The organism is Paraburkholderia sp. FT54, assembly GCF_031585635.1.
Classification (GTDB): domain Bacteria; phylum Pseudomonadota; class Gammaproteobacteria; order Burkholderiales; family Burkholderiaceae; genus Paraburkholderia.
On sequence record NZ_CP134196.1, the window covers coordinates 2,517,982 to 2,748,667 of the forward strand.

191 protein-coding genes, 5 tRNA genes, 3 rRNA genes, 10 pseudogenes and 2 riboswitches (2 of these 211 running past the window's edge) are annotated in these 230,686 nt (G+C 61.8%); of the genes and pseudogenes, 81 read left to right on the plus strand and 128 right to left on the minus strand.

The genetic code is table 11. The annotated features are described in order from the left end of the window. The 3 pseudogenes from RI103_RS39750 to RI103_RS30930 all read left to right on the plus strand — a co-directional run. Positions 1–151 (plus strand): annotated as a pseudogene (locus RI103_RS39750) (response regulator transcription factor) (its annotated part extends 83 nt beyond the left edge of the window); the annotation flags it as partial. Between the two features lie 722 nt (positions 152–873). Beyond that, positions 874–1,218, plus strand: a pseudogene (locus RI103_RS30925) (DUF932 domain-containing protein); the annotation flags it as partial. Between the two features lie 31 nt (positions 1,219–1,249). Further along, positions 1,250–1,852, plus strand: a pseudogene (locus tag RI103_RS30930) (IS110 family transposase); the annotation flags it as partial. 267 nt (positions 1,853–2,119) lie between these two features. On the opposite strand, the gene RI103_RS30935 reads toward RI103_RS30930, so the two are convergent. The 10 genes and pseudogenes from RI103_RS30935 to RI103_RS30980 form a co-directional block, all read right to left on the minus strand. Then, positions 2,120–2,905: an ABC transporter ATP-binding protein gene (locus RI103_RS30935; RefSeq protein WP_310816467.1), complete on the minus strand. Its 786-nt coding sequence runs from the start codon at positions 2,903–2,905 to the stop codon at positions 2,120–2,122. Next, positions 2,905–3,552, minus strand: a complete 648-nt coding sequence (locus RI103_RS30940; RefSeq protein WP_310816468.1) for an ABC transporter permease — start codon at positions 3,550–3,552, stop codon at positions 2,905–2,907. Before RI103_RS30940 ends, RI103_RS30935 begins: the two co-directional genes overlap by 1 nt. Before the next feature lie 152 nt (positions 3,553–3,704). Next, positions 3,705–4,727: an ABC transporter substrate-binding protein gene (locus RI103_RS30945; protein ID WP_310816470.1), complete on the minus strand. Its 1,023-nt coding sequence runs from the start codon at positions 4,725–4,727 to the stop codon at positions 3,705–3,707. 49 nt (positions 4,728–4,776) lie between these two features. Continuing rightward, positions 4,777–6,132, minus strand: a complete 1,356-nt coding sequence (locus RI103_RS30950) for an amidohydrolase family protein (RefSeq protein WP_310816471.1) — start codon at positions 6,130–6,132, stop codon at positions 4,777–4,779. 915 nt (positions 6,133–7,047) lie between these two features. Next, a pseudogene (locus RI103_RS30955) lies at positions 7,048–7,296 on the minus strand (transposase); the annotation flags it as partial. Beyond that, positions 7,286–7,549: pseudogene (locus tag RI103_RS30960) on the minus strand (IS6 family transposase); the annotation flags it as partial. The pseudogenes RI103_RS30955 and RI103_RS30960, both read right to left, overlap by 11 nt. Positions 7,550–7,755: 206 nt before the next feature. Then, a pseudogene (scpA, locus tag RI103_RS30965) lies at positions 7,756–9,876 on the minus strand (methylmalonyl-CoA mutase). A 14-nt stretch (positions 9,877–9,890) separates the two neighbouring features. Further along, entirely contained in the window at positions 9,891–10,724 is an 834-nt protein-coding gene (locus RI103_RS30970) for a Pnap_2097 family protein (protein ID WP_310816472.1), read from the minus strand. A gap of 5 nt (positions 10,725–10,729) precedes the next feature. Next, positions 10,730–12,031: pseudogene (locus tag RI103_RS30975) on the minus strand (MSMEG_0569 family flavin-dependent oxidoreductase). Between the two features lie 141 nt (positions 12,032–12,172). Further along, a complete protein-coding gene (locus RI103_RS30980; protein ID WP_310816474.1) occupies positions 12,173–12,388 on the minus strand; it encodes an MSMEG_0570 family nitrogen starvation response protein in 216 nt (71 codons plus the stop codon). Between the two features lie 110 nt (positions 12,389–12,498). On the opposite strand from RI103_RS30980, the pseudogene RI103_RS30985 reads away from it, so the two are divergent. After that, a pseudogene (locus RI103_RS30985) lies at positions 12,499–13,209 on the plus strand (transposase); the annotation flags it as partial. Positions 13,210–13,590: 381 nt separating this feature from the next. On the opposite strand, the gene RI103_RS30990 reads toward RI103_RS30985, so the two are convergent. The 3 genes from RI103_RS30990 to RI103_RS31000 all read right to left on the minus strand — a co-directional run bounded on the left by RI103_RS30990 (position 13,591) and on the right by RI103_RS31000 (position 18,263). Further along, positions 13,591–15,297, minus strand: coding sequence for a methyl-accepting chemotaxis protein (locus RI103_RS30990; protein ID WP_310816476.1), 1,707 nt, complete (start codon positions 15,295–15,297; stop codon positions 13,591–13,593). 301 nt (positions 15,298–15,598) lie between these two features. Then, positions 15,599–17,032: an aldehyde dehydrogenase family protein gene (locus RI103_RS30995; RefSeq protein ID WP_310816478.1), complete on the minus strand. Its 1,434-nt coding sequence runs from the start codon at positions 17,030–17,032 to the stop codon at positions 15,599–15,601. Positions 17,033–17,093: 61 nt separating this feature from the next. Beyond that, positions 17,094–18,263, minus strand: a complete 1,170-nt coding sequence (locus RI103_RS31000; RefSeq protein WP_310816480.1) for a fumarylacetoacetate hydrolase family protein — start codon at positions 18,261–18,263, stop codon at positions 17,094–17,096. A gap of 129 nt (positions 18,264–18,392) precedes the next feature. Here RI103_RS31000 and RI103_RS31005 point away from each other — a divergent pair, with 129 nt between their 5' ends. Beyond that, positions 18,393–19,139, plus strand: coding sequence for an IclR family transcriptional regulator (locus tag RI103_RS31005; RefSeq protein ID WP_310816482.1), 747 nt, complete (start codon positions 18,393–18,395; stop codon positions 19,137–19,139). Positions 19,140–19,187: 48 nt separating this feature from the next. Here RI103_RS31005 and RI103_RS31010 read toward each other — a convergent pair whose 3' ends face one another. Then, a complete protein-coding gene (locus RI103_RS31010) occupies positions 19,188–20,006 on the minus strand; it encodes an N-acyl homoserine lactonase family protein (protein ID WP_310816484.1) in 819 nt (272 codons plus the stop codon). Between the two features lie 367 nt (positions 20,007–20,373). Here RI103_RS31010 and RI103_RS31015 point away from each other — a divergent pair, with 367 nt between their 5' ends. Continuing rightward, positions 20,374–21,135 (plus strand): FadR/GntR family transcriptional regulator, encoded by a 762-nt coding sequence (locus RI103_RS31015; RefSeq protein ID WP_310816485.1) that lies wholly within the window; start codon positions 20,374–20,376, stop codon positions 21,133–21,135. A 128-nt stretch (positions 21,136–21,263) separates the two neighbouring features. Here the strand turns inward: RI103_RS31015 and RI103_RS31020 are convergent, their stop codons facing one another. The 16 genes from RI103_RS31020 to fdnG all read right to left on the minus strand — a co-directional run bounded on the left by RI103_RS31020 (position 21,264) and on the right by fdnG (position 39,753). Further along, positions 21,264–22,325: an Ldh family oxidoreductase gene (locus tag RI103_RS31020; RefSeq protein WP_310818619.1), complete on the minus strand. Its 1,062-nt coding sequence runs from the start codon at positions 22,323–22,325 to the stop codon at positions 21,264–21,266. A gap of 136 nt (positions 22,326–22,461) precedes the next feature. After that, a complete protein-coding gene (locus RI103_RS31025; RefSeq protein ID WP_310816486.1) occupies positions 22,462–23,994 on the minus strand; it encodes an altronate dehydratase family protein in 1,533 nt (510 codons plus the stop codon). Between the two features lie 64 nt (positions 23,995–24,058). Further along, the gene (locus tag RI103_RS31030; protein ID WP_310816487.1) at positions 24,059–25,366 is read right to left on the minus strand and encodes an MFS transporter; all 1,308 of its coding nucleotides are present in this window, start codon (positions 25,364–25,366) and stop codon (positions 24,059–24,061) included. Positions 25,367–25,751: 385 nt separating this feature from the next. Then, positions 25,752–25,979, minus strand: coding sequence for a DUF2827 family protein (locus tag RI103_RS31035; protein ID WP_310816489.1), 228 nt, complete (start codon positions 25,977–25,979; stop codon positions 25,752–25,754). Then, positions 25,972–26,403 (minus strand): YqiA/YcfP family alpha/beta fold hydrolase, encoded by a 432-nt coding sequence (locus RI103_RS31040; RefSeq protein WP_310816490.1) that lies wholly within the window; start codon positions 26,401–26,403, stop codon positions 25,972–25,974. Before RI103_RS31040 ends, RI103_RS31035 begins: the two co-directional genes overlap by 8 nt. Positions 26,404–26,441: 38 nt before the next feature. Next, a complete protein-coding gene (locus RI103_RS31045) occupies positions 26,442–27,509 on the minus strand; it encodes a hypothetical protein (protein WP_310816492.1) in 1,068 nt (355 codons plus the stop codon). Between the two features lie 35 nt (positions 27,510–27,544). Further along, positions 27,545–27,742 carry a hypothetical protein gene (locus RI103_RS31050; RefSeq protein WP_310816493.1) on the minus strand — a complete coding sequence of 66 codons (198 nt, stop codon included), beginning with the start codon at positions 27,740–27,742 and terminating at the stop codon, positions 27,545–27,547. Between the two features lie 59 nt (positions 27,743–27,801). Continuing rightward, positions 27,802–28,632: a hypothetical protein gene (locus tag RI103_RS31055; protein ID WP_310816495.1), complete on the minus strand. Its 831-nt coding sequence runs from the start codon at positions 28,630–28,632 to the stop codon at positions 27,802–27,804. Then, the gene (gene istA, locus RI103_RS31060) at positions 28,625–30,148 is read right to left on the minus strand and encodes an IS21 family transposase (RefSeq protein WP_310818620.1); all 1,524 of its coding nucleotides are present in this window, start codon (positions 30,146–30,148) and stop codon (positions 28,625–28,627) included. Before istA ends, RI103_RS31055 begins: the two co-directional genes overlap by 8 nt. A 346-nt stretch (positions 30,149–30,494) precedes the next feature. Then, positions 30,495–30,590, minus strand: a tRNA-Sec gene (locus tag RI103_RS31065). A 27-nt stretch (positions 30,591–30,617) separates the two neighbouring features. Continuing rightward, on the minus strand, positions 30,618–32,531 hold the full coding sequence (gene selB, locus RI103_RS31070; RefSeq protein WP_310816496.1) for a selenocysteine-specific translation elongation factor: 1,914 nt from the start codon (positions 32,529–32,531) through the stop codon (positions 30,618–30,620). Beyond that, entirely contained in the window at positions 32,528–33,958 is a 1,431-nt protein-coding gene (selA, locus tag RI103_RS31075; protein WP_310816498.1) for an L-seryl-tRNA(Sec) selenium transferase, read from the minus strand. The genes selB and selA overlap by 4 nt, the downstream gene beginning before the upstream one ends. Before the next feature lie 35 nt (positions 33,959–33,993). Beyond that, positions 33,994–34,989: a formate dehydrogenase accessory protein FdhE gene (gene fdhE, locus RI103_RS31080; RefSeq protein ID WP_310816499.1), complete on the minus strand. Its 996-nt coding sequence runs from the start codon at positions 34,987–34,989 to the stop codon at positions 33,994–33,996. 110 nt (positions 34,990–35,099) lie between these two features. Beyond that, on the minus strand, positions 35,100–35,756 hold the full coding sequence (locus RI103_RS31085) for a formate dehydrogenase subunit gamma (RefSeq protein WP_310816500.1): 657 nt from the start codon (positions 35,754–35,756) through the stop codon (positions 35,100–35,102). Further along, complete coding sequence (gene fdxH, locus RI103_RS31090) at positions 35,743–36,675, minus strand: formate dehydrogenase subunit beta (protein ID WP_310816502.1); 933 nt, start codon at positions 36,673–36,675, stop codon at positions 35,743–35,745. The genes RI103_RS31085 and fdxH overlap by 14 nt, the downstream gene beginning before the upstream one ends. A gap of 9 nt (positions 36,676–36,684) precedes the next feature. After that, positions 36,685–39,753, minus strand: coding sequence for a formate dehydrogenase-N subunit alpha (gene fdnG, locus RI103_RS31095; protein WP_310816503.1), 3,069 nt, complete (start codon positions 39,751–39,753; stop codon positions 36,685–36,687). 193 nt (positions 39,754–39,946) lie between these two features. On the opposite strand from fdnG, the gene RI103_RS31100 reads away from it, so the two are divergent. From RI103_RS31100 to RI103_RS31120, 5 genes are all read left to right on the plus strand, one after another. Next, positions 39,947–40,306 (plus strand): beta-xylosidase, encoded by a 360-nt coding sequence (locus RI103_RS31100; RefSeq protein ID WP_310816505.1) that lies wholly within the window; start codon positions 39,947–39,949, stop codon positions 40,304–40,306. Positions 40,307–40,498: 192 nt separating this feature from the next. After that, a complete protein-coding gene (selD, locus tag RI103_RS31105) occupies positions 40,499–41,563 on the plus strand; it encodes a selenide, water dikinase SelD (protein ID WP_310816507.1) in 1,065 nt (354 codons plus the stop codon). A gap of 122 nt (positions 41,564–41,685) precedes the next feature. After that, a complete protein-coding gene (mnmH, locus tag RI103_RS31110; RefSeq protein WP_310816509.1) occupies positions 41,686–42,753 on the plus strand; it encodes a tRNA 2-selenouridine(34) synthase MnmH in 1,068 nt (355 codons plus the stop codon). A gap of 24 nt (positions 42,754–42,777) precedes the next feature. Beyond that, positions 42,778–43,833 (plus strand): permease, encoded by a 1,056-nt coding sequence (locus RI103_RS31115; protein ID WP_310816510.1) that lies wholly within the window; start codon positions 42,778–42,780, stop codon positions 43,831–43,833. 3 nt (positions 43,834–43,836) lie between these two features. After that, complete coding sequence (locus RI103_RS31120; protein WP_310816511.1) at positions 43,837–43,971, plus strand: hypothetical protein; 135 nt, start codon at positions 43,837–43,839, stop codon at positions 43,969–43,971. 237 nt (positions 43,972–44,208) lie between these two features. Here RI103_RS31120 and RI103_RS31125 read toward each other — a convergent pair. From RI103_RS31125 to RI103_RS31160, 8 genes are all read right to left on the minus strand, one after another. Then, a tRNA-Val gene (locus RI103_RS31125) sits at positions 44,209–44,285 on the minus strand. Between the two features lie 78 nt (positions 44,286–44,363). Continuing rightward, positions 44,364–45,854 carry a M81 family metallopeptidase gene (locus RI103_RS31130; protein ID WP_310816512.1) on the minus strand — a complete coding sequence of 497 codons (1,491 nt, stop codon included), beginning with the start codon at positions 45,852–45,854 and terminating at the stop codon, positions 44,364–44,366. Further along, positions 45,851–47,131 carry a Zn-dependent hydrolase gene (locus tag RI103_RS31135; protein ID WP_310816514.1) on the minus strand — a complete coding sequence of 427 codons (1,281 nt, stop codon included), beginning with the start codon at positions 47,129–47,131 and terminating at the stop codon, positions 45,851–45,853. Before RI103_RS31135 ends, RI103_RS31130 begins: the two co-directional genes overlap by 4 nt. A 33-nt stretch (positions 47,132–47,164) precedes the next feature. Further along, entirely contained in the window at positions 47,165–47,866 is a 702-nt protein-coding gene (locus RI103_RS31140) for an ABC transporter ATP-binding protein (RefSeq protein WP_310816515.1), read from the minus strand. Further along, a complete protein-coding gene (locus RI103_RS31145; RefSeq protein WP_310816516.1) occupies positions 47,863–48,630 on the minus strand; it encodes an ABC transporter ATP-binding protein in 768 nt (255 codons plus the stop codon). Before RI103_RS31145 ends, RI103_RS31140 begins: the two co-directional genes overlap by 4 nt. Further along, positions 48,627–49,682, minus strand: coding sequence for a branched-chain amino acid ABC transporter permease (locus tag RI103_RS31150; protein WP_310816518.1), 1,056 nt, complete (start codon positions 49,680–49,682; stop codon positions 48,627–48,629). Before RI103_RS31150 ends, RI103_RS31145 begins: the two co-directional genes overlap by 4 nt. Further along, entirely contained in the window at positions 49,679–50,539 is an 861-nt protein-coding gene (locus tag RI103_RS31155; protein ID WP_106314729.1) for a branched-chain amino acid ABC transporter permease, read from the minus strand. The genes RI103_RS31150 and RI103_RS31155 overlap by 4 nt, the downstream gene beginning before the upstream one ends. Before the next feature lie 86 nt (positions 50,540–50,625). Continuing rightward, a complete protein-coding gene (locus RI103_RS31160) occupies positions 50,626–51,834 on the minus strand; it encodes an ABC transporter substrate-binding protein (protein ID WP_310816521.1) in 1,209 nt (402 codons plus the stop codon). Between the two features lie 275 nt (positions 51,835–52,109). Between RI103_RS31160 and RI103_RS31165 the strand changes: the two genes are divergently transcribed. From RI103_RS31165 to RI103_RS31175, 3 genes are all read left to right on the plus strand, one after another. Beyond that, positions 52,110–52,958, plus strand: a complete 849-nt coding sequence (locus tag RI103_RS31165) for an FCD domain-containing protein (RefSeq protein ID WP_310816523.1) — start codon at positions 52,110–52,112, stop codon at positions 52,956–52,958. A 487-nt stretch (positions 52,959–53,445) separates the two neighbouring features. Continuing rightward, on the plus strand, positions 53,446–53,910 hold the full coding sequence (locus tag RI103_RS31170) for a hypothetical protein (protein ID WP_310816525.1): 465 nt from the start codon (positions 53,446–53,448) through the stop codon (positions 53,908–53,910). Between the two features lie 77 nt (positions 53,911–53,987). Continuing rightward, complete coding sequence (locus RI103_RS31175) at positions 53,988–54,077, plus strand: hypothetical protein (RefSeq protein ID WP_310818621.1); 90 nt, start codon at positions 53,988–53,990, stop codon at positions 54,075–54,077. A gap of 92 nt (positions 54,078–54,169) precedes the next feature. Here RI103_RS31175 and rrf read toward each other — a convergent pair. The 5 genes from rrf to RI103_RS31200 all read right to left on the minus strand — a co-directional run bounded on the left by rrf (position 54,170) and on the right by RI103_RS31200 (position 59,543). Beyond that, positions 54,170–54,283, minus strand: a 5S ribosomal RNA gene (gene rrf / locus RI103_RS31180). Between the two features lie 241 nt (positions 54,284–54,524). Beyond that, a 23S ribosomal RNA gene (locus tag RI103_RS31185) occupies positions 54,525–57,403 on the minus strand. A gap of 337 nt (positions 57,404–57,740) precedes the next feature. Then, positions 57,741–57,816, minus strand: a tRNA-Ala gene (locus tag RI103_RS31190). 54 nt (positions 57,817–57,870) lie between these two features. Further along, positions 57,871–57,947, minus strand: a tRNA-Ile gene (locus tag RI103_RS31195). Between the two features lie 65 nt (positions 57,948–58,012). Continuing rightward, a 16S ribosomal RNA gene (locus tag RI103_RS31200) occupies positions 58,013–59,543 on the minus strand. Together the 16S, 23S and 5S rRNA genes with 2 tRNA genes alongside form the textbook arrangement of a ribosomal RNA operon. 781 nt (positions 59,544–60,324) lie before the next feature. Here RI103_RS31200 and rpoD (RI103_RS31205) point away from each other — a divergent pair. Further along, positions 60,325–62,322 (plus strand): RNA polymerase sigma factor RpoD, encoded by a 1,998-nt coding sequence (gene rpoD, locus RI103_RS31205; protein WP_310816526.1) that lies wholly within the window; start codon positions 60,325–60,327, stop codon positions 62,320–62,322. Positions 62,323–62,396: 74 nt separating this feature from the next. Here rpoD (RI103_RS31205) and RI103_RS31210 read toward each other — a convergent pair whose 3' ends face one another. Next, positions 62,397–62,690, minus strand: coding sequence for a hypothetical protein (locus RI103_RS31210; RefSeq protein WP_310816528.1), 294 nt, complete (start codon positions 62,688–62,690; stop codon positions 62,397–62,399). 250 nt (positions 62,691–62,940) lie between these two features. Here RI103_RS31210 and RI103_RS31215 point away from each other — a divergent pair, with 250 nt between their 5' ends. After that, the gene (locus RI103_RS31215; RefSeq protein ID WP_310816529.1) at positions 62,941–63,417 is read left to right on the plus strand and encodes a PRC-barrel domain-containing protein; all 477 of its coding nucleotides are present in this window, start codon (positions 62,941–62,943) and stop codon (positions 63,415–63,417) included. Between the two features lie 225 nt (positions 63,418–63,642). Here RI103_RS31215 and RI103_RS31220 read toward each other — a convergent pair whose 3' ends face one another. The 10 genes and pseudogenes from RI103_RS31220 to RI103_RS31265 form a co-directional block, all read right to left on the minus strand. Continuing rightward, positions 63,643–64,458, minus strand: a complete 816-nt coding sequence (locus RI103_RS31220) for a DUF2135 domain-containing protein (protein WP_310816531.1) — start codon at positions 64,456–64,458, stop codon at positions 63,643–63,645. Positions 64,459–64,480: 22 nt separating this feature from the next. Continuing rightward, positions 64,481–64,672: pseudogene (locus tag RI103_RS31225) on the minus strand (DUF2135 domain-containing protein); the annotation flags it as partial. An 8-nt stretch (positions 64,673–64,680) separates the two neighbouring features. Next, positions 64,681–66,519, minus strand: a complete 1,839-nt coding sequence (locus tag RI103_RS31230) for a DUF2300 domain-containing protein (protein WP_310816533.1) — start codon at positions 66,517–66,519, stop codon at positions 64,681–64,683. Between the two features lie 16 nt (positions 66,520–66,535). Further along, positions 66,536–71,347, minus strand: coding sequence for an alpha-2-macroglobulin (locus RI103_RS31235; protein ID WP_310816535.1), 4,812 nt, complete (start codon positions 71,345–71,347; stop codon positions 66,536–66,538). After that, a complete protein-coding gene (locus tag RI103_RS31240) occupies positions 71,344–72,045 on the minus strand; it encodes a DUF1175 family protein (protein WP_310816536.1) in 702 nt (233 codons plus the stop codon). The genes RI103_RS31235 and RI103_RS31240 overlap by 4 nt, the downstream gene beginning before the upstream one ends. After that, positions 72,046–73,830, minus strand: a complete 1,785-nt coding sequence (locus RI103_RS31245) for a DUF2138 domain-containing protein (protein WP_310816538.1) — start codon at positions 73,828–73,830, stop codon at positions 72,046–72,048. 455 nt (positions 73,831–74,285) lie between these two features. Next, on the minus strand, positions 74,286–74,420 hold the full coding sequence (locus RI103_RS31250; protein ID WP_409077008.1) for a hypothetical protein: 135 nt from the start codon (positions 74,418–74,420) through the stop codon (positions 74,286–74,288). A gap of 69 nt (positions 74,421–74,489) precedes the next feature. Further along, positions 74,490–75,662 (minus strand): FAD-binding oxidoreductase, encoded by a 1,173-nt coding sequence (locus RI103_RS31255; RefSeq protein WP_310816539.1) that lies wholly within the window; start codon positions 75,660–75,662, stop codon positions 74,490–74,492. Between the two features lie 142 nt (positions 75,663–75,804). After that, on the minus strand, positions 75,805–77,304 hold the full coding sequence (locus tag RI103_RS31260; RefSeq protein WP_310816540.1) for an aldehyde dehydrogenase family protein: 1,500 nt from the start codon (positions 77,302–77,304) through the stop codon (positions 75,805–75,807). A 332-nt stretch (positions 77,305–77,636) separates the two neighbouring features. After that, positions 77,637–78,524 carry a LysR family transcriptional regulator gene (locus RI103_RS31265; protein ID WP_310816542.1) on the minus strand — a complete coding sequence of 296 codons (888 nt, stop codon included), beginning with the start codon at positions 78,522–78,524 and terminating at the stop codon, positions 77,637–77,639. Positions 78,525–79,025: 501 nt separating this feature from the next. On the opposite strand from RI103_RS31265, the gene RI103_RS31270 reads away from it, so the two are divergent. Next, positions 79,026–79,337 carry a response regulator gene (locus tag RI103_RS31270; protein WP_310816543.1) on the plus strand — a complete coding sequence of 104 codons (312 nt, stop codon included), beginning with the start codon at positions 79,026–79,028 and terminating at the stop codon, positions 79,335–79,337. Between the two features lie 24 nt (positions 79,338–79,361). Here the strand turns inward: RI103_RS31270 and RI103_RS31275 are convergent, their stop codons facing one another. Beyond that, the gene (locus RI103_RS31275) at positions 79,362–79,652 is read right to left on the minus strand and encodes a hypothetical protein (protein ID WP_310816545.1); all 291 of its coding nucleotides are present in this window, start codon (positions 79,650–79,652) and stop codon (positions 79,362–79,364) included. Between RI103_RS31275 and RI103_RS31280 the strand changes: the two genes are divergently transcribed. From RI103_RS31280 to RI103_RS31300, 5 genes are all read left to right on the plus strand, one after another. Next, positions 79,653–79,805, plus strand: a complete 153-nt coding sequence (locus RI103_RS31280) for a hypothetical protein (RefSeq protein WP_310818642.1) — start codon at positions 79,653–79,655, stop codon at positions 79,803–79,805. 275 nt (positions 79,806–80,080) lie between these two features. After that, positions 80,081–80,461 carry a PAAR domain-containing protein gene (locus RI103_RS31285; RefSeq protein ID WP_310816546.1) on the plus strand — a complete coding sequence of 127 codons (381 nt, stop codon included), beginning with the start codon at positions 80,081–80,083 and terminating at the stop codon, positions 80,459–80,461. Further along, positions 80,454–80,843 carry a PAAR domain-containing protein gene (locus RI103_RS31290; protein ID WP_310816547.1) on the plus strand — a complete coding sequence of 130 codons (390 nt, stop codon included), beginning with the start codon at positions 80,454–80,456 and terminating at the stop codon, positions 80,841–80,843. Before RI103_RS31285 ends, RI103_RS31290 begins: the two co-directional genes overlap by 8 nt. A 188-nt stretch (positions 80,844–81,031) precedes the next feature. Next, complete coding sequence (locus RI103_RS31295; RefSeq protein ID WP_310818643.1) at positions 81,032–81,343, plus strand: hypothetical protein; 312 nt, start codon at positions 81,032–81,034, stop codon at positions 81,341–81,343. After that, complete coding sequence (locus RI103_RS31300) at positions 81,229–81,801, plus strand: peptidoglycan recognition family protein (protein ID WP_310818622.1); 573 nt, start codon at positions 81,229–81,231, stop codon at positions 81,799–81,801. Before RI103_RS31295 ends, RI103_RS31300 begins: the two co-directional genes overlap by 115 nt. On the opposite strand, the gene RI103_RS31305 is transcribed toward RI103_RS31300, so the two are convergent. The 6 genes from RI103_RS31305 to RI103_RS31330 all read right to left on the minus strand — a co-directional run bounded on the left by RI103_RS31305 (position 81,784) and on the right by RI103_RS31330 (position 87,977). Further along, complete coding sequence (locus tag RI103_RS31305; RefSeq protein WP_310816549.1) at positions 81,784–82,146, minus strand: hypothetical protein; 363 nt, start codon at positions 82,144–82,146, stop codon at positions 81,784–81,786. The two genes, RI103_RS31300 and RI103_RS31305, sit on opposite strands and share 18 nt — an antisense overlap. A 331-nt stretch (positions 82,147–82,477) precedes the next feature. Continuing rightward, complete coding sequence (locus RI103_RS31310; protein WP_310816550.1) at positions 82,478–83,290, minus strand: CoA ester lyase; 813 nt, start codon at positions 83,288–83,290, stop codon at positions 82,478–82,480. Beyond that, positions 83,287–84,675 carry an MmgE/PrpD family protein gene (locus RI103_RS31315; RefSeq protein ID WP_310816551.1) on the minus strand — a complete coding sequence of 463 codons (1,389 nt, stop codon included), beginning with the start codon at positions 84,673–84,675 and terminating at the stop codon, positions 83,287–83,289. Before RI103_RS31315 ends, RI103_RS31310 begins: the two co-directional genes overlap by 4 nt. 68 nt (positions 84,676–84,743) lie before the next feature. Beyond that, positions 84,744–85,922, minus strand: coding sequence for a CaiB/BaiF CoA-transferase family protein (locus RI103_RS31320; RefSeq protein ID WP_310816553.1), 1,179 nt, complete (start codon positions 85,920–85,922; stop codon positions 84,744–84,746). A gap of 18 nt (positions 85,923–85,940) precedes the next feature. Beyond that, positions 85,941–87,104 (minus strand): acyl-CoA dehydrogenase family protein, encoded by a 1,164-nt coding sequence (locus RI103_RS31325; RefSeq protein WP_310816555.1) that lies wholly within the window; start codon positions 87,102–87,104, stop codon positions 85,941–85,943. A gap of 30 nt (positions 87,105–87,134) precedes the next feature. After that, entirely contained in the window at positions 87,135–87,977 is an 843-nt protein-coding gene (locus RI103_RS31330) for a MaoC family dehydratase N-terminal domain-containing protein (RefSeq protein ID WP_310816557.1), read from the minus strand. Positions 87,978–88,281: 304 nt separating this feature from the next. Between RI103_RS31330 and RI103_RS31335 the strand changes: the two genes are divergently transcribed. Further along, a complete protein-coding gene (locus RI103_RS31335) occupies positions 88,282–89,100 on the plus strand; it encodes a 2OG-Fe(II) oxygenase (RefSeq protein ID WP_310816559.1) in 819 nt (272 codons plus the stop codon). 440 nt (positions 89,101–89,540) lie between these two features. Here RI103_RS31335 and cyoD read toward each other — a convergent pair whose 3' ends face one another. The 5 genes from cyoD to RI103_RS31360 are packed head-to-tail and all read right to left on the minus strand — an operon-like array spanning position 89,541 to position 93,903. Beyond that, positions 89,541–89,873 carry a cytochrome o ubiquinol oxidase subunit IV gene (cyoD, locus tag RI103_RS31340; protein ID WP_310816560.1) on the minus strand — a complete coding sequence of 111 codons (333 nt, stop codon included), beginning with the start codon at positions 89,871–89,873 and terminating at the stop codon, positions 89,541–89,543. Next, a complete protein-coding gene (gene cyoC, locus RI103_RS31345) occupies positions 89,874–90,482 on the minus strand; it encodes a cytochrome o ubiquinol oxidase subunit III (RefSeq protein WP_310816562.1) in 609 nt (202 codons plus the stop codon). 3 nt (positions 90,483–90,485) lie between these two features. After that, on the minus strand, positions 90,486–92,489 hold the full coding sequence (gene cyoB, locus RI103_RS31350) for a cytochrome o ubiquinol oxidase subunit I (protein ID WP_310816563.1): 2,004 nt from the start codon (positions 92,487–92,489) through the stop codon (positions 90,486–90,488). A 3-nt stretch (positions 92,490–92,492) separates the two neighbouring features. Next, a complete protein-coding gene (gene cyoA / locus RI103_RS31355) occupies positions 92,493–93,386 on the minus strand; it encodes a ubiquinol oxidase subunit II (protein WP_310816565.1) in 894 nt (297 codons plus the stop codon). A 34-nt stretch (positions 93,387–93,420) separates the two neighbouring features. Then, complete coding sequence (locus tag RI103_RS31360) at positions 93,421–93,903, minus strand: hypothetical protein (RefSeq protein ID WP_310816567.1); 483 nt, start codon at positions 93,901–93,903, stop codon at positions 93,421–93,423. Here RI103_RS31360 and RI103_RS39755 point away from each other — a divergent pair. Beyond that, complete coding sequence (locus RI103_RS39755; protein WP_409077039.1) at positions 93,800–94,171, plus strand: transposase; 372 nt, start codon at positions 93,800–93,802, stop codon at positions 94,169–94,171. The two genes, RI103_RS31360 and RI103_RS39755, sit on opposite strands and share 104 nt — an antisense overlap. A gap of 345 nt (positions 94,172–94,516) precedes the next feature. Here the strand turns inward: RI103_RS39755 and RI103_RS31370 are convergent, their stop codons facing one another. After that, a complete protein-coding gene (locus RI103_RS31370) occupies positions 94,517–95,257 on the minus strand; it encodes a CbtA family protein (RefSeq protein ID WP_310816570.1) in 741 nt (246 codons plus the stop codon). Positions 95,258–95,268: 11 nt separating this feature from the next. Continuing rightward, complete coding sequence (locus RI103_RS31375) at positions 95,269–95,490, minus strand: CbtB-domain containing protein (RefSeq protein WP_310816571.1); 222 nt, start codon at positions 95,488–95,490, stop codon at positions 95,269–95,271. 38 nt (positions 95,491–95,528) lie between these two features. Further along, a riboswitch (cobalamin riboswitch) is annotated at positions 95,529–95,671 on the minus strand. Positions 95,672–95,735: 64 nt separating this feature from the next. Between RI103_RS31375 and RI103_RS31380 the strand changes: the two genes are divergently transcribed. Continuing rightward, entirely contained in the window at positions 95,736–96,323 is a 588-nt protein-coding gene (locus tag RI103_RS31380; protein WP_310816573.1) for a histidine phosphatase family protein, read from the plus strand. Between the two features lie 22 nt (positions 96,324–96,345). Here the strand turns inward: RI103_RS31380 and RI103_RS31385 are convergent, their stop codons facing one another. The 5 genes from RI103_RS31385 to RI103_RS31405 all read right to left on the minus strand — a co-directional run bounded on the left by RI103_RS31385 (position 96,346) and on the right by RI103_RS31405 (position 100,643). Then, positions 96,346–96,786, minus strand: a complete 441-nt coding sequence (locus RI103_RS31385) for a hypothetical protein (protein WP_310816575.1) — start codon at positions 96,784–96,786, stop codon at positions 96,346–96,348. Positions 96,787–96,889: 103 nt separating this feature from the next. Continuing rightward, positions 96,890–97,903, minus strand: a complete 1,014-nt coding sequence (locus RI103_RS31390; protein WP_310816577.1) for an alpha/beta fold hydrolase — start codon at positions 97,901–97,903, stop codon at positions 96,890–96,892. A 19-nt stretch (positions 97,904–97,922) separates the two neighbouring features. Beyond that, a complete protein-coding gene (locus tag RI103_RS31395; protein WP_409077009.1) occupies positions 97,923–99,281 on the minus strand; it encodes an MFS transporter in 1,359 nt (452 codons plus the stop codon). Beyond that, positions 99,278–100,354, minus strand: coding sequence for an alpha/beta hydrolase (locus RI103_RS31400; RefSeq protein WP_310816578.1), 1,077 nt, complete (start codon positions 100,352–100,354; stop codon positions 99,278–99,280). Before RI103_RS31400 ends, RI103_RS31395 begins: the two co-directional genes overlap by 4 nt. 76 nt (positions 100,355–100,430) lie before the next feature. After that, the gene (locus RI103_RS31405; protein WP_310816579.1) at positions 100,431–100,643 is read right to left on the minus strand and encodes a hypothetical protein; all 213 of its coding nucleotides are present in this window, start codon (positions 100,641–100,643) and stop codon (positions 100,431–100,433) included. 166 nt (positions 100,644–100,809) lie between these two features. On the opposite strand from RI103_RS31405, the gene RI103_RS31410 reads away from it, so the two are divergent. The 8 genes from RI103_RS31410 to RI103_RS31445 all read left to right on the plus strand — a co-directional run bounded on the left by RI103_RS31410 (position 100,810) and on the right by RI103_RS31445 (position 110,603). Further along, the gene (locus RI103_RS31410) at positions 100,810–101,712 is read left to right on the plus strand and encodes a LysR family transcriptional regulator (protein ID WP_310816581.1); all 903 of its coding nucleotides are present in this window, start codon (positions 100,810–100,812) and stop codon (positions 101,710–101,712) included. A gap of 87 nt (positions 101,713–101,799) precedes the next feature. After that, entirely contained in the window at positions 101,800–103,317 is a 1,518-nt protein-coding gene (locus tag RI103_RS31415; protein WP_310816583.1) for an ATPase domain-containing protein, read from the plus strand. 3 nt (positions 103,318–103,320) lie between these two features. Next, positions 103,321–104,979, plus strand: coding sequence for an ATP-binding protein (locus RI103_RS31420; RefSeq protein ID WP_310816585.1), 1,659 nt, complete (start codon positions 103,321–103,323; stop codon positions 104,977–104,979). Between the two features lie 117 nt (positions 104,980–105,096). Beyond that, positions 105,097–105,708: a MarR family transcriptional regulator gene (locus RI103_RS31425; protein WP_310816587.1), complete on the plus strand. Its 612-nt coding sequence runs from the start codon at positions 105,097–105,099 to the stop codon at positions 105,706–105,708. Between the two features lie 6 nt (positions 105,709–105,714). Beyond that, positions 105,715–107,817, plus strand: coding sequence for an FUSC family protein (locus RI103_RS31430; RefSeq protein ID WP_310816588.1), 2,103 nt, complete (start codon positions 105,715–105,717; stop codon positions 107,815–107,817). 55 nt (positions 107,818–107,872) lie between these two features. Then, entirely contained in the window at positions 107,873–108,082 is a 210-nt protein-coding gene (locus RI103_RS31435) for a DUF1656 domain-containing protein (RefSeq protein WP_120348982.1), read from the plus strand. Then, positions 108,079–109,083 carry an HlyD family secretion protein gene (locus tag RI103_RS31440; RefSeq protein WP_310816589.1) on the plus strand — a complete coding sequence of 335 codons (1,005 nt, stop codon included), beginning with the start codon at positions 108,079–108,081 and terminating at the stop codon, positions 109,081–109,083. The genes RI103_RS31435 and RI103_RS31440 overlap by 4 nt, the downstream gene beginning before the upstream one ends. Continuing rightward, positions 109,080–110,603 carry an efflux transporter outer membrane subunit gene (locus tag RI103_RS31445; protein ID WP_310816591.1) on the plus strand — a complete coding sequence of 508 codons (1,524 nt, stop codon included), beginning with the start codon at positions 109,080–109,082 and terminating at the stop codon, positions 110,601–110,603. The genes RI103_RS31440 and RI103_RS31445 overlap by 4 nt, the downstream gene beginning before the upstream one ends. A gap of 240 nt (positions 110,604–110,843) precedes the next feature. On the opposite strand, the gene RI103_RS31450 is transcribed toward RI103_RS31445, so the two are convergent. From RI103_RS31450 to xylA, 6 genes are all read right to left on the minus strand, one after another. Next, positions 110,844–111,305 (minus strand): 2Fe-2S iron-sulfur cluster-binding protein, encoded by a 462-nt coding sequence (locus tag RI103_RS31450; protein ID WP_310816593.1) that lies wholly within the window; start codon positions 111,303–111,305, stop codon positions 110,844–110,846. Positions 111,306–111,353: 48 nt separating this feature from the next. Continuing rightward, complete coding sequence (locus tag RI103_RS31455; protein ID WP_310816595.1) at positions 111,354–113,624, minus strand: xanthine dehydrogenase family protein molybdopterin-binding subunit; 2,271 nt, start codon at positions 113,622–113,624, stop codon at positions 111,354–111,356. 255 nt (positions 113,625–113,879) lie between these two features. After that, positions 113,880–115,079, minus strand: coding sequence for an ABC transporter permease subunit (locus RI103_RS31460; protein WP_310816597.1), 1,200 nt, complete (start codon positions 115,077–115,079; stop codon positions 113,880–113,882). After that, positions 115,076–116,635 carry a D-xylose ABC transporter ATP-binding protein gene (gene xylG / locus RI103_RS31465; protein WP_310816598.1) on the minus strand — a complete coding sequence of 520 codons (1,560 nt, stop codon included), beginning with the start codon at positions 116,633–116,635 and terminating at the stop codon, positions 115,076–115,078. Before xylG ends, RI103_RS31460 begins: the two co-directional genes overlap by 4 nt. 79 nt (positions 116,636–116,714) lie before the next feature. Beyond that, on the minus strand, positions 116,715–117,743 hold the full coding sequence (xylF, locus tag RI103_RS31470) for a D-xylose ABC transporter substrate-binding protein (RefSeq protein ID WP_310816599.1): 1,029 nt from the start codon (positions 117,741–117,743) through the stop codon (positions 116,715–116,717). A gap of 171 nt (positions 117,744–117,914) precedes the next feature. After that, a complete protein-coding gene (gene xylA, locus RI103_RS31475) occupies positions 117,915–119,237 on the minus strand; it encodes a xylose isomerase (RefSeq protein ID WP_310816600.1) in 1,323 nt (440 codons plus the stop codon). A gap of 271 nt (positions 119,238–119,508) precedes the next feature. Here xylA and RI103_RS31480 point away from each other — a divergent pair, with 271 nt between their 5' ends. The 3 genes from RI103_RS31480 to RI103_RS31490 all read left to right on the plus strand — a co-directional run bounded on the left by RI103_RS31480 (position 119,509) and on the right by RI103_RS31490 (position 122,317). Continuing rightward, positions 119,509–120,726, plus strand: coding sequence for a DNA-binding transcriptional regulator (locus tag RI103_RS31480; protein ID WP_310816601.1), 1,218 nt, complete (start codon positions 119,509–119,511; stop codon positions 120,724–120,726). 32 nt (positions 120,727–120,758) lie between these two features. Continuing rightward, complete coding sequence (locus tag RI103_RS31485) at positions 120,759–121,844, plus strand: aldose epimerase family protein (protein ID WP_310818624.1); 1,086 nt, start codon at positions 120,759–120,761, stop codon at positions 121,842–121,844. Positions 121,845–122,014: 170 nt separating this feature from the next. Next, positions 122,015–122,317 (plus strand): DUF4148 domain-containing protein, encoded by a 303-nt coding sequence (locus tag RI103_RS31490; RefSeq protein ID WP_310816602.1) that lies wholly within the window; start codon positions 122,015–122,017, stop codon positions 122,315–122,317. Between the two features lie 124 nt (positions 122,318–122,441). Here RI103_RS31490 and RI103_RS31495 read toward each other — a convergent pair whose 3' ends face one another. From RI103_RS31495 to RI103_RS31505, 3 genes are all read right to left on the minus strand, one after another. Further along, positions 122,442–122,582 carry a hypothetical protein gene (locus tag RI103_RS31495; RefSeq protein WP_310816603.1) on the minus strand — a complete coding sequence of 47 codons (141 nt, stop codon included), beginning with the start codon at positions 122,580–122,582 and terminating at the stop codon, positions 122,442–122,444. Positions 122,583–122,750: 168 nt separating this feature from the next. After that, entirely contained in the window at positions 122,751–124,211 is a 1,461-nt protein-coding gene (locus RI103_RS31500) for an amino acid permease (RefSeq protein WP_310816604.1), read from the minus strand. 210 nt (positions 124,212–124,421) lie between these two features. Continuing rightward, positions 124,422–126,347, minus strand: coding sequence for a potassium transporter Kup (locus RI103_RS31505; protein ID WP_310816605.1), 1,926 nt, complete (start codon positions 126,345–126,347; stop codon positions 124,422–124,424). A 390-nt stretch (positions 126,348–126,737) separates the two neighbouring features. After that, positions 126,738–126,903: riboswitch (yybP-ykoY riboswitch) on the plus strand. A gap of 10 nt (positions 126,904–126,913) precedes the next feature. Between RI103_RS31505 and mntP the strand changes: the two genes are divergently transcribed. Together mntP and RI103_RS31515 are read left to right on the plus strand one after the other, a co-directional pair. Next, positions 126,914–127,483: a manganese efflux pump MntP gene (gene mntP, locus RI103_RS31510; RefSeq protein WP_310816607.1), complete on the plus strand. Its 570-nt coding sequence runs from the start codon at positions 126,914–126,916 to the stop codon at positions 127,481–127,483. A gap of 148 nt (positions 127,484–127,631) precedes the next feature. Then, a complete protein-coding gene (locus RI103_RS31515) occupies positions 127,632–127,952 on the plus strand; it encodes a pyrimidine/purine nucleoside phosphorylase (RefSeq protein WP_310816608.1) in 321 nt (106 codons plus the stop codon). Between the two features lie 128 nt (positions 127,953–128,080). On the opposite strand, the gene RI103_RS31520 is transcribed toward RI103_RS31515, so the two are convergent. The 4 genes from RI103_RS31520 to RI103_RS31535 all read right to left on the minus strand — a co-directional run bounded on the left by RI103_RS31520 (position 128,081) and on the right by RI103_RS31535 (position 133,879). Next, on the minus strand, positions 128,081–128,452 hold the full coding sequence (locus RI103_RS31520; protein ID WP_310816610.1) for a hypothetical protein: 372 nt from the start codon (positions 128,450–128,452) through the stop codon (positions 128,081–128,083). 575 nt (positions 128,453–129,027) lie between these two features. Beyond that, positions 129,028–132,135 carry an EAL domain-containing protein gene (locus tag RI103_RS31525; RefSeq protein WP_310816611.1) on the minus strand — a complete coding sequence of 1,036 codons (3,108 nt, stop codon included), beginning with the start codon at positions 132,133–132,135 and terminating at the stop codon, positions 129,028–129,030. Then, the gene (locus RI103_RS31530) at positions 132,132–132,881 is read right to left on the minus strand and encodes a substrate-binding periplasmic protein (RefSeq protein ID WP_409077010.1); all 750 of its coding nucleotides are present in this window, start codon (positions 132,879–132,881) and stop codon (positions 132,132–132,134) included. Before RI103_RS31530 ends, RI103_RS31525 begins: the two co-directional genes overlap by 4 nt. Before the next feature lie 509 nt (positions 132,882–133,390). After that, positions 133,391–133,879: an NUDIX hydrolase gene (locus tag RI103_RS31535; RefSeq protein WP_310816613.1), complete on the minus strand. Its 489-nt coding sequence runs from the start codon at positions 133,877–133,879 to the stop codon at positions 133,391–133,393. Positions 133,880–134,213: 334 nt separating this feature from the next. On the opposite strand from RI103_RS31535, the gene RI103_RS31540 reads away from it, so the two are divergent. Next, on the plus strand, positions 134,214–135,275 hold the full coding sequence (locus RI103_RS31540; RefSeq protein ID WP_310816615.1) for a catalase family peroxidase: 1,062 nt from the start codon (positions 134,214–134,216) through the stop codon (positions 135,273–135,275). Continuing rightward, positions 135,272–135,814, plus strand: a complete 543-nt coding sequence (locus tag RI103_RS31545) for a cytochrome b/b6 domain-containing protein (RefSeq protein ID WP_310816616.1) — start codon at positions 135,272–135,274, stop codon at positions 135,812–135,814. The genes RI103_RS31540 and RI103_RS31545 overlap by 4 nt, the downstream gene beginning before the upstream one ends. A gap of 87 nt (positions 135,815–135,901) precedes the next feature. Here the strand turns inward: RI103_RS31545 and RI103_RS31550 are convergent, their stop codons facing one another. The 6 genes from RI103_RS31550 to RI103_RS31575 all read right to left on the minus strand — a co-directional run bounded on the left by RI103_RS31550 (position 135,902) and on the right by RI103_RS31575 (position 141,907). Next, on the minus strand, positions 135,902–137,644 hold the full coding sequence (locus RI103_RS31550; RefSeq protein ID WP_310816617.1) for an ABC transporter substrate-binding protein: 1,743 nt from the start codon (positions 137,642–137,644) through the stop codon (positions 135,902–135,904). Positions 137,645–137,752: 108 nt separating this feature from the next. Beyond that, positions 137,753–138,034 (minus strand): DUF2160 domain-containing protein, encoded by a 282-nt coding sequence (locus RI103_RS31555; protein WP_310816619.1) that lies wholly within the window; start codon positions 138,032–138,034, stop codon positions 137,753–137,755. Beyond that, on the minus strand, positions 138,034–138,843 hold the full coding sequence (locus tag RI103_RS31560) for a carbohydrate ABC transporter permease (RefSeq protein ID WP_310816620.1): 810 nt from the start codon (positions 138,841–138,843) through the stop codon (positions 138,034–138,036). The genes RI103_RS31555 and RI103_RS31560 overlap by 1 nt, the downstream gene beginning before the upstream one ends. Continuing rightward, on the minus strand, positions 138,833–139,729 hold the full coding sequence (locus RI103_RS31565; RefSeq protein ID WP_310816621.1) for a sugar ABC transporter permease: 897 nt from the start codon (positions 139,727–139,729) through the stop codon (positions 138,833–138,835). The genes RI103_RS31560 and RI103_RS31565 overlap by 11 nt, the downstream gene beginning before the upstream one ends. Continuing rightward, positions 139,726–140,814: an ABC transporter ATP-binding protein gene (locus tag RI103_RS31570; RefSeq protein WP_310816623.1), complete on the minus strand. Its 1,089-nt coding sequence runs from the start codon at positions 140,812–140,814 to the stop codon at positions 139,726–139,728. The genes RI103_RS31565 and RI103_RS31570 overlap by 4 nt, the downstream gene beginning before the upstream one ends. Continuing rightward, positions 140,801–141,907 carry an ABC transporter ATP-binding protein gene (locus RI103_RS31575; RefSeq protein WP_310816624.1) on the minus strand — a complete coding sequence of 369 codons (1,107 nt, stop codon included), beginning with the start codon at positions 141,905–141,907 and terminating at the stop codon, positions 140,801–140,803. The genes RI103_RS31570 and RI103_RS31575 overlap by 14 nt, the downstream gene beginning before the upstream one ends. A 401-nt stretch (positions 141,908–142,308) precedes the next feature. Between RI103_RS31575 and RI103_RS31580 the strand changes: the two genes are divergently transcribed. Further along, positions 142,309–144,207, plus strand: coding sequence for a S9 family peptidase (locus RI103_RS31580; protein WP_310816625.1), 1,899 nt, complete (start codon positions 142,309–142,311; stop codon positions 144,205–144,207). Between the two features lie 118 nt (positions 144,208–144,325). Here RI103_RS31580 and RI103_RS31585 read toward each other — a convergent pair whose 3' ends face one another. Continuing rightward, positions 144,326–144,997, minus strand: coding sequence for a TetR/AcrR family transcriptional regulator (locus tag RI103_RS31585; protein WP_310816626.1), 672 nt, complete (start codon positions 144,995–144,997; stop codon positions 144,326–144,328). A 421-nt stretch (positions 144,998–145,418) separates the two neighbouring features. On the opposite strand from RI103_RS31585, the gene RI103_RS31590 reads away from it, so the two are divergent. From RI103_RS31590 to RI103_RS31615, 6 genes are all read left to right on the plus strand, one after another. Then, a complete protein-coding gene (locus tag RI103_RS31590; protein WP_310816627.1) occupies positions 145,419–146,183 on the plus strand; it encodes an enoyl-CoA hydratase/isomerase family protein in 765 nt (254 codons plus the stop codon). A gap of 2 nt (positions 146,184–146,185) precedes the next feature. Next, on the plus strand, positions 146,186–147,421 hold the full coding sequence (locus RI103_RS31595) for a CoA transferase (protein WP_310816629.1): 1,236 nt from the start codon (positions 146,186–146,188) through the stop codon (positions 147,419–147,421). Beyond that, positions 147,411–148,748: a fumarylacetoacetase gene (gene fahA / locus RI103_RS31600; RefSeq protein WP_310818625.1), complete on the plus strand. Its 1,338-nt coding sequence runs from the start codon at positions 147,411–147,413 to the stop codon at positions 148,746–148,748. Before RI103_RS31595 ends, fahA begins: the two co-directional genes overlap by 11 nt. A 109-nt stretch (positions 148,749–148,857) precedes the next feature. Continuing rightward, complete coding sequence (locus RI103_RS31605; protein WP_310816630.1) at positions 148,858–150,225, plus strand: MFS transporter; 1,368 nt, start codon at positions 148,858–148,860, stop codon at positions 150,223–150,225. Next, the gene (locus RI103_RS31610; RefSeq protein WP_310818626.1) at positions 150,225–151,445 is read left to right on the plus strand and encodes a CaiB/BaiF CoA-transferase family protein; all 1,221 of its coding nucleotides are present in this window, start codon (positions 150,225–150,227) and stop codon (positions 151,443–151,445) included. The genes RI103_RS31605 and RI103_RS31610 overlap by 1 nt, the downstream gene beginning before the upstream one ends. A 161-nt stretch (positions 151,446–151,606) precedes the next feature. Then, positions 151,607–152,794 (plus strand): porin, encoded by a 1,188-nt coding sequence (locus tag RI103_RS31615; protein WP_310816632.1) that lies wholly within the window; start codon positions 151,607–151,609, stop codon positions 152,792–152,794. Positions 152,795–152,825: 31 nt separating this feature from the next. Here RI103_RS31615 and RI103_RS31620 read toward each other — a convergent pair whose 3' ends face one another. From RI103_RS31620 to RI103_RS31635, 4 genes are all read right to left on the minus strand, one after another. Further along, positions 152,826–153,785 (minus strand): alpha/beta hydrolase, encoded by a 960-nt coding sequence (locus RI103_RS31620; protein WP_310816633.1) that lies wholly within the window; start codon positions 153,783–153,785, stop codon positions 152,826–152,828. Positions 153,786–153,802: 17 nt separating this feature from the next. Then, on the minus strand, positions 153,803–155,215 hold the full coding sequence (locus tag RI103_RS31625) for an NAD(P)/FAD-dependent oxidoreductase (RefSeq protein ID WP_310816634.1): 1,413 nt from the start codon (positions 155,213–155,215) through the stop codon (positions 153,803–153,805). Between the two features lie 83 nt (positions 155,216–155,298). Further along, entirely contained in the window at positions 155,299–156,000 is a 702-nt protein-coding gene (locus tag RI103_RS31630) for a glutathione S-transferase C-terminal domain-containing protein (protein WP_310816636.1), read from the minus strand. Positions 156,001–156,209: 209 nt separating this feature from the next. Beyond that, the gene (locus tag RI103_RS31635) at positions 156,210–157,193 is read right to left on the minus strand and encodes an SGNH/GDSL hydrolase family protein (RefSeq protein WP_310816637.1); all 984 of its coding nucleotides are present in this window, start codon (positions 157,191–157,193) and stop codon (positions 156,210–156,212) included. A gap of 182 nt (positions 157,194–157,375) precedes the next feature. Between RI103_RS31635 and ansB the strand changes: the two are divergent. Next, positions 157,376–157,667, plus strand: a pseudogene (gene ansB / locus RI103_RS31640) (L-asparaginase 2); the annotation flags it as partial. A 96-nt stretch (positions 157,668–157,763) separates the two neighbouring features. On the opposite strand, the gene RI103_RS31645 reads toward ansB, so the two are convergent. Continuing rightward, on the minus strand, positions 157,764–158,351 hold the full coding sequence (locus tag RI103_RS31645; protein ID WP_310816638.1) for a hypothetical protein: 588 nt from the start codon (positions 158,349–158,351) through the stop codon (positions 157,764–157,766). A 526-nt stretch (positions 158,352–158,877) separates the two neighbouring features. Continuing rightward, entirely contained in the window at positions 158,878–159,435 is a 558-nt protein-coding gene (locus RI103_RS31650) for a hypothetical protein (RefSeq protein ID WP_310816639.1), read from the minus strand. A 294-nt stretch (positions 159,436–159,729) separates the two neighbouring features. On the opposite strand from RI103_RS31650, the gene oxlT reads away from it, so the two are divergent. The 7 genes from oxlT (at position 159,730) to RI103_RS31685 (ending at position 168,648) form a co-directional block, all read left to right on the plus strand. After that, on the plus strand, positions 159,730–161,061 hold the full coding sequence (gene oxlT, locus RI103_RS31655) for an oxalate/formate MFS antiporter (protein ID WP_310816640.1): 1,332 nt from the start codon (positions 159,730–159,732) through the stop codon (positions 161,059–161,061). 64 nt (positions 161,062–161,125) lie between these two features. Beyond that, positions 161,126–162,868, plus strand: coding sequence for an oxalyl-CoA decarboxylase (oxc, locus tag RI103_RS31660; RefSeq protein ID WP_310816641.1), 1,743 nt, complete (start codon positions 161,126–161,128; stop codon positions 162,866–162,868). A 25-nt stretch (positions 162,869–162,893) separates the two neighbouring features. Continuing rightward, positions 162,894–164,144, plus strand: coding sequence for a formyl-CoA transferase (gene frc / locus RI103_RS31665; RefSeq protein ID WP_310816642.1), 1,251 nt, complete (start codon positions 162,894–162,896; stop codon positions 164,142–164,144). A 112-nt stretch (positions 164,145–164,256) separates the two neighbouring features. Next, positions 164,257–164,688 (plus strand): PAS domain-containing protein, encoded by a 432-nt coding sequence (locus RI103_RS31670; protein ID WP_310816643.1) that lies wholly within the window; start codon positions 164,257–164,259, stop codon positions 164,686–164,688. 96 nt (positions 164,689–164,784) lie between these two features. Next, a complete protein-coding gene (locus tag RI103_RS31675) occupies positions 164,785–165,711 on the plus strand; it encodes a LysR family transcriptional regulator (RefSeq protein ID WP_310816644.1) in 927 nt (308 codons plus the stop codon). Between the two features lie 352 nt (positions 165,712–166,063). Next, positions 166,064–167,311 (plus strand): YbfB/YjiJ family MFS transporter, encoded by a 1,248-nt coding sequence (locus tag RI103_RS31680; RefSeq protein ID WP_310816645.1) that lies wholly within the window; start codon positions 166,064–166,066, stop codon positions 167,309–167,311. A 65-nt stretch (positions 167,312–167,376) separates the two neighbouring features. Continuing rightward, the gene (locus tag RI103_RS31685; protein WP_310816646.1) at positions 167,377–168,648 is read left to right on the plus strand and encodes an MFS transporter; all 1,272 of its coding nucleotides are present in this window, start codon (positions 167,377–167,379) and stop codon (positions 168,646–168,648) included. 17 nt (positions 168,649–168,665) lie between these two features. Here the strand turns inward: RI103_RS31685 and pstS (RI103_RS31690) are convergent, their stop codons facing one another. Beyond that, complete coding sequence (gene pstS, locus RI103_RS31690) at positions 168,666–169,700, minus strand: phosphate ABC transporter substrate-binding protein PstS (protein WP_310816648.1); 1,035 nt, start codon at positions 169,698–169,700, stop codon at positions 168,666–168,668. Positions 169,701–170,304: 604 nt separating this feature from the next. On the opposite strand from pstS (RI103_RS31690), the gene RI103_RS31695 reads away from it, so the two are divergent. Continuing rightward, complete coding sequence (locus RI103_RS31695; protein WP_310818627.1) at positions 170,305–171,123, plus strand: CHAD domain-containing protein; 819 nt, start codon at positions 170,305–170,307, stop codon at positions 171,121–171,123. A 53-nt stretch (positions 171,124–171,176) separates the two neighbouring features. On the opposite strand, the gene RI103_RS31700 is transcribed toward RI103_RS31695, so the two are convergent. Beyond that, positions 171,177–172,214 carry a transporter gene (locus RI103_RS31700; protein WP_310816650.1) on the minus strand — a complete coding sequence of 346 codons (1,038 nt, stop codon included), beginning with the start codon at positions 172,212–172,214 and terminating at the stop codon, positions 171,177–171,179. Positions 172,215–172,524: 310 nt separating this feature from the next. On the opposite strand from RI103_RS31700, the gene pstS (RI103_RS31705) reads away from it, so the two are divergent. After that, a complete protein-coding gene (gene pstS, locus RI103_RS31705) occupies positions 172,525–173,550 on the plus strand; it encodes a phosphate ABC transporter substrate-binding protein PstS (protein WP_310816651.1) in 1,026 nt (341 codons plus the stop codon). Between the two features lie 72 nt (positions 173,551–173,622). Here pstS (RI103_RS31705) and RI103_RS31710 read toward each other — a convergent pair whose 3' ends face one another. Further along, positions 173,623–176,472: a DNA-binding protein gene (locus RI103_RS31710; protein ID WP_310816654.1), complete on the minus strand. Its 2,850-nt coding sequence runs from the start codon at positions 176,470–176,472 to the stop codon at positions 173,623–173,625. 643 nt (positions 176,473–177,115) lie between these two features. On the opposite strand from RI103_RS31710, the gene RI103_RS31715 reads away from it, so the two are divergent. Beyond that, complete coding sequence (locus RI103_RS31715) at positions 177,116–177,748, plus strand: XRE family transcriptional regulator (RefSeq protein WP_310816656.1); 633 nt, start codon at positions 177,116–177,118, stop codon at positions 177,746–177,748. Between the two features lie 29 nt (positions 177,749–177,777). Here RI103_RS31715 and RI103_RS31720 read toward each other — a convergent pair whose 3' ends face one another. Both RI103_RS31720 and RI103_RS31725 read right to left on the minus strand, forming a co-directional pair. Continuing rightward, complete coding sequence (locus RI103_RS31720) at positions 177,778–180,777, minus strand: FAD-binding and (Fe-S)-binding domain-containing protein (RefSeq protein ID WP_310816658.1); 3,000 nt, start codon at positions 180,775–180,777, stop codon at positions 177,778–177,780. 40 nt (positions 180,778–180,817) lie between these two features. After that, positions 180,818–181,855, minus strand: coding sequence for a DUF1338 domain-containing protein (locus RI103_RS31725; RefSeq protein ID WP_310816660.1), 1,038 nt, complete (start codon positions 181,853–181,855; stop codon positions 180,818–180,820). Positions 181,856–182,022: 167 nt separating this feature from the next. Here RI103_RS31725 and RI103_RS31730 point away from each other — a divergent pair, with 167 nt between their 5' ends. Further along, positions 182,023–182,955 carry a LysR substrate-binding domain-containing protein gene (locus tag RI103_RS31730; protein ID WP_310816662.1) on the plus strand — a complete coding sequence of 311 codons (933 nt, stop codon included), beginning with the start codon at positions 182,023–182,025 and terminating at the stop codon, positions 182,953–182,955. Positions 182,956–182,974: 19 nt separating this feature from the next. Here the strand turns inward: RI103_RS31730 and RI103_RS31735 are convergent, their stop codons facing one another. Beyond that, complete coding sequence (locus tag RI103_RS31735) at positions 182,975–184,108, minus strand: VOC family protein (RefSeq protein WP_310816663.1); 1,134 nt, start codon at positions 184,106–184,108, stop codon at positions 182,975–182,977. Between the two features lie 247 nt (positions 184,109–184,355). After that, entirely contained in the window at positions 184,356–185,351 is a 996-nt protein-coding gene (gene pcaQ / locus RI103_RS31740; RefSeq protein WP_310816664.1) for a pca operon transcription factor PcaQ, read from the minus strand. Positions 185,352–185,459: 108 nt separating this feature from the next. Here pcaQ and pcaH point away from each other — a divergent pair, with 108 nt between their 5' ends. Then, positions 185,460–186,164 (plus strand): protocatechuate 3,4-dioxygenase subunit beta, encoded by a 705-nt coding sequence (pcaH, locus tag RI103_RS31745; RefSeq protein WP_310816665.1) that lies wholly within the window; start codon positions 185,460–185,462, stop codon positions 186,162–186,164. Between the two features lie 3 nt (positions 186,165–186,167). Then, on the plus strand, positions 186,168–186,755 hold the full coding sequence (gene pcaG, locus RI103_RS31750; RefSeq protein ID WP_310816666.1) for a protocatechuate 3,4-dioxygenase subunit alpha: 588 nt from the start codon (positions 186,168–186,170) through the stop codon (positions 186,753–186,755). Between the two features lie 204 nt (positions 186,756–186,959). Here pcaG and RI103_RS31755 read toward each other — a convergent pair whose 3' ends face one another. Further along, positions 186,960–187,070 carry a hypothetical protein gene (locus RI103_RS31755; RefSeq protein ID WP_310816667.1) on the minus strand — a complete coding sequence of 37 codons (111 nt, stop codon included), beginning with the start codon at positions 187,068–187,070 and terminating at the stop codon, positions 186,960–186,962. A gap of 100 nt (positions 187,071–187,170) precedes the next feature. Then, positions 187,171–187,434, minus strand: a complete 264-nt coding sequence (locus RI103_RS31760; protein WP_310816669.1) for an H-NS family nucleoid-associated regulatory protein — start codon at positions 187,432–187,434, stop codon at positions 187,171–187,173. Positions 187,435–187,898: 464 nt separating this feature from the next. Between RI103_RS31760 and RI103_RS31765 the strand changes: the two genes are divergently transcribed. The 3 genes from RI103_RS31765 (at position 187,899) to RI103_RS31775 (ending at position 189,542) form a co-directional block, all read left to right on the plus strand. Next, positions 187,899–188,534, plus strand: a complete 636-nt coding sequence (locus RI103_RS31765; RefSeq protein WP_310816670.1) for a LysE family transporter — start codon at positions 187,899–187,901, stop codon at positions 188,532–188,534. Between the two features lie 290 nt (positions 188,535–188,824). Next, positions 188,825–189,028 (plus strand): cold-shock protein, encoded by a 204-nt coding sequence (locus RI103_RS31770; protein WP_012428559.1) that lies wholly within the window; start codon positions 188,825–188,827, stop codon positions 189,026–189,028. A gap of 289 nt (positions 189,029–189,317) precedes the next feature. Continuing rightward, positions 189,318–189,542: a hypothetical protein gene (locus RI103_RS31775; protein WP_132383764.1), complete on the plus strand. Its 225-nt coding sequence runs from the start codon at positions 189,318–189,320 to the stop codon at positions 189,540–189,542. 110 nt (positions 189,543–189,652) lie between these two features. Here RI103_RS31775 and RI103_RS31780 read toward each other — a convergent pair whose 3' ends face one another. Continuing rightward, a complete protein-coding gene (locus RI103_RS31780) occupies positions 189,653–191,284 on the minus strand; it encodes an acyl-CoA synthetase (RefSeq protein WP_310816671.1) in 1,632 nt (543 codons plus the stop codon). Positions 191,285–191,437: 153 nt separating this feature from the next. Between RI103_RS31780 and RI103_RS31785 the strand changes: the two genes are divergently transcribed. Together RI103_RS31785 and RI103_RS31790 are read left to right on the plus strand one after the other, a co-directional pair. Further along, a complete protein-coding gene (locus RI103_RS31785; RefSeq protein WP_310818628.1) occupies positions 191,438–192,184 on the plus strand; it encodes a Crp/Fnr family transcriptional regulator in 747 nt (248 codons plus the stop codon). Between the two features lie 180 nt (positions 192,185–192,364). Next, positions 192,365–193,924, plus strand: a complete 1,560-nt coding sequence (locus RI103_RS31790; protein WP_310816672.1) for a methyl-accepting chemotaxis protein — start codon at positions 192,365–192,367, stop codon at positions 193,922–193,924. Positions 193,925–194,251: 327 nt separating this feature from the next. Here RI103_RS31790 and RI103_RS31795 read toward each other — a convergent pair whose 3' ends face one another. The 9 genes from RI103_RS31795 to RI103_RS31835 form a co-directional block, all read right to left on the minus strand. Further along, the gene (locus tag RI103_RS31795; protein WP_310816674.1) at positions 194,252–195,385 is read right to left on the minus strand and encodes a porin; all 1,134 of its coding nucleotides are present in this window, start codon (positions 195,383–195,385) and stop codon (positions 194,252–194,254) included. Between the two features lie 958 nt (positions 195,386–196,343). Next, on the minus strand, positions 196,344–196,517 hold the full coding sequence (locus RI103_RS31800) for a hypothetical protein (protein ID WP_310816675.1): 174 nt from the start codon (positions 196,515–196,517) through the stop codon (positions 196,344–196,346). 199 nt (positions 196,518–196,716) lie between these two features. Next, entirely contained in the window at positions 196,717–196,923 is a 207-nt protein-coding gene (locus tag RI103_RS31805; RefSeq protein WP_310816676.1) for a hypothetical protein, read from the minus strand. Between the two features lie 470 nt (positions 196,924–197,393). Further along, a tRNA-Ile gene (locus RI103_RS31810) sits at positions 197,394–197,481 on the minus strand. A 151-nt stretch (positions 197,482–197,632) separates the two neighbouring features. Next, the gene (gene rpoD / locus RI103_RS31815; protein ID WP_310816677.1) at positions 197,633–200,038 is read right to left on the minus strand and encodes an RNA polymerase sigma factor RpoD; all 2,406 of its coding nucleotides are present in this window, start codon (positions 200,036–200,038) and stop codon (positions 197,633–197,635) included. A gap of 91 nt (positions 200,039–200,129) precedes the next feature. Further along, positions 200,130–202,001, minus strand: a complete 1,872-nt coding sequence (gene dnaG, locus RI103_RS31820) for a DNA primase (RefSeq protein ID WP_310816678.1) — start codon at positions 201,999–202,001, stop codon at positions 200,130–200,132. 79 nt (positions 202,002–202,080) lie between these two features. Then, complete coding sequence (locus RI103_RS31825) at positions 202,081–202,527, minus strand: GatB/YqeY domain-containing protein (protein WP_310816680.1); 447 nt, start codon at positions 202,525–202,527, stop codon at positions 202,081–202,083. Positions 202,528–202,762: 235 nt separating this feature from the next. Then, on the minus strand, positions 202,763–202,975 hold the full coding sequence (gene rpsU / locus RI103_RS31830; protein WP_310816681.1) for a 30S ribosomal protein S21: 213 nt from the start codon (positions 202,973–202,975) through the stop codon (positions 202,763–202,765). A gap of 68 nt (positions 202,976–203,043) precedes the next feature. Continuing rightward, positions 203,044–204,261 (minus strand): NAD(P)/FAD-dependent oxidoreductase, encoded by a 1,218-nt coding sequence (locus RI103_RS31835; RefSeq protein WP_310816682.1) that lies wholly within the window; start codon positions 204,259–204,261, stop codon positions 203,044–203,046. A gap of 122 nt (positions 204,262–204,383) precedes the next feature. Between RI103_RS31835 and tsaD the strand changes: the two genes are divergently transcribed. Further along, the gene (tsaD, locus tag RI103_RS31840; protein WP_310816684.1) at positions 204,384–205,412 is read left to right on the plus strand and encodes a tRNA (adenosine(37)-N6)-threonylcarbamoyltransferase complex transferase subunit TsaD; all 1,029 of its coding nucleotides are present in this window, start codon (positions 204,384–204,386) and stop codon (positions 205,410–205,412) included. A gap of 79 nt (positions 205,413–205,491) precedes the next feature. Here the strand turns inward: tsaD and folE2 are convergent, their stop codons facing one another. The 4 genes from folE2 to RI103_RS31860 all read right to left on the minus strand — a co-directional run bounded on the left by folE2 (position 205,492) and on the right by RI103_RS31860 (position 209,732). Continuing rightward, positions 205,492–206,298 (minus strand): GTP cyclohydrolase FolE2, encoded by an 807-nt coding sequence (gene folE2, locus RI103_RS31845; protein ID WP_310816685.1) that lies wholly within the window; start codon positions 206,296–206,298, stop codon positions 205,492–205,494. Between the two features lie 254 nt (positions 206,299–206,552). After that, the gene (gene dxs / locus RI103_RS31850) at positions 206,553–208,460 is read right to left on the minus strand and encodes a 1-deoxy-D-xylulose-5-phosphate synthase (protein WP_310816686.1); all 1,908 of its coding nucleotides are present in this window, start codon (positions 208,458–208,460) and stop codon (positions 206,553–206,555) included. 85 nt (positions 208,461–208,545) lie between these two features. Then, entirely contained in the window at positions 208,546–209,427 is an 882-nt protein-coding gene (locus RI103_RS31855; protein WP_310816687.1) for a farnesyl diphosphate synthase, read from the minus strand. Then, entirely contained in the window at positions 209,424–209,732 is a 309-nt protein-coding gene (locus tag RI103_RS31860; protein ID WP_007178839.1) for an exodeoxyribonuclease VII small subunit, read from the minus strand. The genes RI103_RS31855 and RI103_RS31860 overlap by 4 nt, the downstream gene beginning before the upstream one ends. 285 nt (positions 209,733–210,017) lie before the next feature. On the opposite strand from RI103_RS31860, the gene RI103_RS31865 reads away from it, so the two are divergent. Then, on the plus strand, positions 210,018–211,124 hold the full coding sequence (locus RI103_RS31865) for an aromatic ring-hydroxylating dioxygenase subunit alpha (protein WP_310816690.1): 1,107 nt from the start codon (positions 210,018–210,020) through the stop codon (positions 211,122–211,124). A 303-nt stretch (positions 211,125–211,427) separates the two neighbouring features. Continuing rightward, entirely contained in the window at positions 211,428–212,297 is an 870-nt protein-coding gene (locus RI103_RS31870) for a sulfurtransferase (protein ID WP_310816691.1), read from the plus strand. Between the two features lie 112 nt (positions 212,298–212,409). Here the strand turns inward: RI103_RS31870 and RI103_RS31875 are convergent, their stop codons facing one another. The 3 genes from RI103_RS31875 to polA all read right to left on the minus strand — a co-directional run bounded on the left by RI103_RS31875 (position 212,410) and on the right by polA (position 217,630). Continuing rightward, positions 212,410–213,282 carry a dienelactone hydrolase family protein gene (locus tag RI103_RS31875; protein WP_310816692.1) on the minus strand — a complete coding sequence of 291 codons (873 nt, stop codon included), beginning with the start codon at positions 213,280–213,282 and terminating at the stop codon, positions 212,410–212,412. Between the two features lie 91 nt (positions 213,283–213,373). Next, positions 213,374–214,723 (minus strand): NAD(P)/FAD-dependent oxidoreductase, encoded by a 1,350-nt coding sequence (locus RI103_RS31880; RefSeq protein ID WP_310816693.1) that lies wholly within the window; start codon positions 214,721–214,723, stop codon positions 213,374–213,376. 165 nt (positions 214,724–214,888) lie between these two features. Beyond that, on the minus strand, positions 214,889–217,630 hold the full coding sequence (gene polA, locus RI103_RS31885) for a DNA polymerase I (protein WP_310816694.1): 2,742 nt from the start codon (positions 217,628–217,630) through the stop codon (positions 214,889–214,891). 1 nt (position 217,631) lies between these two features. Here polA and RI103_RS31890 point away from each other — a divergent pair, with 1 nt between their 5' ends. From RI103_RS31890 to RI103_RS31900, 3 genes are all read left to right on the plus strand, one after another. Continuing rightward, entirely contained in the window at positions 217,632–218,375 is a 744-nt protein-coding gene (locus RI103_RS31890) for a TIGR00730 family Rossman fold protein (RefSeq protein WP_310816695.1), read from the plus strand. A 215-nt stretch (positions 218,376–218,590) separates the two neighbouring features. Further along, on the plus strand, positions 218,591–219,154 hold the full coding sequence (locus RI103_RS31895; protein WP_310816696.1) for a chromate transporter: 564 nt from the start codon (positions 218,591–218,593) through the stop codon (positions 219,152–219,154). Further along, on the plus strand, positions 219,151–219,681 hold the full coding sequence (locus tag RI103_RS31900) for a chromate transporter (RefSeq protein WP_310816697.1): 531 nt from the start codon (positions 219,151–219,153) through the stop codon (positions 219,679–219,681). Before RI103_RS31895 ends, RI103_RS31900 begins: the two co-directional genes overlap by 4 nt. Before the next feature lie 56 nt (positions 219,682–219,737). On the opposite strand, the gene RI103_RS31905 is transcribed toward RI103_RS31900, so the two are convergent. Next, complete coding sequence (locus RI103_RS31905) at positions 219,738–221,264, minus strand: AMP nucleosidase (protein WP_310816698.1); 1,527 nt, start codon at positions 221,262–221,264, stop codon at positions 219,738–219,740. A gap of 199 nt (positions 221,265–221,463) precedes the next feature. On the opposite strand from RI103_RS31905, the gene RI103_RS31910 reads away from it, so the two are divergent. The 7 genes from RI103_RS31910 (at position 221,464) to RI103_RS31940 (ending at position 227,327) form a co-directional block, all read left to right on the plus strand. Next, positions 221,464–221,859: a hypothetical protein gene (locus RI103_RS31910; RefSeq protein WP_310816699.1), complete on the plus strand. Its 396-nt coding sequence runs from the start codon at positions 221,464–221,466 to the stop codon at positions 221,857–221,859. A 226-nt stretch (positions 221,860–222,085) separates the two neighbouring features. Further along, complete coding sequence (locus RI103_RS31915; protein ID WP_310816700.1) at positions 222,086–223,081, plus strand: homoserine kinase; 996 nt, start codon at positions 222,086–222,088, stop codon at positions 223,079–223,081. Beyond that, a complete protein-coding gene (locus RI103_RS31920; RefSeq protein ID WP_310816701.1) occupies positions 223,072–223,878 on the plus strand; it encodes a BPSS1780 family membrane protein in 807 nt (268 codons plus the stop codon). The genes RI103_RS31915 and RI103_RS31920 overlap by 10 nt, the downstream gene beginning before the upstream one ends. A 171-nt stretch (positions 223,879–224,049) precedes the next feature. Beyond that, a complete protein-coding gene (locus RI103_RS31925) occupies positions 224,050–224,502 on the plus strand; it encodes a MarR family transcriptional regulator (protein WP_310816702.1) in 453 nt (150 codons plus the stop codon). A 173-nt stretch (positions 224,503–224,675) separates the two neighbouring features. Further along, on the plus strand, positions 224,676–225,095 hold the full coding sequence (locus tag RI103_RS31930; RefSeq protein ID WP_106282649.1) for an organic hydroperoxide resistance protein: 420 nt from the start codon (positions 224,676–224,678) through the stop codon (positions 225,093–225,095). 220 nt (positions 225,096–225,315) lie between these two features. Then, on the plus strand, positions 225,316–226,815 hold the full coding sequence (locus RI103_RS31935; protein WP_310816704.1) for a deoxyribodipyrimidine photo-lyase: 1,500 nt from the start codon (positions 225,316–225,318) through the stop codon (positions 226,813–226,815). Between the two features lie 53 nt (positions 226,816–226,868). Further along, positions 226,869–227,327 (plus strand): TspO/MBR family protein, encoded by a 459-nt coding sequence (locus RI103_RS31940; protein ID WP_310816705.1) that lies wholly within the window; start codon positions 226,869–226,871, stop codon positions 227,325–227,327. Positions 227,328–227,412: 85 nt separating this feature from the next. On the opposite strand, the gene RI103_RS31945 is transcribed toward RI103_RS31940, so the two are convergent. Both RI103_RS31945 and RI103_RS31950 read right to left on the minus strand, forming a co-directional pair. Then, positions 227,413–227,589 (minus strand): DUF3563 family protein, encoded by a 177-nt coding sequence (locus RI103_RS31945; protein WP_074766744.1) that lies wholly within the window; start codon positions 227,587–227,589, stop codon positions 227,413–227,415. A 108-nt stretch (positions 227,590–227,697) separates the two neighbouring features. Beyond that, complete coding sequence (locus tag RI103_RS31950) at positions 227,698–228,894, minus strand: PHB depolymerase family esterase (protein ID WP_310816706.1); 1,197 nt, start codon at positions 228,892–228,894, stop codon at positions 227,698–227,700. A gap of 411 nt (positions 228,895–229,305) precedes the next feature. Between RI103_RS31950 and RI103_RS31955 the strand changes: the two genes are divergently transcribed. Beyond that, positions 229,306–230,007: a phosphatase PAP2 family protein gene (locus RI103_RS31955; protein ID WP_310816707.1), complete on the plus strand. Its 702-nt coding sequence runs from the start codon at positions 229,306–229,308 to the stop codon at positions 230,005–230,007. Between the two features lie 135 nt (positions 230,008–230,142). Continuing rightward, a protein-coding gene (gene modA / locus RI103_RS31960) for a molybdate ABC transporter substrate-binding protein (protein ID WP_310816709.1) crosses the window boundary here: on the plus strand, positions 230,143–230,686 show its 5' portion. Its footprint extends 230 nt past the window's final position; 544 of the gene's 774 nt are visible here — the first part of the coding sequence; it begins with the start codon at positions 230,143–230,145; its stop codon lies off the right edge, out of view.

Consider the following 230,686-nt stretch of genomic DNA (forward strand, 5'->3'; position numbering starts at 1 on the left):
GAGCGGATTGCCGTGAAGGTCCACCGCGGACAGGTGGATGCGCAAGATGAATGCGCTCTCTATGCCAGACCTTGTCCGCAAGGCCGAATCGCTTGGTATCCAGCCCCGTCTGCCCCATGGCGGTCACCGCCGCTGGCGCCCAGGCATGTGACCTCTTTGCAATAGTGGCCAGCGATCCGCCGTTAGTCCGTTTTGCGCAGGGCACGATGGCCGCCCTTCCTCACGGATGGATGGCCCGGGATGGCCACCTCAGGGACCCGTCGCACCTCACGGGCTGGCGCGTCGTGATTTCGCCGCATGCCCATCCGGCCAGATGTCAGCACCGTAGAACCCAACAGACTCGGCAAGCGGGCATTGTGATGCACTGCCTCGTTCGATCGCTACTGGTTGGGCGCATCCAGCCGCTCACGCGCCGTGACCCGGGCTTTCGCGCTGCGCATCGAGCCCCGTTCCGCGTCTCGCCCCTGACGGGCATCAATCCCTGGCGCAGCAGTCAACCCCGCCGTCCTCAAGGAAGGCGGGGCCGGCACGGCCACGCCCACGCACCTGCGGCGCTGCAGCGCCTCCCGGTCAACCCGGGACATGGCATGCACCCGACTCCCTAATTACCGCCCTCGACCCGCGACCGTAGCCGATAGCGGGCGGGCATCAAGGGGCGAGGGACCGTGTTGCCCGCCCCCTCCCTCGCCTTTCTCCTTGACGCCCGCCCGCTATCGGCTCCTTCAGTCGCACGGGCGGAAACCCGGGAGCCTAGCGGCAGCAAAGCCAACCCCGAGTTCCACCGGAAGGTGCCCAGCCGCAACGGCACGGCGCATTCCTGCGCCCGCCCGAGGGCCTTAACCCCGCCCGTGACCCTTGACTGTGGAGACTGCCATGCACCTCGCTTCTTCCTTCCGTTCCAGCTCCCCGATGCTGCGCGCCAATTCCCCGCTCTCGGACGACCAGATCCGCCACGTCGCGCGGTCCATTTTCGCGGACGGCAAGCATGAAAGCCGTTCTGAGCGCTACACCTACATCCCGACCATCGACGTGCTGCGCGGCCTGCGCAATGAAGGCTTCCAGCCGTTCATGGTCTGCCAGACACGCGTGCGGCATGACGACCGGCGCGAATACACAAAACACCTGCTGCGCCTGCGTCACGCCAACGAGATCGAAGGCGAGGAAGCCGACGAAATCGTGCTGCTGAACTCGCACGACGGCACGAGCAGCTGTCCGATGGGCTGAACAGCTGTCCCCGTGCCGCGTCGCGATGGAGGCCTGTGGCTCATCCCATCACTGGGGACGCTGGTTTGCCGCGCGTGGTCACACGGCCCGGCTGATTCCAGCCGAGTTCGTCAAGCCGTTCAGACCGGGTGGCAAGAATGATGCAGCCGATGCTGAGGCCATCGCCGTTGCGGCGCGGCAGCCGACGATGCGGTTTGTGGCGATCAAATCCGTCGAGCAGCAGGCGATCCTGGCGTGGCATAGCGTGCGTAATGGCTGGCAGGAGGAACGTACCGCGTTGCTGAACCGGACCCGCGGACTGCTGGCCGAATCCGGCGTGGTGATCGCACGTTCTGCGGAACGTTTTTTCAGCGCGTTGCCGATCCTGATCGAAGACGCCAGGCTGCCTGACCCGATGCGTGCGATGCTGCTGGAACTGGCGGCGCTAAACCCGCGGCTTGCCCGCTGCGACCAGCAGATCGCCACTCACGCCAGAAGCAGTGACGTTGCAAGACGCGCCGGCGAACTGCTCGGCGTCGGTCCGGTGACATCCAGTGCCCTGGCTGCGACCGTTCCCGACGCGAAGATCTTCCGCAATGGGCAGCAGTTCGGTGCCTGGCTTGGCCTGACCCCACGCCAGCACAGCTCCGGTGGCAGGACGCTGTTCCTGGTATTGCTTCGACGCGACAGCAGCAGCCGACTTGAGGAAAATGAAATGACTACGCCAACCGGCCCACCTGTACGTGCGCGTCAAATGTCTGCAAGCGTCGAAAAAAATCGAACCCCGGGCTTGACTCTCGGGGGAAGACCTTGCGAACGCTATCCCGGGGAAAGCCGCCCTCCACGCCCGGCAATAGCCGATGCACACCTCGCCAGAAAGGAGCGGTTGAGCATAGCGTTTGGGGCGCAGGCGCAGTCAGTATTCAATTCCAGTCGTTTCGCGGACTGTCTGAATGATTTTCGTCTTCATGTGAAAGAACATCTCACTATCTCTCAGCGCCAGGGACCGCGTTCTCCCCAACTGAGAGGTCACGTCGATGTCCTCGAGCACCCGTGCGGGTCTTCGCGAAAACACGATGATCCTGTCAGCAAGGAAGACCGCTTCTTCGACATCGTGAGTAACAAAGATGACCGTACGCGACTCCTCACTTTGGATGCGGCGTAACTCCACCTGCAGCTGCTCGCGCCGCTGCGCGTCAAGAGCGCCAAATGGCTCATCCATCAGCAGCACTTCGGAACCCGCAGCGAGCGTCCGGGCGATCGCGACGCGCTGGCGCATGCCTCCAGAGATCCGGTTCGGGTAAGTGGCGGCGAACTCATGAAGGCCGACAAGGCGAAGATAGTGGTCAGTGCGACGGCGCTTTTCGTCCTTGCCAAGGTCGACTCTGTAGCGCATGCCAAAGGCCACGTTCTGGCTGACGGTTAGCCAGGGAAATGACGAGTACGATTGAAACACCATGCCGCGTCGCTGGTCGGGTTTGCCGACCGGCTCGCCTTCAAGCCGGATTTCGCCCGTGCTCGGCGTGTCGAGGCCACCCGACATTCGCATCAGCGTGGTCTTGCCGCAACCGGAGGGCCCGAGAAATACGACGAACTGGCCTCGCGGGATCGTCAGGTCGAAGGGTGTTTCCACGACTGGCAACCCGCCAAAGCGCTTGGTGACCCCGTCGAAAACAAGGTACTCGGTGGTTCGAATGTTCATCAATCAGTGCTCTTGAGATAGCGGAACAGGCGCCGATGAAATGCACGAATGAGCTGGTCGCTGACAAGTCCGATCATGCCGATCACAAACACTCCGGCCATGACCCGGTCTGTCTGCATGTAACGGCGTGCGTTCCATATGACGAAGCCCAGGCCGCTGTCTGAGGCCACGATTTCAGCAATGATCAGGTAGGTCCAGCACCAGCCGAGCGTAATGCGCAGGTTGTCGACGAGGTTGGGCAGCATCGATCGCCAGGCGATATCGATAAGAATCTGGAACGGGCGGCCGCCGAGCGTACGTGCGATCTCGATGTACTCGTTGGGAACGCGGTTGGCATCGTCGACCACCAGCAAGACGAGCTGAAAGAACGTTCCCAGCCATAGCAGGAAGATCTTCGTTTCCTCTCCGACACCGAACCAGATGATAGAGATCGGCACCAGCGCCGGCGTCGGCAAGTACCGGATGAAATCCACCATCGGTTCGAGCGCGGCGTTCACTGGACGATAGCTGCTCATCAACAGGCCAATGGGAATCGCCATTGCCGCCGATAGCGCAAATGCAGCGAGAATGCGGCCGATCGAGACCAGCGCATTGCCGACGATCTGCCCTTCGAGGGTCATGGTCCAGAGGCTTTGCGCGATCTCCATTGGCGACGGTAGAAAGGTCGGATCGACCCATCCGTCCCATGACGACATCTGCCACACCAGCAAGACTGCGAAACAGGCGCCGAGGCCAATCAGAATGTTGGCCCGGCGACTGATGCTTCCGCGAAAGGAGAAGGCGTTCGGAAGCGGTTTGTTCACTTGAGCTCGGTAGCGGAGATGGATTGCAACACCGAACCGTCGAACGAGCCGGCTGCCGACAGCGTGTGGTCCGACGCACCGTTCGCCAGATTCAGCTTCATCAGCGTGTCGAAGGTCTTGTAAATGGAGCCCGGCGCGTCAGTGGCGCCAAAATAATGCTTCGCGGTGTCGATCGATGTGTAGGAAAGGCTTCCATCGATGCTTGCCTTGAAGTCCTTGTCGCTCTGATTGAAGTGAGGGGCGGCAAGATGGATGAACTCAGCCGGCTTGGCGTTGTAATAGGCAATCGCCTTGTACACGCCGATCAGGAAGTTCTTGTAGGCGAGCGGGTCAGCTTGGAGTTTTGACTGGTTGACGATGATTGCGTCCACAATCGTACCCGGGTAGCTCGCCGATGAAACCAGAATATGAGCGCCGCGTTTCGCGTCGAGCGTAATTGCCTTGTTCATGAACGGCTGGAACGTTCCGATCGCCGCAACGCTGCGGTCTGAGAACACAGATAACGCGTCAGATCCCGCAGTCTGCTTGATCGTTATGTCCCCATAACTGAGCCCGGCCTTGCTCAGTTCAAGTTGCAGGAGGAGGTAGGCAGGTATATCCGTCTCCATTGCCACAACCTTTCCCTTCAGGTCGCTGACCTTCTTGATGGAACCGTCCGCTACCACGCCGTCCCCGCCGTTGGACTCGTCAATGGTGCCGATCATGACACCGGGCGTCGAAGGGCTGCGCGGGCGGCGCTGATAGTCGTCGACTGTGCGCATGTCCACTTCAATATCGCCATGGGCAATCCCTGCCAGCGCGTCCGCTTGTTCGTCGTCGAACTTGACGGAGACCTTCAGCCCCAGCTGTTTGAAGTAGCCAAGGTCGCTCGCCACGAAGACTGGTGCGAACCCGGACCAGTTGTTGCATATCACTCGGATTGTTTTGTCTTCCGCGTGGGCAGCCTGTGTGGCTGCTACGAAGCCCAGCGCAAACAGGGCGGCACGAGTGGTAATCTTACGCTTGAAATGATATGACATTCTATGTACCCCTATTGAATTAACAGAGTTAGAAGCAGAGGAACGAAAATCAGTTGCTCGTTGGATTTGCGTCGCCAACCCATCGGTTCATACGGACATCGATATCGAGCATCTTCTGGTACATGGCGCGGTAGTGCGGCAACCACCCGGCCGCTTCCCGCATCAGGGCTTCACGTTGCTCGACGGCTGCAGCCATGATCGTCCGGGCCTCCTGCCGCAAAGCCCGCTCGTCGATGGTCAGAAGCTTTCCGTCTTGCATAACCACGCGCCCGGCGACCATCGTCATCACGACAGCCCGGCTCGCATCTGCGTATACGAGTTGCCGGGCGAGATCGTTGAGCGGGGTGAACGGCAGCGTATCCAGGTCGAGCATGATCAAGTCGGCCTGGAAACCCGGCGCAATGCGCCCGAGCCTATCGGCCTGGCGCATGGCTGTGGCGCCCCCTTCGAACATGCACTTGAGGATTTCACCAGCGACCGGCCAGCGGTCGGGATCCGGATCGCCGATCGTATGGATGAGCGCGGCGGTCTTCATGACGGACCATAGGTTGACTGAGTCGTCGGCGATGATTTCGTCCGAGCCCAGCGCAATCGAAACGCCAGCTTGCGCAAGTCGTCTGAACGGCATGACGCCGCTGCCCAGCCGAAGGTTGCTGATCGGGTTGTGAATGACCTGCGCTCGGGCCTTGGCTAGCAAACCGATATCGGTGTCGTCGATCCACACGGCATGGATGACATTCATGCGGTCCGACAGGAGCGCCAGGTCGTCGACATACTGGATAAGCGAGCGGCCGTTCAGGCACACTTCGCCGAAGACGCGCTGCAGGCGGGTCTCCAGCATATGGATGTAAAACGGCAGGTCATGCCGGCGGCTCAATTCGTCCAGGGCGCGAAGATAGCCGACGCTGACGCGTTGCGGGGCCGAGCAGGAGACGGCGGCTCGCAGCCGTCCGTCGTCGAACTGGTGCCAGTTGTCGATCAGATAGTCGTAGTGGCACAGCAGTTCGTCCGCCTCCATCGCTGCTGGCGCTTCGAGCCGCGCTCTGAGTTCAGCCGGAACAATTTCGGCAAGAAAGGGGAGTTTGGCGATTTCGGGGAGATTGGGCTGGTCGAGAGCAACCGTCGCTCGAATCCCGATATCCCGATACGCGCCCATCACCGCATCGATCTCGGCGTGACTCGGAGACGGCAGGAAGAACGCGTCATCCTGTATGGCTGTTACACCCAGCTTGAGCATTTCCGCAGCGCCAAGCTGCGTGCGTACGTATGCGGTGCGGGCGGGCACTGCGGCATCAGGGGTGCTCGGCACTTCATAGAGCATGAAGAGTTCGAGGGGCAGGCTGTCCAGGGCGCCCTTCAGAAAATTGGTCGGCGAATGGAAGTGGGCATTGATCAATCCCGGCATAACCAGGTGACCGGCTCCATCGATTACGGTGTGCTGACCGCTGACGCCTCGGGACGCATCGGGCCCAATAGCGCAGATGGTTCCCCTCTCGATAACGATGTCCGCACATGCCCATTCAGGGCATGCAGGATCCATCGTCAGTACGCGAGCGTTCTTGATGATGGTAAGTTGTGCTGTACCGTCGCTTGTCGGGGCCGAAGTAGGCTTCGCCAGCCCAACAGGGTTGTCGCGCATCGCGGTCACCTTTTGCCGGACGGGCACGCCAACCCGATGTCCTCGATGAATGCGAGGAGCGCTACGTTCAACGGTTGCGACGTTAAACGAAAGTTATTTTGTCGTCAACGCCCCGGAGCTCAGTCAGTGCGTTGACGTCGATCTGCTGACTGGCCCTCGGACGACCTCGGTTTGAGCCGGCAATTCCCGCCATTGTGCTTCCTGTCCTGCCCGGTCGCTCTGTTCGATTGGCACGTGGTAGGCGATTTGCCCGTCGCTCGCCATTGCGACGCGATCGGCGAGTCCGTGATCTCTCCAGCGTCCTCCGAGAACAACAGCACAACGGCAGCGCGATTGCGCTGCCTGACAATGCGTCCGCCAATCCCTGATACCGTCGCTGTGAGTCCCTCCTCGACGAACTTCGCCTGGCCGTTGCCCGAGGCGCCGGCGATGCCGCGCACCGCGATCGCCGGTGCCGAATGGAGAGCGAGACAATTACATATTCAACGAATGTCCCGGTACTTCGGTCATTCGCGCCGCCATTTCGATCGTTCGTTCCTGGCTCGGATTGTGTCAAAACACGTAACCACCTGGAATTGACGAAGCCTGTCTCGCCCCAGGTCGCGGCTTTCCGATTGCGGCAGCCCGAACGTCAAATCACAGCGGAACATATCGGGAAGGCTCAACAACCCCGTGCGTGCGTCACGCCCGCATCGCCTTCATAATCGCTTCTGAACCGAGTAGTTTGATCACCCGCTTCATGTTGTACGCCAGCACATGCAAGCTCATCTCCGTGCTCACCCGCTCGATAGTTCTTGTCAGGAAATGAGTGGCGCCCATCCATGCTTTGTTCGTGCCGAACGGGTGCTCGACAGTCTGTCGCCGGATGCGCATCATCTCAGGCGCATGATCAAGTCGCACCTGCATCTCATCAAGAACTGCCTCGTGTTCGTGACACACTCTCGTCGAGATGCCATGTACTGCCTGGCCTACCGCGCGCGGCTTTCACCCGGTGGGCAAAGTCCTTACCGAACTTGTCACACCAGCACCTGATCGTCTCGTACGTCACGGTCACGCCTCGCTCGAAAAGCAATTTTTCGATGTCACGCAAACTCAATTGGAAGCGAAAATATCAACGAACTGCGCAACTGATGACGGCTGCCAGGAAACGATGTCCGTGACAGAGTGATTTCGGTTTCTTCATCATGTAATCTTACGCCACCGACTCCGCAACCTGACAAAGCCGCGGCGGTTGCACAACCTCCTGCATCGCCTCGGTCGTATACATCGGGTAGATTTGTCCATTAAAAATTCAGACAGACACAATCCCCGCTCCCGGCCAACCGTTGATCAAGGTGACTTCGTAGCGCGCTTGCGTCGCGAGACGCCATTGGGCCGAAAGATCGGACATCACCTCGCAACCGCCGATGTCGATGCCAATGCCAGTTCGACGGTTTCGACAAAGCTCGCCACAATCGACTCCATCGCGGTCCCAGGTCCGAGCACCGCAAAAATGCCATTGCGTTTGAGAAAACGTGCGTGCTCGTCCGGAATGATGCCGCCAACCACAACCGCTGCCCTGGGTCGACGGACCCGCAGACTGCGCACGACCTCGCCAACAAGGTCGAGATGCGCACCCGATAGGGACGAAATACCGACGACATCGGCCTTCGCTGCGATGGCGTCGTCGACCACCTCTCCGGGCGAGCGGAACAGCGCTCCGAGCGACACGTAGAATCCGGCATCGGCCAACGCCGCCGCCACGGTCTTTGCACCCCGATCGTGACCGTCCTGTCCCACCTTTGCGATGAGCACCCGGGGCGGGCGTCCGAGGCGCGCGGCAAGAGCACTGACACGATTGCATGCGTCACGCCATGCCGCATCGACCATCCGCGCTTCGCCGTAGATTCCGCTGCTAAAACGACTGGGTATCCTGTAGCGCGGCCAGACAGCCTCCAGCGCGCGCGTGCATTCGCCGATTGTCGCGCGCGCGGACACACTCGATAGCGAGGGCCAGCAGGTTGCCGGTGCCGTCACGCGCACCGTCAGCGAGCACCGCCAGCGCGTGCGAAACCAGGACGTCGTCGCGCTGTTTTTTCAGTTCTGCCAACTGCCGAACTTGCCTGGCACGAACCCGCCGACCGTCGATCTCGAGACAGTTAGACGGAGTATCCGCATCCGGTGATCGAAACCGGTTCACACCCACGACGACACGCTGCCCTGCATCGATCCACGCCTGGGTGCGTGTTGCGGCTTCGTGAATGCGCTGCTGTACCCAACCCGAGCGGATCGCTTCGACGACACCTCCCTGCGTAGCAATTTGCGTCATCAGATCACGCACGCGCCGGGCAATATCGTCGGTAATCGACTCCATCATGTACGAGCCCGCCCACGGGTCGATAACATCGCACAGGCCCATCTCATGCTGCATGATCAACTGCGTGTCACGCGCGAGCCTCGACGCATCCGATCCCGGGAGTGCAAGCGCCTCATCGTACGCATTGGTATGCAGCGACTGGGTGCCGCCGAACACGGCGGCCATCGCCTCGATCGTCGTCCGGACGATGTTGTTCTGTGGATGCTGCGCAGTGAGCGACCATCCCGACGTCTGGCAATGCATGCGCAAAGCTTGCGCTCTAGCCCCACGTGCACCCAGTTCACTCATTATCCCGGCCCAGACGGCCCGAGCGGCGCGAAGTTTGGCGACTTCCACAAAGAATTCGGTGCCAACGCCAAAAAAGAAACTCAGCCGTTCTCCGATGCGCTCGACATTCATGCCACGCTTCATCAGGGCATCGACGTAGGTGCGCGCATTGGACAGCGTCAGCGCGAGTTCGAGTACCGCATCCGCGCCCGCTTCCTGAAAATGGTAGCCTGAGACGGACATTGCATTGAAGCGCGGCGCACGTTCGGCGAGATACTCGACGACGTCCGCGACGATACGTAAGGACGGCTCCGGCGCGAATATCCAGGTATTGCGCACCATGTATTCCTTCAGGATGTCATTCTGGATCGTGCCCGTAAGCGCCTCCGGGTGCACGCCACTTTCTTGCGCTGCCACGATGAATGCAGCCAGTACAGGCAGCACAGCGCCGTTCATCGTCATCGAGACCGACACCCGATCTAGCGGAATCTGCCGAAACAGGCGCTTCATGTCCTCGACGCTGTCGATTGCGACTCCAGCCATGCCGACATCGGCCACCGCGGCAGGATCGTCCGAATCGTAGCCCCGATGCGTCGGCAGATCGAAGGCAACCGATAAGCCCTGTGCCTCCTCGGCGAGCGCCGTCCGGAATGCAAGATTCGAATCGGCCGCGTCCGCATAGCCGGCGTATTGACGGATCGTCCACGGCTTTTGCGTATACATCGACGCATGGGCCCTCGCACGAAGGGCGCCTCACCGGGTCGACTGCCGAGATGCGACACCCCTTCAAGATCGCTCGCCGTATACAGCGCTTTAAGCGGTACCGCACTGGGCGCGTGCCGTACCGCGTCGCGACTTTCATCGGCAAAGTTCCGGTCGCCGCGCATATCGCCCTCGCGATTCATCGCTGCCTCCAATGCTTGCTTGTTACTACATCAGCAATCTTCTGCTGGTCGCTGCCGCGACGAAGCTCGCACCAATGTACGAGGCCGCGTTCATCCTTATGCTCCGCGGCCACGCGCAGTCCAAGGGTGTCACCAACGTCAATGTTGCCGTAGAAGAACAACTCGCGGCCTGCGATAACGGGCGGCTCGTCGAACCGGTGGCGCTGCCATTCGGCACGGTCAACAAAGGACTGAAAGCTTGCAAAGTAGAGAAAATCCGCGCCGTTAAAATCATTGTTCGGACATGGCAGAAATTCGATCCAGTCGTTCTCGACACGATCGGCGCTTGTGAAGGGCAACCGCTCGTCCCACTGCCCCGCGCGAAACTGCTTGCCACGCCACGCCATGTCTATTGCGTCCACCGGCGGAGTGGGTGTCGGGCCTCCCATTGCCGCGAATGTCGCGCGCGTCACTGAACGGTTGTTGCGCACCTCATGCCGCCGCACGAACGTCGACGACATCGACACGATGGCGCACTCGCCATTGCGCGAAAGCAGGCGGTGCCGGCTAAAGTGGCGAGCCGGGCCGGTTCGGCAAAGCTCAGTACCGAGTTCGAAATCGTCGTTCTCACCGATTGCGTGGAGCGTTGCCCCCGTCAATCTGATTGCGGTGAAGGCCGCGTACGATTTGCTCCCGTCATCATCGACGAAATCCGGCGCGCGCCGGCCGGCATCTCGCGCCAGTGCCTCCCAGTGGCGATGTCCGCATTCCTTGATCAGCCAGTTTTCGGACAGCCCCGTATAGGCCAGTTGTGGCATCCCGGCGCGATAGATCTGTGTCGTTTGCTGCATGCGCTTCAGGCCGCTACAATGTCGCAAGAGGACGTTCGCTCGCGGAGGCTCGCGAGAATTGCCTGCACTACGTAGTCGGCATCGCGCGCGATCCCCGAGAATCGTCCTGATCCCCCCGTGTGCAACCACGGCAAGCCGACAAAATACAGTCCCTCGACCGGCGTGATGCCACGCGTATGCGCCGGATAACCGCGGCCGTTGAACACCGGGGCATCGATCCGGCTGAAGTCCGGCGTAAAGCCGATGCACCAGATAATCGATGTAATGCCGCTGCCTGCGAGTTCGAGCGTCGTACGCTCGTGAGGTGGCTGCCATAAAGGCTCATAGACGCCGCCGGGCGGTGCGTCGATGCCGTTCTTTTCGATGAACGCATCGATACTCGCATTGATCCGGTTATTCGTATCGTCTGCATCGTCGAGATTAACCGTGAGGTTAGGCGCGAACTGCAAGTGTCCATTCTGCAGGTCGTCGAGTCGCCCGTACAACTCCATGCCTTCGGCCGCGAACTTGCGCAGATCGATGTCACGCCCACCATCGCGGCCGGTCACATAGTGATTGGTGTTGTCACGCACCCCTTCACGCAAGGGATACTTTTCCACCGGCATGTCGTAGTACTTCATGTCGGCCAGCCAATCCACCACATCGCGCCCGCGGTAAAAGCGCGCACAGCGTGGCGCCTCGCCCGCGGCGAGCACCACCTTTCGGCCGGCCAGATGCAGGTCCTCGGCAATCTGCGCACCGGACTGCCCCGATCCCACCACCAGCACCGCGCCGTCGGGTAGCGCCTGAGGATTGCGATATTCCGACGACTGCAACTGCACGATCCGCGCGGGCAGGCGTTCAGCCATGCGCGGCACGATTGGCGTGTGATAACCGCCCGAGGCCACCACGACGTGATCGGCGGTGAAATCGCCCTCGCTCGTCGCTACCGCATAGGTGTCGTCGTCCAGCCGGTTCACGCGTTTGACCTGTGTGTGCTCGATCACCGGCGTATCGACCATTGCGATGAAGCCGTCGAGATACGCGATGATTTCATCCTTCTTCATAAAGCCATGCGGATCGTCGCCCGGGTACGGATATCCCGGCAACGCGCATTGCCAGTTCGGCGTAACGAGACAGAACGCGTCCCAGCGCTGGTTGCGCCAGGTGTGCGTGAGGGTGTTCTTCTCGACGACGAGGTGGTCGACTCCGGCCCGTTTCAAACAGTAGCTGATCGACAGGCCCGCCTACCCGCCACCGACGACGAGCACGCTGTAGTGCCTATTCTCGCGCGTCCCGGCGCTTACGGAGTGCGCTGTGTTCGACATGATGCGTCCTTGCAGTAAAAAATCGGCTCACCGTCGTGGCGCTGCCGCCGGGCGCGCCAGGTTCAACGGTTCATCCTGGGTTTAGAGCAGTTCGATGACCTTGACGGTCGCGTCGGGTCGATTGCGAAAGCGGTCTGCCTCCTATTCGATCTGCGCGAGCTGATCCATCGCCGCCGAACAGGCAAAGCCGTACTTTTGCCGCACGCGCTCCGAGGCAATGTTGAGCGCCTCGCGCGAGCGTCTGACAAAATCGTCGAGCGGATAAGCATGGCCCGGCGTAAAAAACTCGCTGACCACCTGCGACGGCGAATAGCAATTCGCTTCGTCCCCGTCGGGCCATTGAATCCGGAAGTGCATGACAGGCGTAGAAATCCTCTTTTGCTGTTGGCTTAGTGAATGGCAGGCGGCCGGTGTGCCAGCCGCGCGCGATAGGCTTCGACATGACGGCGGGCGCTAGCGTCCCAGCTAAATTGATGTGGCTCACCGGCCGTTTGGCGCCGGACTTCAAGACCATAGCTGACTTCCGCCGTGACAACGGTACCGGCATCCGCAACGTATGTCGCCGCTTCGTCGTCTTATGCCGTGAACTGAAGCTGTTCTCCCAAGCGCTCGTTGCCATCGACGGTAGCAAGTTCAAGGCAGTCAACACTCGCGATCGCAACTTCACCGAGGGTAAGGTCGACAAGCGCCAGAAACAGATTGAGGAAAGCATCCAGCGATATCTGAACGCGCTGGAGACTGCCGATCGTACGCAACCGGCTGAGCTGGAAGCAAAGACAACGCGGCTGAAGGACAAGATCGCGCGCTTGCGCGAGCAGATGCGAAACCTCGATCAGATCAAGCAGCAACTCAAGACGCAGCCTGATGGCCAACTCTCGATGACTGATCCCGACGCGCGCTCCATGGCGACGAGCGGCAAAGGCTCGGGAATGGTGGGCTACAACGTGCAGGTGGCCGTTGACGCCAAACACCACCTCATCGTGGCTCACGAGGTCACAAACTCTGGCAGTGACCGGGCGCAGCTTAGCCCCATGGCAAAAGCTGCGCGCGACGCGATGGGTAAGACCAGACTGCGGGCAGTCGCCGATCGTGGCTACTATAGTGGGCCTCAGATCAAAGAGTGCGCGGATGCCGGGATCGCAGTAATGCTGCCGAAACCCACGACATCAAGCGCGAAATGCAACGTCAACTCCTCGGCTCCGCTCAGCTCTACAACGCACTTCATCAGCTACCCCGGCATCATGACGACGCCAGGATAGCCAGATTCAAATCGATTGGCCAGGAACACTTATCACCTTGCTCGATGGCGCTGCGTAGGTAGGGCTTAGGAGCGTTGAAGGACGCTTTCACGCTCCACCCAAGAATCTAAAAAGCTTACAAGCGAATCCCTTGTAAGCCTTTCTTATTTGCCGCGCGGTCTGCGCAGATAATCAGTCGCCCGACCTCCTGCGCCGAGTCGGATTAGCCATCGCATCGATCGGCCATAGCCACGCGGTTCACGCACCCCAGGGTCCGACGTTTACAGTAATCGTCAACCCGGGATACGGGCGGGCGCCTCCCTAAAAACTATCCCATTCCCCCGCCTCAGTGGTTTGCGCCGTCCGCGCGGGCTGTGGTGCAGACCGCTTCACCGCGACTCTCGTGGCCGGCGTCCGAGGGCGCGACGGCACCGTCGTGCGCGTCGTCGGCGCGACGGAACGACTAACCTCAGCGTCGTGTGAACCGTGCAACTTGAACATCGAAACGGACGCTTTCAGATCGTTCGCCTGCGACTCGAGCGAGCTGGCAGCCGCCGCCGCCTGTTCGACCAGCGCCGCGTTCTGTTGCGTGACTTCGTCCATCTGCGTGACAGCCTGGTTGACCTGGCCGATGCCCTTGCTCTGTTCACGTGAGGCGGCGGTGATTTCACCCATGATGTCGGTCACGCGCCTGATCTCGTGTGTGATCTCGCGCATCTTCGCACCCGCTTCGCGCACATGGCCGGCGCCTGCCTGCACGCGCTCCACGGAATCGTGAATCAGTTCCTTGATTTCCTTGGATGCCGCCGAGGAGCGCTGCGCCAGCGAACGCACTTCCGAGGCCACCACCGCGAAACCGCGACCTTGTTCACCCGCGCGCGCCGCTTCGACAGCCGCATTCAGCGCAAGAATATTGGTCTGGAAGGCGATGCCCTCGATGATGCCGACAATATTGGCGATCTTGTCCGAACTGGCGTTGATACCGTCCATGGTTTCGACCACGCGGGAAACCACGGTGCCGCCCTGTTCCGCCACCTGGGCGGCCTGCGCGGCGAGCTGGTTGGCCTGACTGGCGTTGTCGGCATTCTGGGCGACGGTCGAGGTCAGCTGCTCCATGCTCGACGCCGTTTCTTCGAGCGACGCTGCCTGCTCTTCAGTGCGCTGCGACAAGTCCTGGTTGCCCGCCGCAATCTGGTGCGTGGCGGTGGCAATTGAGTCGGCGGAAATCTTGATCGTGCCGATCGTCTGGGTGAGCTGCTCCTGCATGCGCTTCATCGAAAACAGCAGGCTCGAACGATCATTCGGCGCCGTCTTCACCTCCGCAGTCAGATCGTTGTCAGCAATCTGGTTGGCGATCTCGGCAGCATAGGACGGCTCGCCACCCAGTGAGCGGAAGATGCCGCGGTTGAGCAGCACCACGACGACCGACAGAGCGCCGGCCAGGATCACCAGAATTCCGAGGCTGTGATACAGCGACGAGCGGAATTCCGCATCGATATCGTCGACATAGAGACCCACCGTGAGAATCCAGTCCCACGGCTGATAGGTCAGGTTGTAGGCTATTTTCGGGGAATATTCGGTTCCTCCCGGCTTCACACCGGAATAGGCGGTAAAGCCTTTGCCATCACGCTTGATGACGGCAACCATATCCCTGAAGAGGTAAATGCCGTTCGGATCCTTGTAGTCGCTGACGTCCTTGCCATTCAATTGCGTTAGCGTCGGGTGCATCAGAACCATCGGCTGCGAATTGATAATCTGGAAATAGCCGCTCTCGCCGAACCGCATGTTCCGGACGGTGTCCATCGCCCGTTTCTGGGCTTCCGCAAGGGGCATGGAGCCGGCGGCGGCCTGGTCGCCCAAGGTCTTGACGGCACTCAACGCGAGCTCCGCCGTGTGTTGCAGATCTAACCTACGCTCCTCCATCCGCATATCCCGCGTCTGGTAGGCGTTGTATATCGATATTCCGGCGAGACACAGCAAACTGAGGATGAGTGGCAGCCAGAGCTTCTGAACGAAAGACAGCTTCATATGTTGCGAACCTTTCAGCGTGAGAGCAGCGAGCGAGCAAAATCACCAAACGAGACAATGGAGCGTGACTAAATAAATCCTTAATAAGCTATAACGGCAGCCAAGCGGAAATCTTCATACTTATTAAGTTGTCCCTGCGCACTCAGGATTCGATGACCTTCCATCTCCTCAGAGTGCAGCCAGCCGGCCAATGCCACCCGCGCCTCGAACAGATGTGACAGCGGCCCGCTCCTAAAGGCAGCGGGCCGCTCAAGTAAAGGCACCGGGTCGTTCCCCGACCCAGGTTTTACGCAACGATGCCCTATGCGTTCACGTATGCGGTCTTGACTGTCGTGTAAAACTCGCGCGCATAGCTGCCTTGTTCACGCGCTCCGTAACTTGACCCCTTGCGTCCGCCAAAAGGCACGTGATAGTCGACGCCCGCGGTCGCGGTATTGACCATCACCATGCCGACCTGCGCATGACGCTTGAAGTGCGTGGCGTACTTGAGCGAGGTTGTGCAAATCCCGGCCGACAGTCCGAACTCGGTGTCGTTGGCGGTGGCGAGCGCGGCTTCGTAGTCTTTGACCTTGATGACGGATGCCACCGGGCCAAACACCTCTTCGCGATTGATACGCATCGTGGGCGTCGTGTCGGTGATCAATGCGGGAGCGAGGAAGAAACCGTTGGTGCTGGCGGCGACGCGCTCACCGCCGAAGACCGTACCGCCCTCTTCACGCGCAATCGCAATGTACCGTTCGTCTTGCGCCAGCTGCCGTTCGTCGACCACTGGGCCGATCTGCGTATCCGGCGCGAGGGCGTCGCCGATTTTCAATGTCTTGAGGCGCGCTTTCACCGCCTCAACGAAGCGATCGTGGATGCCTTCGGTGACGATGAGACGGCTCGACGCGGTGCAGCGCTGGCCGGTCGAGAAGAACGCACCGTTCACGCACGCCTCGACTGCGACGTCGAGATCCGCATCATCGAGGACCACCATCGGATTCTTACCGCCCATTTCCAGCTGCACCTTCTTGCCGGTCTCGACGCATTTGGCAGCGATGCTGCGCCCGGTCGATACGGAACCGGTGAAGCTGATGGCGTCCACGTCCGGCGAATTGACCAGCGCCTCACCGATCACCGAGCCACGGCCCATAACCAGATTGATGACGCCAGCGGGCGCGCCCGCCTCCGCAATAATTTTCACGAGTTCCCACGCGCTGCCCGGAACCAGATCGGCCGGCTTGATGACGACGCAGTTGCCATAGGCAAGAGCAGGCGCAATCTTCCAGGCCGGAATCGCAATCGGAAAATTCCACGGCGTGATCATGCCGATCACACCAAGCGGTTCGCGCGTCACTTCAACTGTCATGCCGGGACGCACGGACTGCACGATCTCGCCGCCTAACCGTAATGCCTCGCCAGCAAAGAACTTGAAAATCTGGCCGGCACGGCCTGCTTCGCCGATCGCCTCAGGCAGCGTTTTGCCTTCCTCGCGGGCAAGCAGGCGGCCAAGCTCTTCCTTGCGGGCGAGAATCGCCGTACCCGCGCGGTCGAGGACATCGAAACGCTGCTGCGGTGTCGACAGCGACCAGCTCGCAAATGCCTTGCGCGCGGCCTGGATAGCACGTGCTGTCTGCTGCACGTCCGCCTGGGAATACTCACCGACTACGTCGTCGACGTCGGAGGGGTTTACGTTGCGCGAAAAGGTCGGGCCGTCCAGCCATTCACCATCGATGTAATTTGCGTAGCGGGTCATGCTATTTATGCTCCATGTCTGTCGATTCTATTGGCGTCGCCGGGGTATCGGAAGAACCAGCTCAAAGCAGGCCGCGCTTCGCGAGACTTGCATACAAGGCTCGCACGCCGAAGGTCCACGCAGGAATGCCGGTAGAAAGTTGCACGGTGTTCACCAATGCACCCAGGGAAGGCGTGGCAATCGTCACGACGTCGCCCAGATGGTGCGTAAACCCGGCGCCAGGCGCATCGCGATCCTTGATCGGCGAGAACATCGTGCCGAGGAACAGCATGAAGCCATCCGGGTACTGATGATGCGCACCGTAGGTCTGGTTGACGAGGTCGGCCGGGTCGCGGCTGATCTCGGTCATATGGCTCACCCCTTCGAGGACGAAATCATCCTCGCCCTCGATCCGCAATGACAGGCTGGCCCCGCGTACCGTATCCAGGGTGAAAGATTCGTCGAACAGACGCACAAACGGTCCAATCGCGCACGAACCGTTGTTGTCCTTCGCCTTGCCAAGCAACAACGCCGAACGGCCTTCGATATCGCGCAAATTCACGTCGTTGCCCAACGTCGCGCCCACGATCTGGCCCGCGCCGTTCACCGCCAGCACGATTTCGGGTTCCGGATTGTTCCAGGCCGAAGTCGGATACAGGCCCACAGCCGCGCCCAGTCCCACCGACGACATCGGTTGCGATTTCGAGAACACCTCGGCGTCCGGGCCGATCCCCACTTCCATGTATTGCGACCACGCGTTGCGGCGTTCGAGTTCGGCCTTGAGTTTCATGGCGGCGTCTGAACCTGGCTTGATTTTCGCGAGGTCCGTGCCGATCAGTTCCGTGATCATGCTGCGAACTTCGACTGCTTTCGCGGCATCGCCACCGGCTTGCTCTTCGATCACGCGTTCAAGCAGGCTCACTGCAAACGTCACGCCGCACGCCTTGATGGCCTGCACGTCGCAGGGCGCCAACAGGCGCAGGCCCGCTTCATCGCTCGATGCGAAGCTCGCGTCGACCAAGGCGCCAACCGGCCCGAGCGACTCGCCACGCGCGTCACGTGCAATGGCGACAGCATCGGCCCGATCAAAAAGGTCAGCGGTGGTGGGAACTGTCGCAGTGATGTCGAAGACTTCGCCATGGCGAACCACGACGACCGACGGACCATTAACGGGCGCCGGCCGCCAGACGCGTCCGATCAGCAGTGCGTTATCGAGGTCGTCGGGAAGGCAGGAGGCAGTAAGTGGTCGCATTTGGGTCGGATAGAGCAGGCGTTAAGTGAGCCGTGATCGTAGCCACACAATGGCAGGGCGTCCATCTTGTTGATCTTGTATCCAATGTGTTGGACAATCGGCGACTGAAAATTCACCTGGATTGCGGTCATGAAGACCCTCTACGAAGTTCCGGCGCTCAAGCGCGCCCACGATGTTCTCGAGATCCTCGCGCAAGCAACCGCGCCCGTGCGGGCGTCCGCGCTCGTCGAGGGGACGGGTCTGTCGCGCAGCACGCTCTATCTGCTGCTCGATTCGCTGGAACACCGTCACTGGATCGCGAAGCGAAGCGACGGCTACATCATCGGCCTGAAGCTGTTCGAACTGGGAAGCGCCTACGTTCGGCACGACGGTTTGCAGGTCGCGTTCAGGAATGAGGCCAGCGCGTTTGTTGCGGCGCATAACGAGGTCGTGCAACTCGCGGTGCTTGACGCGGCGGAGGTGGTCTATATCGCGCGCGAAGACGCACAACGTCCCGTGCGGCTCGTCTCGGATCTCGGTTCGCGACTGCCGGCGCACTGCAGCGCGCTCGGTAAGGCGCTGCTGGCGAGCCTCTCCGACGAGGAAGTGACAGCGATATTGCCAGAGCGCCTCGCTGCCATGACTTCGCACACGCTCACCCGGCGCAGCGCGTTGCTGCGCGAACTCGCAGGCATCCGCGCGTGCGGCCTTGCCACCGAGCGCGAAGAGGTCAGTGTCGGTCTTGCGTGCTTCGCGGCATACGTCGGGGTGACGGCGCTCGGCAAGCGCGTCGCCGTCAGCACCAGCGTGCCGCTTGGCCGCCTTGATGGGAGACGGGAAAAGCAGATCGTCACCGGAATCGCGCGCATTGCCAGCCGGATCGCGGCAGCGCTGTAACAACAGATACCCGCGTCAGACGCACACGTCGACGCGGGTTCGCGAAGCTCACGTATATCGATGCGGTGCCGGCTGCCATTTCTTCCAGAAATCGGGGTCGTGGCAGATCACCAGATCGCCGCCGAAAAACTCGGTCAGCAGGCGCAGCCGGGCGATCGACGCGATGGCCTGCTCGGTCGTGTGCGCATTGCCCGGCGGCATATCGGGATCGAGGTTCGCTGGGCAGAACACTGCGTCGCCGGTCATGATCATGATCGCGCCCGACGGCAGATTCAGCATCAGCGATTGATGCCCCGGCGTGTGCCCCGGTGTGGTCAGCACCGCGACGCCGGGCTTGATCATCTGATCGCCGCGCAGCAGTTCATAGTGAATGCCACAATCGAAGTACGCACGCTCGTACGGTCGCGCGACAAAGGTGTCGGGCTGATACGCGAAACGATATTCAGTGCGTTGCACCATAAAACGCGCATGCGGAAACAGCATGTTGCCGCCCGAGTGATCCCAATGGAAGTGACTGTTGATGACCATCTTGACGTCTTCCGGCGTATGACCGAGATCGGCCAGCCGTGCACGAATATCGTCCTGCCGATCGTAGCGCGCGATCATTTCGGAAAAGCGCTTCATCGACAGGCATGGATCGGTGCCCTCCTGCTCGCAATCATGCGGCAGCAGACCGGTGTCGAACAGAATATGCTCGCCGTCGGCCATTTCGATAAAGGCACCAGTCACGGGAATCTCGACCCGCGTGCCCATGCCGCGTCTGAGCGTCAATGACGACTGGTCGTTGATCAGTGTGCCTAGGTTGAACAGCGAAACGCTTTTGACGAGCGTCTCGTTTGCGCTGCGGGTGCTGCCGTGTGTAGTCATCTGCCGGGCTTCCTGTAGTGCCATGATCAGGTTTGGCCGAATCGTGGCTGCATTGCTTTACCGTGTTGAAATTCGCGTTTGTGGTTCTGACTCGCGCCGCGCCCGAGCTGTGCGCTTCGCCAGCGGCACGCTCTTGCGATGCTGCTCTGCCGCGCGACAGACACTCGTTCAGATATTACTGTTGCAACTGCCGGCGCGGGCGCAAGCGATGCAGAATAGGCATGCGCGACGCCGCAGCAGCACCAGTGGGATGATAAAATCCAGCCTGCGCTCGATGCACCGGCGCGGCAGTGAGTAGTACCCGTGCCCCTATACGTATCCGCCGGCTTCCCGTCGCGTCCTTCATCTGTTCTAAACAGGAGCCACCTTGCCCATCGCCGCCCTCGGCCCTCCGCGCCGGCTGTATCGCGAAATTGCCGCGCAGCTCGAAGCCCTGATCAGTAATGGCGAGTTTCCGCCCGGCACACGCTTGCCCGGAGAACGCGAACTGGCCAAGCTGTTCGGCGTGAGCCGTCCGCCGTTGCGCGAGGCGCTGCTCGCGCTGGAGATCGCCGGTCTGGTCGACGTGCGCGTCGGCTCGGGCGTGTGGGTGGTCGAACGCTCGTCCAGTCCGCGTGCAGAGGTTGCGGTGAGTACCAAAGACAGCGGTGAACCCGGGCCCTTCGAACTCATCAAGGCGCGCGAAGTGCTCGAGGGCGAAATTGTCGCGCTGGCCGCCAGTGCCGCTACCCAGTCCGACCTCGACGGCATCCTCGAGACCATCGACCAGATGATCGAGGAAAACGCTCACCACGTCGTCGAGCAGGAAGCCGACAGGCTGTTCCATCTGCGCATCGCCGCTGCCACTGGCAATAGTGCGTTCGTTCATCTGGTACGCTCGATCTGGGAATTTCGCTACGGCCCGATGTGGATCAAAATTGAAGAGCATTTCCTGACGCCCCAGCGCCGCGCGCAAACCGTGAAGGATCATCTGGCGATCTATAAGGCGATCAAATCGCGCGACCCGGAACGCGCACGGGCCGCGATGCATGCCCACCTGCGCCGCGTTCATGACGAATTCACGAAAGGATGGGACAAGGCAAATCGTCCTGTTGAAGCGAGCGGCGCGCCGTCTGCTCCTACCGACTGAGTCGCCGGTTTCACGCCATGCGAAGGCATGGCGTGTCCGGCTGTCGGTCGGTTGTCTGTCAAATGTCCATCGGCTGCGGTGAACATTGAGGCCCAGCCGCGCAAGCGGTGGGCCTCAAGTCCCAGGCATTACGCCCCAAGCGGAGCCGGGAAGGCGATACCGTAGCGATGCCCGCATACCTCAAGCGCCGGCCGGATCGTGTCATGCAACCGCACGCCACCTGCGAGTTGTGCCGCTCTGCGAGCCATACCGCCGTCCCCGGGCATGCGCACACTTTCCACGCCGGGGCGTGGCGGATTGTTGCGGCATGCATCCGCGAGCCAATCCATCTGCCGCTTGAATTCCTGCTCACCGCAGAAAGCCGCCGGGTCATACAAGGTCATGAATACGGTCGCGCCCCAGCCCTCGGAAGGATCGGCGCGACCGAAGCCGGCCAGGCCACTCGTCAGCGCTTCAATCAGCACGGCGAGTCCGAAGCCCTTATGGCCCGCTCCGAGACCGCCAAGAGGCAGGATGGTGCCGGGCGGATTGTCGAACAGCACACCGGGTTCGTCTGTGGCGTTGCCTTGCGCATCGAGCATCCATGGTTCGTTGAAACGCTCGCCCGCTTTGTGCCGCCGTGCGGTCATCGCATTGGTAGTGACCGACGATGAAATGTCGATAAGGAACGGCGTATCCGACGTCGGTACGCCGATCGCGACCGGATTCGGTGTGAACACAGCGCGTGTGCCGCCGAACGGCGCGACGCTTTGTACACTCGGATCGGAACTGGACAGCATCAGCACGAAACCCGCTTCGGTCGCCTTCAGCAGATACGCGGCGAGGCTCGCAATATGATGGCTGCGGCGAATCACCAGTGTCGCGGTGCCGTATTCGCGAGCCCGCGGCAGCAGCGCGTCGATACCGCGCAGCACCAGCGACGGTCCGGGCAGACGGCGCCCATCCCACAACAAGGTTGCCGCTTTGTCGGCGATCACGAGAGGCTCGCCTTCCTTGGTCATGGTGCCCGCCTCGAGCGCGCCGACATAACCGGCAAGCTGCGCCAGACCGTGTGTGTCATGACCCAGCAGGTCACCGTCGACCAGCGTGCGCGCCACCGCATCGGCATGCGTCGACGCAAGGCCCACCGCTTCCAGTAGTTGATTCGCGTAGCCGATCAGCGCGTCGGCAGCGTAGCGAGGTGCGCTCATTGCATCACCCCCGCTCGGCGTCCCGTAGGTTGTCGTGGATGGCGCGGCAATCGCATCACGCGGAATGGCCGCAACGGCGTTCGAAGTCATACGGATTATTTTCCTGAATAGGTTGCTACAGATGCACGGGTAGGTTTCACATGACCGCGCCCAGCTGCCATGGTACGAACTCTGATTGTCCGTAGCCATGCAACTCGCTTTTGGTACGCGTTCCCGATGCGGTAGCCAGCATCGTGCGGAATATCTGCTCGCCCATCTCATCGATGCTTGATTCACCGTCCAGTATGGGTCCGCAATTGATGTCGACGTCGGCTTGCTGACGCGCCCAAAGCGCGTTGTTGGTGCCGAGCTTGATCGACGGAGACGGCGCGCAGCCATAAGCAGAACCGCGCCCGGTGGTGAAGCAGATCAGGTTCGCGCCACCGGCGACCTGGCCGGTTGCAGACACCGGATCATAGCCAGGGGTATCCATGAATACCAGGCCATGCGCCCGGACCGGCTGAGCGTATTCGTAGACCGCCTGCAGTGCGGAAGTGCCGCCTTTGGCCACCGCCCCGAGTGACTTCTCGAGAATGGTGGTCAATCCACCGGCCTTGTTGCCGGCGGACGGATTGTTGTTCATGCTGGCACCGTGCCGTTCACAGTACTGGGTCCACCAGTTTATCCGTTCGAGCAGTTTCTCTCCGACCTCGCGCGACACAGCACGACGCAGCAGCAGATGTTCGGCGCCATAGATTTCCGGGGTTTCCGACAGGATCGCGGTGCCGCCGTGCGCCACGAGTCGATCGACCGCGGCGCCCAGCGCTGGATTCGCGGTGATTCCCGAATAGCCGTCCGAACCGCCGCACTGCAAGCCGACGATCAACCGGCTGGCCGGCACGGGCCGGCGTTCGACGCGTGGCAGCTCGGCCAGCATGGTCTCGATCAGACGCACGCCGGTCTCAACCGCCGCGGTAGTACCACCAACTTCCTGAATGTTGAACGTTCGCAGCAGCGCCGATTCGCTCAATCCCTGTTCGGCCATCAGGCCGGAAATCTGATTGGTTTCGCAACCGAGTCCGACAATCAGCAGACCCGCAAAGTTTGCATGTCCTGCGTATCCGGCCAGCGTACGGCGCAGCACGGTAAGTCCCTCGCCTTCGCTGTCGGTTGCGCAGCCGGCACCGTGCGTCAGCGCCACCACGCCGTCGATGTGCGGGAAATCCCGTAACGCGGCACCGTCGCGGCGCGGACCACTGAAATGATCGGCGATACCGCGAGCGACGGTAGCCGAACAATTTACAGACGTCAGGATACCGATGTAATTACGTGTGGCGATACGTCCATCTTCGCGCTCGATGCCAAGAAATGTGGCCTCTGACGGCGCGGGAGGCAGCGATCGCAGATCCTCGCCGATCACATAATCGCGCGCGAATTCGCTCATCGCGAGGTTGTGCACATGGACGTGGCGGCCGCTGTCGACAGGCTGCGTCGTGACGCCAATGATCTGGCCGTAGCGCCGCACGGGCTCGCCGGCCGCGAGCGGCCGGGTCGCGACCTTGTGGCCGGCCGGCACCAGATCCGCGGCGACGACGTCTGCTTCGAGGCGATTGCCAGGTATCAACTGACGGCGCGAAATGACGACGTTGTCGTCGGGATGCAACCGTATAACGGGCGATTGGGAGCTCATAGTGCTTTTTGATGAAATGAGGCAGCCCGCTCAGGCTGCCGTGGCATGGCGAGTGGAATTGAGCCTAAGCTGGATCGTTGCAGATGTGCTTCGGTATCGCGAAGAGCACGAGCACCGCAGCCGCGGCAGTCATGGCAGCAATCACATACATGCCGAGATCCGTGCTGCCGGTCATGTCGGTTAGCTTGCCAATCGCATAGGGGCTGACGAAGCCGCCCAGACTGCCGACCGAATTGATGATTGCGATACCGGCCGCGGCCGCGCTACCGCTCAAAAACTTCGGCGGCATGGTCCAGAAGATGCCGTACGAGCTGATGATGCCAACCGCAGCGAGCGACAGCCCGGCGGTGGCGATCACCGTATTGTGCGAGAACCACGCGCACACGCAGTAGCCGACGGTGCCCGCGAAAATACAGAGCGCGAGGTGCACGCGCCGCTCGCCGGTGCGGTCGGAACTGCGGCCGATCAATACCATCAACAGGCCCGTCACCGCGTAAGGCACCGCCGATAACAGGCCGATTGACAGTGGCTCGGACACGCCTGAGTTTTTAATCAGTTGCGGCATCCAGAACGACAGGCCGAACTGGCCGTTGAGCACCAGGAAGTAGATCAGCGCAAGCAGCGCGGTGTAGGGATTCTTGAATGCGCTTTTTACGTCGTGCGCGCGCTGCGGCGTGACCTCAGCAGCGAGGTTGTCCCGCAGCAGCGTCTTTTCTTCGTGCGTGAGCCATTTCCCGTCCTCGATCCGGTCTACCAGCATCAGGTACACGAGTACGCCGAGCACGATAGTCGGCAAGCCTTCGACCAGCATCAACCATTGCCAGCCGGCCAGGCCGCCGATCCCGCTAAACTCCGTCATGACAAAGCCCGCCAGCGGGCCGCCAATCGTGCCGGCAATCGCGATGCCCGTCATGAACAGCGCGACCATCCGCGCACGCCGCCGGGCCGGGTACCAGTAGGTGAAGTACAGGATCACGCCGGGCATGAACCCGGCTTCGAATGCGCCTAGCAGGAAGCGCAGCACGTAGAACGCCACTGGACCGTTGACGAACATCATCGCCGACGACGTAATACCCCAGGAAATCATGATCCGGGTAATCCAGCGTCGCGCGCCGATCCTGTGCAGAATCAGGTTGCTCGGTGTCTCAAACAGAAAGTAGCCGATGAAGAAGATCGCGGCGCCCAGTCCATACACCGTATCCGATAGCCCCAGAGCGCTTTGCATCTGCAGCTTCGCGAAACTGATGTTGACGCGGTCGAAGTAAGCCGCGACATAGCAAATGACCAGGATCGGCACGATCTTGAGCGTGACTTTCCGGTAGGTGCGATCCTCAAATGATTCGCTGACCGGCAAGACGTCGGTGGTACTCATAGTCACAATCGCATCTCCATTTTTTCTGTTCAATTTTTGGGCGCAACATCAACCGGCAACACGACATGACCAATGCCGTGCAGCGAACGCTCGTGCAAAGCGGTAATACCAATATACCGGTGAATGTTAGGGACGCGACGGGGCAGTGTCAAGTAGGAAAGTTTTACGTTTATTTGATTTGCATAGGGGGCCGACTTACCGACGCTGTACGCGCTTTCACTGCCCGGAGGCTCTGTCCCCGTTACGTTAACGGCAGAGGAGACGCTTTTGCTGAGAAAGTCGACGGATGCTGGTCAGTTCGGTAAAGCGGCGCCATGCGGCACTCGCGTTCACACGTAACCGGCCTTTTTTATTTGATGACCGCCAGTACCGGCGATCCCGTCTCTCACCGGATTGGCCTACGCATCAGATCATCGAGCAACGCGCTATACGCAGCCACGAGTTGCGGGTCATTGGGCGAGAACCGCCCGATCAACGCGCGTTGACGCACTCGGTACGACGACGCCTGCGCATCGTGCGTATCGAGTGCCGCCAATACCTGCTGCGCACCCTGCGTCGCGTCATTGTCCCGATAATAGTAGCCAAGGTCCGCGCACAGCGTCGCGTTATGCACGAGCGCATACCTGCACGGCGTATTCGGTGCCGATCACGCGCAACGAGGCGAGATCCGGCCGGTGCAGATACTCGCTGGTCAATTGCGACACGGGGTCGTACACGCGTCCTGCCGTGTTACTGGAGAGCGTGATATACGAAACATAGTGGCGTACCTGCCCACTGAAACGCTGTATGCCGGCTTGCACGTCCGACTGCTGCCGCGAATTCAATGGCGCCGGGTTGAACGTCACGATCTGTCCCACGCCGTTCCTGAATCCCGCGTATTGGGCGTAGCCGCCCCCCAGCGAGTGTCCTGTCAGCGTCACCTGAGCCGGAGCGACGCCGCTGCGGATCACCGAGCGCACGAGGTTGTCCGCGACCGTGAACGCGCGCGGCCTGCCTAGGTCGTCGACGTCGAAATGCCCCGCCTGATAGCCCTTCACGGCGAGCGAACTCGTGCCCGCGATGACGGCTTGACCGCTCAGCGATTCACGCGCGCCGACAACTCGCCCGCGAGGTCCGGCGTGAGCCCGACTTGCGCATCGGTCACCCAGTCGGTGTTGTTGTCGGTGCCACGAAACACGACGATGCGCACGTCGTCCGCAGTCGCCCAGATTTCCGCGTGAACATGCCCTACCTCGGCCTCGCTTTCCGCCGCATGCAAGTGGACGCGCTGGATGCTGTAGCCCTGCTCGACCTGTGCCTTAACGGCCATCTGATTGCGCACCTCGGCCACTTTCATGTTGGCGGCCTGAAACGCCTTGTCGAGTTTCTTGACTTCGTGCGGCTTGATCAATGGATCGAGCGTTTGATCGGCTTGCACGCGGGCGAGGCGATTCTGTAATTCGTCGGCCTTCTGTTGCGCGTCGGCGAGCTTCCCGGGATCGCCGTAGACCGCGTACGACAGTAACGCGAGCATCTTGTCGAAGTCCCGCGTGGTGGCGTCGGCGGGCACGCCGAACGCCACACCAGGCTGCGAGGCATTCGATGCCGACGGCGTGGAAGGTGCGGAAGACGCCGCAGTCGTGGCAACGCTGGTCGCGGGCCGCGCGGCCGGAACCGCTGCGGACTGCACTAGCGATGACGGCGAATTCGACGTCGGGGTGCCGTGCAACTGCATGATCTTCGACCACTCGTCCGACGAGATCCCGCCCGCGGGCCGTTGCGACGTACCGCTGTTGGCCGTCAGCGTGCCGTTGCAGGCATTGCGTGTCTGCGCGAGGCGTTGCTGAAGTTGTCCATCGGGATTGACGTTCTGGCGCTGCGCGGCCGTCAGCAACTGGTTGGCGCGGCACGCATTGCGCGGACCGCCGAGTCCCTGCGCCCACAGCAACGCGTCTGCGTACGCAGCCGCCCCGTTTGAATTGGCAAACTCGTCGAGCCATGTGCGCAACTGACGCGCGTCGATATTCGTGTTCCCCGCTTCGAGCAGGGCCGCCAGTTTCACTCGCGCGGCCACCAGTCCACGCCGCGCAGCTGTCTGGATCAGCTCGAGTCCGTGTGCCGGCTTGTGTTCGAGTTCCGGCACGCCGCCAGCGATCTGCGACACGCCGGTCACGTAATCGGCGCGCGTGTCGTCCTGCTTCAGTGCGGCGAGATCGGACGCTCGAGAGTGGCGCGACGCTCGGGATCGCTTTCCTGGAGGACTGCGTTGACAATGACGTCGAGGTCCTGAACGCCGAACGCGCTCTCCCACGTGCCGGCCTGCGCACGGCTCGCGGCCGTGGCGAAGAGCAGCACTGCACAAGCGGAAAGCGCCGTACAGCCAAGGTCGAAACGCATCACTTAACTCCCCTTTCCCATACCCTGTTTTTTTTCGGCTGCGCGCGACCCCTTCGGTTTCAAACCTTGGGCGTCGCACCGATTGCAGCACCGAAAGTCGCGCCGCCCAGCACGCTGCGCCGCACGAACTCGAACGCCGGATACGCAACCGGCTGCAGATGGATCGTGCCGCGCACCAGCCACATCGCGGTCGTGCCGTATTTGCCTTGTGCGTCCGGATAGATGCGCTCGACGAAGAGCTTTTCCTGCGTGATCGGCGACGCGGCCCGCGCATTGGCCGCCGCAAAGATGGCCGCAACGCCGAGCAGAATGCCGATGGTTTTATAGAAGCCGTTCGCAAACGCGCGTATCGTCACGAACTGCGTCACGCCAAGCGTGAACTTGAAGATATGCACCAGCGCGCCAAGCAATGAAAATCCCAATGGGATGGGCGGCACGATCAAGGCGCGCACACCGTCCTTGCCGAGTTTCTCGTAGGGCGCGGAATCGGCGAACTGCTCCGCGGGCGCATTCAGCTGCTGAAGATTTTCGGCTTGCCGAATATCGAGCGTCGGGTTGTAGACCAGCGAGGCGTATTGTTCCGCGCTGCCGGTTTCCGGACGCAACACCACCTGATCCGGAATCGCCAACTGCTTCGTCCAGAAGCGTTGAATCGCAGGCTGCATCGCAAACTGTTCCCACGATAGATACGGCACGAGTCCGACGCCTTCGGGGAAACGCTGCGCGATGCCGTTGTCGAATGAGCTTTGGATCTGCCCTTGCGCCTTGCGCGCCACGGCGGCGTAGAAGCCGCCGCGGTCGCCAGGCGTCCAGTCGCGGCCTACCGGCACGCCATTCGATTGCACCTTCAGACGCACACGTCCATTGAGTTCGACAATCAGATCACGCATGACCGGCCTCCGGCTGTTGCAGTGCCGGGCGCAGCCCGTCGTAGCGCGATGTGTCGGCCAGCGGCGGTGTCGTCAGTTGTAGCGCAGTATCGATCTTCGGCGGCATCTGCACGCTGCGCATGCGCGACAGCACGTTCACCACATGCTCGACGCTCACGCGCCCGGAGGGCGGCGCCTGCTCCAATGCGAGTTCGACTGCAACCACTACGGCATCCAGACCGCTTTCCGGGACCAGCGCCAGAACCTTAGCCATTACCCGGTCGCCACCTGGCTCGCGTAGTAACGCCCGACGCAGCCGTTGCAGCGGATCGGGCATATCCTGGAACGGCGCACCGTTGCGCAGGGCTCCTGGCTTGCGCTGGATCAGCGGGATGTAATGCTGCCACTCGTATCGCACCTGTTCTTCGTCGGTCAGTCGATCGTGTTCGGCCACCACGGCATCGTCGCCGACCACCACAACACGGCCAGGATAGAGCCGCGTGCTGAGCATCTGGCCTGCGAATTCGCATGGCACGGAGTAGCGATTGCGGCCAATCACCACCAGACAGGTCGACGAGACTCGTGCCGTACGCTCAACATAACCGTCAAACGGTGTTGGCATCGGCATCAGATGAGCGCGTTCCTGCTCGAACACGTCGGCGACGCTCAGCTCACGATAGTCCGGATGCTTCACCTGATCCCACAACGCCCGGCACCGGGTCGCCAGCCATGCATTCAGATCAGCGAAACTGCCGAAGCGTTGCCCACGCGCCTCAATCCAGATACGCAGGCGGCTGTCCTGCACGTTCTTCTCGACTACGCCTTTCTCCCAGCCACTGGCGACGTTGCAGAAGTCCGGATCGAACAGGTAGTGCGAACACATCACTGCGAAACGCGGATTGACCGTGCGACCCTTGCCTTTGTGCACCTTGTCTACGGCCGTTTTCATATTGTCATAGATGCCCCGGCGGGCCACCCCGCCGAAAGCCGCGAACGAGCGCGTATGGGCATCGAACAGCATCTCGTGCCCCTGACTCGGATAGGCAACCAGCCAGAACGCCCGCGACGCACCTAGCTTCATGTGCGACACCTGGAGCTTGCGGTAAATGCCGCCGACAACCAGTCCTTCCTCAGACCAGTCAAACTGGAATGCCTCGCCCAGCTCGAATCGCAACGGCACAAACGCCGACTTCGAAACCGCCTTGCCTTCGCGTTGCCGCCAGGCCCGGATGAAATCGGTCACCCGCGAGTAACAGCCGTCGTAGCCGCCAGCCTTGATCTCCTGGAACAGCATCCAGGCGGTGCGGCGTTCCTTCTTTGGTCGCCGCGCGTCGACACTGAGCGCCTGCACCAGCACCTCATGAAACGGCGTCAACCGAGTCGGCTGCGAGCGCCGCTGATACTTCGGCTCCTCCTGAACATCCATGTTCAGATATTTACTAATCGTGTTGCGCGACAGGCTTGTGAGACGCGCTATCTCGCGTACCGACTTGTTCTGGCGGTGGAACATCCGCCGCACCTTGCCAATCATCGTCATCGGGATCATCCCCAAACACCCTGCCAGAAAAACTAGCAGGATAGGTTGATTGCCCGGCTCAATTTTCAGTCGGCGCGATCCCTACATGTGGCTGAATTTTCGGTCGGCGTAAACACCGGAGCCACCTCCTTCGCGACCCGCAGCGCGCTGAGCCGATGCAACTGTCGTCCTGCCATGTTGCCCTCCCTTCCTACCCACAAAACCCATGTCGCTACCCATACTTCGTGTGGAAATTGTGCGGGACGTTGGCGCAAGCGGCAAGCACGCCGTTACCCATAAACCGCTCTAAAATCAGCGACCTGGAGGACGTTTTCGGAAGATATCGGAATTGCCCGGAAGCCGTGTCTGGCGGAAGGCAGCCGGAGTCGAACCGACCTGAGAGCGTCTAACGCCCTCAACTGGGTTTGAAGCCCAGCCGCGCCACCGGACACGAATGCCTTCCTACGGTGATTGAACTACACGTTGCCGATCAGAGCAGATCGAGCCAACGACTATCCGTGCGCAACAGATGCAGGCCACGGTGGAAGCGAGTATACCCAACCCGGTCGAAGAATTCCAAAAGCTGAATCGCGCGTTTGCGGCCCAATCCCGTGACGTCGCGAAACGGTGCGGCGGCAACCGTGCCGGCATTCCTGTTCGCTTCGGCAGCCGCAATCGAAGCCAGCTCCCGAATCGCCTCCGGGTGATAAAAGAGATCACGCACGACCTGAAACAGCTCGCCCTGCCGCGCGAGTCTGCGCATCAAGTGACGCACACGCTCCTCGGATACGCCGTGCGCGCCGGCCAGATCGCGCACCCACGGCGGATCGAAGTGCCCCGCTTTCACCGCGGGCAGCAGCGCCGCCGCGAGCGCACGATCCGCGTCGTCGAGCGTCACCGTGTGGCCCGGCAGATGCAGCCACGGTCCGCGTTTGACGATCTCACCACGCGTGGCGGCATCGTCGACAAGCGCGCGCCACAGCGCGTCTTCCACCAGCGGCGCCGCGATCCTCCGCAAACGCGAGACGTCCGGGCCCAACTCGTCCGGCGAGCGTTCGTGGTACTGCGCGAGCGCCGTCGTCAATCGCGTGTTCAGCGCTTGCCAGAGCGCGTCGGCGACCAGTAACGCGTCCTCGCCAGGCAGTTCGACCACACGCATATTGACCGGCAACGCGAGCGCCGCCGCCAGCCTGCCTGTCAAACGTTCCAGCAGCGAGCGCGACAAGCCATGCGGCGCTCTTGCGAACATGGCATCGAGCGTGCCGGTATCGAGCAGGGTCTGAAGCGCGTCGAGCCACGCCAGCCGTTCGGCCGAGCGACGCTTGCGCGACGGCGCGAAGGGATCGAGTACATGGCCGCCGCCGATCGTGCGAGTGGCCTGCGCGTTGCGCACCACGAAGCGATCGCCCGGCAGCGCGCAGACGGGCCGCTCGAACACGAGTTGCACGCGGGCACGCTGCCCAGCGCCGAGTGTTTCGCCGTCGAGCAACGCGACATGCGCAACCTGGTGCTGCGTGCCCAGATGCACATGCAGCGGCGCCCAATGCTCCAATGTGAGCGATGCATCCGCGAGCAGCGTCAGCATGACGTCGATCCGCTCCGACGCCTGCGAGAGCCGCGGATCGACGATCCAGTCGCCACGATCGATCGCGCTCTTCTCGATGCCCGCCAGGTTCAAGGCGCAGCGCTCGCCGGCGCGTCCGCTTTGCGCCGGACGATTCTGCGCATGAATGCTGCGCACGCGCACCGGTTGATTCTTCGGCGCGAGCAACATCGTGTCGCCCACAGCCACGCGGCCCGACACCACGGTGCCCGTCACGATCGTGCCCTGCCCCGAGAGCGTGAAGACACGATCGACCGCGAGACGGAACAGGCCGTCGTCGCGCTTCATCCGCCACGCCGCGGCCGCCGCGTGCAGATGCGCCTTCAGCGCGGCCACGCCGGGATCGTCGGCGCGCACCGCGCAGGTATCGAACACGGGTGCGTCCCGGAGCACGCTGCCGCTCAGAAACGCACGCACTTCATCGTGCACTTCCTGCAGACGCTGCACGTCCACGCGGTCCACCTTGGTCAGCGCGACGGCGCCGCGTTGAATCCCGAGCAATTCGACGATCGCCAGATGCTCACGCGTTTGCGGCATCACGCCGTCGTCGGCGGCTATTACAAGGAGCGCGAAATCGATACCGCTCGCGCCGGCGGTCATGGTATGCACGAGCTTTTCGTGGCCCGGCACGTCGATCAGGCCGAGCACGTCGCCATTCTCGAGCGGCACGTACGCGTAGCCCAGTTCGATCGAAATGCCGCGCGCCTTTTCTTCCTTGAGACGATCCGTATCGACGCCCGACAGCGCTTTCACCAGGCTCGTTTTACCGTGGTCGATATGCCCGGCCGTACCGACGATCATGCGCGCGCGCCTTTCAATTGCTCGATCAGTTGCGCTTCATCGGCGGCTTCGAGACAGCGCAGGTCGAGGCGCAATGCATCGTCCGCGATACGGCCGATCACGGGCCGCGCCATCTCGCGCAGCATCTTTTCGAGCGCGAGCAATTGACGGCCACCGCGTTTGCCGTCCGCCACTCTGACAACGAGACCATGGCTCGGCAGCACGTCGACCGGTAAAGCGCCGCTGCCGATCTGGCTGAACATCGGCTCCGCCGCCACCGCATAGCGTTCGCCGAGCGCACGCTGCAACACGGGCTGCACGCGCTGCGCAGCGAGCCGGATCTCGTCGGCGGAACGGGTCAATAAACGCAACGTGGTGAGCCGCTCCGTGAGTTTCTCCGGCGCGCGATACAACTGCAGCACAGGCTCCAGCGCCGCGAGTGTCAGTTTGCCGACGCGCAACGCACGCTTGAGCGGATGCTTCTTGATCTTCGCGATCAGATCGCGCCGCCCGACAATCAAACCGGCCTGCGGACCACCCAGCAACTTGTCGCCGCTGAACGTGACGAGGTCGGCGCCGGCCTCGACGGTTTCGCGCACCGTCGCCTCGCGCGGCAAGCCCCACTGACTCAGATCGACCAGCGTGCCGCTGCCGAGGTCCACGGCAACTGCAAGTCCGCGCGCGTGGGCGAGCGGCGCGATTTCATCCAGACTGACCTCTTTGGTGAAGCCGCTGATCGCATAGTTGCTGGCGTGAACCTTCATCAGCAGGGCGGTTTGCGGGCCGATGGCTTCGTCGTAGTCCTTCAGATGCGTGCGGTTGGTCGTGCCGACTTCGCGCAGCCTCGCGCCCGCGCGGCTCATGATGTCGGGAATGCGAAACGCGCCGCCGATTTCGACCAGCTCGCCACGCGACACGATGACTTCTTTCTTCGACGCCAGCGCGGACAGCGTGAGCAGCACCGCGGCGGCATTGTTATTGACCACGGTGGCCGCTTCGGCGCCGGTCAATTCGCAGATGAGCTCATCGATCAGATCGTCGCGATCGCCACGCTTGCCGGTGCCAAGGTCGAACTCGAGGTTAGCGGGCTGCGTGAGTGCTCTTATGACGGCCTGGACTGCTTCGTCGGGCAGCAATGCGCGGCCGAGATTGGTATGCAGCACCGTGCCGGTCAGATTGAAGACACTACGCAAGCGCGACTCATTGCGCTGACGCAGCTCGGCTTCGACCGAGTTCTTCAGTTGCGCGACGTCGAGCGCGCTCACGCACGCATCGCCCGACTGCGCGCTGGCGCGCCAGCTGTCGAGCGCCTCGCGCACCGCGCCCAACACCTGCGTGCGGCCGTACGCGCCGAGCAGCACCGCGAACTCGGCCGACGCCATCACCTTCTCCACCGACGGCACGCGCGCCATCAGCGCCCGCAATTCAGCGCCACTTACATCGCTCACGAGGCAATCCCTTTTCTGGTCGTATCCACTCGCTGCTAATCGGACTCGTCGGAAGAGTCATCCGCGCTGCCGGCCTGCTCGGGCCACAGCCACGGATGCGGCGACGCACGCTGGTAACCTTCCGCGCCCATCAACAGATCCAGCGTCAGACTGGCGAGATCGTCCGCGAACGGTTCGAAATCGTAGTCCTTCGACTGAATGCCGATCTTCCGATAAGTATGGCATTCGTCGCACGATTCCGCCTTCAGCACCGCGTTCTTCGATTCCGCTTCGCGCGCGGCCTCGTCGGCATCGGGCGAGCCGACCGCGTGATAGGCAATGCCCTTGGTCGAATCGCAGTTCGAGCACTTGGCGCGAACCATGTGCCACTCGGTCGAGCACAGGCCGCATTGCAGATAGCGGTAATTGTCATACGCGCCGCCCACGCGCACGATGCTGGCCACTGGATGCGAGCCGCACACCGGACACAAGCCGAGGGTCTCGATGTATGGCACCTCGCGCTTGTCGATATCGGCAGCGAGGTCGGTCCACACCACTTGCAGCGCGGCCATGATGAACGGCGCGCTCGCCGGATCGACTTCTTCGAAGCGCTGCGCGAAGATCGCGTCGGCCTGGAAGTCGAGCGAGGTGGTGTCGAGCGTGCGCAGCCGGTCGATCAGCGCTTCGAGCGGTGGTGTGAGCGGACCCGCGGCGGCCACCCTGTCGAGCAACTGGCGGAGCACGTCGCGCCACGCCGGATCGCGCACGCCGGAACGCGCCGGAATCAGCGGCATGGAATGCTGCTGCGCACTCGCAATTAACTCGGGGCTGGGCGGCTGCGCCTTGAAGCTCGCGATCGCCGCTTGCTGCGCGTCGGCGAGCACGGCCATCAGGCGCAAATAGCCGGCGATCGGATTATCGAGCGCCGCGAGCTGGCGCAGGCGCGCGGCGCGCGCGGCAAACACCGCGAGCCGTTCCGGCATGCGAATGCGCGGAATCGCCGAATGATCGAGCGATTCAATATCGCCGGCTTCGAGAATACGTTGAACCACAGTATCGACCTCTGAAAACTGAAGAGCCGCCGCCGTTCATCGAACAAAGGCGGCGGCTCGGGTGCAGCGCGCCGGAATCCGCGCTGCCTGGGTTGCCTATGCGTGGACCGCTATTTACCGATGATTTCCTTGAACCAGTTCGGATGATGCTTGCGCGCCCAGCCGTAGGTCACCGTGCCGCGCGTCATGGCGCCAATCGACCCCTTGATCCACAACGCCGCATAAATATGCACGACGATACCGACGATCAGCACGAACGCCGCTGCCGCATGCACCACCGCCGCGAGCCGGATGATCTCGATCGGAAAATAGAACGAGAAATAGCGGCGCCAGATCACGATGCCGCTCGCCAGCAACAGCAGCAGGCAGATCACCATGGTGAAAAATAGCAGTTTTTGGCCGGCGTTGTACTTGCCGATCGCGGGGAGCTTTTCCTCGCGATTGTTGAGCACGTCGTCGATCTGCCTCATCCACTGAAGGTCGGCTTTGTCGAGATAGTTGTGATGCCAGAAGCGCAACGCAAGAATCAGAAACGACAGGAACATCACGCAGCCGACGAACGGATGCAAAATCCGCGTCCACTGGCCACCGCCGAAGATCGCATAGAGCCACGACATGGCCGGATGAAACATGGCGAGGCCGGACAGCGCCAGCAGGACGAACGTGATGGCGGTGATCCAGTGATTCGTCCGTTCATTGGGCGTGTAGCGCACGATCAGGCTGTTGCCCTTCACGTCCTTCAGATCGGTATGGTCAGGATGCTTCATTGGATGCCTCCCGCGAACGGCGTGCTTCGTCGGCTTCGTGCTGGGCTTCGGCTTCTTCCGCCTCGGACACCTCGTTCGGACCGACGCGCGTGTAGTGGAAGAACCCGGCTACGGCCGCGAACGCGATACCCGCCAGCGCCAGCGGCTTGGCCAGCCCTTTCCACAGCGCAACCATCGCGCTGATCTTCGGATTCTGCGGCAAACCGTGGTACAGGTTCGCCTTGTCGGCGTGATGCAGCACGTACATGACGTGCGTACCGCCCACGCCGGCAGGATCGTACAAACCGGCGTTCTGGAAACCGCGTTCCTTCAGATCTTCAACCCGGTCGGCGGCCTGCTGCTTCATGTCCTCCTTGGTGCCGAACATGATCGCGCCGGTCGGACACGTCTTCACGCAAGCCGGTTCCTGGCCGACCGCCACGCGGTCCGAACACAGCGTGCACTTGTACGCGCGGTTGTCCTTCTTCGAAATGCGCGGCACGTTGAACGGGCAACCGGTAACGCAATAGCCGCAGCCGATGCAGTTTTCCTCGTGAAAATCCACGATGCCGTTGGTGTACTGCACAATCGCGCCCGGCGACGGACAGGCCTTCAGACAACCCGGATCCTCGCAGTGCATGCAGCCGTCCTTGCGGATCAGCCACTCGAGATCGCCTTCGGTGTTCTCGTATTCCGAGAACCGCATGACGGTCCACGAATGCTCGCTCAGATCGCGCGGGTTGTCGTAGATGCCGGTTGTCGTGCCGATTTCATCGCGCAGATCGTTCCATTCCATGCAGGCGGTCTGACACGCCTTGCAGCCAATGCACTTCGACACGTCGATGAGCTTGGCGACCGTGCCCGTGACCGGCTCACGCACTTGCGGTTCAGGCAAGGTCGTGGCCGAGAGGCGTTTGATGTCCAGTGATTGCAGTGCCATCTCTTTTCCTTATGCCTTTTCGACCTTGACGAGGAACGACTTGAATTCCGGTGTTTGCGAATTCCCGTCGCCCACGGAGGGCGTCAGCGTATTGACGAGATAGCCCGGCTTCGCGAGTCCTTTGAAGCCCCAATGCAACGGCAATCCGACGGTCTGGACTTTCTTTCCTTCGATCATCAGCGGTTTGATCCGCTTGGTGACGAGCGCCACGGCAATGATGTGCCCGCGATTGGACGACACCTTGATGCGATCCCCGGCTACCACGCCCACCTCCTTCGCCAGATCCTCGCCGATCTCCACGAACTGTTGCGGCTGCACGATCGCATTCAAACGCGCGTGCTTGGTCCAGTAGTGGAAATGCTCCGTCAGACGATACGTGGTCGCCGTATGCGGGAAGTTCTCGTGCGTGCCGAACGCAGCCCGGTCATCGGGGAACACGCGTGCCGCCGGACTGCTGACGACCGCCTTGTTGTCCGGATGCAGCGGGTTGTAACCGAGCGGCGTTTCAAACGGTTCGTAGTGCTCCGGGAATGGCCCTTCCACCAGACCGTCGCGCGAGAAGAAGCGCGCCACGCCTTCCGCGTTCATGATGAACGGATTCATACCGTTTTCGGGCGGTTCGTCGGCTTTGAAGTCAGGAATGTCCGCTCCCGTCCACGTCTTGCCGTTCCACGCGATCAGCTTGCGTGTCGGATCGAACGGCTTGCCGCTCACGTCGCACGAAGCGCGGTTGTACAGAATCCGCCGGTTCGCCGGCCACGCCCACGCCCAGTTCAGCGTATTGCCGATGCCGGTCGGGTCGGAGTTATCGCGACGGCCCATCTGGTTGCCCGCCTGAGTCCATGCACCGCAGAAGATCCAGCAGCCGCTCGCGGTAGTGCCGTCGTCGCGCAACTGTGCGAAGCTCGCCAGCTGCTCGCCCTTTTTGGCGAGCACCTTGGTTTTGTCGGTCGCGTCGGTGACGTCGGCGAGCGCCTTGCCGTTGAACTCCATCGCCAGCTCTTCGGGCGTCGGGCTTTCCGGGTCGGCATACGGCCAGCTCATCTTGAGAATCGGATCGGGATACTTGCCGCCGTTCTTCCGGTAAGCCTCGCGGATGCGCAGCCACAGGCCCGCCATGATCTCGAGATCACTCCTTGATTCGCCAGGGCCGGTCGCTCCCTGCCAGTGCCACTGCAGCACGCGGCTGGAACTGACCAGCGAACCGCGCTCTTCCGCGAAACAGGTGGTCGGCAAACGGAACACCTCGGTCTGGATCGAAGCGGGATCGACGTCGTTGAACTCGCCGAAATTCTTCCAGAACTCGGACGTTTCCGTAGCGAGCGGATCCATGACGACGAGCCACTTCAACTTGGCCAGACTCGCGCCGATCTTCGCCTTGTTCGGCGCCGCGGCGAGCGGGTTGAAGCCCTGCGCGATGTAGCCGTTCATCTTGCCTTGATTCATCAGCTCGAAGACCTGCAGCATGTCGTAGGACTTATCGAGCTTGGGCAGATAGTCGAAACCGAAGTTGTTCTCGGCGGTCGCGTTATCGCCCCACCACGACTTCATGAAACTGACATGGAACGCGCGATAGTTGCGCCAGTAGCTCAACTGATTCGGCCGCAGCGGCTGGCTCGCGCGTTTTGCGATGAAGGCGTCGAAGTCCTGCTCGGCTTCCATTGGCAGCGTCATGTAACCCGGCAACAGGTTCGACATCAGACCGAGGTCGGTCAAACCCTGAATGTTCGAGTGACCGCGCAGCGCATTCATGCCGCCGCCCGCAATGCCGATATTGCCCAGCAGCAATTGCACCATCGCGCCGGTGCGGATGATCTGCGAGCCGATCGAGTGATGCGTCCAGCCGAGCGCGTACAGGATCGTGCCGGCGCGCCCCGGAACAGCCGTCGATGCCAGCATCTCGCACACCTTGAGGAATTTTTCCTTGGGCGTGCCGCACGCTCTCTCGACCTGCTCGGGCGTGTAGCGCGAGTAGTGCTGCTTCATCAGCTGATAGACGCAGCGCGGGTGCTGCAACGTCGGATCGACTTTGGCAAAACCGTCGTCGCCGCGTTCGTAGTCCCACGAGCTCTTGTCGTAACTGCGCTTGTCGGCGTTGTAGCCGGAATAAAGGCCGTCGGTAAACGAGAAATCCTCACGAACGATGAAAGGCATGTCCGTGTAGTTCTTCACATACTCGTGCTGGATCTTGTCGTTGGTGAGCAAATAGTTGATCACCCCGCCGAGGAACACGATGTCCGAGCCAGTCCGAATCTGCGCGTAATAGTCCGCAACCGATGCCGTGCGCGTAAAGCGCGGATCGACCACGATCAACCTCGCCTTGCGATGCGCTTTAGCTTCGGTGACCCATTTGAAACCGCACGGGTGCGCCTCGGCCGCATTGCCGCCCATCACGAGAATCACGTCCGCGTTCTTGATGTCGACCCAATGGTTCGTCATCGCTCCACGGCCAAACGTCGGGGCAAGACCTGCCACCGTCGGGCCGTGTCAGACACGTGCTTGATTGTCGAATGCGAGCATGCCAAGACTGCGGACAGTCTTGTGCGTCAGATAACCCACTTCATTGCTACCGGCCGATGCTGCGAGCACGCCGGTGGTCAGCCAGCGGTTGACCTTCTTGCCGTCTGCCGTGGTCTCGACGAAATTGGCGTCGCGATCTTCCTTCATCAATTTCGCAATGCGATCGAGCGCGTCTTCCCACGAAATACGCTTCCATTCATTCGAACCGGCCGCGCGGTACTCCGGATACTTCAGACGGCTCGGACTATGAATGAAGTCGATCAGGCTCGCGCCCTTCGGGCACAACGTGCCGCGATTGACCGGATGGTCGGGATCGCCCTCGATGTGGATGATGCTGGACTTTGCGTTCTTGGCGTTGTCGCCGAGTCCGTACATCAGGATGCCGCAGCCTACCGAACAGTACGGGCAGGTATTGCGGGTTTCGGTTGTGCGCGACAACTTGTACTGACGGACTTCCGCTAGCGCGGGTGTCGGCGAGAAGCCCATGAGGGCGAGACTCGATCCGGCAAGCGTAGTGGCGGAAACCTTCAGAAATTGTCGCCGGGACATATGGGGCATTGAATGGCCTCGGCTCTTTAAGGGGACACTGATCATGATTATAGAGGCCCGCATGAAGTCCTGCAGCGATGACGCAGACCTTCTACAGTGCAACTAATATGAAGTGTCACAGCCGGTTTCAAAAACCGCGGCATTGTTATTGCTGCATCTGTAGCTCATGCGTCGACGCTTACTGCAGAACATTGGGACACTTATGATCTATCGACCTTTCAGTTTTTCTTCCGCAGACAGCATTGAAGGCGCAGTGGAATGGCGTGTGCCGGTCAAGGTTGTCTCGCTTGCGCTGGGTGCCGCGATGCTCGTACTCAGTCCGCACGGCTTTGCCCAGATCACCCAAGGCAGCGGTTCGTCGCAGCAGGAGAATCGCACTTCTTCGACGGGGTCGGCGCCCGATCCGTCCGCGTCCACAGTTCATGAATCGCATAAGCCGCAGACGAAGGGCGGCGGTTCGGCAAACACGCGCGGCAAGACTGGCGGGCAGGGTCACACGAGCCAAGGCGCAGGCGGGTTCGATAGCGGGCTCTATGGCACCGGCGCAGGCAGCAATAAATAAAGCGTGCTTGCCGAGGCTTTGCCGCGCTTTTGCGGCAGCGCATTGCGAGCGTGCGGCGCGTGGCGGGCAACTTCAGAGGAATGAACGCCGGGTTTTGCGCTCTGCCCGGAACGCTTGGGCGACTGCCATTCCTGCGCGTCGCCCGAACAACCATCATAATGCGGTCATTCGTAGCCTGAAATGCACGCCACAATGACCGATACTCCCACCCACGCTAGCGCGTCGCCCCGTCTGACCAGTCTGTCGCATGGCGGCGGTTGCGGCTGCAAGATCGCGCCCGGCCTGCTCGCCGATCTGCTCAAGCGCAGCGCGCCGCTGCCGTTCTTTCCTGACCTGCTGGTCGGCAACGACACAGCCGACGACGCCGCCGTCTACAAGCTCAACGACGAGCAGGCAATCGTCGCCACCACCGACTTCTTCATGCCGATCGTCGACGACCCGTTCGACTTCGGCCGCATCGCCGCGACCAATGCGCTGTCCGACGTCTACGCCATGGGCGGCAAGCCGCTGATGGCGCTGGCCATCGTCGGCATGCCGATCAATGTGCTGCCGCATGAGGTGATCGCAGCCGTGCTGAAGGGTGGCGAATCCGTGTGCGCCGAGGCCGGCATTCCGCTCGCCGGCGGCCATTCGATCGATTCGGTCGAGCCGATCTACGGCCTCGTCGCGATCGGCGTGGTCGACCCGAAGCGCGTCAAACGCAACGCGGGCGCGCAAGCGGGCGATGTGCTGATTCTCGGCAAGCCGCTAGGCGTGGGCATTCTCTCAGCGGCATTGAAGAAAGACCGGCTCGACGCCGCCGGTTACGCCGCCATGATCGGCGCGACGACCAAGCTCAACCGGCCGGGCGCGGACCTGTCGAACCTCGACGGCGTGCACGCGCTCACCGATATCACCGGCTTCGGCCTGCTCGGCCACACGCTGGAACTGGCGCGCGGCTCGCACCTGACCGCCCGCGTGCGCTACGCGGATCTGCCGTGGTTGCCGGACGTGGTGAGCCTCGCGCAAGCCGGTATTTTTACCGGCGCTTCGGGACGCAACTGGGACGCATACGGCAAGAACATCGTTTTGCCATCCTCATTTTCTGCAACGGCGCGCACCCTGCTCACCGACCCGCAAACCTCGGGCGGCTTGCTGGTCTCGTGTGCGCCGCAAGCCGTCGACGAGGTTCTCGCCGTGTTCCGCGCCGACGGGTTCGGCGAGGCCTGCGTGATCGGCGAAATGGTCAGTGGAGAGGGACGCGTCGAGGTCATCTGAGCCCCGCGAGCGGCGGTGTGGGAGCGCATGGGGGAAACAGCCCTCAGCGCCCGCCCACCGGCATTCACGGCGCATGCGATAATTTCACCCTGCCGCAGCCGGCCCGTTTTGTCCCCAAGTCCTTGAAAAATCTACTCGTCAGCCTCGAAAAAGCAGGTGATTTCGATGAAATCATCGACGTGCGCACGCCTCTCGAGTTTGCGGAAGACCACATTCCGGGCGCGTTGAACGCGCCCGTGCTGAGCAATGAAGAGCGCGTGCTGGTCGGCACGACGTACAAACAGATATCGCCGTTCGAAGCCACGCGGATCGGCGCGGCGCTGGTCGCGCGCAATATCGCGCATCACCTGGAGACGACTTTCGCCGACCGGCCGCGCAACTGGCGGCCGCTGATCTATTGCTGGCGCGGCGGCAAACGCTCGGGCTCGGTGACCACGCTCTTCAATATGATCGGCTGGCAGGCGCGCCAACTCGATGGCGGCTACAAGACCTATCGGCGGGCCACGCTCGACACGCTCGTCACCTTGCCGAAGACTTTCTCCTACATCGCGCTGGTGGGCCCGACCGGCAGCGGCAAGACGCGCCTGCTCGCGGCCCTGAACGCCGCGGGCGCGCAGACGCTGGATCTCGAAGCGCTGGCTGCGCACCGCGGCTCGCTGCTCGGCGCCTGGGCCGGCGTGCCTCAGCCGTCGCAAAAGCGTTTCGATACGCTGCTCGTGGGTGCGCTGCGCACGTTCGATCCGGCACGGCCGGTGTTCGTGGAAGCTGAAAGCCGGCGCATCGGCTCCGTTGCGCTGCCGCTCGCGCTGCTCGAAACGTTTCATCAGGGCCGCTGCGTCGAGGTGATGTCGAGCCGCGAAGATCGCGCGGCGTTCCTGCTTCACGACTATGCCCATCTGTTCGACGATCCCGAGTCGCTGAAGGGGCAACTGCAGAAAATGGTCGGTTTGCATAGCAAGGAACGTGTCGCGGGCTGGCAACGGCTCGTCGACGAGAACCGGCGCGCCGAACTCGCGCGCGAGTTGATCGAGCGTCACTATGATCCGGCGTATGCGCGCAGCAGCCATCAGCATTTCGTCCAGTTGCCGCGCGCTTTGCAATTGAATTTCCGCCCCAACGACGCCGATGTCGTCGACCAGGCGAGAGCACTGCTTGCGCAACTGGACAGCAGCGCGCTCGCCATCATCTGATTAAAACCAACCTTCAAGACCACCATGCAATCAACCCTCCGACAACCACGAGTCGCTTTCGGCTGGATCGTCTTTCTGCTGATCGCCGTCGTCGGCCTCTTTTATGTGAAGTGGTTCCCGTACTACAACCGCGCGTTCGTGGCCGCGAGCCAGCACTCCATCGGCAAATCGATCCTGATGGGCACGTCGGCTAGCGCGCCGGCTGCGTCGTGGCAGGCTGCCATCGACTACGCCCTCGCCTACGGCAAGGCGATCTGGCAAGCCATGGTGCTCGGACTGCTGCTCGGCTCTGCGGTACAGGCATTGATTCCGCCGCAATGGGTGGCGCGCGCGCTCGGCCGGACCGATTTTAGCAGCGTGGTGAAGGGTGGCTTGATGTCGCTGCCGGGCATGATGTGCACGTGTTGCGCGGCACCGGTCGTGGCGGGCCTGCGTGCGCGTCAGGCGGCGCCGGGCGCGGCGATCGCGTTCTGGCTCGGCAATACCGCTTTGAATCCGGCCACCCTGATCTTCATGGGCTTCGTGCTCGGTTGGCAGTGGATGGGCTTGCGGCTCGCACTGGGCATCGTGATGGTGTTCGGTCTCGGGTATCTGGTGAACCGCATGGTCACGCCGAAGGAAGCCGAAGCGTCGCGCGAAGCAATGGCGCAACTCGTCGCCGGCGATGTGCCCGGCACCGCGTTCGCGCGCTGGGTGAAAATCCTCGGCACGATGACGCTGCGGCTCGTTCCCGAATACATCGTGCTGGTGCTGATTCTCGGCGCGGCGCGCACGTGGCTGTTTCCGCATGTCGGACCGGAGATCGACAACAGCCTGCTGTGGATCATCGCGTTATCCATCGCCGGCGCGCTGTTCGTGATTCCGACCGCGGGCGAAGTGCCGATCATCCAGGCCATGCTCTCGTTCGGCATGGCGGCCGGGCCGGCCGGCGCGCTGCTGATGACGTTGCCGCTGATCAGTGTCCCGTCGATGGCCATGCTCGGACGCTCGTTTCCGCGACGCGTGCTGACGGTCGTGGCATTGGCCGTCGTGGTGTGCGGTGTGATCAGCGGGTTGCTGGCGGTAGCCTTGAGGTTTTAAAGCATGAGACGTATTGCCGCATTTGCTTTGACATGCTGGTCGGCTGCCGGCCTGCTTTACTTCGGACAGCATTCGGTGGCGCTGATCGTGTTGAGCGGTGTGGTTACGCTGGCCGGTTATGATCTGCTTCGTCCGTGACAGCGCGCTGGTGTGCGTGCCGCGGCGGCCTCGGCATCCGCGCGCACGACGACGTGAGACGGCAACGCTGTGCACGCAAAGGCATTCTTTGCGAACAAGTGGCGCTGTGTCGAACTGGAGGCAATACGGAGGACAGAGACTGACAGGACAGCGGCGCGCTGAATAGTGCGCCGAGGTGATGCGAGAACCTGACAGTAGACGAAAGCGGAGCCGCTTTCGTCTACGTCACGGATGCGTTGGTAGGCTCGATTGGATTCGAACCAACGACCCCCACCATGTCAAGGTGGTGCTCTAACCAACTGAGCTACGAGCCTTTAGAGGCGCGAATTATAGAGAAGGCGCACGCTCAGCACAAGCCCCCAACAGCACTTCTATCGGCAAGCGCGTTGCATTCAATTCGCGGATGCCCACTCGGTCTGCGCATCGAGTGGATAAACCGGCCGCTTCACATGCTCGAAAGCGAACAGGCCATAGTCCGAACTCGTCACACCGCGGCTATCGCATTCCACCAGCGCCGCGGCGATCGGCACGAAAACCGGCCGGCAGTACATGCGCGATTTGAGCAACAGGAAACGCGCGCGACGCGGATCGATGCCGACGCTCTCGAACACGCCGAGGTCCCACGGTTCGTGCGTGCGCTCGGTCATCACGAGTTTGACGGTGCCTGTGTCGAGAACCGCGGCGCGCCCCATGAAGGCACGCTGTCCGGTGTAGGTCGGGCCGCTGATCACGTACTCGCCGTCGGTCAGCGCGCGCACCACGCCGGTTACGGCAAGCGGCGCACGCGGCGTGAGCGCATCGCTCGCGACCTTGTTGCCGATGGTCACCGTCACCGTGCTGCCGACGCCGGCCGACATCAACGCGGCGACCGCTTGCGGATCGCACAACGGTCCGCTCACAATGCCTTCGAGCTTCTGCTTCAAGGCTTCTTCGAGCAGATCCATCGTGTCGCATGTGCCGCCTGACATGCAGTTATCGCCGTGATCGAGCAGGAGCACGGGCTTGTCGGCGCCTCTTGCAAACGCGGCGGCTTGTGCGACGGATTCACCGAGCGGCGCGCTGCGATACACGAAATCTTCGCGCTCGTTCCAGATCTGTCGCGCGATGCGTTCCGCCACCGCTTCGGCCTCGGCTCGTTCGCCATTGCCCACAACCACGACGCTGATGCATGGCGCCTCGATATCGGCCAGCGAAAAGCCCGACAGCACCGACACCGCGAGCATGCCGTCGGCCTCGGCGGCGCGCGCGGCCTCCACGGCACGCTTCATCGCGCCTTCGGCAGTCGCGCTGCGCAGCGTGTGCGTGAGCAGCGGCGGCTGGCGCCATGCGATCACGGGCTTCGCCTTGCCGTGGACCAAATCGAACATCAGACGCGCCGCGTGCGCGCCGGTCTCGTACATGTCGACGTGCGGATAGGTCTTGAAGCTGACGATCACGTCCGCGTTGTCGATCATCTTTTGCGTGACGTTGCCGTGCAGATCGAGCGCGACGGCGATCGGCGCATCCGGCAGCAACGCGCGCACGCGTTCGAGCAAGTCGCCTTCGCCATCGTTCGAATTCTCGGCGACCATCGCGCCGTGCAGATCGAGCATGACGGCGTCGCAACCCGCCGCGGCCGAGACGATCGCCTCGCAGATCGCATCGTAAGCGGCGGCCTCGACGGGTCCGCTCGGATTCGCCGATGCCGACACAGGCGTCACGATGTCGGCATGCTCGTGCGCGGCGGCGTCGATGAACGCGGCCATCGCCGTCTGCATGCCTTTGTTCTCGTTGAACGCGTCCTGGCCATAGCTCGGACCGTTGCGGCCGAACGCCGCCAACGGCGTGGCCACCGGGGAAAACGTGTTGGTCTCGTGATTCATTCGCGCGATGAGGATTTTCATGCGTCTGCGCTCCCCGCTTTCTGCGCGGCGTTCAGCATGGCCTGCAACAGCACGTTGCAACCGGCTTCGAGATGATCCGCGCGGGCGTCTTCGATTTCGTTGTGGCTGATGCCGTCTTTGCACGGCACGAAGATCATCGCGGCGGGCGCGACTCTCGCGAGATAGACGGCGTCGTGGCCGGCGCCGCTGATCACGTCCATCGACGCAAAGCCGAGCGTGTCCGCGCCCTGCTTGACGGCGCCGACCAGTTCCGCGGCGAACGGTTGCGGCGGGAAGTATACGACTTGCTCGACGTCCACCGTGATGCCGGCTTTCTCGCCCGCCAGCGCGCATGCCGCGCGCAAAGCGCTATCCATTGCCGTGAGCGTGGCATCGTCGGCGGCACGCAGATCGACGGTGAGCATCACGCGGCCTGGAATCACATTGCGTGAGTTCGGATGCACGTCGAGCCAGCCGACTGTGCCGCGCCCGTGAGGCGCGTGATCGAGCGCAATGCGGTTGACGGCGTGAATCAGATCGGCCGCGATGAGCAGCGCGTCGCGGCGCAGTTCCATGGGCGTGGGGCCGGCGTGCGCTTCCATGCCTTGCACCGTCACGTCGTACCAGCGTTGGCCGAGCGCGCCTTGCACGATGCCGATCGTTTTGTCGTGGGCCTCCAGCACGGGCCCCTGTTCGATATGTGCTTCGAAATAGGCACCCACGGCGTGCGGTTTTTCGATTTCACCGGCATATCCGATCTGAGACAGCGCGTCGCGCACCGTGATGCCTTCACGATCGCGTTGTTCGAGCGCGTGCTCCAGAGTGAATGCGCCGGCGAACACCCCGGAGCCCATCATCACCGGCACGAAGCGCGAACCTTCTTCATTGGTCCACACCGCGACTTCCAGCGGCGCGAGCGTCCGCACGTTGGCGTCATTCAGCGTGCGCAGCACTTCGAGTCCCGCCAGCACACCGTAATTGCCGTCGAATTTCCCGCCTGTAGGTTGCGTGTCGATGTGGCTGCCGGTCATCACCGGCGGCAGATCGTCGCGCAAACCGGCGCGGCGCGCGAAGATATTGCCGATTGCGTCGATCCGCACGCTACAGCCGATCTCCTTCGCCCACGCGATAAAAAGGTCGCGCGCCTGACGGTCCAACTCCGTGAGTGCGAGCCGGCACACACCGCCTTTCTCGGTGCCGCCGATCCGCGCGAGTTGCATGAGACTGTCCCAGAGCCGCGCGCCGTCGATTCGCAGATCGGCGCACGTCGCGATGGTTGTTGATTCATGAACTTGCATCGATGCTTCCTCGTGTTGAAGACTGAATGCGCGTCAGACCACGCCGACGCCGAGATAACGGTCCTTGATCGAGTCGTCCGCGGAAAACGACGCGTTGTCGCCCGCATACACGATCACGCCTTGTTCGATGATGTAGTGGCGATCCGCGAGTTGCGTGCAGACTTCGAGGTTCTGCTCGACCAGCAGAATGGCCACCCCCGCCTCGCGGATCAGCTTGAGTTGCGCGACGATTTCTTCGACGATCACCGGCGCGAGGCCTTCAACCGGTTCGTCGAGCATCAACAAACGCGGGTGATTCATCAGCGCGCGGCCGATTGCAAGCATCTGCTGTTCGCCGCCGGAAAGCTGTGCGCCTCCGTTCGTGCGCCGTTCTTTCAGACGCGGAAAAATGCGGTAGATGTCGTCGAGCTGCCACGGCGAATCTTTGCGCGCGCCGAGCCGCAGGTTTTCTTCAACGGTGAGCAGACGAAAGATGCCGCGATGCTCGGGCACGAAGCAAACGCCACGTGAGGCGATTTTATGCGGGGGCATGCCGCTGATGCTGGCGCCGTTGAACGTGACCGTGCCGCGCTGCGGCGGGACGACGCCGGCGATCGCTTTCAGCGTGGTCGATTTGCCTGCGCCGTTGCGGCCCAGCAGCGTGACCGTTTCCCCATCGTTGATCTGCAGGGACACGCCTTGCAAGATGTGGCTCTTGCCGTAAAAGCCGTGAATCTGTTGCACGTCGAGAATCATGCGCGGCCTCCGGTGATCATGTTGCCGAGATAGGCGCTGCGCACGCGCTCGTCGCCGCGAATGTCGTCGGGACGCCCTTCCACCAGCACGCGTCCTTGCTGCATGACGGTGATCGTGTCGGAGATGTCCATCACGATGCCCATATTGTGTTCGATCAACACCACCGTGTAGTCGTCGCGCAGGCCACGAATCAATTGTTTCATGTCGTCGAGGTCGTCGATGCCCATGCCCGAGGTCGGCTCGTCCAGAAAGATCGCCTTGGGCCGCGCGGCGAGCGCCATGCCGACTTCGAGCCGACGCTGCTGACCGTGTGAAAGCGCACCCGTCGTTACGTTGCTGAAACGCTGAAGTGCGAGCCGTTCGAGCACACTGTCGACGATGTCCGCGTGCGTGAGCGCGCCGTGCGGCGGCGTCCAGGCATTCAACGCACGCACCGCGTCGACGCCTTGCGCGGCGAGCCGCAAATTTTCTCGCACGCTCAGATTGGCAAACAGGCTGGTTACCTGAAACGAGCGCGCGACGCCACGGCGCACGCGTCTATGGTCCGGCTCGTGCGTGACGTCGTGGCCGTCGAAAACGATCTTGCCCTCGGTGATCGGCAACGTGCCGGTCAACACGTGAAACAGCGTGGTTTTGCCCGCGCCGTTTGGACCGATCACGGAATGCACCGTGCGCGGCATGATGTTCAACGTGACGTCGGAGAGCGCCGTGAATTTTCCGTAGCGCTTCACGACGCCGCTCGCTCGCAGAATGGCTTCACTCATACCGGCTCCTTGCCTGCGTCATTGTCTGCGTCGGCGGATGATTTGCGGCGCAGCGATTGCCAGATGCGTTCGCCCAATCCCCACAGACCGCGCTGCATGAACAGACTGACGGCGATCAGCACGATGCCGAGCAGCAATAGCCAGCGAGGCCACAAGGTGGACAACCAGTCGGCGAACAGCACGTAGAACGCGGCGCCCAATACAGAGGCGAACAGATTGCCTGTGCCGCCGATCACGGTCATCACGAGAATCATCTCGCTCGTGTGATAGTCGATGTTGGAAAGCGGCGCGATGCCCGTCATCAACGCGTGCAGCGCGCCCGCCAGACCCGTGACCGCGCCGGAGATGACGAACGCCATCAGCTTGAAGCGTTTGACGTCGTAGCCCACCGCAGCCGCGCGCGCCTCGTTATCGCGAATCGCGAGCAACGTGCGGCCGAATACGGAGTGCGATACGCGCATCAACAGCCAGAACACCACGAGGAACAGTACGGCGACGAAACCGTAGTACTGCCACGGCGAGGCCAACGGCACGATCGTTTTGCCGAACAGTCCCAACGCCGGGCGCGGAATGTCGAGCAAGCCGTTGTCGCCGCCAGTCAAATCCGGCGTGGTGTAGGCGAGGAAATAAAACAGTTGCCCGAACGCGAGCGTCAGCATGACGAAATACGTGCCACGCTGGCGAATCGAAAACCAGCCGACCAGTGCCGCGGCCGCCGCGCCGATGACGGCCGACGCAAGCAAAGCCGCGGGAACCGGCAACCCTGTTTTGGTGAGGACCAGTCCCGCGCAATAGCTGCCGAGCCCAAAGAAAATGCCTTGCCCGAACGAGAGCAAACCTGTGTGGCCGAGCAGCAGATTGCAGCCGAGAGCAGCGAGTGCGAACACCAACACTTCAGTAGCCAGCGACCCGGAGCGCAGCGTCAGGGGCAAAACGCATACCACCAGCAACGCCAGCAGCAGGAAGCGATAGCGATGCAATGAGTGCTTCAGGCCGGGTTGCGTCTTTGCGGAAGCAGCGTTCTGCCCGATAGGCTTCGAGGTATCGATCATGCTGCCCTCCCGAGCAAGCCGTTCGGTCGCAGCAACAGAACGGCGGCCATCGCGACGTAGATCATCAGTCGCGCGCCTTCCGGCCACAAGGTACTCATCACGCTTTGCACGATCCCCACCAGCAGTCCGCCGACCAGCGCGCCAAGAAAATTGCCCATCCCGCCGACCACCACCACGACGAACGCGACGCTGAGCGCTTCGATACCCATGAACGGATCGACGCCGCGAATCGGCGCCGCAAGGACGCCTGCCAACGCGGCTGTCGCGGCGCCGAGTGCGAACACGAGGCTGAAGACACGCAACACATTGATACCGAGCAGCGAGACCATCTCAGTCGATTCGCTGCCCGCGCGCACCGCGCTGCCGAGCCGCGTGCCCTCCAGCACCCACCACAAAAGCGCGGCCAGTACCGCCGTGAAGCCGATCACGAAGAGACGGTACTTCGGATACACGAAACTGCCCCAGATCACCACGCCGTTCAGCACGTCGGGCACCGCTACGTTATCGCCGAGCGGTCCCCAGATCAGGATCGCACATTCCTGCACGACGAGCGCGAGACCCACTGTCACGAGAATATGAAACTCATGCTGCTGCGCATAGACGTGCCGCAGAATCAGTTTCTCGACAACCCACGCGAGCGCGCCCACGACAATCGGCACGACCACGAGCGCAGTCCAGAAACTCATCGACCACTGCATCGCCTGATAGCAGAAGTACGCGCCGAGCAGATAGAACGCGCCGTGCGCGAAGTTCACGAAGCGCAGCAGGCCGAACACGATCGACAAACCGACCGCGAGCAGGAAATACAGCATTCCCACTCCGATGCCGTTGACGATCTGCAGGAGATAAACGTTCATGGCGTCCGTCTAAAGGGTGGTGCGAAGGGGGAATCGCGACACGGTGCCGCGAGGTGCGCGCCGCGCTTGTGCGCAGCACGGCATACTCAAGCCATCTTGCAGCCGGTTTTGTCGAGCGGCAGGAACGATTGGCCGGAGCTCACGATATCCGCGTAGTCGTCGGCGTTTTTCATCTTGTTCTTCGCCTTGCCCTTCAACAGATAATAGTTCTTCAACACCTGATGGTCGCCTTTGCGGACTTCCTCCGGGCCGGTCAAACCGTCGTATTTCATGCCTTCAAGGGCGGCGACCACTTTCTTCGGGTCGACGTTGCCTGCTTTCACGATGCCGTCGAGCAGGATCTTTGTACAGATATAGGAACCTGCGAGGCTGTAGTTGGGGTTCGCTTTGAACGCGGCGTTCGAACGTTTGACGAGATCGCGGTTGAGCGGCGAATCGATGTCGTGCCAATACTGTGCGCCGAAATAGACACCTTCACACAGGTCGGCGCCGAGCGATTCGAATTGCTCGAGTCCGGACGCCCATGCCATCAGAATCGTGCAATTGTTCTTCATGCCGAAGCTCACAGCCTGGCGCAACGTATCGGAAGATTGCGAGCCGAAGTTCAGAATCAGGAGCACGTCGGGTTTCGCTGCAACTGCGTTCGTCAGATAGCCGCTGAATTCCTTTTCATTGAGCGAGTGGTAGCTGTTGCCCACATGTTCGATGCCCTTCTCTTTGAAGATCGCCTTGGCGGCCGAGAGCAAACCGTCGCCGAACACGTATTGCGGCGTGATGGTGTACCAGCGTTTGGCTTTGGGCAGCATCTGGATCAGCGGACGCACCGTCTGCTCGATCGCGCCGTAGGTCGGTACTGACCAGCGGAACGTGGCGTCGTTGCAGTCCTTTCCGGTGATCTCGTCCGCGCCTGCCGTGGTGATGAAAATACCGCCTGCTTTCTGGACTTCCTTGCCCATTGCCAATGCTTCGGAAGACAGAATACCGCCGGCAAAGAAGCGCGCATTCTTCTGCTGCGCGATTTCCTGCACACGGCGCACAGCGGTTGCGGGTTTGCCTTCCGTGTCGAGCACCGTGTATGCGAGCGGTTGACCCAGCACCTTGCCGTACTGCTCGATAGCGAGCTTCATGCCGAGGTCGGCGTATTTGCCGTTCGCCGCGAATGGGCCCGACATCGGCACCGGACAGGCAAACTGCAAGGCGCCGGCCTGCGCGAACGCGCTTCGCGCGACCAGCGAGCCCAACGTCCCCGGAACGGCCGACAACGCGGCCAGCTTCAACATATTTCGGCGATTCAAAATGACGCTCCTTAGGAAAGAGACAAGCACTGACCGACTACGAAACTGCACGCATTGCGCGAACGACTACTTGAGCTTGCTGGCCGCCGTGAAGTTTTCCACCACATCGGCTTTGTTCTATTTATCATGATAAATAGGCTGGACTTGATCGTAGGTACAATAAATTCGAGTGTCAATAAGGCAAAATTCCTGGCGGCGCCAAGGCGGCCTTTCAGGCTGCGACGGCGTCGGCGAATCGATCGAGGATCGTGCAGGACAAACTGGGAGCATCGAACATGGCCATTGACCGCGCCAAGGCTGGCGCCGCGATTAAGATCAAGCAGCAAAAACGCGGCGATCTGGTCGCAGAGGAAATCAAGCGGCTCATCACCGAGAAAGACCTGAAGCCAGGCGACCGCCTGCCGCGCGAGGTGGAGTTGCAGCAGCTCTTTTCGGTGAGCAAAAGCACGATCCGCGAGGCGCTGAAATCGCTCGAAGTACAAGGTCTCATCAAAGTGACCACCGGCCCGAGCGGCGGCGGCATGGTGGTGGAGGTGCCGCTCGATCGTACGTTGCAACTCCTGCAGAACTATCTGTTCTTCAAGGACGTATCGATCGACGACATCTATACGGTGCGCAAACTGCTGGAGCCCGAACTCGCGGCAGGCGCCGTGCCGCATCTGACGGAGCAGGACTTCGACGCGCTCGACGCGAGCATTGCGTGTTGCGATCGACCGGCTTCGTCACACAGCGGCCAGGACATCGTGCGGCAACGTCAGGAAGATGTGAATTTTCACGACATCCTTGCGGCGGCGAACCCGAATCCGTTCCTGCGCTTTAGTTGCGAGTTGATCAACGAAATGATCCGGCAACTCATCGAGTTTCGTAATGACACGCCGCAAGCGGAACACGAGCGGTTCGGCCAGGCGAACGTCAAGATTCACAAAGCGATTACCAAAGCAGCACGTGAGCGCGATGTGGAGAAGGTGCGTGAATTGATGGTGATTCATATGACTGAGGCGCCGCGCTACGTGAAGCGGATGAAGGGGAAGCTGCGTGGACGTCTGATTCTGGATTCGGAAATTCGGCGACGCGTGCGGGCGCGAAGTGTGGCGCCGTCTTCGGATGAAGGTGATGGGGAGTGAGGCGGGGTTTGATGGAGGTGGGGTTGCGGGCGGCTTGTTGAGGGGAACGGACGGATGTGTCGCTTGGCGAACCTGGGGCTTGATTCTCCGGTGAAGCGATGCGATCGATTTGATGTGTCTGGCATATATCCATGGACGTGGTGCGCTTCCACGCGCAATCCGTCGAGGCAGGTGAGGCACAGGTCGGGCGTCATGCCACTATTGAGATTGCTCGCAGAGTCCATGCGGCAAATAGGCCGTCTTGGTTGCAACGCAGCGGCAACGCAGGTTTCTAATTGACGAGACACCCGCAGCTTGAAGGAAGGTCGAAAGGCGTAGCGCACTTTGGTTGAAAGGTTGCACGCGCCAGTATTTGCGACGGAAATCACAGTCGAAGCAGCCATCAATCTGCGTTCGAGTCGGTCTGCCCGTGACATGCACAACGAGGGCTCAACCTTTTGCGGACCGCGCCGTTATTGCATCTGCACAGGCATAACATTGGACCTTCATGGCACAACCTATTCCGTTATCACGCCACACTGGCGCTGCGCGCGCGCGTCATGCCAAGGCCATGCTGTTGCCGATCGCCCGGCGGACCGCCGACGACCTCGCGTTGCGGGTGCATCTGGCACTCGACGCCTTGCGCCGCGGCGTTGGTAGCATGACCGATGCGCAAACACTCACGCAGACCATGCTGTTGACGGGTTTTCTGGCGGAATCGGGCTTCGGTTCGGCGACCGGTGAGCAAGTGGGTGCGGCGGAACGCGTGGTGTCGGCAGTTTTCGATATTGGTCGCGAGACCGGCGAGTGGAGACTGGACGACGCAGGATTCGCGCTTTTTGCGACGATCGCGACGAACTATGACAAGCAGCTGCATAGCGCGCCCCTTTGGGCAATCACCGACGCGAGCGAACGACTCGATCGATTTACCGCAGGCATGCCGCATCAGGCGCCGGTGCGTAAGCGAGCCTAGTGGCATCGCCATGACGTGGGCAGCGGCCTCGTTGACGAGTTTCCGCCAATCGACGAAGGGTGTACTGGGAAGGCGCGGTGCGGGTAAGCCGCGAAGGTGTGGATCTCGGGCGCGCCTATCTGGAACTGACAGGCTACGCGAACGCGCTGCGGATGGGCAGGGAGTGAAGGCGGTTTCCGGTGCGTTTTTTATGTGTTTGCGGCCACGTAAACGCAGAAACCCCACCTTTTTTGGGTGGGGTTTCTGATGCTGCTGGGGAGCCTGACGATTACCTACTTTCACACGGGTAATCCGCACTATCATCGGCGTGGAGTCGTTTCACGGTCCTGTTCGGGATGGGAAGGGGTGGGACCGACTCGCTATGGTCATCAGGCATGACTTGTTGTCATGCTGTCTGTGGGACAGCACAACCAATCGGGAAGAAGTAGTTTCTGGTGATGCTCACCAGGGGTGAAGCTGTTGGGGTTGTGTTGTCTGTGTGTATCAATTCGCACAACACTGATCTCAACCGTGCGTTCTGCGAGCGCCTCTGGTCATTCCAGCGCCCTGCCCCCTTCGGGGGTTGTCCTGAGTAAGTGCTGAAGCACTAACTCATGACGAAACACACCTGTTATAGGATCAAGCCTTACGGGCAATTAGTATCAGTTAGCTTAACGCATTACTGCGCTTCCACACCTGACCTATCAACGTCCTGGTCTTGAACGACCCTTCAAGGGGCTCGAAGCCCCGGGGATATCTCATCTTAAGGCGAGTTTCCCGCTTAGATGCTTTCAGCGGTTATCTCTTCCGAACATAGCTACCCGGCGATGCCACTGGCGTGACAACCGGTACACCAGAGGTTCGTCCACTCCGGTCCTCTCGTACTAGGAGCAGCCCCCTTCAAATATCCAGCGCCCACGGCAGATAGGGACCAAACTGTCTCACGACGTTTTAAACCCAGCTCACGTACCTCTTTAAATGGCGAACAGCCATACCCTTGGGACCGGCTACAGCCCCAGGATGAGATGAGCCGACATCGAGGTGCCAAACACCGCCGTCGATATGAACTCTTGGGCGGTATCAGCCTGTTATCCCCAGAGTACCTTTTATCCGTTGAGCGATGGCCCTTCCATACAGAACCACCGGATCACTATGACCTGCTTTCGCACCTGCTCGACTTGTCGGTCTCGCAGTTAAGCACGCTTATGCCATTGCACTATCAGCACGATTTCCGACCGTACCTAGCGTACCTTCGTACTCCTCCGTTACACTTTGGGAGGAGACCGCCCCAGTCAAACTGCCTACCATGCACTGTCCCCGATCCGGATCACGGACCAAGGTTAGAACCTCAAACAAACCAGGGTGGTATTTCAAGGATGGCTCCACGCAGACTGGCGTCCACGCTTCAAAGCCTCCCACCTATCCTACACAGACCGGTTCAAAGTCCAATGCAAAGCTACAGTAAAGGTTCATGGGGTCTTTCCGTCTAGCCGCGGGGAGATTGCATCATCACAAACACTTCAACTTCGCTGAGTCTCGGGAGGAGACAGTGTGGCCATCGTTACGCCATTCGTGCAGGTCGGAACTTACCCGACAAGGAATTTCGCTACCTTAGGACCGTTATAGTTACGGCCGCCGTTTACCGGGACTTCAATCAAGAGCTTGCACCCCATCATTTAATCTTCCGGCACCGGGCAGGCGTCACACCCTATACGTCCACTTTCGTGTTTGCAGAGTGCTGTGTTTTTATTAAACAGTCGCAGCCACCAGTTTATTGCAACCCCTTCACCCTTCTGGCGCAGGCCAGTCAGGCTACAGGGGCGTACCTTATCCCGAAGTTACGGTACCAATTTGCCGAGTTCCTTCTCCCGAGTTCTCTCAAGCGCCTTAGAATACTCATCTCGCCCACCTGTGTCGGTTTGCGGTACGGTCTTGTTGAACTGAAGCTTAGAGGCTTTTCCTGGAACCACTTCCGATTGCTTCGTCGCCTGAGCGACTGGCCTCGCACCCTTGAATTCCGCGCCCGGATTTGCCAAAGCGCCTTCTCCAATGCAAGGACCGGGACTTCCAACACCCGGACAACCTTCCGCGATCCGTCCCCCCATCGCATTCAACAATGGTGCAGGAATATTAACCTGCTTCCCATCAGCTACGCATTTCTGCCTCGCCTTAGGGGCCGACTCACCCTACGCCGATGAACGTTGCGTAGGAAACCTTGGGCTTACGGCGAGGGGGCCTTTCACCCCCTTTATCGCTACTCATGTCAGCATTCGCACTTCCGATACCTCCAGCACACTTTCCAGTGCACCTTCGCAGGCTTACGGAACGCTCTCCTACCATGCACATAAATGTGCATCCGCAGCTTCGGTATATTGCTTAGCCCCGTTACATCTTCCGCGCAGGACGACTCGATCAGTGAGCTATTACGCTTTCTTTAAAGGATGGCTGCTTCTAAGCCAACCTCCTGACTGTTTTAGCCTTCCCACTTCGTTTCCCACTTAGCAATATTTGGGGACCTTAGCTGGCGGTCTGGGTTGTTTCCCTCTTGACACCGGACGTTAGCACCCGATGTCTGTCTCCCGTGATTGCACTCTTCGGTATTCGGAGTTTGCTATGGCGTAGTAATCCGCAATGGACCCCACAACCATGACAGTGCTCTACCCCCGAAGGTGATACACGAGGCACTACCTAAATAGTTTTCGGAGAGAACCAGCTATTTCCAGGTTTGTTTAGCCTTTCACCCCTATCCACAGCTCATCCCCTAACTTTTCAACGTTAGTGGGTTCGGACCTCCAGTACGTGTTACCGCACCTTCATCCTGGCCATGGATAGATCACCTGGTTTCGGGTCTACACCCAGCGACTGAACGCCCTGTTCGGACTCGCTTTCGCTACGCCTGCCCTAATCGGTTAAGCTTGCCACTGAATGTAAGTCGCTGACCCATTATACAAAAGGTACGCCGTCACCCCTTGCGAGGCTCCGACTGTTTGTATGCATGCGGTTTCAGGATCTGTTTCACTCCCCTCCCGGGGTTCTTTTCGCCTTTCCCTCACGGTACTGGTTCACTATCGGTCGATCACGAGTATTTAGCCTTGGAGGATGGTCCCCCCATCTTCAGACAGGATTTCACGTGTCCCGCCCTACTTTCCGTACACCTAGTTCTTCCTCGCTGTTTTCGTCTACAGGGCTATCACCTGCTATGGCGGCACTTTCCAGAGCCTTCGACTAACAATGAAGATAAAGAGTACAGGCTGGTCCCATTTCGCTCGCCACTACTCTGGGAATCTCGGTTGATTTCTTTTCCTGCGGTTACTTAGATGTTTCAGTTCACCGCGTTCGCTTCACATGACCTATGGATTCAGTCATGGATGACCCATACGGGCCGGGTTTCCCCATTCGGATATCGGTGGATCAAAGCTCGTTTGCCAGCTCCCCACCGCTTTTCGCAGGCTACCGCGTCCTTCATCGCCTGTGATCGCCAAGGCATCCACCACATGCACTTGTTCGCTTGACCCTATAACGGGTGTGTCTCCTGTGTGATCCACTGGGAATCACACGCTCGCCACGCCCGCTACAGGTTGAGTATTCGTGTTGCGCCGTATTCCAAAAGCGATCTTTCGATCTCTCTTTTCATACATTGATACAATCACAACCCTGATTCACCTACTCGCACACCCATCTCTAAGTATGCTTTCGTGAATCTCTTTACTACTTCTTCCTGATTGTTAAAGAACGACAGCCGACATAAAACCCTGTTTCATGTCACTCTGACTGGCTCAATCGCCAATGCCTGTTTCACTACACCGCAAACCCCTTTCAAGGTCTGCCGCAGTAAAACCGGCATTGAGGATTGGTGGAGGATGACGGGATCGAACCGACGACCCCCTGCTTGCAAAGCAGGTGCTCTCCCAGCTGAGCTAATCCCCCAGTCATACAGATACCCCAGAGGTTTTTAGACGATCAGCACACCAGACAAGACTTTGGTGGGTCTGGATGGATTCGAACCATCGACCCCCGCCTTATCAAGACGGTGCTCTAACCGACTGAGCTACAGACCCCTGAGTCTGTCCATTTTCACAGCCGATAAGCGTGAGCGCTCAACGTTCGACACGTCCAGCTCGAGAAAGGAGGTGATCCAGCCGCACCTTCCGATACGGCTACCTTGTTACGACTTCACCCCAGTCATGAATCCTACCGTGGTGACCGTCCTCCTTGCGGTTAGACTAGCCACTTCTGGTAAAACCCACTCCCATGGTGTGACGGGCGGTGTGTACAAGACCCGGGAACGTATTCACCGCGGCATGCTGATCCGCGATTACTAGCGATTCCAGCTTCACGCACTCGAGTTGCAGAGTGCGATCCGGACTACGATCGGTTTTCTGGGATTGGCTCCCCCTCGCGGGTTGGCGACCCTCTGTTCCGACCATTGTATGACGTGTGAAGCCCTACCCATAAGGGCCATGAGGACTTGACGTCATCCCCACCTTCCTCCGGTTTGTCACCGGCAGTCTCCCTAGAGTGCTCTTGCGTAGCAACTAGGGACAAGGGTTGCGCTCGTTGCGGGACTTAACCCAACATCTCACGACACGAGCTGACGACAGCCATGCAGCACCTGTGTTATGGCTCCCTTTCGGGCACTCCCACCTCTCAGCAGGATTCCATACATGTCAAGGGTAGGTAAGGTTTTTCGCGTTGCATCGAATTAATCCACATCATCCACCGCTTGTGCGGGTCCCCGTCAATTCCTTTGAGTTTTAATCTTGCGACCGTACTCCCCAGGCGGTCAACTTCACGCGTTAGCTACGTTACCAAGTCAATGAAGACCCGACAACTAGTTGACATCGTTTAGGGCGTGGACTACCAGGGTATCTAATCCTGTTTGCTCCCCACGCTTTCGTGCATGAGCGTCAGTATTGGCCCAGGGGGCTGCCTTCGCCATCGGTATTCCTCCACATCTCTACGCATTTCACTGCTACACGTGGAATTCTACCCCCCTCTGCCATACTCTAGCCCGCCAGTCACAAATGCAGTTCCCAGGTTAAGCCCGGGGATTTCACATCTGTCTTAGCGAACCGCCTGCGCACGCTTTACGCCCAGTAATTCCGATTAACGCTTGCACCCTACGTATTACCGCGGCTGCTGGCACGTAGTTAGCCGGTGCTTATTCTTCCGGTACCGTCATCCCCCCGCCGTATTAGGGCAGAGGATTTCTTTCCGGACAAAAGTGCTTTACAACCCGAAGGCCTTCTTCACACACGCGGCATTGCTGGATCAGGGTTGCCCCCATTGTCCAAAATTCCCCACTGCTGCCTCCCGTAGGAGTCTGGGCCGTGTCTCAGTCCCAGTGTGGCTGGTCGTCCTCTCAGACCAGCTACAGATCGTCGCCTTGGTAGGCCTTTACCCCACCAACTAGCTAATCTGCCATCGGCCGCCCCTGCAGCGCGAGGTCCGAAGATCCCCCGCTTTCATCCGCAGATCGCATGCGGTATTAATCCGGCTTTCGCCGGGCTATCCCCCACTACAGGACACGTTCCGATGTATTACTCACCCGTTCGCCACTCGCCACCAGGGTTGCCCCCGTGCTGCCGTTCGACTTGCATGTGTAAGGCATGCCGCCAGCGTTCAATCTGAGCCAGGATCAAACTCTTCAGTTCAAACCTGTTACTGTTTTCGGTTCAGTTAAGAACCGGTCGCTCACTCAACGTACTGACGAATGATCTTTCCATCTCGCGATGAAAAAACCTTCCTTTCATTACTGTGTGAGACTTGATACTTTCGCTTTGCGGCAGACCCCGGAGGATCCGCCTCGCGTCGCGCATCAAGCGCCCACACTTATCGGCTGTTAATTTTTAAAGATCGGTTACGCATTCACTACCAAACCAGCACCACACTTCAACCACCCGGCACCGCTTCGTTCTGCGTCGCTGCATCTGCAGCAGAGAAACGAGATTATGGAGAGCGACTGACACGTCGTCAACCCCTTTTTGTGAATTTTCTTTTGACCAGGCGCCGATCGACGCCAGAAACAGGCTCCCCCTATATATAGGGGGAGTGGCGCAAACGCGACCCCGTCATGTCAGGACGACCGAACTCCTCTATAGTGAGGAGCTTGAAATCAGCGAATGTGCACGCATCTAGATGCATCGACCCGGCGACCGCTCCACGCCCGACCAGCGGCCCAAGGACGTACCTGCGACAAACGCGCATGATGAAATGATGTGCACAGGATGAGCGCAAAGGCCCAAGCTCGGATATAATGCGAGCCGCGCGAAATTCGCACATTTCTATCGGCCCGCTTCGAGCGGGCTCATCTTTTTTGCTCCCCAGAGCACAGCCAAACAACCGCGTTGAGTCACTCAGGTGATGTTGAGCCATGCTCGAAACGCCTGACGGTCGCGTCTTGCGTCTCATAGCGAAGCCTCTAGAGGAGAATACGTGAACCCTTTTGATCGCGAAGATTCGCAACACGAAACCGCCGCCTACACCGCCAAAGCTCCCTCGGGCCGTACGGCCAAGGGCAAGGGCGCCGGTAAAGCGATCCCCGTGGCGGCCGAGCTGCCGCCGCAGCAAGCTGAAGAACGTCAGCGCCAGATGCGTGCGCTGATCCAGCTGGGTAAGGAGCAAGGCTACCTGACTCACGCGCAGATCAACGACCATCTGCCCGACAACTTCGCGCAAACGGCTGCGATCGACAGCATTGTCAGCGCGTTCAACGACATGGGCGTGCAGGTCTACGAGCAGGCCCCGGACGCGGAAACGCTGCTGCTGAACTCGAACGCCCCCGCCGTGGTGTCGGACGATCAGGCGGACGAGGAAACCGAAGTCGCCCTGTCGACCGTCGACTCCGAATTTGGCCGCACGACCGACCCGGTGCGCATGTACATGCGCGAAATGGGCGCGACCGAACTGCTCACGCGCGCGGGCGAAATCGCGATTGCGAAGCGCATCGAAGACGGCCTGCATGAAATGGTGCAGGCGATTGCCGCTTGCCCGCTCGCGATCTCGGCCATTCTGGCAAGCGCGCAGCAGGTTGCCGACGGCGAGTTGCGCATCGACGAACTGGTCGACGGTCTGAATGAAGACACGGTCTCCGCCGAAGAAGAAGGCGCAAGCGCGGACGCATCCGCCGATGTCGACGCGGACACGGACAGCGACGACGAAGAAGACAGCGACGACGACGTCGGCCCGGCCGACTCCTCAGCAGCAGACGAAGCACGCCTGAAGCAACTCACGAGCGACTGCCTCGAAATCTTCGCCCAGGTCGGCATGCTGTCCGACCAGATGAACGCGTCGCACACGCGCGGCGACGTCACCTCGAAGGCATACCAGCGTGCGCGCGAAGAGATCCAGCAGCACCTCGCGAAGATCCGCTTCACGGCACGCACCATCGACCGCCTGTGCGGCGACGTGCAGCAACAGGTGGCGCAAGTTCGCGCGATCGAGCGCAACATTCTGCAAATCGTCGTCTCGAAGAGCGGCATGCCGCGCGAGAAGTTCATCGAGTCGTTTGCCGGTCATGAAGCCGACCTCGGCTGGACGGAACGCGCGGCGCGCGGTGCGTCGTCGTACGGTGCGGCGCTGGAGCGCCATCTGCCGGCAATTCAGTCCGAACAGCAAAAACTGATCGAAATCGAAGCAACGGTTTCGCTTCCGCTCAAGCATCTGAAAGAGATCAACCGCCAGATGGTCGCGGCCGAATCGAAGATGCGCAAGGCGAAGAGCGAGATGATCGAGGCCAACCTGCGTCTCGTGATCTCGATCGCGAAGAAGTACGTGAATCGCGGCATGCTGTTCCTCGACCTGATCCAGGAAGGCAACATCGGCCTGATGAAGGCGGTGGACAAGTTCGAATACCGGCGCGGCTGGAAGTTTTCCACGTACGCAACGTGGTGGGTCCGCCAGGCCGTGACGCGTTCGCTCGCCGATCAGGCTCGCACGATCCGCGTGCCGGTGCACATGATCGAAACGATCAACAAACTGAACCGCATTTCGCGCGAAATCCTGCAGCAGACCGGTCAGGAAGCGCATCCGTCCGTGCTCGCGGAACGCATGGAACTCTCGGAAGAGAAGGTGCGCGGCATTCTGAAGATCGCGAAGCAGCCGGTGTCGATGGAAACGCCGGTCGGCGACGACGGCGACGCCACGCTCGGCGACATGATCGAAGACTCGGCAGCGTCCTCGCCGGCCGACGCAGCAATGCAAGCCGACTTGCGCGCCGCCATCGACGACGCGCTTGATTCGCTGTCGCCGCGCGAAGCCAAGGTGCTGCGCATGCGTTACGGCATCAACACGAAGTCGGACCACACGCTTGAAGAAGTCGGCAAGCAGTTCGATGTTACGCGTGAGCGGATTCGTCAGATCGAGAGCAAGGCCATGCGCAAGCTGATGCACCCGAGCCGTGCTGATCGTCTGAAGTCGTTCCTCGACCGCTAAGCCGGCCGCTAAGCCGTCAATAGCGCTTGCCGTGCGTCACGTACGGCAAGCGCTTTCTTTTTCCCGCTCCCCTTTCAAGCAAGCAGGGAAATGATCCCGCCGAGGGTGATTCCCGCTGCCAGCCACCGTCCAGCCGTATAGAACCCATTGCGCTCTTCTTGAGGCTGGTCCGGACGCTCGAGGCCGAGCGTGCCGTACGCAAACGATTTGACCGCTGAAACACCGGATACCGGCGCACCCTCATTTGCAGAATCGCTGACTGCGTCAGTCTGACCCGTATTGCCATCCTGAGCCGCCGTCGCCGCGCCGTGAGCGGAGATATGGACGGCGTCATCCTGCGTGGGCGCATTCACCGTCGATGTCTGCAAGACAGCGTCGTGCGTCGCGGACGGGCTTTTCGTCGCCGCCCGCCGCGACCGCGCAACTTTCGCCGGTAACGCTTCCCACCATTGCGCCATTCCTCGCATGCCCCGCCGCACGGCTAAGCGAACTGCGCCCGCCACGCCGCCAGCAGCAGCGGGCAACCGCCGGAGAGCGCTCCCGAACCAGCCATCGCCACAGGTAACGGGCATAGTCGTTGCGCGCTCCCCATGTACGCTTTTTTACGAGGAGCACATCATGACCACGCTCGATCCCCAAGTCCCGGCATCCGCCGGCACGCAAGGCGCAACTATTGTTGGAGTCGGCATCGGTGACGGTCCGGGACCGGATGTCATGGCGGCATCCACGCTCGACGGAAACAAGGTGATGTCGTCCGACGGTGAACATGTCGGCAAAATCTCCGACATCATGCTCGACGTACGCGGCGGGCGAATCGCCTACGCGGTGTTGTCCACCGGCGGCTTTCTCGGCATGGGCGACACGCTTCACGCGATTCCGTGGAGTGCGCTCACGCTCGACACGGACGACAAATGCTTCGTGCTCGATGCAAGCGCCGAACGAATCAGGAACGCGCCGGGCTTCGATAAGGATAACTGGCCTTCGATGGCGGATACGCAATGGGGCACGACTGTGCACGAGTACTACAACCGTCCTCCGTATTGGACGGCCACGCGTGACGTAGTGGAAGAGCGGGGATTGGACTGCGACCTTTGATCGCCGATTGAGGCGGGGTCAAAGCCACGCGAGTGCATCTTCTTGCCGAAGGCGTGCTCGCGGTAGAACTTGTTCACAGCATTTGTCCACAGAAATTGTTCGCAAGCCTGTGGACAACCTGCGCATGACTCACGCAACTCGTTGAACGCATTGGCTTTCACCGCCGCGCTCTCAATAAGTCGTCGCGTGCCTCGCGACTTGCCGTACATCGAGCGGACGGCGCTTTTACGGCAATACAAACGTCTTCACAAGCGTCAATTCACCGGCCTTGCGCATGGGCACGCGAATCGTTTCGCTCTTTTCGTTCGGCGTATTCTCGTTCGTGATGATAGTCACCTGCGCGACGGTCATGTCGGCGCCGCTATTGCCGCTGCCGTAGTAATTCACATAGACCAGATACGTGCCCTTCAACGGCGCCGCGGACGAGTAAATCTCCGGCCCATAGCCGGTCGTCACGTCGACGTCGAGCGCGCCGCCGTTCGGCGCGACGCGCTCGCCGTACCAGGTGTGCGCGCCGTCAGGCGAAACTACGTGCAGATCGAGATCAGTGCCGTCGGTGTCCCACGCGAGCAGCACGCGCAGCTTCGGTTGGGTCTTGCCGCTGTAGGCGTCGTAGAACTGCACGCGCTTGCGGCTGCCATCCGGCGCACGCAGTTCGACGCCATTACTGCCGGCGGGAAACGCGTAGGGACGCGAAAACCTGCCATCCTCTTCCACGCGCTGCGGCAACGGCGTGCCGTCGACCACCAGCGTGCCGACAGAAATGCCTTTCTTCTTCGGCGCATTGCGGATCTGCCCTTCGATCAGCGCGAATCTGGACTGTCCTTCCGGCGTCGACACCGACACCGCCGGGTAATGCACGTCCTGCGTATAGCGCTCGCTGTCGCCGCTCGTGTTGCGCCAGCCGTTCAACGGCGCGGCGAAGTCGATATCGCTCGCGTGCGCCGCCGGCGCTACCAGCGAGCAGGCCAAACAGGTGAAACATGCACCTGCGAGCCATCCGCGGCTCGCCTTCACCCAACCCGTCGTCTCGACCTTCATCGTCACTGCTCCCATCCCGCTGTCAAAGTTGCTCGCTTTTCACGAGCATCAGGTCGCCGATCTTGCGCGGCGGCACGCCCATCGTTTCACGCCGTTCGCTCGGCGTGTTTTCGTTGAACACCAGCGTCAACGTCGCCGCGATCACGTCGCGATCGTGCGCGGCGGCGTCGAAGTCGTAGCCGGTCGAATCGAAATTGCGCCAGTAATTAAGAAAGACCGTATTCATTGGATCGGATCGTCGGTACGGATCAGCGTGCGCGCGGTGCGCTCGACGAACGTCTCATCGAGCCCGCGCGGATGATGCTGGAACGCGAGGTGAATGTATTCGTGCACCAACGCGATACGGTCCTCTTCGGTCTGCAGGCGATACACGTACACGCGATTGCGCTGCGCATCGGCATACGGCCGACCTTCGCGCACGGCGCACACAGCGGGCAGATCGGGCGTTTCGTAGCCTGCCGCGCCGTCCATGCGCCTCGCCCACAGCGGCGCGTTGCGTTGCAACCATGCCTGCGCGCCGGCCACCGCGACGCAGTCGCCCGATAGCGGACTCTGGAACGAAGTCAGCGTGGCTTGCGGCCAGGTGCGCGCGAGAATCGCGTCGAACGTCAGGCCGCTTTGCGCGGAGGCCTTCGCGGCCAGCCAGCTCAGCTGTCCCGGCGCGGCCTTGTCGTGGTGATACTGAACGGGCACGCCGGTCAGCACGAGCGCGTCGGTCAGATCGGCGGCACGGCGCGCGGCGGCCGTCGGCGCGCGTGGCAGGACGCGCTGCGTGCTGCTGCTGTCGTCGATCCGCAAACAGCCGTGATCGTGGTTACCGTGCTGCACGACGTAAGTGCGCGCCGCGACCGCCAGCGCCTTCGCTGCTTCCGCCTGGCTCGTGTCGCCTTCGCGCTCGACCACGCGCGCCACATAGTCGTTCATGCCGAAACGGCCGACCACTTGCGGCGCGCCGGCCGCATCGCGATCGAGCCGCAACTCACCTCGGCTCGTCACACGCGCCCAATTGCCATTGACGAAGCCGACCCGGAAATCGCCACGCAACGCACCTTCGGACGCAGCGGCCGGTCCTTTGTCACCGAGCACCTCGCGAACCGGATAGCGGCTGAAAAAATCGACCAGTACGCAAGCACCGTCGTCCGGCACGGTGACTTGCGTGAGCAGCGGCGCAATGCGCGGTGCGGCGGCCGCCAGTACGCGCGCACTGCCGCCGGGACCGCCCAACCACACCGGCGTGCCGTCAGCAAGCCAGCCGGCCGCGCCGCCGATCGAGGCGCCGGGGCGTGCCGGATCCGGCATCGTCCAGGTCTTGGCGCGCAGCACGCTGCCGTAGAGCGACACCTTGCCTTCGCCGCGTCCGCTGGTCAGCACCGACACCAGCGTGCTCGCCGCCGCTTCGCGCGGCCTGGCGGGCATCGTCTGCAAGGCGGCAAGCAGTTCAGTCACCGGCACGCGGCGCGTGGGTGTCATGGCGTGCAGATCGCGCAACCAGGCGGGCGCGTGAGCGGCCGTCCAATATTTGCGCCAGTCGGCGGAATCGAGTTGCAGGCGCGCGGGCTCGAAAAAGAGTCCGCACGACTGCACCAGCGCATGTTCGCGATCGATGTGACCGCCGGTCATGCAGCAATACACTTCTTCCGGATCGCCGCCGTTGCAGGCGTAATCCGGCGTGGCGATATTGCGGTCCACCAGGTAGGCGTAGACGAACAGCTTCCAGACGCTGCCAAGCGGCGTCTCCAGCGTCGCGGGCAGGACTTTCGCGGCCTGCGGCGAAAAGCCAGGCGCCGCGCCTCCGCTGTCGACTTGCCAAAGCTGACTCTGGCCGTCGCGAAACCAGGCGAAGCGCAGCATTTGCGACGACGATCGCGCCGACATTCCAGCGGACGTCGCGATGCTCATCTCAGTCGCGGCGTCCGTTGCCTTCGCCAATGCGGTTGAAGTCGAAGTCACCGCATACGCGGACACGCCCTGTCCAACGCATCCGAGTCCCACGCCCACGGCAAGCGCGATCCGCAGCGTAGCTGCCACACGATCGCGAATAGGCCGAAGCGCACGGAACATAGCGGTCTCGTCTCGGTTACGGAATGCGCAACGTCGTCACGCGATCGCTCTTGCCGCCTTCGAACGCCTTCGCGTCCGGCTGATACATGCGGAAGTAGCGCGCGGGCGGCAGTGCGAACGTACCCGGCAACGCGAAGCGCACCAGTTGCCGCAGCGTGACCGGCCGGTCGAGCAAGGGCACGGGCTGGTGATAAGCCAGCTCGCCCATCTCGTACGACGCTACGCGCTGGAACGGCTGCGGACCGCTCGCGCCGTCCTTCGCGCCCGGCAGACCGTCGATCGATACGCCCCAGCTCGTCGCCTCGACATCGCCGCCCGGCGGCAGCGGCACGTCGAGCAGACCATAGTGGTAAGCGTTGCCGGCGCGCGGCGTGAGCGTGACTTCGTCGACGTACAGCGCATTGCTGTCGATCGCGTCGCCCTGCTTCACCAGACGCGCGATAAATGCCGAGCGGCCCAACTGGCTCTCGGCGGCGGCCTCCTTTTTTTTCGGATCGACCGCGACTTCGACCGGTTCGAGCTTGTAAAAATGCCGCTCGACGGTGATGTTCAGACGGCTGTCCTCACTCGTATGACTGCGGAACGAGACCAGCGCGTTGACGTCGGTGCGCGCGGCGCCGGCGTCGAGCGTGGTCGGCTGCGCCGCGCCGGTCCACTTGTAGAGTGGCGTGCCGGTCGGCGTCGTGGCGCGTGTCCAGCCCGCGCCTTGCAGCGACGGCAACGACGACGACGCCACGTCCGCGCCCATCGCCTTGCGCAACCACAGCAGCGTCAACGCGCGATCGAGCGTCGGGTAATCGGCGCTGCTCTTTGAGAGCAAAGCTGAGGCATCGACCGAGGCGCCGCCGCCGTCTCCGCCCGACATGACCAGCAGACTTTGCACCAACGGCGCCAGATCGTTGCTCAGCGCCGTACGCGCGGCGCTTGCCGCAATGTCGAAGCCATCAGGCAATTGCGCGCTGGTGCTGCGCGCCATGCTGGCGATCAGCAGCGTCGCCATCTGTTTGCCGCGCGGCGAATCGGCTTGCGCGAACACGATGCTGTCCGACGCGCCATACGTGCCGCTGCGCGCGGGCGCATTGGCCGTGGCCGCCGCGTCGTTCATCAGGTCCGCGGCAACGCCCGACACTGGCGTCGCGACCGGCAGGCCCATCTGCTGCATGAACCACAAGGCGAGCGCACGATGCAACAGCGGCTCTTTCGCTCCGGCGTCGCGATAAACGTCCATGCCGTGCTGCCAGTTGTCCGCCGGCAGGCTGATGCCGAGGCTGCGGCTCGCGAGCCAGTCCGCGTAATACGCATAGGCCGTGATCAGCGCGCTGCCGCCCGTCGTATCGCCCCACCAGCCGAACGTGCCGCCGACGCCCGCGAGCATCGCCAGACGCTGCCGCTGATTGCGCAGCAGCGCTTCGAGCCCTTGCGTCGAGCTCGCGTTGTCGCCGTGGCCGATCGAGTCATGCGCGAGCGCGAGCGGAATCAGGCGGCTCGAAGTCTGCTCGGCGCAACCATACGGGTAGTTGATCAGATCGTCGGCGACGCGCATGAACTGACTCTGCGCGCTGCCGATGAAACGCACGCTGACGTCCTGCGCATCTTGCGGCAGATTGAGCGGCTTGTTCGAGCCGTCGAGCGCCACCGTGTTCTGATGCAGATCGAGCCAGCCGCTCGCGTCGAGATGAATGGTGGTCTGCAAACGGTCGACGTCCTTACCCGCGCTGCGCAGCGTCGCGTTGATCACGCCGTCCTTCAATGCGCCGCTCGGAAGACGCAGATAGTTCGCGCCGCGCTTGAGCGTGACCTTCTGATTCAGCGACAGCCCGCCGCCTTCGACCACCCACTGCGCGTCCATATCCGCGTCGGTCTGGTTGAAGGCGATCATGTCGATGGCCGGCTGATCGTTGACGCGGAAATGCGAAGGCCCGCTCCACTTCAGATACAGTGCTTTGTCCGAGCGCACGTAAGCGGTGCGTTGACCGACCATGCCGTCCGGCGCCGCCGCGCGCACGGTGATGCGCCAGCGCGCCAGCGAATCCGGCATCTTGAACGTCATGGCGGCATGGCCGTTCGCGTCGGTTTTCAGATTGCCTTCCCACGCGGCTGTGTCCTGATCATCGCGACGCGGCCGTTCGAGCACCTTCACGCCGCGCTCGTTGTAGTTGGCGCGTTGCGGTCCGCCCGGCGCGCCCTTCAATGGCGAGCGCGCAAGGTCATAGGTGATGAACGACAGGCTCGACGAAGTCCGCACGTTATTGCGGCGCGGGTGATAGAAGAAGTCGACGATATTTGGCGCGATTTCCGGCTGCAACACGTAGACCATTTCGTCGACCACGCTCACCGTCAGATCCGCCGCTTCCGGCTTGCCGTTCAACGTGCTGTCGAAATTCAGCGTGACCGTGTCGCCCGGTCCGTACACCGGCTTGTCGCTCTTCACGTTCAGTTCGATCTGCGGCTGGGCGACCACGATGCCCGCGTTCTGGAACACGTATTCGCCTGCGTGCACGTACAACACCGAGAACGTCATGTTCGGCGCGAAGTCAACGCCCACCTTGATACGCGCCTTCCATTGCGACGGCGCCACGCGCTGCAGTTGCAGCCAGTCGCCGCCGGCCGTGAGCAACGCGCGACGTTCGACGTTGTCGCGTTCGAGCGTGAGCAGCGCGTCATCCACCGGCATCGGGAACGTGATCAGCGCTTCGGCGGTATCGCCGATCTTGTACCTGTCGCGGTCGAACACGATCTCGACGCTGCCCGGAATCGCTTTCAGGCCATCGCCCGCGACCCAGTGGCTGGTGGCGGCGAGCAGGTTGCCCAAATCGTCTTTGACCGACAGCATGTACGAGCCCGGTTCGTCGAACTGCACCGGGAACGATAGCTTGCCGCCCGCGTTCGCGCCCTTCAACGCGCCTTCGCCATGCGTTTGCGATTCGAGGCGCGTCCATTCGTATTTCACCGGCGCATGCGATGCGGGATTCACGGCGCCGAGCGCCTGCAGGTCGAAGCTGACCGCTTCCTTCGGTTGCGAGAACGATTTGTCCGTGGTCAAACGATACGGCGTCGCACCGCGCGCGATCAGCACTTCGCGCGTCACGCGCACTTTGTACGCCGCGCCGTCCTGCGCGAACAGCGTCAGCGCATAGCGGGTCGGCTCCTTCGCGGCGGGCAGCGTGAGGCTCGCGCTGCCGTCGCTATCCGTCTTCAGTTCCTGCTGGTCGAGCTTGATCGGGAACAGACCCGCGTAACGCAATTCACCATCGACGATCGTCACTTTCTGCGCCCGCAGCGTGACCGAGATCTTGCTGTCGCGCACCGGCTTGCCGTCCGGATAACGCAGCTGGATTTTGCCCTTCAGGGCCTCGCCGGTCGCGTAGTCGGCTTTGTCCATCGACAGGTTCACGTCGAAGTGCGGCTTCACATATTCGGCGACGCGAAACGCGCTGCCATACACATCGCCGTTGTAGTCGAAGCGCAGCGAGTAACCGCCGGCGGTGGCGTCGGCGGGCAGTGTGAACGCGGTATCCGCGCCCGTATCGGAAGCGAAATGCACTTTGCTGGTCGCCACCGGCGCGCCGTTCGGGTCGAGCACGTCGAGCTTGATATCGGCCTCGGCGGGCGCGGACGAATGCGTCGCGTTCTGGAACGTTCGGCCGATGAACTTCACATGCACCGGATCGCCCGGCCGGTACATCGGCCGGTCGGTGACCGCGTAGATCTTCGTGTTATAGATCTCACTGTCGTAATAGAAATTCTCGGAGACGAACACGCCGCCCTGCGGATCGGTGCCGAGCACATAGCTGCGCTCGGGACTCACGTGCTGCAGCACCAGCGCGCCGTCGTTGCCGGTCATGCCGCTTTGCAGAACGCCCACGCCGTCGGTCCAGGTCACTTCCGTATTCGCCACCGGCTTGCCGTTATCGCGCCGCGTGGTCCACACCAGCATGCCGCTCGACGCCGCCTTCACGACCGCGACCGTGTCCGACACGAACAGCAGCGTGTGCGCGCGATAGTTGCCGATCACCGCTTCGACGATATACAGCCCCGGCGGCAACTTGCCGACCGGAATCATTACGTTGCCCGAACTGGCTTCGATAAAGTTACTGCTGCTGCCCGCGAGATTCACGCCCTTGGGCGGCTCGATCACTTTCGCGTCCCAGATCGGATAGCGGAAACGCGCGACCATGTCGTAGCCTTTCAGCGGCGCGAATTGCGGGTTCGGCTCGAATTGCGTTTGCTTGCCGGTCTGCTCGCCGAGCTTGAATTGCGGCGCCGCTTCGGTCGCCTTGCTGCGGGTCGCGAACGACAACACGCGCTGCCACGCGCGGCGCGCTTCCGTGTACCAGCGATCCCACAGATACGCGAGCGTATTCGCGAGCCCTTCGCCCTGATAGTTCGGCGCGACATTCAGCCGATGCAGATTCTTTTGCGCCTTCAGAAAGTCCAGCGGCTTCGGCACGCGATACACGACCATGTCCGCACCGCCATAAGCCTGTAGCGCGTCCTTGAAATCGCGGCCGGGCGCTTCGAGCCGCACCTGCGCCAGTTTATCGCTGCCGAAGCTCGCGTCCGAGAGCAGGAAGAACGGCTGACCATCCACCTTTTGCGAGCTGAAGTTGCTCGACGGCGCCGTCTGCAGCGTCGGATTCCCGGCAATGTTGGCATCGGCGGCGGCAGCGGCGCTCGCTGCGTCGTCGTCGGCATAGGCGGCTGGTGCGACGGCGAGCATCATGGCCGCGAACAAGACTGGGAGCAGCGCCGCGAACTTGCATACCGCGCGACGGCGCGCATTGCCCAACCCACCGCTCGATTGCGTGACGGAAATCATTCGGGTCATGGTGTCAAAAAGTCCAGACGAAACACGCCAACGAAATTCGGATTGCCGTCGAGCGGCTGCCAGCGGGAATCTTTCCATTGCATCAGGTCGGAAACGGCGACCGCGCGCAGACCGGTATCGATCGGCGTAACGGTGCCTGTGTGATAAGCGATGTAGCGATCCAGCCAGATCATCAGATGCTGGTCGTCGCCCTGGTCGAAGAACAGCAGATCGCCGGGCAGCGCCTGGTTGATGTCCTTCGAAACAAAACGGCTGTTGCGTTGAATCAGCGCGATCGCCGATGCGTACGCGCCGGTAGATCCGTCGAGCTGCGTCCAGCGGTTGGCGATCGTGCGCTGCGATGTGGACAGTTGCAACTCGGGCGGCATGCTGCTGGTATCCGTGAGACTGGTCATGCCGTTGGCTCGCAGCCACCTGGTGTCGTGTGGCCTGAGCGCCTCGCCGACCGCGAAGCGCACGAGGCCCGCGCAATCGCGTTGCGTCCAGCGCGGCGTCGGTCCGCGCCGCATCTGCTGATCGACGATGCGCACGAACCACGCGCGAAATGCCGCCGATTGCTGCGGCGATAGCGCGTCGGGGTCGGGTGAGGCGGTGCTGCTGGTGAGCGCGTGCGCGTAGGGCGCGAGGCTCGCGACGGCGAACGCGCCAGCCGCGTGCGCAAGCCACGCGCGGCGCGAGAGTACGCGAAGGCGGCGCACTCAGTCGCCCTCGGTGCCGGGCTGATCCACGGGCGTATCGGCAGCGGTGGTATTCGAACCGGTATCAGCCTTCGCGCGGTCGAACCACCACTCGACCGGCACCCAGCCCGTCGAACCCGGCAGGTCCTGCGGCAGCGTCAGCGAAACCGGCGGGTAATGAGCGAGCGCGTGCAGCTTCGGCAACAGATGAGTCCGCGATGCGTTGCGGAACACCGCTTCCTGATCCGCCGGCAATGCCGCGCCGGCCTCGCGTTCGATCAGCGCAGCCGCCGACGACGGCGTGAGCGTCAGAATCGTGCGCGGCAGACGTTGCGGCGCAAGCGTATCGGCGAGCGCCGGATAGCGCTTCTCGAGTACCGCGAGCGTGTCGCCGACGAGACGGCCGTCCGGCGAGAAAATCAGATAGCCGTGCGCGAGTGCGAGCGTGACCGGGAAATAGCGTTGCGCCGACAACTGCGACGCGAACGACGCTTTGCTCGTCACTGCCGTGCCCGAACGCGCGCTGACCGGACGCTGCCACACGGCCACATCCGCACCTTGCTCGCGCGTGGTGACCGGCAAGCGGCGATAGCCCGAGTGGGCGTCAGCGGCTTTGGCGGCCTTCGCTTCATAGGCGCCGATCACGTCGCCGAAAGTCTTGCCGAGCGCGGTCTTCAACGCGGCGATGCCGGCCGCGTCCAGCTTCTTCACGCGCGCGACGAACACGGGTGCGACTAGCGTGGACTTCGCATACCAGCACACCGCCGCAGGACCGGCGAGCTGATCGCCGATCGCGGCAGCATTGTCCGCGCCGCCGTCGGCCACCTTGCTCAACAGACCCGAGGCCTCTTTCCAGTCCGCCGGCAAGCTCGTGCAAGCCGCCGCATTGGCCGGCAACGCGCGCCACAGGTCGGCGCCGTTCCACTGCTGCGGCAACTTGCCCGGCTCGATCAGCGCCGAGGTCTGCCAGTTCGCCGCGGCGCTACCGTTCGACGAGAAGTCGAAGCGCAGCGCGTGGATACCGGAGAAAAACGCCTGATAACCGAACGACAGGTAATTGGCCGACACCACCAGCCGATGGCCCTTCGGCGCGTCGCCGGGCGCGTCGAGCCGATAGGCGTGCGTGGCGGCGTCGCGGCCCGAGGAGAGCGTCTCTGACACGGCGTCGGCCCGCTCGCTCAGCAAGCCGCCCTTCCCGTCGAGTAATATGCCAGGCGCGGACAACACGACGAGGCGGTCGTCTTGAGTGGCGAACAGCAGCGTGCGGCCGACCGCCAGTTTCAATGCATAGACCGGCACGTCGCCGGAGAGCTTCGCCACCTGGCTGAGTTGCGCGTCGCTCGTGGCGACGTTGCCGATGCCTTGCAGCAGCCTGGCAAGACCGTTGCGATGCATCGACATCACCCAGTAGCCGAGGCGGCCGTCGGGCGAGCGCCACAGCAGCACGTGCGCGGGTTCGTCGAAGACACGGCGAATCAGTTCGTCGCGCCAGTCGAGTTGATGTTCGAACGCGAGACGCCGCAGCGCGCCTTCGGCGGACAGTCGCGTATTGCTCGATTCGTAGTAGTCGACGAAGTCTTGCGTCAGCACGTCATGCAACAGCGGCACGCGCAGGATGTCGCGCGGCAGACGCGAGAGCGCTTCACTGTCGATCACCGCGTCAGGCTGATGAATATCGAGGACGATTTCACTGTTCCCGGCGACTTTGCGATGCGCAAATGGACGCCATATCGCCTGAATGATCACGCCGGCCACGACCAGAAGACCGACCACCAGGATTGCAATCTTTTTGCGTGACATCTTCATCTGATTTCTTCTGGTTCGATGCGACGGTATTAACGTGGATGTCCGGCGGATTAAGCTAGCGGGATCAATCGCAAGGCAGCGATGATAACCGATATTTTTAACTGAAAACCAGTGATACTTCTTATTTAACAGTCGGACTTGCTTCAGCAGTTTGACAAAAATCAGACACGCGTCTGATTAAGAGATTAGGAAACGTGGCCGTTCGATGCGGCGATTCGATTCATTAAACTACTGCGGGCAAGCGGGACCGTATATGCAGGAACACGCGGGGTATGTTCCCGATGTTTGGAGAGTCGTAGCCATCGGCTTACATGGCATTACTCGTCCGCAGCCTTTATGCCAAATCCGCTTAATTTAACGCCCATGTAAAATAACCCGGCTGCACACAGTGTGCTCGCCGGGTTATTTCTGGCATCGTGACTACTACATTGACGCGAGTACCACCTTAACCGCTGTCAAAAATATTCGAGCGCCTGCTTCATTCCCTGCACGCCGGTTTCGATATCCGCCACGCCGGGCGCGGCAAATGACAACCGCAGTGCCGCCTGATCGATATTGTCTTTGTAGAACGCGACACCCGGCACAAACATCCCATTCCGCTCGATACACGCGCGCAGATAATCGTACGCATTCTGACCGGCCTTCACCGGCGCGCGCGGCTACACCACGTTCTTCTCCACGATAGGACGGTTTTCGAGCACGCGCGTGAAGCTCAACGAGCCCAGATCGAGCGTCGTGTAGCGGCCATGCAGAATCAGTTCGCTGATGCCGCGTCCGGTTGCGGGACCTTGTTGCAAACCGTGTCCGCTAAAACCGTTAGCGAAAATGCAGTTATCGACATCCGGGTGATAACCGATAATCGCGTTCTGGTCGAGCACGTTGTATTCGTAGTAGCCGGACCAGCAATGTTGCACACGCAGCGCTTCGAATTGCGGCACGCGGTGCGCGAGTGTCGGCCAGATCACATCGTCGAAGAGCGCGTGATCGACTTCGTCGAGCGGCAGATCGTCAGGGTCGTTATCCGCTGACGGCGACGTACCGCAGATGAACGATTTGCCTTCGGGGCGGAAATACACGCCGCTCGGATCGATCAGCAACGGACACCGCTCGAGCTGCCCCGGCGAGGTGACGTTGAAAATACTGCGGCGCCGCGCGTAGACCGGAATGTCGATGCCGACCATTTGCGCGACTTTGCGTGACCACGCGCCGGCTGCGTTGACCACCACGTCGCAGGCATAGGTCTCGCCGTTCGCGGTCCGCACTTGCGTGACGCGATTGCCGTCGCGATGGATTGCGGCGACCTCGGCGGCGACATAGCGCGCGCCGAGCGACTGCGCCTTCTTGCGCAGCGCCTGCACCAGCCCGTAACCGTCGAACCAGCCCTCGCCGCTCTCACCATAAGCGCCGGCCACGAGGTCGTCCGTGTTGAGCCAGGGAAAGCGCGCTTGCAACGCGTGTTTGTCGAGCAGACTGATGTCGGCGCCGAGATTCGTTTGCAGCGCGTGGTTCTCGCGCAGCGTCGTCTCGCCGGCGGATGTTGCGAGAAACAGGTAGCCGCCTTCGTGCAGATCGATCGACGGCTTCGCGCCATCGACCTCGAGCCGCTCGCCGATCGAGCGCAGAAACTCGATGCCGAACAGCGACATCTGAATGGAAAGCGGCGTGGAGAATTGCTGACGGATCGACGCCGCCGATAACGCCGACGAGGAACGCGCATAAGTCGGATCGCGTTCGATCACCGTGACGCTGACTGCCGGATCGGACAGCCGCAAGAAATACGCAATCGAGCTGCCGATCACCCCACCGCCGACGATCACGACTTTGGAACTCACGTCTGACTCCACGAGTTGCGTGGCCGCTCGCAAACGCCGGCGGCGCAAACGGATTGCTGAAGAAGCTTGTATCGGGCTGCAGCGACGCGTGAATGCGCCGCTGCCTGTCACCGGTCAAGGCGGATGAACCGCGCGAACGGTATCAGCCGATATTGAAGTCGATACCTTGCGCGAGCGGCAACGCCGACGAGTAGTTCACCGTGTTGGTGGCGCGGCGCATATAGGCCTTCCACGCATCCGAGCCCGACTCGCGACCGCCGCCGGTTTCCTTCTCGCCGCCGAACGCGCCGCCGATTTCCGCGCCGCTCGGTCCGATGTTGACATTCGCGATGCCGCAGTCGCTGCCCGAGTCGGACAGGAAGCGTTCCGCTTCGCGCAGATCGGTGGTGAACACGCACGACGACAGACCGTGCACCGCCGCATTGTTCGCCTCGACCGCATCGGCGAAATCGGCATAGCGCAACACGTACAGGATCGGCGCGAAGGTTTCCTTCAGCACCACCGGCGTTTGCGACGGCATTTCGACAATCGCCGGACGCACATAGTAGCCGCCTTCATATCCCTTCACCTCGACGCGCTCGCCGCCGAACACCTTGCCGCCTTCGCCCGTGGCCTGCTGCAGCGCTTCCTGCATGCGGCCATACGCTTGCTTGTCGATCAGCGGACCCATCAGCGTGCCCTTTTCCAGCGGACCGCCGATCGGCACCTTGCTGTACAACTGCTTCAGACGTTCGATGGTTTTGTCGTACACGCTCTCATGCACGAACAAACGGCGCAGCGACGTGCAACGCTGTCCCGCCGTGCCCACCGCCGAGAACAGAATGCCGCGCATGGCGAGTTCGTGATCCGCGGTTTGCGTGACGATGCCCGCGTTGTTGCCGCCGAGTTCGAGCAGCGAGCGGCCGAAGCGCTTCGCCACTTCCACGCCGACCGTGCGGCCCATTTCCGTGCTGCCCGTCGCGCTGACAATCGACGCGCGCGGATCGGCCACCAGCTTCGCGCCCACGTCGCGGCCGCCGTTTATCAAGGCGGTGAGGCCGGCCGGCGCGTCGCCGAATTCCTGCAATGCCTCGTTGAGAATCTGATTGACGGCGAGTGCGGTGAGCGGCGTCTTTTCCGACGGCTTCCAGATCACCGCATTGCCGCAGACCAGCGCGAGCGCCGCATTCCATGACCACACCGCGGCCGGAAAATTGAACGCCGAGATCACGACGCAAGTACCCATGGGATGCCACGTTTCCGCCATACGATGCCCCGGACGCTCCGAGGCGATGGTCAGACCGTACAACTGGCGCGACAAACCGACAGCAAAATCGCAGATGTCGATCATTTCCTGCACTTCACCCATGCCTTCCTGAAGAATCTTGCCGGTCTCGAGGGTGATGATGCTGCCGAGCGCCTGCTTCTTCTCACGCAGACGGTTGCCCAGCAGACGCACCAGTTCACCGCGCCGCGGCGCGGGCACGTTGCGCCAGGCGGTGTACGCATCTTTCGCCTGGGCGAGGGCCGTATCGACTTCCGCCACCGTGTTGCTGGCCACGCGGCCGATAAGCTCGCCGGTGATGGGCGAATGAATCGCAATGTCGCCGGCTTGCGCCGCGCGGGCGATGCCGAGGTCGGCGAGGATGGTAGAAGCGTCCATGAGAGTCCCTTTAATTTCCGATGCGAAACAAGAGTAAGTTCGGAAACTATACACGCCGGTTTTTGCGGCGACAAGGGTATTTGCCCGGGGCTGGCCGGCGGAGAGCTCGGGAAGGCTTGCTCTGCATGGACTGGCCAGCACGCCGAGCCCAACGCGCCGTACGTTGCCAGCGCCGGCACGGACCGCGCGCCAGCACGCCAGCCCTGCCGCGTTCGTTTCTTATTGGAAATACGAGGCCTCTAAATTCGGCGCGTTCGCACGGGGCGCGCTGGCGGCGCCTTGTCGAAACCGGGCCGATAACGCGCACGAGTGAAAGCCAGCGGACGTCGGCCTCAAACGCCCGCCATCAGCCTGTCGACCAGCACACGCGCGAACGGCGGCAGGTCCTTGAGGTTGCGCACGCAGATCTTGAGCTTGCGCTCGGCCCAAGGGTCGTTCAATCCGACGGTGGCGATCTGCATCGTCTTCTTGTGCCGCAGCGCGACCGATTCCGGCACGATGCCGATGCCTACGCCCGCCTCGATCATCCGGCAAGCGGCTTCGAAATTGCCGACCTGGATGCGCAGTTTCAGACGCGCGCCCAGTGCATCGGCGGCACTGGTGATGAACGCGTGGATCGCGCTGGACGTGGGCAAGCTCACGAAATTGGCCGCGAGCACTTGCGCGAAATCGACCGACGCCAGACGAGCCAACGGATGATCGCGCGACGTGACCAGCACGAGCCGGTCGTCGCGATACGGCAGCATTTCCAGATGTTCCGCATGCACGTTGCCCGCGACGATGCCGATATCCGTCGCGCTATCCGCCACGCCTTTGACGATTTCGCCGCTCAGCACTTCGCGCAGATCGATGTTGACGTCCGGATGATCGCGTAAAAAATGGCTCAGCACGGCCGGCATGAACTCACTGATCGCGGTGGTGTTGGCCCAGATGCGCACGTGTCCCTTGATGCCTTCGCCGTATTCCTGCATGTCGCCGGCCAGATGCTCGACCCGTTCGAGCACGAGCCGCGCGTGATGCACGAAGGCTTCGCCCGCGGGCGTCAGCGTCACGCCCTGGCTGGTGCGATAAAGCAGCTTGAAACCCAGCTGTTCCTCTAGATTCTTGACCCGGTTGCTTGCTGCCGGCGCCGACAGATGCGAGCGCTCCGCCGCGCGCGCCAGGTTCCGCGTGTCGGCGATATTGAGGAGCAAGCGCAAATCCACGAAGTCGAAATGCATGATGAAGGCCTGAGTGGAAGCGCCGTGGGCGCTCGCAAGACAAAGGCCAATCTTAACCGGGCGTGAGGAAAGCGCTAGACCGTTTCGGCAGAGCCACCCGTCTCGCCCGCAACTTCGTGCATTAGACGCAGCGATACAGGTAAGCGTTGAACCGCTTACCGCTCGCGCGCCGACCATCATCCCAGGATCGGCGCGCATGACGTCACGATTCCCTGCAGTCCGCTCTCGCCTCCCCCCGCGCTGCGTTGAAACGATTCTGGCCGGCGCATCCTGACTCGCCGCGAGACGCGCTTACGCGCCGCAGGACATTACAGGCACAGCACTTGCTTTAACCTGCGGCTCGACAGGATGAGAAAGCATGGCGGGTTTGTCCGCTTCCCTGTCACGACTGGCGCCACGAATACCCGAGGCCCAGTCCAACCGAATATTTGAGGCATAAGCAATACGAGTCCCGTATTACTGGTCGACGACCAACTGGAGGCATCGTCCGCGCTGCGCGCCGTGCTGGTCGGCCGCGGTTACAAGGTCGCCACGGCGGCGGACGGCGCCGAAGCTTTTGAACGACTGCAACGCACGCGCGTGAGCGCCGTGGCGGGTGACTGGCGCATGCCCAACATGGCCGGCGCCGAACTGATCGAATCGATGCAGGCCCGCAGTGAACTGGCATCCGTACCCGTCATTCTGACGAGCGGCAGCGGCGAAGTGCCTGCCTTGCCCGTCAAAGGGTTTCCCAGGAAACCGTTCGCGCTGGACAAACTGCTTTCGTTGCTGGCCGACTGCGAAAGCGATGCGGCGATGCCAGCCGTTTGCTGAACGCTTTACGGCTGCGAGCAAGCGTCATCGATGCGCTCGCTTGCCGGAATCGCGCACGAAAGCGGGACACACGATGGGTTCGCGGGCGTAGTCGTGCGGCATCGAGGTGCGGTTCCTCTGAAACGCATTCGCGTCTGAAAGAGCGAATCGACGGACCGCGCTCATGCACTCAACCGCATATGTCGACTTCTCGAACAATTCACCGCTCGTCGTCAGATACCAATAGCCAATCGCCGTCGCGTCGAGCAGGCACGAATTGATGGCCGGCGGCAAGTTGACGCCGCATTCGACGCCGCTGTCATTCGCGTCGATCAATTGCAGGCGGTGGTCGCGCTGTTGAGTCTGGAAGAACTTGCGGAGAAGTTCAGGGGTCTTTCAATGCCCGCTCAGGTTTCTATCTTTGGCCTTTTCGAGGATGCGCTGGCCGACGTTCGTGCGGCGCTGACGCACGTGGCGGCGCGTGAATAATCTGCGGCGAAACGTGTGAATCTTCCGCCCCAAGAAAAGGCGGTGGATACGTGTCACGACGCGCGGCCCCAACAATTGACGGCCGGGCAAGACCGGCCTGAAAGCCGACCTCACAAAGGTCGGCTTTTTTGTTTGAAACATGGTCGGACCATCAGCGCGACCTTGACACGCGCTAACGCCTTGACGATTTTTAACAATCCATCTGGGGAGTCGCGGTTACTCTCGTTAGGCGCATCTCTTCATATGCAGCGTTCGTTCAGATAGGAGACTTAAACATGCCGGAACAGCAGAACAACGAAACCACTTACCTTTTTGTCACCATCGGCTCGCGCACCAGGCGCGGCGGCCGCGTCAGTCACGTCACAACCAAAGCGGAATATCGCGGGTTGGCGCTGGCCCGTGTCGGCGATACCGTCACCTATGACGACGGCAGCGAGGCCACCATCATTGATGGCGCAGGGTTTGCCGCTACCTGGGGTGACAGGCCATTAGCGCTGGTCGGTTCCCGCCTGAGCAACGGCGACTCGATCACTGAGGCGATCCAGGACGGATGGGGTATCACGGTTCGCGGCGGCGAACAGATTCCCGGCCTGTTTGATCCGGCCTATACGCTGGCCCCGAGCGCTGCCGCGCAAGAAGGGAGCATTCATGCGTAAGGCGGCGGTTCGGCACGGCGACCCGACGACTACGCATGGGTTTGTCATGGCTTTTTCATCCACGATTCACGACGACGGGAAAAAGGTTGCACTGAGCGGCGACGAGGCAACGTGCGGCAACTGCAAGGGCGTATTCAAGATATTCGGAACTGGTCAGGGGATGTCCGAAGAGGGCCGCGATGTGGTTGTTGACGGTGACCAGGTGCTGTGTCCGTGCAAGAAAACCCGGCTGATTGTTGGCAGTAGTCCGGGGATTTTTCTCGAAACCACTCAAGGTTCTGCAGAGGCGAGGAAAGTGACGAGCGCGAGCAACGTTGCCGCCGTTGCAACTCCATCACAGGCCATTGATGGGGCGAAGCATGCCCGCTGGTGCTTGGTATGAGACAGCGTTACGGGTGATTCGTTGGCCAATCGAGATTTTGTTGCTGATATTGGAGGCGTAAGACAGTTTGGCAAGACGGATGGAAAGGGCTACGCAAAAATCGAGACCGACGGCGAGCAACCGTTCAGTATCCATGTCATGTTTTCGTCGCCCAAGCGCATCCTGAAACCTCGTCAAGGAAATTAGTCGTGGCAACAGACTACAACATTGAGCATTGGACATCGGCTTGTACGATGGTTGGCAGCAGCAAAGACGATGCTGTTTCGATCAAGGTCAACGACCGGGCCGCGACGCGGCAGGCGATTATCACGACGCTTGCGCGCAAAGGCTATCAGGTCATAGAGCGTTCAAGCTGGCAAGCAGCGCAACCGCGCACCATTCCATTATGCGCGAGAGTCACTGGGACTATCGGGATATTGTCATCCATCACGCCGGTCGGAGCTATTCCTGTGGTGCGCCTTCAATTCAAGAAATACGGCGTGCGCAGCGTGAAGATATGAGTCGGGCGGAGCCGTTCGATGACATAGGCTATCACTATGCCGTTTCATGCCAAGGCGAAATCTACGAGGGCCGCGATATTCGCTATATTGGCGAACACATTAGCGTGGGCAATACTGGCAAGGTCGGCATAGTTCTTCTCGCGGACCTTGTAGAAGCCGGTGAAGCCTATGAACAGGAGTATAAGAGTATGACGTTGGGGCGGCGGATAAGGGCGTTGCCTCAGATTTTCGTTGATAGAGCAGTTGTCAAACATGATGAGCCGACAGAGTCGCAGATGAAGGCACTACGAGTCCTCTCAGAGGTGTTGAAGGAGTTCTTCAACATCATATATTTAGGAGGTCATCGCGAATATCAAATGCTCACTAACGGCAAAGGGCGAGCTTGCCCTGGCAATCGTGGGATGGCGATCGTGAAGTCGCTCCGATCTGAACTTGGGTTCTCAGCGCCGAGCAAATGAAAACGTCCAACCCGTCAGATCGTTAATGATGTAAGTGCGAGATACAAGGTGATTCTGAATCAGGCGACATCGTGCATCTTTATGCGTTCCGCCGGGCGGATGCGACATGCCCGCCTTTACTTCGATGTAGTCGAGCCATTTTGAATCGTTATCGGCAGCATAGTCTATTCCGATTGGATCTCCGAAGCTGTTCTCGCGTTCAGTCGAGAAATAGTGGCGTTCGATGTGGTTGAACCAAGCTTCGCTGCACGGTGAAGCTGTCGGCGGGATAGGTGTGCGAGACGTAAAAAGAACTAGCACGAGCAAACCGCCGATGGCGAGCAGACTGAATCTGGAAAGGCGCATGTTTCAGTTGGGTCGGTGGGAGTGATGGAACTCTACCATCTACTTTGTCGGTCATCGTATAGATGACGAGGCACGGCCGCCTTTTCATGTCGACGGCTCTGGTGCATCGCCCTGGATGGCACGGCACAATGTCACCGCGCCTGCGACGTCAAGATTGCGCTTAGCCCGTGGCATCATGGAATTGGCATTATAGGAAGCCGAGTTTTGTCGCGGTTAATGGGCACGACACGGCGACACAATGTGCGAGGCAAAAAAAGCGCAGTGCACCAGCATGCACTGCGCCGCAGGCGCATTGTCGCCGGCGGCCGGCATCCGCAGTGCCGGACACAGCCTACGCGCCCGCCACGATCCTTCGCGCCTTCAGAATCACCGGCATATCGACCATCTTGCCGTCCACCGCCACCGCCGCGCCGTGGCTCGTTTCCACCGCCGCCAGCACACGTTGCGCCCAAGCCTTGTCCGCTTCGCTCCACGCGTAAGCGCGATGCACCGCATCGATCTGCCTGGGATGAATGCACAGCTTGCCGCCGAAGCCGAAGCGCCGGCCGCGGCGCGCGTCGGCTTCGATGGCATTGGTGTCGGTGAGGGTGGTCGACACGCCGTCCACCGGCGCGCCGATCCCGGCAAGCCGCGACGCCAGCACGATCTGCGAACGGAACAGATGTAGTTCCTCGCCGTCGCCATCGATACCGAGATCGATCTGAAAATCCAGCGTGCCGAACACGATGCGCTGCACGCGCGGCGCGGCGCACAACACCGCGAGGTTGGCAAAGCCGCGCGCGGTTTCGACGATCGGCAACACGCTCAACGCGGAATGCGCCGTCGCCAGCACCGTCTCGATCTGCTCGCGCGTCTCCGCTTTAGGCAACACGATTCCGGCGACACCCGGCTGCCCGGCCAGCGCGACGACGTCCTCGTTGAACCACGGAGTATCCGAGCTGTTGATTCGCACCCATGCCGGCCGCAATGCATCGCCCGATACAGCGGCCAGCGCCGCCGCGCGCGCGGCGGGTTTCTCATCGGGCTGCACGGCATCTTCGAGATCGAGAATCACCGCGTCCGCGCCGGCAGCGTGCGCTTTGTCGAAGCGCTCAGGGCGGTTGCCCGGCACGAACAGATAGGAGCGCGGCAGTGCGACGCTCATGCCACCACCGCCGCGTTGGACTCCGTTTCGAACACTGAGCCGACCTGCGTTTGCCCCGCAATCCGCCATGCGTTGTCGAGCAAGCGCGCGGCCTCGCCTTCGGTGGCCGCACCCGAAAACGCCGCCAGCCGATGCAGCTTGGTGGCAATCTCATCGCGTGACAACGTATTGCCTGGATCGCCTTTCGGTTCATCAACGCGGCCTTTGAACGTGCGGCCGTCGGTGGTCGTGACCGTCACCTTGCCGATCCAGCGCGCGGGATAGGCGGCATCGACTTCGGCGTCGAAGGCCATTTCGACGTTGTCGCGGAAGGCGGCGATCGCGTCCGCGTCGAAGCCCTGCTCGAATTCGGTCACGCCCGCGTAACCGTGATGCGCGACGAGTCCCAGCACCGTGCCCATGTTGAATTTCGCCTGGTGCACGGTGCGCGGCGTGACGACCGCGCCGAGCACGTCGATCGCGCCTTGATGCACGTGCGCCACAACTTTCGCGATATCGCGCGGGGCGAGACGGTGTTCCTGCACCACGGCGAGCAACGCATCGGCAGCGGGATGCGTGTGACGGCATGCCGCGTGATACTTGAACGACGTTTCCGCCGTCGCCCACCGGCTGCCCAGGCGGTCGACGAGGCGCGCCGGGTCCGCGTCGCTCGACATGCCCGCCGCCATGCCCTGCGCGCCTTCGAGAATGTGCGTCGCGCCCTTGAAGCCGTCGGCCGCGAGTTGCGCGGCCATCAGTCCGTTGGCGGCGGCCATGGCCGTGTGCAGTTGCTTCGAGTCGGCGGCGTCGCGCAGAAACTCCCACAGGCCGCTTGCCTGGGTGCCCGCCGAACCGAACGCGTCGAGCATCTGCGCCGGCGACAAACCGAGCAGCCGTCCCGCCGTGGCGGCCGCCGCGACCGTGCCCGCCGTGCCCGTGGTGTGAAACACCTTGTAGTGAGAGCGCCCAAGAAACTCGCCGATGCGGATGCCGACTTCATAGCCCGCGACCGCCGCCGCGATCAGGTCGCGGCCCGACTTGCGATGCGCTTGCGCCAGCGCGAGCGCCACCGGAAACACGACCGTCGCGGGATGAAACACCGAGCCGTTGTGCACGTCGTCCTGTTCGGCGAAGTGCGACGCCGCGCCGTTGATCATCGCCGCGAAATACGGCGTGGTGCGGCTGCGGTCGATCAACACTTCGCACGGGCCGTCCTGCGACGCGCCGCCGGCCTGGCGGGCGAACCGCGCGATCGTCTCGACCGGCCGCGCGCATTTGCCGGCTAACGCCGAGCCGAGCCAGTCGACGTAGAGGTTGACGGTGCGCTCCACCACCGCGTGCGGAATGCTGTCGAAGTCGAGTTGAGCGGCGAAGGTGGCAAGCGTCAGACTGGGATGGTCGTTCATGATGAGGTCGCGTCGTATTCGTTCAGGTCGCCGGCGTGGCGTCGTTCACGCGCCGGCCCAGGAAAATTTCAGATCGTGCCGGCGGCTCGCAATGCGTCGATCCGCGCGCTGTCGTAGCCGAGTTCGCGCAGGATCGCGTCGGAGTGCTCGCCGAGCGCGGGAACCGGGTCCATGCGCGGCTCGAAATCCGTCGGCAAACCTGGCGGCAACAAGGCGGGCACCACGCCCGCCACCGTGCCGACTTCTTGCCAGCGCTCGCGCGCCTTCAATTGCGGATGCGCCCATACATCGCCGAGCGTGTTCATTTGCGCATTGGCTATTCCGGCGCTATCGAGCCGTTCGATGACCTGCGCCGCGCTCAGCTCCGCAAAGGCCGCGACGAGCACCTCGCGCAAGGCGTCGCGCGCCGATGTGCGTTTCGAGTTCGAGTTGAAGCGCTCGTCCGTCGCGAGTTCCGGCTGCACCAGCACGCGTTCGCAGAAGAGCTTCCATTCGCGTTCGTTTTGCAGACCGAGCATAACCGTCTTGCCGTCGCCGGCGGGGAACGGTCCGTACGGATAGATCGTGGCATGCGCCGCACCAGAGAGCGCGGGTGGCGACTGACCGTCGATCGCGTAGTAGAGCGGATAACCCATCCACTCCACCATGCTCTCCAGCATCGACACGTCGATGCGGCAACCGCGCCCCGTGCGGCCGCGCAACAGCAGCGCACTCAGAATGTTCGAATACGCGTACATGCCCGCTGCGATATCTGCAATCGAGCATCCGGCCTTGGCCGGCTCGCCCGGCGAACCGGTGATCGACAGAAAACCGGATTCGCTCTGGATCAGCAGGTCGTAGGCTTTCTTGTCGCGGTACGGGCCGTCGGAACCATAGCCGGAAATATCGCAGACGATCAGCTTCGGATACTTCTTGCTCAGCGTGTCGTAACCGAGACCAAGCCGGTCCGCGGCACCGGGCGCGAGGTTCTGCACCAGTACGTCCGCGTCGGCGACCAGGGCGTCGAGAATCTCCGTCGCTGCAGGCTGTTTCAGGTCGAGCGCAAGACTTTCCTTCGAGCGATTGGTCCAGACGAAATGCGACGACAGTCCATGCACGCGTTCGTCATAGCCGCGCGCAAAATCGCCGACGCCGGGGCGCTCGATCTTGATCACCCGCGCGCCCAGATCCGCGAGTTGACGCGTACAGAACGGCGCGGCGATCGCGTGTTCGAGCGTGACGACTTTGATACCGTCGAGTGGTCTCATGGTGTTGATGCCCGAAAGTCAGAACGAACGCGGCAGGCCGAGAATATGCTCGGCCACGTACGAAAGAATCAGATTGGTGGAAATCGGCGCGACCTGGTAAAGACGCGTTTCGCGGAATTTGCGCTCGACGTCATATTCGCAGGCAAAGCCGAAGCCGCCGTGAAATTGCAGACATGCATTGGCCGCTTCCCACGAAGCGTCGGCGGCGAGCAGCTTCGCCATGTTCGCCTGCGCGCCGCACGGTTGATGCGCGTCGAAACGGCGCGCCGCCTCGAAGCGCATCAGGCTGGCCGCCTCGACGTTGATGAACGATCGCGCGATCGGAAATTGCACGCCCTGGTTCTGGCCGATCGGACGGCCGAACACGATGCGCTCTTTCGCGTACTCGGTGACCTTGTCGACGAACCAGTAACCGTCGCCGATACATTCGGCGGCGATCAGCGTGCGCTCCGCATTCAGACCATCGAGGATGTACTTGAAGCCCTGCCCTTCCTCGCCGATCAGATTCTCGGCGGGGATTTCGAGGTTGTCGAAGAACAGTTCGTTGGTCTCGTGATTGACCATGTTCAGAATCGGCTGCACGGTCATGCCGTGACCGATCGCTTCACGCAGATCAACGATAAAGATCGACATGCCTTCCGATTTCTTCTTCACGTCCGCGAGCGGCGTGGTGCGCGCGAGCAGAATCATCAGATCCGAATGCTGCACGCGCGAGATCCACACCTTCTGGCCGTTGATCACATAACGGTCGCCGCGCCGCTCGGCGGTGGTCTTGATCTTCGTGGTGTCCGTGCCGGTACTCGGCTCGGTCACGCCCATGGATTGCAGACGCAAGTCGCCGCACGCGATCTTCGGCAGATACTTTTGCTTCTGCTCTTCGGAACCGTGGCGCAGCAGCGTGCCCATGTTGTACATCTGGCCGTGGCAGGCGCCCGAGTTGCCGCCGGCGCGATTGATTTCTTCCATGATGACCGACGCCTCCGTCAGCCCAAGCCCCGAACCGCCGAAGTCCTGCGGAATCAGCGCGGCCAGCCAGCCGGCCTTCGTGAGTGCGTCGACGAATTCTTCCGGGTAGCCGCGGGCTTCGTCGATCTTGCGGAAGTACTCACCGGAAAATTGCTGGCATAGATCGCGTACGGCTTCGCGAATGTCCTGGAAGGAATCCTGCTGCGTGGTTTGCATAAGTCGGGTCTTTTGGAGTTCAGGGGAAGCTCAGGCAATGGCGGCCGTGGCGCGCATGGTCAGATAGCCTTCGTGGTCTTTGGCCCATAGCTCGATGAGCTTGCCGTCGGCGGAAGGCTTGCCGCACACCGTGAAAGCCTGGCCCGCGAAGGTTGGACGCACCGCCTTGAAAGCAAAACTTTGCAGCGTGGCTTCTGGTTGCTCGCGACGCACCAGATCGACCAGCAGGGTCGCAATCAACGGGCCGTGAACGATCAGGCCCGGATAGCCCTCGACTTCCGTGACGTACGGTTGGTCGTAGTGAATGCGGTGGCCATTGAAGGTCAGCGCCGAGTAGCGGAACAGCATGACCGCGTCGGCGTCGATCGTGCGGCGCCACGTTTCGCCTTCCGGCGCGAGTTGCGGCTGCGGGGGCCGCGCGCCCTCCTGCGGCGCGTCGCGATAGACGATGTCGTGCTCTTCTTCGAGCTTCAGTTCGCCGCCGGCTTCAATGGTGTGCTGCACCGTGACGAAGACGAGGCGGCCGGACCGACCGGTCTTGTCTTCGATATTGGCGATCGTCGAGGTTCGCGTGGCATGCTCGCCCACCTTGAGCGGCGCATGAAAGGTCAGCCGGCCGCCGGCCCACATGCGGCGCGGCAGCGGCACAGGCGGCAGGAAACCGCCGCGCTTCGGATGGCCGTCCGGGCCGACCTCGGACATCGGCGCAACCGGCAGGAAGTACAGCCAGTGCCAGAGCGGCGGCACGCTGTCGCCGCTTTCCTCGCGATCGAGCGTGGCGGCCATGGCCTTCAGCGGAAAGGCGGTGATGTCGTCTTTGACGACCTCCTGCTTGTCGAACCAGTCGTCGAGTTTCTGCGGGGAAGCAGACATGGGCACAGTCTCCGGATACGCGCGTTGGGCTTAATAGGGTCTCACTATGAACCAGGCAGCACCGCCCGCGAAGTTTGCATTTTCGAAGCGGGCGTTTGGATTTGCTTAAGGCCCGCTGGATCGGCGCGTGGCGGGCGCTGTGGCGGCTGCGCGCTGCGGCGAATCCTTCTGAATATAACGCGCTTGTCGCCGAGGTGCCGGCCCTGGAAGGCACGGAATTGAAAAGCAAGAGTCGGAGTGCGCGACACGCGACGCTTGCTTACACTCAACTATCGTTCTCGTGATTGCTTGATGGAGATGACTTATGGATACGGTTGCGAAGCGTCCGCTGTCCCACTCTCTGGAATTGGAGTTGGACTTGAAACCCACCGAGGGACACGGATCCGTTGTGAAAGGCCCCGACGCGCGGGCGCGCGGCTCGATTGCGCAGCGTGCCGGCGCGATAGACTGGTTCGCTGTCGAAGAAGGCCTGAACGCGTACGGCTGCGCGATGCTGCGCAATCTGCTCAGTGCGGAGGAATGCGACGCGCTGACCGCGGTGTATCCACGCGATGCGTTGTTCCGCAGCCGCGTCGTGATGGCGCGGCATGGTTTCGGCCGCGGCGAATACAAGTACTTTGCTTATCCATTACCGGCGTTGATCGCCGATTTGCGCACCGTGATTTATCCGCGTCTCGCGCCAGTGGCGAATCGCTGGAACGAGGTGATGGGTATCGACGTCCGTTATCCAGCCGCTCACGCGGAATTTATCGAGCGCTGCCATGCGGCCGGCCAGACGCGCCCCACTCCGCTCATGCTTCAATACGCCACTGACGACTACAACTGTCTGCATCAGGATCTCTACGGCGAGCATGTGTTCCCGTTGCAGGTCGCGATTCTGTTGTCCGAGCCCGGCGCGGACTTCACTGGCGGCGAATTCGTCATGACGGAGCAGCGTCCGCGGATGCAATCGCGTACGGAAGTGGTGCCGCTCGGCAAGGGCGATGCGGTGGTGTTCGCGGTCCATCATCGGCCGGTTCAAGGGACGCGCGGTCCGTATCGGGTGAACATGCGGCATGGCGTGAGCCGCTTGCGCTCGGGCCAACGACACACGCTCGGGGTGATTTTCCACGACGCGACGTGAAGCGGGCCTGGTTTCGGCGCGCGCCGAGCGCGGCAGCCCTGCTGCGTTGCCGCAAAAATTCAGAGATTGCAATTTCGACCAGGTATCATTCGGGAAAACCCGAACTCGCTGAATGCGATGCGCCGAGCTTCGCTGCGTTGATTCGGCTGAGAGCAGGCGGGTGACGCCCGCCGTGGCATTCGATGTCGCGAAAGCGCCGGCATTTGCGCAGTTGGACGGTGCGGTCGTTCAGTTGCTCGACCGGCTGACACAACCGGCGTCCGCCACGCGGCGAGTGTTCAATTGGGCGTTACGGTGGGAGGAGCGCGTAAGAGGTGTCACTGAGCGGGCCAACCTGCGCCATGCACTCAAGTGATCGCCCTCATATCCGTATCCGCAAGGCGGGTAACTGTCTCGTTACCCGCCGCACCGAGCCTGCTCCAACGCGGACTAGGCCCCGGTTACCGGGACATCATACTCATACTGACGTTATGCATGACCCACACGGTGCCTCCAATCAGAAAGAGCGCCGCCAAAACCGTATAACCGAGAGCCATCGCATTCCACCGTTGCGCAGCCGACGTGTTGATGTGCAAGAAGAACACCAGATGCACGACGATTTGCACGAACGCCAGAACAGCCAGCGCGATGAGCGCGGTCTGCGGCGGAAAAAGCCCGCGCATGACAAGGCCAAAGGCCGCCACGGTCAACAATACCGAGAGCACGAACCCGCTGACATAGCCCCCCAGACTACCGTGCCCCTCTTCCGCGCGACGTGATTGAATGTGAGCCATTTAAAGCACGCTCCCGAGATAGACAAAGGAAAAGACGCAGATCCACACGATGTCGAGGAAGTGCCAGAAGAGACTTAGACAGGCCAAACGTGTAAGCTCGCGCTCCGACAATTGCGGACGACGAATGATCTGAATCGCCAATACGACCATCCACACCAGCCCGACCGTGACGTGCAACCCGTGGGTGCCCACCAACGTGAAGAACGACGATAGGAATACACTGCGGCCCGGCCCCGCACCATCAGCGATGAGGTGTGAGAACTCCTGGATTTCCATGCCGAGAAAGGCAAGACCGAGCAGAAATGTCACCGCGAGCCAAGCCAATACGCCGCCCGACTTTCGCCGATGGGCGCAGAGCATCGCAAAACCGTAGGTAATACTGCTCAGCAGAAGCGCCGCCGTTTCCAACGCGACACCGCGAATGTCGAACAAGTCCTTGGCGGACGGACCGCCCGCGAACTGTTGCGACATGACCGCGAATACGGCGAACAGCGACGCGAATATCACGCAGTCGGTCATCAGGTACAACCAGAAACCGAACACCGAATTCGATGGTGCGTGATCGCCATGCACGTCGCCCAGCGTAACAAACAGAGTTTTCTGAGACATCGGTTAAGCCTCCACTACTTCGAATTCGCCGCGCCCTGCAGCGGTTGAAGCGCGGCGCCTGCCTTCAATTTCTTTTACGGTTTCGGCCGAAATGTAATAGCCCTCGTTATTCCCAAAGCTACGCGCGATGACGGTAGCGGCGATAGCAATCAGCGCCACGGCAGCCAACCACGTGATGTGCCAAACGCCGGCAAATCCCATTACGAGACTGAAGACCCCAATAAACAAACCGGCACTCGTATTCGACGGCATGTGAATGTCCTGATAAGCCGTCTCGACGCCAAGACCCGCTCCAGATTCCTTCATATGCGCATATGCATCGAGCTCGCCGGCCGTGGGAATGACCGCAAAGTTATAGACCGGGGGTGGCGACGACGTGGCCCACTCGAGCGTGCGGCCGTCCCACGGATCACCCGTCACGTCGCGATACTCCGGCTTGCGGCGGTTGACCACGCTAACCCAAACCTGCGCGACCTGGAACACGACGCCGATCGCGATCAACGCCACGCCGCAGGCGGCAGCGATGAGCCACGGATGCCACGCCGGATTGTCATAGTGATTCAGGCGGCGCGTCATACCCATGAAGCCGAGCACATAGAGCGGCATGAATGCAGCGTAGAACCCCACGAACCAGAACCAGAACGCGCACTTTCCGAGTTTTTCGTTCAGCTTGAAACCGAAGGCCTTCGGAAACCAGTAGTGGAATCCCGCCAGATAGCCGAACACCACACCGCCGATGATCGCGTTGTGAAAGTGGGCGATTAGGAAGAGACTGTTATGCAGCACGAAATCCGCGCCCGGAATCGCCATCATGACACCGGTCATACCGCCGATCGTGAAGGTGATCATGAAGCCGATCGTCCACAACACCGGCGCGGTAAATTCGAGGCGCCCGCGATAAATCGTAAAGAGCCAGTTGAAGATCTTCACGCCGGTTGGAATGGCGATGACCATAGTCATAATGCCGAAGAACGCATTGACGTCCGCGCCCGACCCCATCGTGAAGAAGTGGTGCAGCCAGACCAGGAATGCGAGCACCATGATTGCGCACGTCGCGTACACCATGGTCCGGTAGCCGAACAGCGGCTTCTTGGAGAACGTTGCAATGACTTCCGAATAGATGCCGAATGCGGGCAAGACCAGAATGTAGACCTCCGGGTGACCCCATGCCCAGATCAGATTCAGGTACAACATGGCGTTGCCGCCGGCTTCGTTGGTAAAGAAGTGCATACCCATGTAGCGATCGAGTCCGAGCAGCGCCAGCGCCACCGTCAGGATCGGGAACGTGGCCATGATCAGCACGTTCGAACACAATGCGGTCCACGTAAACACCGGCATTTTCATCAAGGTCATGCCGGGCGCCCGCATGCGCACGATAGTCACGAAGAAATTGATGGCCGTGATCAGCGTGCCGACGCCGGACAGTTGCAGACTCCATATGTAGTAGTCCACGCCCACGCCTGGACTGAATTGCAGTTCGGACAGCGGCGGATATGCGAGCCAGCCGACCTGCGCGAACTCGCCGATCACGAGCGACAGATTGATGAGGATCGCACTTGTCGCCGTCATCCAGAAACTCAGCGAATTGAGGAACGGGAATGCGACGTCGCGTGCCCCGATCTGCAACGGCACCACCAGGTTGAATAGCCCGACCATGAGCGCCATTGCCATGAAGAAAATCATGATGACGCCATGCGCGGTAAAGATCTGGTCGTAGTGATGCGGCGGAAGATAGCCGGGCGAATCATAGGCCAACGCGAGCTGCAGGCGCATCATGACCGCGTCGACGAAGCCTCGCACGAGCATCAGCACCGCGACGACGATGTACATGACGCCGATTTTCTTGTGGTCGACGCTGGTGAGCCACTCCTGCCACAGCCATTTCCACTTGCCGAGGCGTGTCAGTGTGGCCACCACCGCGAGCACCATGACCGCCATGAGTGCGCCCGCCCCCATGATGATGGGCTGATCTAACGGGATCGCCGAGAGTGTCAGTTTTCCAAACATGTGCTACCCCTTAGTACTGCATTTGCTGTTCTGCAAATCGATGACATTGCCGTTGTTGTACTTTGCAATGATGTTGTGGAACAGCTTCGGATCGACCGACGAGAAATAATCGACCGGCTGCTTCTCGCTCGGCTGCGCAACCAAGCTGTATTTGTCCATATCGAGCCTCTGTGGCGAGGTTTTTACTTTCTCGACCCATGCATTGAACTGATCAGGCGTGACGGCGAGCGCCCGGAACTTCATGTCCGAGAAGCCTTTCCCGCTATAGTTGGCCGATATGCCCGCGTAGTCGCCCGCATGATCGGCAATCAGATGCAATTGCGTCTGCATACCCGCCATCGCGTAGATCTGGCTTCCCAGCTGCGGAATGAAAAACGAATTCATGACGGAATCCGACGTGATCTTGAAACTGACGGGCGTGCCAACCGGAAAGGCGAGCTGGTTGACCGAGGCTATGCCTAGATCCGGATAGATGAAGAGCCACTTCCAATCCAGCGCCACGACTTCGACCTTGATCGGTTTGACGGCCGATTCAATTGGACGGTACGGATCGAGTTCGTGCGTCGTGTTCCAGGTCAGGATGCCGAGGAACAGAATGATGAGCGTGGGCACCGTCCAGACCACGGTTTCAATGGCTGTGGAATGCGCCCATTTGGGCGCGTATGCCGCCTTGCGATTGCTCGCGCGGTAACGCCATGAAAACACCAGGATCATGACGATGACAGGCACGACGACGAGCAGCATCGCCATGGTTGCCGTTCCGATCAGTGACTTTTCGGCCACGCCCACGCTGCCCTTCGGATTGAGCACATCAAGATTGCCGCACCCGGAAAGAGAAGAGACAAGTCCTGCCCCCAAGGGTATCAATACCCGTTCAAAGGTCTTCTTATTCACCATATTTAACTGATCTTCCTTGAGCCGACCTGAGACACTACTGAATATTCCCGCCATAAAGACCGAACCGCCGCTTCAGGCTCCAACGGATTTTACGAGCCTCTCCGTGTGCAAAGTCTGACCTTCGACAAGCAAACTTGATAAGTTGCGACGTCGAGACTGCGCCGCGCTTCGCCTTCACAGTTTCCCAATGAATTCCGTGCCTGCGCGGGGCATAGTTGACATGGGCGGCATCGTTGTGCGAACGGGCAACACTGCGTGCCGCACATTTGAGTTCTTCTGATTTCCCGCAAGGCATCTTCTTGCGGGCCTGCTTTACCGTACGCGCTCGCAACATCTCGCGTGGGCGCTGTGTGAAATCAATATCTGAAATTACGGATGAAGAATGGATGCGTGTTGCGGCCTTGCTGGCGGAATTGCCTGCGAGCAAAAAAGGAAAAAAACCACAACGGCTCGACAGGCGTGGCGCGTTCAATGGCGTGCTTTGGGTCTTGCGGACTGGCTCCCCGTGGAATGCCATGCCAACTCGCTTCCCGTTCCATGACACATGCCGTCTGTGCTTCTGGGCGTGGGCCGATTCAGGGGTATTGGAACGTGCCGTGGATACGCTGGCCATCCCGGCCGCCCACGAGTTGCGCGCACTGATCGGCCAGCGCATAGCCGCCCGACGTCGTCACGAGCGGGACCGGTTCAACCGTCTGCATAGCTGCGATGGGAAATTGGTCTGGTATCTCCGGTGCTTGATGGAAGCAGGCGGAGTGGGCCGGGATCGTGTAAGCGGGGACTAGAGTTGCCGGGCATTAACCGGGTGCTCGTGCCGGCGAGGCTTGATTTGCGGATGGGGTGGCAGGCGAAGACCGGACCTGATAAGTTCTCTGTGGCGGCCAGAATGATCGCCCCGCGATTGGTGGCGTACACAATCGTTCAGCCGCCCAGCTTCAAACAAGGAAGGTTTGAGCGCCTCCGAGAGTTACCCACAGAAATTGTTCCTAAGCCTGTGGATAACCACCCCACAACCGCCCCAACTCCTTGAAGCAGAACCCTTCCTGACCACTGCGCGCGAAACGCGGCGCCGACGCGCAAAAAGCGCAGAGCGCAACCACCAAAGCGGTTGCGCTCATCAAATCCAAACCTCAAACCGATTTCGCCGCCGACCTTCCCCCCACCCGCATAAACGCACTCCGCTCGACCAGCGCCCCAAAAAGCAGCCCGATCGTCGCCCACATAATCGCCTGCATACCCAGCGCCGCGACGCGAAACTTCCACAGCAGCACCGCCGGGAAAGCCTCCGGCACCTCGTTGATAGTCGGCATCGACAACTGCACCGCGGCGATGATCACGATGAACACCACCGCCCCCACAATCGACCCATTCCACGCGCCAAGCTTGATAGCCGCACGGCGCCGCACCTTGAGCGAAAACACCATCGCCGCCAGCGAGATCGCAATCATCAGGAAGAACAAACCAGTCCGCGTCCCGATCGTCTCAGGATCGCCGACCGAAGGCGGGTTCGCCGGATACTTCAGATTCGGCACGATCGCCAGCGCAATGAACGCGCCGAGCGCAAGCCACGCGGACAACGCGCGCGGACTCAATGCGCCCACGCGCCCATAGGCGTACGCGAACACCAGCGAGAACAATCCGCCGAATGCCGCGCCGTAAGTCACCACGCCAGTCAACAAGCCGATACCCCGCTGCGTATCACGGCTCACGATCTCAGGTTCAGCAGCCTCGCCTTTCGCGGCGTCGGCTTTTTCTTCGAATGAAATCGCCTGATTGACCTGCGGCTCGCCCACCACCCGGGCAAAGCCGAACGTGAGGAGTCCCGCGGCGATGCCTGCAAGCATGCCGCGTACCAACAATTTACCAACCATGGTCGACTCCGTCAGTGGCAGGGAAAGCCGAGCAGATGGCGGCCGTCGTGCACGAACTCATGCACGTACATGCCCGGCACCAGCGAAGTGGCACCCTGTTCCGCACCCACGAAGTAAAGCGCGAGCAACAGCAGCAAACCGCCGAACACGACCCAAGGCAGCAACTCGCGCAGCGGAATCGGGGTGGGTTGAGCAACGGGTTGACTGGCTGAATCGAAAACAGCTTCGTTCATGATGGACATCTCCTGGGGTAACGCGCCCCGATAGTCATTGCATAGGATAGGTGCGAAGCTCAGGTCTGGCTTTCGGCTTGTGCTGCCGATTACAGTGGCGCGACCGCGCCGGGCTCTCACCGGCTTCCGCGCTTCGCAGTCCCGCTATTCTACGCGCTAAACTTCGGCACCCGGCAACGCAAAACGTACGCTTGAGCCGCACCCGCGTCTGGCTTCGGCGCGTGGCTTCACAGGACATGAACGGAATGGACACACGGCTGTTACTGGTCAGTCACGCATCGACCGCCGCCCAGCGGGCAGGCCGTTTTCCCGTCGATGACCCGCTCGACACCCGCGGTCTCGCCGAAGCCCACGCCGCCCGCACGCGTTTCGCGATCGCGGACAACGCGGCCGCTTTCGTCAGCCCGGCCATCTGCGCGCGCGATACGGCAGCGGCCTTGGGCCTCATCGCATCGGTCGACGCCGGTCTGGCGGACCTGAACTACGGCATATGGCAGGGACGGCGGCTCGCCGAACTCGCTGCCGAAGCGCCGCAAGACCTCGCCGCATGGACACTCGATCCCGACGCCGCGCCGCATGGCGGCGAGTCGTTCAGTCAACTGGTGAAGCGGGTAGGAGAATGGCTTGATGCGCTCAACGGCGCGACGGATCGTGCATCGAACCGTCCGCGCAACGTGATCGCCGTCACCCACGCGCCGGTGCTCCGGGCAGCGATCGTGTATGTGCTCGGCGCGTCGCCCGTTGTGTTTCCGCACATTGAAATCGCGCCGCTTTCGATGATCGAGTTGCGGTGCTCATCGCGCGGCTGGACGTGGTGGCCAGCGTCACGCTAGCCGCTTCGCACGGCGACTTGCTTTACTTGCCTGATACCACCAGACGCAGCTTGTTCGAAGCGGTCGGCGTCACGGTGATGTCGGTGCGCTTGCCCTTCGCGCCCAGATAAAAGTGCTGACGTCCCGGCGAATTCTGATCATGCGTCGCGTCCGGCAGACACGATGCGACGTCCGCCGCGACAGCTTGCAGCGCGTCGGCGTTCGAACCGGCGTCGTGATGCGGCGTCCACGTGCATTGATATGCAGCGCCGCTCGCCGAACATTGCGCATCGTCGCCGTAGGGTTGCGCGACGCCTTTGCCGTCGTCCGGCGTCAACGAGGCGAGGCCGCCAGGTGCGGCCGCCACTATCCGTTTCAGCGATGTACACGGGCTAGGCGCGTCATCGGCATTTGCGCTGCATGGTAGCAACGCGCCAAGCGACGCAGCGGCAAAGGCGGTGGCAAGCAATCGGGTTCGGTTCATGGCGGCGCGGTCCTTGAAGTCACTCACAGGTAGCATTAGCGCGGCAGCACACTTCGTGCCCGTGCACTCCGATTGCCTCAAGACGGTGCCTTGGTGGCGCACCTTATAGGCCGGTCCCGAACAAAGCCGCTAGCCCCTGCGCCGACGCGAAAATCCCCTTCGCATCGTGCCCGACACCATCGATCACAAACGTCCGATGCTTCGCCAATCCTTCCGGATGCCGCAACGCCATATAGCGCGCAAATGCCAGTCCGCGCCCGAGCCGGTGATCCCCTTGCGTTTGCGCGGCGCATGAACGGTCGAGCGCCGGATGCTGCGGATCGCAATCCGCGCCGCCGAGCAGCACGGTGACGTCACGCTGCGCATAGCGCGCTTCGAGCGCCGCAGCGGACGCAGCGTCACCCGAGCCGCTTGCGTAAGCGGGCAAATCCTCGAGCCCATACTTCCAGCGATTGAACGACGGACACATCGCCTGATCGAACGCCGCGAATTCGCCGGATGCCGCTGGCCGCATCGCATCGAAGTACACGTACGACGAAGGATTCGCGACCACATAGCGCAGCGCAATACCGCGCGCCGCGAGCGACGCGTCGTCGCGCGCCACCACTGCATAGCGCTGCACGACCTGCGCGCCGCCGGAGTGTCCCGCGATCACCACCTCGGCAAGCGACGCGAACTGCTCGCCCGAAGCAAGCGTATGCAGAATGGCGTCGAGCACATCAAACGAACTGATCGGCGCCGGACCTTCGGCGTTCTCGCCGCCCATCCAGCTGGTCCAGTCCCAATGCAGCGTGGACGACGGCACCTCATGCGCCTCGACATCCGCGGTCGCGAGAAACTGCGGCACGATCAGCAGCGTATCGGCCGCGCTGCCGCCGGCGAGCGCGCAAGAACGCTGCGCGAGTTCGAAATACGTGTCGCCGTTGCGCAGGCGGCCATGAATCAGAATCACGGCGCGTTGGACTTCGCGCGTCGGCGCTAGCCAGTCATCGTTCGAAAATACGGGCACGGTTCCGCTTCCGGCTTGCGTCGTGACGCGCAGATGCCGGCTTGCGACGACCGCGACCGGATGCTCATTCGGCGCGCGTTCGTCATCTGTCATGAAAGGCTGGGTCATGCAATGAGCTCGTGGTTGATCAATGAGTGGCGGGCCTCGCCGCCGCGCCGCCCGAGATGCGTCCGGCGCGCGTGAAGTACACCATCGCGAGCGACACGAAGCCGGCAAAGATCAGATAGAACGCGGGCGTGAGACTGCTGCCGGTCACGCGTGTCAAGCCGGTGATGGTGAGCGGCGCCATGCCGCCGAACAGCGTCACCGCGATGTTGTACGAGAGCGCCACGCCCGCCGAACGGCTGCGTACCGGGAACAAGGTCGCGAGCATGCCGGGATGCGCGCCAGACATCGCGGCGAGGAACACCGTCGCGACCATCTGCGCGATGAACAGATGCCCCGGCGTCGGATTCGTCACCACGAAGTGATAGACCGGATACACGCAGACCATCCAGGCGATCACGATCGGATAGAACAATCGGTACGCGCCATAACGATCGGCGAGCTTGCCCGACAACGGAAACAGAAACAGATTGAGCACGCCGGACACGAACGCGCCGAGCAAGGCGGTGGAAAGCGGCAGATGCAATTGCCGTTCGACATACACCGACAGATACGAGTGCCACACATAATTGGTTGCGGCCCCGACGATGATCACGCCCATCGCGCAGATCGCCGCGTTGCCGTTGTCGCGGAAGAACTGGCGGATCGTGACGCGCGGCGGCTTGTCCTTGTGATCGAGCAGCCGCTCGAACTCCGGCGACTCGGCCACGCGATGCCGGATGTAGAAGCCAAACGGCCCCGCCAACGCGCCGAACAGAAACGGCAGACGCCAGCCCCATGCCACCAGTTGCTCATGCGTGAGCTGCGTGGTCAGCAGATAGCCGACCCCGGACGACAACAGCAACGCGAAGGCCTGCGCCGACATGTTGAAGCTGCCGTAAAACATCTTCTTGTGCGGCGGCGCATACTCGACCAGCATCGCCGACGCCGTCGCGAACTGTCCGCCCACTGAGAGCCCTTGCAACAGACGGGCGAGCACCACCAGCAGCGGTGCCGCGATGCCGATGCGCGCATAACCCGGCGTGAGGCCCATCAGCAGCGTGCTGGCCGCCATCGAAATGATCAGCAGCGAAAGCGCTTTGCGGCGCCCCGCGCGGTCCGCGTAGATGCCGAGCAGAATGCCGCCGATTGGCCGCACGACGAAACCGACGGCGAATGTGGCGAGCGTCAGCATGATCGACACGAATCCGCTGCCGCCGGGAAAGAACACTTGCGCGATGATCTTCGCGAAGTAGCCATAGATCAGAAAGTCGAACCACTCGAGCCCGTTGCCGAGGATGGAGGCGAAGATCGCGCGCCGCACCATCGACGGACTCAAGGCGTTCGATTCATCGGCTCCGGACCCGCTATCGCCACGCTGATTGAAGGTCGTTTCGCTCATTGCTCGCATCCCCGAGTGTCGAACATCGCCGCCAGCGCGCACACCGACGTCAGCATGCGCGCACCGTTGTGCCCCACGCCCGGCACGATATGAAAGCTCTGCTTCAGGCCCTCCGGATGACGCGACCGGATATACCTGAAGTACGCCTCGGCGCGCGCGACGCGCTGCGGCCCCTGCGCCTCGGCGGCGCAGGTTCTGTCGAGCGCGCTCTGCTGCGGATCGTCATCCGCGCCGCCGACGAGGTAGTCGATCCGGCGCGCCGCATAGGTCGCTTCGAGCTGCGCGGGCGTGCGGTCGTCGAGATAGGGCGGCCGGTTGTCCATGCCGTATTTCCATTGATTGAAGTCGGGACATTGCGCGGCATCGAACGGCGCGGCGATGCCTTGCGCGTTGGGCCGTTGCGCGTCGAAGTATGCATACGTGGACGGACTCGCCACCACGTAACGCACGTCGATACCTTCGCCGGTCAGCGCGGCGATGTTGCGCGCCGCGACGGCGTAGCGCTGCACCACTTGCGCGCCGCCCGAATGCCCGGCAAACACCACGTGCCGCAGATTAGGAAAGAGCTTGCGATCCGCAAGGCGCGCGACGATCGCGTCCAGCACCTCGTACGAACTGATCGGCAGCGGCGCACGCGCCGCTTCGCCGCCCATCCAGGCGTCGCCGGTCCAGCGCAGCAGATCGGCCGGTTCGTCATGCACGCGCGTGTCGAGCGTCGCGAGGAATTGCGGCGCGATCAACAGCGTGGCGTCCGGGTCCGCATGCGCGGCATCGCGAGCATTCTGCGCGGTGCGAAAGTACACGTCGGCGTTGCGCAACTTGCCGTGAATCACGATCACCGCGCGCGTCACTTGCGGCTGCACGACGTTCCAGTCCTTCGACAGATACAGCGGAAATTCAGCGCGCCCTTGCGGCGTGTCGAGCGTGAAGCGCGTATCCGAGATCGTCGCCACCGGCTTCAGATGCGGCTCGTAAGCATGGACCGCGAACGCGGGTTGCGCGAGCGTCATCAGCAGTGCCGCGGCTGTCGACGCGCACAGCACCCCGAGACGCCGTGAAAGATTGAAAGTCATGCAGCTTGCTCCTGATCACCGTGCACCGTCTTGAACGCGGCGCATCGTCAAATCCGTCGTTGAGAAACCCGAATATTCAGAACCGGTGGCGAATGCCGAGCGTTACGCCGGTCTGGTTCGGACCGAACGCGGTGTCGCTCGTCAAGCCGACGGGCGTGTACCGATCGTTGGCGTAGTGCGTGGACGCGGCATACGCGACGGTTGCGCACACATCGGTGACCGATGCTTGCGCACGCGCACCCGCGCAACTCATCATGGCCAGGGCGGTCACTGCACACTGTTTTTCCACTGACGTCTCCATTGATCTTCTTGTATGTCGCTGTCATGTCGATGCGATGGACGAGATCGTAGGATCGGCAGTGGCAAATGTAAAATACCTGTTTCACGCACAATCCATATCTAATGAATATGGCAAACGGCCGGCCTTCGAACGCTGTCCAAGGAGACAAAACACCATGGAACTTCGGCATCTGCGTTACTTTCTGGCGGTCGCCGAAGAAGGCCAATTCACGCGCGCGGCAGAACGGCTGGCCATGCAACAGCCGCCGCTCTCGCAACAGATTCGAACGCTGGAAGAAGAGATCGGCTTCGAACTCTTCGTGCGCATGCCGCGTGGCGTCACCTTGACGCCGGCCGGGCAGGCCTTTGCGGAAGACGCGCAACACCTGCTGCAGAGTCTGCAGCAGTCGGTCGAAAAGGCAAGCCGGATTGCGCGCGGCGAGCTCGGCACGATTTCAATCGGGCTGACGAGCTCCGCGGCGTTCCACCCGTTCACGACCGAGGCGATCCGCGCGTTTCGCGCGGTGTGCCCCGAAGTCGCCGTGGAGCTTGCCGAACTCAACGCGGCGGAGATCATCGAGCGTCTCGCCGCCGGCCAGATTCAGGCGGCGTTTCTACGCAAGCCGGTCGACGCGCGCGAAGGCGTCGCGTTCGAGTTGCTGCTCGACGAGCCGATGGTCGTGGTGCTGCCGGTCGGTCATCCGTTACTCAAGGGCAAAAAGCGGCCGCAAGTGTCGCTGAAAGCGCTGGCGCAGGAAAACTTCATTCTGGTGCGCAGGCCAGGCGCACCGGGCATGTATGCCGACATCCTCGCCGCGTGCCGGCAAGCCGGCTTCGTGCCGCGGATTGCCCGTGAAGTGCCGCGCATGGTGTCGGGCATCAACCTCGTTGCAGCGGGCCTGGGTGTGACGCTGGTGCCCGCTTCCATGCAGCGTTACGACCAGGTGGGCACCGTGTATTGCACGCTCGCGAACCCCTCGAAACTCAGCGCGCCGCTGCACCTCGCCTATCCCACGGCCTTGCACAATAGCGCGGCCATCCGCTTCATTCAACTGGTGAAGGAGCGCGCCGGCGGCTGACCTCCGCGTCGATGGGCACACAAATTGCGTTCTCGCCGTACCGGCTGAACCACCACCAGCCACTTCATCGACACGAAACGCTACGCCATGTCAAATAGACACGCCGCCACCGAGCCGGGCCGCCTTTCTTCAGGCATCGACGGAATCGACGACATCCTGGGAGGCGGTCTCACACCGCACCGCATGTACCTTGTAGAAGGTGCGCCCGGTACAGGTAAAACCACCCTGGCCTTGCAATTCTTACTCAAGGGTGCCGAGGAAGGACAGGGAGGCTTGTACATCACGCTGTCCGAAACCCGCTCCGAATTGATCGCGGTAGCCGACAGCCATGGCTGGGACATCAGCAGGTTCACGATTCTCGAGTTGCTTTCCGACGAAGGCCTCGACCCGCAGTACGAGCAGACCGTGCTCCACCCTGCCGAGGTCGAACTCGGCGAGACGGTGCGCAATGTGATCCAGCAGGTCGACGAACTCAAACCCTCACGCATCGTGCTCGACAGCCTCTCCGAGTTGCGTCTGCTGTCGCAGAACCCGCTGCGTTACCGGCGGCAGATTCTCGCGCTCAAGCGCTATTTCGCCACCCGTGAATGCACGGTGCTGCTCCTCGACGACAATACGTCCGCCCCTGGCGACGTGCAGTTGCACAGCATCGCGCACGGCGTGATCAGCCTCGACAATCTCGTGCACGACTACGGCGGCAACCGGCGGCGCACGCGCATCGCCAAGATGCGCGGCATCAAATTCCGCGAGGGTTATCACGACTTCACGCTCGACACCGGTGGCATCCACGTGTATCCGCGCCTCGTCGCGGCCGAACACCACGCGAAGTTCGATACCGCAGTGGTCAGTACCGGCACGCCGGAACTCGACGCGTTGCTCGGCGGCGGCCTGATTCCCGGCACCAATGCGCTGATGATCGGCCCATCGGGCGTCGGCAAGACCACTACGGTGGTGTCGTGCCTGGTCGCGGCGCTCGAGCGCGGCGAGCGCTGCGTCTACTACGTGTTCGACGAGACGCTCACCACGCTGATGATCCGCTGCTCGACGCTCGGCATGCATCTGGCGCCGCACGTCGAGAGCGGCCTGCTGACGCTGCGCCAGATCGATCCGGCAGAAATCTCGCCCGGCGAATTCGCCAGCGACGTGCGCCAGTCGGTCGAGAAGAGAGACGTCAAGTACGTCGCGATCGACAGCCTGAACGCTTATCTGCAGGCGATGCCCGGTGAGCGCTATCTGCTGCTGCAAATGCATGAACTGCTTGGCTACCTGAACCAGCAAGGCATCGTCACGATGCTCGTGCTGGGACAGCACGGCATCATCGGCGAGGTGCAGAACGATATCGACATCAGCTATCTGAGCGACGTGGTCGTGCTGTTCCGCTATTTCGAACACCACGGCGAAGTGCTCACCGCCGTGACGGCCGTGAAAAGCCGCGCCAATTCCCACGAGCGCTCGATCCGCCAGTTCCGGCTCGGCAGCAAAGGCGTGGAAGTGGGCGAGGCGCTGCGCGACTTCGAGGGTGTGCTCTCCGGACTGCCGGCGTATCGCGGCAGCACCGCGCTGCTCGGTGCGACGAACCGCGTCATCGATACGTCCGGGCAGTAGGTCATGGAGCAACGCGTCCTTATCCTGGCGCCGTTTGGCCGCGACGCCGATGTGATTGCCGAAGTGCTGCATAAAGATAAGCGCGTCTGCGTGGCTTGCCGGGATGCCGACGCGCTCACCGCGGCACTGGACGCCGGTGCAGGCAGCGCACTGATCGCCGAGGAAGCACTCGCCGGCAACAACGCGGTCCGGTTGTTCACCTGGCTCGAACAACAGCCGGCGTGGTCCGACTTTCCGTTCATTCTGCTCGCCGCTTCACGCCTCGGACATCGCTCCGAGCGCGGACTGGAAGTGCTCGAACGGCTCGGCAACGTGGTCGTGCTCGAACGTCCGTTGAATTCGGAAACGCTGCGGCGCGCGGTGGCGTCGTCGCTGCGGGCGCGCGCACGGCAGTATGAGTCACGCCGCCATCTGGCCGAGCGGATCGAAGCACAAGAGGCGCTGGTGCAGTTGAACGATTCGCTGGAAAGCCGCATCGCCGAACGCACGCACGAACTCGCCTCCGCCAACAACCGGCTGATGATGGAAATTCACGAGCGCGCCAAAGTACAGGCCGTGCTGGTCCAGTCGCAGAAGATGGAAGCGCTCGGGCAACTCACCGGTGGTATCGCGCACGACTTCAACAATCTGCTGAACGTCATCATGGTCAACGCGGAGCTGATCGCGCGCGTGAGTAGCGACGAGCGCATGCGCGGCATGGCCGCCACCGTCAAACGCGCGACCGAACGCGGCGCGAAACTGACGGGACAGTTGCTCACTTTCTCGCGCAACAGCAACCTCGATCTGAAAGCGGTGGACGTGGTGGCGTTGCTGCAAGGCATGCGCGACATCATCACGGTGTCGCTCGGTTCGAGCATCCGTTATACCAACGAGTTCGACGGCGAAGAGATGTGGACCCAGGCCGACGCCAACCAGCTCGAACTGGCCGTTCTCAATCTCGCCATCAACGCGCGCGATGCCATGCCGGGCGGCGGCCAGCTCGGCATTCGCGTGAAGGAGCGCGAGGCGCCCGATCAGACGCTCGCGGACGGCCGCTACGTGGTGGTCGAAGTCGCCGATACCGGCTCGGGCGTGCCGCCGGATGTGGTGCCGCGCGTGTTCGATCCGTTCTTCACCACCAAGCCGATCGGCAAGGGAACGGGGCTCGGCTTGAGCCAGGTCTACGGGATTGCGAGGCAGGCCGGCGGCACCGCGCGTTTGTTCAGCGAGGAAGGCGTGGGCACCACCGTGGAGATCTGGCTGCCGTTGCGCGAGCGCGTGGCGCCGCAGACCGAAGCGGCGTTCGATGCCGAAGCGAACGTGGTCGGCGAAAAGCGGGTCCTGGTGGTCGAAGACGACAGCGAGGTGCGCGCCATGCTGGTCGAGTCGCTGAGGATGCTCGGCTACACCGTGACCGAAGCCGCCGATGGACGCGCGGGCCTGAACCGTTTGCAGATCGACAATCCGGACCTGCTGATGGTGGACTTCGCGATGCCCGGCATGAACGGTATCGACGTGATCGCCGAGGCGCGCAAGATGCGCGAGGACTTGCCGGTGATCCTCGCAACGGGATACGCGGACGTGGACATTTCCGGGCTGGCGGTGAAGCGCTGCACGATTTTGCGCAAGCCGTTTCAGCTCGATGATCTGGCGCGCACGGTAAGGCTCGGGCTCGCGGCTTGAGCGACGTTTGAGTCGCGGCTCTCGACGCATTTCAACGCACGCGGTCAAATCCCGCCGTCACAAAAAATTCCAATTCAATAGTTTGCTATCGAATCTTTTGGAAATACAATACCGGCCATGTCGAATCTCGATACCTTGCGCCGGACAGTCAGCAGCACATTGGTCGTCGCAGCCCGAAAATGGCGGCGCACGACCCATGGCGTGCTGGCGGCCTTCAATGTCTCCGAGGCGTGCGCCACGCCGCTCCTGACCGCCAGCCGGCTCGGCGCGGCGGTGCGCCAGGTCACGCTCGCCAATCACATCGGCATCGAAGGGCCCTCGCTCGTGCGGCTGCTCGATCAACTGTGCGCCGCGGGTCTGATGCGCCGCGACGAAGACCCCGAAGACCGGCGCGCGAACACGGTCGTGCTCACCGAAGAAGGCCGCGCCGTCACCGCGAAAATGGAAGAGGAATTAGTCACGTTGCGCGCGCAAGCGTTGAAAGGCGTCTCGCGCAGCGATCTCGAAGCGACCTTGCGCGTGCTGGCCGCATTCACGGCCGACGCCGGCGAACGCGCCGATCAGAACAGGGAGCCCAGCGGCGATCCGGACAATGACAGACGCGGCCAACGCGTCTCGCGCGAACGGGCGCAGGCCGCCAGCCAACCCCGCAAAGCGGCCAAGGCGAACAAGTCAAACAAAGGCAAAGCAGACACCGCCGCGCCGCACGGCGCCGGCGATCCGGCGTAACGGTTTATGGTCTACCCTTCCCTTCGCGACTGGCTGTTTTCCGTCAAGACGTTTGCCGCGGCGATGATCGCGCTCTACATCGGCCTCGCGCTCGAACTGCCGCGTCCCTATTGGGCGATGGCGACCGTCTACATCGTGTCGAACCCGTTTGTCGGCGCGACCCGCTCCAAGGCGCTCTATCGCGCGCTCGGCACCATGCTCGGCGCCTCGGCGGCGGTGCTGCTCGTACCGCCCTTCGTCGAATCGCCGTATCTGTTCAGCGTGATCGTCGCGCTATGGACCGGCACGCTCCTGTATCTGGCGGTGTCCGACCGCACCGCGCGCAGCTATGTGTTCCTGCTGGCCGGCTATACGATGCCGATCATCGCGCTGCCCTCGGTGAACAATCCCGGCGGCGTGTTCGATCTCGCCGTCAGCCGTACCGAGGAGATCACGCTTGGCATCGTCTGCGCGAGCATAGTCGGCAGTGCACTGTTTCCAAGCCGGCTTGCGCCCACCATTATCGAGCGCACCGACGCGTGGTTTCGCGACGCCGCGTTCTATGCCACCGAAACGCTATCCGGGCGCATTGCCGGCTCGGCGATTTCAGGCGCCCGGCAGCGCATCGCGGCCACCATCAATGGTCTGGAATTGCTGCTGAGCCAGCTGGCCTACGATCACACGCGGCCCGACGTGCTGGCGCGCACGCATGAACTGCGCGGCCGCATGGAGTTGCTGCTGCCGATCATGTCGTCGCTCGCCGATCCGCTGATCGCGCTCTACAACAGCGGCCGCCAGACATGGCCCGAGGGTCTGGAAAAACTGCTCGCCGATGTCATCAAATGGTTCGAGGAGCCGATGCCCACCGTGAGCGCGGGCTATCACCCCGACCCGACGGCCGACGCCTTGCGCGAGCGCATCGCGGCGATGCAGCCGCCGCCGTCCGCGCTCGCGAGCTGGGACGCCGCGCTGCTCTCGAACGCGCTGTGGCGGATGAAACAGGTGATCGACGTCTGGCAGGACTGCCGCTCGCTGCGCATCATCATCACGCGCGAAGAAGGCTCGTGGCGTCCGCGCTTCCGTCATTGGCGGCTGGGCGGCACCGAGCGCTTCTACGATCGCGGCATCATGCTGTTCTCGACCGGCTCGGCCGCGGCGGCCGTGATACTCGCATGCAGTTTGTGGATCGGCTCAGGCTGGAACGACGGTGCGAGCGCAGTCACGCTCGCAGCCGTGGCGTGCTGTTTCTTCGCCGCGCTCGACGAGCCCGCGCCGTTCGTGTTCCGCTTCTTCGTGGCAACCGCGATCAGCGTGGTGGCAGCGGGCGTCTATCTGTTCGTGGTGCTGCCGCACGTACACGACTTTCCCATGCTGGTGATCATGTTCGCCGCGCCGTTCATTTTCGTCGGCACGCTGATCCCGCGCCCGCAGTTCAACCTGGCCACGGTGCTGGTCGCGGTGAACACGGCCACCTTCATCAGCATTCAGGACGCGTACGACGCCAATTTTCTGGTGTTCATGAACAGCAATCTGGCGGGCCTCGCCGGCTTGCTCTACGCGTATCTGTGGACACGTGTGACGCGGCCGTTCGGCGCCGAACTCGCGGCGGCGCGTCTGTTGCGTTCGAGCTGGGCCGACGTGGCGCTGACGGCGTCCACCCGGCCGATCCACGATCCGCGCAATCTCGCCGCGCGCATGCTCGACCGCCTGATGCAGCTGATCCCGCGCCTCGCCGCGACCGACGACTATCGCCATCCGTCGATCGAAAGCTTTCGCGATCTGCGCATCGCCTTCAACGCGCTCGATCTGCGCCGCCTGACCCACAAGCTGGGCGGCGAAGCGCCGGCCGCGATCGATCACGTGCTCGACGACGTGCGTCAGTACTATGAAAGCTGCGTCAATCGCCGCAAGCGCGAGCCGGTGCCCGACAGTCTGATGTTGTCGATCGACGCCGCGGTGGCGCGCGTGACCGCACAGGGGCTCGCCAACGCCGCCGCGCCGAGCGCGACCTCGCAAACGTCGGCGCGCCGGTTGCGCGAAGCGCTGCACGCGCTGGTCGGCTTGCGTCTCTCGCTGTTTCCGGCCACGCTCATGGCGCCGACGCCGCCCGCACCGGAGGCCGCTGCCTGATGGACCCCGTCCCTCACCGTTCTCCAGTCCTCTCCACCCTTTTCCACTTCCCGCGATGATCGGCGAAATCGATATCTTCGGCGTGTTCGTGCCGGCCGTGCTCGTGCTGATGTTGATCGCGTATCTGATCAACCTGGTCATTCGCACGGTGCTCGCGCGCGTCGGCTTCTACCGCTTCGTCTGGCATCGCTCCATCTTCGATCTCGGCATCTATGTGCTGGTGCTGGGCCTTGTCGTTGTCGTTTCGCACAGACTAATAACGTGAAAAAAACCTGGTTCTCCGTCGGTCAAATTCTGCTGACCTTGATCGTCGTCGTCGCCGCGGCCCTCGTGCTGTGGAAACTGGTCGGCTACTACATGTTCGCGCCATGGACCCGCGACGGACATGTGCGCGCCGACGTGATCCAGGTCGCGCCGGATATCTCGGGGCTGATCTCGTCGGTCGAGGTGGTGGACAACCAGCAGGTCAAGCAAGGCCAGGTGCTGTTCGTCATCGATCAGGCCCGCTATACGCTCGCGCTGCGCCAGGCGCAGGCCACCGCGCAACAACGCCGCGCCACGCTCGATCAGGCACGCCGCGAAGATGCGCGTAACCGCAAGCTCGGCAACCTGGTCGCCGCGGAGGTCTCGGAAGAAAGCCGCTCGCGCGTCGAGCAAGGTGAAGCCGCGCTCGCCGATGCGAACGTGGCCATCGACACCGCGAAGCTGAATCTGCAACGCGCCACGATCATGAGTCCGGTCGACGGTTATCTGAACGACCGCGCGCCGCGCGTCGGCGAATATGTCGCGGCGGGGCGAGCGGTGGTTTCGGTGGTCGACATGCATTCGTTCCGCGTTGATGGGTATTTCGAGGAAACCAAGCTGGGTGGCATCGACATCGGCCAGCCAGTCGATATCACGGTGATGGGCGAGCCGACCGTGTTGCGCGGACACGTGCAGAGCATCGTCGCGGCGATCGAGGATCGTGATCGCACGCAAGGCTCGAATCTGCTGCCGAACGTGAACCCGGCGTTCAGTTGGGTGCGGCTTGCGCAACGGATTCCGGTGCGTGTCGCGCTCGACGAAGTGCCTGCGGATTTCCGCATGATCGCGGGACGCACCGCGACCGTCTCGGTGCGCGATCTGGCGCCTGGCGCGAAGAAGCGTCCGGCTGCGGCGGCCTCGGGTGCGGTGGCGGCGTCGGCTACGTCTGCCACGTCCGCTGTTCCGTCTGGCTCGGGCGCACAACCGGCGTCGGCTGCGGCCATTTCGGGCGCCTCGCAATGAAGCTGTCGCGCGCCCTGCCCTTATTGCCGTTGCTGCCGCTGTTGCCGTTGGCGGTTGCGCTGAACGGCTGCATGAACGTCGGTCCGAACTACTCGCTGCCGCAACAGGCGATCGTCAACGCACCGCTCGCCAATGCGCCGATCGAAGGCGCCGACACGCCCCTGACGACGCGTCAGAACGTTCCGCCCGTGTGGTGGAAGCTATACGACGATCCGGTGCTGAACGGACTTGTCGACGAAGCGCTGCAATCGAACACCGACTTGCGCGTCGCCGCGGCAAATCTCGCGCGCTCGCGTGAAGCGCTGGGCGTCGCGCAGGCACAAGGCGGATTTTCCGGCAAGAGTTCGGTGCTGATCGAACGCGCGCAGGAATCCGCCGAGCAATACCTGCTCACCGAGAAACTGCCGGTCTTCAATGAAGGCGACATCGGTATCAGCGTCTCGTATGAAATCGATCTGTTCGGCAAGCTGCGGCGCGGCGTGGAAGCGGCGCAAGCGGACACCGAGTCGGTGCAGGCCGCCGGCGAACTCGCGCGCATCACCGTGGTGGCCGACGTGGTGCGCTCTTACGTCGAGCAATGTTCGGCCGCCGAGGAACTCAGGATCGCGCAACAGTCGCTGGCCTTGCAGAAACAGCGTGTGGACGTATCGCGCCGTCTGCGCGACGCAGGTCGCGGTAATCAGCCGGACGTGACGCGCGGGCAGACCCAGGTCGATACGTTGTCGGCGGATATTCCGCGCTATACGGCGCGCCGCAAGATCGCGCAGTACCGGCTCGCAGCGCTGCTCGCGCGCGCGCCGTCCGACCTGCCGCCGGCCGTGCTCGCTTGCGACAGGCTGCCGCAAATCCGTCAGCCGATTCCGGTCGGCGACGGCGCCGCGCTGCTCAAGCGCCGCCCGGATGTGCGCGAGGCCGAGCGGCAACTGGCGGCATCCACGGCGCGTATCGGCGTCGCCACCGGGGCGCTGTATCCGACAGTGAGCATCGGTGCGTCGGCGGGTTTGACCGGCATTCTCGAAGACCTCGGCACGTCGCCCACGGCTCGCTGGGGCTTCGGTCCGCTGATCAGCTGGACCTTCCCCGCAAACGGCGCGCGCGGCCGTGTGCGTGAAGCGCAGGCGTCGAGCCAGGTGGCGTTGGCGAAATTTGACGGCGTCGTGCTGACCGCGCTGCGCGAAACGGAAACCAGTCTCGCGACCTATGCGTCGGATTACGCCCGCGCCGACGCGCTGCGTGCGGCGGTCAAGTCGGCGAGCGAGTCGGCGGATGAAACGCACCGGCTGTATCTCGCGGGGCGTGAGTCGTTCATTTCGGATCTGGATGCGACGCGCACGCTCACGTCGACCAAGTCGCAAGCGGCGGCGGCGGACGGCCAGGTGGCCATCGATCAGGTCAACCTGTTCCTCGCGCTGGGTGGCGGGTGGGAAGTTGATCCGCAGAACGCGACCGGCGGCGGCTCAAAGCCGACGGTTACGGTGCCGGTCAAGGCAACACCGACGGCTGCCGCGAAAGCGCCTTAAGTCACTCAACTCCGAGACCTTACGAATTATTTTTATTAGCTTTCTTTTGTCTTTCATTTAAGGTTAAATACATGTCACCAACCAATGATTACGGGGACATGTATGTTGCAATTCATGAAAAACGTCGCCACGCTCGGCGGCTGCATCGGCATTTTTACGGCGGTCGTCGCTGTGGTGGAACTGCTGGCAGGTTGAGCACGCGCGGCTGGCTCTCCGTTAGCGCGCAACACGTCGGCGGCATTACGCGGGGCGGCGCTTTGCCGCCGCCTGGTGAATGGCCGCCCGTACCCGTGGATACGTGCCGCAACGGCACACGATGTGCGACATCGCCGTGTCGATGTCGGCGTCGGTGGGTTTGGGATTGTGCTTGAGCAACGCGCAGGCCGCCATCAGTTGCGCGCTCTGGCAATAGCCGCACTGCACCACGTCGAGATCGATCCATGCGGCCTTCAATGCTTGTGCTTCGGGGCCCTGCAATCCTTCAATGGTCGTGATCTTCTGCGTGTGCAGGGTCGACATGAGCGTCTGACACGCGAAGCACGGGTCGCCATCCACATGGATCGTGCACGCGCCGCAAATACCCACGCCGCAGCCGAACTTGGTGCCGGTCATGCCGAGTTCGCAACGCAGCACCCACAGAAGCGGCATATCCGGCTCGGCTTGCACCGCCACCGCCCGGCCGTTGATGTTCAGCGATCCCATCAGCTGTCTCCTTCGTCCTGAGTCCCTGAGTTTTTAATTCGGTGTGCTTCACGCGAGCTTCAACGGCAGCGAGCGCAAACGCTGGCCGGTCAGCCTGAACACCGCATTGGCCACCGCCGGCGCGACCGGCGGCACACCCGCCTCGCCCACGCCTTGCGGATGCATCTGGCTCGGCATGATGTCCGTATCGATCACCGGACAATCGTCGATCCGCACCACCGGAAAATCCAGAAAGTTTTTCTGCTGCACCTGGCCGTCGATGAGCGTGATCTCGTCCTGCAACGCGGTGGAAAGACCGAAGACGACTGCGCTCTCCATCTGCTGACGGATCAGATTCGGATTCACCGGCACGCCGCAATCGATCACGCAGACCACCCTATGCACGCGAATCTTCTTACCAGGCCCGATCGACACCTCCGCGACCTGCGCAACCACGCTGCCGAACGCCTCGTGCAGCGCGACGCCACGCGCGCGCGGCGCGCCGTCGGCGGCGTGCGTCAACGGATGCTCCCAGCCCGACAGAGCCGCGACGCGCTTTAACACCGCCAGATGCCGCGGATGCTGCGCGAGCAGCGCGGCGCGAAACGCAATCGGATCCTTGTTGGTCGCCACCGCGAGTTCGTCGGTAAAGCCCTCGGTGAAAAACGCCTGGTGCGAGTGGCCTACCGACCGCCAGAACCCGACCGGCACCGGCAATTCGACGATCTTGTGCGCGACGCGCGCGGCGGGCCATTCGTAGGGCTGATCGAACGCGCCTTCGCAAGTGGTCTTGTCGATGAGAAGGCGCGGCGCGCCGTAGTAGCGGGCGAGCGCTTCCGGCACGATCGCCTGACTCGCCGACGTGGCCTGCCACGCCACCAGCTTGCCGTCATTATCGAAACCGGCCTTCAGCCGCGACGTGCACGCCGGACGATAGAAGTCATGCGTGAAATCCTGGGCCCGCGACCAGAGGGTTTGCACTGGACGACCGCCGCCCTCGCGCGCAATCGCCGCGGCCTGAGCGATGAAATCGAGTTCCAGACGCCGCCCGAACGCACCGCCGAGCAGGAGCGTTTGCACGTCGACCTTGTCGGCGTCGAGGTCCAGCACTTTCGCCACGTGATGCCGCGCGAGCGCGGGCATTTGCGTGGAGACCCAAACCGTGGCCGCGCCGTCCGCGACCTGCACAGTGCAGTTGAGCGGTTCGACCGCGCCATGCGCGAGATACGGCGCGCGATACTCCGCGCTGACGGTGCGCGCCGCGCGGCTCATGGCGGCATCGATGTCGCCCAGATGGTAGTACGCGTGGCCGTCGCTGTCGTCGAGTGCTTGCGCGAGGCGGCGGTCCACGTCCGCGTTCGAGAGCTTCGCCGCCGGGCCGTCATGCCAATCCACGTCGATAGCGGTGACCGCGTTCATCGCGCGAAACGGGTTGTCCGCGATCACCGCGACGCCGCCGGTTCCGCCGTTGTACGGCGCGACGGCGAACGCCTTGATGAAGCCCGGCATTTTGCTGGCGGCCGTTGCGTCGAACTTTGCCACCGAACCGCCCAGCGTCGGACACATCTCGACGCTCGCATAGAGCAGGCCGTCCGGCAGCGCGTCGATGCCGAAGCGCGCGGTGCCGTTGATCTTCGATGCCGCTTCGATACGGCGCAGCGGCTTGCCGATCAGCTTGAAGTCGGCGGGATCTTTCAGCGCCACCTTGCGCGGCAGCGCCTGCTGCGCGGCCATCGACGACAATTCGCCGAAGCTCGCCTTATGCCCCGAAGGATGCAGCACCTGACCGCCTTCAGCGCGGCATTCACCGGCCGGCACTTTCCATTGCGCCGCCGCTGCGCCGATCAGCATGGCGCGGGCCGAGGCGCCGGCTTCGCGCATCGGCGTCCACAGATCGTTGATGCTCGATGAGCCGCCCGTCATCATCGTGCCGGCCTCGCGCACCAGCTTGCGGGTCATCCAGACAGTGGCGCGCTTGATGGTGCTGTCGCTATCGGGGCGAAACGGCAAGTCGTCGATGATGTTCTGCACGCTGTTGTAGATCTTGTCGATGGGCGAGTCTTCGACCCGCACCCGCGACCAGTCGGCGTCCAGCTCTTCGGCGAGCAGCATCGCGAGGCCGGTGTGGATGCCCTGCCCCATTTCCGCCTTGCACATCACGATCGTCACGCTGTTGTCGGCGGCGATCTTGACCCAGCCGTTCAGCGCCACTTGCGAGCCTTGCGCCGGCAGCGGCATGGAGGTGGTCAAACGCTGCCCCGGCGGCAACACCGACCAGCCGACCAGCAACGCACCGACAGCGCCGGCGCCGCCGAGCAGAAAGGTTCTGCGTTTCAACATGGCATGGTTCGATCAGCTTGCACGATGGCTCAGAAGCTGTGAAAGCGCGGGTCGGCGCCTGGCGTTGTTCCTCGGAATAGTAATAAGACGGGGGAGTGGATGTGGGACTTAAATGTGGCTTTTTAAGGCCGGGGGGCTTGGGGCGGGGGGTGGGGCGGATGACGGGAATGGGGGCAAGTCGTGGGGTGTTTCATTAAATGGAGTGGGCGATGAGATGCGCCGGCCTCGCGCCGCGGCACCTCCCCGCGTTTCACCTCACCGCCGGTTCGACCCCGACACCACATCGATCCACACGGCCAGCACGAGAATGCTGCCCTTCACGATCATCTGCCAATACGCGTCGACGTCGAGCATCGACATGCCGTTGTCGAGGCTGGCCATTACGAGTGCGCCAATCAGCGCGCCGTACACCGTGCCGGAACCGCCGCGCATCGAGGTTCCACCGATAAAGCACGCGGCAATCGCATCGAGCTCGCCCATCGATCCCGCCGAAGGTGAACCCGCGGCCAGTCGCGCCGTATTGACGATTCCGCCGAATGCGCACATCAACCCCATCAGCGCGAAGATCGCCAGTTTCACGCGGTTGGTGTTGACGCCGGAAAGCCGGGTCGCTTCGAGGTTCGAACCGACCGCGTAGATACGTCGGCCGAACACGGTCTGCGTGGCGATCCACGTGAAGATACCCAACAGCGCGAGCAGTAACAGAACCGGCACCGGAATACCGCCGTATCGATCGAGCGTGGCGACGAAGCCCGCGAGAATGACACCCGCGCCGACCACCTTGACCACGTCCTGCCAGAACGGCACGACGCGCAATTGATAGCGCTCGCGGTTACGCCGCTGCCGTATCGTCAGAAACGCCAACAGCAGAAACAGCACCACCGCGAGCGTATCGCCCGCGAGCCGCGGCAAATAACCTTGGCCGACGAACACGAAACTGTCCGACACCGGCGCGATCGTCGAACCGCCTGTCACGCCGAGCAAAATGCCCCGATACGCGAGCATGCCGCCGAGTCCGACAATGAACGACGGCACGCGCCGGTAAGTCGACCACCATCCGTTGAACATGCCCACTAGCACGCCGAGCAGCATCACCACGGGCAACGTGACGCCGATTGGCCAGTGACGGTTGACGTCGAGTATCGCCGCCACGCCGCCGAGCAAACCGAGCAACGATCCCACCGACAGGTCGATCTCGCCGGCGATGATCACAAACACCATGCCGCACGCCAGCATGCCGGTAATCGACATCTGCCGCAGCAGATTCGACAGATTGCGCGGCGTGACGAACGCGCCGTGCGTGAGCACCGAAAAGAAAATCCAGATCGCGGCCACGGCGATCAGCAACGCGAGAATCTTGTAGCGCGCGAACAGTTGCTGAATGCGCTGCGGACCGCCGAATGCGCCTCGCGGCGCGGCTTCGTCGGCGCGTTGGGAAGTAACGTCGGGCGTCATGCGGCACTCGCTGCGGTTGGGTTCGGGGATCGCTGCACGGGACGGATCGCGGCGCTGAGAATGTCCTCCTGCGTGAGGCCGTCGTTGACGAAATCGCCTCGCAACTCGCCTTCACCGATCACCAGCACGCGATCGCTAATGCCGAGCACTTCGGGCAATTCGGAGGACACCATCACGATCGACATGCCGCGCTGCGCCAGTTGAAAAATCAGCTTGTAGATTTCGAACTTCGCGCCGACGTCGACGCCGCGCGTGGGTTCGTCGAGAATCAGGACTTTCGGATCGGTCAGCAACATGCGCGTGAGCACGGCCTTTTGCTGATTGCCGCCCGACAGACTCGCAATCGACAACATGGGATGCGCGGCGCGCACCGAGAGCCGCTTCATCTCGGTGTGAATCGTATCGAGTTCCGCTGCGGAGTCGATCCGCCCACCCGAAGCAAAGCGCTGCAACACCGCCAGTGTGATGTTGTGGCCGACGCTCAGCCCCGGCACGATGCCGTGGCGTTTGCGATCTTCCGGCACCATGCCGATGCCCGCGCGAATCGCGTCAACGGGTGCGCGAATCTTGAGCGGCTTGCCGTCCATTACGACGGTCGCCTCGCTCGCGCCGGGATACGCGCCGAAGATCGCCTGCATCAATTCCGTACGCCCCGCGCCGACGAGTCCGGCCACACCGAGAATCTCTCCATGCCGCAGTGAGAACGACACATCGTTCACCCGCTTGCGACGCGGATTGGTCACGTCGAAACAGGTGACGTGGCGCGCTTCGAAGATCACGTCGCCAATCGGATGCGGCTCGCGCGGAAACAGGTTCTTGATTTCGCGGCCCACCATCAATGAAATAATGCGGTCGGTGGTGAGCGCGTGCATCGGCTCGGTCGCGACATGACGGCCGTCGCGAATCACGCTGATCGTGTCGCACACGGCCGCCACTTCATCGAGCTTGTGAGAGATGTATACGCAAGCCACGCCGCGCCGCTTCAGATCGCGCACGATGTCGAGCAGAATGCGGATCTCCGAAGAGGTCAATGAAGAAGAGGGTTCGTCGAGAATCAGCAGCTTGGCGCGCTTGTTCAGCGCCTTCGCGATCTCGATCAACTGCTGATGGCCGCCGCCATAGTTCATCACTGGCTGCGCGGCATTGATTCCGCTGATGCCGAGCTCGCGCAGCAATTCGTCGGCGCGCTGATACATTGCGGCGTAATTCATGCGGCCGCCGGGCAGCGTGATTTCATTGCCGAGAAAGATGTTCTCCGCCACCGACAACTCCGGCACCAGCATCAACTCCTGGTGAATGATGATGATGCCGGCGCGTTCGGTGTCGCGCACGCTGGCGGCTTTCAGCGGCTCGCCTTCCCAGGTGATTTCGCCGTCCCATGTGCCCCACGGATATACGCCGGACAGCACTTTCATCAGCGTCGATTTGCCCGCGCCGTTCTCGCCGCACAGGCCCACGCACTCGCCCGGCGCGACCGTGAGGTCGATGCTGTCGAGCGCCTTCACGCCGGAAAACGCCTTGACGATGCCACGCATCGTCATGAGAGCTTGCGTCATTCGCTATGCCTCGCTGCAAGGCGCGCAGCGGCGCCGATACGCATGACACGCATCGAGGTCCGCCGCGCACACGTTACGCTCATTGGCTCGCGAGCTGGGCCTGGGTATAGAAGCCGTCCTTGACGACTACATCGACATTGCTCTTGGTGAGCAACGTGGGTTGCAGGAGCACCGTGTCGACCTTCTTCTTGCCGTTGTCGTATTGCGCGTTATAGGCGGGCTTGTCACCCTTCGCCAACGCCACGGAGAGCTTGGCGGCTTCGCCGGCAATCAGTTTCAGCGGTTTGTAGACGGTCATGGTCTGCGTGCCGGCAATCACGCGCTTCACGGCCGCGAGGTCCGCGTCCTGGCCCGACACCGGCACCTTGCCCGCCATGTGTTGCGCGGCGAGCGCCTGGATCGCGCCACCCGCGGTGCCGTCATTCGACGCGACGATCGCGTCGATCTTGTTGTTATTCGCCGTCAGCGCATCTTCAACAATGCGCAGCGCCGTGGAAGCGCTCCATTCCGGCACCCACTGCTGACCGACCACTTTGATGTCGCCCTTGTCCATGGCGGGCTTCAGTACCTTGAGCTGGCCTTCGCGCAGCATCTTGGCGTTGTTGTCGGTCGGCGCGCCGCCTAGCAGGAAGTAGTTGCCCTTCGGCTGCGCGTTGTAGACGCCTTGCGCCTGCAATTCGCCGACCTTTTCGTTGTCGAACGAGATATAGGCGTCCACGTCCGCATCGAGGATCAGGCGGTCATACGAGACGACCTTGATGCCCGCTTTCTTCGCTTCGGCGACTACATTGCCGAGCGTCTTCGAATTGAACGGCACGATCACGATGACATCGACTCCTCGCGAGATCAGATTTTCGATCTGGGAGATCTGCCGCTCTTCGCTCGCATCGGCCGATTGCACCGACACCTTCGCGCCGAGTTTTTCTGCTGCGGCGACGAAATAGTCACGATCGCGCGACCAGCGCTCGACGCGCAGGTCGTCGATACAGAAGCCAATTTCCGGATGATCCTTGCTTGCATGCGCGAGCGGCGCGGCAAGCGACAGGCTGGCGAGCACCGCTCCACATACGAGCGAACTCAATACGGTACGACGCGTTGCGAATTTCATCTCTGTCTCCTTCTTCTGATAGCCGGAATACCGGATTGGACGGTCTGCGCTGCGAGCCGCGAGACCGGACAAGCGACAACCCAAAGCTTCCTGTTTCGCGCGGTCGACGTGGCCGCGCGATTTTTTGTGTGATGTGGCTACTTTCTGATGCGTTGCTTCCTGGGACGTTGATCAGCGTCCGCTGTAAATTGCCTGGTTCACGATGTTTTCCATCAGCTCCTGATGGCCGCTGGCGTGCTGCGGATTCAGACCGCGCGCCAGCGCATCCGCCGCCAGCGTGGAGAGCGAATAGTCACCGGAAAGAATCTTGCGGCCGAACTCCGCATCCCAGCCCGCGTAGCGTTGACGTTTGAACTGATCGAGACGGTCGTTTTCGATCAGCACTGCCGCGCGCTCGACAGCGACCGCGAGGTTATCGATCGCGCCGATGTGGCCGTAGAACAGGTCTTCCGGATCGACACTTTGGCGCCGCACTTTCGAATCGAAGTTCATGCCACCGGTCGTGAAGCCGCCGTGTTTGAGAATTTCGTAGAAGGCGAGCGTCAGTTCTTCCACACTATTTGGGAACTGGTCCGTATCCCAGCCGTTTTGCGGATCGCCGCGATTCGCGTCGACGCTGCCGAAAATACCCAGCGCGTAAGCCGTGGCGATCTCGTGATGAAACGAATGCCCCGCGAGCGTCGCATGATTGGCCTCGATGTTGACCCGAATCTCTTTCTCTAGTCCGTGTTGCAACAGGAAGCCGTGGACGGTCGCAACGTCGTAATCGTATTGATGCTTGGTTGGTTCCTGCGGTTTAGGTTCGATCAGCAGCGCGCCTTTGAATCCAATCTTGTGCGCGTGGTCGACGACCAGATGCAGAAAGCGGGCGAGTTGATCGCGTTCACGCACGAGATCCGTATTGAGCAGCGTGTCGTAACCTTCGCGTCCGCCCCACAATACATAGTTATCGCCGCCAAGGCGCTGCGTCGCGTCGAGCGCGTGGCGCACCTGCGTTGCCGCAAACGCGAACACCTCCGGATCGGGGCTGGTCGCCGCACCGGCCGCGTAACGTGGATGCGAGAACAGGTTGGCCGTGCCCCACAACAGCTTGACGCCGGTGCTCTCCTGCTTGTGCGCCAGATAGTCGGAGATGCGCAGGAAGTTTTCGCTGTATTCCTTCAAGCTCGCGCCTTCTGGCGAGACGTCGGTATCGTGGAACGTGTAGTACGGCGTGCCAAGCTTCGAGAAGAACTCGAACGCAGAATCCGCCTTTTGTTGCGCCCGCTCCATCGCGTCGCCGGCTTGCTGCCAGGGACGCCGAAACGTTCCCTGCCCGAAAATATCCACGCCCGGCCAGACGAACGTATGCCAGTAGCACACGGCAACGCGCAGATGTTCTTCGAGAGTCTTGCCGAGCACCTTTTTGCTTTTATCGTAGTGGCGGTACGCAAGCGGGTTATCCGACTGAGGGCCTTCGTAGCGGATCTCGGGAATGTGTTCGAAGTAAGACATCAGCGTCTCCAGTTTATGGTGCACCGCAACTCGTGCGACGTCGCCGCGCCGAGTGACAAGGTGACGCCATGCTGCCGCTTGCCAGTTGCATCGGCAATTGCGAAATTGCGCAGCGTGCTTGATGTTTCTTACCGCCCGCGATTTTGTTTCGCACCGGCGCGCGATTCGGAGCCTAGAATAACCAGACGCTTAAAACCGGTGCCGTTCAAATTAAGCATCCACCAGGAGACGAAGGCGTGACGGGTCATTGGCCCGCGCGCCGCTCACCGCCATGACCCGTCCGCAAACACCACAGACGACCCATCGGATCGCGCTGCTGTTCAACGCGAACAAGGTCTATGACCGCGAGATCATCACCGGCATCGGCAACTACCTGCTGTCCACGCGCGTGGCGTGGGACCTGTTCCTCGAAGAAGATTTTCGCTGCCGGCTGACGGGCATCGAACGCTTCGACGGCGACGGCATCATCGCGGATTTCGACGATCCTGCCGTGGGCGAAGCGCTGCGCGATTGTCCGTTGCCGGTGGTCGCCGTGGGTTCGTCGTTCGAAGATCCGGCGCACTATCCTCCGGATTTACCCTATATCGCCACCGACAACAGCAAGCTCGTCTCGCTCGCCTATACGCATCTGATCGGCGCGGGTCTCGAGCACTTCGCGTTGTACAGCCTGCCGCAAGCGCAGGAGAACCGCTGGGCGCAACAGCGCGAACTTGCGTTCGCGCATTTGCGCAGCGCGGACGGACATAGCGACGCGCAGATCGACAGCGAGATGTATCGCGGCCTTTCGACCAGCGCGCCCTCATGGAACCAGGCGATCGAACAGCTCACTGCGTGGCTGCGGGATTTGCCGAAGCCGGTCGGCGTCATCGCCGTGACCGATGCGCGTGCGCGGCATCTGCTCCAGGCATGTTTGATCGCCGGCATTCCCGTTCCTGAAGAAGTCGCGATCATCGGCATCGACAACGATCCGCTGACGCGCACGTTGACGCGTATTCCGCTCTCTTCAGTGATTCAGGGTACTGAGGAAATGGGCCGCACCGCCGCTCACCTTTTGCATCAGATGCTACATGGTGCGCGTTTTCCGGGGCGGCGCATTCTGGTGCCGCCGGTCGGCATCAACGTGCTCGAATCGACAAAGCATCAACCGCTTGCGAGTCCGTATGTGATGCGGGCGCGGCACTTCATCCGTCAGTACGCGTGCCAAGGCATTCGCACGGAACAGGTTGCCGACTATGTGGGCGTGTCGCGCTCGTCGCTCGAAGAGTACTTTCGGCGCGAACGGCAGTGCACGGTGCATCAGGAAATCCTGCGCCATAAACTCGATGTCGCGAAAGCACTGCTGGCCAAACGCGATGCGTCGAGCGCGGAAGTGGCTATCCGTTGCGGCTTTACGTCGCTGCAATACATGTACGCGGTGTTTCGCCGGGAACTCGGCTGTACGCCGCGCGAATACCAGGAGCGGGTGAATTCGACGCCGGCGCCAGGCTGAGCATGCCTATTCTCTTTTTTCCCACTGACGACATGATCAGCATCGCACAACTTTCTTCTGAGCCGTGGGGTACTTTGCGCGGCGGCGATTCCGTCCGACTCTTCACGCTGCGTAACGCGCACGGTATGAAAGTCGCCATCAGCGATCTGGGCGCGACGCTGGTCTCTTGGCATGCGCCGGATCGCGCCGGCGTGCTTGGCGATATCCTGCTCGGCCACGACACGCCCGCTGAATATGTGGCGGCCACCACTTACATGGGCGGACTGATAGGCCGCTGGGCGAACCGTATTGCCGATGCGCGCTTCACGCTCGACGGCATCGAATACGCGCTCGACCGCAATGAAGGCGCGAACCTGCTGCATGGCGGCACGGTGGGGTTTCATCGCGCGCTGTGGGACGTGAGCGAGGACAACGGCGCGTTGCTCATGCGGCTGGAGTCACCCGAAGGCGACGCCGGTTTTCCCGGCAACGTGACCACGCAAGTGCGCTACTCGCTCGACGACGACGGCACGCTGACCATCGCCTATGAAGCGATCACGGATGCCGCGACGCCGCTCAATCTGACGAGCCACCCGTACTTCAATCTCACGGGCCGGCCGGGCGCCGACATTCGCGGCCACGTGTTGTCGATCGATGCCGACCGGTTCTTTGAAGTCGATGCCGCCATGATTCCGCGCAAACTGGCCGAGGTGGCCGGCAATGCGTTCGATTTCCGGCAAAGCGCGCCGATCGGCGCGCGACTGGACTGGCCGCACGCGCAGTTGGCCACGGCCGGCGGTTTCGATCATTGCTACGTGCTGCGCGATGCACCCGACGCCGGGACAAACGGCACCACGGCTCCGATGCGTCAGGTTGCCTGCGCCTACGATCCCGGCAGCGGACGCGAATTGACCGTGTCGACCGATCAACGCGGCTTACAGTTTTATAGCGGCAACTGGTTAAAGGGCGACATTGGACGCGGCGGCATTGCGTATCAAGCGCATGCCGGCTTGTGTCTTGAAGCGGGCGGCTTTCCGAACCAGGTCAATACGGCTGAGCAGGACGAGGTGATCGTGCGAGCCGGCAGCAAGTATCGCCAGGTGACCGCGTATCGTGTCGATGTACGCCAAGGCGTGTGAGGCGGTTCTTCGTATATTACGGTCGAGATTACATCAAGCCGACTTATTGTTTGTAGCAACACTGAATTACCGTATCAGTGGTTTCCCCTGGACCGCACCCTTCCTAAAATCCGTGCATGGCGCCGAAGATTGCTGCGGCGCCCAATAAATTATTCTCGGAGGGAGTGATCATGAAATCGCTTATCAAAGCCGTGGCGCTGGTTGTGGTGTTCGCGGCGCCGGTGGCATCGTTCGCACAATCCGAGCAACCGCTCACGCGCGCCGAGGTCAAGGCGCAATTGAAGCAGATCGAACAGGCCGGCTATAACCCCGCGGTCGCAACCGACTCCACTTACCCCGCTGACATTCAAGCGGCCGAAGCACGTGTTGCCGCGCAGAACAGTGGCGCGACGGGATATGGTCCGTCCAGCGCTGGCTCGTCGGAAACCGGGTCCGACGTTCCCGCTGGCAATCCGTATCTGCAAGGTCAGTAGTACGCCTGCCACTCATTTGCCTGTTCGTGCGCCGCAGGTTCGCTTGCCAGCGCGCGACGGCTTATAGCGCTCGCTTATTCATTCCTCTTAGCTTCGCTGTGCGCTTGCGCTGCCGCTGGCAGCGTCACGTCTCTTTCGTCTTATCCCGCCGCATAAAAATATCGATACCATCGAAGCGCGACGAGGCAAACGCCCTGACCACCACGACACCAACGATACTCAAAACAATCACCACCGCCGGAATCTCAAACAAAGTCATATCCACGACAAACCTCCTCCTAAACCAGGAGCAGCCGCGCCGCGCCATCACTTCGTCACGGCCACACCTCACACTCCCAGTTTAAGAAGGCATACCAGAGCCGCCAAACGAGCGTTTTTCATCGATATGTGAGAAATACTCGCAGTAGCGCCAAAACACGGCGCGACCGCTCTCTCAATGCCGCTCGGGAAACCTCAACCTCGAATGATTCCGGCCATAAGAAATATAAATAGTCATCCCGATCACTAGCCACACAACAAGCCGCACCCACGTGACGAGCGGCAGCCCCGCCATCAGCAACAGGCAAAACAGAATCCCCAGAATCGGTACGACCGGTACGCCAGGAACCCTGAAAGGACGTGAAGCTTCCGAGTCACTGCGTCGCAAATAAATCACAGCGCCGCACACCAGAATGAAAGCGAACAGAGTGCCGATACTAACCATCTCCCCCAACACGCTGATCGGTGTAAGCGCCGCCACGATCGCGACGACCGACCCAATCAGAATCTGGCTCAAATGAGGCGTCTGAAGACGCGGATGAACTCGCGCGAAAAGAGGCGGTAACAAACCATCCGTCGACATCGTGAAGAAGATGCGGCTCTGCCCGTACAACAGCACGAGGATCACGGTAGTCAGTCCTGTCAGCGCGCCAATCTTGATCAGAATCGAGAACCAGTTCAGGCCAATTGCATCCACCCCCTTGGCGATCGGATCAGGAACATTCAGCTCAGCATAAGGTACGAGCCCGGTGAGCACCCCCGCGACGAGGATGTACAGAATAGTGCAAATGATCAGCGACCCCAGAATGCCGATCGGCATGTCCCGTTGCGGTTTCTTCGCTTCCTGTGCAGCGGTGGAGACCGCATCGAAACCAATGAATGCGAAGAACACCACGGCCGAGCCACGCAAAATCCCGCTCATGCCGAAGTTTCCGAACTCACCAGTATTCGCGGGAATAAACGGATGCCAGTTCGCGGGCTTGATGAAAAACACGCCGAGTGCGATAAAAGCCACCACCACGGTCAGCTTGACCGCCACCATGACGTTGTTCAGCCGCGCCGATTCCTTCGTACCGAGCACGAGCATGGTGGTAAGAATGGCGATGATCACTATCGCGGGCAGGTTGACGATGCCCGTCGCGGTGGTGCCATCGGCTAGCTTGATGACGGTGCCGGGCGCGGTGGCCAGAACGGGCGGGATATTGATCCCCACGTTATGCAGCAAGCTCACGATATAACCGGACCATCCGACCGCGACCGTGGCGGCGCCCATCGCGTATTCGAGGATCAAGTCCCAGCCGATGATCCACGCGAAAATTTCACCGAGCGTGGCATACGTATAGGTGTAACTGCTGCCGCATACGGGCAACATCGCGGCCAGTTCCGAATAGCAGAGGCCGACGAACGCGCACGCAATGCCACCGAGTACGAACGACAGAACGATGCTCGGGCCGGCGAATTGCGCTGCGGCAGTGCCGGTCAGAACGAAGATACCGGCGCCGATGATGGCGCCGATGCCCATCGCCGTGATACTGGTGGCGCCGAGTGACTTCGATAGTGCGTGGCCTTCTTCCGCGTCGGCGCTTCCCACAATATCGGCGACGGATTTTCGTGCCATGTAGCTCGTATCAGCCATGATGAGTCGTCCCGTTCAAATGGTATTGGGCACGAGCCGACTCGGTTCGCTTCGGCTCGCGGAGCACGACAAAAACATCTGTTACTGAAGACTAACGGCGTAAGGTAAAGGGAAATAGCAAATTCAGTGTATTCCCAATTAAAAGCAAAGTGAATATTTGATTCTCTCTCGCTCGCTGACGAAGCTTTCGCTCCCGTTCTTAGGTAATCCTCAAATCTCCACCCGCGCCCCCAACTCGATCACTCGATTGGCCGGCAGCTTCAGATAAGCCGCAACGTTGCCCACGTTGTGCAACATGACCGAGAATAAACGCTCTCGCCACATCGCCATGCCGCTATCACGAGTAGGCACCAGGGTCGCACGGCTAAGGAAGTAAGAAGTCTCCGTCGGCTCGAATGTCAAACCATACGACTTGCAAATCTCAAGCGCTCTCGGCAGGTCGACCTCATCCATGAAACCATACGTGATTGTCACCTGGTAGCAATCCGAGTCTAGCGGATGCACACTCACGCGCTCGCTCGCAGGCACCCACGGTATCTCCTCGTTGTTCACCGTCACGAAAACAACGCGTTTGTGCAGCACGCGGTTATGCATCAGGTTGTTGATCAACGAATGCGGCACGCCGTCAGGATCGGGCGACAGAAAGATCGCGGTGCCACCGCATCGCATCGGCGAGCCGGCCAGAAGCGTGGCCAGATAGGGCTTGAGCGGCGTCGCCCCGGCTCTCACGCGCGCTTCGGCGCGCATCATTTCCCAGCCTCGTCCCCAGGTGGCCATGATCGTGTAGATGATCAGCCCGACCAGAAGCGGGAACCAGCCGCCCTGCATGAGCTTCAGCAGGTTGGCGGAGAAGAACGCTGCGTCGATCACGAAGAAGAAGCCGGTCGCGAACACGCATAGCAGCCAGTTGTAGTGCCACGCATAGCGAATGACGAAGAACGTCAGGATGGTGGTGATCAGCATCGTGCCGGTGACGGCGATACCATACGCGGAGCCGAGCGCCGTGGATGAACCGAAGCCGAGCACAGCGGCCACCACTGCAGCCAATAACGTCCAATTGATGCCTGGCACGTAGATTTGCCCCATCTCTCTTTCCGACGTATAGACGACGTTCATGCGCGGCAGAAAGCCGAGTTGCATCGCCTGCTTCGTCATCGAATACGTACCCGAGATAACGGCCTGCGACGCGATCACGGTCGCGACCGTCGACAGCACGATCATCGGATACAGCGCCCATTGCGGAAACAGTCTGTAGAACGGATTTTGCAGCGCGCCGGGATCGGCAAGCAGCAACGCGCCTTGCCCCAGATAGTTCAGCGCGAGCGCGGGAAACACGAGGCCGAACCACGTCAGCCGGATCGGCCTCGCGCCGAAATGTCCCATATCGGCATACAACGCTTCGGCGCCGGTCAACGACAAAACGACCGCACCCAGCGCAACGAACGCCAACCACCGATGATGCAGGCAGAACGCCAGCCCCGTGAGCGGATTAAGCGCAACGAGAATCGCGGGCGCTCGCATCATGTTGATGACGCCCACGACGGCAAGCACGATGAACCAGAGCACCATCACCGGTCCGAACACAATGCCTATACCGGCCGTGCCGCGCTTCTGCATCAGGAACAGCGTGACCAACGCAACCAGCGTCACGGGAATCACGCAGGTCTTGAGAAACGGCGCGGCGACTTCGAGCCCTTCGACCGCGCTCAGCACCGAGATCGCCGGCGTGATCACGCTGTCGCCGTAAAAGAGCGCCGCACCCATGATGCCGACGCCCAGCAACGTATGGCGCAATCGCGGGCGCGCAACAACGGACGATGCAGCCAACGCCAGCAGCGCCATAATCCCGCCCTCGCCGTGATTGTTCGCGCGCAGAATCAACGTGACGTATTTGAGCGAGACGACGACGATCAGAGACCAGACGATCAGCGACACGATGCCGACCACATTCATCGCGTTGAGCGATAGTCCGTTGACCGGATCGAATACCGTCTGCAGCGTGTACAGCGGGCTGGTGCCGATGTCGCCATACACCACACCCAATGCGACAAGCGCGAGTGCAGGCGTCGCCGGCCGGTGATGCCCGCGCCCGCCGGAATGGCCCACATCGGGCGCGGCGGATACTGACTGGCTCATGTCTCACTCCAGTTTCGCGTTCTCGCGGTGCAACATAGGGCATAGGCCAGTGCACGTGCGGAACCGATTCATGCTTTTATCAGGCCTCGTTTTTTGAGGAGTCGCCTGCGTCCCACGCAACAGTCAGCATCGCGGAAGCAACTTTCGTACGAGGAACGCGCGTCCCATTGCTCTGATGCCGAACACGCATTCGTATGTTCTGATGTTTTGCGTACCTGTCGTCCGCGAACGCGACCTGTCTCTTTTCTGAAGGACGGTGTGCCACTAATTCAACATATACCATCGGCCGTTTGCCACGCTACCGATACGTGAAGTGGCGGCAGATTTATTTCCTGCGCAGACATGCGAGGCCCGGCCCGCATTACATAAACCTTTCGACATGGTATGCTCGCACCTGTCTTTGGGGAGTAGCCGGCTTCTACCCAGAAGCGCCTGCGTCAACATTCTCGGTCGCGCAGACCGTGGTGCAGGTAGCCCTTTGGTTGGCAAGACCATCGACACACCACGCGACCGGTCGGGCGCGGCGGTGTGTCGTGGTTTTCCGCCCGACCTCGAGCCCACTTCTCATGAATCCTGTCGCAACGCTGTTCCTTGCTTTCGCCATGTCCACCGACGCCTTTGCGGCTGCAATCGGCAAAGGCGCCACGCTCAATCGTCCTCACTGGCGTGAGGCTGTCAGGACGGGGCTCATCTTCGGCGCCATCGAAGCCCTGACACCCCTGGTCGGATGGTTCCTCGGCAAAGCTGCAGCCCAATACGTCTCCGCATGGGATCACTGGATCGCGTTCGCGCTGTTGTTGGTCCTCGGCGCCCGCATGGTTCTCAATAGCTTTAGCACCAGGGAAATCGAAGAGACCAAGCAGTCGACTCATTCGTTCTGGTTGCTGGCGCTAACCGGCTTTGCCACGAGTATCGACGCCATGGCAGTCGGCGCGGGCCTTGCCTTCGTCGACGTCAACATCTATTCCACTGCTGCCGCGATCGGCCTCGCCACCATGGCGATGGTCACGATCGGCGTGATGCTCGGCCGTGTGATCGGCCATGTGGCTGGCAGGCGTGCGGAACTGGCGGGTGGCGTGGTGCTGGTCGGCATTGGCAGCACCATCCTGGCTGAACATCTGAAGATCATCGGCTAGACGGTGGTTGGCGGGCGCCCGCTGAGCTTCACCTCGTTCGGGCCAATCGACGGCTGACGCCGTCGGCCGCCTGTATCATGGCGGGTTTGCGCGCGACCTGAAGTCCACGCAAATGCATCCATTCACGACAACCAAAAGGAAGATTGCCATGACGGCCGCAACGCAATTCGATCAGGTTTCCATTGTTAAACGAGCCAACGTCTACTTCGACGGCAAGTGTGTCTCTCACACCGTTCTCTTCGCCGACGGCACGCGCAAAACGCTTGGTGTGATCCTGCCCGGCGCGCTCAACTTTGGCACCGACGCGCCGGAACTCATGGAGGTGCAGGCCGGACAATGCCGCATCCGCCTCGCAGGCAGTGACGAGTGGAAGACATATAGCGCGGGCGAGTCGTTCTCGGTGCCCGGCAAAAGCCGCTTCGATATCGACGTGATCGAAACGCTCGACTACGTCTGCAGCTATCTGTAAAACGTATCGCGTCGCACGACATGGGTACGGCACGCGCATTCAGGACACGTCATTGATGATTGCCGGTTGGGCGCGAGCAACAACCCAACCGGTGAAGGGACGATGATGAATTGAAGAGTCCGTCGAGATCAACGGCGTTTCATCTTGATCACACGCGAAATCTGACCAAGCGTGAAGCCAGTGTTCTCCACGTACTTCGCATAGTCGACCGGAGCAGTAAACGATGCCTCGGTGACGTACTCGCCCATGTAACGGAATCGGTCAGTTGCCGTGCGTACAAAAACAGGCAGCGGGTCGGTCTGTCGCGCGAGCGTTCGGCCGGCCGCACGTGCGGCGGCGCTGCCATCGCACACGATCACATCCGGGGCATACGGGTTGAGATCCTGACGCAATCGCGCGGCAACGACCTTTCCGCCCTTCACGGGCAAGAATGCCTGTTTGCATCCTCCTGTCACCCGATGAATGTCTTCCCGAGAATACTCTTTTCCAATATCAAACATGATTTTTCTCCCAAGAATGACGCCTGGCTGTAAAGCAGTGGCATCAAGCGGAGCGATGATATCGACCTGTACCTAAAGCCCTTGTATAAAGCGCGAGCTTCTTGATAAAGAAGGCATGCAGATTGAGCGGAACAGCGAGACATACCCCACAGATAGCACCGGGTTGCATCGGCTTCTCGCCGCGCTCCGATATGCCGAATTAACGATAGACGCCCCCCGGTTTTATAAATTCGTTATACGGTTGGTGACAGAATCTCGACGTCGCAGAGCGAGGTTCTTACATGCTTCGGTTGAGATTTCGTCAATACGAAAACAATGCGGGAGCCGCTAGCTCTGTCGCCGCAATCTTATCGTTCGAGTTCTTTTCGTAGACGGTTGCCGCAAGCGCTTGTAGGAACACGCCGAGGTATTTGGGGGGGAAAACCGCACGACGTGTATGGATCGGCCAAACGCCGAAGATGTGTTTCTACGAGCGCTTGCGGCAGCGTTGCGCTACTCGCGGCCAGGAAATCCGGATCGTGCAGGATCAGCGGCGAATAATGCGCGCGACGGACGACATGCCACTTATCTCGTGCTCACTCAGCCACGCACTGACGGGTCTCGACTCTGCTCAACATCGCTTCAAAATCCTCGAGGGGAAGCGGCCGGCAGAAATAGTAGCCCTGATACGCGTAACACCCCGCTGCGGCGAGGAAATCTCGCTGAGCCCCGGTTTCGACACCTTCTGCGATCACACCCAAGCCGAGGCTGCGCGCAAGGGCCACGATGGTCCTGGCAATCACGGCGTCGTTGGGATCGACAAGAACGTCTCGCACAAATGAGCGGTCGATTTTCAACTGATCCAAAGGCAGCCGCTTCAAATAGGACAGCGACGAATAGCCAATGCCAAAATCGTCTAGTGCGAAGACGATGCCTTTCGCTTTCAGCGCGCTCATCTTCTCGATGATGTCCTGCACGTTGTCGACCAGCACACTCTCCGTCAACTCCAGTTTCAACCTGTCGGGCCGTGCGCCGGTTCGACCGATGATCGTCAACACGTTGTCCACGAAGTCGGCTTCGCGGAACTGCTGGACGCTGACATTGACCGCAATCGTGAGATGCGCCATATCGGGTCGCGCTGCCCATTGCGCCAGTTGCGCGCAGGCGGCTTCCAAAACCCAGCTTCCCAACGCAAGGATCAGTCCGGTTTCTTCTGCCAGCGGAATGAACTCAGCAGGAGGTACGACACCCCGCTGCGGATGCTGCCAGCGCACCAGTGCCTCCGCGCCCGTTACGCGGCTGCCGTCGACCTGCGCCTGGTAGTGGAGCAGGAACTGATTGTCCTCGATGGCATTGCGCAAGCCCGCCTCTAGCGCAGCTCGCTGCACCACGACGGTCTGCATGTCCGGATCGAAGAAGCGCACGGCATTGCGTCCTCTTTCCTTGGACTTGTACATCGCGAGGTCGGCCTGCTTGAGGAGTTCGTCGATCGAGGCCTGATGCCCTCTGAACACGGTGGCGCCGATGCTCGCGCTTGTGCGGTATTCGATCTTGCCAAGCTGATACGGACTGCCCAGCACGGCGAGGATTCTTTCGCCCACGGCCTCCGTCTGGTTGGCCGCCTCCTGCCGATTCTTGTGCAGGTTTCCGAGCACCACCACGAACTCGTCGCCCCCCACTCGTGCCACAGTGTCGCTCTCGAGCACGCTGTCTGCCAGACGCTGCGCCACTTGCTGAAGCAGCAGATCACCTTTGTCGTGGCCCAAGGTATCGTTCAGCGTCTTGAAGTGATCCAGGTCGATAAACAGCAAAGCACCGCAAGCTTCGTTCCGGGCGCTGGCCGTGATCGCCTGCCTCAAGCGATCCAGCAGCAGGGTGCGATTGGGCAAGCGGGTCAGCGCGTCGAAGAACGCCAATTCCTTGATTCGCTCTTCCGCGATCTTGCGTTCGGTAATGTCGTGATGTGTGCCGACATAGTGGCTGACGATTCCGTCCTCGCTCATCACGGCGGAGATCGTGAGCCATTTCGGGTACATCTCGCCGTTCTTGCGGCGATCCCAGATTTCCCCTTGCCAGCCGCCCGCACGATGAATCGCTTCCCACATACTCTGGAAGAATGCGGCGTCGTGAAGGCCCGATTGAAGCACGCTCGGTGTCTGACCCACGATTTCCTCGGCCGTGTAACCGGTGCATTCGGTGAACGCCGAGTTCACGCGCAGAATGGTGGCGCTCGCGTCGGTGATCATCATCGGTTCCATCGAGTCGAATGCGACAGCGGCAATTCGAAGTTCTGCCTCGACCTGTTTGCGCTCGGTAATGTCGCGGCCGCTCGTGCGAAAGCCGATGAACTCGCCTTTGGAATCGGTAATCGGAACCCACGAGGCGGACAGCCACATGAGTGAGCCGTCTTTGCGAACGCAGCGAAACTCGAGGTCATCGCCGCGCAGGCCTTGTAGCGCTTTCTGGAACTCGGGTGCAACGCGGGGAATGTCCTCCGGACAAATCACGGTGCCGGCGAAGTCCGGCATCGCCATGCACTCGTCGACGGTATATCCGATGTACGCCTCCACCGCCGAGTTGATCCAGCGCGGGTTGCCGTCGGGTCCCCACCAGATCTCCCAGTTGACCGTACAGTCGGCAATCGCGCGGAATTTCTCTTCGTTCTCGCGCAACTCTTTTGTCATTGCCGAGGCAAGCCGCATCGCGCGGCCGCGGCCGGTCATCATTAGCCAGGTGAGCAGCGCCAGCAGCAGGCTGAGGCCCGTGCCGGTACTCGCAATCGGGAGCGCGGCGTTACGGCCGAAGCGAGCCTTGAAGTCGTCCTGGGCACTCATCGACAGTGTCCAGTCATGTCCGCCGACCACCAGATATTCGTTGGCCGACATGTCCGCAGCCCGATGATGACCGGGCGCCTCGGGCGTCTTGTGCAAAAGCGCGGCGGACGACGTTTCGACGCCATCGTAAATGGCGATGGTGAGCCCGGGAGGCTGCTCGCCGTACAGGCTGGCGATCACATCGTGCATGCGGAACGACGCGTAGACCCAGCCGATCAGGTGCGCGCGGCGCTGGGCGACGCTGTCTTGCGGTTGGCCTCGTGCGTAGATCGGCAGGTACATGATGAATCCGGGGCGAGCATTGCCGGCGTCCACCGACAGGCGGACTTTCCCGGACAGGGTCGCCATGCCGGAGTCGCGCGCCTGCTCCATGGCGCGCCGCCGCACGGGGTCGGCCCATGCATCGAAACCGGCCGCCGCGCGATTGATGCCGATGGACGGCTCGCGCTGGATGATCGGCGCGTAGTTCTCGCGCGAGCCTTTGGGCTCGATCGCGTAGTCAGGCAACCCCTGCCGGCGGATGGCCGCGATATGCTCGACCTTCTCCGTCCCCGGCACCCACGCGACGATGCCGATGGCCTGGATACCGGAGAAGTTGGCGTCGAGATTGAGCGTGCTGACGTAGTCACGGAACTGATCGCGGTCGATTTCTCCGGTAGCGGCGAACAGGCTCTGCACGCCGCGCAGCAAGAGTTCATACGTGCCCATGCGCTGCTCGATGCGGCTGACCGCGTCGCCCAGCGAAAAGTTGAACTGGGACAGCAGTTCATGACGGGCGGCCTGCCGCTCATGGTCCCACAGCATCCACGTCACGCTGAGCGCAGCGGACAGGACCAGTAGCGGCAGCAGGACAAGGCGCGACCAGTTCACGGCTGCGTTTTGAAATCGACCATCGACTCGGCGAGGTCAGGTTTGAAATACTTCTCGAAGATGCGCCGAACGGTGCCGTCGGCGCGCATCTCATTCACGAGGGCACGCCACTTTTCCCGCTCGGCCGGCGACAGCGCCTTCTTCGACATGATGAGGCCGTGACGGACGGCAGGGTCGTCGAATTCCACGATGGTGGTCACGTCGCGGATTTTCTTTTCATCGATTGCGGGGTAATCGAAAGGCTCGATGATCATGCCTTGAATGCGCCGGAGAATCAGCGCCTGATACAGCGGATCCAGACCGCCCGCCTGGCTGACACGGTTTTCGGCCGACAGCTTGTCGACCAGCCGGTTGGCCGACTCGCTATAGCGGAAGCTGCGGATCACGCCGAGCTGAAACTGGTCGTTGTGCTCGAAATCGGCCAAACGATGGATTCCGGCGTCGTTGCGCACCAACAGATAGTACTTGTTGCTGAAATACCAGGCGAAGTCCGCGTACTCGTTACGCTCGTCGTTGGCAATGCCCGACAGGCTGAAATCCAGTCCGCCGGATTCAATCAGCTTCCAGATCCGGGCCCGCGACATCAGGCTGACTCTGATCTGGCACCCGCTGCGGCGAATCAGCTCGTCAGCGAAGTCCTTGTCGATCCCGGTGTCCGTGTCGACGGAATAGAGCAGGCCGTGATCGTGTAAAGCAAGCGTAAACGAACGCGAACATTCGGGACCAGCGGCCATGGCGCTACCCATGCAGCTTAGCGCCAGTAGCAAACCCCCGAGGCAATGTCGAATCACGGTGTCTCCGTCGTACGAAGATGACTTGAGTACCACATTCAATTTTCCCGACGATGACGCCGGTGACGTGATCCTGCTATTTGGTCAATTTGAATGGGGCTAATGAAATGCCATTTTTTTGCGGACTGGCCAGCATACACCTGTCCGGCTGGGCCAGCGGAACATTCAAACCGTAGGCGCTCTTCTCGCAATATCGGCCGCGCGCTGCAGTTCTTGAGGGGACGCTTGTCATTTTTTGCGTGTGAGCGGATTGTGTCGATTTGGAGAACTTCCAGGCAGTGGTCTTGAGCGAGCGGGCGGATGTGGTGCCGACGCGCCGCCGCTCTGGCGTCTGAAACATCCGGCGATTGATTGGCCCAAGCTGTTATTCGCGCTGGCGGAATTGCATTGCTGCAAATGGCCGCTATGGCGCAGTGAGAATGTCGGTACGACCCGTCGAGAGGCCCCGAAAGGAAACTGGCCAGCTAACAGCGGAGATCTCTGCCGAGATACGCAGTAACCGCCTCTGTCAGCGCGATGTCGTGCATTTCCTCCGGCGATGCCAGATGCGCGGCGACAATCTCACGATTATCAAGCCGCAACTCGGGCATGCGATCGAGGTGCAGCTCAAAGAAATGCACCTGGTCTCTTCGCCCGTCCCAAATACCGCAGGCGCTGCCCGCGGGGACCAATGTGTACGACGACAGACCAATCTCTTCCTCCATTTCGCGCTGCGCCGCTGCAACAGGCGCTTCACCGGGCCGAACGCTGCCGCCGGGAAAATTCCACTCGGCACGGTACGATGCTTTCACAAGCAACAGCGCCCGCCCGACGTAGATTGCTACTAGCGCGCCCTCATGGCGAGGCCGTCGAAGATGCCACCAGGCGCGAACGAATCGGAATCCGAAGCGAAGTACGATGCGCCAGACAAAGTCGATTAGCGTAGCCGGTCGCACTCGCTCAAGGCTCGGCATGAGGTCCCTCCTTCCCTTTCATGGTCAGTGGATTTTCCGGGCTGCCGCGTTAATGTGGTTCAGGGTATTCGCCATTGACACACCACTGCCTGGAAACCGTAGTTTAGCCAGTAGCCGGTCTCGCTCAGGATAGGCTGCCCAACGGAAGCGCTGTCTGGGCGTCGTAATCGTAGTCCAAAAAACAATCGCGACGATGAGCGAACCGACACATAGTCACTCACCGCGGCACGTCGCAACGCCCGCCGGCCACCAGGCACACTCCGCCAACCAATGGCACTATTGTCCCTACCCTGCTAGATTTGTACTCAGCCGAATCATTGCTCGGGAGAGAACGATGGCCGACAGACCCACTTCCAACGCCTCCACCCTCCGTTCGCTGGTCCTGATCGCAGTCGTCGTGGCCGCGCTGGTCGCGGCCTTCGCCTTTACGGCCGGCTGGCTCTCGCCTGGGCGCGTTACGCCGGCAAAGATCGTCAACGGTCTGGCGCCGCCGGGCGGCGCGGCGCTCGGCTTCCGGCGCAATCACGCCAAGGGCATCTGCTTTACCGGCAGCTTCGAATCGAATGGCGCGGCGACGGCGCTGTCCAAGGCGCCGATGTTCGCGCCCGGCTCGTATCCGGTCACGGGACGGTTCAACCTCGCTACGGCGGACCCCAAAGCGCCAGACGCGACGGTTCAGGTGCGGGGCCTCAGCCTGCGCATCGTCGCGCCGGACGGAAGTGAATGGCGCACGGCGATGATCGACGCGCCGTTCTTTCCGGTCGCCACGCCGCAGGCCTTCTACGGTCTGCTTCAGGCCTCGGCCAACACGAGCGATCCGGATGCCATGAAGAATTTTGCCGCCGCGCACCCGGAGTTCGGCCATTTTGGAGAGTGGGCCGGCAGCGCGCCGTGGACGGCGTCTTATGCGCAGGATCGGTACAACAGTCTCAATAGCTTCATCTTCACCAATGCCGCAGGACAGGACCAGGCGGTGCGCTGGTCCTTCGTGCCCACCGCGCAGCCCGAAGCGGTATCCCCCGACCAGTTGAAGCAAAAAGGCGCCGACTTCCTCGCCGCCGATATCACGCAGCGGGTGCAGAGCGCACCGCAACGCTGGACACTGGTCGTCACCGTTGCCAATCCCGGTGACCCGACCGCCGACCCCAGCAAAGCGTGGCCGGAAGATCGACGCAAGGTAGACGCGGGTACGTTGGTGGTCAGTGCGATAGAACCCGAGGCCAACGGACCGTGTCGCGATCTCAACTTCGATCCGACCGTCCTGCCATCGGGCATGCACGTCTCGGACGATCCGTTTCCGGCCGCGCGCTCAGCCGCCTATTCCGTATCGTTCAACCGGCGGACCGCCGAGGATAAGGACTATCCGCGCCATCCGGCGGGAGGAGCCACGCCATGACGACCCCGACCCACGCTCGCTTCACACCGCTGCAACGCGCGCTTCACTGGCTCATGGCAGTTTGCATTCTGGCGATGCTGTTCATCGGTGTCGGGATGGTGTCCACCGTTCGCCCGGATTATCTTACGCTGGTGTCCATCCACAAGCCGCTGGGTATCGTGATACTCGTGCTGGCGCTGATCCGCCTGGTGCTGAGGTTGACGCGCGGCGCGCCGCCGCTGCCTGCGTCGATGCCGGAACCGATGAAACTCGCCGCGCGCCTCTCGCATCTCGCGTTTTACATACTGATGATCGCGCTTCCGCTGATCGGCTGGGGCATGCTGTCGGCAGCGAACTATCCGGTCGTGGTGTTCGGAATGCATTTGCCGTCCATCCTGCCGCATAGCAATGGATTGCACACGTTGCTGTGGAACGGGCACAGGACACTCGCGCTGTGTTTCTTTGCGCTGATCGTGCTTCATCTGGCGGCGGCTCTTTTACACGCGCTAGTAAGACGTGACGGTGTGTTCGAGGCGATGGCGCCCTGGTCGAAGCGTTGAGGTGTACGGCAGCGGCGATCAAAACGATGCGGGCGACCTGAACAGGCCGCCCGCATCGAACCTTCTTGCGTTACCGCATCGCCACCCTTACCGCACCTTCCCCTGTTTCCACGCAGTCAGCAGCTGGTCGTACTTGACCGTTTCGCCTTTCGGTTTTTCGTTTGCCAGCTTCTTCCACGGTGCGTGCTGATCCGACAGCCATTTGTCCGGAGCGCTTTCCGGATTCAACTCCGGCGCGCAAACCTTCATCCCCGCGCGCTGCAAACGGGCCAGCACCTGGTCCATTTCCTTCGCCAGATTGTCCATCGCGGCTTGCGGCGTCTTTTCGCCGGCGACGGCCGTCGCGACGTTCTTCCACCACAGTTGCGCCATCTTCGGATAATCCGGCACATTGTTGCCGGTCGGCGTCCAGGCGACGCGCGCCGGGCTTCGATAGAACTCGATGAGCCCGCCGTACTTGTCCGCGTTCTTCGTGAAGTAATCGCTATGGATATCGGAATCGCGGATGAACGTGAGACCGGTAATCGACTTCTTCAGCGAAACGGTTTTGGATGTGACGAACTGCGCGTAGAGCCATGCGGCGGCACGCTGGTTCGGCGGCGTCGACTTGAAGAAAGTCCACGAACCCACGTCCTGGTAGCCGTTCTGCATGCCGTCCTTCCAGTACGGACCGTGCGGCGACGGCGCCATCCGCCACTTCGGCGTGCCGTCCGCGTTGGTCACGTTGCCGGGTTTCAGCATCGACGCAGTGAACGCGCTGTACCAGAAGATCTGCTGCGCGATCTTGCCTTGCGCCGGCACCGGGCCTGCTTCGTTGAAGGTCATCCCCGAGGCTTCGGGCGGAGCGAACTTCTTCAGCCAGTCGATGTACTTGGTGGTCGCGAACACCGCGGCCGGACTGTTCGTGCCGCCACCGCGCGAGACCGACGCGCCCACTGCATGGCAGCCGTCCGGCGTGACGCGCACGCCCCATTCGTCGACCGGCATGCCGTTCGGAATGCCCTTGTCGGCTTCACCCGCCATCGACAGCCACGCATCGGTAAAGCGCCATCCCAGCGACGGGTCTTTCTTGCCGTAGTCCATGTGCCCATAGACTTTTTCGCCGTCGATGTTCTTGACGTCGTTCGTGAAGAATTCGGCGATGTCCTCATACGCGGACCAGTTCACCGGCACGCCGAGATCGTAGCCGTACTTCGCCTTGAACTTGTCCTGCAGGTCCTTGCGCGCGAACCAGTCGGCGCGGAACCAATACAGGTTCGCGAACTGCTGGTCGGGCAACTGATAGAGCTTCTTGTCCGGCGCGGTCGTGAAACTGGTGCCGATAAAGTCCTTGATGTCGAGACCGGGGTTCGTGTACTGCTTGCCTTCGCCGGCCATATAGTCGGACAACGGCATGATCACGCCGTAGCGATAATGCGTACCGATCAGGTCGGAGTCGGAAATCCAGCCGTCGTAAATGCTCTGCCCGGACTGCATCGAGGTCTGCAGTTTTTCGACGACGTCGCCTTCCTGGATGATGTCGTGCTTGACTGAAATGCCGGTGATTTCGGTGAACGCCTTGGCGAGCGTTTTCGATTCGTACATATGCGTGTCGAGTGTTTCGGACACCACATGCACCTCTTTGACGCCGGATGACTTCAGCGTCGCAGCGGTATCGACGAACCACTTCATTTCGTCCATCTGCTGCTGCTTCGATAGCGTGCTCGGTTGAAATTCGCTGTCCACCCACTTCTGCGCTTCGGGCATACCGGCGATCGCCGCGTGGCTCGTGAAGCCAGTCGCGATGACGCCTGCCACGGCGAGCGTGACGATTCGTCTCCTCTGTTGCATGGCTTTCTCCTGTGTCTCCGCACCCCTTGGATCAACTGCCGAGGTCCGCCCGGGGCATCAACGGAACCGGTCTGTCCAGATACGCAAACCTTCAGGACGCAACGCTGTTCATCCTTTCCACATGACGATCAGCAGTACGAGCATCGATGCCGCGAAACCGGGCCACGCGCTCGCGTGTTCCGCGCTGATGCCGATCCACGCGAGATTGATGTACGCAGCAATCAGCAACCCGATAAAGAGCCGGTCGCCACGCGTGGTGCCGATCGGCAGGAAGCCTTTGCGTTCGACCGTGGGCGAGCGGATTTCCCACACGGTCATGCCCGCCAGCATCACCACGACGCAGCCGAAAAAGACCGCCACTTCCGGTGTCCAGTACATCCACGTGAGCATCAGACTCTCCCCATCGCAAAGCCCTTCGCGATGTAGTTCCGCACGAAATAGATGACGAGCGCGCCGGGCACGATGGTCAGCACGCCCGCCGCCGACAGCACGCCCCAATCCATCCCCGCCGCCGATACGGTGCGCGTCATCACGGCGGCAATCGGCTTGGCGTTGACGGTGGTGAGCGTGCGCGCGAGCAGGAGTTCGACCCAGCTGAACATGAAGCAGAAGAACGCGGTCACGCCCACTCCCGACTTGATCAGCGGCAGGAAAATCCTGATGAAGAACGCCGGGAACGTATAGCCGTCGATGTAGGCCGTTTCGTCGATTTCGCGTGGCACGCCCGACATGAAACCTTCGAGAATCCACACCGCGAGCGGCACGTTGAACAGCATGTGCGCGAGCGCGACCGCGATATACGTGTCCATCAAGCCCACGCTCGAATACAGCTGGAAGAACGGCAGCAGGAACACCGCGGGAGGCGTCATCCGGTTGGTGAGCAGCCAGAAAAACATGTGTTTGTCGCCGAGAAAGCGATAGCGCGAGAACGCGTACGCGGCAGGCAGCGCGACCAGCACCGACATCACCGTGTTCATCAGCACGTAGATGATCGAGTTGATGTAGCCCCAGTACCAGGACGAGTCGGTGAAGATGACCTTGTAGTTGTCGAGCGTCACGTGATGCGGCCAGATCGCGAACGCCGACATCGTCTCTTCGTTCGTGCGCAGCGAGATCGACAGCATCCAGTAGAGCGGAATCAGCGCGAACAGGATGTACACCGTCAGCACGACCACGCGCATCCAGCAGTTACTGCGCATAGTCGTCTCCCGTAGTGGCCGGGCCGCCCTTGCCGACTCGCTCCATCCAGTTATAGAGAATGAAACACAGCAACAGGATGATCAGGAAGTAGATCAACGAAAACGCCGCCGCCGGGCCGAGGTCGAATTGCCCGACCGCTTTTTGCGTCAGGTACTGCGACAGGAACGTGGTCGAATCGCCAGGACCGCCGCCCGTCAGCACGAACGGCTCGGTGTAGATCATGAAGCTGTCCATGAAGCGCAGCAGCACGGCGATCATCAACACGCCGCGCATCTTCGGCAGCTCGATATAGCGGAATACCGCGAAGCGGCTTGCGCCGTCGATTTCGGCGGCCTGATAGAACGCGTCCGGAATCGCACGCAGGCCTGCATAGCAGAGCAGCGCGACAAGCGGCGTCCAATGCCAGATGTCCATCACGAGCACCGTAATCCACGCGTCGCTGGGACTGGCCGTGTAGTTATATTCAATGCCCGCGTGATTGAGTGCATAACCGAGTAGACCGATGTCCGGCCGCCCGAAAATCTGCCAGATCGTGCCGACCACATTCCAGGGAATCAGCAGCGGCATGGCCAGCACGACCAGCGACGCCGATGCACGCCATCCGGACGCGGGCATGGCCAGTGCAAGGCCGACGCCGAGCGGGATCTCGAACAGCAGCACGCAGGCGGAGAAGATGACCTGCCGCCCGAGCGCGCCACGCAGGTCGTCGTCGTTGATGATGGCGCGAAACCACTCGGTGCCGACGAACACATGCTGCGTCGGGCTGATAATGTCCTGCACCGAATAATTGACCACCGTCATGAGCGGCAAGATGGCGGAAAACGCAACGCAGATGAACACCGGTACGACCAGCAGCCAAGCCTTCTGGTTGACGGGCTTGTTCATCGCGTGATCCTTTCATCGTTGCTGAAGAAGACGGTTTCCGCCGTGGCGAGCTTCAACCAGACCGCCCCTTCGTCGACACGCAGATGCGGTTCGACCTTGGCCCTGAAGACATGGCCGTCGCATTGAGCCGTGACCAGCTGGTAATTGCCGAGTTGCTGCACACGCAGCAGGTGCGCTTTCACGGCGCCGGGTTCGCCATCGCTCACCACACGCACGAACTCCGGGCGAATGCCGAGCGTCAGCGTGCCGGCGGCATGTTTCAGCGTATCGAGCGTAGGCGGGTCGAGTCGTAAATGCTGCGTGCCGATCTTGATACCGTCGGCGTTCAGTTCGATCGGGCAGAGATTCATCCCCGGACTGCCGATGAAATAGCCGACGAACGCATGATCGGGCCGCAGAAACAGCGCGCCCGGATCGCCTTTCTGCACGACGCGGCCGTTCGTCATTACGACGACTTCATCCGCGAAGGTCAGCGCCTCGACCTGATCGTGCGTCACGTAGATCAGCGTCAGCTTCAGTTGCTGATGAATCTTCTTCAACTGACGGCGGAGGATCCACTTCATATGCGGATCGATGACGGTCAGAGGTTCATCGAACAGGATCGCGGCGACGTCCTTGCGCACCAGCCCGCGCCCAAGCGAGATTTTCTGCTTCGCATCCGCCGACAGATTGTTCGCCTTGCGCGGCAATTCACGCGTCATGTCGAGAATCTCTGCCACTTCGTGAACGCGCTGTTTGACGTCACGCGCCGACATTTTCCGGTTGCGCAGTGGGAACGCGAGGTTGTCGAACACGCTCATCGTGTCGTAGATCACCGGGAACTGGAACACCTGCGCAATGTTGCGCTCGCGCGGGCTCTTGTCCGTGATGTCGCTTCCGTCGAACAACACCTTCCCTTCCGACGGCCTCACGAGCCCGGACACGATGTTGAGCAACGTGGACTTGCCGCAACCGGACGGCCCGAGCAACGCATACGCGCCGCCGTCTTCCCAGACCATGCTCATCGGCTGCAACGCGTAGTCGTCGAGCGTGGCGGGGTTGGGTGCATAAGCGTGCGCGAGATTCTGGAACTCAATGCGCGCCATGAGCCGCCTCCGGGCCGGACACCAGCGTCGTGTCCGCGCCGAACACGAACAGTTCGTCGGGGTCGATGTACACATCGAGCTCCGTACCGAGATCGATCTGATGCACGCCCTGCAGTTGCGCGACCAGATCGATGCCGCCTTGCCGCGTGTGCAGATGCAGGTAGGTTTCAGAGCCGCTCAATTCGGCCAGTTCGAGCCGGCACGGCACCGCGACGGAGCGCGGCGTTCGCGGCGCGAGTCGCAGATGGCCGGGCCGCACGCCAATGCGGAATGTTTCGTTGCCGCTAACAGCACGCGCGCTGGCCCGTCCGAGCGGCACATCGATGCCGATCGGCAGGCGCGCGGTGCCGTCGGGGGTGAGATCGCTGGCGAGCATGTTCATCGGCGGATCGTTGAAGACGGCGGCGACGTCGATATTGGCGGGCGCGTTGTACACATCGAGCGTCGGGCCGTGTTGCAGCACGCGCCCTTTGTCGACGATCGCCGTATAGCCGCCGAGCAGCAGTGCTTCGAGCGGTTCGGTCGTCGCGTAGACGACGGTGGTTTTGCCGTCCGCAAACAGCGTCGCCAGTTCCACGCGCAATTCCTCGCGCAGCTTGTAGTCGAGATTGACGAGCGGTTCGTCCAGCAACACCAGCGACGACCGCTTGACCAGCGCCCGCGCCAGCGCGCAGCGCTGCTGCTGGCCGCCGGACAGTTCGCCTGGACGCCGTGGCAGCAGGTGATCGATATGGAGTTTGGCGGCGACTTCGTGAACGCGCCTTTTGACTTCGTCGGCGGCCGTTTTTTGCAGCTTCAGCGGTGACGCGATGTTGTCGAACACCGTCATGGCCGGATAGTTGATGAACTGCTGGTAGACCATCGCGAGGTTGCGCTGCCGGACGCTGAGGCCGGTCACGTCGTTGCCGTCGGCGAGCACCCGGCCCGAAGCCGGGCGGTCGAGTCCGGCCATCACGCGCATCAGGGTGGTCTTGCCGGCTTGTGTCGGTCCAAGCAGCACGTTGATCGCGCCGGGGACAAGCCGCAGATCGACGCCGTACAGGTGGGTGTGAGCGCCCGAAACGACTGTCACCCGCTCCAGTTCCAAGACCAAATTGCTCTCCTTTGTTCTAGTGCGTCTCCGGTACCGCGGGTGCCTGCTTCTGCGTGCGGGGCACACGGCAAAGCGTGCCCTCTTTTCTGAAAGGAAATCAAAACAACAGATTCGATGTTCCTTTTTGTTCGTTTACGTTTAAATCGGTGTTAACCATACAATCGGTCGACAATTAAGTTCGTTGACGTTTACTGACTCGATAACAATTGCTTTCTCTTAATATTTTATTTCACGCATATCGTAATCTGGATGTCAGCGTAACAGAATGGTAATCAGTCTGAGGGATTGCCTGTTCGCGCTTAACGGACAAGTCGGGAACGCGATATCGGCGGTCCCGTCTCGCTCACGAGGCAACGCCGAATCCAGGCTCATGGTCAAATGCGGGTTTTGGGGAGAACTGCATGAGTGCCGTCGACAATCAGGAAACCGCTGACCGGACCGTCAAGCTCTATTCGGTACGCGACTTTTTCCGCAGGCCCGAGAAACACCAGTTCACGATTTCGCCAGATGGCCGGCATCTTTCGTTTTTGACTCGACACGCGGGCCGCCAGAATATCTTCGTTCAGGAAATCGGCCTCGACGGCTCGCCGCTCGGCGACGCGCGGGCGCTGACCAACGAGTCCGAACGCGACGTACCTGGGCACGCCTGGAAAGGAAACGACCGCATCCTGTTCGTCAAGGACTTTGGCGGCGACGAGAACTTTCACGTGCTGTCTGTGCCGATCGACGGCGGCGAGCCGTTCGACCTGACGCCGTTCGATGGCGTGAAAGCGAGCATCGTCGACGATCTCCGGGACGATGACCGCCATATCCTGATTCAGATGAACCGGCGCGATCCGCAGGTGTTCGACGTGTTTCGCGTCGACGTCGTCACGGGCGAATTCACCTCGATCGCTGAGAACCCCGGCAACGTCATGGGCTGGATGACCGATCACGCCGGGCGCCTGCGCGTCGCAACGGCCTCCGACGGCGTCAACACGACCTTGCTCTATCGCGATGCGGAGACCGAAGCCTTCCGCCCGATCCTCACGACGAACTTTCGCGAAACGGTGTCACCGCTGTTCTTCACATTCGACGATCAGCGTTTATACGTGCTCTCCAATCGCGGCCGGGACAAGACGGCCATCTGCGAGTTCGACCCGCAAACTGCCCATGAGGGCGAGCTGCTGTTCGAAGCCGAACATGTGGACGTGAGCGGCATGGCTTTTTCGAAACATCGGCGCGTATTGACTGCCGCGTGGTACGTCGATGACCGCTTGCATCGGCACTTCTTCGACGAGTGGGCTCGCTCGATCCACGAAGACCTGGGCCGTCAGTTGCCCGGCCAGGAAATCTCGATCACGAGCATCACACGCGACGAGTCGCGCGCGATCGTGCATGCTTCGAGCGACCTTTCGCCGGGCTCGATCTGGACATACGATATCGCCAGCCGTCATCTTTCGAGGCTCACCGAGCTCATGCCCTGGCTCGACGCCGCGGACATGGCGCGCATGGAACCCATCCGCTTCGCCGCGCGCGACGGTCTGCAGATCAACGGTTATTTGACATTGCCCGCGGGCATCGAACGCGGGCAGAATCTGAAACGCTCGCTCCCATTGATCGTCAATCCGCACGGCGGGCCTTGGGTGCGCGATTCGTGGGGATTCAATTCCGAAGCGCAATTGCTCGCCAATCGAGGATATGCAGTCTTGCAGCTGAACTTCCGGGGATCGACGGGCTATGGACGCGCGTTCTGGGAGGCGAGCTTCGGCCAATGGGGCAAGTCGATGCAAAACGACATCGACGACGGCATCGACTGGCTCGTCGGGCAAGGTCTGGCCGATCCCGCACGCGTGGGCATCTACGGCGCGAGCTACGGTGGCTACGCGGTGCTCGCCGGCGTGGCATTCACACCCGAGCGCTATGCGGCCGCGGTCGACTATGTCGGCGTCTCGAATCTGTTCACGTTGCTCGAATCGTTGCCACCGTATTGGAAGCCGATGCTTGACATGATGTACGAGATGATCGGCAACCCGCAAACGGAAGCGGGCAAGCAAGCGCTGCACGATGCATCGCCGCTCTTCTTTGCGGATCGGATCGTCACGCCGCTATTTGTCGCGCAAGGCGCAAACGATCCACGAGTCAAGCAAGCCGAAAGCGACCAGATCGTGAACGCGCTGCGCGAGCGAGGGATCGACGTCAAGTACATGCTCAAAGACAACGAAGGACACGGCTTCCGGAACGAAGAAAATCAGTTCGAGTTCTACGAAGCGATGGAAACCTTCCTCGCGCAATATCTGGGCGGCCGTTCGGCAACGTAGCGCTGAAGGATCAGCAATCAGTGAACGGGCGGCATTCTGAGGCGCGGCGGAGTCGCAACGCCTCCAACAACTCCGGCCAGAGCTATTCTCACTGCGGCAGTCGCAGTGCCTTGCCTGCTCAAGGCGAGTGCTGGAGTTGACCGGCGACCTCTTCGAGGCGCGATGCGCCGGCAGCGACCGCGCTGAGAAACATGCCGATTGAGAACTCGACCATCTGGTCGATCGAAACCGGAATATCCGAGCGCGGCACACGATCCGAGAGGATTAGCGTGGCGAGTCCGTGCTCCACGCTCCAGGCGGCATGCGTAACGAGCGTCAGTGACTGCTGCTCCCACTGTTTTTCCAACGCAAATGTCTCGACCGCCGAAGCAAAAAGCCTGAAGGATTGTCCGCTCTCCTCGTTGAGTTCCGGATAAGAATCGCGCGCAACAATCCGCGGACCAATCATCAATTCAAACAGTCCCTTGTGGCGCTGAGCAAACTCCACGTAGACCCGCATCATCCGATATGCCTTGGACATCGCAGTGTCGTCGGACGCGCTTATCGCGCGGCGCAGTGCCGCAAGGTCGCGAAATCCATCCGCCGCGATGGCAGCAAGCAGGCCTTCCTTGCCCGCGAAATGGCGAGACGGCGCCGCCTCGGAGACACCCACGGCTCGCGCGAGATATCTCAGACTAAGCTCGTGGACGCCGATCTCCTCCAAAGCACGACGCCCCTCGGCGATCAGCGCATTGCGCAAGTTTCCATGGTGATATGGCACGGCCACTTCAGAGGACAATTTTGAGTTCACGACGCCGCCAAAGAAAAATGTTCAGACAAGTTGAAAATTATAGATATCTGGCCTTGAAGCACGCAACGGACCTCGCTTAGCCAGTTCCCGCAAGCCTGGTATTCCAACGCACGCGCCAGTCAATGGCGCCTGCATCTTGCGTCGGGAATACCCTGATTGGCGTCAAAGTTAACGCTGTTATCATTGTCTCACGGACTAGCTGAACGTCAAAGAGCGCGGGGCTTCTGTCACGCCACCTGTCAGGACATACGACGGACGGGAGCGATCCGCAGATGGCCGTTTGAGCAATGTACGGAGGAGCATACCGCCCATGTCCAATAGCTTCATCTCAGCGATCATTTGAATCGCTAAGTATCACTAACGTGTTTGGCAATCAACATTGCCCGGCGATTGTCGCCGGGCCCAACGTGCAGGATAAAACATGACCACGGTTCTGTTCGAGAAAGACGGCGCAGTGGGCGTCGTCACAATGGCGAAGCCTCCTCACAACCTGATCGACGACAGGTTTCTGACGGATTTGCTCAGTGCCTACAACAAGGCTGTTGAAGAAGGATGCCGATCGATCCTTTTGCGCAGCGGTATGCGTCATTTTTGCGCCGGAGCGGATGTGGCCGGCTTCACCGGTGGTGGACGACGGCGCGACCAGGCGGGGTTCGAGTCTTTGCTGGACGCGCTCGAAAACATCGGCCTTCCTTCGGTGGCGGCAGTTCATGGCGGCGCGCTCGGCGGCGGCGTCGAACTCGCACTGACCTGCGACATGATTGTCGCTGCCGACACGGCGTTCTTCGGCATGGCAGAAGCTTCCCTGGGGCTATTGCCGCTGCTAGGCGGCGTACAGCGGATGACGCAGCGCGTCGGCCCGGCGCGGGCAAAGGAAATGGCGATGTTCGGTCGACGTCACGACCCCGCGGCGCTCGAACGTTGGGGTGCTATCAACCTCGTCACCGCCGAGGCCGAGTTGCCAGCCGTGTCGATGTCCTGGGCGCGTCAGCTTGCGGCAGGCCCCACGGTCGCACTGACGGGCATCAAACGACTGGCGAATCTGTCGGCGCGCCATGGGATCGCCGGCGCCGACGCCCATCAGACCGAAGCCAGTAACACGATGTGGGCAAGCGCCGATCACAAGCGTGGCCTGCAGGCTTTCGCGAAGACCGGTCCGGGTTCTGCGGTATTTGAGGGGAACTGATCATGAACGCTCCACTGGAGGGCCTGAAAGTCATCGACTTCACACGGGTGCTGGCGGGTCCGCTGTGTACGAAGACATTGCGCGACCTTGGCGCCGATGTGACAAAGATCGAACCGCCGGGCGGCGACTCCGGCCGCGGAGGCGTGCCGCACATCGATGGCATGTCGGTCTACTATGCGCAGCAGAATGCGGGCAAACGCAACCTCAGCCTTGATTTGAACTGGGCTGAGGCGCGCGAAATCGTGGTCGACATGTGCCGCGACGCGGACATCATCGTTGAAAATTTCCGCCCGGGCACGCTCACGCGCTTCGGACTCGGCTACGAGCAGGTGCGCAAGATCAATCCGGCCGTCGTGTACGTGTCCATTAGCGGCTACGGGCAAACCGGACCATGGCGAAACCGCCCCGCTTTTGCGCCGACAGTCCAGGCGGAAACGGGACTGACGGATATCCTGCAGAACCACTACGGCGAATCGCTCACCGAACTCAAGAATGATGCGTGCAGTCACGCGGACGTATACACCGGTCTGCATGCCGTGATTGCCGTACTCGCGGCGGTTCAGCATCGCCATCGCACAGGCGAAGGACAGCACGTCGACGTCTCGATGGCCGCGACCATGCTCGCGGTGAACGAACGCGCTGGCGCACAGCTTTCGGGAATCGATACCCAAGGCGAACCACCCGCACTGAGCGCGCCCGAGTCCCATATCTACCAGCTGCCGGACGGACGTCAGTTGACCATCGCGGCGAGTCCCATTTACACGCCGATGTTTGTCCGCTTCTGCTCGATGATGCGTCGGACTGATCTGCTGCTCGATCCACGCTTTGCGACCGCGCCGCTGCGCCGCCAGAACATCGCCGCGTTGCTGAGTGAAGTGCGTGCCTGGGTACTCACATTCACCGACCTGGACGAACTTCAGGCCCAGGTCAGCGAGGCAGGTCTCGCCGTCGGCGTGGTCCGCAGCACGAACGATCTCGCGGAATCCGAATGGGCGCAGGATTGGGGGGCAATCGTGAACGTCGACGATCGCTCGGGAGGTACGATGCGCATGCCTGGCTCGCCGTGGCGCTTCAGCGGCGCGACCTTGCCGCCGCCGGGCATTCCCGCCTTCCAGGGCGAGCACAACGCCGAGTTGCTCGCCGAGCGCAACATCGATCCGGCCTTGATCCAGGAACTGCGCCAACGCCGCGTGCTGCTGAGCCGCCGGAGTCTGCGGGGTGAATTCGATGAACCTTGATCGCACTCACGACGTCAGCGCGAGGAGCTGGTTGGCGTCCGCCAACCATCCTGCCAGCGACTTTCCGCTGCAGAACCTTCCCTACGCGATCTTCCGCCGCAAGAAAAGCGCCGAGCAGTTTCGCGGAGGCATTGCGCTCGGCGACCGGGTCATCGACCTCGCCGCGCTCGTTCGCGAACAATGCCTCGACGGCCTGGCCATGCAAGCCGCGCGCGCCTGCAGCCAAGCTTCTCTCAACACGTTTTTCAGCATGGGTTCGCAGGCGTGGCGCGCTCTGCGGCTTGCTGTTTTCACACTCTTCGAGGCATCCGTAGCCGGCGCGCCGGGCGTCGCGGATCGGCACGTGCTGGAACGGTGCCTCGTCGAGCAGACCGACGTTGAATACAGCCTGCCCGCATCCATTGGCGACTATACCGACTTCTACACGTCGATCGATCACGCGCGCAACATCGTCAAGTTGTTGCGACCTGACGCGTCACTGTCGCCGAATTTTCAATGGATGCCCGTCGCGTATCACGGCCGTGTCTCAAGCATCGGACTATCCGGTGAGCAGGTCCGGCGCCCGCTCGGGCAACGCCTCGTCGCGGGTCGAGGCACGCCGGAGCTTGCGGCGTGTGAGCGACTCGACTACGAACTTGAACTGGGAATTTTTATCGGCGTCGGCAACTCGCGGGGCGAGCCAATTTCCATCAATCAGGCCGAAGAACACGTGTTCGGCCTCTGTCTGCTGAACGACTGGTCCGCCCGCGACATACAGATGTGGGAATCCACGCCGTTGGGCCCGTTTCTCGCGAAGAATTTTGCCACCACAATTTCCCCCTGGATCGTGACGATGGACGCCCTCGCACCATTCCGGCATGAGTGGACGCGGCCTGCCGATCAGCCTCAACCATTGCCCTATCTCGACGCACCGGCCAATCAACGCGAAGGCGGCCTCGACATCCAGCTCGAAGTCTGGCTGGAGTCCGAACGACAGCGCACGAGCGAAGCTCCGGCCACCCGTCTGTCGCGTACCAGCTTCCGCCATCAATACTGGAGCGTGGCTCAGATGGTCGCGCATCACGCGGTGGGCGGCTGCAACCTTCGCAGCGGCGATCTGTTGGGCAGCGGCACGATCTCGGGCCCAACCGCCGCCGAGGCCGGCGCATTGATCGAACTCACCGTCGGCGGCAGGACACCCGTCGCACTCGGCAATGGCGAAACACGCGGCTTTCTCGAGGACGGCGACACGGTCGTCATGAAAGGCTGGTGCGAGCGGACCGGCTTTGCGCGAATTGGCTTTGGTGAAAACCGTGGGAAGGTCATCCCCGCGCGAGTGGTTTCGTAGCGCTTGTTGTTACACCCTGGCGGGGGGCGCGAGACGCCGCCCGCTTCTGCCCTAACACCGTCACGACACCGGGCGATCAGATCCGGGCATGTCACCAAGGAGACACTTCATGAATTCGCTCTACGACGCCGATGCGAACGCCTTGGGCGACGCGTCCGAAATGGCATTACGACGCGCGTATTCGGCTTCGGAATGGAGAATCGTTCCGATCCTCTTCCTGCTGTGGATGCTCGCGTGGGTCGATCGGGCCAACGTCGCGTTCGCGAAGCTGCAGATGCTGTCGGATCTTCACTTCAGCGAAATCGTGTACGGTTTTGGCGCGGGATTGTTCTTTCTAGGGTACGTCGTGTTCGGCATACCGAGCACATTGATTCAGCAAAGACTGGGCGCACGGAAGACGATCGCCGCCATTGCAATCGGCTGGGGCGCGACGAGTCTCGCCATGACACTGGTGAACAGCCCTCCCGTCTTCTACTTCCTGCGGTTCTTGTTAGGCGCTTTCGAAGCCGGCTTCTACCCCGGTGTGATCCTCTATCTGAATCTCTGGTTTCCAGCACAACGTAGAACCCGTAACTTCAGCATTTTTCACTCGGCCGCGATCTGTTCGACGGTCGCCGTCGGCCTGACGGGAGGATTCATCCTGCAACATATGAGCGGCCTCCTGTCGCTGCAAGGATGGCGCTGGATGTTTCTGGTTCAGGCCGCGCCCACCCTGCTGCTCGGCTGCCTCGTTCCGTTTGTCCTTTCCGATAGCCCGGCGACCGCCTCCTGGCTGTCTCCGGAGGAACGAGAACTCATCCAGACCGATCTGGCTCGTGACAGGCAACGGTCGTCCGCAGGCGCGGACCACCATGGGCCACTGCTTGCCAATCCCGTTGTCTGGGTTCTGTTCGCCGCCTATTTCTGCATTCTCACCGCCAACACGGCCCTGAGCTTCTTCATTCCGACCATCCTGCACGATGCCGGATTCGGTGGATACACCGCCATCGGCAATGCCATTGCTGCAATGTGCGTACTCGGCGCCATCGGCAATATTGCATTCTGTTCGTTCGCGAGCCGGCATAGCGACGTTCGCTACCATTGTGCGATCGCGTCGATCGTGAGCGTCGCGAGCCTGATCCTGCTGATATTCGTCTGGCACAGCAACCGCGCCGCCACCTTTACGACACTCGTCTTCGCTCTCGCCGGCACAGGCGCGGGGATCTCGTTGTTCTGGCAGATTCCCGTACGGTTCCTGAAGTCGAATGCGGCAGCGGTCGGGGTAGCGTTCATCAGCTCGTTCGCGAACCTTGCGGGCTTTCTGACACCGTGGCTCACGGGGTACATACGCGAGGCGACCGGTACTTATACGAGCGGCTTTGTCACTGCGGCCTGCGTGCAGGCATTGTCAGCAGTCGTGCTCGTCGTGGCGTTGCCATTGGCCGCTTCAAGAAACCGAGTCGCTGCTCCGGCCCATCGTCAAGGCGGCAACTCATGATGGGCGCGCTCAATCATATCCGTGTGCTGGACCTCACCCGTGTGCTCGCCGGCCCGTGGTGCGCGCAAACGCTCGCTGACTTCGGCGCCGACGTCATCAAGATCGAACGACCCAAGGTCGGCGACGACACGCGCCAATGGGGACCGCCGTATCTGAAAACGCCGGACGGCGCAGATACACGCGAGGCCGCGTACTATCTGGCCGCCAACCGCAACAAGCGCTCGGTCACCGTCGACATTGCCACGGCCGAAGGCCAGCAGATCATCCGTGAACTGGCCGCGCAAAGCGATGTCGTGCTGGAAAACTACAAGGTCGGCCAGTTGAAAAAGTATGGCCTTGACTACGCCTCTTTGAAGGCGGTGCGGCCCGACATCGTCTACTGCTCCGTGACGGGATTTGGGCAGACAGGACCCTACGCACAACGCTCAGGCTACGACTTCATCATCCAGGGGCTGGGCGGCTTCATGAGCATCACTGGCGAGCGCGACGGATCGCCGGGCGGTGGACCGCAAAAAGCCGGCGTCGCAATTACGGACCTGATGACCGGCATGTACGCGACCGTTGCAGTATTGACGGCGCTCGCGCATCGCGACCGTACCGGCGAAGGACAATACATCGACATGGCGCTGCTCGACGTGCAAGTCGCCATGCTGGCAAACGTCAATGCGAATTTCCTCGCGAGCGGAGAGGCGCCGGTTCGCTGGGGCAATGCGCATCCGAATATCGTGCCCTACCAGACGTTCCAGACTCGCGACGGCTGGATCATCGTCGCAGCCGGCAACGACGGGCAGTTTCGAAAATTCGTCGAAGCCGGCAGCCGCACGGAACTGGCTGACGACGAGCGCTTCTCGACCAATCCCGCACGCGTGAAAAATCGCGACGTGCTGGTGCCGATTCTCGCGGAGATGGTGCGTAGCCGCGGCAAACAGGAATGGATCGCGGCGCTCGAAGCCGCGGGCGTACCGTGCGGACCAATCAACGATCTGGCTGAAGTGTTCGAAAACGAGCAGGTGGTGGCGCGTGAAATGCAAGTCGATTTGCTGCATCCGTGCGGCGGCACGGTGAAGCTGGTGCGCAACCCGATCAGGATGAGCGGCACGCCTCCGCAGGCGCTCACCCACCCACCCCGGCTTGGTGAACATACGCACGACGTTCTGCGCGGCGAGCTCGACTACGCCGAAGAACGGATCGCTGCGTTACGTGAACGCTCGGTGATATGAATGAGTGAACGGCCGCCGCCACCACTCGTATCCGGCGGCAATCACGCATCACAAGCTCCTTAAAGATTTCCGAAGTAGCAAGTTCTTGCTATGGGCGCGAGAAGAAACATTCCGTCTTTATTCAGTATTGCGTATTAATATAAAATTGCAGAGGAGATAGCATGAACCTTGGTCGCTCAATTATTCTGGCGTGCGGCAGTCTGGCTACCGTGTATGTCCATGCACAAAGCAGCGTAACGCTCTACGGTGTGGTCGACGCTGGCGTTAGCTACGTGAACAATGTGGCCAGCCAACCCGGAGCCGTCGGCGCCCGGAAGATACAGGCAACGACCGGTGTTGGTGTACCTTCCCGTTGGGGACTTAGAGGGACCGAGGATCTGGGTAGCGGCAATTCCGCTATCTTCGTGCTCGAAAACGGCTTCAGCGTAATCAACGGTACGCAACTGCAAGGTTCGCGGCTATTCGGCCGTCAAGCGTTTGTCGGGTTGACCAATCAGAAGCTGGGTTCGGTGACATTCGGCAGACAGTACGATTCAGTCGTCGACTTTGTCGGACCACTCGTGTCGTCCAGACAATGGGCTACGCAATACGGTGCCCATATCGGTGACATCGACAATCTCTACACTACATTCCGCATCAACAACTCGATCAAGTACACCAGCCCGACATATCGCGGATTGACGTTCGGAGGGCTGTACGCTTTCAGCAATCAGGCCGCAAGCTCGTCGGGAAACGGCTTCTCGAACAATAGCGCGTGGAGCGTCGGGGCGAGTTACGCCTCGCAAGCGTTGACGCTAGGAGTCGGTCACTTTCATCTATCAAACCCGTCGGCCGGAAATACGGGAGGCAGTAACACGACAGGGGCCATTGTCGGCGACTACACAAGCCCCACCGATATCTTCTATACACGCCCAGTGCAGACGCAGGACGTCACGGGAGCAGGCGCCGCGTATCAGTGGGACGCCGCGACGATTGGATTCGTGTACACCTTCGCGAAGTTAAGGTACGTCGACCATTCGAGCTTTTCTCTCTCGAACTACGAAATCAACGCCAGATACCAGATCTCCCCGGCCGTGCTCGCCGGCGTAGCACTCATTTATAGCGACGGAGAGGTCCATGGAATTCCGTCCATAAAGAACATTACGGATGGGACGCACCCTCGTTGGACACAAATAAACGCAGCGGTCCAGTACCTGCTTAGCAAACGTACCACGGTCTATGTAGCCGCCGTCTATCAAAAGGCCATGGGTGACGCGCTGACCGCGGCGATCGACAACGCGGGAGGTCCGACTGGCTCCAACTCCAGCTATCAGTTAGCGGTTACCGCGGGCTTACGCGTCAGGTTCTGATTCGCCGCTATCCGATGTCAACGACGCCTTGCTAGAGCCCATTCAAGAACGCAACGAGCAATTCGTTCACTTCGGCTGAACGCTCGCACTGAATCCAATGACCCGCCCCATCGAGAATGTGGCAGCCACGCAATCCAGGTAGCACGCGCGCCAGATTCTCGATACGGGCCTGCACGCCCGGAAACTTAAGAACATCGTCTCTCGCGCCGGCCACGAACATCGAGGGCTGGCGGATCACGGCTCCTCGCCATGCGGCCATCAGTTCCGACGAGCGGCGCATGCCGCGGTACCAGTTCAGGCCCCCTCTAAAGCCGGTGCGCGCGAACTCGCCGGCCACATAAGCGATCTCTTCGCTGGTGAGCCAGCCTGGCAGCGTCTCGGGGTCCGCCGTGTTGTCGAGAAAGCCTGCGCCGGGCGCCAATATTCCCGCCACGACGCGCTCGGGCCCGTCACCCGACATGCTGAAAGTCATGCGTCGAATCGCGGCTTCGGGGTCGGCCTCGAACTCGCTCTCAGCCACGCCAGGCGTCTGGAAATACTGCATGTAGAATGTTCGTATTCCTTGTCGATCCAATGCACTGAGCAAGTCTTCCCGCGTAGGCGGATGAAACGGCACGCTCATACCGACGACGGCACGAAACAGATCCGGCCGCAACATCGCCGCGCTCCAGGCCACCGGCGCGCCCCAATCGTGGCCGACGATCACCGCCTCGCTCTCGCCGAGCACGTTGGTGAGTTCGACCATGTCACCGACGAGATGCAGCATCGTGTACGACTCCGCATCCGGCGGCGCATCAGTGCCGCCGTAGCCGCGCATATCGGGCGCAATGGCGCGGAAACCCGCGGCGGCAAGCGCCGTCAACTGGTGTCGCCAGGAGTGCCACGACTCCGGAAAACCGTGACATAGCAGCACTAGCCGGCCGCTGCCCTGGCTGGCCACACGCATGCGCAGTGCGCCCACCTGCAGTGTCTCGAGGCGAAGTTCGTGCAAGGTCCGCTCCGTGAGGTTCAGTTTAAAGTGGCAAGCAACGTGGGCAGCCTGGCGGCGGCCGCCGCGGCCTTGGCCCCGCTCTCCAGCAACAAGGCGAGCTTGGCGGTGTCGTCGGGCCGCATGCCGCGCATGATCGCGTTCTGGCTGTTCAGCCGGCATTGCGACAGCCACGCGTTCAAGCCCGCGTTCTGCCGCCAGCTCGCCATGTTGGCAAGGGTCACGGCCCACATGCGCAACCAGTCGACCGGATGCTCGGGGCTGGGCACGAGGCGGCACAGCGTGTTCTTCTCGACCGGGTCAATGACGTGGCTCTCGACATACGCAATCAGCGCGGCACTGAACACCGGTTGGCACCAGCGCACCATCAGCAGATTGATCTGGTCGCCGTCGAACACGGGCAGCGCCGGTGGCATCTGGATCGCGCCGGCGGAGCAGTCGATGTAGAGCGTGTCGGGGTCGGCGGGTAGCGAGCCTCGATCGAGCATGATCCGCGTCGACTGCACGGATTGCAGGTGACCGAGACGCACGATGTCTTCGATGCGCCGGAGTTGTTCCAGTTCCGCTTGAGAAATGATGGCGCATCGATACATGCGGGGTTCGACTGTCTTGTCGATGCGCAAGAGCAGGCCGCGCTGTTCCAGCCTGGCAAACAGATCAGGTATCGAAGTCGCCTCGGTGATGGCTTCGAACTGACCAATCGTGCCGCCGATCGTCCGCTCCAGATTCTCCGCGCCGGGCTGCGTGTTGGCGCGATCCAGCAGCCACGCATCGCGCGGCATGATCCAGCGGATACGCGACGGGGCCACTCCGTTTTGCAGCAGCCAGAGGCAGGCATCCATTCCGGTCTTGCCGGCACCCACCACCGTATAGCAAGCATGCGCACGTTGAATGTCGGGCAGCCGGTTCAACGGTATGCACTTCACGTCCGGCGCAACCGTGTACTTCGGACGATGCGTTGAAGGCACCTCTGTCCGCGCATGGGTAGCGTTCACGAGTTTTTTGCGCGCGATCACCTGCCGCTCATCGCCATTCAACAACGACTTGAAGCGATGTGTGCCGTCAGGGCGCGCGCTGTGATCGCTCATCGGAAACCATTGAACGCGGCCCGAGGGCAAGAAGCGCTGCCGCATCACCTGGTCGAAATGGCTTAGCACTTCCGCGCCGCTCGCCAACTCGTACATGCCTTTGTTCAGGCCCGTCTCGTCCTTGGTCCAGGTGCTCAGCTCGCGCGAATTCACACCGTAAAACGCGGACGGCTGGTGCAGACCGACGAATGGATAGGCGTTGTTCCAGTGACCGCCTGGACGATGGTGTCTGTCGATCATCACCACGTGGGCTCCGGTCTCGCCGAGCAGCGTGTCGACGAAAGCCATGGCGGTCGCGCCGGCGCCAATGACGAGATAGTCGGTTTCGATCGGTTGAGTGTCCATTGTCTCTCGCTCCCGATGCGTTTTACGGCGTCAACGCATTGCCGATGAATCAGGTCGGCGCCGTATGTAAGCGCTCCGGCGAATCAATAAACCCTAACGTTGATCCGCTCATGGATGGCCTCGCAATGGCGAACGAGCGTAGGACGCGAGAGCACGTACTGCTTCAACGGCGTGTCGATCTGGTAGAAGTAGATGTTCGCGACAAAGCCATAGATCGCCGCATCGACGGTGGTAGGCTCGGGCCCAAAAACAAATCCGTCGTTGCCGAGCAGGTCCGCCACCACACGCAGATCGTCGATACCTCTCGCGTAGACCTGCTCCGGTTCATAGCGGCCAATGCCCTGATAGTGATACCGCAACCGGTTGTATTCGCGCGCGGCTTCGAGATCGCTCGCGGTTACGTCTGCGTGTGCTGCAAGAATGGCGTCGCGAAATAATGGCCAGAAACGATCGTCGCGCCAGCGTGAAAAGCTCATTGTCCAGTACAGGTCATCCAGCGTTCTTTGGACCAGGAAGCCGAGATTCAATTGCCCTAGCGAAAGCGTGTTGTCGATCCGCAGGTCGTATCGACTCTTTAGATGGGCGATGATCCGGTCGCTATCGCCGATTGTTTCTTCGCCATCGACCAGATACGGCAACTGTCCACGCGGCGCGAGGCTCGTATCGAGGATGTGGCGATGCTCGAAGTCCATCCCGCACAGACGCATGAATGCGAATACCTTGAGACCGAAGGGATTGTTGTCGGCGACGCCAAACAGGTCGGGGTAGGAATAAAGCGTCAGCATGCGGCACTCCTCGCCAGGCCGTCACTCAACGAAGAAGTTGTTTCTCCGGAGTGCGGAAGTGAGCGGGTACGATGCTCCTAAGCTTACTCGACTCGTGATCGGTCGTCATGTAATTGAAGCGCGATCGAGTCGCGTGTGCGCGCCGCGGTGCGCGATGGCAATATCGACGCGATCGGCCATTTCGGGGTACCGTCCACCGTCCCGGCCGCTCAGTGACCCAGGCCGCTTTTGACGAGTTGTTGCTCCACGAACTGGGCGAACAGCGAATGCAGATGCGTTGTCGGATGGAGTTCGTCGGCGAACATGTACGTCTGGTCCGCGTTCGAGGTCACGTAGGTGGGCGGCGAGCACAGCAAGGCCGTGTCATTGGGCGTTTTCTTGGGGTCGCAGGCCTGACTGGTGTTCGATACGGTGAAGCCATTGGCCTGGAAGTTCGCGATGATTCCGTTCAACCACGTATAGGCATCGATCTGGATGACTTTCGATTGCAGGCCACCGGTCTGCAACGCGGTGTTCAGGGTATCGTTGAACAGTTGCGATAACTGGGTCAGGTTTGCCCCGCCATCGGACGACGCAATGCCCTGCGGCGAGAGTCCGGCATTCGGAAGATTGACCACCACGACGTGCGCGCCGCCGTTCTGGACGATCTGGCCGACAATCTGAGCGAGGGTGTTGGCCGCCGTCTCCACGGTCGGCGCCGCAGCCGGCAGCGGCCCGGCACGAAGCACGTCGTTCGCGCCCGCCCAGACGAGCACCAGTTGATTGGAGTTAAAGCTGCCGTGTGCGGCCAGGTAACTCGAAACCTGCTGATTCACAGGCATTTCGACGTTGCCGATCACTGCGGTCAGAAAATCGGACTGGTTTGCCGGCGTCGCTACCGTGGCGCCGCCTTCCGCATAACCGAGGCCGCCCTGCGCATTGAGTTTATGCGTGATGTCGATCGTGTACGCGGCCTTCAGCGTGTCGCCGTAGTACTGCGCGACGTCCTGACTCCACACTTGTCCGGGATTCGTGGTGAAGCGCCCGCCGCCAACCACGCTCGCGATCGGAGCGTAGGTCCCGACGTCCGACAGACTGTCGCCAAACGAGACGATTTGCAGATTGATGCCGCCTGCCGGCGTGGCTGTGCTGCCGCTACTCGAACCGTTTCCGTTTCCGTGCCCGCCGCAGGCCGGAAGGAGTGAGATCGCCACGGCAAGAATTACAGCGCGTACCGTGTCATTTATTCCTCGCGTCACAACGCCTCCCTGACCAGTCGAAGAACTGTGGCCACGTTGCGGCCTACCCGCGCGTCGCCCTTCCGATAAGCATTCTCTTCAAGCAAGAATCGGACACGCCTACTGAAGTGTCAGTGATATCCCGTCGGCGTAGATCACGCGACACCTTGGGCTTGCCGGCGAACGGCCACCTGCCACGCGCAGAAATCGTCTCTGCGCACAGCAACATAGATGGAGCGCAGATCGACCATGCTATCTCCGATGGAGCGAAAAGCATCGTGCTGGCGGGCGAGGGTGATGGCGATGCATCGAAGGAGGCGCTGGCCGCCCTCGACCGGGGCGGCGCAAAAGGGAATTGCGGTTGTCCGCTCGACGCGCGTGATGTCGGGCTTCGTCAATAGAAACGTGGAAGTAAAGGACGACAAGCGCGGTTTCGTTGTCTCGCTTGATTCTCCGGCAGCTTTTGATGGGGTGCGTGGCACAAGCCAATCCGGGACGGCCTCGCGGCCGTCTTCGATTGGCGAGCCGCAACAGCGGATCCGGTCGTTAGTCTCGCGCCCTGTCGATCGCACTGACAGCCAACTCCCGCGCTAGGTCGGCGTACAGTTCGGCCCATTTGCCTATCAGGCTGGGATCATCGGTCAGAAAAAGCGGATGTTCGGCCCACGCGCTGACATCGGCACCTTTCCAGGCCATTTCGAATATCCGCAACTCTTCATCCTCGCTGACACCGACGTCGACCAACTCGCAGAACGAGGCGAGGTTGGAGAGAGTGACAGCATGGGCCGTCATGCCGTGGATGGCAGCCAGCGCGCCGGTCGCCCGTTTTCGCGCGTCGTCGCGGCTACTGGCAAGCAGGAACACAATGCTGTCGTCGTGCGAGTTGTTGAATACCGCCCGATACAGCGAGGTCTTGCAGCGATGGCTCAGTTGCGTGCCCATGGTTGCCCCCGGTTCCGAAAACTGTTCGTCGTTTTGCTCCGCCGCCTGGGCTCCGCTGATTTGCGCCTCCAAACGCTGCTGCCGGTCGCGGTATCTGTCGCTGCTCCAGTACAGGTAAATACCGCACACGAGCAGGCAGGCCAGCGCGAGAATCCCGACGCCCCCAAGTATCGCCAGATCCGCATGCGCCATTTTAGGCCTCCTCTAGTCTCACGCGTGCCTCGCCCGCCATTTGCGGGACTTGCCGGCACGCCATCTATCAGAATACGGCGGCCCCGCTCGACTTTTTAAACCGTCCCGCGCATGCACCGGACGTAGGCGGCGAAATCCACTCGCATCGCCGGCGTGGGCGTGATCTTGCGAGCGTAGGGACGTTGCTTCGAGTATCTGATGGGAGTGGTTATTGATCAATAGAGCACACCTCTCTATTGACCAATCGTTGCCGCTATAGGACGCTAGCAGGCTTACGCCATCGCATGGGGTCGGGTGAACCCCGCCTTGATCGAGACGATGGCGATTCTCGGCACCTCGGCACCGTATCGCGCGCGGCCGGTGAAAATGTCGACCCTGGTTGGAATCTGGTCGTGCTTCAGCGTACCGGTTGTGGGCTCACGGCCGCTACCATCCAACGCGGCTCAATGAACGGCCGCAGCTCCCGCAACAGGAGTGACGCGGTCCCACGGCATGCGCAAGCTGGCGCGCATGCCGTCCGCCGCATCTATACACCGGCCAGCGCAGGCAGATCCACCTCATACGACATGCGTTCGCGCCTGTTGCCCATCTCTGATTGATGAACGACGCGACTCTGACGCGGCGCGCTTTCGATACGTCGCGGCAACGGCGCCGGATAACGCGCACGTTTCTTCTCCAGAATGGCCTGGCTCAAAAACTCGGCGCTGTAGGCTTTCAACAGGTGCGCATGATGCGCTTCTATATAAGCGGCAATCTGCGCCTGTTCGCCTTCGATCATGGCCAGCAACGCCAGCGTCTGCGCATCCCAACGAAAGCGCAGGCCGAGCTCGTCGAAAGCGGCGTTATAGGCGCACAGTTGCGCCTGGATTTCAACATGGTGCGCGCTGTCGCCAGCGTCGAATTGCAAGGGGTTCATGGTCATCTCCATCAGCAGGTGGCACGACCAAAGAGTAGAAGAGCCTATAAATAAACGATAGTTAAAGTTTTTTCGAAAAACGATAGTGCTTTGTTTATATATTGGTTTACCCCAAGTCGCCACAGCAACCCTATTCGCGCGCCTGAACAAGGGGGTCGTCGCCGCCAATCAAGCCATGGTCAAGGGTGACAGCTCATCCATTAGGAATGCCTAATGCAAACCATAAAATGTTTTAACTTTTACTTATTACAGTTCTCGCGCAGCATCCCCCTCAGACGTGCTGCACGACCTGTTCCCTCTTCGCCCGGCTCTGTGTTCGACGGTAAGGGTTTTCGTTAGTGCAGTTCCCTCTGGCCGACCATTGGCGCCTCGTTGCCCGCAAACTTTGCGGCGATAAAGCGGTTCGATCACGTAAGTCCAACGCGCCGCTTGAGCGCGACGGAATATACAGGAGACGGAGACATGGGACATTCCGGTGTATCGGAAAAAGGCCGCATTGCATTCACGCATCACCGCTGGGTGCAACTCGCGATCGGCATTGTGTGCATGGGGCTCGTCGCGAACCTGCAATACGCATGGACACTGTTCGTCGTACCGATGGACAACGCCCATCATTGGGGACAAGCGGCGATCCAGACCGCATTCACGATCTTCATCGTCACCGAAACCTGGCTCGTGCCCGTCGAAGGCTGGCTCGTCGACAAGTTCGGGCCGCGCCCCGTCGTGATCGGCGGTTCGCTGTGCGCGGCGCTCGGCTGGATCATCGACGCGCATGCAAGCAGTCTCACCGCGCTATACGTCGCGGCAGTCATCGCTGGGATCGGCGCGGGCTGCGTGTACGGCACCTGCGTCGGCACGGCGCTCAAATGGTTTCCGGACAAACGCGGCCTGGCGGCCGGTTTGACCGCGGCGGGCTTTGGCGCCGGCGCGGCTATCACGGTCATTCCAATTGCCGACATGATTCAGCGTTCGGGCTACCAGCACACGTTCATGTTCTTCGGCATTTTCCAGGGCGTCTGCATTCTGCTGCTCGCCACCATGCTGATCCGGCCGAAGCCGCCGGCAACCGCTGTCGTCCCTAAACGCATCGTCGCTAGCAAGATCGACTACACGCCCGGCGAGATGATCCGTTCGCCGCTCTTCTGGGTGCTGTATCTGATGTTCGTGTTCGTTGCGGCCGGCGGCATCATCGCGACCGCGCAGCTCGGGCCGATTGCGAAGGAATACGGCTTTGCCAAGCTGCCCGTGAATCTGATGGGCATCACGCTGCCGCTGCTCACGATGACGCTGTCGATCGACAACCTGTGCAACGGCTTTACCCGTCCCTTGTGCGGCTTTCTGTCGGACCGCATCGGCCGGGAAAACACGATGTTCATGATCTTTCTCGGCGAAGGCGTCGCACTGCTGGGACTCATGCAGTTCGGCCATAACCCGTACGCCTTCATGTTCTTCGCGGCCGCCGTGTTCCTGTGCTGGGGCGAAATCTTCTCGATCTTCCCGGCGACCTGCGCGGACACGTTCGGCAGCAAATACGCCGCCGCCAACGCAGGCACGCTTTACACCGCGAAGGGCACCGCATCGATGCTGGTACCACTTGCATCGGTGCTGTCGGCGAACGGCGGATGGAGCACGGTGTTCATCTCGGCCGCCGTGGTGTCGATCGCGGCAGCCGTATCCGCGAAGTTCGTCCTCGCCCCCATGAGAAAGCGCTGGATCGAAAACTCAGGCGCGCCGGCCAACGTGGTCATGGCTGAGGCAAGGCTGCAACCGTCGTCCGGCGGCTCGCCTGATTGACTGACCACGTGAGCGCACCGCTCGTAACAAACCACACAACGCCCCGCCACCAAGGAGAGATGTCATGGCAGAAGCCGACCAGCCCACAACAGACGATACGTCGACACAACAGGCGACCGAGACGACCGACGGATTCCATCTCGTCATCGACGCGCTGAAACTGAACGACATCAACACCATCTTTGGCCTCGTCGGCATCCCGATCACCGACCTGGCGCGGCTTGCCCAAGCGGAAGGGATGCGTTTCATCGGCTTTCGGCATGAGCAGCACGCAGGCAATGCAGCGGCCGTTGCCGGCTACATGACGAAGAAGCCGGGGATCTGCCTGACGGTCTCGGCGCCGGGCTTTCTGAACGGACTCACCGCGCTCGCCAATGCGACCACCAACTGCTTCCCGATGATCCTGATCAGCGGGTCGAGCGAGCGCGAAATCGTCGACCTGCAGCAAGGCGATTACGAAGAGATGGATCAGCTGAATGCAGCCAAGCCGTATGCCAAGGCCGCCTATCGTGTGCTGCATGCGGAAGATATCGGCATCGGCGTGGCGCGGGCCATCCGGGCCGCAGTGTCGGGCCGCCCCGGCGGCGTGTATCTGGATTTGCCCGCCAAGCTGCTCGCGCAAACGATAGACGCCGTGAAGGCGCAGCAATCGCTGGTGCGCGTGATCGATGCCGCGCCGCGTCAGTTGCCCGCGCCGGAATCGGTCAAGCGCGCGATTGACGTGCTGAAGGGCGCGAAGCGCCCACTGATCCTGCTCGGCAAGGGCGCGGCGTATGCGCAGGCTGACGCCGAGATTCGCGCGTTCGTCGAACAAAGCGGCATTCCGTATCTGCCGATGTCGATGGCCAAGGGCCTGCTGCCCGACACGCACGAGCAATCGGCGTCGGCGGCGCGTTCGTTCGTGCTGCAGGAAGCCGACGTCGTCGTGCTGATCGGCGCGCGGCTGAACTGGCTGCTCTCGCATGGCAAGGGCAAGACGTGGGGCGCGGAGCCGAAGAAGTTCGTCCAGATCGACATCTCGCCGACCGAAATCGACAGCAACGTCGCGATTGCCGCGCCGGTGATCGGCGATATCGGCTCGTGCGTGGCGGCCCTGCGTGAAGGCATCGATGCCAGCTACACGAAGCCGGGCGCCGAGTGGACCGGCGCGATCGCCGAGCGCAAGAACAAGAACCTCGCCAAGATGGCCGCGACGCTCGACAAGAACCCGTCGCCGATGAATTTCCACAGCGCGTTGCGCGCGATCCGCGACGTGCTGAAGACGCGCCCCGACATCAACGTCGTCAACGAAGGCGCGAACACGCTCGACTACGCGCGCAGCATCATCGACATGTACGAGCCGCGCAAACGCTTCGACTCGGGCACGTGGGGAATCATGGGCATCGGCATGGGCTTCGCGATCGGCGCGGCGGTGACGAGCGGCAAACCGGTCGTCGCGATCGAAGGCGATAGCGCGTTCGGCTTCAGCGGCATGGAGCTCGAAACCATCTGCCGTTACGACTTGCCGGTTTGCACGATCGTCTTCAACAACAACGGCGTGTATCGCGGCACCGACGTGAACCCGACTGGCGGCAAGGACGTCGCGCCGACCGTGTTCGTGAAGAACGCGCGCTACGACAAGATGATCGAGGCATTCGGCGGCGTCGGCTATCACGCGACCACGCCGGAAGAATTGACGAAGGCGCTGCTCGAATCGATCGCATCGGGCAAGCCGAGCTTGATCAATGCCGTCATCGACGAAGCGGCCGGCACCGAAAGCGGTCGATTGACCAATCTGAATCCGCAAAGCGCGGCAATGAAAAAGTAATCTGGGCAACCACGGAGATTTCAACATGACCAAACCTCTCGAAGGCATCAGGATCATCGACTTCACCCACGTTCAAGCCGGCCCTGCCTGTACGCAGTTGCTCGCCTGGTTCGGCGCGGACGTCATCAAGGTTGAGCGGCCGGGTTCCGGCGACGTGACGCGCAATCAGTTACGCGATATCCCCGATGCCGACGCGTTGTACTTCACGATGCTCAACAGCAACAAGAAGTCACTCACGCTGGACACGAAAAAACCCGAAGGCAAGGAGGTGCTCGAAAAGCTGATCCGCGAATCGGACGTGCTGGTCGAGAATTTCGGCCCGGGCGCGTTGGACCGGATGGGTTTTTCGTGGGAACGGCTGAACGAACTCAACCCGAAGATGATCGTCGCTTCGGTGAAGGGCTTCAGCGACGGCCACCACTACGACGACCTGAAGGTCTACGAAAACGTCGCGCAATGCGCGGGCGGCGCGGCCTCCACCACCGGCTTCTGGGACGGCCCGCCGACCATCAGCGCGGCTGCGCTCGGCGACAGCAATACCGGCATGCATCTGGCCATCGGCATTCTGACCGCACTGTTGGGACGCGACAAAACCGGCAAGGGCCAGAAAGTCGCGGTGTCGATGCAGGACAGCGTGCTGAATCTGTGCCGTGTGAAACTGCGCGACCAGCAACGCCTGGAACGTGTCGGCTACCTCGAGGAATATCCGCAGTATCCGCACGGCGAATTCAGCGATGTCGTGCCGCGCGGCGGTAATGCGGGCGGCGGCGGCCAACCGGGCTGGGTGCTCAAATGCAAGGGCTGGGAAACGGATCCGAACGCATACATCTACTTCACGATCCAGGGCCACGCGTGGGAGCCGATCTGCAAGGCGCTCGGCAAGCCCGAGTGGATCGATGACCCGGCCTACAAGACGGCGGAAGCACGTCAACCGCATATCTTCGACATCTTCAACACGATCGAAGGCTGGCTTGCCGACAAGACCAAGTTCGAAGCGGTCGATATCCTGCGCAAGTTCGACATTCCGTGCGCGCCGGTGCTGACCATGAAAGAGCTGGCGAACGATCCGTCGTTGCGCGCGAGCGGCACGATCGTCGAAGTGCCGCACAAGAAACGCGGCACGTATCTGACTGTCGGCAGCCCGATCAAGTTTTCGGATCTGAAGCCGGAAGTCACCGCGTCGCCGCTGCTCGGCGAACACACCGACGAAGTGCTCGCGAGCCTCGGCTACAGCCAGCAGGACATTTTTAATCTGCGCGAAGTGAAAGCGGTCTAATGGTGCCAGGCAAGCCCGGTTACATGCCTGCGCTTGCGGATGCGGCGTCCTTGGTGACGCCGCATCTCATTTCCATTCAAGCATTCTCTGTTTTTACATTCGGGGCAGCGCTATGCAAAACGCCATCGACTTCCAGCAACTTGCCAATGCAATCGGCGACGCGATCATCATTTCAGACGCCCGCGGCAGCATCACCTTCTGGAATCCCGCGGCTGAACGCATGTTCGGCTTCGCGCAAAGCGAGGCGCTCGGCAATTCGCTGGACCTGATCATCCCGGAACGTCTGCGCGGCCGCCATTGGGACGGCTACCAGAAGACCATGGCAACGGGCGAAACCCGCTACGGCAACGACGTGCTGCGCGTCCCCGCCGTGCACAAGGACGGGCGCTCGCTGTCGATTGCCTTTACGGTCGCGTTGCTGCATTCGCCGCAGAACGAACTCACGGGCATCGTCGCCGTGATCCGCGACGAAACCAGCCGCTTCCAGGAGGATCGCCTGCTGCGCAAGCGGCTTGCAGAGCTGGAGGCGTCCGCCGGCGCGTAAGCGCATCGGCCGCTCGAGCGCCCCTGCTTCACTCCCCTTCGGTCCATCGCTGTAGACTCTGCCAGATCGCGTTTCAACCACACCGGATCAGGCAGCATGGACCGCATCGACGCAATGAAGGTATTCGTCGCCACGCTCGACGAAGGGAGCCTGGCCGGCGCGAGCCGCCGGCTCGGCCGCTCGCCCGCTGCGGTTAGCCGCGCCATTGCGTTCCTCGAAGAACATGTCGGCACGGCGCTGCTGCATCGCACGACGCGGACGATCAAACTGAGCGAAGCCGGCGAACGATATGCCGCCGCCTGCCGCCGCATTCTGACTGACCTCGAGGAGGCCGATCTGTCGATTGCCGGCGAGCGTTCCGCACCGCGCGGGCTGCTCACGATCACGGCTCCGGTGGCCGCCGGCCAGGACATGCTGCAGCCGATCATCGACGATTTCGTCGACCGCTATCCGGCTGTCTCGGTCCGCTTGAATATGCTCGACCGCCCGGTGAGCCTCATTGACGAAGGGATGGATCTGGCGCTGCGCATCGCCCATCTGCCCGATTCGACGCTGGTGGCGATTCCCGTCGGCGAAGTGCGGCGGGTCGTTGCCGCGTCGCCCCGCTACCTGGCGAAACACCCTCCAATCACCGAGCCTGCCGATCTTGCCCAGCATCAGATCATCTCCATGACCCACTTCGGGCTGGATTCGTGGAGCTTCCCGCCGTCGGACGGCTCGACGATTCCGCGAGTCGTGCAGTTCACGCCTCGCTTCATCGTCAACAGCATTCAGGCGGCTGTGGCATCGGCGGTCGCGGGACACGGCGTCACGCGCATGTTTTCCTACCACGTCGCCGAACAGGTCAAGGACGGCTCGCTCAAGATCGTCCTGAGCGACAACGAGCCCGCCCCGCTGCCGGTCCACCTGCTGACGCCGCACGGGCGCCTCGCGGTGCCGAAGGTGCGCGCGTTCGTCGATTTCGCGGCGCCGCGACTGCGCCGGCATTTCGCGCAGTCCCAGCGGATCACGACGCAAAATTGAATCGCCTCGCGGAAGAATGTCTGCCGTGCGGCGTGGATTCTCTCTTCAATCGGTTCAATCTAGACTTGCTCCATCGAGGTCTCCTGGCGCAACCTGCGGTCGCTCCGGCGAATTCACCGACGCGGCCGACGCTACGCTCAACTCGAATCGGCACCCATCGCAACGGGCAGGTTCCGGCGCGCGAACGGCGGCAATAACGTCGACGCTCCAGGCATTGCATGCCACGTTGCAAGGCATTCCGCATTCAGTGCGCAATCCTGATAAGAGGCATTGCGAGCCGTGACTCTCGTACCTATCGTGTCGAGCCCACCAGTTGGACGAGTCGGCGCGTAACCGAACAGTGGAGATAGTCATGCAACGTGCAGTCGTCAACGGACCTGGCGCGCCGTCATTCAATGTCTGGCGCGGCACGCTGGCAGGAGCCAGCGCGAGCCTTGTCGGCATTGGTCTCGCGCGCTTTGCCTATACCCCGTTATTGCCGGCGATCGTCGGCGCGCACTGGTTTCCGGCATCGACCGCGGCGTATCTCGGCGCGGCCAATCTCGGCGGCTATCTGGCGGGCGCACTGGCAGGCGACTGGCTGGCGCGGCGCTTCGACGCCACGTTCGTACTGCGCGCGATGATGTTGCTCGCGACCCTCGCGTTCGTCGCGTGCGCCTTTCCGGTTTCGTTTCTCTGGTTCTTCGTCTGGCGCTTCGCATCCGGCCTGGCCGGCGGCGCGCTGATGGTGCTGGCCGCGCCGACAGTCCTCGCGCATGTGATTCCATCGCGCAGGGGCTTTGCGAGCGGCGCGATCTTCAGCGGTATCGGTCTGGGCATCGTGGCATCCGGGACGATCGTGCCGATTCTGCTGCGTCAGGGCCTGACACAAACGTGGCTGGGACTCGCCGCGATCTCCCTCGCACTGACCGCCGTCGCATGGAACGGGTGGCCCGGACGAGGCGAATCCGCCGTGCAACCAAAGACGCATCGCACAGCGCATGACCAGACTTATCCGGCTGCGTCGCTGCGCGCGCTCTACGCCGAGTATGCGTTGAACGCCGTGGGACTCGTTCCGCACATGATCTTTCTGGTCGATTTCGTGGCGCGCGGCCTCGGCAAGGGCGTCGATGCCGGCGCGCAATACTGGGTGCTGTTCGGACTCGGCGCGATCGTAGGCCCGCTGTTGAGCGGCCATCTGGCTGACCGCAGCGGGTTCGGACCGGCACTGCGCGTGGCCTATGTCCTGCAGATCGCGGCGGTCGCGTTGCCGGCCGTCGTGCGAGGCCCAGCGGCACTGATCGTGTCGAGCGTCATAGTCGGCGCATTCGTGCCGGGGATCGTGGCGCTCGTGCTCGGCAAGGTCAATGAATTGCTCACGCATCATCCGGCTGCCCAGAAGGGCGCCTGGAGCGCGGCGACCACCAGTTTCGCCGTCTTGCAGGCTGCCGCGGCCTACGCCTTGTCGTTTCTGTTCGCGCACGACGGCGGCAATTACGCGACGTTGTTCGTGATCGGCGCGGTGTCTTTGGCGCTTGCTCTGGCGGTGGATCTGTTCGTGGCGCTCCGCTTCGGTTCGAAGCAACCGCCGCGAGTTCCGGCCGCCCGGCACGTGGGCTGAGCAACCGGCAGCATACCGACGCAGGCTAGCCAGCCGCGCTCGCATCTATTTGCCGGGAAGACGATATGAACACTCCTCCACAACTTTCCCTGCCGTCCGGTCAGGCAGCGCACGGCCTCGATTACTCGGCGCGACATGAACGTTACTGGCGACGCAATCTGGCGGTATGCGTATTCGGCTCGTTCACGACGCTCGTCAGCCTGAGCATGCTGCTGCCGTTTTTGCCCATCTACGTCCAGCAACTCGGCGTGCCAACGCAGTCCGCCGTCATCCAGTGGTCGGGAATCGCGTTCGGCGCCACGTTTCTTGGAACCGCGATCACCGCGCCATTGTGGGGGCGCCTTGCCGATCGTTACGGCCGCAAGCCGATGCTGGTGCGCGCGGCCGTCGGCATGGCGGTGGTGATGTCGTTGATCGGGCTTGCGCACAACGTCCATCAACTCGTCGCCCTGCGCCTGATCGCGGGCCTCGTGGGCGGCTACTCGTCGGCGTCGACGGTGATGGTCGGCACGCAGGCACCGAAGGAGCGGGCAGGCTGGGCGCTCGGTGTGCTGTCGACGGGCGCGCTCGCCGGCAACCTGATCGGGCCGCTCGTCGGCGGTTTTTTGCCGGGCTGGCTCGGCATTCGCGGCACGTTCTTTGCCGGCGGCGCCATGATCGCGGTTGCCGCGTTGCTCACGATTTTCGTCGTCAAGGAAGATTTCAACCCGGCCGCCCATTCCAGATCACGTCCCGCCGAGCCTGCGCCGGCCAGCACGCATCGCAACAACTCTCCGGTGATCGCCGCGTTGCTGGTCACAGCGATGATGGTGCTGCTCGCCAACATGTCGATCGAGCCGGTCATCACGGTCTATGTCGGCAGTCTCGGCGTGCCGTCGCTTCGTCTGGCGCGCGTGGCGGGTATGGTGATGGCCTGTTCGGCTTTCGGCAGCATGCTGACGGCCGCGCGCCTGGGCGCGTTGGCCGATCGGATCGGCGGCTGGAACGTGATCGTCGCTTGCCTCGTGTCGACCGGTCTGGTGATGATTCCGCAGGCGTTCGTGCACGCGTGGTGGCAACTGGCCGGATTACGCGCGCTGATGGGCATGACGCTCGCCGGCCTTCTGCCTTCGATCGCAAAACTGGCCCGGCATGCGGTGCAAGAGCACAAGACCGGTCAGATGCTCGGTTACCTGCAATCGGCACAATTCAGCGGACAGGTCGTCGGTCCGATTATCGGCGGCGTGATCGCCGTCCATCTCGGCTTGCATGCCGTGTTTTTCGTCACCGGCTCGTTGCTGGTGGCGTGCGCCGCGCTCGCGCAGTGGGCGCGGACTCGTCAGCGCGTGGCTGTTTGATCGGAGAAACTGCCACGTCATTCGCCCGCGACTGTTCTACCCAACGGACTCTTTACCCTCGCGTGCAATTGCGTGCGAATCTCGCTCGCCACCGCCGGCGGCAGCGGGATATAATCCAGGTCCTCCGCGGCCTGGTCGCCGTTCGTCAGCGCCCAGTCCAGGAATCTCAGTGTTTCCTCGCCGCGCTCCGGTTTGTCCTGTGTGCTGTGAAGCAATATATACGTGGCACCGACAACCGGCCACGCGTTCGTGCCCGGTTCGTTGGTCAGGATCGGAAAGAGCGATTTCGACCAATCGGCGCTCGCGGCGGCAGCCTTGAATGTCTCCTGTCCAGGTCGAACCGCGGCACCCGAGGCAGTTTGCATGGCCGCGTACGACATGTGATTCTGCTTCGTGAAATCCCACGCAACGTAGCCGATCGCGCCCGGCAGATGTTGTACGAAGGTCGCGACCCCTTCGTTGCCTCGTCCGCCTATTCCGCGCGGCCAGCGCACTGAAGTCCCCTCGCCGACTCTGCTCTTCCACTCAGGGTTGACCTGCGCGAGATAGTGCGTCCAGATCAGCGTGGTGCCCGAACCGTCAAGCCGACGGACCACAGCGATGGGCGTGTCGGGCAGCTTGATCGTGGGATTGATGGCGGCGATGGCCGGGGCATTCCAGCTAATGATCTTGCCCAGGTAGATATCCCCCAGCACACGCCCGGAGAGAATCAACTCACCGGGCTTGATGCCGGGAAGATTGACGACCGGCACGACGCCGCCGATCACCGTTGGAAACTGCAGCAGGCCATGCTTCGCAAGCTCGTCGTCGCTCAGCGGCGCGTCCGACCCGGCGAAATCGATCTGGCTGACCATGATTTCCTTTAGCCCTTCCGTCGACCCGACACCGCGATAGCTCACCGTGCCGCCGCCCGCGCGCTGGTATGCGGTGGCCCATTTCGTATAGATCGGCGCTGCAAAGGTGCTGCCGGCACCGGTGATGTCGGCGCTGTACGCCGCGACCGTCAAAAAAGCGCCGGCCACACCCGCCAACAGTGTTTGTTTATAGCTCACGAAAGACCTCACTCGGAATTGTTGTCGAAGCTCATGAGGTGAAGCTCGCCGGTAACGACGCGTGGCGTGAAGAAACTATTTTCTGGCGGACTCTTTTACACTTTCTATTTCCACCAGTTTGCCGTCGCGCTGCGGTGTGCCAACTGAAAATCGCGCAAGCGCAGCGCTGAAAAAACCAACTTTCCTTATTACAGGACGACGAAGGTCGATAGGCAAATTGAATCGCTCTATCAACGCCGCATGGAAAACGACTCGCGATTCTGCTTCGCCATCCTGAACAGCATGACCTCTCCCTTCAAGCGAAGGTCCGTTGGATAGTCAGGTGAGAAGCCGCTTCGAGCACGGTTTCAATGCCCCAAAAATTTCTATGTTGTAGGATTCGTATCGCGGTTTGCTAAGCTACCTGATACGCGTCTTACGTTCACCTCACTTCCGTGCGCTTTGGCGACTTACGTAACTTGAGCCGATGAACTCCACACCCCACACGCGTGACGCCGCAACGGCATCGGCACAAGAGCGGACCTCGGACAATTCCGGCAAGCGAGGCGGAACGGTTTCGCCGGACATGTCGGCGGCGTTGGCTTTTTCGACGCTGGTCGCGCCAATGGCCACGCAAGTGGCGCAACGCATCGGCACCTTATGCGTGAATGCGGATCCGGAGAGTCCGCACAAACTGCGTGTCGTGCTGCGCCGTCTGCGTACGCTTTGGTGGGCTTACGCTCCGCTTATCGACAGATCGCAGGCAAGATGGCAGCGGCGCGAATTCAAGGCGCTAGCCGATTCCGCCGGACAGACGCGTGACTGGGATATCCTGAAACGCTTACTGGTCGAAGATCCGACGGTGCCGCACTCTTTTGCAGCGCTCATCGAAAGGGTCGATCTATTGCGCGGCGATGCGCTGTTGCATAGCCGCGCAACCATCGCCGCAGCGAACGTCGAGTCGATGCTGACGCAGCGGATAGCGGGCGTGATGCTGCAACTCGATGCCTGCTCATGCGAAGAGCCGCTTGCGGTATTCGCCGCGAGCCGTGTTTCAACGGCGAAGAACGCGCTGCGAAAACGATTGAAGCGTGTGCTTAGCATGCGGGACGCCGGATACGCCGAGTTTCACGAGGTCCGAATCGCCGGGAAGAAGTTGCGCTATCTGCTGGAGTTTTTCGCACCTCTGCTCGATAGCGGGCACGAGATCGGCGTCGTAGAGCTCACACAATTGCAGGACGAACTAGGAAATCTCAACGATATTGTTTCGAGCGAAGCGCTACTGTTGGCGCATGCGGTTCGGCTCGGCGAGCGCGACGTTGTAGACAATGCAATCGCGTATCTGAGGCATTGCCAAGGCCAGCACATGCAACGCGTCGATGTACAGTTACGCGCACTCAGCGAGAAGCTCGCGGCCGAGCGACCCGGCTTTGACATGAACTGACGATATGGCATGCACAGCCACTGACGATCAGGTCTGATGCAACGTCCCGTGCCCTATCGTTCCTTGCGCCGACGAAATGCCCACCATCCCGCGAGTCCCGTGAATCCGGCGACGAGTAACACCATCACCCAAAAGCCGTGACGGTTTTCAGCAAGCGGAATGCCCCCCACATTCATGCCGAAAAAGCCCGCGACGATATTGATCGGCATAGCCAGCACCGTCACCAGCGTCAGCGTAAACAGCGTGCGGTTGTTCTGCTCTTCAAGCCGGGAAATGATTTCCTCCTGCAGCAGTCTGACCCGTTCGATCAACCCAGCCACGTCCGAGAGCACCACGGAAAATTCTTCCGTTGATTCACGCAGGTCCTGTACGTCCTCTGAATGCAGCCAGCGCGGCGGCCTTGCCAACAGACGAAAGATCGCGCCGGGCTCCGGCGCCCGCATGCGCTGCAAGCGCGTCAGCATACGGCGCATCGCGCCCAGATCGATCCGGTTCTGCGTCGGCCGCTGCGACAGGAAGCGGTCCTCGATCCGGTCGACGTCAGCGCTGGTTCGCCGGACGATCTGCACGAGCAGATCCGCCTGGTCGCGCATCAGATGAACCAGCAATTCCGCTGGAGACCTGAATACCTCGCCTTCCCGAACAGATGCGCGCAATCGGTCCACCGAACGCAGCGGCTTGAGGCGCGCGGTCACGATGATCCGCTGATTCGCGTAGATCCACAGGGTCGCGATCTCCGAGGGAATGAACTCGAGATTGAACATGACGTCGTTCACGACCGCGCGTAGCGCGCCGTCCGCATGTTCGATACGCGTGGAGTGCGAGCCTTCACGCAATGCGTCGAAGAAAGTCTCGGGCAAATCGAGCTGGGCCCGCATCCAACGCTCACTGGCACTATGCGCCAGATTGAAGTGGAGCCAGAGAAACTCGCTGCCTTCCCTCGCTGGGCCGTTTGCGTCGTGGACCTGGAGCCATTCGACGACTTCATCGGCGTCGATGGATCTTCCCGCGCGAGTCGAAGAAAAGACAAAGCCGCAGACCATGCCGGACGAATCCGCGCCGTAGGTTTGCAGTAGCAGATCAGATTTCATAGGTCATTCAGCGTTTGCTTCCCGTCCGGGATTGGCCTATCCGGCAATTTGCCGGCCGACAATCAGAACCTTGGCGATCGCCATGCGATTCCAACCTCAGGCACCGCACAGATTGAAATGGAATCAAAGGCCTGAGCATATCGCGGCCGATCAAAAGAAGGTTAACCCGCCAGTTTTCACGACGTCGACTTAGCGAACGCTTAAGGTTCGACAACCTGATCAATTAATTTGAGTAGTCACAAGAACGTCATATTTCACCCTTAAGTTGCAGCCCATTGAAGGCGACAGCATCGCCATGAGGAGTCTTGCCATGAATCTCAAGCAACTTACGCTGATTGCGTGCGCGCTGTGTGCCAGCGCGGCACACGCCGCCGATATCACCGGCGCGGGCAGCACCTTTGCCGCGCCGATCTATACGAAATGGGCCGACGCTTATCAAAAGACGGGCGGCGGCAAGGTCAACTATCAGGGCATCGGTTCGTCGGGCGGCATCAAGCAGATCATCGCGAAGACCGTGGATTTCGCCGGCTCGGACGCTCCGATGAAAGACGACGAACTGGCCAAGAACGGGCTGTTCCAGTTCCCGACGGTGGTTGGCGGTGTGGTGCCGGCAATCAACGTGCCGGGTGTGAAGCCTGGCGAACTGGTGTTGTCGGGTGAAGTGCTCGGCGGCATCTATCTTGGCAAGATCAAGAAGTGGAACGATCCGGCGATCGTCGCGCTGAACCCGAAAATCAAGCTGCCGGATACGGACATCGCAGTGGTTCGCCGTGCCGATGGTTCGGGTACGAGTTTCATCTGGACAAACTACCTGTCCAAGGTGAGCCCGGACTGGAAGTCGAAAGTGGGCGAAGGCGCGACGGTGAATTGGCCGACGGGCACGGGCGGCAAAGGTAACGACGGCGTTGCGGCCTTCGTGCAGCGTCTGCCGGGCGCGATCGGCTATGTCGAGTGGGCCTATGCGAAGCAGAACCACATGACCTATGCCGCGCTGAAAAATGCGGCGGGTACGGTGGTCGAGCCGACCACCGACAGCTTCAAGGCAGCCGCAGCAGGCGCGGACTGGTCGAAATCGTTCTACCAGATCCTGACGAACGAGCCGGGCAAGAACGCGTGGCCCGTGGTCGGCGCGACGTTCGTGCTGTTACATACAACGCAGGACAAAGCGCCGCAAGGCGCCGAAACGCTGAAGTTCTTTGATTGGGCGTTCAAGAACGGCAGCAAGGCGGCCGACGATCTCGACTACATTTCGCTGCCGGAATCCGTGACGGCTGAAATCCGCTCGCAATGGAAACAGAAGGTGAAGGACGCGTCGGGCAAACCAGTCGCGCCTTAAGCGTCGGATTCATGGGGCACGCGTCGCAGGCGCGTGCCTTTCTCCACCACGCGTCCGACCGGGCGGCACATGTCAGGTCGCGACCTTCGACATGACCGCCGTCGCCGGGTCGTAACGGTAGCCCTTCTGCGCGAGTTGATGCGTCATCGTGGCAGCGATCAGTTTTTGCTGCATCTCCCTGGAGATCAATTCGTGATCCGGCTTGAGCCGCTCGAGCTCGGATGAAAGCCGCCTCACGAGCGCCACCTCGCCGGTGCTGCGTGCGTCGATGAACAAGATTTTCTCGCTTGCGAGACCCAACCGCTGTTTGAGGTCCTTGGCGTGCGCGACCCATTGTTCGGCCGTCGCGCGAAGCTCGCCCATGGCCTTTGCATGGGCTTTGGCTTGCGCCGACACTTGACGTTGCAACGCCGCGACTTCCTCCGCGCCGTCAGGTTCGTCGGCTCCGCCTGCTGACTGCTGGGCGCGCTGAGTGTGTTGCGCAATGGCTGCGGCTTGCGCCGCGACGCGCTGCTCCAACTGCGCGACATGACGTTCGGCGACCTCTGCTCGCTCCCTCACGGCGACCGCATCCTGCGACAGTCGAGCCAGGTTGGCGCTGGCCAGTGTCTTCGCCTCGGTCACGGCGCTGACCTGCTCCCGCGTCTCTTCCAGTTCGCGCATGACGCGCTGCAATTCGGTGAGATGAGCCGACGATTCGTCGGCCCGCGCCACGGCGTTCTCGCGCTCTGCTGTCAACGCGGCGCGTGCCTGCTCCAGTTCAGCTTCCAGCGCGTTTAAGCGGGCGAGGTTTTCGTTTGCCTGCGCCTCGGCGGCTTTTGCGTGCAACGAGGCCGCGTCCAGCTCCGCCGACATGCGTGTCGCCTCTTCCTGCCTGGCTTGATGGGCGCTCTTCAATGTCGCGATCTGCTGCTGGGCTTGATCGCGTTCCTCAGTGGCTCGCGCTATTTCGTCGTCCTTGCCTGATATCGCCGCGGCCAACTCCGCTCGTGCCTTGCGTTCTTCGTCGAGCAGAGCCGTCATGGCTTGCTGGTCGGCAGCTTGCGACGCCGCACGCTGCACGAGTTCTGCCACGCGTGCTTCGGCTGCTTGCGCGCGCGACGTGGCCGCGCTCAACTCATCGGACAGTCGCGTCGCTTCTTCTGACTTCGCCCGATGGGCGTCGCGCAATGTGGCGAACTGCTGTCGCGTCTGATCGTGCTCCTGAGTGACTCGCGTCACATCATCATTCCTGGCTGAGGCAACCGCGGTCAACTCTTCGCGTGCTTTGCGTTCTTCCTCCAGCAACGCGTGCGTCGCTGTCAGATTAGCGTGATCCACCGATGCGCGCTGCTCGAGTTCTTCTACACGTGCCTCCGCTGTTTGCGCGCGTGAGGTCGCCGCGTTCGCTTCCTGTGACCAGCGTGTCGCCTCTTGCGAGCTAGCCTGATAAGCGACGTCCAACGTTGCGACTTGCTGCAGCGCCTGGTCGCGCTCCTGAGTGACTCGCGTCAATTCGTCGTTCTTGCTGGAGACGACCGAAGCCAACTCCGCGCGTGCCTTGCGTTCCTCTGCGAGCGACGCCTGCGTGGCTCCCAGGCTGGCATCTTGCGACGACACACGCTGCGTGAGTTCTTGCACGCGCGCCTCTGCGGTTTGCGCACGTGACGAAGCAGCACTCTCCTCTTGCGACTTGGCCTCATAAGCGTAGCGCAGCGACGTGATCTCCTGCAGCGCAAGGTCGCGCTCCTGGGCGACCCGCGTCATTTCATCGTTCGTGACGGAAACGATCGAAGCCAGTTCCTCGCGTGCTTTGCGTTCTTCAGCAAGCGATACCTTTGCGGCTTCGAGGCTGGCATCTTGCGACGACACCCGCTGCGCGAGTTCCTCCACGCGCGCCTCTGCGGCTTGCGCACGTGACGAAGCGGCGCTTGCCTCCTGCGACCATTGTGCGACTTCTTGCGACTTCGCCTCGTAGGCGTCGCGCAAGGTGGCGATCTCCTGCTGAGCCTGATCACACGCCTGCGTGACTCGCGTCACCTCATCGCTCTTGCTCGAGACAACCGCGACCAACTCTGCGCGCGCCTTGCGTTCCTCATCGAGCAACGCGTTCGACGCTTTCAGATTGGCCTGGTCCACCGTCGCACGCTGCACGAATTCCTCGATGCGTGCCTCCGCCGCTCCAGCACGCGACGTGGCCGCGCTTGCCTCTTGCGACCATCGCGTCGCTTCTTCTGTCTTTGCCTGACAGGCATCGCTCAACGTTGCAATCTCGTGGCGCGCCTGATCGCGCTCCTGAATGACCTGAGCGACTTCGTCGTTTTTGCCCGCGAGAGCGGTGGCCAACTCTTCGCGCGCGAGCCGTTCCTCGTCGAGCGAGGCCTTCATAGCCTCCAGATCGGCGTCATGCGCGGACGCACGCTGCACCAGTTCCTCGGCGTGAGTTTCAGCCGCTTCAGCGCGGCCGGTGGCGGTCGCGAGTTCCGCTTCAAGGCGTAGGGCGGCACTTTCCGAGGCACTCAACGCGTCCGTCAGGGCGCCAAGACGATTGCGCCCCGTTTCGATTTCATCAATCGTCTTTTGATACTCGGCGAGCGCTTCGTCCCGTTCCGCGAGGGCCGCTTCGAGGTCCTGGTTCACCGCCGCGAGACGCTGACTGAACGCCTTCTCCGCATCGTGTTGGGACGCCGCCCAAATCCGATCCGCGGCACTGATCACAGTTTCGGCGAGGCCCTCCGGCAATCCGGGCTGGGCCTGCACTTGCGGCGTTTCGGCCTGCCGCGCTTCGCGCCAGCGTTGCAAGGCCGCGACTATCGCTACCAGCGACCCCCCGCGAACCTCTTTCCAGATTGTCACTGGCGACACTCTTCTGCCTTCTTCGACCATGCGATCGGCGATTGCCGCGATCTGTTCATCGGTGAACGTGTCTGCGTCCGTGGACATATGCGCCTCAAGAATCAATGTAACGGGGCGAAAGGTTAAATTTTCAATACGTTACTACGTCTGCGGACGTCCGGCGACGTTCGGGATTCAAGCCAAATGACAGCTAACAGGATGCGCACGGATATTAGGGCCTAACGGTCTTCTCGAATGCATGGAACAAAGGACCATAAGACAGCTATATCGTCGCGGATCGCTCGCGCATGAGGGGAACCGGCGAGTCCACCAGCAAACTCTTCGCGCAGCACGCTGGCGAGAACCTCGCATCAGTTGCAGGTCGTTCAAGTTGCCCACGTTTGGGCTAGTTCAAAGGAGGCCTTCCTTCCAAAGCCGATGCGATTATCAGGCTCGGCATATAAAACAAGACTTGCAACCTAAGTTAATCATTGGGCCGGCCAAAGCAGCGTCGCTGCCGTCATACGCCGAAGACTAAAGTTTCCAATGAGAAAAACGCGCGGACATCCACACGCTTCGATCCTGCCAATCCGCCCCGTCGCTCAAGCCAAGCGCGACCGCTGAAAGCGCCACCGACGCCCCCCGCCGCCAACACCCGACCCTGCCTGCGAAAACGTACCCGTCGCCCTAAATGTTATTATCGGAAACAACCCCGTCTCCTCCAAAGCGCGCATTCGAAGCATCAAGCCCCATGGACACCCATCTCGCCAAAACCGCCGATCCGTCCACCACCGACCTCGGCCGCCGCGTCCGCGCCGCCCGCCAGGCCCAGGACCTGACGCTGGAAACCGCCAGCCGCCTGTGCGGCGTGTCCCGCTCGACGCTCTCCAAGGTCGAAAACGGCCTGATGTCCCCCACTTTCGACGTCCTGCAGAAAATCGTCCTTGGCTTGAAGATCGAAATCGGCGAGCTGTTCGGCTCGACGCCGAAAGTCAGCGCCAGCGGCCGTCGCGCGCTCACTCGCAAAAACGAAGGGCAGCGCCACGCGTATCGTGGCTACCAGATGGAACTGCTCGCCACCGACCTCGCGCACAAAGCGATGCTGCCGTTTCGCATCCGCATTTCGGCGCACACGCTCGACGCCTTCGACGACTGGGGCCGTCACGAAGGCGAGGAGTTTCTGTATGTGATCAGCGGCAGCGTATGCCTGTATTCGGAGTTGTATGCGCCAACGCATCTGAACGCCGGCGACAGCCTCTACTTCGACAGCCGCACCGGTCACGCGGCGGTCTCCACGAGCGAAGAGGACGCCGAGGTGTTGTGGATGGCCACGAGCGCAGACATTCCGCAAGCGCCGGCTACCATCGAATCGACCAGGAAGTAACGCAGGCGCATCAACCCGCATGAACGGGCCTAGCGCGCCGCCAACGCCCGCTGCGCGAGTTGCGCAATATGCATTGCGTGACGCCCCGTACCCTGCGCGATCTGTTCACGGCAACTGAAGCCATTGGTCAGCACGATCGTCTCCGTCGCCGCTGCGCGCACCGCGGGAAATAGCCTGTCTTCGCCGATCTTCGCGGACAGCGCGTGGTGCTCCGTGTTGAAGCCGAACGATCCCGCCATGCCGCAGCATCCCGTGTCGAGCAGTCTCCATTTCACGCCGAGCTTGTTCAATAGCGCGGCATCGCCCTGCATGCCGAACAGCGCCTTCTGATGACAATGTCCATGCACGATCACGTCGGCGCCAAGCGTCGGCCAATCGAACGGCTCACGCGCGACGAAATCGGAGAACAAAAAAGTTTGCGCCGACAGCTTCTTCGCCAATGCATGGCCGGGCAGTTGCTTCAGCAGTTCGTCCTTGAACACCGACAGGCAACCTGGTTCGAGTCCCACGAGCGGCACGCCGGCGGCGATATCGTCCGCGAGGTCGTCGAGAATGTGCGTGAGCAGTTCTCGCGCGCGTTCGAGCAGGCCGAAGTCATACAGCGGACGCCCGCAGCACAAACGATTTTTCGGTAACACGACGTGCCAGCCCAATTGCTGTAGAACATCGGCAGCGGCCTGCGCGATCTCGGGCGTGAAGTGATCGTTGAACGTATCCACCCACAGGATGACTTTCTTCACATCGCCGCTGGCATCGCGCGCAGTTTGCGGCGAACGCCGTGCGATTTGCCTGTACGTGGCATCCGCGAACCGGGGTAGTTCGCGCGCTTGCGCGACGCCGGCCATCCACTTGCCAAACGAAGACAAACCCGGCGCCGACGTCATGAAGTTCGTCAGACGCGGAAAGCGCGCCGCCCACGGCGCCCATTCGCCGATGCGTCCCATGAACAGCGCCTGCCGTGGCCGACGATTCGTCTCGTAGTAATGCGAAAGAAATTCCGCCTTGTACGACGCCATGTCCGTATGCGTCGGGCAATCGGACTTGCAGCCCTTGCACGCGAGGCATGTGTCGAGCGCATCCTTCACTTCGCGGCTCTGCCAACCACCGGCGATCACGTCGCCCTGCAGCATTTCCCAGAAGAGATGCGCGCGGCCTCGCGTCGAATATTTCTCTTCACGTGTCGCGCGATAACTCGGGCACATGGTGCCGCCTTCGAGCGAGCGGCACTTGCCCATGCCGATGCATCGCTCGATCTCGCGCTGAAAGCCGTCGCCTTCCTGGCTGGCAAACGTCAGCCTGGTTTGCAGCGTGACCGGCTTGTAGGCGGGGCCCATGCGCAGGTTCTCATCGACGCGGTACGCGTGCACGACCTTGCCCGGATTCAGACGATTCGCCGGATCCCAGATCGCCTTGAACTGCTCCATCGCCTGCATCAGTTCGGGGCCGTACATGATCGGCAGAAACTCGGCCTTGGCCTGGCCGTCGCCGTGTTCGCCCGAGAGCGAGCCGCCGAATTCGACCACCAGTTCGGCCGCTTCGCGCAGAAACTTGCGCCACATTGCTACACCCTCCGCGCTGCGCAGGTCGAAGGTAATGCGTGCGTGCACGCAGCCGTCGCCGAAATGACCGTAGAGGCTCGTCTCGTAGCCGTAGCGATCCACCAGCGACTGAAACGCGCGCAGATAGCCGCCGAGCCGTAGCGGATCGACCGCCGCATCTTCCCAACCGACCACCGGGTCCGGCGTGCCGGAATCGACTGACAACGCCACCGCCGACGCGCCTGTCTCACGAATCGACCACACCTTCGCCTGCAACGCGCGATCTTCGACCAGCATCGCCGAGACATTCGGCCCTGCTTCGCCCGAGGAAAAATATGCCGCCGCGGCTTGCGCTTCAAGCATCACCGCCTCTTGCGTGTCCGCGCCGAATTCGAGCACGACCCACGCATCGCCTTCGGGCAGCAACGCGATCTCGTCCTTCTTCAAACCGCGCGCCTGCAAGCCGCGAATGATCGCGCGGTCGAGTCCTTCGATGGCGATTGGCCCGCAGCGCATGAAATGCGGCACGGCATCGGCCGCCGTGTAGATATCCGTGAAGCCGACCACGACGATCACGCGCTTCGCCGGACTCTTCACGAGGCGCACTTTCGCCTGCAAGGTGAGCGCGCAGGTTCCCTCGGTGCCGACCAATGCACGTGCAACGTTGAAGCCGTTTTCCGGCAGCAGCTGATCGAGATTGAAGCCCGACACACGCCGTTTGATCTGCGGGAATTTCGCTCGAATCTGCTCGGCGTAGGTGTCGCGCAGTTGCTTCAGTGCAGCGTAGATTTCGCCTTGGCGGCCGCCCGCCGCGATGATGTGCTCGAGTTCCTGGTCGGATGTCGGACCCACCCAGAAACGCGCGCCGTCGAAGGTCGCGATTTCCAGCGCTTCGACGTTTTCGACCGTCTTGCCGGCCATCACCGAATGCGCGCCGCACGAGTTATTGGCGATCATGCCGCCGAGCGTGCAGCGGCTGTGCGTCGCCGGGTCGGGCGCGAAGGTGAGGCCGTGCTGTTCGGCGGCGTCGCGCAGGGTGTCGCAGACCACGCCCGGCTCGACCAGCGCGACACGCGCGAGCGGATCGACCGACACGACACGATTCACATACTTGCTCGCGTCGGCCACCACCGCGACGTTCACGCATTGGCCGTTCTGCGACGTGCCGCCGCCGCGCGCGAGAAACGGCACGTCGTTGCGGCGGCAGGCGGCGAGCGCGGCCAACAGATCGTCGACATCCGCAGGCACGACGACGGCGAGCGGCACTTGTCGATAGTTCGATGCATCGGCCGCATACAGCGCTTTCGAACCCGAATCGAAGCGCACTTCGCCGCGCACGTGCTCGCGCAAATCGGCTTCGAGCGCCCGCATCACAGCGGCGCTGCCGGTGAAAGGCGTGGCGACGCGCGGCGCCTTCTTCAACGCGCGACGATCAGCATCCTCCAACGCATCGACGCCCGCGCCATGTTCTTCATCAAATGACGTTCCCACTGCGCTCCCTGTCTCTCGTGCCTGCGCCGCCACGTCGCGCTCAGGCAGCCTGGCTCGCAGTCATCTTGAAGATGCCCTGTGCGTTGCCCGCGTCGAAACGCAGGTCCGTTTCCCAACGGCGCGCGTCCTGATCGAAAGTCCGCTTGCGCGTGATGAACTCGTAGAACGAGCCCGGCACTTCGCGCGTCACGATGCCGCCGTCGGCCGCGCGGAACTCGCGCAGCACGAGGTCCGCGCGATACGCAGTCTGAAACACGCGGCCCGAGCGCGAGCACTCCACTTCCGGCTTCATCGGACGACCTTTGGCCTTCTCGTCGTCAGAGAGTTGAAAGACGTCCGCGACGCGGTCGGTGGCGTGATTGAACGCGTTGCCTTCGGTGGCGATCCACGCCATCTCCGCCGATTCCTTCAACAATACTTCGTAATCGGCTGCGCGTGGCGTGTCGTGCTGGCGCGCAAACGCGCCGACGATCACCGGCAACAGTTCATGAGCGGCGTCGAGCGGCAGCACGCCGTCGCGCTCGAGTTCCCACAACTGGCCGACGGCGCGCGGCGTCAACGGATCGCGCGAGGCGCCGATCACGTTGGTCACGGCTAGCTGAAACGCCGCCGAGAACCGCTCGGGATGCAATTCGCTGACGAAGAACTGCGCGATCTCATCGGGCGCGTCGTCGTGTGCCCACGCGCGACCGGTCATGCCGAGGCGATCGAGCGGATAGCGGCCGTTGATGCTGAAACCGAGCGGACGCAGAATGCGTGCGAACGCGGCTTCGCCCGCCGGCAGCGCGCCGTTGTGCGGCCAGCGCACCGTGCGCAACGCGCCATGATCGAAGTACACGCTGCCGCCCGCCGCGATCGTCTCTTCCGTGTATTGGCGGCCATTCGCCGAGCGCGCCAGCAGATCCTCGAAAAGCGCCATGTTCATGGCCTGCGCAAGCTCAGCGCGCGTGACGATGCCGTCCTCCCATTCGTCCAGAATGCGCGGATGATTCAGCGTCGCGAAGAGCCGTGTGGTTTTGTCGGCGCCAAGCAGCGTCAGCAGCAGTTGTTCGACATTCGCATTCTTGATGTTTCGCATAACGGTTCTTTACGTGGCTCTAAAAGGGCGTTGTTTCACGTCCTCGAGGGTGGTGCGGATGGCGATGCAAGGCGCAGCGCGGCAATGTCAAAGGCGTGATTATTCAAATCGGCCGGTCTGCCGTAAAGCAAGATAAAATCGCCACTTGATGCGTTTCTGGAATCAACGTGCGAAAGTTCAAGATCCCCAATATGGGCGCGCTGCTCGCTTTCGAAGCTGCCGCGCGGCACGAGAGCTTCACGCATGCGGCGCGCGAACTCTTCCTGACCGAGAGCGCGGTGTCACGACAGATCAATACGCTGGAGGGCAACCTCGGCGTGCGGCTGTTCGTGCGGGTCAAACAGCGCGTAGTGCTGACGAAGGCGGGCAAGGTCTATGGCGCGCAAGTGCGGCGCTCGCTGGAACAACTCGATCGCGACACGCTGTCCATCATCGCGCACGGCAGCGGCGGCGGTTATCTGGAACTGGCCGTGCTGCCGACGTTCGCGTCGCAATGGCTGATTCCGCGGCTTGCGGCATTCAATGCGCAGTTTCCGGACGTGCGCGTGAACATGGGCGTGCGAACCGGCACGTTTCCGTTCGCCGAGACTCATTTCGAGGCCGCGATTCATTACGGCAAGCCCACATGGCCGGGTACGTCGGCGGACTTTCTGTTTCGCGAAGAGGTCGTGCCGGTTTGCGCGGCGGGTCTGCTGAAGCGGCCCGTTCAAAGCGCCGCCGATCTGCTGGACTATCCGCTGCTGCACTCCACCACCAGGCCGGACGGCTGGGCGTCATGGTTCGCCGGCATGGGCGTCGACGATAACCGGACCATGCAGGGCGTGCGCTACGAACTCCACACCATGCTGATCAGCGCGGCCGCGGCCGGTCTCGGCATCGCGCTGGTGCCGCGCTTTTTCGTCGATGCGCAACTCGATCAGCTTGGGCTCATGATTCCGCTCGACGCGCCCGCCGTCGCCGACTCGGCGTATTACCTCGTCTATCCAACCGAGTTGAGTCACGGCAAGCCGCTGGCGAGTTTCCGCGAATGGCTGCTGCACGAAGCCGCGGCCTACGGCGCGGTGAATCCCCTGATCGCCGGCCGAGCCGACATGGATTGAGCCGGCATCATTTCAGGCGTCAAACGCCGGCCTGTTCGCGCGCTTTGGCCAGTGCGCTCAGATTGCCTTCGCCGAAGCCATGGTGGCCCTGACGCTGAACGATCTCGAAGAATATTTCGCCGGCGCGGCGCCGCACGAAAGTCTGGAAGAACAGCAGCGGAACGCCGTCCGGGCCGATCTCGCCATCCACCAGCACGTGCGTGCGCTTGAGCCGCGCGACATCGAGCCCGTGGCCCGGCAGGCGCGTGTCAAGTTGCTCGTAGTAGCGCAGCGGCGGCTCGACGAATTCGACGCCGTTCGCAAGCAACTGCTCGACGCACCCGAAGATGTCGTCGGTCGCGAGGGCGATATGCTGCACACCTTCGCCTGGGTGATCCGGCAAATACTCGTGCATCAGGTTGGTCCGGCTCGTCCCTTCCTCATATAAAGGCACGCGGATCGCGCCGCACGGCGACACCATCACGCGCGATTCCGCCGATACGTGCCAATTGGCGTGCAACTCGTGAATCTCACGGAAATTGAGCAAGTCGCGATAGAAGTCGAGCCATTCCTGCATCCGGCCTTCACCGACTGTTTGCGTCAGATGATCGACCGCGACGAGGCCGGTGCCAGCGTGGCTCAAGTCGGCGTGCGCCGTGTCGATTTCGATGGGCCGGAAGTCGATATCGAAGATCGAGATGTCGCCGAGGCCGCCACGCTGGCCGCCACGGCCGCGCCAACGGTCGACGAAATAGATATGCGAGTCGCCAATGCCCTGGATGGCCGGAATCAGCAACTCGCCCGTGCCGATCTTCTCGCCTTCGAACGCCCATGCGCCGAGTTCGATCGCGCGGTCGAAGGCGCGCTGCGCGTCCGCCACGCGAATACCGATCGCGCAAATGCCCGCGCCGTATTCCTCGGCATAGCGCGCGGCGAACGAATCCGGCTCGGCGTTGATGAGGAACTGCATCTCGCCCTGGCGATAGAGCGTGACGTCCTTGCTGATATGCCGCGCAATCGCCTTGAAACCGAGCTTGGTGAAGGTTTCACCGAGCGCCTGCGGCTCGCGCGCGGCAAACTCCACGAATTCGAGGCCGGCGGTGCCGAGCGGATTGTGCTCGGGCGCCGACACGGCACGCAGCGCGGCGTCTGGAGTGGGCAAGTCGCTGGGCATGGCAATCTCCTTTACAGTCGTTCGACGCTGTTTCCTGTGTTTCTGGTGTTCGGTGCAAGCCGACGGCCACCCGTAGTGTGACACCGGCTGCGCGGTGTGCCACAGCATCGCCGCCGACGGCTTTTGCACCGTGTTTGTACACCGGGTAACAGGGCGTCCGCAACCTTCATTTTGTACCGAATGGTTCACACGATGGCGCGCCCGCATGCCTCGCGCCAACCAACATCATGAGTGAACAGCGCACGCCCTATTTGCGGCTCCGTTTCCGCGCCCATTTTCCCGCCGACCTGGCCGCCGCCTTATCCGCACTCGCCGCCATGCGCTGCTGCGCGACCTCGCGCACCGCCTCGATAAACGCCCGTCCGACCGGCGACGGCTGCGTGTCCGAGCGTCGGATCAATCCAACCGGCTCGCCGGTGCCGGCAAAGGGCAACGGCAAACGGACCAGCATGCTGTGCGCCAACTCATATTCGACCGCGCTCAGCGGGACGAACCACACCGCGCCGTTCTCAAGCGTCAATGCGCGGCCCGTCGAAACCGACAATACCTCGACGAACGCCGACAACGGCGGTACGCCCCACGCGCTCAACAGACTGTCCGCCGATTGCCTGATCAAAGTGCCGAACGGCGGCAACACAACCGGAAAATCCTCGAGCGAGGTAGCCGGCAAACCCGCACCCGCCGCCAGCGGATGCCCTGCGCGCACCACCGCGATCAGCGGCTCGCTGAACAGTTGCTCGAAACTGAGCCCGACCATCCGCTCGGGATCGGCCAGACGTCCGATCGCAAATTCGATCGCGCCCGCTTTGAGGCGCTCGAGCAACTCCGGGTTCGCGCCAGTCGCCAAGCGCACGATCACGCGCGGCCACAGCGCGGCGAACTGCTTCAGCACCGGCGGTATCAGCGCCGCTGCAACGGTCGGCAGAATGCCGATTTCCAGCGTGGCCGCAGCCGCGCCTTCCGCGCGCGCCAGCAGATCGACACCCTGACGCAACGCGCTGACGCAGGCGCTCGCGTGCGGCATGAAGAGTTGCCCCTCGCGGGTCGGCACGGCGCCGTGGCGGCCGCGCTCGAACAGCTTCACGCCGAGAATCGCTTCGAGTTCGGCGACGGTCTTGGAGACCGCGGGCTGCGTGATCGACAGGCTGTCGGCCGCCCGCTGGACACTGCCGAACTGCGCAACGGCCAGAAAGCACTGGAGATGACGGAATTTGACGCGGCTATCCGCGAGGCTGCGTTGCATAACGGCAGGTTATACGAAAAGGGCGAAAACGTCATTTTGCATAACCTCTCAGGTTGGATAAAGTCTTTCCATAACGCCGTATCCCAAAATTCCTCGAAGGAGACACTGATGGACGATTCCTTTCTCAGCGCGCGTGACTTCACATCGCATCCCGCTTACGTCTACCCCGGCTACGGTTCGTCGGTCAAACGCGGTCCGACGCGTCCGCTGATTCCGCTGAAGGAAAAGCTGCGTGACCAGCGTGTGCCGGTCTACGGCACCGACGACCTCGGCGCGCTCGACCACGACCTGACACGCAACGCCGCGCGTAATGGCGAGCCGCTTGGCGAGCGAATCATCGTGACGGGCCGTGTACTCGACGAAGGCAATCGCCCGGTGCGCAACACGCTGGTCGAAATCTGGCAAGCCAATGCCGCAGGCCGCTATGTGCACAAGGCCGACCAGCACGATGCGCCGCTCGACCCGAATTTTCTCGGCGCCGGCCGCTGCATCACCGACAACGAAGGCCGTTACCGTTTCCTCACGATCAAGCCGGGCGCGTATCCGTGGGGCAACCATCCGAATGCCTGGCGTCCGAACCATATCCACTTCTCGCTCTTCGGCGAACATTTCGGCTCGCGCCTCGTCACGCAGATGTACTTCCCCGGCGACCCGCTGCTGGCGTTCGACCCGATCTTCCAGGGCACGCCCGAGCACGCGCGTGACCGCCTGATCGCGGATTTCTCGCTCGACACCACGCAAGAGGCCTATGCGCTCGGCTACGACTTCGACATCGTGCTGCGCGGCCGTAACGAAACTCCGATGGAGCGCTAAGCCATGACCACCCTCAAACAAACGCCTTCCCAAACGGTCGGACCTTACTTCGCGTACGGTCTGTGCCCGCAGCAATACGATTTCGACTTCAAAAGCCTGTTTACGCCGGTTCTGGCTGACCGCGAAGCGGCCGGCGAGCACATCACGATCGTTGGCCAGGTGTTCGATGGTGACGGCAAGGTGGTCGGCGACGCCATGCTCGAAGTCTCGCAGGTGGACGCGAATGGGCACTTCCCGGAGTCGCGTGAGGAAATCCTGAAGACGGGCTTTCGCGGTTTTGCGCGTGTGGGCACCGGCACGGATCCGCACAAACGCTTCGTTGTGGAAACAGTGAAACCGGGGCGCGTCAGTTCGGACGAAGCGCCGCATCTGAATGTGATCCTGACCATGCGCGGCATGCTGCTGCACACGTTCACGCGCGTCTATTTCGAGGACGAAGCCGCGGCGAACGAGAAAGACTCCGTGCTGGCGGCGGTTCCAGCGGACCGGCGCGACACGCTGATCGCGCGCCGCGAGCCGAATGTGGCGAACGTTTACCGTTTCGATATCCACATGCAAGGCGATAAGGAAACCGTTTTTTTCGATCTTTGATGCGGTTTTTCTACACTTTCATATTGCTTTCACATACACTGCGCTAGATCCTTCTAGCGACTGGATCGCGAAACTCCGAGTAGTTGAGCCCGCCTTGCGCGGGCTTTTTTTTGGTCTTTTCGCGGGCCTTCTTGTCTGATTAATATGGCTTACCGCGGCGAGCAACGCAGTTAGCGGCCGATTCTCAATACGTCTGCAACGTGATCATGCGCGCCCGGGCGCGCCATGCGTTGTATCGAGCGACACGATCACCGTCATCAGTTTGGATACCGAAGCAATCGGACTGATTCGGTCAAACTGTTTTCCGGTGAGCATGGCATGCGTTCGTTCGTCGACGACGCAGACGGATCTGGCGCGAAGCCGAGGCACGCGATTTCAGCGTGTAGCCGCAGCGCACGAACGACAAGCACCGCGCTTAGCAACGAAAATGATCGATGTTCTGTCCAGCGTAAATCGCGCGCGCGAGCCAGTCAGGTTTATCGCCGTGACCGTCCCACGTATTGCCGTAGGCGTCGCGATACATCACGGCGCGAGTCGCGGCCGCATCGGTTTCGATCGATTCGGCGAGCGCTTCTATCGAAATGCCGTATTCGTCCATGCGTCGGCGGATCCATGCGATCAGGCGCTCACGCGCATTCCCGTCGAAGTCGAGCTGCCGTTGTTCTCCAAGCTCTTTCATAACTTACCGGTGTCGCGGCTAATAATGCTCGCGTTAGAAAACAAAGGCTTCGCTAAACAACGCGAAGCCTATGCGTGATTCAGATGGCTCGAGTGCGAATCGAACTCGCGATGCCTCTCCCGATGCGGGAGAACTCGCACCTGGAAATCATGCCCATCAAATCTTGGATTATGGGGAATTCGTCTGCAACCGGATCGAACTGCGCTCGTGTCTCGCCCCGTGATTCGGGGCTGCTTCTGCGTATGGAAAGCGATTCTAGCATCCAATTTCTTTTACTTGCAGCAATGAATTGTTAGTCCGCGATGCAGTGCTTTTCGATTCCCATTGGGTTATCCGGACTGCGAGCAGAAGCGGCAATACGCATCGGCAAGAAATGAGCGGGCAGCAAAGGCAAAAAAGCAAAGCCCGCTCTCTCATGTTATGTTTCACTGACTAAAGCGTTAGCGAATAGGAGACACTCGACCATGACCGCTTCAACCGCCATCATCACCATCCTCGCCGCGCTCCTTTTAGGCGCCATGAGTCCGGGACCGAGTTTCGTCATCGTCGCCCGCAATGCGATCGGCTTGTCGCGCGGCGATGGTCTTGCCACCGCAATCGGCATGGGAGTCGGCGGCGTGTTCTTTAGCGGCATCGCGTTACTCGGCCTTTACACCTTGCTCGCGAGTGTCGAATGGCTCTACGTCGGCCTGAAAGTGGCAGGCGGGCTCTATCTGGTCTACCTCGCCTCGAAAATCTGGCGCGGCGCCGCCAAACCGCTCGCCTTCGATGCCGCGCAAGCGGTCTCGGCCAACGCCCGTAAATCTTTCTGGATCGGCTTAAGCACACAACTCAGCAATCCGAAGACAGCCGTCTATTACGGCAGTATCTTCGCGGCGCTGCTGCCGCAACATCCGCCGCTGTGGTGCTACTTTGCGTTGCCCCCTGCGATCTTCGCTATCGAAGCCGGCTGGTACACCGTCGTCGCGCTGTGCTTTTCGAGCAAGCGGCCGCGCGAAATCTACCTGCAATGGAAAGCTTGGGTCGACCGCGTCGCCGCAAGCGCAGTCGCTGCGCTCGGATTACGCCTGATCCTGACGGCACACAAAGTGGGCATCTGAAACGAGTTGGCGCTCCAACGGCTTGCCGTGCCCCGCGGCAGGCCGGGAACCAGAGTCCTGTCGGCAAGCGCCAGCACACGCCGTTCGCGGCACCAGGCGAAACAGTTACAAGATAAGTGTTGACGTTGACACACCCCGGCGGTTACTGTGGCGTCCGAAGTTCAAGAAGTTCGATTGCTGTTCATCAATGTCTCGCTCCTCAGCGGTATTCGTTGTCCTCTCCCTCCTTGACGCTTCACACGCTCTCGCACAGAGCACATCTTTCTATTTTTTTACTTCAAGGATTCTTCATGGATACCGGTACCGTTAAGTGGTTCAACGACAGCAAAGGCTTTGGCTTCATCACTCCGGACAAGGGCGGCGACGACCTGTTCGCACACTTCTCCGAAATCAGCGGCGACGGCTTCAAGACGCTGGCTGAGAATCAGAAGGTGAGCTTCGAAACGAAGCAAGGCCCGAAGGGTCTGCAAGCGGCTAACATCAAGCCGCTGTAAGTTTGAAGGGCTCGGTGTCCGGCAACGGACATCGGGCTGCAGCGACATCCTCGCGGAGCTTTTTCTCCCACAGTTGGCGCGTATCGCTTTGAGCTGCATGTCATTCAAGCAGCTTGCCTGAGCGCCAAACGCCTCGTTGCACCTCATTCTCCCCTCCGGCTTCAACGCCCATTTTTCGCTTTCCGACTGCGTCAGGATCCGGCTCGCAATGGCTTGAATCAGCTCGTCCGTGGGACTCGTACAAGGGTCCGCAAGGCAGGCGCGCACTCGAACATCATTAAAATATAAAATGCAAAACAAACATATTCATCACTACAACGGCTATGCCGTCAAACCCTCGGCGCACCGTTTGCCCGATGGCACTTTTTCATCCAATCTGCTGCTTGAACGCGCCGACAGCGCGCGCACCGAAGGGCGCTACCAGTTCTATTCGCTCGATTACTTCACGAACGAAGAACAGGCTTTGCAGCACTCGGCACGCTGGGCACGCCACTGGGTCGATACGCGCGGCTAAGCTCGCGACCGGTGTGCGATCCTGCGTGGTGACGCGCACGTGATCCACGGCACGAACCAGTGGCATTGGCGTGCCGTTCGGCACGCCACACCATCACATGCGCGACCGCATCATTGCTTTTCTTCGGCCTTGATGCGCGCGCGCAGTTCGAACTTCTGAATTTTCCCCGTCGACGTCTTCGGCAATTCGCCAAAGCGCACCGCTTTCGGCAACTTGTATCCCGCAAGAAAGAGCCGGCAGTGCGCAATGATCTCTTCCGCGCTCACCTGAGCACCCTCCTTGAGCTCGACGAAGGCGCACGGCACCTCGCCCCACTTCGGATCCGCCATGGCCACCACGGCGGCAACAGACACCGCAGGGTGACGATACAGCGTGTCTTCGACCTCGATGCTCGAGATGTTCTCGCCGCCAGAAATGATGATGTCCTTGCTGCGATCGCGAATGCGGATATAGCCGTCGGGCATTCGCACGCCGAGATCGCCGGTATGGAACCAGCCGCCCTGGAAGGTCGCTTCCGTCGCGCGCTCGTTCTTCAGGTAACCCTTCATGCAGATGTTGCCGCGGAACATGATCTCGCCGATCGTCTCGCCGTCGTCGGGCACGGGTGCTAGCGTGTCCGGGTCGAGCACGGTCACCGCTGCCTGCAGGTGATAGCGCACGCCCTGCCGCGCGTTCAGTTCGGCGCGCGCGCTGTCGTCGAGCGTATCCCACTCCTCCTGTTTCGCGCAGACCGCGGCAGGCCCGTAGGTTTCCGTGAGCCCGTACACGTGCGTGAGATCGAAACCGATCTCCTTCATCTTCGCGATCACCGCCGGCGCGGGCGCCGCGCCCGCCACCATCGTCGACACGCGGTGCTCGATGCCATCGCGCCATTCGGCCGGCGCATTCGCGAGCGCGCTCTGCACGATCGGCGCGCCGCAATAGTGCGTGATGCCTTCGCGGCGAATCAGGTCGAACACTGTCTTCGCATCGAATTTGCGCAAACAGACATTGACGCCGGCACGCGCGGCCACCGTCCACGGAAAACACCAGCCGTTGCAGTGGAATAGCGGCAAGGTCCACAGGTAGACCGCGTGCTTGGGCATATCCCATTCGAGGATATTGCTGAGCGCGTTCAGATACGCGCCGCGATGGTGATAGACCACGCCCTTCGGATCGCCGGTCGTGCCCGAGGTGTAGTTCAGCGCAATGGCGTCCCATTCGTCAACCGGCAAGGTCCACGCGAATTCGGGGTCGCCGGATTGCAGGAACGCCTCATAGTCAATCGAGCGGATGAATTGGGCCGGATCGGCGGGCATCGCGTCAGCCACGCTGATCACGCGCAGGTCCGGGAATTCGAGCGCGGCGCGATGCGCGAACTCGCCGTATTCGGTATCGACGATCAGCGCCTTCGCCTCGCCATGCCGCAGCATGAACAGCAGCGACGACACATCGAGCCGCGTATTCAGTGTATTGAGCACGGCGCCGGCCATGGGCACACCGAAATGCGCTTCTATCATCGGAGGAATATTGGGCAGCAGGGCCGCGACCGTATCGCCACGCTGAATGCCGACCCGCTGCAATGCGCTGGCCAGACGCCGGGCGCGTTCGAAAGTTTCGCGCCAGTTGCGGCGAATCTTCCCATGGACGACCGCCAGCCGCTCACCGTAGACTTCCGCTGCGCGCACGATGAAATCGATTGGCGTTAGCGGGACATAGTTGGCCTCACGGCGCTCGAGGCCTGCTTCGAACATGTGCTTCATCGCATCGTCTCCAGAGGCGCGGGCCGCGCCGTCGATTATTCTGATTGATGAACTAGGCTAACAATTGTCATGGTGAACTGTCTGTCATTCAAATGACAGAGTGGCGCGCCCTGGCGCTTCTGCATGGACATCCACTCAAAACCGCAAGCCGCCATGAACGACGCTCCGCTCACCGTCCCCGCCGACGCCCGCCCGCACAGGCCGGAACGGGTCGCGCGCGCCGAACTGCCGAGCCTGTTCGCCACTTGCGCGTGGTTTCGCGCGCTCGCCGCCGAGCATCAGGCCATGGTGCTCGCCAGCTCGCACGCGGAGCGTAGGGAAGGCGGGGCGTGGATTGCGCGCCGCCAGGAGCCGTCGGACTACTGGATCGGCGTGCACTCCGGCCTCATCAAACTTGCCATTTACAGCCCTTCGGGACGCAGTTGCACGCTGTCCGGCGTGCCGCGCGGTGGCTGGTTCGGCGAAGGCAGCGTGATCAAGCGCGAACTGCGCAAATACGATGTGGCGGCGATCCAGCCTTCACTGGTCATGTTCGTGCCCTCGGAGACGTTCCACGCGCTGCTGGAGTCGAGCCTGCCGTTCACGGGCTTCGTGATCCGGCAACTGAATAACCGCATGGGCGAATTCATCGCGTCGATCCAGAACAGCCGGCTGCTTGATGTCGACGCGCGCGTCGCGCAATCGCTGGCGCAATTGTTTAACGCGGACCTTTATCCCGACACGGGTCGCACGCTCGCCATTTCACAGGAAGAAGTCGGCCTGTTGGCAGGCGTTTCGCGTCAGCGGATCAATCAGGCGCTGCAAAACCTCGAACGGCTGCAGATTTTGCGCCTCTCGTACAACCAGATTGACGTGCTCGACCTGGAACGCCTGGGCGCATTCGGCCTGGAACAGATCTAGCCTCCACACTCCGCCGTCCCCTTTCGCCCCGCCATATTTCAACAGCCGCCGGCGCGCGGCCGTTAGCCTGTTTTTTGAGCAACCGGATAAAGAAAGCGCCGTACGCGCCGTTATGGGAGGAATGCAGCGCAAAATGCAGCCCCTTCCTATTCCGAACTCAACGTATTGTCGAAACCGATAATGAACCGCCTGACACTGAAACAGAAATTGTGGGTGCCGTTGTTGCTGTGCTGGGTCGCGCTCCTGATCGTGACCGTTGTGAACGCGTACGAGGCACGTAACGCTCAGATGGACGCACGGCGCGCCGACCTGGCCGACGTCACCGATATGGCGGCATCGATCGTCGCGGACTATGCGAAACAGGCCGACGCCGGCAAGCTCTCCGTCGACGAAGCGAAGCAACAAGCCATTGCCCGCGTCAACGCCCAACGTTACGGTGCCTCCGGCTACGTGTCGATCGTGCGCAGCGATTCGGTCATGATCGACCATCCAATGAGCCCGAAGCTGAACGGCAAGGACATGAGCGGCTTCCGCGACGCCAAAGGCAACGCGCTGTATCACGACATCGCCCAGGCCGGCGGCTCGGCAGGCGGCGCCGGGTACTTGCGCTACTGGTGGCCGAAGCCCGGCGAAACGGCACCAAGCGAAAAGCTCGGCTATGTGAAGCGCTTCGGTCCATGGGGCTGGGACTTCATCGCCGGCGCCTACATGGACGACATTCAGGCGCAGTTCTACACAACGCTCGCGCGCTCGGCCGGCATGCTGGTGGTCCTCGGCGCGCTCGTGTCGTTCGTTGCATCTCGGGTGGTGCGCAGCGTGTCGCGCTCGATTGGCGGCGAGCCTTCCGCGGCGGCCGCGATTGCGATGCAGATCGCGCGCGGTGACCTGGCCACTCGCTTCGACTTGCGCCGCGACGATACGTCGAGCCTGCTGTTTTCGCTGCGTGAAATGCGCAACCAACTCGCGTCCACCGTCGGGCGGATCAAGACCTCAGCGGAGACGATCACCGTCGCTTCGAAGGAAATCGCCGCGGGCAATCTGGACCTGTCGAGCCGCACTGAGGAACAGGCCGCTTCGCTGCAGCAGACCGCCGCCAGCATGGACGAACTCACCAAGACCGTCACGCAGAACGCCGACAATGCGGCGACCGCGTCCGAACTGGCCAGCGACGCGTCGAACATCGCCGCGCGCGGCGGTCAGGTGGTCAACGACGTAGTCGAGAAAATGGCGGGCATCACCGATAGTTCGCGCAAGATCGGCGAGATCATCAGCGTGATCGAGGGCATTGCATTCCAGACCAATATTCTGGCGCTGAACGCCGCAGTGGAAGCCGCGCGCGCCGGCGAAGAAGGCCGCGGCTTCGCGGTGGTGGCGGGCGAGGTGCGCAATCTGGCGCAACGCAGCGCGACCGCGGCCAAGGAGATCAAGGTGCTGATCGATCAATCGGTCGCGCAAGTGGGCGAAGGCTCGACGCTCGCGGGCAAGGCGGGCAGCACGATCGGCGAGGTCGTGGACGCGGTGCGCCGCGTCACGGCCATCATGAACGAGATCTCGGCGGCTTCGAAGGAGCAGAGTTCAGGTATCGGCGAAGTGAATCTCGCGATCCGCCAGATGGACGATGTGACCCAGCGCAATGCCGCACTCGTCGAGCAGGCCGCCGCCGCTGCCGGTTCGCTCGATGAGCAGACCGAACAGCTGCGGCATGCCGTTGCCGTTTTCAAGGTCGAACAACCTGCCTGATCGAGGCACGGTCTTTCTTTCCAGACCTGCGGTTCCTGAGCGATTGAACAAAAAGGCTGACACCGGATTCCCGGTGTCAGCCTTTTTGTTTGTCGTCGCAAACGGCGCGACCTAAGCGGCGTGCGCGCCATTTCGGCGCGTAATGGGGCGCTGCAGGATCGCATCGGTCTCGAACAGCGTGAACACGATATTAGCTAGCACGCCCTGGGTCCTGCGAAGCACGCGGCATCCGGCATTCACCCGGGTACCGGCTATCGAATCGCGCGTGCATAAAAAAAGGTGCCGCGAACGGCACCTTTTCGTACAACAACCAGCTTCTGCTGAAGCTTAGAAGCGGTGACGCAGACCGACCGTAGCAGCCGTCTGGTTCTTCGACGACGACGGCAGTTGCGTGTTGTCGCCGCTGTAGATCGAAGCGACACCGCCGTCGCCCATTGCGTGCTGGTACACGGCTTGAGCGTAGACGTCCGTACGACGCGACAGCGAGTAGTCAGCCTGCAGGCCGATCTGGTGATAGCGCACCGACTCCGAACCACCGTTCGCGCCAACGCCGTAGCCCTTGCCGTCCGTGAACGTGTAAGCAACGCCCAGGCCCAGAGCCGGGGTCACGTTGTACTTGCCGTTGACTTCGTAGTTGTTAGCGCGCAGCGATTGCTGGCCAACCGTGAAGTTGTCCGAACGCGATTGCGTCCAAGCCAGACCGACGGTAGCCGGGCCGAAAGAGTACGAACCAGCAGCGCCGAATTCGCGTTGACGGAAGTTGCCGACGTTGCCTGCCAGCGCGTTGACGTACGAACCATCCGAAGCACCCGTGTTACCTGCGCCCGGATTGTTTTGCTGTGCGTAAGCAGCGCCCAGGTGCAGACCTTGCCACTGGTATGCAGCACCGAAGCTGTATTCGCGGTTGTTTGCGAATGCGCCAGCCTGGTTCGAGAAGCCGTACGTGCCGCCGAACGTGAAGCCAGCGTAGTTAGCGCTCGAGTACTTGACCGAGTTGTTGACTGCGTAACCGCCGTTCGTGTTCAGGTTGTCGTTGTTGAACGGGTGCGCGAAGTACGTACCGCCCCAGCTGCCCGTTGCGGTCAGCGGTGCCAGGTAGTCTTGAGCTGCGTCGTATTGACGACCCAGCGTGACCGTACCGAATTGCGCGCTCGACAGACCGACAAACGCTTGACGGTTGAACATGCCGTTGTTGTTAGCGAACTTGCCGTTGTTGATGTTGAAGCCGCTTTCCAACGTGAAGATTGCCTTCAGACCGCCGCCCAGGTCTTCCGAACCACGCAGACCGAACATGCTTTGGTTGATGCCGCCGCTACCAGCTGCCCACTTGGAATTGTGGTTGACGTTGCTCGTGTACGTCAGGCCCGCGTCCAGCAGACCATACAGGGTCACGCTGCTTTGTGCGTGAGCGACGGAAGCGAACGATGCGGCAACCGCAACGACGATGAGACTCTTTTTCATGCGTGGGACTCCTGTTCGATGAATTTACGCGGGGAGCGGGACCTGCCTCGGCAACGCGTGCCTTGCACTCGATGCCGCCCTGTTCACTGACCCGTTTCGGATCAGCCGGGCACCCTTGAAACGAAGCGTGAGTGTAGGGGGACACCCTGGTAGCGACGCGGGCAATTCACGCAACAGGATTTTTCGAAATCAGCAACAATCCGAATGCCACAGACATTAAGTCCTTGTATTTCCGACGTTTATCGCATAATCAGGCAGGTGTCGCACCTGCTCTGGTCATAACTAATTTGCAATTTCTCAATATTCTCAGTTGTGTGTATGCAACAGCATTTTAATATCCCTGACGTAATCGGGTCGGAACGATAAAAAATCAGAGATGCGGAATTGCTCAAAAATGAAGCAATTAGTTTGCGTTATCAGGCCGATATAAATTTATTTTAGAAAAGCGGGAACTTAACTGAACGAGTACAGTCGTCTTTGACCGAAAGCGAATTAATCGATGTTATTGAACTGGGCTATCAACTCCTTCTGTTTAGAAAAATGGATTTAATGGCGCGCTTTTGCTTTGGTGCCACTCGCTAGAGCGGCCTGATGGCGCTGAGGGCCCTACCGCGTCGTTCAGGCTGTGCAGGTTGTGTACCGCCATGACCGGCGAGCAGACGAGTGGCGGCGTACTTTCACAGCGGGTGCGCCGTTCGATAACAATCGGTCGTCAGCCGGTCTGATGGAATTCCTGATGCGTGCCCCGCATTCGAAGTGCGTCTTCGCAAGCCGCGTGCGTCGAAGGGAAGCCTTCAGCACGGGCGCTGCCCGGAGGTGAAATGCGGCGCCGACCGCCGCGTGACAAAACCCGTGCCGAAAGCGGACGGCCAACGTCGAACAGCCTTCCGCGTTCATTTAACGGCACGGCCGTGCGTTTTTTCACACGGATTTTCCCTGGTTCCCGGCGAGCGCGCCGCTACGGCCTGTCTTGCGATCGCCGCAGCGCGTCCTCGTCCTCGGGAGACGCGCCCGGCGCGAGTGGATCGGTTTCGGGCGGCACGCCGGGCAATGGGCGCGGTTGCTCGCCGGGTTCGTCGAGTGGCTGGTTGGCAGGATCGGCGACGGGGTCGATGGTCGGATCGGTTTGCATGATGAGCATCCTGAGGATGGGAATGTCTCCCAACACTCAGGGCGCAACGGCTATTCCTGAGGTTCGATCGCTACGATCGAAACGTTTGAACTCGGCGCGGCCGTGTCGGTTGGATGTCCAACTGTAGAAATTGCCCTGATGCCCGGCGAAACTTTCAACGTTCATTCGCGCAGGCCGTGCGCCGCGCTACGGCGAGCCATTAATGGCGATCGAACCGCGAACGCGGCATCTCGTCGCCCGACCCGGTGAGGAACGGCTCCAGCCCGAACAGCCACGCAAAACAAAAAGTGACGCGCGCCAACGCGCTGACCGGTCGTTGCGGCGCGCTCTCGGCGACGCCGTCGACACGTGTGGCCAGCAAGGGTTGAGTCTGAGCAAACTCAGTAGCGGTTTGGTCGGGTCGCATAGTCGTTCTCGTTATTTGATACGGTCTGGAAGCCGAGCTCACGCAAACGACGTGCCCACTCTCACCGAGCGGACTTCGGGCCGATTGGTGCCCAGCTTAGCGCCGCCAGCACGACGGAGTCTGTGCGCCGGACCGCCAAACGAAAGCCAGGAAATGACGACGCGAATCGCGCAGACCAAAGATTAAATCGAACGGAGTTTGCGCCGGCAACGGCAGGAGCAATGACGATATTGCTGGGACGTGAAACGCGCCGCTTAATACGCTTGCTTAAACTTGCAAGCATCAATCTTGAAACGCTTGGGAATCCGCCAGTGCGGCGATGAACGTCCTTCACACAACCGGATAGAAATCCGCCTTGCCCGGATTAATAGCGCAGCGGAAGTGGCATATTGCCACGCCCAATACCCGGCTTTTTCAGGCCGTAAAAACAAAAAGGGTTCCGAGATTATCGGAACCCTTTCTAACCATCTTGGTGGGCCGGGTGGGAGTCGAACCCACGGTGTCCTTTCGGAGGCGGATTATGAGTCCGCTGCCTGCAACCAGCACGGCGTCCGGCCCAAGAAAAAGACCCGGTCATGAAGGCCGGGCCTATTCGTCGATTGGCCGACATACTACACGAAAAAGGGGCCTCGCAACCGCTTCGCTATGGCGAAGCAACCACGATGCCCCTTCAAACCGCTACATCATTGCAACGAACGCCAGCCCGCGATCAATTCCCTTCGAGGAACGACTTCAACTTGTCCGAACGGCTCGGGTGACGCAGCTTGCGCAGCGCCTTCGCCTCGATCTGACGGATCCGTTCACGCGTTACGTCGAACTGCTTGCCGACTTCTTCGAGCGTGTGATCGGTGCTCATCTCGATACCGAAACGCATGCGCAGCACCTTCGCTTCGCGCGGCGTCAGCGAGTCGAGCACGTCCTTCACGACATCGCGCATGCTGGCATGCAAAGCGGCGTCGGCCGGCGCAACCGTGTTGTTGTCTTCGATGAAGTCGCCCAGATGCGAATCGTCGTCGTCACCGATCGGCGTTTCCATCGAGATCGGCTCCTTCGCGATCTTCATGATCTTGCGGATCTTGTCTTCCGGCATTTCCATCTTCTCGGCCAGCGTTGCCGGATCCGGCTCGAGACCGGTTTCCTGCAGAATCTGACGCGAGATGCGGTTCATCTTGTTGATCGTTTCGATCATGTGAACCGGAATCCGGATCGTGCGCGCCTGGTCGGCGATCGAACGCGTAATGGCCTGACGGATCCACCACGTTGCATACGTGGAGAACTTGTAGCCACGACGGTATTCGAACTTGTCCACCGCCTTCATCAGGCCGATGTTGCCTTCCTGAATCAGGTCGAGGAACTGCAGACCACGGTTGGTGTACTTCTTCGCGATCGAGATCACCAGACGCAAGTTCGCCTCGGTCATTTCGCGCTTCGCCTGACGCGCCTTCAGTTCACCCGCCGCCATCTGACGGTTGGTTTCCTTCAGATCCTTCAGCGGCAGCACGACGCGCGCTTGCAGATCCAGCAGACGTTGCTGCTGTTCGCGAATGGCCGGAATGTTCCGCGTGAGGATCGCGCTATACGCGTGACCTTCACCGACGATCTTGTCGGACCACTCGAGATCCGTTTCGCTACCGGGGAAACGCGCGATGAATTCCGCACGCGGCATGCCGCACTTGTCGACCACCGTGTGCAGGATCTGACGCTCGACCTGACGCACTTCGTCCACCTGCGCACGTAACGTGTCGCACAGACGCTCGACAGTGCGCGCGGTAAAGCGGATGGTCATCAGCTCGTTCTGGATCGTTTCCTGCGCCTTCAGATACGACTTGGACTTGTAGCCTTCCTTCTCGAACGCGCGACGCATCTTGTCGAACCATTCGCTGATCATCGCGAATTTTTCGAGCGACGCACGCTTGAGCGCTTCCATCTGCGCCGCGTTGGCCGTGGCTTGCGCCGTGCCGTCGTCTTCTTCCTCGTCCTCTTCTGAGTCTTCTTCGACTTCCTCGTCTTCGCTCTCGATCGCTTCCGCTTCTTGCGCGGAGAAGCCGTCCGCGTCTTCCGCGTTGGCGTCGATCAGGCCGTCGACCAGTTCGTCGATACGAATTTCCTCGTTCGCGACGCGCTCAGCCATCGCCAGGATGTCGGCGATCGTGGTCGGGCATGCGGAGATGGCCATCACCATGTGCTTCAGGCCGTCTTCGATCCGCTTGGCGATTTCGATTTCGCCTTCGCGCGTGAGCAGTTCGACCGTGCCCATTTCACGCATGTACATGCGGACCGGGTCGGTAGTGCGGCCGAATTCCGAGTCGACGGTGGACAGCGCAACTTCCGCTTCCTCTTCCACTTCGTCGTCAGACGAAGCCGCCGGCGCGTTGTCGTTCAGCAGCAGCGTTTCAGCGTCGGGCGCCTGCTCGTACACAGCCACGCCCATGTCGTTGAACGTACTGATGATGCCTTCGATCGCCTCGGTCTCGGTGAAGTTGTCCGGCAGGTGGTCGTTGATTTCAGCGTACGTCAGGAAGCCGCGCTCCTTGCCGAGCTTGATCAGCGCGCGCAGTTTGGAGCGGCGCTCCTCGAGTTCCTCGACTGTGCCAGGCTGCGACGACGCGAAGGCGTCTTTCAGCAGCGCTTTTTCCTTTGCACGACGGTCGCGAGCCTTGGCCTTTTCCACCTTGGCCGGAGCAGCAGCCGCGGGGTTTTCTTCGCTTTGGGTTGCGTCGTCATCGACGGGTACTTCGTTCAGCTTTTTCGTCATGGAGTTCGCCGTACCGGCTGTAGTCTCGACTCGCGGCTGGTGGACGCCAGCCGGTTGAACCGTGGATACTGGAACCTCGCGCACTACCGCATCGTCCTGCGCGGCAGCCGCTTCCCTTGCGCTTCTGACACCCGACCCCTTCGTGGCCGGCACTGCTACAGCTTTCACCGCCCTGACCGGCTCCGCTCGCGCAGCCGAAGTGGTCGAGGACTTCTTCCCGGCAACCGGTGCAACGCTGACCGCAGACGCTTTTCTCGCGGAAGAAACTAACCTGGCCTCGGTGACCTTCGTGGTCGGCTCCCTGGAGCTCGTGCCTGTCGCTTTCCTTCCGCCCGTGTTCGCGCCCGTAGTCTTTGCCATCGCATCGCCTTTTCGCCTTTGCTAGGAAAACCCTTGAAAAACAATCTGCTGGAAACCTTTTATTATAGCACTCAGGCTTCCTGCGCTCCGCCTACAGCCCGAGCTGGCGCTTCATGTCAGCCCGCTTGCGATTGAGCTCCGACAGCTCCGCAAACTCCTCCGGCGTGTGCCGGGATTGCCGGGAAAGCTGCTCGAGACGATCGCAGTAAGCGTCGTACCGCATCTTCAGGATCGCCGCCTTCAGTTCCTCTCCAACGATCCGTTCCTGCTCGCGCCGCTCCTCGATGACGGTCGCATCTTCCGGGTCCTTCAGCAGCAAATCCCGGACGTTTTCATCATAGTCTAGAATTTTGCGAAAGATTTCCTCGAAAGTTGGGGCGTTCGCGCCGTTTCGCAATAGGTCGGACAACAACTGAAACTCCGCCGAATCGCCCAGCGCACGCGCGTGCGTCGTCACTTCCTCGAACAGTTCACCGTGCCGCGTGACCGTGAGAAGCGCCTGTTCGGCCTCTTCGTCCAGCACGGACACCGTGCGCGGATACATCACCAGATTGCGCAGCGTTTTTTCCTCGATCCCGGTCACACTGCGCCGGTCTTTGCGGGCCGGCGCAGCACGGGCCGCCGCCGCGATCCGCGAATCGACCTCGCACAGCGCGGCGACTTCGTCGAACGGCACGTCGAGCCGGTCGGCGAACATATGCATGATCTGCGCGCGCAGCGCGTTGGCCGGCAGCGCCTGCAGCAGCGGCTTGGCGTCGAATAGCGCGCGGGCCTTGCCTTCCGGCTGATCCAGCTCCTTGCCGGTCAGCACCTCGTTCAACATGAACTGCGACAGCGGCATGGCCCGTTCGACCTGTTCGGCGAAGGCCTCGGTGCCGAATTCCCGCACATAGCTGTCCGGATCGTGCTCGGACGGCAAAAACAGGAACCGGATGGTGCGGTTGTCCGCCGCGTGCGGCAAACAGGCGTCCAGCGCCCGGCGCGCGGCGCGCCGGCCGGCCGAATCGCCGTCGAAACTGAAGATGACCGTGTCGGTCTGGCGCATCAGTTTCTGCACATGAATCGGCGTGCAGGCCGTACCGAGCGTGGCGACCGCGTTCTGGAACCCCAATTGCGCCAGCGCGACCACGTCCATGTAGCCTTCGACGACCAGCACGTAGTGCTGTTCGCGGATCGCCAGACGCGCCTCGAACAGCCCATACAGCTCGCTGCCCTTGTTAAATAATGGCGTTTCGGGCGAATTCAAATATTTCGGCTCGCCGCCGTCCAGCACGCGGCCGCCGAAGCCGATCACCTGCCCCTTCACATTGCGTATCGGGAACATGACCCGTTCGCGAAAGCGGTCGTACCGCCGGTTCTGGCCCTGAGCGTCGGACTTTTCGCTGACGATCACCAAACCCGATTCGACCAGCGAATCGTCGCGGTAGTTCGGAAATGCCGCTTCGAGGTTCTGCCAGCCGTCCGGCGCGTAGCCGAGCCCGAAACGGGCCGCGATCTCACCGGTCAAGCCGCGTTTCTTCAAATACTGGATGGCGACCGGCGCCGCGCGCAGTTGCTTGCGGTAAAAGTCGCACGCAGTCTGCATGACATCGGACAGCGCGGTGGTGACCGCCTTGGATGCCGCCGGCGCATAGCCGCCGCCGGAACCTCCGCCGCCATATCCGGGCGACGGCTCGTTCGGCACCGTCAAGCCGACCGACTGCGCCAGTTCGTTGACCGCCTCCGGAAACGACGAACCGACGTGTTCCATCAGGAAACCGATGGCCGTACCATGCGCGCCGCAGCCGAAGCAGTGATAAAACTGTTTAGTCGGACTAACCGTAAACGAAGGGCTTTTCTCGTTGTGGAACGGGCACAGCCCCATGAAGTTCGCGCCGCCCTTTTTCAACTGCACATACCGACCGACCACGTCGACGATATCGACGCGGTTGAGCAGGTCCTGCAGGAATGACGGTGGAATCACAGTAATTGACGCTGCCTAAAAAGCTCAACGCCGCGCACACCGTCGGAAAACGGCACGCACAGCGCGGAAAATACGGGAATTACTTCGCGAGCGCAGCTTTGACCTGCGCCGAGACAGCGGTCATGTCGGCACGGCCGGCCAGCTTCGGCTTGAGCACGCCCATCACCTTGCCCATGTCCTGCGGGCCTGCAGCGCCGGTTTGCGCCACCGCGGCCTGGACTTCGGCAACGATCTCCGCCTCGGACATCTGTTCCGGCATATAAGCAGACAAGATCGCCAGTTCGCCCTTTTCCTTGTCGGCCAGATCGGTGCGGCCCGCGGCTTCGAACTGGCTAATCGAGTCCTTGCGCTGCTTGATCATCTTGTCGATGACAGCGGTGATCGCGGTGTCGTCGAGTGTGACGCGCTCGTCGACTTCGCGCTGCTTGATCGCGGCGAGCAGCAGACGGACCGTGCCGAGGCGCTCGGTCTCACGTGCCCGCATGGCGGCTTTCATATCGTCGTTGATCTGGTCCTTGAGACTCATCACTCACCTGAATGCGTTGGAATTTGAAAATCGGCCACGCCAAACCACCTCAGCACGTGCATCAACACGAATACCCGCTTGGGACTGCTTCCTCAAGCGGGTTGGCACACTGTGCGTTGTGGTTGCGACCCTGCCGGCTGGCCCGAAGGGCCGTGTTTTCCGTGACGGCACCTGTCGCGCCATCACCGGTTGAATGTCGCCGCTCCGTTCGACGGGAACCGCGGCAACGCCAGAATCAGTAGAACTTCTTTGGCAGCATCTGGCCACGCAGATGCTTGAAATGACGCTTCACCGCAGCCGCCTTCTTGCGCTTTCGCTCAGCCGTAGGCTTTTCGTAAAACTCGCGAGCGCGAAGTTCCGTCAGCAAGCCGTTTTTCTCCATGGTGCGCTTGAACCGGCGCATGGCAACTTCAAACGGCTCGTTGTCTTTTACGCGGATGGTCGTCATTTTTCAATAACGGAACTTTGTAAAGGTTCAGGAGTATAGCAGAGCTTTCTCACAAAGCCAGAGCGCCGTCAAGCCCCTCTGGCGTACTCAGCGGCCGCCTGGCCGGCCGCCACGCCAGAGGCCCACGCCCATTGAAAGTTGTAGCCGCCGAGCCAACCTGTCACATCAACCGCTTCGCCGATGAAATACAAGCCCGGCGCGCGCGCGCTCATCATCGTCGATGACGACAGGTCGCGCGTGTCGATGCCGCCGCGTGTCACTTCGGCTTTGCGATAGCCTTCCGTGCCGTTGGGGGTGAGCGTCCAGCGCGACAAAGCCTCGCCGACACGGCGCAGGGTTTTGTCGGGCAAATCGGCCACACGGGCTTCGGCAGGAATCTGATGGGTTTCCAGCCACACATGAGCGAGCCGCTGCGGCACCCACTCCGACAACAGATTGGCAATCTGGCGCTTCGTGCCGGTTTTCGCTTCGAGCAAGGCGGTCGTGGCGTCCTGCCCCGGCAAGAGGTTGATGTGAATCGGCTCACCGGGCTGCCAGTAGCTGGAAATCTGCAGCACACCCGGGCCGGAAAGTCCACGGTGGGTGAGCAGCAGGTCCTCGCTGAACTCGGCGCCGGTCTTCTTGTTGCCGGTTGCCAGTTGCACTTCCAGCGAGACGCCGGATAGCGCCGCGAACGGCTCCCAGTCGGTTGCGGCGAAGGTCAACGGGACCAGTGCCGGACGCGTGTCGATCAGCTTGTGACCGAACTGCTTGGCCAGACGGTAAGCGAAATCCGTGGCGCCGATTTTGGGAATCGACAGTCCACCGGTCGCGACCACGAGCGCGCGCGCGGCGATCGGCCCCGACTGCGTATCCAGCGTGAACCGCGCTTCCGGATCCTGCCGCACCTGCTCGACCGACAGCGGCGCGCGCCATGTCACACGGCCCGAGTCGCACTCGTTCTTCAGCACGTTGATGACCGCGTCGCTCGACTGGTCGCAGAACAACTGGCCTTTGTGCTTCTCGTGCCACGTCACGTGATGGCGCTTGAGCAGCGCCATGAAGTCTCGCGGCGTGTAACGCGCGAGCGCCGAGCGGCAAAAATGCGGGTTGGCCGACAGGTAGTTGGCCGGGCCGGCATACAGATTCGTGAAGTTGCAGCGGCCGCCGCCGGAGATGCGGATTTTCTCCGCGAGACGCTGCGAGTGGTCGATCAGCACCACGCGGCGGCCGAGTTGACCAGCCACGGCCGCGCACATCATGCCGGCCGCGCCCGCGCCGATCACTGCGATATCGAAGGATTCCATGGGGCCGCATTGTACCCGCGCGTCTACGGCCACTCGCGCGCACTGCTATACTTTCAGGCTTGTCTTTTCACTTTCGGGCGCCGGAGTTTTGTCACTTCAGCGTCCGCTCAAGCCCACCCATCATGCTCGTTCTCGGCATCGAAAGCTCCTGCGACGAAACCGGTCTCGCGCTCTACGACACGCAGCGCGGACTGCTCGCGCACGCGCTGCATTCGCAAATTGCGATGCATCGGGAATACGGCGGCGTGGTGCCGGAACTGGCGTCGCGCGATCATATCCGGCGTGCGCTGCCGTTGCTCGAAGAGGTGATGGAACGCGCCGGCACGGCTCGCGGCGACATCGACGCAATCGCCTACACGCAAGGCCCGGGCCTCGCGGGCGCGCTGCTGGTCGGCGCGAGCGTCGCCAATTCGCTGGCCATGGCGTGGGATAAGCCGACCATCGGCATTCATCATCTCGAAGGGCATCTGCTGTCGCCGCTGCTGGTGGATGAGCCGCCGCCGTTTCCGTTTGTGGCGCTGCTGGTGTCCGGCGGTCATACGCAGTTGATGCGCGTGACGGACGTGGGCGTCTACGAGACGCTCGGCGAAACGCTGGACGACGCCGCCGGCGAAGCCTTCGACAAAACCGCCAAGCTGCTCGGCCTGGGTTACCCGGGCGGCCCGGAAGTCTCGCGCATGGCCGAATTCGGCACGCCCGGCGCGGTGGTCCTGCCGCGTCCCATGTTGCATTCCGGCGACCTCGATTTCAGCTTCAGCGGCTTGAAGACCGCTGTCCTCACGCACGCCAAGAAGCTCGGCGGCGCGAACATCTGCGAGCAGGCGAAAGCGGATCTGGCGCGCGGTTTCGTGGATGCGGCAGTCGAGGTGCTGGCGGCGAAGTCGCTGGCCGCGCTCAAGAAAACGAAGCTCAATCGGCTGGTCGTTGCGGGCGGTGTCGGTGCGAACCGGCAATTGCGCGAGGCGCTGTCCGCTGCGGCGAAAAAGCGCAATTTCTATGTGCACTATCCGGACTTGTCGCTGTGCACGGACAACGGCGCGATGATCGCACTGGCCGGCGCCTTGCGACTGCAACGTTGGCCGGATCAGTCGGCCAAAGACTACGCGTTTACGGTGAAGCCGCGTTGGGATTTGACGTCGCTCGCACGCTGAGCCTCGCAACGTTCTTGCCGCAAAAAAAAGCCGCTCTCAAACGAAGCGGCTTTTTTCATGCAATCGGCAAACGCGCTTATCAAGCCACCCGTTTGTCCCGTTCGATCACCGCGTACGCGCTGTGATTGTGAATCGACTCGAAGTTCTCGGCCTCGAGCACATAAGCGACGATCCGCTCGTCCGCGTTCAGACGTTGCGCGACGTCGCGCACGAGGTCTTCGACGAACTTCGGATTTTCATAAGCCCGCTCAGTGACAAACTTCTCATCCGGGCGCTTGAGCAAGCCCCACAGTTCGCACGAGGCTTCTTCTTCGGCGATACGGATCAGTTCTTCCACGGCAACATCGCCGGCCAGTTCGGCGTTGATCGTGACGTGCGAGCGCTGGTTATGCGCGCCGTACTGCGAGATCTTCTTCGAGCACGGGCACAGGCTCGTCACCGGCACCAGCACCTGAAGGAACAGCCGCGTCGTGCCGTGGCGAGTTTCACCCGTCAACGTGACTTCGTAGTCGAGCAGGCTTTGCACGCCCGACACCGGCGCGATCTTGTTGACGAAGTAAGGGAACGACACCTCGATGCGGCCGGCGTCGGCTTCGAGCTTTTCGAGCATCGCGGCGAGCATGGTGCGGAATGTGGCCGGTTCCAGCGGCGCCTTGTTCTCTTCGAGCAACGCGACAAAACGCGACATGTGCGTGCCCTTCTGGTCAGCCGGCAAATGTACGTCGAGGTTCCACGTGCCGACCGTCGGCTGGACCTCGCCGCCTTGCGTGCGCACCGTCAGCGGATGGCGCACGGCCTTCACGCCGACCCGTTGAATCGGGATCTGACGAGTGTCGGGCGTGCTTTGCACGTCGGGCATCACAAAGGCGGGATTCATCTGATTCATTTCTTGTCCTTTCAGGAAACGCCGGACCGCCCCGAGTTTTCGCCCCGAAGGAATTCCCCTTGGGGATTCCCTCGCGAGGGCTGTCGCGAAGCGACAGGTTCGGCGACTCCCAGCGGCCGCGCGGATCCATGGCGCGCAGCGGCGAACGCCGGCCCCTGCCGGCGTTGGAAGATGGGCCCGAAGGCCCACCGATTCAAGTTGGAGATTGCTTATGGCCGCCATGGCACGGCGACCGCACCGCGAGCGGCGACGCTTTACGCGACGCGCTTCACCGACGACTGGCCGCCGACCGCGCCGCTCGACAGGAAGCGCTCGCGGATCGACTTGGTGATACCCGCGGCGTCGAGACCACACGCAGCGAGCAGCTTGGCCGGATCCCCGTGATCGATGAACCGATCGGGGAGGCCCAATTGTAGTACGGGTCGCATAACCCCACTTTCGAGCAGGGCTTCGACGCAAGCCGAGCCCGCGCCGCCCATCACGCAGCCTTCTTCGACCGTGACGATGGCGTCGTGCGTTTCGGCCAACTGACGGACCAGATCGGCGTCGAGCGGCTTCACGAAGCGCATGTTCGCGACCGTTGCGTCCAGTTGCTCGGCGGCTGCCAGCGACGGCGCCACCATCGTGCCGAACGCCAGAATCGCAATACGCTTGCCTGCCGGCTGCGACGTTTGGCGACGAATCTCGCCCTTGCCAAGCGGCAACGCCGCCATCTGCTTGACGGTCGCGACGCCCGTGCCGGCGCCACGCGGGTAGCGCACCGCCGTCGGGTTCGGCTGCTGTAACGCCGTGTACAGCATCTGGCGGCATTCGTTTTCGTCCGACGCGGCCATCACCGTCATGTTCGGGATGCAGCGCAGGAACGCCAGGTCGTAAGCCCCCGCGTGCGTCGCGCCGTCCGCGCCGACCAGACCCGCGCGGTCGATAGCGAACACCACCGGCAGGTTCTGCAGCGCGACGTCGTGAATCAGCTGATCGTAAGCACGTTGCAGGAAGGTCGAGTAGATCGCGACCACCGGCTTCATACCTTCGGCGGCCAGACCGCCGGCAAACGTCACCGCGTGCTGCTCGGCGATGCCGACGTCGAAGTAACGGTCCGGGAAGCGCTTCTCGAACTCGACCATGCCCGAGCCTTCGCGCATGGCGGGCGTGATGCCGACCACACGTGCATCCAGCTCGGCCGCGTCGCACAGCCATTCGCCGAACACTTGCGTGTAGGTCTTCTTCGAGGGCGTGGCCGCGGGCTTGATGCCTTCAGCCGGATTGAACTTGCCGGGGCCGTGGTACAGCACCGGATCGGCTTCGGCCAGCTTGTAGCCTTGGCCCTTCTTCGTCACGACATGCAGGAATTGCGGACCGCGCAGTTCCTTGATGTTCTGCAGCGTCGGGATCAGCGAATCGAGATCATGCCCGTCGATCGGGCCGATGTAGTTGAAGCCAAACTCTTCGAACAGCGTGGCCGGCACGATCATGCCCTTGGCGTGCTCTTCGAGCTTGCGGGCGAGGTCGAGCATGGGCGGCGCGACGCGCAGCACGCGCTCGACACCGGCACGCGCGGCGGCGTAGAAGCGGCCGGACATCAGGCGCGCCAGATGGCGATTCAGCGCGCCGACCGGCGGCGAAATCGACATGTCGTTGTCGTTCAGGATGACCAGCAGCGGCACGTCGTCTTCGACGCCGGCGTTGTTCATCGCCTCGAACGCCATGCCGGCCGTCATTGCGCCGTCGCCGATCACGGCGATGCCCATACGGTTGTCGCCCTGCAGCTTGCTTGCGACCGCCATGCCGAGCGCGGCGGAGATCGACGTGCTGGAGTGCGCCGTGCCGAAGGTGTCGTATTCCGACTCGTCACGCTTCGGGAAGCCTGAGATGCCGCCCAGCTGACGCAGCGTGTGCATCTGGTCGCGGCGGCCCGTCAGGATCTTGTGCGGATAGGTTTGATGGCCGACGTCCCAGACGATCCGGTCGTGCGGCGTGTCGAACACATAGTGCAGAGCAATGGTCAACTCGACCGTGCCGAGGTTGGACGAAAGATGGCCGCCCGTCTGCGATACGCTGTCGAGCACGAAAGCACGCAACTCGTCGGCAAGCGGTTGCAATTGGCGGCGATCGAGGCGGCGCAGGGCTGCCGGGTCGTCAATGGTTTTCAGCAAGTCGTACATCGTCGTTCCATTGTAGGAAAACTTACGCGCCCGCACTTCATACATACGCCTCATAACGGAGGCGCGCGGCGGCGGGCTTTCGCGTTCAGCTAACCCGGTTCACCACCAGGTCGGCCAATTCGGCAAGACGCTGCGCGCGTGCGCCGAACGGCGCCAGCGCGGCGTGGGCGTCGCTGCGCAACTGCGCTGCGAGCGAACGCGACGCGTCGAGCCCAATAATCGACACGTAGGTCGGCTTGCCGTCCTTCGCGTCTTTACCTGCGGTTTTGCCAAGCGTCGCCGAATCGGTCGTCACGTCGAGAATATCGTCGACGACCTGAAACGCGAGGCCGACAGCGGCCGAATACGCGTCGAGCGAACGCATGGCGTCCGCGTCCGGCGTTTCGCCCGCCAGCGCACCCATGCGCACCGCGGCGCGCAGCAAGGCGCCGGTTTTCATGCGGTGCATGGTTTCGAGCTGCGTACGCGTCAGCGTGTGGCCGACGCTCGCTAGATCGATGGCCTGTCCGCCGCACATGCCGATCGAGCCGCTCGCCAGCGCCAGTTCGCGCACGAGCGCGGCCTGCTGCGCCGGGGCCAGAACGTCCGACGTCAGCGCGACGAACGCTTGCGATTGCAACGCGTCGCCGACCAGCAATGCCGTCGCTTCGTCATATTTGACGTGTACGGTAGGCTTGCCGCGACGCAGCGCGTCGTCGTCCATGCACGGCATGTCGTCGTGGACGAGCGAGTACACGTGGATCATTTCCAGTGCCGCCGCCGCCGCATCCAGGCACTCGGCGCGCGCGCCGGTCAGCTCGCCGGCCGCGTGACACAGCAGCGGGCGAACCCGCTTGCCGCCGCCCAGCAACGCGTAGCGCATGGCTTCATGCAGCGTGGCGGGCTCGCTTGCCTCGGTCGGCAGGTAATGTTCCAGTGCCGTTTCGACGCGCTCCAGTACCGAGCGCATCCATTGTTCGAATGTCATAGGTCGTCCCCGCTTTCAGTAGCGGCTGTGCCTGCGGTATTCATGGGCAGCGGCTTGAGCGTCTCGCCGTCGAGCACGCGCACCTGCTGCTCGACCTTCTCGAGCTGCTGCTGGCAAAACGCCACGAGCGCCGCGCCACGCCGGTAGGCGGTGAGCGACTCCTCGAGGCTGAGATTGCCGCTTTCCATGCGTGCAACCAGCCCTTCCAGCTCCGCCTGGGCGGCTTCGTAGTTCTCGGGCAGCGGCGTGGTGTCGACGCCTTCGGCTGGCGTGGCTGCAGTATCCTTCGAAGCGGTCTTCGCCATGAATAGTCGCAAAATTAAAACAAGTCGGACATTCTACGGCAAAAGCGATATTTCCGAGCCGCCCGCCGCCCTACGCCCGCCTTCCCGCTCCGCGCCGTCCTAGCAGTCTCGCAGAAAAAAACCGATCGGTCTGCGGCGAAAAAGTCGAACTTTCCTGAGATTTTTGACCCAAATCAGGCACTTAAGTGCCCCAAGCAAGGGGAAACGGGTATAATCGCGGGCTCCCTAAATCGAATCTTCGATGGTTGGGTTGTTCACTGCTTTCACGTCTTCACGGGAGTGGGAATGTCCAATCTGAGCAATGCATTGCAGTTGCGGTCTGTCCACAGCCAGCTGCCAGTCACGGCTTACTTTGACGAAGCGCTTCTAACGCGCGAAATCGACACCCTTTTCAAGAAAGGTCCTCGTTACATCGGCCACGATCTCATGGTGCCCGAGGCGGGGAATTATTTTGCTTTGCCTAGCGAGAGCGAAGGGCGTGTGCTCGTCCGTAACCAGCAGTCGCAAGTCGAACTGCTGTCGAACGTGTGCCGCCACCGGCAAGCCATCATGCTCAACGGCCGCGGCCAGACGGAGAACATCGTCTGCCCCCTGCATCGCTGGACGTACGACCTGAACGGCCAGCTCCTCGGTGCGCCCCATTTTGCGGATAACCCCTGCCTGAATCTCGGCGCCACGTCGCTGCAGAACTGGCAAGGCCTGCTGTTCGAAGCGCAAAGGCGCGATGTCGCGCGCGATCTGGCGCGCCTCGGCCCCAAGGAACACTTCGATTTTTCGGGCTTCATGTTCGATCACGTCGAAGTGCACGAGTGCAACTACAACTGGAAGACCTTTATCGAGGTCTATCTGGAGGACTATCACGTCGCGCCGTTCCATCCGGGCCTCGGCAGCTTCGTCAATTGCGACGACCTGACGTGGGAGTTCGGCGAGTGGTATAGCGTGCAGACGGTCGGCGTGCACAAGGATCTGGAACAGCCTGGCAGCCCCACCTACCGCAAGTGGCACGACGAGGTGCTGCGCTTTCGCGGTGGCAATCCACCGGAATTCGGCGCGATCTGGATGGTGTACTACCCGGGCATCATGATCGAGTGGTATCCGCACGTGCTGGTGGTGTCGTGGCTGATTCCGCGCGGTCCGCAGAAAACCACCAACGTGGTGGAGTTCTATTACCCTGAGGAAATCGCGCTGTTCGAGCGTGAGTTCGTCGAAGCCGAGCGCGCCGCCTACATGGAAACGGCCCGCGAAGACGACGAGATCGCGGAACGCATGGACGCCGGCCGCCGCGCGCTGATGAATCGTGGCGAATCGCAGGTCGGCCCGTATCAGAGCCCGATGGAAGACGGCATGCAGCACTTCCACGAATTCCTGCGGCGCGAACTCGGTACGATCTGATCGGCGCTTGATCAGATGGCTTCAGGCAGCATCAACGCGTGGAAAGACGGGCTTCGGCCCGTTTTTTTTGTTTAGACTTAGAAGATAGCTCGGCCATCCGTTGGCGTCGCCAAGCCGCCGAACGGAGCCGCCATCGCGAGCATCGAGCTTTACATGGGACTAGGGTAAGGCGCTAAAGTGCCAACTCGGGTCGACCGCTTTGCATGGGACCCGAGTAAGCGCTAAAGCGCCAACTCGGGTCGACCGCTTTGCATGGGACCCGAGTAAGCGCTAAAGCGCCAACTCGGGTCGACAGGAGACGTCATGCCCCACACTCATTACACCACTCTGATTTCCGCGGCCAATCTCGCGGAACGGCTTGCCGCCGCGCCGGGCAGCGTGTTCGTCATCGATTGCCGGTTCGATCTGGCCGACACCGAAGCGGGCGAAAAAGCTTACCTGGCCGGGCATCTGCCGGGCGCGCATTACCTGCATCTCGATCGCGATCTGTCGGGGCCGAAGAACGGTCACAACGGCCGCCATCCGCTGCCCGATCGTGCGCGGCTGGTGGAGACGCTGGAGTCGCGCGGGCTGAAGCAAGGCCAGCAAGTCGTCGCGTATGACGCGCAAGGCGGCATGTACGCCGCCCGTGCATGGTGGCTGCTGCGCTGGCTCGGTCACGACGCGGTCGCGCTGCTCGACGGCGGCCTGCAGGCATGGGAAGCCGGCGGTCATCCGCTGACGCAGGACGCGCCGGCCCAGAACACTGGCGACTTCAAGGCCGGCGCGCCGCTGTCCGTCACGGTCGACGCGCAGACGGTCGAGCGCAATCTGAGCTCCAAGGAACACGTGGTGGTCGACGCGCGCGCGGCCGACCGCTATCGCGGCGAGAACGAGACGCTGGATCGCGTCGGCGGCCACATTCCCGGCGCACTCAACCGCTTCTTCAAAGACAACCTCACCGTCGACGGCCGCTTCAAGCCTGCTCATACGTTGCGCGAGGAATTCCACGCGCTGCTCGCCGACACGCCGCCGGAGCACGTGGTGCTGCAGTGTGGCTCGGGCGTCACGGCATGCGTGAATGCACTCGCGATGGAAGTCGCGGGCCTGCATGGCGCGGCGTTGTATGCGGGATCGTGGAGCGAGTGGAGTTCCGACCCGAAGCGGCCCATCGCCACGGGTCCGAATCCTTGAGCGCCGCATCGAACGCCGCAGCGCGTCGTTAGCAAAAAGGCCGCTGCCGCCCGAAAGCGGCAACGGCCTTTTTTATCGCAGCGAGGGAATGCGGACGCCTCAAACCGCGGCCTTATGCCACCCCGTGCTGCTTGAACCACACCAGCACGCGGCGCCAGCCATCCTCGGCATCGGCCTTCCTGTAGCTCGGCCGGTAATCCGCGAAAAACGCGTGGCCCGCATCGTCATACACGACGAACCGCGAACCACGGCCCGCTTGCGGCCCTTGCGCGATGGCCTGCTTCATCTGTTCGAGCGTGTCCTGCGGGATGCTCTGATCCTGCAACCCGTAAAGCCCCAGCACCGGCGCATGAAGCTGCGCGACCTGGTCGAGCGGATTCGCCGGCATCATCGCGTTCGTTGCGCCCGTCACCCGTCCATACCAGGCGGCGGCGGCCTTCAATCGCGGGTTATGTTCGGCGTATAGCCACGCAATCCGGCCGCCCCAGCAGAAGCCGTTCACCCCGAGCCGGTTCAGATCGCCACCGTGTTCGCCAGCCCAGGCGACGGTGGCATCGAGATCGCCCATCACCTGTTCGTCCGGCACCTTGCTGACCACCAGCGCGCTGATCTGCTGCATGCTCGCATGACCGGTCGGATCGCCTTGCCGCTCAAACAGATTCGGCGCGATCGCGAGATAACCTAGCTTGGCGAAGCGCCGACACACGTCAGCGATATGCTCGTGCACGCCGAAAATCTCGTGCACGACGATGATCACCGGCAAGTGCGTCTTGCCCCTCGGCTGCGCGCGATACGCGGGCACCAGCGTGTCGCCGGAGCGCACCGCGATTTCGCCGGCTTCGAGGCCGTCAGTATCGGTATGAATGGTTTGTGCGGAAACCGGCAGCACGGCGGCGGCGAAGCCGGTGCCGAGCGCGGCCTTGATGAAGGTACGGCGGTTGAAGGGGACGTGCGGGACCAGGCTGTCGACGTCGGGTTTCAGCATGCGGCACTCCTCGGTTGAACGTTGGAGGCAACAGGATACGCCTGACGCGCATTCTGTTGCACATGCAACGTTCCCGAGCCGGCCGCGCGCGTCAGTGCAGCTTGACCCGCGGCAGCGTGGTGCGGCGCAACCAGTGCGCGAAGGTATCCAGCACCATGCGCGCGTAGCCGTGCAGCGCGGCGATATGCAGCCGGTACAGCGACATGTACATGAAGCGCGCGAACAGCCCTTCGATCAGCATATTGCCGCCGATCACCCCGCCCATCAGATTACCAACGGCGCTGAAATGCCCGAGCGACACCAGCGACCCGAAGTCGCGATAAGTGAACTCCGGCAACGGCTTGTTTTCGAGCCGCGCCGCCAGCGTCTTCATCAGGAAGCTCGCCTGCTGGTGAGCAGCCTGCGCGCGCGGCGGCACGTTGCGCTCGTTGCCCGGCCACGGACAGGCGGCGCAATCGCCGAGCGCGAAGACGTTGTCGTCGGTCTCGGTTTGCAGCGTGCGACGCACGATGAGTTGGCCCAGCCGATTGACCGGCAGGCCGTCGAGCTCGCTCAGAATCGGCGGCGCCTTGATGCCCGCCGCCCACACCGTCAAATCGGCGCGCACGGTTTTGCCGCTCGCGGTGCGGATCATGCCGGGCGCGACTTCGGCCACGGTTTCGCCGATCATCAGCTTCACGCCGAGCTTGGTAAGCAGTTCGGCCGTGGCGGTCGAGACTCGTTCCTGCAAAGCCGGCAGAATGCGCGGCCCCGCTTCGATCAACACGATGCCGACGTCGTGCCGCGGATCGAGCTTATGCAGGCCGTATGCGGACAGGACTTGCGCCGTGTTGCGCAATTCCGCCGACAGTTCCACGCCCGTCGCGCCACCTCCGACGATCGCCACCTGAATGCGCGGCTCGCCGCTAGACGCGACGCCCAGTGTCGATTCGACGGGTTCATGCACCTGATGCTCGGCGCGCATGCATGCCGCAATCAGGCGTTTGCGGAAACGCTCGGCCTGGCTGACCGTATCGAGTGCGAGGGAAAATTCAGGCGCGCCTTTGACGCCGAAGAAGGCGGTCGTGCTGCCGATCGCGATGATCAGCGTGTCGTATTCGAGCTGGCGTTCGGGCAGCAGTTCGGCGCCGTCGTCGTCGAGCACGATGCCGAGCGTGAGGCGCTTGTTCGCGCGGTCCAGCCCCGTCAGTTCGCCCTGTTGAAATTCGAAGCCATGCCAGCGCGCTTGAGCGGCATATTCGAGTTCCTGCGTGAACGGGTCCATGCTGCCGGCCGCCACTTCATGCAGCAGCGGCTTCCAGATATGAGTCGGATTGCGGTCGACGAGCGTGACCTGAGCGCGCACTCCGCTCTTGTTCTTGTGGGGTGCATAGCGATCACCCAGACGCGTCGCCAGCTCCAATCCCCCCGCGCCTCCGCCAACGACGATAAAACGATGCATGGAACTCTCCGTGTTTGCCGATGGGTTGTGCGTTGCGCGGCGCCCATGAGATTTCACCTGAGCGCCTTCTTTAATTCATTGTCCGCGAGCTGCACGGATTGTCACAAGCCGTCAGTACGCATGTGTGACGTACACACGACGATACCGCCTCCCGTCATACGCACGTCAATGCGCTTCTTCCCAGTTCAGGCCGGCGCCCACTTCCGCGACGAGCGGCACTTTCAGATCGGCGACTCCGCACATCAACTCGGGCAAGCGCTTGCGTACGTCGGACAATTCCGCGTCCGGTACTTCGAGAATCAGTTCGTCGTGCACCTGCATGATCATGCGCGTGCCGATCTTCGACGCTTCGATCCAATCCTGCACCGCGATCATCGAGAGCTTGATCAGGTCGGCGGCCGTGCCTTGCATCGGCGCGTTGATCGCGGCGCGCTCGGCGGCTTGACGACGCGGACCATTGCCGCCGTTGATCTCCGGCAGCCACAGGCGGCGGCCAAACACCGTCTCGACGTAACCCGTGGCCTTCGCGCTCACACGCGTTTCGTCCATATAACGCGCCACCCCCGGATAGCGCGCGAAATAGCGGTCGATATAAAGCTTGGCTGCGTCGCGCGTGATGCCGAGGTTCGAAGCAAGACCGAACGAACTCATACCGTAGATCAAACCAAAGTTGATGACCTTGGCCACGCGCCGTTGATCGTTCGACACTTCGAGCGGCGTCACGCTGAAGATCTCCGCCGCGGTGGCGCGGTGGATGTCTTCGCCCTGCGAGAACGATCGCAGCAACGATTCGTCGCCGGAAATGTGCGCCATGATCCGCAACTCGATCTGCGAATAATCCGCGGAGACCAGCTTGTGTCCAGGCGGTGCAATAAACGCTTCGCGAATACGGCGGCCTTCGCCGGTGCGCACGGGAATGTTCTGCAAGTTCGGATCGTTCGACGCGAGCCGCCCCGTGACTGCCACAGCTTGAGCATAGTTAGTATGCACGCGGCCAGTTGCGGCGTTAACCATGCGCGGCAATTTGTCCGTGTACGTCGACTTCAACTTCGACAAGCCACGGTGTTCGAGCAGGATCTTCGGCAGCGGATAGTCTTCGGCGAGCTTTTGCAGCACCTCTTCGTCGGTGGATGGCGCGCCGCTCGGCGTCTTCTTGACCACCGGCAGCTCGAGCTTCTCGAAGAAGATCTGCCCGATCTGCTTCGGTGAGCCCAGATTGAATTCGCCGCCGGCCAGCACATACGCTTCGCTTTCCAGCTGGATCAGACGCGTGGCGATTTCGCTGCTTTGCTGGCGCAGCTTCTCCGCGTCGATCAGCACGCCGGTGCGTTCCATCTTGCGCAGCACACGCGAGGTCGGCAGTTCGATCGCGCGATAGACGTACTCGAGTGTCTTCTCCGCGGTCACTTGCGGATACAGCGCCTGGTGCAGCCGCAAGGTGATGTCGGCGTCTTCCGCCGCGTATTCGGCGGCCTTGTCCAAGGCGACTTCGTCGAAACCGATCTGCCCCGCGCCCTTGCCCGCGACCTCTTCGTACTTGATCGTCTTCACGCCGAGATGGCGCAGAGCGAGGCTGTCCATGTCGTGCGTGCGATGCGATTCGACCACGTACGATTCCAGCAGCGTGTCGTGTTCGACGCCGCGCATTTCAATGCCGTAATTCGCCAGCACCTGCTCGTCGTACTTGAGATGCTGGCCGACCTTCTTGTGTTCGGCGCTTTCCAGCCACGGCTTGAGCTTCGCGAGGACTTCGTCGCGCGGCAATTGCACGGGCGCGTCCGGGCCGCGATGCGCGAGCGGCACATACGCCGCCCGGCCGGCTTCCACCGACAACGACAGCCCCACGATCTGCGCGGTCATGGGATCGAGCGACGTGGTTTCCGTATCGAACGAGGTCAACCCGGCCGCGTTGATCTTCTCGAGCCACGCGTCGAATTGCTCCCACGTCTGCACGGTGTCGTAGTGCCGCTCGTGATCCACCGACAAAGCCGGCGCCACATCCGTTTCCGGACCTTCCACGGCGTCCGCGATTTCCACTTCGCGCAGCCACGTCTTGAAGCCGTGGCGCGTGAACACCTCGCGCAACTCCTCGCGCGACTCCGGGCGGCTTTGCAGGCTTTCCTCGATCGACACGATATGGTCGGTCATATCGCAGTTGCGCTCGACCGTGACGAGTTTCTTCGCCATTGGCAGAAAATCGAGCGCTCTGCGCAAATTGTCTCCTACCGCACCTTTAATTTCGTCAGCATGTGCGACGATGCCATCCAGCGACTCGAATTGCGTCAGCCATTTGATCGCTGTCTTCGGCCCGCATTTCTCGACGCCGGGTACGTTGTCGACGGTATCGCCGATCAACGACAGGTAGTCGATAATGCGCTCCGGCGGCACGCCGAACTTGGCGAGCACGCCGGCGCGGTCGAGCGTTTCGTTAGTCATCGTATTGATGAGGGTGACATGATCCGACACAAGCTGCGCCAGATCCTTGTCACCCGTCGACACGATCACATTCATGCCACGCTTTTCCGCTTCGGTGCTGAGCGTACCGATCACGTCGTCGGCCTCGACGCCTTCTATCATCAGCAACGGCCAGCCGAGCGCGCGCACGGCCACATGAATCGGCTCGATCTGGCGCGAGAGATCGTCCGGCATGGACGGACGATTCGCCTTATAGTCGGGATACCAGTCGTCGCGAAACGTTTTGCCCTTGGCGTCGAACACGCACGCGCTATACTCTGCTGTGACTTCCTTGCGCATGCGCCGCAGCATGTTGATCATCCCGTAGAGCGCACCCGTAGGACCACCGTCGGGGCTGCGCAGATCCGGCATCGCATGGTAGGCCCGGTACAGATAACTCGAACCGTCGACCAATAGCAGGGTCTTACCTTCAAGGCTTCGTTCTTCAGGCATTATGACTAAGAGAAAAGTGATTCCGAGTCTGCGATCACTCGCAGATCAAGAGCGCGCAACGGCCAAAAAGGCCCGCGCATCGTGGCAGATGTTCACGATTATGGCAGAGTTTATCGAGGCGACCGAGTACCTCTCGGAGATTCGTCCGGCTGTCAGCATTTACGGTTCAGCGCGCCTGAAGCCGAACTCGCCCTACTACAAACTGGCCACGCAAATCGCGCGCAAGCTCTCGGACGCCGGCTTCGCCGTGATCTCGGGCGGCGGCCCGGGCATCATGGAAGCGGCCAACAGGGGCGCCCATGCGGGCAAGGCGCCTTCGGTCGGCCTGAACATCGAATTGCCGCACGAGCAATCGGGCAATCAGTGGCAAGACATCTCGTTGCGCTTCCGCCATTTCTTCACGCGCAAGGTCACGTTCGTGAAGAACTCGGACGCGGTGATCGTGATGCCCGGCGGCTTCGGCACGCTGGACGAACTCGCCGAAGTACTCACGCTGATCCAGACCAAGAAGTCGCGCCATGTGCCGATCATTCTGGTGGGTGCCGAGTTCTGGGAAGGTCTGCTTGCGTGGTTCAAGAACTCGCTCACGCCCATGGGCCTGATCAATCCGACCGACATGGATCTCATGCAGGTCATCGACGACCCGGACCAGGTGCTCGAAGCGGTGCTGAAGTTCTATGAAGACCGCGAAGAAACCGAGCCACAGCCAACCAAGTCGGACGAAGACCGGATGTTCTATCTGTGAGGCTGCCGCTTCGCGCTCCTGCGCGAAGTAAAAGCAACGCAACGCGACGAACACGCGCACGCAAACGGGCAGCTTCGAGGCTGCCCGTTTGCATTTCTTCGGTTTGATCGGCTTGCGCTCGTGACTCCAGATCACAAGAGCGACGCTCAAAAATCGTTTTGCTCGACGCCAGGTTCAGCGCTAACCTCCTGAGCTTGAACTGGAAGCTAACCGATATGGACCACGATCTCACCTCGCCCGCGCTGGCGCCTACGCCCACATTGCGGGAAATCTTCGGCGGCTTTCTCAGCCTCGGGCTGATCTCCTTCGGCGGCGCACTGCCGCTGGCGCGGCGCGCACTAGTCGAGCAACGCCGCTGGCTGAGCGCCGACGAATTCACCGACCTGCTGGGCCTCTGCCAGTTTTTGCCGGGCGGCAACGTGATCAATCTCTCGGTGGCGATGGGCATGCGCTTTCGCGGCGTGCCGGGCGCGCTAGCCGGCTTGCTCGGACTGATCGCGGGACCGTCGCTGGTGGTGATCGGCCTCGGCGTGTTGTACGAGCACACGCAGAACGACCCGCACATTCGCCATCTGTTTGCCGGTCTCGCCGCCGCCGCGGCCGGCCTGTTGATCTCGATGGCCGCGAAAATCCTGCTGCCGCTGCGGCATAGTCCGATGGCCGCGCTCATCGCCGCGCTCGGCTTCATGGCGATTGCGATCATGCGGCTGCCGCTGCTGCCCACCATGCTGGTGCTGACGCCGCTCAGCATCTATCTCGCGTCGAGGAGCACGCGATGAACGAGACGCTCATCGCCCTCGCCGTTATTTTCAGTCAGCTTTCGCTGCTTGCGTTTGGCGGCGGCAATACGATTCTTCCGGAGATGCAGCGCCAGGTGGTGGACGTGCATCACTGGATGCCGGCCAGCGAATTCAGCGCGCTGTTCGCGCTCGCGCAAGCCGCGCCGGGGCCGAATCTGATGATCGTCACGCTGATCGGATGGCACGTGGCCGGTTGGGCGGGCATGCTGGTGACGTCGGTGGCGAAGTTCGGGCCGTCGTCGCTAGTAACGATCTTCGCGGTGCATGCGTGGGAGCGGTTCAAGCACCGTCCGTGGCGTCGCTACGCGCAGCTGGGGCTGGCGCCGGTGACGGCCGGCATCGTCGCGGCGAGCGCGGCGCTGATTGCCGAAGCGTCGAACATGACGGCAATCGCGTGGGCGATCACCGGGTTCACCACTGTCATGGCGATGACGACGCGCATTCATCCGCTGTGGCTTCTGGCGGTCGGCAGCTTGATTGGACTGACTGGCTTCGGGCAGCTTTGACCTGATCGAGCAAGGCGAGCCGAGGCGGCGCCCGCTCTTGCCTGTCGAAAACGCGCTTACTGAAACGCCACTTCCGCAAAGCTGCGCAGCTTGCGGCTGTGCAAGCGATGCAGCCCGTTCATCCGCAATAGCTCCATCGCCTTCACGCCGATCTGCAGATGCTGATCGACCTGCGCGCGATAGAACTGATCCGCCATGCCGGGCAGCTTCAGTTCGCCATGCAAGGGCTTGTCCGACACGCACAGCAAAGTGCCGTAAGGCACGCGGAAACGGAAGCCGTTCGCGGCGATCGTCGCGCTCTCCATGTCGAGCGCGACCGCGCGGCTTTGCGAGAGCCGCTGCACCGGCTCGCGATGATCGCGCAACTCCCAGTTGCGGTTGTCCACACTCGCCACCGTGCCCGTGCGCATCACGCGCTTCAGTTCGACGCCGTCCAGTTGCGTGACCTGCGCGACCGCGCGCTCCAGCGCCACCTGCACTTCAGCAAGCGCCGGAATCGGCACCCACAGCGGCAGGTCGTCGTCGAGCACGTGATCCTCGCGCACATAGCCGTGCGCCAGCACATAGTCGCCGAGACGCTGCGTATTGCGCAGGCCCGCGCAATGGCCGAGCATGATCCACGCATGCGGACGCAGCACCGCGATGTGATCGGTGATGGTCTTCGCGTTAGACGGTCCGACGCCGATATTGATCATCGTGATGCCGCTGCCATCCGCGCGTTTCAGGTGATACGCGGGCATCTGCGGCAGACGCGGCGGCGCGGTGCCTTCCTGATCCTGTTCACCGAGATTCTCGTTGTATGTGACCACGTCGCCGGGCTCGACGAACGACGTGTATTCGCTACGATAGGCGCGCAGTTCTTCGTCGTCGGAATGGGCCATCATCGTGCGGCCGAGTTTGACGAATTCGTCGATATAGAACTGGTAGTTCGTGTACAGCACGTAGTTCTGGCAATGCGTGGGCGAGGTCGCCGTATAGTGCTTCAGCCGATGCAGCGAGAAATCCACCCGCGCCGCCGTGAACAGCGCAAGCGGATGCGGCTCGCCCGGCAGCGGCTCATACGTGCCGTTGACGATGCGGTCATCGAGCAGCGCCAGGTCCGGGGTGTCGAACACGTCGCGCATCAGGAACAGGCGCTCGCGATCCAGATCGCCTTCGAGGTGGATGCCTTCGGCGAAAGCGAAATGAATCGGAATCGGCTGGTCCGACACGCCGACTTCGATCTGCACGTGATGGTTTTTAGCCAGCAGGCGCAGTTGCTCGCGATAGTAGTTGCCGAACAGATCGGGCCGCGTGACGGTCGTCTCGAACACGCCCGGACCCGCGACGAAGCCATACGAACGGCGCGAGTCGATATGCGTGTTGACCTCGGTGCACACGCGCACGAAGGGATAGCAGGCGCGTACCCGGCGTTCGAATAATTCGTTGCGGCGATAGCGCGCGAAGGCGTCGCGCAGAAACGAAGTGTTCGCTTCGTAGATCGCCGAGAGGCGGGTGACGGCCTCGGTAGCGTCATCGAACGATTCGGTTGGGAAGCTGTTGGCGGGAGTCTGCACCGCGCGTTGATTGGTATCGTTGTTCATCTTCAGTCGCCTCGATTGATGAGGCCACATTACCACGGAACCGTTGCTCGCCAAATCGCCTGGCGGCGCTGCAACACACGCTGCCACACCGCTCGCAAGATTGCGCGCACGCCGCGCGAAAGCGGCGCAAAATAAGGCGATCGCGCCCGAGGACCAGGTGGGATTTGCTAGAATCGGGGCACCATATTGGAGAATCACCATGAAGCCGCTCCTTCCCGTCGCCGTTGCACTGGTCCTCGCCTTTGGCAACGCCGCGATGGCTGCCCAGCCTGTCGACGACACGCCGGCCCCCGGCGCGCCCCAGTCCGCCAATGAACGGGCCGGTCTGCCTGACCTGGACAAGATCAATCGTCCAGCCGCCGAGGTCAGTTCGAAGGTCGAAATCAACGTCCCGCGCACGCCGAGCTTCTACGAACGCAGCGCCAACGGCACCGAAATCACCGAATATCGCGACAAAGGCAAGCCCGTCGAAATCAACGTGCATTCCAACCTCGGCACGCGCTATCAAATGAGCGCGCCGCTCGACACGTCGCCCTCCGTGCGAGACAACGGCCGTGCCAGCACGCGTTTGCCGTCGGTGCACCTGACCTATTGATGCATGCCGGGGCGGCGCCCGGCGTGGGCCGCCGCCCCGATCCGAGCGCCCGCAGGGCGCCATCCCGGGCCTCAGCCTGCTTGCCGGGTTTCACCCTGGCGGTAAGGCGTTGGAAGGCCGAAGCGCTTCACGGCTCCGAAAGAACGCGTTTTCGATAACTGCATTTGCCGCACATCGCACTGGCCGCACCGCGCCAGCCCGACCAACCTGATCTGACGTTTCCCGCATGGCTGTCTTCACCGCTGTCACCGAACCCCAACTTGCAGAATGGATGAGCCACTACGATCTCGGCGACGTCGTCGAATTTCGCGGCATTTCCTCCGGTATTGAGAACAGCAACTTTTTTCTGACGACGACGCGCGGCGAATACGTCCTCACGATTTTCGAAAAGCTGACGGCGGAACAACTGCCGTTCTATCTCAACCTCATGCGTCACCTGGCCGCGCATCGCGTGCCGGTGCCGGACCCCATGCCGCGCGAAGACGGCGCGCTGTTCGGCACCTTGCATGGCAAGCCCGCCGCCATCGTGACCAAGCTCGAGGGCGCGCCGGAACTGACGCCGGGCGTCGAACACTGCATCGAAGTCGGACAAATGCTGGCGCGCATGCACCTGGCAGGACGCGACTACACGGGCTATCAGCCGAATCTGCGCAGCTTGCCGTGGTGGCAGGAAACCGTACCCACCATCCTGCCGTTTCTGGAAGGCGAGCAACGCGAGTTGCTGTCGTCCGAACTGGCGCATCAGAAAGCCTTCTTCGCGTCGACCGATTACGCCGCGCTGCCCGAAGGCCCGTGCCACGCCGATCTGTTCCGCGACAACGCCATGTTCGCGCACGCTGCGCCGGAGACAGGCCACGAAGTGCGCCTCGGCGGTTTCTTCGACTTCTATTTCGCCGGCTGCGACAAGTGGCTGTTCGACGTGGCGGTGACGGTCAACGACTGGTGCGTCGACCTCGCCACCGGCAAACTCGACCACGCGCGCACCGAAGCCATGCTGCGCGCCTACCAGACCGTGCGCCCCTTCACGGCCGAAGAAAACCGCCATTGGGGCGACATGCTGCGAGCGGGCGCATACCGCTTCTGGGTCTCGCGCCTGTATGATTTTCATTTGCCGCGCGCGGCCGAACTGCTCAAACCGCACGATCCCGGCCATTTCGAGCGCATTCTGCGCGAACGCCTAACCGGCGTTGCACTTCCAGGCATCCATACCTCATGCAACTGATCGAAGTCCCCGCGAAAGCCGGCTATGTGTGGTTCCGGCAGGGTATCTGGCTGTTCCGCAAGAACCCGCTCGCGTTCCTGACGCTGTTCTTCACCTATCTGCTGGTAATGACGCTCGTGTCGCAGATTCCGGTGGTCGGCGGCGTGTTGCCGCTGGCCTTCATTCCGGGCGTCGCGGTCGGCTTCATGGCGGCGTGCCGCAACACCATCGCCGGCAAGCCGGTGTTCCCGACCATTCTGGTGGACGGCTTTCACTCGTACGGCCCGGTGGTCGCCAAGCGGTTGCTGGTGCTCGGGGCGCTCTACGTCGTCGCAATGGCGCTGGTACTGGCCGCTTCGGCGCTCGCCGACGGCGGCATGCTGCTGAAGGTCATGCTCGGCGCCGCCGCGATGGATCAGGACGCAATCGCCAACAGCAATATCCCGCTGGCGGTGATTACAGCCCTCGCGGTCTACATTCCGGTGGCGATGATTTTCTGGTTCTCGCCGATTCTCGCCGCGTGGCATGACGTGCCGCCCGTCAAGGCGATGTTCTTCAGCCTCGTCAGTTGCTGGCGCAACCGCGGCGCGTTTATCGTGTTCGGCGCGCTGTGGTTCGCGGTGGCGTTGACGGTGTCGCTCGGCTTGTCGGCGCTGATGCAGGCGCTGGGCGCGGGCGACTTCGCGTTCGCGATCCTGATGCCCGCCACGATGATCGTCACGACCATGCTGTATTGCTCGTTCTACGCGACCTATCGCGGCTGCTTCGGCGTGCAAACGCCCGAAACACCGGACTTGCCGACCACGCCAGCAGCTTGAATTCCGTTCAGGCGCGGGCGCTGTTCTGGCGCCCGCACCGCACCACCGTCGCGGCGGCGCGTGCCTTCGCCGTTTCCTGAATCTCCGACTGCACTCGTCAACCTGCGCCGATTTGCGGCACAATGGTTTGCGCGCAATCCATTTGCACGCTCTTTTTATACGAGATGCATCATGACCCAACGGCCCGCTTTACCCTTCACGCTCGACGAGCAACTCTGCTTCGCCCTCTACTCCACCTCGCTTGCCATGACTAAGGCGTACAAGCCGCTGCTGGATAAGCTGGGCCTGACATATCCGCAATACCTGGCCATGCTGGTGCTGTGGGAGAGCGACGACGTCGCGGTCAAGGACATGGCCGCGCGTCTGAACCTCGATTCGGCGACGGTCACGCCGCTGCTCAAGCGCCTGGAGGCACAAGGGCTGCTGGAACGAGTGCGCGGCGTCGACGACGAACGTCTCGTGTATATCCGGCTCACCAAGGCCGGCTCGGCGCTCAAGCGGCAGGCCCGCGAGGTGCCCGCGGAAATCTTGTGCGCGACCCAGCAGACGCCCGAATTTCTGCTGCGTTTGCGCGACGACCTGACTCGCCTGCGCGCCACCCTCAACGATTACATGGACCACTAGGCGTTTCGTTGCAAAACGCGCGCTATCGTTACGATACGAAAATTCATTTGCACACAAATTATTTGTGTACTATCTTAATCACATGCCGCTGCGATAGCACGCCGCCAGAACGGCGGGCCGGCAAAGAGCGGCAAATTTGCAGATCCTGACAACCCAGACAAAGGAGCATCACCATGAACATCCTCTACAAGGCAAGCGCAACGAGCACCGGTGGCCGCGACGGCCGTGCTGTATCGTCGGACAATGCATTGGACGTCAAGCTGGCAGCACCGCGTGAACTGGGCGGCACCGGCGCAGCGGGTACGAATCCGGAACAACTCTTCGCAGCCGGCTACTCGGCGTGTTTCCTGAGCGCCATGAAGTTTGTCGCCGGCCAGAAGAAGCAGACTTTGCCGGCGGACACGCAAGTCACCGCGGAAGTCGGCATCGGCCCCAACGACAAGGGCGGCTTCGCGCTCGACATCGATCTGCGCGTCTCGCTACCGGGTCTGGATGCCGGCGCGGCGAAGGAACTGGTCGACGCAGCGCATCAGGTCTGCCCGTACTCGAACGCCACGCGTAACAACGTCGACGTCCGCTTGCAAATCGCCTGAGCGACGGACTCGATGCATCGCTAAAGAATTGCTCGAGCGGCGCGGAAAACCGCGCCGCCTGCCAGCGACAGCGCCCGCACCCCGCACAATAGGGGCGGGCGCTGTCCCATTTGGGGACGCGGCATGCGATGTGCGGCACAAGTCCGTGCCGCCGCTTGTGGCGCTTGCGCGCCAGTGACAGCCCAGCCATCCACCTTAGTTTTCACGATCCACGTTCCCGATGACACGCGTCCGACGATTGAGCGACACCTTCGACACCGGTCTGGTCTGGTTTCGCCGCGACCTGCGCAGCACGGACAACGCCGCGCTCTACTACGCGCTCAAGCATTGCGAGCGCGTGTGGTGCGCATTCGTGTTCGACACGACGATCCTTCAGCCGCTGGTCGACGCGTGGCACGCTCGTCATCCGGACACGCAACCGCAGGATCGCCGCATCGAGTTCATTCTTGCGGCGCTCGGCGAACTGGACGAGGCGTTGCGCGCCAACGGCGGCGGCCTGATCGTGCTGTATGGCGAACCCGCCGAACTGGTGCCGAAGCTCGCCGACGAACTCGGAGTGGACGCGGTCTTCGCGAATCACGACTACGAACCGGTCGCAATCGAGCGCGACGAGACAGTCCGCGAGCGGCTCGCTGGAGCCGGACATCAGTGGCTGACGTTCAAGGATCAGGTGATTTTCGAGCGCGACGAAGTGCTCACCGGCCAGAACAAGCCGTTCACGGTGTTCACGCCGTACAAGACCGCATGGCTCAAGCAACTGACGGCCTTCGATTTGAAGCCGTATCCCGTGCAAACCTACACGAAGCATCTGGCCGCGCCGCCGTCGAAACAGGATCGCCCGTTACCGACGCTCGACCAGCTCGGGTTCGCGCCGAGCAACCTCGCCGAACTGGAGCTACCCACCGGCATGAGCGGCGCGCAGCGTCTGCTCGACGACTTCGCGACGCGCATCGACAGCTATAAGGAGCGGCGCGACTTCCCCGCTGCCAAGGGCCCAAGCTATCTGTCGATGCATCTGCGCTTCGGCACGGTGTCGATCCGCACGCTCGCGCGCCTCGCCCACGAGATGTCGCTGCAACCCGACGGCCAAGGCTCGGCGACATGGCTGTCGGAACTGATCTGGCGGGACTTCTACTTCATGATCCTGGCGCATCATCCGCGGCTGGCGAACGGCGCGTCGTTCAAGGAAGAATACGACCGGCTGCGCTGGGAGCACGGTCCGGAAGCGGACGAGGCGTTCGCCGCGTGGTGCGACGGTCGCACGGGCTACCCGCTCGTCGACGCCGCCATGCTGCAGCTGAACCGCACCGGCTATATGCACAACCGCTTGCGGATGGTGACGGCGAGTTTTCTTGTGAAGGATCTGGGCGTGGACTGGCGGCTCGGTGAGCGTTACTTCGCCGAACAGTTGAACGACTTCGACTTCTCGGCGAATAACGGTGGCTGGCAGTGGGCGGCATCGACGGGATGCGACGCGCAGCCTTATTTCCGTATCTTCAATCCGATCACGCAGTCCGAAAAATTCGACGCCGAAGGACGCTTTATCAAACACTATTTGCCCCAGCTCGCGAAGCTGCCGTCGAAATGGATTCATGCGCCGTGGTTGGCGGGAGCGGACCGGCTCGCGGAATTCGGCGTGGTATTGGGCAAAGACTATCCGGCACCGATCGTCGACCATGCCGAAGCGCGAGCGCGCACGCTGGCCCGATTCGGCAAGTGAGTGCCCGCTTACGTCGTTTTGCTTCGATTCAGATGTTTGAAGGAGCCTTGCGAATGCGCCGATTGCCGTCACTGCTGGTATTTCTTGTTCTGGCGTTCGCAGCCGCGTTCGTCGCGAGCCGGTTTCTGCCTGACGCCTGGTATGTGGCGCTGCAAAAGCCCGCGTTCAATCCGCCGGACTGGGTGTTCCCGCCGGCCTGGTCGCTGCTTTATGTGCTGATGGCGATTGCCGCCTGGCGCGTATGGAAACGCGACGGCCTGAGCGCAGCGATCGTTTTATGGCTGGTGCAGCTGCTGTTCAACGCAGCCTGGATGTGGCTTTTTTTCGGCCTGCATCGGCCGGGCGTGGCGCTGACGGATATTCTGATACTACTGATATTGATCGTCGCGCTGACAGGCGCATTCTGGCGACGGGACCGCTGGGCAGGCGGACTATTGATGCCCTATGTCGCTTGGGTGGCGTTCGCCGCGGTGTTGAATCACGCGTTGTGGCAAATGAATCCGGCTGTCTGAGCGCTTGCGACGATTTGCGACAGCTTGGGCGCCTCACCCCGAACACCGGCGTCGCAATCCGCGCCGATGCTTTGACACGCGCGCCTCAGTGCTGGCTCATCCACGACGGTTGGCGGACATTCGCCTCGCGATCCAGCTTGCGCATACGGAATTCCAGATCGTACAGATCGGTTGCTTCGGCGAGGAAAGCGTCAGCGCGTTCCTTTGCGAGTTGATCGGGCGATTTGGTCAGAAACAGAAACAGCCGGCTAAGCAGATACATGGTCAACCTCGACTATGAATTTAGGCGTTAACGCCTAAGGGATAACCAGTATTATAGGGAAAACCCTAGGAACACGCCAGCACTCATTTTCGAAGTGTTGCGCAGACGTCACCGAGCGCCTGCTGAGGCCGCTGTGGCGTCGGCTTCCGCGATGCGGCCCGTGTCCGTGCGGCGCTGATGTTTGAAAAATTCCCACACCATCGCACTGGCGTCCGGACCTTTGGCGGAATGAAACGGCACCGCGTCGTCGCCGCCGCTCCAGGCATGAGCCAACCCTTGCACGCGGCACAGCCGTACCACCCGCCGTCCGCCGCGCAGGTAATCGCGCATGACCATGCCGCCCTTGCGTTCTTCGCGGACTTCACCGGATTTACGCGCGCCGTTCTGGTCGACGATGCGGTTCAGGCGGAGAAACTGCACCGCCAGCTGATCCGCGTTGACCGGCGAAACCACGTGGTCCGCGTCGCCGTGGATGATGATGGCGGGCATGCCGGGGTAACGAGCCACATCGGCGGTTTCGTCGACTAGCTCGGCCGGTTCGCGGCGCGCGCCGCGCCGCATCACGTCCATCGCCGCGACGCCCGAACGCGCCTCGCCGAAAGCGGGGCCGGAATGCAACGCAACTGCCGCGAAATGGTCCGGATAGTTGACGGCCAGAAGCGCCGTGAGGCCGGCGCCAGCGGAGATTCCGGCGACGTATACGCGCTCGCTGTCGAAACCATGCTGCGCGACCAGCGCCCCCACCAGCGAAACCACGGCGCGCGCTTCGGCGCCGCCGGCGCTTTCGCCGGCGTCGTACCAATGCCAGCAGCGGTGCGAGTGCACGTGTTTCGACTGTTCCGGATAAACCACGGCAAAACCGAAACGGTCGGCCAGCACGTTCATCCTCGTGCCTTCTGCGAATTCATCGATCGACTGCGTGCAGCCGTGCAGCATCACCACCAGCGGCATGGCCTCGAGCGCATGGCCCGACGGGACATACAAGCCGTACTGGAGATGATTGACCAGCCGGCCGGGCGCGGCAGGTGCGGAGTGGAACGAGCGCGTCCACGAGCCGCTCGCCCACGCTGACGCGCGCGGACGCACACGCGACTCGCGGGCAGCGGGGCGCGGCACGTCACGTTTGGCGGGCGCACGCACCGCGGCGGCCGGCTTGAGCGGACGAACTTTGGTGGACGGCTTGCTGGTGGCGGGCCGGGCCGGTCGCGTCGTGGTGCGCTTGGTGGTTTTGCGAGCGTGCTCGGTTTGGATCGCGAGCAGGCGCTTGAGACCGCGCAGCCAGATTTTCGATAGACTTTTTGCCATTGGCGGATAACCTCGCAAAAAGGGACAGGGTCCGTCCGGTAGAACGGTGCTTTGTTGTGCAATGCACAATAACACCAATCTTCATGCGATGCTGGAACCTCGCGGATGCTGTCCGAGACCGAAGTTTTCGCAAGGCGAACCTTGTTGCGAGGCTGGCGTCAAAGCCCTGCAAGGCTCGTCCGCTGTTTGTTTGCGATTTGTCGGCCGAATCTTTACCGCTTGTTCGCGAGCTAACGTTAAGCGGCAAAAAGCTACGCGCGCGGCGCGACCGCCTTGTAGCACGCGTCTATACTGGCGGTTGCTTCGTTGCCGCACGAGACTATGCCGCGCCGGCCGAGTCGACGATTTGCGCCGCCTGTGCGTTAACCCCAACCAACCCGATTCTACGCGGCCCTGGTCGCGCCTCTTGCCATGCCCGATTTACCTGCCCACCTTTGGTATTCGATCACCAGCCTCGGCGGCGCCGGCATGACGCTGCCGCTCGCGTTCGCCATCGCGCTGTGGCTGGCGGTCGGCTACACGTGGCGCATGGCGGCGGGCTGGCTGCTGCTGCTCGGCGCGGCCATCGGCGTGGTGACCGTGACGAAACTGGCGTTCCTCGGTTGGGGTGTCGGCGTGCGAGAGCTGGACTTCACCGGCGTCAGTGGCCACGCCATGCTGTCCACCGCCGTCTATCCGGTTGTGCTGTTCCTCATGCTGTTGCCGGCACGGCCGGCCATCCGTCTAGCCGGGGTGCTGCTCGGCCTTGCCGCAGGGATCGCAGTGGGTTTGTCACGGGTCGCGCTGAGTGCTCATTCGCCTTCTGAAGCCATTACCGGCTGTTTGACCGGCGCCCTGGCCGCGCTGGTGTTCGTCCGTCTCGCGTGGCATGCGGAGCCGGGCCGGCTGTCGGCGCTGCCTGTCGCCGTCAGCATGATGGTCCTCGCGGTGCTGGCGCACGGCGTGCACGTGCCGACGCAGCGCTGGGTCACGCATATCGCGCTGAAAGTGTCTGGTCATGACAGACCGTTCATTCGCGCGAAGTGGAAGGCGGTGCGCGACGTCCGTCCGGCCGCGGCGCCGCTGTCGCAAACGCTCAACACGCTGGCGCCGCCGCAGTCGTCCGACGCCTGAATCATCCCCCGTTGTTCGACAAGCCGCTTCATGCGCACGGCTGAATGATTGTCATGGGCCACCGTTATAACCTTTCATATATTACGATAGCGTTTTAACCCGCCGATCCGGTTCATGCCGGACTTCCAAGCCTCCATGACACTCTCTCGCCGCGTTCTGAAGCAAGCGCTGTTCGTCGTCAGCGCCGTCTCCGTCGTCATCAGCGCCAATGCGCGCGCCGACGAACTGGTGGTCTCCGCTGCCGCCAGCCTGACCAACGCATTCAAAGCGGTCAGCGAGGTGTTTGAGCAGCAGCATCCGGGCACCAGGGTGCTGCTGAACTTCGGCGCCTCCGACGTGCTGATGCAGCAAATCGTCAAAGGCGCGCCCGCCGACGTGTTCGCGTCCGCGGATCAAAAGGCCATGGACAAGGCCGCCGCCGAAAAAGTGATCGTGCCGGCCACGCGCCGCGACTTCGCCGCCAATTCGCTGGTGCTGATCGTGCCGACGGACAGCCATTTCGCGCCGACCGACCTGAACGATCTGACGTCGACGAACGTGAAGCGCGTCGCGTACGGCGATCCGGCTTCCGTGCCGGTCGGCCGTTACACGCAGGGCGCGCTGCAGGCCGCGGGCGTATGGGACGCCGTGAGTGCGAAGGCCGTGCTGGCGTCGAACGTACGTCAAAGCCTCGACTACG

Excerpts from the sequence above, each read along its gene's own strand:
- RI103_RS30935 (WP_310816467.1), bottom strand. The coding sequence starts at position 2,905 with ATGAACATTCGAACCACCGAGTACCTTGTTTTCGACGGGGTCACCAAG.
- RI103_RS30940 (WP_310816468.1), bottom strand. The coding sequence starts at position 3,552 with ATGGAGATCGCGCAAAGCCTCTGGACCATGACCCTCGAAGGGCAGATC.
- RI103_RS30945 (WP_310816470.1), bottom strand. The coding sequence starts at position 4,727 with ATGTCATATCATTTCAAGCGTAAGATTACCACTCGTGCCGCCCTGTTT.
- RI103_RS30950 (WP_310816471.1), bottom strand. The coding sequence starts at position 6,132 with ATGCCGGGATTGATCAATGCCCACTTCCATTCGCCGACCAATTTTCTG.
- RI103_RS30970 (WP_310816472.1), bottom strand. The coding sequence starts at position 10,724 with ATGCAGCAAACGACACAGATCTATCGCGCCGGGATGCCACAACTGGCC.
- RI103_RS30980 (WP_310816474.1), bottom strand. The coding sequence starts at position 12,388 with ATGCACTTCCGGATTCAATGGCCCGACGGGGACGAAGCGAATTGCTAT.
- RI103_RS30990 (WP_310816476.1), bottom strand. The coding sequence starts at position 15,297 with ATGAAGCTGTCTTTCGTTCAGAAGCTCTGGCTGCCACTCATCCTCAGT.
- RI103_RS30995 (WP_310816478.1), bottom strand. The coding sequence starts at position 17,032 with ATGACCCGCTACGCAAATTACATCGATGGTGAATGGCTGGACGGCCCG.
- RI103_RS31000 (WP_310816480.1), bottom strand. The coding sequence starts at position 18,263 with ATGCGACCACTTACTGCCTCCTGCCTTCCCGACGACCTCGATAACGCA.
- RI103_RS31005 (WP_310816482.1), top strand. The coding sequence starts at position 18,393 with ATGAAGACCCTCTACGAAGTTCCGGCGCTCAAGCGCGCCCACGATGTT.
- RI103_RS31010 (WP_310816484.1), bottom strand. The coding sequence starts at position 20,006 with ATGACTACACACGGCAGCACCCGCAGCGCAAACGAGACGCTCGTCAAA.
- RI103_RS31020 (WP_310818619.1), bottom strand. The coding sequence starts at position 22,325 with ATGAGCGCACCTCGCTACGCTGCCGACGCGCTGATCGGCTACGCGAAT.
- RI103_RS31025 (WP_310816486.1), bottom strand. The coding sequence starts at position 23,994 with ATGAGCTCCCAATCGCCCGTTATACGGTTGCATCCCGACGACAACGTC.
- RI103_RS31030 (WP_310816487.1), bottom strand. The coding sequence starts at position 25,366 with ATGAGTACCACCGACGTCTTGCCGGTCAGCGAATCATTTGAGGATCGC.
- RI103_RS31050 (WP_310816493.1), bottom strand. The coding sequence starts at position 27,742 with ATGCGTTTCGACCTTGGCTGTACGGCGCTTTCCGCTTGTGCAGTGCTG.
- RI103_RS31055 (WP_310816495.1), bottom strand. The coding sequence starts at position 28,632 with ATGCGTGATCTGATTGTCGAACTCAATGGACGTGTGCGTCTGAAGGTG.
- istA (WP_310818620.1), bottom strand. The coding sequence starts at position 30,148 with ATGACGATGATTGGCAAGGTGCGGCGGATGTTCCACCGCCAGAACAAG.
- selB (WP_310816496.1), bottom strand. The coding sequence starts at position 32,531 with ATGATCGTCGGTACGGCCGGGCATATCGACCACGGTAAAACGAGCCTG.
- RI103_RS31085 (WP_310816500.1), bottom strand. The coding sequence starts at position 35,756 with ATGAAGCATCCTGACCATACCGATCTGAAGGACGTGAAGGGCAACAGC.
- fdxH (WP_310816502.1), bottom strand. The coding sequence starts at position 36,675 with ATGGCACTGCAATCACTGGACATCAAACGCCTCTCGGCCACGACCTTG.
- RI103_RS31100 (WP_310816505.1), top strand. The coding sequence starts at position 39,947 with ATGATCTATCGACCTTTCAGTTTTTCTTCCGCAGACAGCATTGAAGGC.
- selD (WP_310816507.1), top strand. The coding sequence starts at position 40,499 with ATGACCGATACTCCCACCCACGCTAGCGCGTCGCCCCGTCTGACCAGT.
- RI103_RS31115 (WP_310816510.1), top strand. The coding sequence starts at position 42,778 with ATGCAATCAACCCTCCGACAACCACGAGTCGCTTTCGGCTGGATCGTC.
- RI103_RS31120 (WP_310816511.1), top strand. The coding sequence starts at position 43,837 with ATGAGACGTATTGCCGCATTTGCTTTGACATGCTGGTCGGCTGCCGGC.
- RI103_RS31130 (WP_310816512.1), bottom strand. The coding sequence starts at position 45,854 with ATGAAAATCCTCATCGCGCGAATGAATCACGAGACCAACACGTTTTCC.
- RI103_RS31135 (WP_310816514.1), bottom strand. The coding sequence starts at position 47,131 with ATGCAAGTTCATGAATCAACAACCATCGCGACGTGCGCCGATCTGCGA.
- RI103_RS31140 (WP_310816515.1), bottom strand. The coding sequence starts at position 47,866 with ATGATTCTCGACGTGCAACAGATTCACGGCTTTTACGGCAAGAGCCAC.
- RI103_RS31145 (WP_310816516.1), bottom strand. The coding sequence starts at position 48,630 with ATGAGTGAAGCCATTCTGCGAGCGAGCGGCGTCGTGAAGCGCTACGGA.
- RI103_RS31150 (WP_310816518.1), bottom strand. The coding sequence starts at position 49,682 with ATGATCGATACCTCGAAGCCTATCGGGCAGAACGCTGCTTCCGCAAAG.
- RI103_RS31155 (WP_106314729.1), bottom strand. The coding sequence starts at position 50,539 with ATGAACGTTTATCTCCTGCAGATCGTCAACGGCATCGGAGTGGGAATG.
- RI103_RS31165 (WP_310816523.1), top strand. The coding sequence starts at position 52,110 with ATGGCCATTGACCGCGCCAAGGCTGGCGCCGCGATTAAGATCAAGCAG.
- RI103_RS31170 (WP_310816525.1), top strand. The coding sequence starts at position 53,446 with ATGGCACAACCTATTCCGTTATCACGCCACACTGGCGCTGCGCGCGCG.
- RI103_RS31215 (WP_310816529.1), top strand. The coding sequence starts at position 62,941 with ATGACCACGCTCGATCCCCAAGTCCCGGCATCCGCCGGCACGCAAGGC.
- RI103_RS31220 (WP_310816531.1), bottom strand. The coding sequence starts at position 64,458 with ATGAAGGTCGAGACGACGGGTTGGGTGAAGGCGAGCCGCGGATGGCTC.
- RI103_RS31230 (WP_310816533.1), bottom strand. The coding sequence starts at position 66,519 with ATGTTCCGTGCGCTTCGGCCTATTCGCGATCGTGTGGCAGCTACGCTG.
- RI103_RS31235 (WP_310816535.1), bottom strand. The coding sequence starts at position 71,347 with ATGACCCGAATGATTTCCGTCACGCAATCGAGCGGTGGGTTGGGCAAT.
- RI103_RS31245 (WP_310816538.1), bottom strand. The coding sequence starts at position 73,830 with ATGAAGATGTCACGCAAAAAGATTGCAATCCTGGTGGTCGGTCTTCTG.
- RI103_RS31250 (WP_409077008.1), bottom strand. The coding sequence starts at position 74,420 with ATGTTTGTGCCGGGTGTCGCGTTCTACAAAGACAATATCGATCAGGCG.
- RI103_RS31260 (WP_310816540.1), bottom strand. The coding sequence starts at position 77,304 with ATGGACGCTTCTACCATCCTCGCCGACCTCGGCATCGCCCGCGCGGCG.
- RI103_RS31265 (WP_310816542.1), bottom strand. The coding sequence starts at position 78,524 with ATGCATTTCGACTTCGTGGATTTGCGCTTGCTCCTCAATATCGCCGAC.
- RI103_RS31285 (WP_310816546.1), top strand. The coding sequence starts at position 80,081 with ATGCCGGAACAGCAGAACAACGAAACCACTTACCTTTTTGTCACCATC.
- RI103_RS31290 (WP_310816547.1), top strand. The coding sequence starts at position 80,454 with ATGCGTAAGGCGGCGGTTCGGCACGGCGACCCGACGACTACGCATGGG.
- RI103_RS31300 (WP_310818622.1), top strand. The coding sequence starts at position 81,229 with ATGCGCGAGAGTCACTGGGACTATCGGGATATTGTCATCCATCACGCC.
- RI103_RS31305 (WP_310816549.1), bottom strand. The coding sequence starts at position 82,146 with ATGCGCCTTTCCAGATTCAGTCTGCTCGCCATCGGCGGTTTGCTCGTG.
- RI103_RS31310 (WP_310816550.1), bottom strand. The coding sequence starts at position 83,290 with ATGAGCGTCGCACTGCCGCGCTCCTATCTGTTCGTGCCGGGCAACCGC.
- RI103_RS31315 (WP_310816551.1), bottom strand. The coding sequence starts at position 84,675 with ATGAACGACCATCCCAGTCTGACGCTTGCCACCTTCGCCGCTCAACTC.
- RI103_RS31320 (WP_310816553.1), bottom strand. The coding sequence starts at position 85,922 with ATGAGACCACTCGACGGTATCAAAGTCGTCACGCTCGAACACGCGATC.
- RI103_RS31325 (WP_310816555.1), bottom strand. The coding sequence starts at position 87,104 with ATGCAAACCACGCAGCAGGATTCCTTCCAGGACATTCGCGAAGCCGTA.
- RI103_RS31330 (WP_310816557.1), bottom strand. The coding sequence starts at position 87,977 with ATGTCTGCTTCCCCGCAGAAACTCGACGACTGGTTCGACAAGCAGGAG.
- RI103_RS31335 (WP_310816559.1), top strand. The coding sequence starts at position 88,282 with ATGGATACGGTTGCGAAGCGTCCGCTGTCCCACTCTCTGGAATTGGAG.
- cyoD (WP_310816560.1), bottom strand. The coding sequence starts at position 89,873 with ATGGCTCACATTCAATCACGTCGCGCGGAAGAGGGGCACGGTAGTCTG.
- cyoC (WP_310816562.1), bottom strand. The coding sequence starts at position 90,482 with ATGTCTCAGAAAACTCTGTTTGTTACGCTGGGCGACGTGCATGGCGAT.
- cyoB (WP_310816563.1), bottom strand. The coding sequence starts at position 92,489 with ATGTTTGGAAAACTGACACTCTCGGCGATCCCGTTAGATCAGCCCATC.
- cyoA (WP_310816565.1), bottom strand. The coding sequence starts at position 93,386 with ATGGTGAATAAGAAGACCTTTGAACGGGTATTGATACCCTTGGGGGCA.
- RI103_RS31360 (WP_310816567.1), bottom strand. The coding sequence starts at position 93,903 with ATGGCATTCCACGGGGAGCCAGTCCGCAAGACCCAAAGCACGCCATTG.
- RI103_RS31370 (WP_310816570.1), bottom strand. The coding sequence starts at position 95,257 with ATGGTTGGTAAATTGTTGGTACGCGGCATGCTTGCAGGCATCGCCGCG.
- RI103_RS31375 (WP_310816571.1), bottom strand. The coding sequence starts at position 95,490 with ATGAACGAAGCTGTTTTCGATTCAGCCAGTCAACCCGTTGCTCAACCC.
- RI103_RS31380 (WP_310816573.1), top strand. The coding sequence starts at position 95,736 with ATGGACACACGGCTGTTACTGGTCAGTCACGCATCGACCGCCGCCCAG.
- RI103_RS31385 (WP_310816575.1), bottom strand. The coding sequence starts at position 96,786 with ATGAACCGAACCCGATTGCTTGCCACCGCCTTTGCCGCTGCGTCGCTT.
- RI103_RS31390 (WP_310816577.1), bottom strand. The coding sequence starts at position 97,903 with ATGACCCAGCCTTTCATGACAGATGACGAACGCGCGCCGAATGAGCAT.
- RI103_RS31395 (WP_409077009.1), bottom strand. The coding sequence starts at position 99,281 with ATGAGCGAAACGACCTTCAATCAGCGTGGCGATAGCGGGTCCGGAGCC.
- RI103_RS31400 (WP_310816578.1), bottom strand. The coding sequence starts at position 100,354 with ATGACTTTCAATCTTTCACGGCGTCTCGGGGTGCTGTGCGCGTCGACA.
- RI103_RS31410 (WP_310816581.1), top strand. The coding sequence starts at position 100,810 with ATGGAACTTCGGCATCTGCGTTACTTTCTGGCGGTCGCCGAAGAAGGC.
- RI103_RS31415 (WP_310816583.1), top strand. The coding sequence starts at position 101,800 with ATGTCAAATAGACACGCCGCCACCGAGCCGGGCCGCCTTTCTTCAGGC.
- RI103_RS31420 (WP_310816585.1), top strand. The coding sequence starts at position 103,321 with ATGGAGCAACGCGTCCTTATCCTGGCGCCGTTTGGCCGCGACGCCGAT.
- RI103_RS31425 (WP_310816587.1), top strand. The coding sequence starts at position 105,097 with ATGTCGAATCTCGATACCTTGCGCCGGACAGTCAGCAGCACATTGGTC.
- RI103_RS31430 (WP_310816588.1), top strand. The coding sequence starts at position 105,715 with ATGGTCTACCCTTCCCTTCGCGACTGGCTGTTTTCCGTCAAGACGTTT.
- RI103_RS31435 (WP_120348982.1), top strand. The coding sequence starts at position 107,873 with ATGATCGGCGAAATCGATATCTTCGGCGTGTTCGTGCCGGCCGTGCTC.
- RI103_RS31445 (WP_310816591.1), top strand. The coding sequence starts at position 109,080 with ATGAAGCTGTCGCGCGCCCTGCCCTTATTGCCGTTGCTGCCGCTGTTG.
- RI103_RS31450 (WP_310816593.1), bottom strand. The coding sequence starts at position 111,305 with ATGGGATCGCTGAACATCAACGGCCGGGCGGTGGCGGTGCAAGCCGAG.
- RI103_RS31455 (WP_310816595.1), bottom strand. The coding sequence starts at position 113,624 with ATGTTGAAACGCAGAACCTTTCTGCTCGGCGGCGCCGGCGCTGTCGGT.
- RI103_RS31460 (WP_310816597.1), bottom strand. The coding sequence starts at position 115,079 with ATGACGCCCGACGTTACTTCCCAACGCGCCGACGAAGCCGCGCCGCGA.
- xylG (WP_310816598.1), bottom strand. The coding sequence starts at position 116,635 with ATGACGCAAGCTCTCATGACGATGCGTGGCATCGTCAAGGCGTTTTCC.
- xylF (WP_310816599.1), bottom strand. The coding sequence starts at position 117,743 with ATGAAATTCGCAACGCGTCGTACCGTATTGAGTTCGCTCGTATGTGGA.
- xylA (WP_310816600.1), bottom strand. The coding sequence starts at position 119,237 with ATGTCTTACTTCGAACACATTCCCGAGATCCGCTACGAAGGCCCTCAG.
- RI103_RS31480 (WP_310816601.1), top strand. The coding sequence starts at position 119,509 with ATGACCCGTCCGCAAACACCACAGACGACCCATCGGATCGCGCTGCTG.
- RI103_RS31485 (WP_310818624.1), top strand. The coding sequence starts at position 120,759 with ATGATCAGCATCGCACAACTTTCTTCTGAGCCGTGGGGTACTTTGCGC.
- RI103_RS31490 (WP_310816602.1), top strand. The coding sequence starts at position 122,015 with ATGAAATCGCTTATCAAAGCCGTGGCGCTGGTTGTGGTGTTCGCGGCG.
- RI103_RS31500 (WP_310816604.1), bottom strand. The coding sequence starts at position 124,211 with ATGGCTGATACGAGCTACATGGCACGAAAATCCGTCGCCGATATTGTG.
- RI103_RS31505 (WP_310816605.1), bottom strand. The coding sequence starts at position 126,347 with ATGAGCCAGTCAGTATCCGCCGCGCCCGATGTGGGCCATTCCGGCGGG.
- mntP (WP_310816607.1), top strand. The coding sequence starts at position 126,914 with ATGAATCCTGTCGCAACGCTGTTCCTTGCTTTCGCCATGTCCACCGAC.
- RI103_RS31515 (WP_310816608.1), top strand. The coding sequence starts at position 127,632 with ATGACGGCCGCAACGCAATTCGATCAGGTTTCCATTGTTAAACGAGCC.
- RI103_RS31520 (WP_310816610.1), bottom strand. The coding sequence starts at position 128,452 with ATGTTTGATATTGGAAAAGAGTATTCTCGGGAAGACATTCATCGGGTG.
- RI103_RS31530 (WP_409077010.1), bottom strand. The coding sequence starts at position 132,881 with ATGGGTAGCGCCATGGCCGCTGGTCCCGAATGTTCGCGTTCGTTTACG.
- RI103_RS31535 (WP_310816613.1), bottom strand. The coding sequence starts at position 133,879 with ATGCCGAGCCTTGAGCGAGTGCGACCGGCTACGCTAATCGACTTTGTC.
- RI103_RS31540 (WP_310816615.1), top strand. The coding sequence starts at position 134,214 with ATGGCCGACAGACCCACTTCCAACGCCTCCACCCTCCGTTCGCTGGTC.
- RI103_RS31545 (WP_310816616.1), top strand. The coding sequence starts at position 135,272 with ATGACGACCCCGACCCACGCTCGCTTCACACCGCTGCAACGCGCGCTT.
- RI103_RS31550 (WP_310816617.1), bottom strand. The coding sequence starts at position 137,644 with ATGCAACAGAGGAGACGAATCGTCACGCTCGCCGTGGCAGGCGTCATC.
- RI103_RS31555 (WP_310816619.1), bottom strand. The coding sequence starts at position 138,034 with ATGCTCACGTGGATGTACTGGACACCGGAAGTGGCGGTCTTTTTCGGC.
- RI103_RS31560 (WP_310816620.1), bottom strand. The coding sequence starts at position 138,843 with ATGCGCAGTAACTGCTGGATGCGCGTGGTCGTGCTGACGGTGTACATC.
- RI103_RS31565 (WP_310816621.1), bottom strand. The coding sequence starts at position 139,729 with ATGAACAAGCCCGTCAACCAGAAGGCTTGGCTGCTGGTCGTACCGGTG.
- RI103_RS31570 (WP_310816623.1), bottom strand. The coding sequence starts at position 140,814 with ATGGCGCGCATTGAGTTCCAGAATCTCGCGCACGCTTATGCACCCAAC.
- RI103_RS31580 (WP_310816625.1), top strand. The coding sequence starts at position 142,309 with ATGAGTGCCGTCGACAATCAGGAAACCGCTGACCGGACCGTCAAGCTC.
- RI103_RS31590 (WP_310816627.1), top strand. The coding sequence starts at position 145,419 with ATGACCACGGTTCTGTTCGAGAAAGACGGCGCAGTGGGCGTCGTCACA.
- RI103_RS31595 (WP_310816629.1), top strand. The coding sequence starts at position 146,186 with ATGAACGCTCCACTGGAGGGCCTGAAAGTCATCGACTTCACACGGGTG.
- fahA (WP_310818625.1), top strand. The coding sequence starts at position 147,411 with ATGAACCTTGATCGCACTCACGACGTCAGCGCGAGGAGCTGGTTGGCG.
- RI103_RS31605 (WP_310816630.1), top strand. The coding sequence starts at position 148,858 with ATGAATTCGCTCTACGACGCCGATGCGAACGCCTTGGGCGACGCGTCC.
- RI103_RS31610 (WP_310818626.1), top strand. The coding sequence starts at position 150,225 with ATGGGCGCGCTCAATCATATCCGTGTGCTGGACCTCACCCGTGTGCTC.
- RI103_RS31615 (WP_310816632.1), top strand. The coding sequence starts at position 151,607 with ATGAACCTTGGTCGCTCAATTATTCTGGCGTGCGGCAGTCTGGCTACC.
- RI103_RS31625 (WP_310816634.1), bottom strand. The coding sequence starts at position 155,215 with ATGGACACTCAACCGATCGAAACCGACTATCTCGTCATTGGCGCCGGC.
- RI103_RS31630 (WP_310816636.1), bottom strand. The coding sequence starts at position 156,000 with ATGCTGACGCTTTATTCCTACCCCGACCTGTTTGGCGTCGCCGACAAC.
- RI103_RS31645 (WP_310816638.1), bottom strand. The coding sequence starts at position 158,351 with ATGGCGCATGCGGATCTGGCGATACTTGGGGGCGTCGGGATTCTCGCG.
- oxlT (WP_310816640.1), top strand. The coding sequence starts at position 159,730 with ATGGGACATTCCGGTGTATCGGAAAAAGGCCGCATTGCATTCACGCAT.
- oxc (WP_310816641.1), top strand. The coding sequence starts at position 161,126 with ATGGCAGAAGCCGACCAGCCCACAACAGACGATACGTCGACACAACAG.
- frc (WP_310816642.1), top strand. The coding sequence starts at position 162,894 with ATGACCAAACCTCTCGAAGGCATCAGGATCATCGACTTCACCCACGTT.
- RI103_RS31670 (WP_310816643.1), top strand. The coding sequence starts at position 164,257 with ATGCAAAACGCCATCGACTTCCAGCAACTTGCCAATGCAATCGGCGAC.
- RI103_RS31675 (WP_310816644.1), top strand. The coding sequence starts at position 164,785 with ATGGACCGCATCGACGCAATGAAGGTATTCGTCGCCACGCTCGACGAA.
- RI103_RS31680 (WP_310816645.1), top strand. The coding sequence starts at position 166,064 with ATGCAACGTGCAGTCGTCAACGGACCTGGCGCGCCGTCATTCAATGTC.
- RI103_RS31685 (WP_310816646.1), top strand. The coding sequence starts at position 167,377 with ATGAACACTCCTCCACAACTTTCCCTGCCGTCCGGTCAGGCAGCGCAC.
- RI103_RS31695 (WP_310818627.1), top strand. The coding sequence starts at position 170,305 with ATGGCCACGCAAGTGGCGCAACGCATCGGCACCTTATGCGTGAATGCG.
- RI103_RS31700 (WP_310816650.1), bottom strand. The coding sequence starts at position 172,214 with ATGAAATCTGATCTGCTACTGCAAACCTACGGCGCGGATTCGTCCGGC.
- pstS (WP_310816651.1), top strand. The coding sequence starts at position 172,525 with ATGAATCTCAAGCAACTTACGCTGATTGCGTGCGCGCTGTGTGCCAGC.
- RI103_RS31710 (WP_310816654.1), bottom strand. The coding sequence starts at position 176,472 with ATGTCCACGGACGCAGACACGTTCACCGATGAACAGATCGCGGCAATC.
- RI103_RS31715 (WP_310816656.1), top strand. The coding sequence starts at position 177,116 with ATGGACACCCATCTCGCCAAAACCGCCGATCCGTCCACCACCGACCTC.
- RI103_RS31725 (WP_310816660.1), bottom strand. The coding sequence starts at position 181,855 with ATGCGAAACATCAAGAATGCGAATGTCGAACAACTGCTGCTGACGCTG.
- RI103_RS31735 (WP_310816663.1), bottom strand. The coding sequence starts at position 184,108 with ATGCCCAGCGACTTGCCCACTCCAGACGCCGCGCTGCGTGCCGTGTCG.
- pcaQ (WP_310816664.1), bottom strand. The coding sequence starts at position 185,351 with ATGCAACGCAGCCTCGCGGATAGCCGCGTCAAATTCCGTCATCTCCAG.
- pcaH (WP_310816665.1), top strand. The coding sequence starts at position 185,460 with ATGGACGATTCCTTTCTCAGCGCGCGTGACTTCACATCGCATCCCGCT.
- pcaG (WP_310816666.1), top strand. The coding sequence starts at position 186,168 with ATGACCACCCTCAAACAAACGCCTTCCCAAACGGTCGGACCTTACTTC.
- RI103_RS31755 (WP_310816667.1), bottom strand. The coding sequence starts at position 187,070 with ATGCTCACCGGAAAACAGTTTGACCGAATCAGTCCGATTGCTTCGGTA.
- RI103_RS31760 (WP_310816669.1), bottom strand. The coding sequence starts at position 187,434 with ATGAAAGAGCTTGGAGAACAACGGCAGCTCGACTTCGACGGGAATGCG.
- RI103_RS31765 (WP_310816670.1), top strand. The coding sequence starts at position 187,899 with ATGACCGCTTCAACCGCCATCATCACCATCCTCGCCGCGCTCCTTTTA.
- RI103_RS31770 (WP_012428559.1), top strand. The coding sequence starts at position 188,825 with ATGGATACCGGTACCGTTAAGTGGTTCAACGACAGCAAAGGCTTTGGC.
- RI103_RS31775 (WP_132383764.1), top strand. The coding sequence starts at position 189,318 with ATGCAAAACAAACATATTCATCACTACAACGGCTATGCCGTCAAACCC.
- RI103_RS31780 (WP_310816671.1), bottom strand. The coding sequence starts at position 191,284 with ATGAAGCACATGTTCGAAGCAGGCCTCGAGCGCCGTGAGGCCAACTAT.
- RI103_RS31785 (WP_310818628.1), top strand. The coding sequence starts at position 191,438 with ATGAACGACGCTCCGCTCACCGTCCCCGCCGACGCCCGCCCGCACAGG.
- RI103_RS31790 (WP_310816672.1), top strand. The coding sequence starts at position 192,365 with ATGAACCGCCTGACACTGAAACAGAAATTGTGGGTGCCGTTGTTGCTG.
- RI103_RS31795 (WP_310816674.1), bottom strand. The coding sequence starts at position 195,385 with ATGAAAAAGAGTCTCATCGTCGTTGCGGTTGCCGCATCGTTCGCTTCC.
- RI103_RS31800 (WP_310816675.1), bottom strand. The coding sequence starts at position 196,517 with ATGCAAACCGATCCGACCATCGACCCCGTCGCCGATCCTGCCAACCAG.
- RI103_RS31805 (WP_310816676.1), bottom strand. The coding sequence starts at position 196,923 with ATGCGACCCGACCAAACCGCTACTGAGTTTGCTCAGACTCAACCCTTG.
- rpoD (WP_310816677.1), bottom strand. The coding sequence starts at position 200,038 with ATGGCAAAGACTACGGGCGCGAACACGGGCGGAAGGAAAGCGACAGGC.
- RI103_RS31825 (WP_310816680.1), bottom strand. The coding sequence starts at position 202,527 with ATGAGTCTCAAGGACCAGATCAACGACGATATGAAAGCCGCCATGCGG.
- rpsU (WP_310816681.1), bottom strand. The coding sequence starts at position 202,975 with ATGACGACCATCCGCGTAAAAGACAACGAGCCGTTTGAAGTTGCCATG.
- RI103_RS31835 (WP_310816682.1), bottom strand. The coding sequence starts at position 204,261 with ATGGAATCCTTCGATATCGCAGTGATCGGCGCGGGCGCGGCCGGCATG.
- tsaD (WP_310816684.1), top strand. The coding sequence starts at position 204,384 with ATGCTCGTTCTCGGCATCGAAAGCTCCTGCGACGAAACCGGTCTCGCG.
- folE2 (WP_310816685.1), bottom strand. The coding sequence starts at position 206,298 with ATGAATCAGATGAATCCCGCCTTTGTGATGCCCGACGTGCAAAGCACG.
- dxs (WP_310816686.1), bottom strand. The coding sequence starts at position 208,460 with ATGTACGACTTGCTGAAAACCATTGACGACCCGGCAGCCCTGCGCCGC.
- RI103_RS31855 (WP_310816687.1), bottom strand. The coding sequence starts at position 209,427 with ATGACATTCGAACAATGGATGCGCTCGGTACTGGAGCGCGTCGAAACG.
- RI103_RS31860 (WP_007178839.1), bottom strand. The coding sequence starts at position 209,732 with ATGGCGAAGACCGCTTCGAAGGATACTGCAGCCACGCCAGCCGAAGGC.
- RI103_RS31865 (WP_310816690.1), top strand. The coding sequence starts at position 210,018 with ATGTCCAATCTGAGCAATGCATTGCAGTTGCGGTCTGTCCACAGCCAG.
- RI103_RS31870 (WP_310816691.1), top strand. The coding sequence starts at position 211,428 with ATGCCCCACACTCATTACACCACTCTGATTTCCGCGGCCAATCTCGCG.
- RI103_RS31875 (WP_310816692.1), bottom strand. The coding sequence starts at position 213,282 with ATGCTGAAACCCGACGTCGACAGCCTGGTCCCGCACGTCCCCTTCAAC.
- RI103_RS31880 (WP_310816693.1), bottom strand. The coding sequence starts at position 214,723 with ATGCATCGTTTTATCGTCGTTGGCGGAGGCGCGGGGGGATTGGAGCTG.
- polA (WP_310816694.1), bottom strand. The coding sequence starts at position 217,630 with ATGCCTGAAGAACGAAGCCTTGAAGGTAAGACCCTGCTATTGGTCGAC.
- RI103_RS31890 (WP_310816695.1), top strand. The coding sequence starts at position 217,632 with ATGACTAAGAGAAAAGTGATTCCGAGTCTGCGATCACTCGCAGATCAA.
- RI103_RS31895 (WP_310816696.1), top strand. The coding sequence starts at position 218,591 with ATGGACCACGATCTCACCTCGCCCGCGCTGGCGCCTACGCCCACATTG.
- RI103_RS31900 (WP_310816697.1), top strand. The coding sequence starts at position 219,151 with ATGAACGAGACGCTCATCGCCCTCGCCGTTATTTTCAGTCAGCTTTCG.
- RI103_RS31905 (WP_310816698.1), bottom strand. The coding sequence starts at position 221,264 with ATGAACAACGATACCAATCAACGCGCGGTGCAGACTCCCGCCAACAGC.
- RI103_RS31910 (WP_310816699.1), top strand. The coding sequence starts at position 221,464 with ATGAAGCCGCTCCTTCCCGTCGCCGTTGCACTGGTCCTCGCCTTTGGC.
- RI103_RS31915 (WP_310816700.1), top strand. The coding sequence starts at position 222,086 with ATGGCTGTCTTCACCGCTGTCACCGAACCCCAACTTGCAGAATGGATG.
- RI103_RS31920 (WP_310816701.1), top strand. The coding sequence starts at position 223,072 with ATGCAACTGATCGAAGTCCCCGCGAAAGCCGGCTATGTGTGGTTCCGG.
- RI103_RS31925 (WP_310816702.1), top strand. The coding sequence starts at position 224,050 with ATGACCCAACGGCCCGCTTTACCCTTCACGCTCGACGAGCAACTCTGC.
- RI103_RS31930 (WP_106282649.1), top strand. The coding sequence starts at position 224,676 with ATGAACATCCTCTACAAGGCAAGCGCAACGAGCACCGGTGGCCGCGAC.
- RI103_RS31935 (WP_310816704.1), top strand. The coding sequence starts at position 225,316 with ATGACACGCGTCCGACGATTGAGCGACACCTTCGACACCGGTCTGGTC.
- RI103_RS31940 (WP_310816705.1), top strand. The coding sequence starts at position 226,869 with ATGCGCCGATTGCCGTCACTGCTGGTATTTCTTGTTCTGGCGTTCGCA.
- RI103_RS31945 (WP_074766744.1), bottom strand. The coding sequence starts at position 227,589 with ATGTATCTGCTTAGCCGGCTGTTTCTGTTTCTGACCAAATCGCCCGAT.
- RI103_RS31950 (WP_310816706.1), bottom strand. The coding sequence starts at position 228,894 with ATGGCAAAAAGTCTATCGAAAATCTGGCTGCGCGGTCTCAAGCGCCTG.
- RI103_RS31955 (WP_310816707.1), top strand. The coding sequence starts at position 229,306 with ATGCCCGATTTACCTGCCCACCTTTGGTATTCGATCACCAGCCTCGGC.